At 62.4% G+C, this 230,686-nt stretch carries 213 protein-coding genes and 3 pseudogenes (2 of these 216 running past the window's edge); 107 read left to right on the forward strand and 109 right to left on the reverse strand.

Annotation, left to right across the window (positions count from 1 at the left end; all coding sequences use genetic code 11):
* The 3 genes from A0W34_RS27840 to A0W34_RS27850 form a co-directional block, all read left to right on the forward strand.
* Positions 1 to 62 carry the final stretch of a TetR/AcrR family transcriptional regulator gene (locus A0W34_RS27840; protein WP_007735703.1) on the forward strand. The gene continues 664 nt to the left of window position 1, outside the view, so the window shows 62 of its 726 coding nt (coding positions 665–726); the start codon falls outside the window, past its left edge; the stop codon is at positions 60 to 62.
* On the forward strand, positions 59 to 496 hold the full coding sequence (locus A0W34_RS27845) for a hypothetical protein (RefSeq protein WP_007735701.1): 438 nt from the start codon (positions 59 to 61) through the stop codon (positions 494 to 496). The genes A0W34_RS27840 and A0W34_RS27845 overlap by 4 nt, the downstream gene beginning before the upstream one ends.
* A gap of 88 nt (positions 497 to 584) precedes the next feature.
* Entirely contained in the window at positions 585 to 947 is a 363-nt protein-coding gene (locus A0W34_RS27850) for a hypothetical protein (protein WP_225320185.1), read from the forward strand.
* Between the two features lie 7 nt (positions 948 to 954).
* Here A0W34_RS27850 and A0W34_RS27855 read toward each other — a convergent pair whose 3' ends face one another.
* Genes A0W34_RS27855 through A0W34_RS27865 form a run of 3 tightly spaced genes read right to left on the reverse strand, consistent with a single transcriptional unit; the run spans position 955 to position 4,456 of the window.
* Positions 955 to 2,592, reverse strand: coding sequence for an AMP-binding protein (locus A0W34_RS27855; protein ID WP_050654957.1), 1,638 nt, complete (start codon positions 2,590 to 2,592; stop codon positions 955 to 957).
* A 14-nt stretch (positions 2,593 to 2,606) separates the two neighbouring features.
* Positions 2,607 to 3,071: a MaoC family dehydratase gene (locus A0W34_RS27860; RefSeq protein ID WP_003943225.1), complete on the reverse strand. Its 465-nt coding sequence runs from the start codon at positions 3,069 to 3,071 to the stop codon at positions 2,607 to 2,609.
* A 14-nt stretch (positions 3,072 to 3,085) separates the two neighbouring features.
* A complete protein-coding gene (locus A0W34_RS27865; protein ID WP_081558627.1) occupies positions 3,086 to 4,456 on the reverse strand; it encodes an MFS transporter in 1,371 nt (456 codons plus the stop codon).
* Between the two features lie 219 nt (positions 4,457 to 4,675).
* On the opposite strand from A0W34_RS27865, the gene A0W34_RS27870 reads away from it, so the two are divergent.
* Both A0W34_RS27870 and A0W34_RS27875 read left to right on the forward strand, forming a co-directional pair.
* Complete coding sequence (locus tag A0W34_RS27870) at positions 4,676 to 5,374, forward strand: TetR/AcrR family transcriptional regulator (protein WP_225320187.1); 699 nt, start codon at positions 4,676 to 4,678, stop codon at positions 5,372 to 5,374.
* A 38-nt stretch (positions 5,375 to 5,412) separates the two neighbouring features.
* On the forward strand, positions 5,413 to 6,264 hold the full coding sequence (locus tag A0W34_RS27875; RefSeq protein WP_081558628.1) for a PHP domain-containing protein: 852 nt from the start codon (positions 5,413 to 5,415) through the stop codon (positions 6,262 to 6,264).
* Positions 6,265 to 6,562: 298 nt separating this feature from the next.
* Here the strand turns inward: A0W34_RS27875 and A0W34_RS27885 are convergent, their stop codons facing one another.
* Both A0W34_RS27885 and A0W34_RS27890 read right to left on the reverse strand, forming a co-directional pair.
* A complete protein-coding gene (locus A0W34_RS27885) occupies positions 6,563 to 7,090 on the reverse strand; it encodes a CinA family protein (protein WP_081558629.1) in 528 nt (175 codons plus the stop codon).
* 77 nt (positions 7,091 to 7,167) lie between these two features.
* A complete protein-coding gene (locus tag A0W34_RS27890; RefSeq protein WP_064073391.1) occupies positions 7,168 to 8,316 on the reverse strand; it encodes a glutamate--cysteine ligase 2 in 1,149 nt (382 codons plus the stop codon).
* Positions 8,317 to 8,476: 160 nt separating this feature from the next.
* On the opposite strand from A0W34_RS27890, the gene A0W34_RS27895 reads away from it, so the two are divergent.
* On the forward strand, positions 8,477 to 8,782 hold the full coding sequence (locus A0W34_RS27895; RefSeq protein ID WP_007735689.1) for a hypothetical protein: 306 nt from the start codon (positions 8,477 to 8,479) through the stop codon (positions 8,780 to 8,782).
* Positions 8,783 to 8,839: 57 nt separating this feature from the next.
* Here A0W34_RS27895 and A0W34_RS27900 read toward each other — a convergent pair whose 3' ends face one another.
* The 4 genes from A0W34_RS27900 to A0W34_RS27915 all read right to left on the reverse strand — a co-directional run bounded on the left by A0W34_RS27900 (position 8,840) and on the right by A0W34_RS27915 (position 12,512).
* Positions 8,840 to 9,109, reverse strand: coding sequence for a DUF7218 family protein (locus A0W34_RS27900; protein WP_003943161.1), 270 nt, complete (start codon positions 9,107 to 9,109; stop codon positions 8,840 to 8,842).
* Between the two features lie 87 nt (positions 9,110 to 9,196).
* The gene (locus A0W34_RS27905; protein ID WP_081558630.1) at positions 9,197 to 11,365 is read right to left on the reverse strand and encodes a catalase; all 2,169 of its coding nucleotides are present in this window, start codon (positions 11,363 to 11,365) and stop codon (positions 9,197 to 9,199) included.
* Positions 11,366 to 11,508: 143 nt separating this feature from the next.
* Positions 11,509 to 11,745, reverse strand: a complete 237-nt coding sequence (gene mbp1, locus A0W34_RS27910) for a microaggregate-binding protein 1 (protein ID WP_003943084.1) — start codon at positions 11,743 to 11,745, stop codon at positions 11,509 to 11,511.
* Positions 11,746 to 12,047: 302 nt separating this feature from the next.
* Complete coding sequence (locus tag A0W34_RS27915; protein WP_225320190.1) at positions 12,048 to 12,512, reverse strand: hypothetical protein; 465 nt, start codon at positions 12,510 to 12,512, stop codon at positions 12,048 to 12,050.
* Between the two features lie 285 nt (positions 12,513 to 12,797).
* On the opposite strand from A0W34_RS27915, the gene helR reads away from it, so the two are divergent.
* Complete coding sequence (gene helR / locus A0W34_RS27920) at positions 12,798 to 15,014, forward strand: RNA polymerase recycling motor ATPase HelR (RefSeq protein ID WP_442971952.1); 2,217 nt, start codon at positions 12,798 to 12,800, stop codon at positions 15,012 to 15,014.
* Here the strand turns inward: helR and A0W34_RS27925 are convergent.
* Positions 14,976 to 15,737, reverse strand: a complete 762-nt coding sequence (locus tag A0W34_RS27925) for an IclR family transcriptional regulator (protein WP_003942865.1) — start codon at positions 15,735 to 15,737, stop codon at positions 14,976 to 14,978. The genes helR and A0W34_RS27925 overlap by 39 nt on opposite strands.
* 69 nt (positions 15,738 to 15,806) lie before the next feature.
* Here A0W34_RS27925 and A0W34_RS27930 point away from each other — a divergent pair, with 69 nt between their 5' ends.
* From A0W34_RS27930 to dmpG, 3 genes are read left to right on the forward strand one after another with little or no spacing between them, the layout of a single operon-like run.
* Positions 15,807 to 16,634: a 2-keto-4-pentenoate hydratase gene (locus A0W34_RS27930; protein ID WP_007735684.1), complete on the forward strand. Its 828-nt coding sequence runs from the start codon at positions 15,807 to 15,809 to the stop codon at positions 16,632 to 16,634.
* Positions 16,631 to 17,575 carry an acetaldehyde dehydrogenase (acetylating) gene (locus tag A0W34_RS27935; RefSeq protein WP_003943168.1) on the forward strand — a complete coding sequence of 315 codons (945 nt, stop codon included), beginning with the start codon at positions 16,631 to 16,633 and terminating at the stop codon, positions 17,573 to 17,575. The genes A0W34_RS27930 and A0W34_RS27935 overlap by 4 nt, the downstream gene beginning before the upstream one ends.
* Positions 17,572 to 18,600, forward strand: a complete 1,029-nt coding sequence (gene dmpG, locus A0W34_RS27940; protein WP_081558632.1) for a 4-hydroxy-2-oxovalerate aldolase — start codon at positions 17,572 to 17,574, stop codon at positions 18,598 to 18,600. Before A0W34_RS27935 ends, dmpG begins: the two co-directional genes overlap by 4 nt.
* A 722-nt stretch (positions 18,601 to 19,322) precedes the next feature.
* Here dmpG and A0W34_RS27945 read toward each other — a convergent pair.
* Complete coding sequence (locus A0W34_RS27945) at positions 19,323 to 19,988, reverse strand: TetR/AcrR family transcriptional regulator (protein ID WP_081558887.1); 666 nt, start codon at positions 19,986 to 19,988, stop codon at positions 19,323 to 19,325.
* A gap of 940 nt (positions 19,989 to 20,928) precedes the next feature.
* Between A0W34_RS27945 and A0W34_RS27950 the strand changes: the two genes are divergently transcribed.
* A complete protein-coding gene (locus A0W34_RS27950; protein WP_064689083.1) occupies positions 20,929 to 22,497 on the forward strand; it encodes a M28 family peptidase in 1,569 nt (522 codons plus the stop codon).
* Positions 22,498 to 22,620: 123 nt separating this feature from the next.
* The gene (locus A0W34_RS27955; protein ID WP_232329946.1) at positions 22,621 to 22,878 is read left to right on the forward strand and encodes an oxidoreductase; all 258 of its coding nucleotides are present in this window, start codon (positions 22,621 to 22,623) and stop codon (positions 22,876 to 22,878) included.
* A gap of 182 nt (positions 22,879 to 23,060) precedes the next feature.
* Here the strand turns inward: A0W34_RS27955 and A0W34_RS27960 are convergent, their stop codons facing one another.
* Positions 23,061 to 23,555: a DinB family protein gene (locus A0W34_RS27960; protein ID WP_081558634.1), complete on the reverse strand. Its 495-nt coding sequence runs from the start codon at positions 23,553 to 23,555 to the stop codon at positions 23,061 to 23,063.
* A gap of 307 nt (positions 23,556 to 23,862) precedes the next feature.
* The gene (locus tag A0W34_RS33495; RefSeq protein ID WP_232329947.1) at positions 23,863 to 24,183 is read right to left on the reverse strand and encodes a hypothetical protein; all 321 of its coding nucleotides are present in this window, start codon (positions 24,181 to 24,183) and stop codon (positions 23,863 to 23,865) included.
* 123 nt (positions 24,184 to 24,306) lie between these two features.
* On the opposite strand from A0W34_RS33495, the gene A0W34_RS27970 reads away from it, so the two are divergent.
* Entirely contained in the window at positions 24,307 to 24,648 is a 342-nt protein-coding gene (locus A0W34_RS27970) for a VOC family protein (RefSeq protein WP_198035673.1), read from the forward strand.
* 173 nt (positions 24,649 to 24,821) lie between these two features.
* Positions 24,822 to 25,193 (forward strand): SdpI family protein, encoded by a 372-nt coding sequence (locus A0W34_RS27975; RefSeq protein WP_081558636.1) that lies wholly within the window; start codon positions 24,822 to 24,824, stop codon positions 25,191 to 25,193.
* 44 nt (positions 25,194 to 25,237) lie between these two features.
* On the opposite strand, the gene A0W34_RS27980 is transcribed toward A0W34_RS27975, so the two are convergent.
* The 4 genes from A0W34_RS27980 to A0W34_RS27995 all read right to left on the reverse strand — a co-directional run bounded on the left by A0W34_RS27980 (position 25,238) and on the right by A0W34_RS27995 (position 28,213).
* Positions 25,238 to 26,272, reverse strand: coding sequence for a HEAT repeat domain-containing protein (locus A0W34_RS27980; protein ID WP_081558637.1), 1,035 nt, complete (start codon positions 26,270 to 26,272; stop codon positions 25,238 to 25,240).
* A gap of 13 nt (positions 26,273 to 26,285) precedes the next feature.
* Positions 26,286 to 26,951, reverse strand: a complete 666-nt coding sequence (locus A0W34_RS27985; protein ID WP_185744475.1) for a HEAT repeat domain-containing protein — start codon at positions 26,949 to 26,951, stop codon at positions 26,286 to 26,288.
* An 82-nt stretch (positions 26,952 to 27,033) separates the two neighbouring features.
* Entirely contained in the window at positions 27,034 to 27,504 is a 471-nt protein-coding gene (locus A0W34_RS27990; RefSeq protein ID WP_081558638.1) for a DUF2269 family protein, read from the reverse strand.
* Positions 27,505 to 27,538: 34 nt separating this feature from the next.
* Entirely contained in the window at positions 27,539 to 28,213 is a 675-nt protein-coding gene (locus tag A0W34_RS27995; RefSeq protein WP_081558639.1) for a DJ-1/PfpI family protein, read from the reverse strand.
* Between the two features lie 205 nt (positions 28,214 to 28,418).
* On the opposite strand from A0W34_RS27995, the gene A0W34_RS28000 reads away from it, so the two are divergent.
* Positions 28,419 to 29,363 (forward strand): GlxA family transcriptional regulator, encoded by a 945-nt coding sequence (locus A0W34_RS28000; RefSeq protein WP_081558640.1) that lies wholly within the window; start codon positions 28,419 to 28,421, stop codon positions 29,361 to 29,363.
* An 8-nt stretch (positions 29,364 to 29,371) separates the two neighbouring features.
* On the opposite strand, the gene A0W34_RS28005 is transcribed toward A0W34_RS28000, so the two are convergent.
* Positions 29,372 to 30,487: an ABC transporter substrate-binding protein gene (locus A0W34_RS28005; RefSeq protein ID WP_232329948.1), complete on the reverse strand. Its 1,116-nt coding sequence runs from the start codon at positions 30,485 to 30,487 to the stop codon at positions 29,372 to 29,374.
* A gap of 92 nt (positions 30,488 to 30,579) precedes the next feature.
* Positions 30,580 to 31,257 carry a DNA alkylation repair protein gene (locus A0W34_RS28010; protein ID WP_232329949.1) on the reverse strand — a complete coding sequence of 226 codons (678 nt, stop codon included), beginning with the start codon at positions 31,255 to 31,257 and terminating at the stop codon, positions 30,580 to 30,582.
* Positions 31,258 to 31,403: 146 nt separating this feature from the next.
* Here A0W34_RS28010 and A0W34_RS28015 point away from each other — a divergent pair, with 146 nt between their 5' ends.
* On the forward strand, positions 31,404 to 32,750 hold the full coding sequence (locus tag A0W34_RS28015) for an APC family permease (protein ID WP_198035674.1): 1,347 nt from the start codon (positions 31,404 to 31,406) through the stop codon (positions 32,748 to 32,750).
* 25 nt (positions 32,751 to 32,775) lie between these two features.
* Entirely contained in the window at positions 32,776 to 33,144 is a 369-nt protein-coding gene (locus A0W34_RS28020; RefSeq protein ID WP_042448254.1) for a hypothetical protein, read from the forward strand.
* A 50-nt stretch (positions 33,145 to 33,194) separates the two neighbouring features.
* Here the strand turns inward: A0W34_RS28020 and A0W34_RS28025 are convergent, their stop codons facing one another.
* Positions 33,195 to 33,899 carry an SDR family NAD(P)-dependent oxidoreductase gene (locus tag A0W34_RS28025; protein WP_064074404.1) on the reverse strand — a complete coding sequence of 235 codons (705 nt, stop codon included), beginning with the start codon at positions 33,897 to 33,899 and terminating at the stop codon, positions 33,195 to 33,197.
* 108 nt (positions 33,900 to 34,007) lie between these two features.
* Positions 34,008 to 35,342, reverse strand: a complete 1,335-nt coding sequence (locus tag A0W34_RS28030) for an aminotransferase class I/II-fold pyridoxal phosphate-dependent enzyme (RefSeq protein ID WP_232329950.1) — start codon at positions 35,340 to 35,342, stop codon at positions 34,008 to 34,010.
* A gap of 79 nt (positions 35,343 to 35,421) precedes the next feature.
* Between A0W34_RS28030 and A0W34_RS28035 the strand changes: the two genes are divergently transcribed.
* The gene (locus tag A0W34_RS28035; RefSeq protein ID WP_081558642.1) at positions 35,422 to 36,048 is read left to right on the forward strand and encodes an FMN-binding negative transcriptional regulator; all 627 of its coding nucleotides are present in this window, start codon (positions 35,422 to 35,424) and stop codon (positions 36,046 to 36,048) included.
* A 39-nt stretch (positions 36,049 to 36,087) separates the two neighbouring features.
* Here the strand turns inward: A0W34_RS28035 and A0W34_RS28040 are convergent, their stop codons facing one another.
* Positions 36,088 to 36,984 (reverse strand): SDR family oxidoreductase, encoded by an 897-nt coding sequence (locus tag A0W34_RS28040; protein ID WP_007735622.1) that lies wholly within the window; start codon positions 36,982 to 36,984, stop codon positions 36,088 to 36,090.
* Positions 36,985 to 37,267: 283 nt separating this feature from the next.
* Here A0W34_RS28040 and A0W34_RS28045 point away from each other — a divergent pair, with 283 nt between their 5' ends.
* The gene (locus A0W34_RS28045) at positions 37,268 to 38,233 is read left to right on the forward strand and encodes a hypothetical protein (protein ID WP_064074403.1); all 966 of its coding nucleotides are present in this window, start codon (positions 37,268 to 37,270) and stop codon (positions 38,231 to 38,233) included.
* Between the two features lie 94 nt (positions 38,234 to 38,327).
* On the opposite strand, the gene A0W34_RS28050 is transcribed toward A0W34_RS28045, so the two are convergent.
* Positions 38,328 to 38,936, reverse strand: coding sequence for a TetR/AcrR family transcriptional regulator (locus A0W34_RS28050; RefSeq protein ID WP_007735618.1), 609 nt, complete (start codon positions 38,934 to 38,936; stop codon positions 38,328 to 38,330).
* 77 nt (positions 38,937 to 39,013) lie between these two features.
* Here A0W34_RS28050 and A0W34_RS28055 point away from each other — a divergent pair, with 77 nt between their 5' ends.
* Positions 39,014 to 39,697: an SDR family oxidoreductase gene (locus tag A0W34_RS28055; protein WP_007735616.1), complete on the forward strand. Its 684-nt coding sequence runs from the start codon at positions 39,014 to 39,016 to the stop codon at positions 39,695 to 39,697.
* A gap of 25 nt (positions 39,698 to 39,722) precedes the next feature.
* Here the strand turns inward: A0W34_RS28055 and A0W34_RS28060 are convergent, their stop codons facing one another.
* Both A0W34_RS28060 and A0W34_RS28065 read right to left on the reverse strand, forming a co-directional pair.
* Positions 39,723 to 40,127, reverse strand: coding sequence for a DUF4259 domain-containing protein (locus A0W34_RS28060; RefSeq protein WP_003942974.1), 405 nt, complete (start codon positions 40,125 to 40,127; stop codon positions 39,723 to 39,725).
* A gap of 109 nt (positions 40,128 to 40,236) precedes the next feature.
* Positions 40,237 to 41,322 (reverse strand): PQQ-dependent sugar dehydrogenase, encoded by a 1,086-nt coding sequence (locus A0W34_RS28065; protein WP_081558643.1) that lies wholly within the window; start codon positions 41,320 to 41,322, stop codon positions 40,237 to 40,239.
* Positions 41,323 to 41,500: 178 nt separating this feature from the next.
* Here A0W34_RS28065 and A0W34_RS28070 point away from each other — a divergent pair, with 178 nt between their 5' ends.
* Positions 41,501 to 42,709, forward strand: a complete 1,209-nt coding sequence (locus A0W34_RS28070) for an MFS transporter (protein WP_081558644.1) — start codon at positions 41,501 to 41,503, stop codon at positions 42,707 to 42,709.
* A gap of 27 nt (positions 42,710 to 42,736) precedes the next feature.
* Here A0W34_RS28070 and A0W34_RS28075 read toward each other — a convergent pair whose 3' ends face one another.
* Positions 42,737 to 43,633 (reverse strand): helix-turn-helix transcriptional regulator, encoded by an 897-nt coding sequence (locus A0W34_RS28075; RefSeq protein ID WP_064689072.1) that lies wholly within the window; start codon positions 43,631 to 43,633, stop codon positions 42,737 to 42,739.
* Positions 43,634 to 43,767: 134 nt separating this feature from the next.
* On the opposite strand from A0W34_RS28075, the gene A0W34_RS28080 reads away from it, so the two are divergent.
* Both A0W34_RS28080 and A0W34_RS28085 read left to right on the forward strand, forming a co-directional pair.
* A complete protein-coding gene (locus A0W34_RS28080; RefSeq protein ID WP_030537173.1) occupies positions 43,768 to 44,790 on the forward strand; it encodes a zinc-dependent alcohol dehydrogenase family protein in 1,023 nt (340 codons plus the stop codon).
* A gap of 397 nt (positions 44,791 to 45,187) precedes the next feature.
* Positions 45,188 to 47,023 carry an acyl-CoA dehydrogenase gene (locus A0W34_RS28085; RefSeq protein ID WP_081558645.1) on the forward strand — a complete coding sequence of 612 codons (1,836 nt, stop codon included), beginning with the start codon at positions 45,188 to 45,190 and terminating at the stop codon, positions 47,021 to 47,023.
* 55 nt (positions 47,024 to 47,078) lie between these two features.
* Here the strand turns inward: A0W34_RS28085 and A0W34_RS28090 are convergent, their stop codons facing one another.
* From A0W34_RS28090 to A0W34_RS28100, 3 genes are read right to left on the reverse strand one after another with little or no spacing between them, the layout of a single operon-like run.
* Complete coding sequence (locus A0W34_RS28090) at positions 47,079 to 47,774, reverse strand: hypothetical protein (RefSeq protein WP_081558646.1); 696 nt, start codon at positions 47,772 to 47,774, stop codon at positions 47,079 to 47,081.
* Positions 47,771 to 48,799, reverse strand: a complete 1,029-nt coding sequence (locus tag A0W34_RS28095; protein ID WP_081558647.1) for an NAD(P)H-dependent flavin oxidoreductase — start codon at positions 48,797 to 48,799, stop codon at positions 47,771 to 47,773. Before A0W34_RS28095 ends, A0W34_RS28090 begins: the two co-directional genes overlap by 4 nt.
* 45 nt (positions 48,800 to 48,844) lie before the next feature.
* Entirely contained in the window at positions 48,845 to 50,047 is a 1,203-nt protein-coding gene (locus A0W34_RS28100; protein WP_081558648.1) for a YbfB/YjiJ family MFS transporter, read from the reverse strand.
* 95 nt (positions 50,048 to 50,142) lie between these two features.
* Between A0W34_RS28100 and A0W34_RS28105 the strand changes: the two genes are divergently transcribed.
* The 3 genes from A0W34_RS28105 (at position 50,143) to A0W34_RS28115 (ending at position 52,280) form a co-directional block, all read left to right on the forward strand.
* Complete coding sequence (locus A0W34_RS28105; RefSeq protein ID WP_081558649.1) at positions 50,143 to 51,063, forward strand: LysR family transcriptional regulator; 921 nt, start codon at positions 50,143 to 50,145, stop codon at positions 51,061 to 51,063.
* A complete protein-coding gene (locus A0W34_RS28110; protein WP_081558650.1) occupies positions 51,060 to 51,746 on the forward strand; it encodes a hypothetical protein in 687 nt (228 codons plus the stop codon). The genes A0W34_RS28105 and A0W34_RS28110 overlap by 4 nt, the downstream gene beginning before the upstream one ends.
* A 96-nt stretch (positions 51,747 to 51,842) precedes the next feature.
* Positions 51,843 to 52,280: an SRPBCC family protein gene (locus A0W34_RS28115; protein WP_007735601.1), complete on the forward strand. Its 438-nt coding sequence runs from the start codon at positions 51,843 to 51,845 to the stop codon at positions 52,278 to 52,280.
* A 21-nt stretch (positions 52,281 to 52,301) separates the two neighbouring features.
* Here the strand turns inward: A0W34_RS28115 and A0W34_RS28120 are convergent, their stop codons facing one another.
* Positions 52,302 to 52,766 (reverse strand): hypothetical protein, encoded by a 465-nt coding sequence (locus A0W34_RS28120; protein ID WP_081558651.1) that lies wholly within the window; start codon positions 52,764 to 52,766, stop codon positions 52,302 to 52,304.
* A gap of 115 nt (positions 52,767 to 52,881) precedes the next feature.
* Positions 52,882 to 53,508: a class I SAM-dependent methyltransferase gene (locus tag A0W34_RS28125; protein ID WP_174519514.1), complete on the reverse strand. Its 627-nt coding sequence runs from the start codon at positions 53,506 to 53,508 to the stop codon at positions 52,882 to 52,884.
* A 105-nt stretch (positions 53,509 to 53,613) separates the two neighbouring features.
* Here A0W34_RS28125 and A0W34_RS28130 point away from each other — a divergent pair, with 105 nt between their 5' ends.
* Positions 53,614 to 53,862 carry a DUF3253 domain-containing protein gene (locus A0W34_RS28130; RefSeq protein WP_058227800.1) on the forward strand — a complete coding sequence of 83 codons (249 nt, stop codon included), beginning with the start codon at positions 53,614 to 53,616 and terminating at the stop codon, positions 53,860 to 53,862.
* Positions 53,863 to 53,904: 42 nt separating this feature from the next.
* On the opposite strand, the gene A0W34_RS28135 is transcribed toward A0W34_RS28130, so the two are convergent.
* The 8 genes from A0W34_RS28135 to A0W34_RS28170 form a co-directional block, all read right to left on the reverse strand.
* Positions 53,905 to 54,816: an NmrA family NAD(P)-binding protein gene (locus A0W34_RS28135; RefSeq protein ID WP_232329951.1), complete on the reverse strand. Its 912-nt coding sequence runs from the start codon at positions 54,814 to 54,816 to the stop codon at positions 53,905 to 53,907.
* 10 nt (positions 54,817 to 54,826) lie between these two features.
* Positions 54,827 to 55,327 (reverse strand): hypothetical protein, encoded by a 501-nt coding sequence (locus A0W34_RS28140; protein ID WP_064689064.1) that lies wholly within the window; start codon positions 55,325 to 55,327, stop codon positions 54,827 to 54,829.
* Between the two features lie 121 nt (positions 55,328 to 55,448).
* The gene (locus A0W34_RS28145) at positions 55,449 to 55,967 is read right to left on the reverse strand and encodes a MarR family winged helix-turn-helix transcriptional regulator (protein ID WP_003943230.1); all 519 of its coding nucleotides are present in this window, start codon (positions 55,965 to 55,967) and stop codon (positions 55,449 to 55,451) included.
* Between the two features lie 198 nt (positions 55,968 to 56,165).
* Complete coding sequence (locus A0W34_RS28150; protein WP_037130464.1) at positions 56,166 to 58,091, reverse strand: hypothetical protein; 1,926 nt, start codon at positions 58,089 to 58,091, stop codon at positions 56,166 to 56,168.
* Entirely contained in the window at positions 58,088 to 59,305 is a 1,218-nt protein-coding gene (locus A0W34_RS28155) for a VWA domain-containing protein (RefSeq protein WP_003943008.1), read from the reverse strand. The genes A0W34_RS28150 and A0W34_RS28155 overlap by 4 nt, the downstream gene beginning before the upstream one ends.
* Complete coding sequence (locus tag A0W34_RS28160) at positions 59,302 to 61,554, reverse strand: DUF5682 family protein (protein ID WP_156888951.1); 2,253 nt, start codon at positions 61,552 to 61,554, stop codon at positions 59,302 to 59,304. The genes A0W34_RS28155 and A0W34_RS28160 overlap by 4 nt, the downstream gene beginning before the upstream one ends.
* On the reverse strand, positions 61,509 to 62,597 hold the full coding sequence (locus A0W34_RS28165; protein WP_003943024.1) for an ATP-binding protein: 1,089 nt from the start codon (positions 62,595 to 62,597) through the stop codon (positions 61,509 to 61,511). Before A0W34_RS28165 ends, A0W34_RS28160 begins: the two co-directional genes overlap by 46 nt.
* Entirely contained in the window at positions 62,594 to 65,932 is a 3,339-nt protein-coding gene (locus tag A0W34_RS28170) for a DUF4132 domain-containing protein (protein ID WP_198035675.1), read from the reverse strand. The genes A0W34_RS28165 and A0W34_RS28170 overlap by 4 nt, the downstream gene beginning before the upstream one ends.
* A 323-nt stretch (positions 65,933 to 66,255) precedes the next feature.
* On the opposite strand from A0W34_RS28170, the gene A0W34_RS28175 reads away from it, so the two are divergent.
* Positions 66,256 to 66,672, forward strand: coding sequence for a VOC family protein (locus A0W34_RS28175; RefSeq protein WP_081558654.1), 417 nt, complete (start codon positions 66,256 to 66,258; stop codon positions 66,670 to 66,672).
* A 1-nt stretch (position 66,673) separates the two neighbouring features.
* Here A0W34_RS28175 and A0W34_RS28180 read toward each other — a convergent pair whose 3' ends face one another.
* Together A0W34_RS28180 and A0W34_RS28185 are read right to left on the reverse strand one after the other, a co-directional pair.
* Complete coding sequence (locus A0W34_RS28180) at positions 66,674 to 68,137, reverse strand: amidase (protein WP_081558655.1); 1,464 nt, start codon at positions 68,135 to 68,137, stop codon at positions 66,674 to 66,676.
* Between the two features lie 39 nt (positions 68,138 to 68,176).
* Entirely contained in the window at positions 68,177 to 69,403 is a 1,227-nt protein-coding gene (locus A0W34_RS28185; RefSeq protein ID WP_081558656.1) for an MFS transporter, read from the reverse strand.
* Between the two features lie 119 nt (positions 69,404 to 69,522).
* Here A0W34_RS28185 and A0W34_RS28190 point away from each other — a divergent pair, with 119 nt between their 5' ends.
* Both A0W34_RS28190 and A0W34_RS28195 read left to right on the forward strand, forming a co-directional pair.
* Entirely contained in the window at positions 69,523 to 70,422 is a 900-nt protein-coding gene (locus tag A0W34_RS28190) for a LysR family transcriptional regulator (RefSeq protein ID WP_042448101.1), read from the forward strand.
* 67 nt (positions 70,423 to 70,489) lie between these two features.
* Entirely contained in the window at positions 70,490 to 70,978 is a 489-nt protein-coding gene (locus tag A0W34_RS28195) for a hypothetical protein (RefSeq protein ID WP_081558657.1), read from the forward strand.
* Between the two features lie 63 nt (positions 70,979 to 71,041).
* Here A0W34_RS28195 and A0W34_RS28200 read toward each other — a convergent pair whose 3' ends face one another.
* From A0W34_RS28200 to A0W34_RS28210, 3 genes are all read right to left on the reverse strand, one after another.
* Entirely contained in the window at positions 71,042 to 71,902 is an 861-nt protein-coding gene (locus A0W34_RS28200) for an alpha/beta hydrolase family protein (RefSeq protein WP_081558658.1), read from the reverse strand.
* A gap of 186 nt (positions 71,903 to 72,088) precedes the next feature.
* Positions 72,089 to 73,015 carry a LysR family transcriptional regulator gene (locus A0W34_RS28205; RefSeq protein WP_081558659.1) on the reverse strand — a complete coding sequence of 309 codons (927 nt, stop codon included), beginning with the start codon at positions 73,013 to 73,015 and terminating at the stop codon, positions 72,089 to 72,091.
* A complete protein-coding gene (locus A0W34_RS28210; RefSeq protein WP_003942975.1) occupies positions 73,012 to 73,902 on the reverse strand; it encodes a LysR family transcriptional regulator in 891 nt (296 codons plus the stop codon). Before A0W34_RS28210 ends, A0W34_RS28205 begins: the two co-directional genes overlap by 4 nt.
* A gap of 234 nt (positions 73,903 to 74,136) precedes the next feature.
* Here A0W34_RS28210 and A0W34_RS28215 point away from each other — a divergent pair, with 234 nt between their 5' ends.
* The 6 genes from A0W34_RS28215 (at position 74,137) to A0W34_RS28240 (ending at position 80,187) form a co-directional block, all read left to right on the forward strand.
* Positions 74,137 to 75,009, forward strand: coding sequence for an ABC transporter permease (locus A0W34_RS28215; RefSeq protein WP_029256682.1), 873 nt, complete (start codon positions 74,137 to 74,139; stop codon positions 75,007 to 75,009).
* A gap of 11 nt (positions 75,010 to 75,020) precedes the next feature.
* Positions 75,021 to 75,794: an ABC transporter ATP-binding protein gene (locus A0W34_RS28220; RefSeq protein ID WP_232329952.1), complete on the forward strand. Its 774-nt coding sequence runs from the start codon at positions 75,021 to 75,023 to the stop codon at positions 75,792 to 75,794.
* A 90-nt stretch (positions 75,795 to 75,884) separates the two neighbouring features.
* Positions 75,885 to 76,841, forward strand: coding sequence for an ABC transporter substrate-binding protein (locus tag A0W34_RS28225; protein WP_030537154.1), 957 nt, complete (start codon positions 75,885 to 75,887; stop codon positions 76,839 to 76,841).
* Positions 76,842 to 76,892: 51 nt separating this feature from the next.
* On the forward strand, positions 76,893 to 77,990 hold the full coding sequence (locus A0W34_RS28230) for a hypothetical protein (RefSeq protein ID WP_081558661.1): 1,098 nt from the start codon (positions 76,893 to 76,895) through the stop codon (positions 77,988 to 77,990).
* Positions 77,987 to 79,123, forward strand: coding sequence for a CaiB/BaiF CoA transferase family protein (locus A0W34_RS28235; protein ID WP_081558662.1), 1,137 nt, complete (start codon positions 77,987 to 77,989; stop codon positions 79,121 to 79,123). Before A0W34_RS28230 ends, A0W34_RS28235 begins: the two co-directional genes overlap by 4 nt.
* Before the next feature lie 80 nt (positions 79,124 to 79,203).
* Entirely contained in the window at positions 79,204 to 80,187 is a 984-nt protein-coding gene (locus tag A0W34_RS28240; RefSeq protein WP_081558663.1) for an NAD(P)H-dependent flavin oxidoreductase, read from the forward strand.
* Here A0W34_RS28240 and A0W34_RS28245 read toward each other — a convergent pair whose 3' ends face one another.
* From A0W34_RS28245 to A0W34_RS28255, 3 genes are all read right to left on the reverse strand, one after another.
* The gene (locus A0W34_RS28245; protein ID WP_156667373.1) at positions 80,188 to 80,487 is read right to left on the reverse strand and encodes a hypothetical protein; all 300 of its coding nucleotides are present in this window, start codon (positions 80,485 to 80,487) and stop codon (positions 80,188 to 80,190) included. It abuts the gene before it with no gap.
* A 703-nt stretch (positions 80,488 to 81,190) separates the two neighbouring features.
* On the reverse strand, positions 81,191 to 81,883 hold the full coding sequence (locus A0W34_RS28250) for a type 1 glutamine amidotransferase domain-containing protein (RefSeq protein WP_081558664.1): 693 nt from the start codon (positions 81,881 to 81,883) through the stop codon (positions 81,191 to 81,193).
* A 35-nt stretch (positions 81,884 to 81,918) separates the two neighbouring features.
* Positions 81,919 to 82,494 carry a TetR/AcrR family transcriptional regulator gene (locus tag A0W34_RS28255; RefSeq protein ID WP_058039359.1) on the reverse strand — a complete coding sequence of 192 codons (576 nt, stop codon included), beginning with the start codon at positions 82,492 to 82,494 and terminating at the stop codon, positions 81,919 to 81,921.
* Positions 82,495 to 82,555: 61 nt separating this feature from the next.
* Here A0W34_RS28255 and A0W34_RS28260 point away from each other — a divergent pair, with 61 nt between their 5' ends.
* The 7 genes from A0W34_RS28260 (at position 82,556) to A0W34_RS28290 (ending at position 90,192) form a co-directional block, all read left to right on the forward strand.
* Positions 82,556 to 83,848 carry an NADH:flavin oxidoreductase/NADH oxidase family protein gene (locus tag A0W34_RS28260; RefSeq protein ID WP_081558665.1) on the forward strand — a complete coding sequence of 431 codons (1,293 nt, stop codon included), beginning with the start codon at positions 82,556 to 82,558 and terminating at the stop codon, positions 83,846 to 83,848.
* A 125-nt stretch (positions 83,849 to 83,973) separates the two neighbouring features.
* Positions 83,974 to 84,885, forward strand: a complete 912-nt coding sequence (locus tag A0W34_RS28265) for an acetoacetate decarboxylase family protein (RefSeq protein WP_081558666.1) — start codon at positions 83,974 to 83,976, stop codon at positions 84,883 to 84,885.
* A 38-nt stretch (positions 84,886 to 84,923) separates the two neighbouring features.
* A complete protein-coding gene (locus tag A0W34_RS28270) occupies positions 84,924 to 86,516 on the forward strand; it encodes a succinic semialdehyde dehydrogenase (RefSeq protein WP_081558667.1) in 1,593 nt (530 codons plus the stop codon).
* A gap of 70 nt (positions 86,517 to 86,586) precedes the next feature.
* Positions 86,587 to 87,558, forward strand: a complete 972-nt coding sequence (locus A0W34_RS28275) for an NAD(P)H-quinone oxidoreductase (protein WP_081558892.1) — start codon at positions 86,587 to 86,589, stop codon at positions 87,556 to 87,558.
* 97 nt (positions 87,559 to 87,655) lie between these two features.
* Positions 87,656 to 88,093: a nitroreductase/quinone reductase family protein gene (locus A0W34_RS28280; protein WP_081558668.1), complete on the forward strand. Its 438-nt coding sequence runs from the start codon at positions 87,656 to 87,658 to the stop codon at positions 88,091 to 88,093.
* 68 nt (positions 88,094 to 88,161) lie between these two features.
* Positions 88,162 to 88,917, forward strand: coding sequence for an alpha/beta fold hydrolase (locus A0W34_RS28285; RefSeq protein WP_269750113.1), 756 nt, complete (start codon positions 88,162 to 88,164; stop codon positions 88,915 to 88,917).
* Between the two features lie 300 nt (positions 88,918 to 89,217).
* Entirely contained in the window at positions 89,218 to 90,192 is a 975-nt protein-coding gene (locus A0W34_RS28290) for an alpha/beta hydrolase (protein WP_063316911.1), read from the forward strand.
* A gap of 499 nt (positions 90,193 to 90,691) precedes the next feature.
* Here A0W34_RS28290 and A0W34_RS28295 read toward each other — a convergent pair whose 3' ends face one another.
* Both A0W34_RS28295 and A0W34_RS28300 read right to left on the reverse strand, forming a co-directional pair.
* Positions 90,692 to 91,399, reverse strand: a complete 708-nt coding sequence (locus A0W34_RS28295; RefSeq protein WP_064074382.1) for a DedA family protein — start codon at positions 91,397 to 91,399, stop codon at positions 90,692 to 90,694.
* Positions 91,383 to 91,997: a class I SAM-dependent methyltransferase gene (locus A0W34_RS28300; RefSeq protein ID WP_064074416.1), complete on the reverse strand. Its 615-nt coding sequence runs from the start codon at positions 91,995 to 91,997 to the stop codon at positions 91,383 to 91,385. Before A0W34_RS28300 ends, A0W34_RS28295 begins: the two co-directional genes overlap by 17 nt.
* Before the next feature lie 950 nt (positions 91,998 to 92,947).
* On the opposite strand from A0W34_RS28300, the gene A0W34_RS28305 reads away from it, so the two are divergent.
* A complete protein-coding gene (locus A0W34_RS28305) occupies positions 92,948 to 93,586 on the forward strand; it encodes a cysteine hydrolase family protein (protein WP_064074415.1) in 639 nt (212 codons plus the stop codon).
* Here the strand turns inward: A0W34_RS28305 and A0W34_RS33760 are convergent.
* The 3 genes and pseudogenes from A0W34_RS33760 to A0W34_RS28315 form a co-directional block, all read right to left on the reverse strand.
* Positions 93,563 to 94,066: pseudogene (locus tag A0W34_RS33760) on the reverse strand (transposase); the annotation flags it as partial. The gene A0W34_RS28305 and the pseudogene A0W34_RS33760 overlap by 24 nt on opposite strands.
* Positions 94,067 to 94,231: 165 nt before the next feature.
* Positions 94,232 to 94,690 (reverse strand): annotated as a pseudogene (locus A0W34_RS33765) (IS110 family transposase); the annotation flags it as partial.
* 270 nt (positions 94,691 to 94,960) lie between these two features.
* The gene (locus A0W34_RS28315) at positions 94,961 to 95,887 is read right to left on the reverse strand and encodes a LacI family DNA-binding transcriptional regulator (RefSeq protein WP_064074381.1); all 927 of its coding nucleotides are present in this window, start codon (positions 95,885 to 95,887) and stop codon (positions 94,961 to 94,963) included.
* Between the two features lie 119 nt (positions 95,888 to 96,006).
* On the opposite strand from A0W34_RS28315, the gene A0W34_RS28320 reads away from it, so the two are divergent.
* From A0W34_RS28320 to A0W34_RS28375, 12 genes and pseudogenes are all read left to right on the forward strand, one after another.
* Positions 96,007 to 97,452, forward strand: a complete 1,446-nt coding sequence (locus tag A0W34_RS28320) for an MFS transporter (RefSeq protein ID WP_197486166.1) — start codon at positions 96,007 to 96,009, stop codon at positions 97,450 to 97,452.
* A gap of 622 nt (positions 97,453 to 98,074) precedes the next feature.
* Positions 98,075 to 98,596: pseudogene (locus tag A0W34_RS28325) on the forward strand (Hsp70 family protein); the annotation flags it as partial.
* Positions 98,597 to 98,604: 8 nt separating this feature from the next.
* On the forward strand, positions 98,605 to 99,129 hold the full coding sequence (locus A0W34_RS28330; protein ID WP_064113709.1) for a nucleotide exchange factor GrpE: 525 nt from the start codon (positions 98,605 to 98,607) through the stop codon (positions 99,127 to 99,129).
* A gap of 6 nt (positions 99,130 to 99,135) precedes the next feature.
* Positions 99,136 to 100,041 (forward strand): DnaJ C-terminal domain-containing protein, encoded by a 906-nt coding sequence (locus tag A0W34_RS28335; RefSeq protein ID WP_058227787.1) that lies wholly within the window; start codon positions 99,136 to 99,138, stop codon positions 100,039 to 100,041.
* Positions 100,038 to 100,367, forward strand: coding sequence for a chaperone modulator CbpM (locus tag A0W34_RS28340; RefSeq protein WP_020971358.1), 330 nt, complete (start codon positions 100,038 to 100,040; stop codon positions 100,365 to 100,367). The genes A0W34_RS28335 and A0W34_RS28340 overlap by 4 nt, the downstream gene beginning before the upstream one ends.
* Positions 100,349 to 102,982 (forward strand): ATP-dependent chaperone ClpB, encoded by a 2,634-nt coding sequence (gene clpB, locus A0W34_RS28345; RefSeq protein WP_081558671.1) that lies wholly within the window; start codon positions 100,349 to 100,351, stop codon positions 102,980 to 102,982. Before A0W34_RS28340 ends, clpB begins: the two co-directional genes overlap by 19 nt.
* 16 nt (positions 102,983 to 102,998) lie before the next feature.
* Positions 102,999 to 103,451 carry a thioredoxin gene (gene trxA, locus A0W34_RS28350; RefSeq protein WP_007735549.1) on the forward strand — a complete coding sequence of 151 codons (453 nt, stop codon included), beginning with the start codon at positions 102,999 to 103,001 and terminating at the stop codon, positions 103,449 to 103,451.
* A complete protein-coding gene (locus A0W34_RS28355) occupies positions 103,448 to 103,714 on the forward strand; it encodes a UBP-type zinc finger domain-containing protein (RefSeq protein WP_007735548.1) in 267 nt (88 codons plus the stop codon). The genes trxA and A0W34_RS28355 overlap by 4 nt, the downstream gene beginning before the upstream one ends.
* Positions 103,692 to 105,419 carry an FAD-dependent oxidoreductase gene (locus A0W34_RS28360; protein WP_081558672.1) on the forward strand — a complete coding sequence of 576 codons (1,728 nt, stop codon included), beginning with the start codon at positions 103,692 to 103,694 and terminating at the stop codon, positions 105,417 to 105,419. The genes A0W34_RS28355 and A0W34_RS28360 overlap by 23 nt, the downstream gene beginning before the upstream one ends.
* 13 nt (positions 105,420 to 105,432) lie before the next feature.
* Positions 105,433 to 105,873 (forward strand): DUF1931 family protein, encoded by a 441-nt coding sequence (locus A0W34_RS28365; RefSeq protein WP_024487875.1) that lies wholly within the window; start codon positions 105,433 to 105,435, stop codon positions 105,871 to 105,873.
* Positions 105,874 to 107,127: 1,254 nt separating this feature from the next.
* On the forward strand, positions 107,128 to 107,589 hold the full coding sequence (locus A0W34_RS28370) for an Hsp20/alpha crystallin family protein (RefSeq protein WP_047272442.1): 462 nt from the start codon (positions 107,128 to 107,130) through the stop codon (positions 107,587 to 107,589).
* 164 nt (positions 107,590 to 107,753) lie between these two features.
* Positions 107,754 to 108,104, forward strand: a complete 351-nt coding sequence (locus tag A0W34_RS28375) for a hypothetical protein (protein ID WP_039973505.1) — start codon at positions 107,754 to 107,756, stop codon at positions 108,102 to 108,104.
* Between the two features lie 98 nt (positions 108,105 to 108,202).
* Here the strand turns inward: A0W34_RS28375 and dnaB are convergent, their stop codons facing one another.
* The 5 genes from dnaB to rpsF form a co-directional block, all read right to left on the reverse strand.
* Positions 108,203 to 110,860, reverse strand: coding sequence for a replicative DNA helicase (gene dnaB / locus A0W34_RS28380; RefSeq protein ID WP_064073505.1), 2,658 nt, complete (start codon positions 110,858 to 110,860; stop codon positions 108,203 to 108,205).
* A gap of 508 nt (positions 110,861 to 111,368) precedes the next feature.
* On the reverse strand, positions 111,369 to 111,824 hold the full coding sequence (rplI, locus tag A0W34_RS28385) for a 50S ribosomal protein L9 (protein WP_007735531.1): 456 nt from the start codon (positions 111,822 to 111,824) through the stop codon (positions 111,369 to 111,371).
* An 18-nt stretch (positions 111,825 to 111,842) separates the two neighbouring features.
* Positions 111,843 to 112,085: a 30S ribosomal protein S18 gene (gene rpsR, locus A0W34_RS28390; protein WP_003941245.1), complete on the reverse strand. Its 243-nt coding sequence runs from the start codon at positions 112,083 to 112,085 to the stop codon at positions 111,843 to 111,845.
* A 39-nt stretch (positions 112,086 to 112,124) separates the two neighbouring features.
* On the reverse strand, positions 112,125 to 112,649 hold the full coding sequence (locus A0W34_RS28395) for a single-stranded DNA-binding protein (RefSeq protein WP_003941248.1): 525 nt from the start codon (positions 112,647 to 112,649) through the stop codon (positions 112,125 to 112,127).
* Between the two features lie 64 nt (positions 112,650 to 112,713).
* On the reverse strand, positions 112,714 to 113,001 hold the full coding sequence (gene rpsF / locus A0W34_RS28400; protein WP_003941237.1) for a 30S ribosomal protein S6: 288 nt from the start codon (positions 112,999 to 113,001) through the stop codon (positions 112,714 to 112,716).
* A 210-nt stretch (positions 113,002 to 113,211) separates the two neighbouring features.
* On the opposite strand from rpsF, the gene A0W34_RS28405 reads away from it, so the two are divergent.
* Genes A0W34_RS28405 through A0W34_RS28415 form a run of 3 tightly spaced genes read left to right on the forward strand, consistent with a single transcriptional unit; the run spans position 113,212 to position 115,976 of the window.
* Positions 113,212 to 114,567, forward strand: a complete 1,356-nt coding sequence (locus tag A0W34_RS28405) for a glycosyltransferase family 87 protein (RefSeq protein ID WP_081558673.1) — start codon at positions 113,212 to 113,214, stop codon at positions 114,565 to 114,567.
* Positions 114,567 to 115,151 (forward strand): GNAT family N-acetyltransferase, encoded by a 585-nt coding sequence (locus A0W34_RS28410; protein WP_075834975.1) that lies wholly within the window; start codon positions 114,567 to 114,569, stop codon positions 115,149 to 115,151. The genes A0W34_RS28405 and A0W34_RS28410 overlap by 1 nt, the downstream gene beginning before the upstream one ends.
* A 45-nt stretch (positions 115,152 to 115,196) precedes the next feature.
* On the forward strand, positions 115,197 to 115,976 hold the full coding sequence (locus A0W34_RS28415) for a DUF4190 domain-containing protein (RefSeq protein ID WP_003941240.1): 780 nt from the start codon (positions 115,197 to 115,199) through the stop codon (positions 115,974 to 115,976).
* 6 nt (positions 115,977 to 115,982) lie between these two features.
* On the opposite strand, the gene A0W34_RS28420 is transcribed toward A0W34_RS28415, so the two are convergent.
* The 4 genes from A0W34_RS28420 to A0W34_RS28445 form a co-directional block, all read right to left on the reverse strand.
* Positions 115,983 to 119,825, reverse strand: a complete 3,843-nt coding sequence (locus A0W34_RS28420) for an nSTAND1 domain-containing NTPase (RefSeq protein WP_081558674.1) — start codon at positions 119,823 to 119,825, stop codon at positions 115,983 to 115,985.
* Between the two features lie 488 nt (positions 119,826 to 120,313).
* A complete protein-coding gene (locus A0W34_RS28430; RefSeq protein WP_054826678.1) occupies positions 120,314 to 121,891 on the reverse strand; it encodes a glycosyltransferase family 87 protein in 1,578 nt (525 codons plus the stop codon).
* 39 nt (positions 121,892 to 121,930) lie between these two features.
* Positions 121,931 to 124,081: a transglycosylase domain-containing protein gene (locus tag A0W34_RS28435; protein WP_081558675.1), complete on the reverse strand. Its 2,151-nt coding sequence runs from the start codon at positions 124,079 to 124,081 to the stop codon at positions 121,931 to 121,933.
* A 586-nt stretch (positions 124,082 to 124,667) separates the two neighbouring features.
* Positions 124,668 to 125,087 carry a DUF5318 family protein gene (locus tag A0W34_RS28445; RefSeq protein ID WP_042448217.1) on the reverse strand — a complete coding sequence of 140 codons (420 nt, stop codon included), beginning with the start codon at positions 125,085 to 125,087 and terminating at the stop codon, positions 124,668 to 124,670.
* 128 nt (positions 125,088 to 125,215) lie between these two features.
* Here A0W34_RS28445 and A0W34_RS28450 point away from each other — a divergent pair, with 128 nt between their 5' ends.
* The 6 genes from A0W34_RS28450 (at position 125,216) to A0W34_RS28475 (ending at position 130,644) form a co-directional block, all read left to right on the forward strand.
* Entirely contained in the window at positions 125,216 to 126,055 is an 840-nt protein-coding gene (locus tag A0W34_RS28450) for a DUF1707 SHOCT-like domain-containing protein (protein WP_007735521.1), read from the forward strand.
* 9 nt (positions 126,056 to 126,064) lie between these two features.
* Positions 126,065 to 126,886, forward strand: a complete 822-nt coding sequence (locus A0W34_RS28455; protein ID WP_081558676.1) for a DUF1707 SHOCT-like domain-containing protein — start codon at positions 126,065 to 126,067, stop codon at positions 126,884 to 126,886.
* A gap of 9 nt (positions 126,887 to 126,895) precedes the next feature.
* Positions 126,896 to 127,666, forward strand: coding sequence for a DUF1707 SHOCT-like domain-containing protein (locus tag A0W34_RS28460; protein ID WP_081558677.1), 771 nt, complete (start codon positions 126,896 to 126,898; stop codon positions 127,664 to 127,666).
* A 116-nt stretch (positions 127,667 to 127,782) separates the two neighbouring features.
* Positions 127,783 to 128,346, forward strand: a complete 564-nt coding sequence (locus A0W34_RS28465; protein ID WP_003946014.1) for a PadR family transcriptional regulator — start codon at positions 127,783 to 127,785, stop codon at positions 128,344 to 128,346.
* On the forward strand, positions 128,339 to 129,442 hold the full coding sequence (locus A0W34_RS28470; protein WP_003945979.1) for an inositol-3-phosphate synthase: 1,104 nt from the start codon (positions 128,339 to 128,341) through the stop codon (positions 129,440 to 129,442). Before A0W34_RS28465 ends, A0W34_RS28470 begins: the two co-directional genes overlap by 8 nt.
* 143 nt (positions 129,443 to 129,585) lie before the next feature.
* Complete coding sequence (locus A0W34_RS28475; protein WP_232329954.1) at positions 129,586 to 130,644, forward strand: isopenicillin N synthase family dioxygenase; 1,059 nt, start codon at positions 129,586 to 129,588, stop codon at positions 130,642 to 130,644.
* 7 nt (positions 130,645 to 130,651) lie between these two features.
* Here the strand turns inward: A0W34_RS28475 and A0W34_RS28480 are convergent, their stop codons facing one another.
* Positions 130,652 to 132,769 (reverse strand): oxidoreductase, encoded by a 2,118-nt coding sequence (locus A0W34_RS28480; RefSeq protein ID WP_081558678.1) that lies wholly within the window; start codon positions 132,767 to 132,769, stop codon positions 130,652 to 130,654.
* A 59-nt stretch (positions 132,770 to 132,828) separates the two neighbouring features.
* A complete protein-coding gene (gene pdxR / locus A0W34_RS28485; RefSeq protein WP_081558679.1) occupies positions 132,829 to 134,214 on the reverse strand; it encodes a MocR-like pyridoxine biosynthesis transcription factor PdxR in 1,386 nt (461 codons plus the stop codon).
* Positions 134,215 to 134,311: 97 nt separating this feature from the next.
* Here pdxR and A0W34_RS28490 point away from each other — a divergent pair, with 97 nt between their 5' ends.
* Complete coding sequence (locus A0W34_RS28490; RefSeq protein ID WP_081558680.1) at positions 134,312 to 135,019, forward strand: pyridoxamine 5'-phosphate oxidase family protein; 708 nt, start codon at positions 134,312 to 134,314, stop codon at positions 135,017 to 135,019.
* A 65-nt stretch (positions 135,020 to 135,084) separates the two neighbouring features.
* On the opposite strand, the gene A0W34_RS28495 is transcribed toward A0W34_RS28490, so the two are convergent.
* From A0W34_RS28495 to A0W34_RS28510, 4 genes are all read right to left on the reverse strand, one after another.
* Positions 135,085 to 136,323, reverse strand: coding sequence for an HNH endonuclease signature motif containing protein (locus A0W34_RS28495; RefSeq protein WP_081558681.1), 1,239 nt, complete (start codon positions 136,321 to 136,323; stop codon positions 135,085 to 135,087).
* 59 nt (positions 136,324 to 136,382) lie between these two features.
* Complete coding sequence (locus tag A0W34_RS28500; protein ID WP_081558682.1) at positions 136,383 to 137,198, reverse strand: slipin family protein; 816 nt, start codon at positions 137,196 to 137,198, stop codon at positions 136,383 to 136,385.
* A complete protein-coding gene (locus tag A0W34_RS28505; RefSeq protein ID WP_081558894.1) occupies positions 137,195 to 137,665 on the reverse strand; it encodes an NfeD family protein in 471 nt (156 codons plus the stop codon). The genes A0W34_RS28500 and A0W34_RS28505 overlap by 4 nt, the downstream gene beginning before the upstream one ends.
* Before the next feature lie 118 nt (positions 137,666 to 137,783).
* Positions 137,784 to 138,533, reverse strand: coding sequence for an IclR family transcriptional regulator (locus A0W34_RS28510; protein WP_042448211.1), 750 nt, complete (start codon positions 138,531 to 138,533; stop codon positions 137,784 to 137,786).
* 247 nt (positions 138,534 to 138,780) lie between these two features.
* Between A0W34_RS28510 and A0W34_RS28515 the strand changes: the two genes are divergently transcribed.
* The 9 genes from A0W34_RS28515 to A0W34_RS28555 all read left to right on the forward strand — a co-directional run bounded on the left by A0W34_RS28515 (position 138,781) and on the right by A0W34_RS28555 (position 147,999).
* Positions 138,781 to 139,833 carry an NrtA/SsuA/CpmA family ABC transporter substrate-binding protein gene (locus tag A0W34_RS28515; RefSeq protein ID WP_050656908.1) on the forward strand — a complete coding sequence of 351 codons (1,053 nt, stop codon included), beginning with the start codon at positions 138,781 to 138,783 and terminating at the stop codon, positions 139,831 to 139,833.
* Positions 139,834 to 139,837: 4 nt separating this feature from the next.
* Entirely contained in the window at positions 139,838 to 140,695 is an 858-nt protein-coding gene (locus A0W34_RS28520) for an ABC transporter permease (protein WP_003946011.1), read from the forward strand.
* Complete coding sequence (locus tag A0W34_RS28525) at positions 140,692 to 141,534, forward strand: ABC transporter ATP-binding protein (RefSeq protein WP_081558895.1); 843 nt, start codon at positions 140,692 to 140,694, stop codon at positions 141,532 to 141,534. Before A0W34_RS28520 ends, A0W34_RS28525 begins: the two co-directional genes overlap by 4 nt.
* Entirely contained in the window at positions 141,518 to 142,558 is a 1,041-nt protein-coding gene (locus A0W34_RS28530) for an ABC transporter substrate-binding protein (RefSeq protein ID WP_007735503.1), read from the forward strand. The genes A0W34_RS28525 and A0W34_RS28530 overlap by 17 nt, the downstream gene beginning before the upstream one ends.
* Positions 142,555 to 143,664: an LLM class flavin-dependent oxidoreductase gene (locus A0W34_RS28535; protein ID WP_030537944.1), complete on the forward strand. Its 1,110-nt coding sequence runs from the start codon at positions 142,555 to 142,557 to the stop codon at positions 143,662 to 143,664. Before A0W34_RS28530 ends, A0W34_RS28535 begins: the two co-directional genes overlap by 4 nt.
* Entirely contained in the window at positions 143,661 to 144,815 is a 1,155-nt protein-coding gene (locus tag A0W34_RS28540) for an LLM class flavin-dependent oxidoreductase (RefSeq protein ID WP_007735501.1), read from the forward strand. Before A0W34_RS28535 ends, A0W34_RS28540 begins: the two co-directional genes overlap by 4 nt.
* Positions 144,812 to 145,525: a class II aldolase/adducin family protein gene (locus A0W34_RS28545; RefSeq protein ID WP_081558683.1), complete on the forward strand. Its 714-nt coding sequence runs from the start codon at positions 144,812 to 144,814 to the stop codon at positions 145,523 to 145,525. The genes A0W34_RS28540 and A0W34_RS28545 overlap by 4 nt, the downstream gene beginning before the upstream one ends.
* 41 nt (positions 145,526 to 145,566) lie before the next feature.
* Positions 145,567 to 146,508, forward strand: a complete 942-nt coding sequence (locus tag A0W34_RS28550; RefSeq protein ID WP_003946000.1) for an ABC transporter substrate-binding protein — start codon at positions 145,567 to 145,569, stop codon at positions 146,506 to 146,508.
* A 240-nt stretch (positions 146,509 to 146,748) separates the two neighbouring features.
* Positions 146,749 to 147,999 carry a reverse transcriptase family protein gene (locus A0W34_RS28555; RefSeq protein WP_080726578.1) on the forward strand — a complete coding sequence of 417 codons (1,251 nt, stop codon included), beginning with the start codon at positions 146,749 to 146,751 and terminating at the stop codon, positions 147,997 to 147,999.
* A 13-nt stretch (positions 148,000 to 148,012) separates the two neighbouring features.
* On the opposite strand, the gene A0W34_RS28560 is transcribed toward A0W34_RS28555, so the two are convergent.
* From A0W34_RS28560 to A0W34_RS28570, 3 genes are read right to left on the reverse strand one after another with little or no spacing between them, the layout of a single operon-like run.
* Complete coding sequence (locus A0W34_RS28560; protein ID WP_003946047.1) at positions 148,013 to 148,399, reverse strand: RidA family protein; 387 nt, start codon at positions 148,397 to 148,399, stop codon at positions 148,013 to 148,015.
* A 41-nt stretch (positions 148,400 to 148,440) separates the two neighbouring features.
* Entirely contained in the window at positions 148,441 to 149,253 is an 813-nt protein-coding gene (locus tag A0W34_RS28565; RefSeq protein WP_081558684.1) for an alpha/beta fold hydrolase, read from the reverse strand.
* The gene (locus A0W34_RS28570) at positions 149,250 to 150,032 is read right to left on the reverse strand and encodes an IclR family transcriptional regulator (protein ID WP_030537948.1); all 783 of its coding nucleotides are present in this window, start codon (positions 150,030 to 150,032) and stop codon (positions 149,250 to 149,252) included. Before A0W34_RS28570 ends, A0W34_RS28565 begins: the two co-directional genes overlap by 4 nt.
* A 195-nt stretch (positions 150,033 to 150,227) precedes the next feature.
* Here A0W34_RS28570 and A0W34_RS28575 point away from each other — a divergent pair, with 195 nt between their 5' ends.
* Genes A0W34_RS28575 through A0W34_RS28595 form a run of 5 tightly spaced genes read left to right on the forward strand, consistent with a single transcriptional unit; the run spans position 150,228 to position 154,652 of the window.
* The gene (locus A0W34_RS28575; RefSeq protein WP_003946036.1) at positions 150,228 to 151,232 is read left to right on the forward strand and encodes an ABC transporter substrate-binding protein; all 1,005 of its coding nucleotides are present in this window, start codon (positions 150,228 to 150,230) and stop codon (positions 151,230 to 151,232) included.
* 10 nt (positions 151,233 to 151,242) lie between these two features.
* Positions 151,243 to 152,025 carry an ABC transporter permease gene (locus tag A0W34_RS28580; RefSeq protein WP_197487707.1) on the forward strand — a complete coding sequence of 261 codons (783 nt, stop codon included), beginning with the start codon at positions 151,243 to 151,245 and terminating at the stop codon, positions 152,023 to 152,025.
* Between the two features lie 2 nt (positions 152,026 to 152,027).
* The gene (locus A0W34_RS28585) at positions 152,028 to 152,810 is read left to right on the forward strand and encodes an ABC transporter permease (RefSeq protein ID WP_231914972.1); all 783 of its coding nucleotides are present in this window, start codon (positions 152,028 to 152,030) and stop codon (positions 152,808 to 152,810) included.
* Entirely contained in the window at positions 152,810 to 153,619 is an 810-nt protein-coding gene (locus A0W34_RS28590) for an ABC transporter ATP-binding protein (protein WP_081558685.1), read from the forward strand. Before A0W34_RS28585 ends, A0W34_RS28590 begins: the two co-directional genes overlap by 1 nt.
* Positions 153,620 to 153,641: 22 nt before the next feature.
* Positions 153,642 to 154,652: a YdcF family protein gene (locus A0W34_RS28595; protein ID WP_081558686.1), complete on the forward strand. Its 1,011-nt coding sequence runs from the start codon at positions 153,642 to 153,644 to the stop codon at positions 154,650 to 154,652.
* 6 nt (positions 154,653 to 154,658) lie between these two features.
* On the opposite strand, the gene A0W34_RS28600 is transcribed toward A0W34_RS28595, so the two are convergent.
* The 10 genes from A0W34_RS28600 to A0W34_RS28645 all read right to left on the reverse strand — a co-directional run bounded on the left by A0W34_RS28600 (position 154,659) and on the right by A0W34_RS28645 (position 169,131).
* The gene (locus A0W34_RS28600; RefSeq protein ID WP_030537953.1) at positions 154,659 to 155,492 is read right to left on the reverse strand and encodes an NmrA family NAD(P)-binding protein; all 834 of its coding nucleotides are present in this window, start codon (positions 155,490 to 155,492) and stop codon (positions 154,659 to 154,661) included.
* Positions 155,493 to 155,506: 14 nt separating this feature from the next.
* Positions 155,507 to 157,450, reverse strand: coding sequence for a hydantoinase B/oxoprolinase family protein (locus A0W34_RS28605; RefSeq protein ID WP_007735492.1), 1,944 nt, complete (start codon positions 157,448 to 157,450; stop codon positions 155,507 to 155,509).
* Positions 157,450 to 159,549, reverse strand: a complete 2,100-nt coding sequence (locus A0W34_RS28610; RefSeq protein ID WP_081558687.1) for a hydantoinase/oxoprolinase family protein — start codon at positions 159,547 to 159,549, stop codon at positions 157,450 to 157,452. The genes A0W34_RS28605 and A0W34_RS28610 overlap by 1 nt, the downstream gene beginning before the upstream one ends.
* 281 nt (positions 159,550 to 159,830) lie before the next feature.
* Positions 159,831 to 160,502, reverse strand: coding sequence for an SRPBCC family protein (locus A0W34_RS28615; RefSeq protein WP_050656897.1), 672 nt, complete (start codon positions 160,500 to 160,502; stop codon positions 159,831 to 159,833).
* A complete protein-coding gene (gene cutA, locus A0W34_RS28620) occupies positions 160,499 to 163,021 on the reverse strand; it encodes an aerobic carbon-monoxide dehydrogenase large subunit (RefSeq protein ID WP_081558688.1) in 2,523 nt (840 codons plus the stop codon). Before cutA ends, A0W34_RS28615 begins: the two co-directional genes overlap by 4 nt.
* On the reverse strand, positions 163,018 to 163,662 hold the full coding sequence (locus A0W34_RS28625; RefSeq protein ID WP_003946048.1) for a (2Fe-2S)-binding protein: 645 nt from the start codon (positions 163,660 to 163,662) through the stop codon (positions 163,018 to 163,020). The genes cutA and A0W34_RS28625 overlap by 4 nt, the downstream gene beginning before the upstream one ends.
* 2 nt (positions 163,663 to 163,664) lie before the next feature.
* Positions 163,665 to 164,567: an FAD binding domain-containing protein gene (locus tag A0W34_RS28630; RefSeq protein WP_047271858.1), complete on the reverse strand. Its 903-nt coding sequence runs from the start codon at positions 164,565 to 164,567 to the stop codon at positions 163,665 to 163,667.
* 89 nt (positions 164,568 to 164,656) lie between these two features.
* On the reverse strand, positions 164,657 to 166,096 hold the full coding sequence (locus A0W34_RS28635) for a uracil-xanthine permease family protein (protein WP_047271857.1): 1,440 nt from the start codon (positions 166,094 to 166,096) through the stop codon (positions 164,657 to 164,659).
* 292 nt (positions 166,097 to 166,388) lie between these two features.
* Complete coding sequence (locus A0W34_RS28640) at positions 166,389 to 167,612, reverse strand: aminotransferase family protein (RefSeq protein WP_058039339.1); 1,224 nt, start codon at positions 167,610 to 167,612, stop codon at positions 166,389 to 166,391.
* 40 nt (positions 167,613 to 167,652) lie between these two features.
* Positions 167,653 to 169,131 (reverse strand): amidase, encoded by a 1,479-nt coding sequence (locus A0W34_RS28645; protein ID WP_042926166.1) that lies wholly within the window; start codon positions 169,129 to 169,131, stop codon positions 167,653 to 167,655.
* Here A0W34_RS28645 and A0W34_RS32865 point away from each other — a divergent pair.
* Positions 169,123 to 169,263 (forward strand): hypothetical protein, encoded by a 141-nt coding sequence (locus A0W34_RS32865; RefSeq protein WP_155277953.1) that lies wholly within the window; start codon positions 169,123 to 169,125, stop codon positions 169,261 to 169,263. The genes A0W34_RS28645 and A0W34_RS32865 overlap by 9 nt on opposite strands.
* Here A0W34_RS32865 and A0W34_RS28650 read toward each other — a convergent pair.
* A complete protein-coding gene (locus tag A0W34_RS28650) occupies positions 169,257 to 170,366 on the reverse strand; it encodes a ring-opening amidohydrolase (RefSeq protein WP_007735206.1) in 1,110 nt (369 codons plus the stop codon). The two genes, A0W34_RS32865 and A0W34_RS28650, sit on opposite strands and share 7 nt — an antisense overlap.
* 223 nt (positions 170,367 to 170,589) lie before the next feature.
* Between A0W34_RS28650 and upp the strand changes: the two genes are divergently transcribed.
* From upp to A0W34_RS28670, 4 genes are all read left to right on the forward strand, one after another.
* Entirely contained in the window at positions 170,590 to 171,213 is a 624-nt protein-coding gene (upp, locus tag A0W34_RS28655) for a uracil phosphoribosyltransferase (RefSeq protein ID WP_007735207.1), read from the forward strand.
* Between the two features lie 92 nt (positions 171,214 to 171,305).
* Positions 171,306 to 173,003, forward strand: a complete 1,698-nt coding sequence (locus A0W34_RS28660; protein WP_003946020.1) for a PucR family transcriptional regulator — start codon at positions 171,306 to 171,308, stop codon at positions 173,001 to 173,003.
* Positions 173,004 to 173,292: 289 nt separating this feature from the next.
* Positions 173,293 to 174,519: a CaiB/BaiF CoA transferase family protein gene (locus A0W34_RS28665; protein ID WP_007735210.1), complete on the forward strand. Its 1,227-nt coding sequence runs from the start codon at positions 173,293 to 173,295 to the stop codon at positions 174,517 to 174,519.
* Positions 174,516 to 176,027, forward strand: coding sequence for a carboxyl transferase domain-containing protein (locus tag A0W34_RS28670; RefSeq protein ID WP_081558689.1), 1,512 nt, complete (start codon positions 174,516 to 174,518; stop codon positions 176,025 to 176,027). The genes A0W34_RS28665 and A0W34_RS28670 overlap by 4 nt, the downstream gene beginning before the upstream one ends.
* An 87-nt stretch (positions 176,028 to 176,114) precedes the next feature.
* On the opposite strand, the gene A0W34_RS28675 is transcribed toward A0W34_RS28670, so the two are convergent.
* The 3 genes from A0W34_RS28675 to A0W34_RS28685 all read right to left on the reverse strand — a co-directional run bounded on the left by A0W34_RS28675 (position 176,115) and on the right by A0W34_RS28685 (position 180,558).
* Positions 176,115 to 177,548, reverse strand: coding sequence for a uracil-xanthine permease family protein (locus A0W34_RS28675; protein ID WP_003946008.1), 1,434 nt, complete (start codon positions 177,546 to 177,548; stop codon positions 176,115 to 176,117).
* Between the two features lie 148 nt (positions 177,549 to 177,696).
* Positions 177,697 to 179,340, reverse strand: a complete 1,644-nt coding sequence (locus A0W34_RS28680) for a PucR family transcriptional regulator (RefSeq protein ID WP_007735212.1) — start codon at positions 179,338 to 179,340, stop codon at positions 177,697 to 177,699.
* 102 nt (positions 179,341 to 179,442) lie between these two features.
* Entirely contained in the window at positions 179,443 to 180,558 is a 1,116-nt protein-coding gene (locus A0W34_RS28685; RefSeq protein ID WP_007735213.1) for an XdhC family protein, read from the reverse strand.
* Positions 180,559 to 180,840: 282 nt separating this feature from the next.
* On the opposite strand from A0W34_RS28685, the gene A0W34_RS28690 reads away from it, so the two are divergent.
* Genes A0W34_RS28690 through A0W34_RS28700 form a run of 3 tightly spaced genes read left to right on the forward strand, consistent with a single transcriptional unit; the run spans position 180,841 to position 183,387 of the window.
* The gene (locus A0W34_RS28690) at positions 180,841 to 182,028 is read left to right on the forward strand and encodes a CaiB/BaiF CoA transferase family protein (protein ID WP_003946016.1); all 1,188 of its coding nucleotides are present in this window, start codon (positions 180,841 to 180,843) and stop codon (positions 182,026 to 182,028) included.
* Positions 182,029 to 182,071: 43 nt separating this feature from the next.
* The gene (locus A0W34_RS28695; RefSeq protein ID WP_003946066.1) at positions 182,072 to 182,731 is read left to right on the forward strand and encodes a TetR/AcrR family transcriptional regulator; all 660 of its coding nucleotides are present in this window, start codon (positions 182,072 to 182,074) and stop codon (positions 182,729 to 182,731) included.
* Positions 182,728 to 183,387, forward strand: coding sequence for an enoyl-CoA hydratase-related protein (locus tag A0W34_RS28700; RefSeq protein ID WP_007735215.1), 660 nt, complete (start codon positions 182,728 to 182,730; stop codon positions 183,385 to 183,387). Before A0W34_RS28695 ends, A0W34_RS28700 begins: the two co-directional genes overlap by 4 nt.
* On the opposite strand, the gene A0W34_RS28705 is transcribed toward A0W34_RS28700, so the two are convergent.
* The gene (locus tag A0W34_RS28705) at positions 183,355 to 183,900 is read right to left on the reverse strand and encodes a hypothetical protein (RefSeq protein ID WP_232329955.1); all 546 of its coding nucleotides are present in this window, start codon (positions 183,898 to 183,900) and stop codon (positions 183,355 to 183,357) included. The two genes, A0W34_RS28700 and A0W34_RS28705, sit on opposite strands and share 33 nt — an antisense overlap.
* A gap of 115 nt (positions 183,901 to 184,015) precedes the next feature.
* Here A0W34_RS28705 and A0W34_RS28710 point away from each other — a divergent pair, with 115 nt between their 5' ends.
* Complete coding sequence (locus tag A0W34_RS28710) at positions 184,016 to 184,747, forward strand: MBL fold metallo-hydrolase (RefSeq protein ID WP_081558691.1); 732 nt, start codon at positions 184,016 to 184,018, stop codon at positions 184,745 to 184,747.
* Here the strand turns inward: A0W34_RS28710 and A0W34_RS28715 are convergent.
* Both A0W34_RS28715 and A0W34_RS28720 read right to left on the reverse strand, forming a co-directional pair.
* Positions 184,739 to 186,130 (reverse strand): amidase, encoded by a 1,392-nt coding sequence (locus tag A0W34_RS28715; protein ID WP_081558692.1) that lies wholly within the window; start codon positions 186,128 to 186,130, stop codon positions 184,739 to 184,741. The two genes, A0W34_RS28710 and A0W34_RS28715, sit on opposite strands and share 9 nt — an antisense overlap.
* A gap of 150 nt (positions 186,131 to 186,280) precedes the next feature.
* The gene (locus tag A0W34_RS28720) at positions 186,281 to 186,592 is read right to left on the reverse strand and encodes an ArsR/SmtB family transcription factor (RefSeq protein WP_081558896.1); all 312 of its coding nucleotides are present in this window, start codon (positions 186,590 to 186,592) and stop codon (positions 186,281 to 186,283) included.
* Between the two features lie 91 nt (positions 186,593 to 186,683).
* On the opposite strand from A0W34_RS28720, the gene A0W34_RS28725 reads away from it, so the two are divergent.
* The gene (locus A0W34_RS28725; RefSeq protein ID WP_007735220.1) at positions 186,684 to 187,742 is read left to right on the forward strand and encodes an SDR family oxidoreductase; all 1,059 of its coding nucleotides are present in this window, start codon (positions 186,684 to 186,686) and stop codon (positions 187,740 to 187,742) included.
* A gap of 139 nt (positions 187,743 to 187,881) precedes the next feature.
* Positions 187,882 to 189,180 (forward strand): T3SS (YopN, CesT) and YbjN peptide-binding chaperone 1, encoded by a 1,299-nt coding sequence (locus A0W34_RS28730; protein WP_003946055.1) that lies wholly within the window; start codon positions 187,882 to 187,884, stop codon positions 189,178 to 189,180.
* Positions 189,181 to 189,204: 24 nt separating this feature from the next.
* Here A0W34_RS28730 and A0W34_RS28735 read toward each other — a convergent pair whose 3' ends face one another.
* The 6 genes from A0W34_RS28735 to A0W34_RS28760 all read right to left on the reverse strand — a co-directional run bounded on the left by A0W34_RS28735 (position 189,205) and on the right by A0W34_RS28760 (position 196,301).
* Positions 189,205 to 191,394, reverse strand: coding sequence for a transglycosylase domain-containing protein (locus A0W34_RS28735; protein ID WP_081558693.1), 2,190 nt, complete (start codon positions 191,392 to 191,394; stop codon positions 189,205 to 189,207).
* Between the two features lie 112 nt (positions 191,395 to 191,506).
* On the reverse strand, positions 191,507 to 191,716 hold the full coding sequence (locus tag A0W34_RS28740; RefSeq protein ID WP_019746112.1) for a hypothetical protein: 210 nt from the start codon (positions 191,714 to 191,716) through the stop codon (positions 191,507 to 191,509).
* Positions 191,717 to 191,738: 22 nt separating this feature from the next.
* Positions 191,739 to 192,575, reverse strand: coding sequence for a carbohydrate ABC transporter permease (locus A0W34_RS28745; protein ID WP_003946046.1), 837 nt, complete (start codon positions 192,573 to 192,575; stop codon positions 191,739 to 191,741).
* On the reverse strand, positions 192,572 to 193,747 hold the full coding sequence (locus A0W34_RS28750; protein WP_007735224.1) for a carbohydrate ABC transporter permease: 1,176 nt from the start codon (positions 193,745 to 193,747) through the stop codon (positions 192,572 to 192,574). Before A0W34_RS28750 ends, A0W34_RS28745 begins: the two co-directional genes overlap by 4 nt.
* Positions 193,748 to 193,767: 20 nt before the next feature.
* A complete protein-coding gene (locus A0W34_RS28755) occupies positions 193,768 to 195,057 on the reverse strand; it encodes an ABC transporter substrate-binding protein (RefSeq protein ID WP_081558694.1) in 1,290 nt (429 codons plus the stop codon).
* A gap of 170 nt (positions 195,058 to 195,227) precedes the next feature.
* Positions 195,228 to 196,301 (reverse strand): ABC transporter ATP-binding protein, encoded by a 1,074-nt coding sequence (locus A0W34_RS28760; protein ID WP_003946073.1) that lies wholly within the window; start codon positions 196,299 to 196,301, stop codon positions 195,228 to 195,230.
* Positions 196,302 to 196,415: 114 nt separating this feature from the next.
* Between A0W34_RS28760 and A0W34_RS28765 the strand changes: the two genes are divergently transcribed.
* Genes A0W34_RS28765 through A0W34_RS28775 form a run of 3 tightly spaced genes read left to right on the forward strand, consistent with a single transcriptional unit; the run spans position 196,416 to position 198,161 of the window.
* Complete coding sequence (locus A0W34_RS28765) at positions 196,416 to 197,240, forward strand: DUF2786 domain-containing protein (RefSeq protein ID WP_030537724.1); 825 nt, start codon at positions 196,416 to 196,418, stop codon at positions 197,238 to 197,240.
* Complete coding sequence (locus A0W34_RS28770) at positions 197,237 to 197,734, forward strand: TIGR04338 family metallohydrolase (protein ID WP_042450620.1); 498 nt, start codon at positions 197,237 to 197,239, stop codon at positions 197,732 to 197,734. Before A0W34_RS28765 ends, A0W34_RS28770 begins: the two co-directional genes overlap by 4 nt.
* Positions 197,735 to 197,792: 58 nt before the next feature.
* On the forward strand, positions 197,793 to 198,161 hold the full coding sequence (locus A0W34_RS28775; protein WP_003946041.1) for a helix-turn-helix domain-containing protein: 369 nt from the start codon (positions 197,793 to 197,795) through the stop codon (positions 198,159 to 198,161).
* Here A0W34_RS28775 and A0W34_RS28780 read toward each other — a convergent pair whose 3' ends face one another.
* Both A0W34_RS28780 and A0W34_RS28785 read right to left on the reverse strand, forming a co-directional pair.
* A complete protein-coding gene (locus A0W34_RS28780; protein WP_003945993.1) occupies positions 198,162 to 198,749 on the reverse strand; it encodes an ATP-dependent Clp protease proteolytic subunit in 588 nt (195 codons plus the stop codon). It abuts the gene before it with no gap.
* Positions 198,750 to 198,753: 4 nt separating this feature from the next.
* Positions 198,754 to 199,362, reverse strand: a complete 609-nt coding sequence (locus tag A0W34_RS28785) for a ClpP family protease (RefSeq protein ID WP_007735229.1) — start codon at positions 199,360 to 199,362, stop codon at positions 198,754 to 198,756.
* 299 nt (positions 199,363 to 199,661) lie between these two features.
* On the opposite strand from A0W34_RS28785, the gene A0W34_RS28790 reads away from it, so the two are divergent.
* Positions 199,662 to 200,456, forward strand: a complete 795-nt coding sequence (locus A0W34_RS28790; RefSeq protein WP_030537640.1) for an LLM class F420-dependent oxidoreductase — start codon at positions 199,662 to 199,664, stop codon at positions 200,454 to 200,456.
* On the opposite strand, the gene A0W34_RS28795 is transcribed toward A0W34_RS28790, so the two are convergent.
* The 3 genes from A0W34_RS28795 to A0W34_RS28805 are packed head-to-tail and all read right to left on the reverse strand — an operon-like array spanning position 200,378 to position 204,695.
* Positions 200,378 to 201,607, reverse strand: coding sequence for a CaiB/BaiF CoA transferase family protein (locus A0W34_RS28795; protein WP_081558695.1), 1,230 nt, complete (start codon positions 201,605 to 201,607; stop codon positions 200,378 to 200,380). The genes A0W34_RS28790 and A0W34_RS28795 overlap by 79 nt on opposite strands.
* Complete coding sequence (locus A0W34_RS28800) at positions 201,604 to 203,319, reverse strand: acyl-CoA dehydrogenase family protein (protein ID WP_081558696.1); 1,716 nt, start codon at positions 203,317 to 203,319, stop codon at positions 201,604 to 201,606. The genes A0W34_RS28795 and A0W34_RS28800 overlap by 4 nt, the downstream gene beginning before the upstream one ends.
* Positions 203,319 to 204,695 (reverse strand): MFS transporter, encoded by a 1,377-nt coding sequence (locus A0W34_RS28805; protein WP_081558697.1) that lies wholly within the window; start codon positions 204,693 to 204,695, stop codon positions 203,319 to 203,321. The genes A0W34_RS28800 and A0W34_RS28805 overlap by 1 nt, the downstream gene beginning before the upstream one ends.
* A gap of 147 nt (positions 204,696 to 204,842) precedes the next feature.
* Between A0W34_RS28805 and A0W34_RS28810 the strand changes: the two genes are divergently transcribed.
* Complete coding sequence (locus tag A0W34_RS28810; protein WP_030537644.1) at positions 204,843 to 205,721, forward strand: LysR family transcriptional regulator; 879 nt, start codon at positions 204,843 to 204,845, stop codon at positions 205,719 to 205,721.
* Here A0W34_RS28810 and A0W34_RS28815 read toward each other — a convergent pair.
* Genes A0W34_RS28815 through A0W34_RS28825 form a run of 3 tightly spaced genes read right to left on the reverse strand, consistent with a single transcriptional unit; the run spans position 205,718 to position 209,597 of the window.
* On the reverse strand, positions 205,718 to 207,409 hold the full coding sequence (locus tag A0W34_RS28815; RefSeq protein ID WP_081558698.1) for an acyl-CoA dehydrogenase family protein: 1,692 nt from the start codon (positions 207,407 to 207,409) through the stop codon (positions 205,718 to 205,720). The genes A0W34_RS28810 and A0W34_RS28815 overlap by 4 nt on opposite strands.
* Positions 207,410 to 207,419: 10 nt before the next feature.
* The gene (locus A0W34_RS28820) at positions 207,420 to 208,925 is read right to left on the reverse strand and encodes a class I adenylate-forming enzyme family protein (RefSeq protein WP_020971425.1); all 1,506 of its coding nucleotides are present in this window, start codon (positions 208,923 to 208,925) and stop codon (positions 207,420 to 207,422) included.
* Positions 208,926 to 208,961: 36 nt separating this feature from the next.
* A complete protein-coding gene (locus A0W34_RS28825; RefSeq protein WP_081558699.1) occupies positions 208,962 to 209,597 on the reverse strand; it encodes a TetR/AcrR family transcriptional regulator C-terminal domain-containing protein in 636 nt (211 codons plus the stop codon).
* Positions 209,598 to 209,773: 176 nt separating this feature from the next.
* Between A0W34_RS28825 and A0W34_RS28830 the strand changes: the two genes are divergently transcribed.
* The 10 genes from A0W34_RS28830 to A0W34_RS28875 all read left to right on the forward strand — a co-directional run bounded on the left by A0W34_RS28830 (position 209,774) and on the right by A0W34_RS28875 (position 221,015).
* Entirely contained in the window at positions 209,774 to 210,754 is a 981-nt protein-coding gene (locus A0W34_RS28830) for a helix-turn-helix domain-containing protein (protein WP_047270147.1), read from the forward strand.
* 204 nt (positions 210,755 to 210,958) lie between these two features.
* Entirely contained in the window at positions 210,959 to 212,020 is a 1,062-nt protein-coding gene (gene oxdA, locus A0W34_RS28835; RefSeq protein WP_007735242.1) for an aliphatic aldoxime dehydratase, read from the forward strand.
* A gap of 115 nt (positions 212,021 to 212,135) precedes the next feature.
* The gene (locus A0W34_RS28840; RefSeq protein WP_007735244.1) at positions 212,136 to 212,504 is read left to right on the forward strand and encodes an ArsR/SmtB family transcription factor; all 369 of its coding nucleotides are present in this window, start codon (positions 212,136 to 212,138) and stop codon (positions 212,502 to 212,504) included.
* 44 nt (positions 212,505 to 212,548) lie between these two features.
* Positions 212,549 to 213,955 carry a substrate-binding protein gene (locus tag A0W34_RS28845; RefSeq protein WP_042450634.1) on the forward strand — a complete coding sequence of 469 codons (1,407 nt, stop codon included), beginning with the start codon at positions 212,549 to 212,551 and terminating at the stop codon, positions 213,953 to 213,955.
* Positions 213,956 to 214,069: 114 nt separating this feature from the next.
* Positions 214,070 to 215,635, forward strand: coding sequence for an amidase (locus A0W34_RS28850; protein WP_081558897.1), 1,566 nt, complete (start codon positions 214,070 to 214,072; stop codon positions 215,633 to 215,635).
* 73 nt (positions 215,636 to 215,708) lie between these two features.
* Positions 215,709 to 216,332, forward strand: a complete 624-nt coding sequence (gene nthA, locus A0W34_RS28855) for a nitrile hydratase subunit alpha (RefSeq protein ID WP_042450854.1) — start codon at positions 215,709 to 215,711, stop codon at positions 216,330 to 216,332.
* A 26-nt stretch (positions 216,333 to 216,358) separates the two neighbouring features.
* Positions 216,359 to 216,997, forward strand: coding sequence for a nitrile hydratase subunit beta (gene nthB / locus A0W34_RS28860; protein ID WP_030537652.1), 639 nt, complete (start codon positions 216,359 to 216,361; stop codon positions 216,995 to 216,997).
* A 98-nt stretch (positions 216,998 to 217,095) separates the two neighbouring features.
* Positions 217,096 to 218,301, forward strand: coding sequence for a zinc metallochaperone GTPase ZigA (gene zigA, locus A0W34_RS28865; RefSeq protein ID WP_081558700.1), 1,206 nt, complete (start codon positions 217,096 to 217,098; stop codon positions 218,299 to 218,301).
* A 145-nt stretch (positions 218,302 to 218,446) separates the two neighbouring features.
* Positions 218,447 to 220,264 (forward strand): ABC transporter substrate-binding protein/permease, encoded by a 1,818-nt coding sequence (locus A0W34_RS28870; RefSeq protein WP_003946057.1) that lies wholly within the window; start codon positions 218,447 to 218,449, stop codon positions 220,262 to 220,264.
* 4 nt (positions 220,265 to 220,268) lie between these two features.
* Entirely contained in the window at positions 220,269 to 221,015 is a 747-nt protein-coding gene (locus tag A0W34_RS28875; protein WP_003946070.1) for an amino acid ABC transporter ATP-binding protein, read from the forward strand.
* Here A0W34_RS28875 and A0W34_RS28880 read toward each other — a convergent pair.
* From A0W34_RS28880 to A0W34_RS28910, 7 genes are all read right to left on the reverse strand, one after another.
* Positions 221,001 to 222,185: an RNA polymerase sigma factor gene (locus tag A0W34_RS28880; RefSeq protein WP_081558701.1), complete on the reverse strand. Its 1,185-nt coding sequence runs from the start codon at positions 222,183 to 222,185 to the stop codon at positions 221,001 to 221,003. The two genes, A0W34_RS28875 and A0W34_RS28880, sit on opposite strands and share 15 nt — an antisense overlap.
* A gap of 8 nt (positions 222,186 to 222,193) precedes the next feature.
* Positions 222,194 to 222,601: a YciI family protein gene (locus tag A0W34_RS28885; RefSeq protein WP_003945999.1), complete on the reverse strand. Its 408-nt coding sequence runs from the start codon at positions 222,599 to 222,601 to the stop codon at positions 222,194 to 222,196.
* A gap of 152 nt (positions 222,602 to 222,753) precedes the next feature.
* Complete coding sequence (locus tag A0W34_RS28890; RefSeq protein ID WP_003946002.1) at positions 222,754 to 223,368, reverse strand: response regulator transcription factor; 615 nt, start codon at positions 223,366 to 223,368, stop codon at positions 222,754 to 222,756.
* Positions 223,365 to 224,507 carry a sensor histidine kinase gene (locus A0W34_RS28895; RefSeq protein ID WP_081558702.1) on the reverse strand — a complete coding sequence of 381 codons (1,143 nt, stop codon included), beginning with the start codon at positions 224,505 to 224,507 and terminating at the stop codon, positions 223,365 to 223,367. The genes A0W34_RS28890 and A0W34_RS28895 overlap by 4 nt, the downstream gene beginning before the upstream one ends.
* Before the next feature lie 21 nt (positions 224,508 to 224,528).
* A complete protein-coding gene (locus tag A0W34_RS28900) occupies positions 224,529 to 225,320 on the reverse strand; it encodes an ABC transporter permease (protein WP_003946064.1) in 792 nt (263 codons plus the stop codon).
* Positions 225,317 to 226,255, reverse strand: coding sequence for an ABC transporter ATP-binding protein (locus A0W34_RS28905; RefSeq protein WP_003945975.1), 939 nt, complete (start codon positions 226,253 to 226,255; stop codon positions 225,317 to 225,319). Before A0W34_RS28905 ends, A0W34_RS28900 begins: the two co-directional genes overlap by 4 nt.
* On the reverse strand, positions 226,252 to 226,488 hold the full coding sequence (locus A0W34_RS28910; RefSeq protein ID WP_223304396.1) for a hypothetical protein: 237 nt from the start codon (positions 226,486 to 226,488) through the stop codon (positions 226,252 to 226,254). The genes A0W34_RS28905 and A0W34_RS28910 overlap by 4 nt, the downstream gene beginning before the upstream one ends.
* Positions 226,489 to 226,722: 234 nt before the next feature.
* Here A0W34_RS28910 and A0W34_RS28915 point away from each other — a divergent pair, with 234 nt between their 5' ends.
* Positions 226,723 to 228,804 (forward strand): PhoX family protein, encoded by a 2,082-nt coding sequence (locus A0W34_RS28915; protein ID WP_081558703.1) that lies wholly within the window; start codon positions 226,723 to 226,725, stop codon positions 228,802 to 228,804.
* A 78-nt stretch (positions 228,805 to 228,882) separates the two neighbouring features.
* Here A0W34_RS28915 and A0W34_RS28920 read toward each other — a convergent pair whose 3' ends face one another.
* A protein-coding gene (locus A0W34_RS28920; RefSeq protein ID WP_156888952.1) for an isopeptide-forming domain-containing fimbrial protein crosses the window boundary here: on the reverse strand, positions 228,883 to 230,686 show its final stretch. 4,628 nt of this gene lie beyond the right edge of the window; the window shows 1,804 of its 6,432 coding nt (coding positions 4,629–6,432); its start codon lies off the right edge, out of view; the stop codon is at positions 228,883 to 228,885.

Genomic DNA, 230,686 nt, shown 5'->3' on the forward strand with positions numbered 1-230,686 from the left:
CCTGGGAGTTCGGGCTGGACCGGGTACTGGACGCCCTGGACGGCCTCATTCACATCGAATGACATTCCTGCAATTCGTGGGAGACAATGTGTCCGTGCAGCGTTTCGGTTGGTCTCGACGGTCCGACGGCGACCCTTCGGTGTTCGAACCGCGAGAGCTGTTGCACGCCTACGAGAATCGATCGACTCGAGAGGTACGAGATTCCGGCGAGCTTCTCATCGAGATTCCGCTGAGCGACGCGAGCATCGTCGAGATCACCGTTCTTGATGCCTCTGCGGGCTGGATCGACTCCCGCGTGCGAGGACTCTGCAGTTCCCTGGACAAGATCGACCGCCGGGCTCAACGCGTACTTCGAGGGGGATTCAGCATCGGCTGGATCGAACTCGAATCGGAGCGCCACGGCGTCATCGACTACTGGGAAAACGGGGTCAACAACGAATACCCCATCTCCATCGTGTGGAATGGAAACTCCTGGGAAGAAGCGGCAACCACCTAGCCTCGAAATCAGCGGAATACATCCGCGAAGACGGGGTAGACGAGTACATACCAGCGGCACATCGACTCAACTCCAGGCGTGGTGGACAATGTTTCTCAGCGACCAGTCAATTCGTCACCACACCCGCCGTTTCGGAGCAGCTCTGTCGCCTTCACACAAGTGGCCTCCGCCCACCGAAACACAGCGCATCGCACGCTGGAGTGAGCGGTCTGAGATGCTCGGCGCGCTGTCGGTACTCCTGTTCTGGGCTTTCGGCTTCGGCATCCTGCTGGGCGTCGGCGCGATCACAACAGGAATCTTCGCGCTCCGACGTCACCCGAAGAAGTCTGGCGGGCATCTGCTCTCGAATGCCCGCCAGCTGCCATGGGATGCAATAGTCGGCCTCTTCACCGGATTCATCGGTCTGGCACTGAGCGGCTGGTTCTTCGTCGTGGTCCTACCCAACATGTAGCCCTCGGCTAGCCGAGTCCGTTCGCGGAGGTGGCCAGCGCTCGGAGTTCACGTCGGAGGATCTTGCCGGTAGTGGTGAGCGGCAAGCTGTCGATGAACGTGATCTCCCTCGGGTACTGGTAGAAAGCAAGGCGACTTTTCACGTGGGTCTGCAACTCCTGACGGAGCTCCTCCGAGGAGTTCGACCCCTCGGACAGTACGACAAAAGCGTGAACCGCTTCGCCGCGCAACGGGTCCGGAACACCGATGACACCTGCCATGGCTACCTCGTCGTGCGAGAGCAGGCACTCTTCGATCTCTCCGGGGCCGATTCGGTACCCCGCGGACGAAATGACGTCATCGGCACGTCCCTGGTACCAGAAGTTCCCGGCGTCATCAGTCCGACCCAGATCACCGGTGTGAATCCAACCGTCGTACACCTTTTCATCGGTCTTCGACGGCTGGTTCCAATATCCGAGGAACTGTCCGGGGTTGCCTGCCTTCACACAGATCTCGCCTACCTCACCAATCTCGACCGGCTCGCCGAGTGGATCGAGGAGGGTGACTTCGAAGCCGGGGAAGGCGCGGCCCATCGAACCGCTGGCGGGACTCCACTTCGACCGCGACGTGCCGATGGTCAGATTCATTTCCGTCTGCCCGTAGAACTCGTTGACAGCTACGCCGAGAGTGCTCGCAACCCAGGCTTGCAGCGCGTCACCGAGTGCCTCACCACCGGTTCCCAATGCCCGCAGCTGAATACCACGCGCAGCAGTCTTGTCGACGCCGATGCTTCGCATCTGCTTGAGGGCAGTGGGAGGAATGAAGGCGCCCGTCACCTTGTGACGGCTCAGAATCTCGACCGCACGCGAAGGCGTGAATTTGTCGGGCGTCGCAACTACGGGGCACCCCAACGCAAGTGCGGGGAACAGTACGTCGAACAAACCACCGATCCAGGCCCAGTCTGCCGGCGTCCAGAAGACGTCTCCCAGCTGCGGAGCATTGTCGAACGCCGTCCGCATACCGGGCATGTGCGCCAGGAGAATTCGGTGCCCGTGGAGCGCGCCTTTCGGATTCCCGGTCGTCCCTGAGGTGTAGATGATGATGGCATGTGAATCGGGGCCCGTGGCTACCAGTTCACTACTTTCTGCGGCATCGTCGACGAGGCTGTGGAAATCGAGGATTTGCACGGGCGTCGAATCGGAGAGCCGATCGAGCCTTCCGACCACGATTACGGCTTCGAGACCCGGTATCTCACCGATTCCGTCGGCAACTCTCTCATAGCAGTCCTTCTCGACCACAAGAACTTTCGCGCCGGAGTCACGCATCCGATGTACTAACGCATCCGATCCGAACTTGACCGAAAGTGGAACGGTGACCATTCCGGATCGGAAGGCGCCCAGATGTGTCGCCAGAACCTCGATTCCCTGTGGGACCATCACACCGACGCGATCGCCTGAGACCAGGCCGAGATCCGCGAGCACGGTCGCGAACTTTCGGCTCATCGTGGCGACTTCACCGAATGTGTACCGCGCCCAGTGCCCACCGGTGTCTACGACGAGGGCCAGATCATCGGGATTCTGTACATCGACACATGCGTGCGCAATGTTGAAGTGCTCGGGCACAGCCCATTCGAAGTGTTCTGCTTCGAGGTCCTGCCACCATGACATATGCCGCCGAGAACTCACCGAGCACCCACTTCGAGGTCGAGGGAATGGGTCTCGCCTACCAGGAATGAGAATTCGCCGGAGAAGACAAGGTCTCCGTCTTGGTTGACGAGTGAGCCTTTCGACGTCACGATCGCGGTCTCACCGTCCGAGCGAGGGCGCACCGACAGCACTTCCGACACCGCATGCACCGAGTCGCCGAGGTAAGTCGGCCGGTGGAATCTGACCTGATCGAGCCCGTAGAAGCACTGCAGGTAACGGGGGTCCAACTCCACCAGACCGAGCAAGGTGGACAACATGAGAGCACCGTGGGCGATCTGGCGACCGAAGCGCGTCTGCTGCGCGTAGTCGGGGTCGAGGTGAAGAGGATGGCGGTCCCAGGTGAGGTCGGCGAAACTTCGCACATAGTCTTCGGTGACGACCCGCGGGTCCGTCACCGCAATGTCTCCGACAGAGATCTCTTCGAAACTCTTTGTGATCATTGAAGTTTCCTCTATTAGTTGACAACCGTGGAGCGTTGATCGACCGGCGGCAGATACGCCCCGTTGTCATCGATGTACATGTCGCGACTTCCTTCGTCGAGGTCGGTGTCACGGACGAAGTAGACGCTGATCAGCGAAATAACCGACAGTGCAGCGATATACACAGCGACCGCAAACGATCCGCCGGTTGCGCGAACCAACATGGCGGCAACCATCGGCGCGATTGCACCACCCAAGAGCACCCCGATCTGAAAAGCGATGGACGCTGCGCTGTACCGCACCCGTGCGTCGAACAGTTCCGCGATGAACGTCGCCTGCGGCCCGTACGAGATGCTGAGCATGAATGCGCCGACTGCCAATGCGCCGGTGGTGATCCAGAAGTTGCCGGTATCTATCGCGGCGAATGCAACGAAGACCCACACTCCCATGCCGGTGATGCCGACCATCAGGATCCGGCGTCGGCCGAATTTTTCGGACAGTTGACCGAAGATCGGAATGAAGATGACTGCAACGAGCGCGGACACCATGACCGCTCCGAGCATGAGGTTTCCGGACAGCAGATCGAACTGATCGGCGTAGGTCAGGCTGTAGGTGTTGAGGATGTAGAAGTAAGCGCCCGTGCTGATCATCGAACCTGCGGCAAGAATGATTTGACGAGGGTAGTTCTTGAACGCGTCGACCATCGGAATCTTGACCGCAGTGTTCTGCTGCTTCACGCGAGCGAATGCGGGAGTCTCTTCCAACGCGGTGCGAATGTAAAGCCCGACGGCGACCAACGCGATACTCAGCAGGAAGGGAATTCTCCACCCCCACACCAGGAATTGGTCCCCGGTGAGCGCCTTGGTGCCGAACATGACGGCCGTCGCCAGCAGAAGGCCAGCAGGCACACCGACCTGCGGCATACTGCCGTAGAAACCGCGGCGGTTCTTGGGTGCGTATTCCACAGCAGTCAGAACTGCACCGCCCCACTCACCCCCGACGCCGAAGCCCTGAATCAGTCTCAGCAATACGAGAAGAATCGGGGCCCACACACCGATCTGGGCGGAGGTCGGAAGGACGCCGACCAGGAACGTCGCTGCTCCCATCAAGAGAAGTGCGAGCACCAAGACCTTCTTGCGTCCGATGCGGTCGCCGAAGTGGCCCATCACAACACCGCCGAGTGGCCGCGCCAGGAAGCCGACCGCGAAGGTGGCGAAGGAAAGAATTGTCGCCAGCGCGGGGTCTGCGTCCGAAAAGAACAGCGGCGCAAAGACCAACGCGGCGGAGGCGCCGTAGATCTGAAAGTCGTACCACTCGATCGTGGTGCCGACCAGAACCGATCCGGCCACACGCCGCAGGGCAGGCCTGTCGACAGTTGCGGGAGATGGGGGATTCGCGTCGTTCATGTCATTGCTCCTTGTATGGAGTGCCCTGTTAGCTCTCGCACCGAGAGGGAGGCTCGACAAGGAGACTATGCAGTGACCCAGGGCACAGTCAAGCGTATTTCAATCGATCGATTGATTAGTTGAGATGCAATTTGCCAGTACACAAACAGCTATCAATCGACTGATTGACAGCCGGTCGATTTCGGCGGCGATGCTAGCATGATTGGGCAACCAACCGAAATGAGGATCATGGACCTGGGGCGCGTTCAACGGGCGGCAGTCACGCTGTTCGCGACGAAAGGATTCGCCGCCACCGGCATTCGTGAGCTCGGAGCCGAAGCCGGCATCAACTCGGCAACGCTCTACCACTACGTCGGCAGCAAAGAGTCACTGTTGGCCTCGATCATTCGGTCTTGCCTCGACGAGCTGACGCAGTCGGGAGAGCGGGCAATGCGCCGAAGCGCCGATCCCGTAGTCCAGCTCGCCGGCCTGGTGTCGTCACACGTCGGCATTACCGCCGTCAACCAACTGACTGCCCGCGTCGCCGAGTACGAGATGCGCGGGTTGACCGGAGACAACCGCATCGAGTTGCAGACCCTGCGCGACGAGTACGAGCAACTTTTCGGACAGATCCTCGAACGCGGACAACGCGTGGGCGCCTTCGACATCGAAGATCTGGCATTGAGCCGACTCGCGATACTCGAGATGTGTACCGGGGTCGCGCATTGGTACCGGCCCGGTGGGCGTCTCGAGTTGGAAGATGTCCAGCGATTCTTCGTCAGCACCACGTGCAAGCTTCTGTCGGTTCCGTCCGACGAACTGCACGGTGTGGAGTTCATTCACGACGTCCGAAAGCTGGACAGCGAGCCCGAGACTCAGTCCTCCGAGATCTGGGGAACCACTGCACAGAGCGAATTCGCGCGACAGTCCGAGCTTTAACCGCCCCTCGAAACTCCCGGCTCTGGTACGAACTGAACATGCAACTACCCGCGGACAGTCATGTTCACAGCGAGTGGTCGTGGGACACCGGCGGACCGCTGTCGCACGCATCCGGACGAATGCAACAAACTTGCGCGCGTGCCGAAGCAATCGGATTGCCGGCGTTGGTGTTCACCGAGCATCTCGACTTCGATGCTCGGTGGCGCACAACCGCCGCAGATCTGATGCCCCATCAACATCACCTGCTGAGCACCGACGGCTATGTCCGCGCACCGATCCTCGACGTCGACGGCTATCTCGACAGCATCGAACGATGCCGACACCGTTTTCCTGAATTGCGGATACTCACCGGCGTCGAGTTCGGACAACCGCACCTGCACGAAGCGCAGGCGTCGCACCTCCTTGATCTCGGTGTCATCGACCGGGTAGTGGGTTCCTTGCACACGCTTGAGGTCGGCGACGATCGGAGTGAACCGAACACTCTGTTTCGAAAGTGGAGCGCCGACGAAGTCATGTGGGCATACCTCGATGAGATCCGGCGTATGGTGGCTGGCTCTCGGACCTTCGAGGTGTTCGCCCATATCGACTACGCGGTGCGTGCATGGCCGATCGAAAGTGCCGGACCTTTCGATCCCCGTCGATTCGAAGAGGGATTCCGAAATGCGATGCGCGCCATCGCCGACAGCGACCGGATCCTCGAGATGAACACCCGTCGGCTGTGGCCCTGGATACCCCAATGGTGGGGCGAAGAGGGAGGTAAAGTGGTGACATTCGGCAGCGATGCACATGTGCCCGAAGCTCTGGCAGCCAATTTTCCGGAAGCGACCGCGATGCTCGCGCACTACGGATTCCGTCCGGGTCAACGTCCCGAAGAGTATTGGACCCGCTGATCCGCCTGACTCCCAGACCGATATTTCCGTGAACTCGGGTTGTCGGAGACGGATCAACCCGCAATAGTCGATGTATGGATCGGTACAAAATCACGATGCCCGACGGCTCTTCGACCGAGGAACCTTTCAATTCCGACAAGGAAGCAATCACTTGCGCAGTGGATGCGAACCGAGGAGTCAGCAAGAACCTCGTAGTCGAAAAATACACGGCCGACGGTCATCTGGTTCCAACCGCGCAGGCGCCTGCGAAACACACAGGTCGTCACAAGAAGAACCGTTCGAAGAGTTGAAAACTCGACTAGTTCACAACTCTCGAACTCGGTGTGTGGCGACCGGATGCGTGACGCAGAAGTAGTTGGATCGCGTGCTCGACAGTTGCACCGAGGACAGCTTCGGGGTCGCCCGAGAAAACCTGCTTCTCCGTTTCGGCGGTCCCATGGTCGACGACTCCGAACCACACAGTTCCGGGTCGAACGTTCTCCTGGGTATTAGGACCGGCTTCACCGGTGACGGCCAGCGTTAGCGACGCACCCATCAGTGTGGCGGTGCTGTGCGCCATGACCCTGGCTGCCTCTTCGCAGACCACTGGCCCGTCCGGAACATGAAGTACGGAATGTTTCACCTCGCGGGTGTACGCGACGATCCCACCACAAAACCACGATCCGGCGTCCGGCGCCTTTCCCAGATGTGCGGCGATGTTCCCGGCAGTCAACGATTCCGCCGTCGCCACCGACAGACCGTGTTCCTCTACTGCCGCAGCCAATTGCCTGCACATATCGTCGAGATCCTTGCCCGACGGAAGCTCGGGTCGTGGATCGCCATTCATATGTTCCTCCTCCTGCAGTCCGATCGGTGACTTCGACAAGACATTGAAAGTTCTTGAATGCCCATTCCAACCGTGCCTTACAGTTCACTGCCCCCTTGCGAACTGCACCCTTCGAAAGTGCGTCGAGCGCACTCGTCGATCACATCAGCTACACGTGACCGACGCGTGAGTTGACGACGCTGCACGATCGCCCCGTTTCCGTTGCTGAACACCTTGTCCAAGGAGGCCGTGACCTGCTCGAATTCTCCGAATGCAGTCAACGCAGGTTCGACGTGATCCACCAATTGCCGAACCGCCTGGTGTGCAGTCAGCAAGCGCACGGATTCCACGTCCAGCGACCTCCCGTCGAGTCCGTCACGCGCCGCCCGCCAGCAAGCCGCGCGGAGTAGCTCGTGATCGACAGCAGGCGCTGCTTCACCTTTCGTGATCGCGGCGGATGCCGTACCGACGAGTGCCTGCACCAGTGTGGCCAGAGTCATCGTCTCCTCCACGGTGGCGGGCACGTCGCTGATCCGAATCTCCACGGTGGGAAGGTGATCCGACATGCGCACATCCCAATAGACCATGTGTGGATCGAGAATGACCCCTGTCTCCAGCATTGCTGCAACAGCATCTTCGTAGTGCGCCACGGACTCGAAGTAGGGCGGCGGACCCGAACTGGGCCATCGGCCGAACAGAACGTAACGCCAACTCGCATAACCGGTATCGCGACCGGCGCTGATCGGAGAGTTCGCCGTCAGTGCCAACAAGGTCGGTAACCATGGGCGCAGATGGTTGATGATCTGGACCGATCGTTCTCGATCTTCCACACCGACATGAATGTGGCAACCACACATCACACCTTCGGTGATCGCTCCGAATTGACCGGCCATTCGCTGGTATCGCGACGTTTGAGTGATCTCGTCTACCGGCGGATCGTAGAACGGCGTCCCGACTGCGATGAGTTGACAACCCACACGGGCAGCGGCGTCGGCGGTGACGGCACGCGACTCACAGAGTTGATCACGAAGATCACGAATATGGTTTCCGATCGACGTGGACGTCTCCACCTGACAGCGCGTGAGTTCGAGTTGCAGCGAGATACCGAGTTCCCGCCCGGCGGCAGCAACCTCGGAGTTGCGCAGAGTGGGATGTCCAGTCTGCGGATCGCAGAGCAAGAACTCCTCTTCGACACCGAGAGTCGGTGTACCTACCGAGAATATGTCGGGAGTCGGCTTCGCGTTCATAGGCCTTCCTCGCACCGGTTTTCATCCACTTCCGATACTTCGAGCGTACGACCTTCTACCCCTTTCGGCACTACTCCGACCGTTTCATCCAGTCACCGATCGGGTAGTTGCCCTGTGGACCGACGACGAGCGAAGAATCGCAAGTCTTCATGAGCTCAGGATGGAGTGTGCCGTGACAAACGCGAGCGAAAGTTCACCGGTAGATGACGAACACACAAATCGATCGCACGTAGGGGAGGCAATCAGCGACGGTCGCAACTATCCCGGATACCTGCTGATCGGGCTGGGTCTGGCAACACTCGGATTGACCTTGGTGGCAGCAGGTTACGGATTTCGTGGTTGGGCAGTCATTGCCGGCGTCGTGTGCGTGGTGTCCTTCATCGTCGGAACACTGGCCATCTTGATGGAACACCGACGGGTCAAACGACTGGAAGGTCAGGAACTCTTCGATCAAGAAGGGCACTGAACCGACCGCTCGAGTCGTATTCTGCACAAGCAGAATACGACTCGAGCAGAACACAGCTCAGTGAGTGCGGAGTTGCTCGATCAGCTCACCCTTGTTCAGCTTCGAATAGCCGTGCAGATCGAGTTCCTTGGCACGTTTCTTCAGCTCGTCGACTGTCCACTCCTCGTACGGCGAGGATTGTCCGCCGGACTTGGCGACATTCGACCGCCCTCGATTGGCGGCCGCATTGGAGATTCGGGCCGCCTTCTCCTTGGAATCGCCCTTCTCGCGTAGCTCTTCGTAGAGTTCTTGATCCTTGAGTTGAGGTTGTGAGTCCTTGCGAGCCACTGTTTCGTCCCTTCACTCGTCTTCACTCCGACGGTGTGGCCGAACTGGCAATTCGGCCACACCGCAGGTTCGAACGTACGTCGGCACTCAGGATGTAGGCGGCACCTCGAAACGCCCCCACACGCGGTGCGTCTTCAGAAGCTGAGCCAGCGAGGCGAGCGCTCCTTCCGCATCTGCATCGACGACGACTCCCAATGCAGACTCGTCGATACCGGCCGCAGCCAGCGCACTCATGCTCTCGCCCCAACCACCAATTGCCTTGCTGTGACGATACATTTCGTTCAGCAGAGTCTCCACCCGTGGATCCAACTTGCCCTCGCCGATCCGAGAAACGTCGCCGCTCAGCAGGATTGCATCGAATTCGATCGAACGAGCTGTGAGGTACGTTCGCTGCACCGTCACCGCGTCGTCACCGTCCCCGATGGTTCCGCCGTGCGGGCCGAGGATCAGCGGCACCATGCCGGCGTCGAAGATCTTGTCTCGAACGGCGACAACCGTTTCGAGATCGGAGTTCTCATCGACCAGTAGTGCGATGATCCTTCCGTCTACCGGCCATTCCGCACCGACCTGGGACAGTGCAGGGCTGAGCTCCGGATCACTCAACGGCTCGGTCGGTTCGGGTACCGGAAGGCCAAGCCCCCCTGCGACGATCGACACGAGACCCGCATCGATGTTCGCCAAGATGCCCAGATTCCGGGTCTTGATGTTCTCCTCGTAGCACTTGCCCAATTCGAAGGTATACGCCTGCGCGACGTGCTCCTGTTCGACAGGGGAGAGACTTCGATAGAAGAGTCGAGCTTGCGAGAAGTGATCGTCGAACGACGCCGGCGCCTGCCTCACCTTTCGCCCTGAAACTTGCTCGGGCACCTCGATATAGGCCGCGCTGTCCGCCGAGGCCAAGAACGGGCACCCACCGTCCAACGAATTGGGATGGTACGGCGCAACTCCGGTATGTACACCGTCCTGATGAAAGCCGTCGCGAAGCATGTCGTTGACAGGCGCGTGAGGCCGGTTGATCGGGATCTGATCGAAATTGGGGCCACCGAGTCGCGTGATCTGGGTGTCGAGGTACGAGAACAAACGTGCCTGCAGGAGACGATCGTTGGTGATGTCGACACCCGGAACCAAGTGGCCCGGATGGAATGCAACCTGCTCGGTCTCGGCGAAGAAGTTCGTCGGATTGGCGTCGAGTGTCATCGTTCCGATGACCTGAACCGGCGCGAGTTCTTCGGGCACGATCTTGGTGGGATCCAATAGATCTATGCCTTCGAACATTTCGTCTTCGGTATCAGGGAACACCTGCACGCCCAGATCCCAGGACGGATACGCACCCGCCTCGATGGCGTCGGCAAGATCGCGTCGATGGAAATCCGGATCCACACCGCCGGCGATCTGCGCTTCCTCCCACACGAGTGAATGCACTCCGGCGGCCGGCTTCCAGTGGAATTTCACCAGATTCGTCTCGCCCTCGGCATTCACGAGCCTGAACGTGTGAATACCGAAGCCCTCCATCATGCGATAGGAGCGCGGGATGCCGCGATCGGACATGTTCCACAATGTGTGCGCCGTGGCCTCGGTGTGCAGCGACACGAAATCCCAGAAAGTATCGTGCGCGCTCTGCGCCTGCGGAATCTCGCGGTCCGGGTGGGGCTTCGCGGCATGGATGATGTCCGGGAATTTGATGCCGTCCTGAATGAAGAACACCGGGATGTTGTTGCCCACCAGGTCGAAGACACCTTCGTCGGTGTAGAACTTGGTGGCGAAACCGCGTGTGTCGCGTACGGTGTCCGCCGAACCTCGTGAACCCAGCACCGTCGAGAACCGCACGAACACCGGGGTTCGAGCACCGGAAGCGAACACCGATGCTTTACAGATGTTTTCGGCCGCGCCATTCGCCAGGAACGTTCCGTGTGCAGCCGCCCCGCGGGCGTGGACGACGCGCTCCGGAATTCGCTCGTGATCGAAGTGTGTGATCTTCTCACGCAGGTGGTGGTCTTGAAGAAGAGTCGGGCCGCGCTCGCCGGCAGTGAGTGAGTGGTCGGTCTCGTAGAGACGTGTACCGGTTGCGGTGGTGAGGTACTCCCCCCGCTGGCCGCGACCGTTTCCCTTCACCTTCTCCTCGGCACCCGCGACGGTACGCACCTCCGGCTGCCGCTGGTCATCTTTGGGCGGCAACGGCTGTCGAGGCTTGACCGGCTCTTTCAGGTCGGGCGCTTTCGGGGCCGGTGCACCTGGAACGGACTGAGATGAAGGCATCGAACAGCTCCTCTTGATCGTCATGCTGGGCGCAAGAATCTTGTTACGCCTTATGTAAGTAGAGATTTCAAACTGAACGCGGAGCCACGACTCACCCCCGGGCTGGGATCAATCCCAGGCCGAGGGTGACGAGTGCGTCAGGGCTATTGCTCGGACTTCTGTCGCGCTTCGTCCGCGGCCGCTTCTGCGCGAGCCTTCTCGGCTTCTGCCTCTTTCTTCGCGACTTCTCGCTGGCTTTCGGCCTTGTCCTGCTGGGCGCGGCCCTCTCGGGTCAAACTGTCGTTTCCGGAAACCGCACCCACGGCTTCCTTGGCCTTACCCTTGACGTCCTCTACGACGCCTTTGATTCCCTCGCTGGGACCGCTCTTGTCATCTGGCACGTTGACCCTCCAATACGTTTCGGATTGTTGCTCAGGGATCCCACACAGTTAGGAATCCCACACAGAAGGCCCTACCCCGTCGAAATTCGCATAAACATCCGTGCACCGACACGCCGCAACGCGTACAAGAAGCGGCCACCGAGGGGAGTGCCGTTCACTCTCGTGTGTTATTCAGTGCTCATGAGCCAGTTACAGACCGATCCCCCCGTGGGCGGAACGCTGTCCACGATTCGCGCGCTTGCGCCCAACCTGGCTCCGAGCGAGCGACGCGTCTCGAACATCTCAAATAGCAGACAGCATTCTCAGAAACTGTTTACCGGGCACAGGAATTGGCGGGACTCGTTCCAGAAGGGGAAGAGGTCGGTGGTGGTGGCCGTGGGGTGGTCGATCTCGGCGAGAGTGTAGAAATCGAGAATCGTCCGCCCGGCGGTTGCGCTGACCTCGCATGCCTGCAAGCTCAGTTTCGCCTCCGCCACGAAGCCGATACTGCGGGCGAAAGGTCCGAGGGTCCCGGCATTGACAAAACCCTCGAGGTTTTGTCCCCACTGGTTGTAGTCCGACTGCAAAGCAAAGCTGCATGTTTCACCGAACAACTCGGTGCAGGTTGTCGGCTTCCCACCGATCGTGTGAACCGTATCGGCGAGCTCGTGCGAAGTACCTTCGCGCGGTGATCCGGAAAGGAGAAGCAAGACGGCGACGGCCAAGGCAACCACCAGAAGGATGCTCGCGGCCGTTGCCAGTATCGCCTTCACAATCCCTCGATCCACGTAAGTTCATGAGGGGAACCGATTTTGGAACACCGGTCACTGCATTTGTACCCGTGGCACTCGGGGTCCAAACATCGACCAGGCGCGGAGCCGTGCACCAGTCTGGGGGTTGCGAGAGGATCTGTGGGAAAAAGCGGGGGAGGATCGACACTCCCTTCCACTATCAATGTATATCTCACCGGGGGCCTTGCGGCAAGGCCCGGGTAGTGCCGCAGAATGGCTCTTCCGATCCCGCACGACCTACTACGGGATCGGAACAGTCAGCGGAAGTGAGGGCACGTGCCAATCCAGGGATACGAAGAAGAACTGCGTTCCGAGCGGAACTATGTGGAGGGGCTCTACGCACGCCTCGATGCGGAGCGCGCCCGAGTCAAGGGCAGGTACAGCACCGCTCTGCGCGGAAACGGCGAAGCACTCATGGAACGCGATGCAGAGGTGCGCGCGCTTGCCAAAGAGGTGAAGAGGCTGGACGTAGCCGACAACGGCCTGTGCTTCGGCCGGTTGGACTCGCTGACTGGTGAGACTTCGTACATCGGCCGAATCGGCCTTCTCGATGCGGACAACGACTACGAACCGGTGCTGCTCGATTGGCGGGCGCCGGCATCTCGCCCGTTCTACGTTGCCACCGCTGCCAACCCGGAGAACATGCGTCGACGCCGTCAGTTCCACACACGCAGTCGACACGTGGTCGATTTCACCGACGAGGTACTCGGGCGCCCTGACGGCGCAGAACACGACACCCACAGCGATTCCGCCTTGCTCGCAGCAGTCAATGCACCCCGCGGTGAGGGAATGCGGGACATCGTGGCGACCATCCAGGCCGAACAGGACGACATCGTCCGACTCGAACACCCCGGGGTGCTGGTGATCGAAGGTGGCCCCGGTACCGGGAAAACCGTCGTCGCCTTGCACCGCGTCGCCTACCTGCTCTACACCCAGCGAGAGCGAATGGAACGTCACGGCGTCCTCGTGGTCGGGCCGAACCCGGCATTCCTGAACCACATCGGCCGCGTACTGCCCTCACTGGGCGAGTCCGACGTGGTGTTCATGACCACCGGTGATCTCGTTCCCGGCTTACGCGTCACCGCCGAGGACGCTCCTGAGGCCGCTGGGCTCAAAGGCTCGCTGAAGATCCTGGACGTTCTCGGCGCAGCGATTGCCGATCATCAGCGATTGCCCGAGAACCCGTTGTTGATCGAATTGGCGGACGTCACAGTGCGAATCGACGCCGAAACTGCGGAGTGGGCCCGAGAAGAAGCTCGTTCGAGCGGACTCCCCCACAACGACGCTCGGACTGTGTTCACCGAAATCGTCACCTGGGCACTGACCGAGCGGGCGATAGCGCGGATCGGCAAGGGGTGGTTGACACGCAGTGACCGTGAAGCCTGGGAGCAAGTGCGGACGGACCTGACCGCAGAGTTGGCGGAGAATGACGCATTTGCCGCCGCGCTCGACGCACTCTGGCCGATCCTCACACCGAAAGAGGTACTGACACAGCTGTTTACTTCGTTGGAACGTCTGCACAAGGCAGGCGCAGACGAGACACTGTTGCGCCGAGAGGGTGATGCCTGGACGGTGTCCGACGTTCCTCTCCTCGACGAGTTGGTGGACATGCTCGGCCGGGACAAGCCCGTCGACCAGAGTGCCGAACGTGAACGCCGCGACGAGGCCGCGTATGCAGCGGGCGTGCTGGACATGATGATCAGCCGCGAGGATCTGATGGACGACGAGGACCACCTTCTCGCCCAGGACATGCTGTACGCCGAGGACCTGGCGGATCGTTTCGTCGAACGCGATACCCGGGAGCTCGCCGAACGCGCTGCTGCTGACCGAGACTGGACGTACAGGCATATCGTGGTCGACGAGGCACAAGAGCTGTCCGAGATGGACTGGCGAGTCCTGATGCGCCGCTGCCCGGACCGGTCTTTCACGGTGGTAGGTGATCTCGCGCAACGACGTTCACCCGCAGGTGCTCGCTCGTGGGCGACGATGATGGAGCCGTACGTCCCCGGCCGCTGGATCTACCGATCCCTGACGGTGAACTATCGCACCCCCGCCGAGATCATGAGCGTCGCCGCCGCCTTGCTCGCCGAGTTCGCGCCAGACGTCCAGCCACCCGAGTCCGTCCGCGCCTGCGGGGTCCAACCGTGGTCCAGACAAATATCCGCCGACGAACTAGCCTCCGCCATCGACGAATTCAATCAGGACGAGGCCGGACGCGAGGGTACGAGCGTCGTCATCGGACCTGCGAGTGTGCCCGGCGCTGTGCCGGTTTCGGAAACGAAGGGCCTGGAGTTCGATGCCGTGCTCGTCGTGGAACCGGAGCGAATCATCGCCGACGGCCCACGCGGTACGTCTGAACTCTATGTCGCCCTCACCCGCGCAACCCAACGTCTCGGCGTCTTACACGAGGGGCCATTGCCGCACGCATTGACCGGGCTCGTCCGGGTCGGGACGGCCAGATCACCGCAATCGTTCGCGGCGAGCGATCGTGCTGTGTAGGCCTTCGGCAGCAGCGCGCACGTAGGACACCTGACTCTCGGGGACGAAGCGACTGGTGGGACCGGTGACACTGATGGCCGCGACGGGTTTGTCATTGGTTCCGAATACCGGCGCCGCAACGCACGCGAGACCCGGCGCTGATTCCTCGCGCTCGAACGCAATACCGGTCTCGACCACTCGGTTCAGTTGGGTGTTGAGAATGCCGGGCGCAACAATTGTGTGCGGGGTTCGGCGCGTCATCGGCTCCGACAGCACCTCGCGGCGAAACTCGTTGTCGGAGAATGCCAGGAGCGCCTTGCCGATTGCGGTGCAATACAGCGGTATCCGGCCACCGGTCCGGGACGGCGAGTTGGCTTGCCGGTGTCCGCCGATCTTCGCGACGTATACGACGTCGTGGCCGTCACGGACCCCCAGGTGGACTGTCTCGTGGGTCCGCTCGTACAGGTCCTGGAGGAACGGCATCGCCATCTCCAGGAGGCTCCGTTCGAGAGAGGCGAGCATGCCGAGTTCGAAGAGGCCGCCGCTGAGCCGGTAGCCACCGTCGATACGGTCGAGTAGCCGGTTCGCGACCAGTTCGTTGGCCAGGCGGTGCACCGTCGCCTTGTGCAGGCCCGTCCGCTGGACCAGGGTGGCGAGAGGCAACACGTGGTCGTCGGCCCGGAAGGCGCGCAGGATCGTCACCGCCTTGCCGAGCACGGTGTCGAGGTTTGCGCTGCCAGTCACCTCCCCAGCGTATCGCTGAGTGAGACAGTTCCCTGGCGCAATCTCGGTGCCGCGGCGAAAGTAGTGGCCATGAGCCAGCCCACGAATACCAGTACAGCTAGCGAGACCGACATCGCAGCTGCTGCGGACCGCCTCGCAGCCGCCATCGCGAGCGGCACTCCCTGCGCGCCCGTGCGCGATCTGATCGGCGCCGACGACCTCGTCGCCGCCTATGCCGTCCAGCGCCGCGTCGACGAAATCCGTCGGCAGGCGGGGGCCGTGGTCGTAGGCCGCAAGATCGGCCTGACCTCGGTGGCAGTCCAGCAGCAGCTCGGTGTCGACCAGCCCGACCTCGGCGTGCTGTACGCCGACATGGAGTTCCCCGCCGGCGGCGCCATCCCCATGAGCCGTTTGATCCAGCCCAAGGTCGAAGCGGAAGTTGCCTTCGTGCTCGGTGCCGACCTCGTGGACGGACCGCTGGACAGTGCGCAGGTGCGCGGTGCGATCGACTACGCCGTCGCCGCGATCGAGATCTGCGACAGCCGCATCGAGTCGTGGGACATCAAGTTCGGTGACACCGTCGCCGACAATGCGTCCTCGGGCGTGTACGTCCTGGGAACCGAACGACGCACCCTCGACGAGGTGGAACCCGCCGGCGTCGTCATGTCGATGTCCGTCGACGGCACCGAGGTGTCCACCGGCGTCGGAACCGCCTGCCTGGGCGATCCGATCGAAGCCGTCGTCTGGCTCGCCCGCACTGCACGTGAGTTGGGGCAGCCGCTGACCGCAGGGCAGGTGATCCTGTCCGGCGCTCTCGGCCCCATGGCACCGGTCACCGCAGGCAACGTAGTCACCGTGACCGTCTCCGGGCTCGGTTCCGTCACCACCAGTTTCTCCAGCGAAGAGGACAACGCATGAGCAAGGTCAAGGTCGCGATCATCGGATCGGGCAACATCGGCACGGATCTGATGATCAAGGTGCTGCGCAACTCCGACTACCTGGAGATGGGCGCGATGGTCGGTATCGACCCCGCGTCGGACGGCCTCGCTCGCGCCGCGCGTCTGAACGTGCCAATCACGGCAGAAGGCGTCGAAGGCCTTGTCGGTCTGCCGAACTTCGACGAGATCGAGATCGTCTTCGACGCCACCTCGGCAAAGGCTCACGTGGCCAACAACGCGCGGCTGGCTCCCCTCGGCAAGCGCATGATCGACCTGACGCCTGCCGCGATCGGACCGTACGTCGTACCGGCTGTCAACGCGGACGAGCACTTGGACGCACCCAACGTCAACATGGTGACGTGTGGCGGCCAGGCCACCATCCCGATGGTTGCCGCTGTTTCTCGGGTCGTCCCGGTGGCGTATGCGGAGATCGTCGCGTCCATCGCCTCCAAGTCGGCCGGCCCCGGAACGCGCGCCAACATCGACGAGTTCACCGAGACCACGTCCGAGGCGATCGTGGCAGTCGGCGGCGCTCGTCGCGGCAAGGCCATCATCATCCTCAACCCCGCTGAGCCGCCGCTCATCATGCGCGACACGGTCTTCTGCCTCGTCGACGCACCGGACCCGGCTGTTCACGACGAGATCCGTCAGTCGATCGAGAAGATGGTCGGCGACGTCTCCGCGTATGTCCCCGGCTACCGACTCAAGCAGGAAGTCCAGATCACCGAGATCCCGGCCGACCAGCCCGTCGAGACGTTGCTCGTCGACGGCAATCGCCCCACCCACCAGGTGTCGGTGTTCCTCGAGGTCGAGGGCGCGGCACACTACCTGCCTGCGTACGCCGGCAATCTCGACATCATGACGTCCGCCGGAATGCAGATCGCGGAGCGCATCGCCCAGCAGAAGGAAGCAACCAAGTGAGCAACCGCAAGATCTTCGTCCAGGACGTCACCCTTCGTGACGGCATGCACGCTGTCCGCCACCGCATTTCGCCCACCGACGTCAAGCGGATCGTCACAGCTCTAGACGCTGCCGGCGTCGACGCGATCGAAGTAGCACACGGTGACGGCCTCGCCGGCGGCTCGCTCAACTACGGCCCCGGCTCGAACACCGACTGGGAATGGATCGAAGCAGCGGCCGAGGTACTCGAGCACGCTCGTCTCACCACGCTGCTACTTCCGGGTGTCGGCACGATCAGTGAACTCAAGAATGCCTACGACCTCGGTGTGCGCTCGGTTCGCGTTGCCACGCACTGCACCGAGGCCGACGTCTCCGCGCAGCACATCGAAACCGCCCGCGAGATCGGCATGGACGTCTCGGGCTTCCTGATGATGAGCCACATGGCGCCTGCCGAGGAACTGGCCAAGCAGGCCAAGTTGATGGAATCGTATGGCGCGCACTGCGTCTACGTCACCGACTCGGGTGGACGTCTGGTGATGAACGACGTCGCGGATCGTGTTCGTGCATACCGCGACATCCTCGACGAGGGCACCGAAATCGGTATCCACGCCCATGAGAATCTCTCGCTCTCGGTTGCCAATTCCGTTGTTGCAGTGCAGAACGGCGTCACCCGCGTCGATGCTTCGCTTGCCGGTCACGGCGCCGGTGCCGGCAACTGCCCCCTCGAGGCCTTCATCGCCGTCGCCAACATCGAGGAGTGGGAGCACGGCTGCGACCTGTTCGCCCTGCAGGATGCCGCCGACGACATCGTCCGACCGCTGCAGGACCGGCCGGTCCGCGTCGATCGCGAAACCCTCACTCTCGGCTACGCCGGCGTGTACTCGAGCTTCCTGCGCCACGCCGAAGCTGCGTCGGAGCGCTACGGAATCGACGTTCGCACACTGCTGCTCGAAGCTGGACGCCGCCGTCTGGTGGGCGGTCAGGAGGACATGATCGTCGACATCGCGCTCACCCTCGCAGCGCAGGCGACAAAGGAAGCAGTCTGACGCGCTGCCGAGTTCGCTGACACCCGAGTCCCGCTCCCGCCTCCGGACGGGGGCGGGACTTCTCAGTTCCGCTGAGAACATTTCGCCTCGCTGTCATACGCGCGATCAGCCTGAACCCGCCGGCAGAGTACTCGAACAGTTGATCGGGCCCTTCCCACCGCGCCTCCGACTGCCGGAACTGAACCTTCTCCGCTGCAGTCGAATTCAGAGAGACTCGTCATCCGAGTAAGATCCGTCTACCGCGAGGAATTCGGTACGGATTCAGTTTCCGAGCACGGGGAGGTCCGCTCAACGTTCATCGCGCCCCACTGCTCGTTGGGACGCGGACGGTAGGCTTCGTCGGCATTCCGGTCCACATACCCAAGTGCGCGGTGTGTGGTGGACAAGTACTTCCAGGGTTGAGGATGGACGCTACCGGCAAGTGCTCCGCCTTCTGTGAGTTAGTTCAGACAGGGGCGTACCCGGCGATTCGGATGATCGCGTCGACTGTCGCGGTTCTCGTGCCACCGGGCCAGAAGGCTTTGAATTCCTCCGATTTGGTCAACATGCAGCGACGTTGGGTACATGCGGTGAATGCGGCGCGGCTCGCAGTGGGCCGTTATGTCACCAGATACGACGCCCGATTGCGGCACTCGACTTGCAGCTGCCGCAATCTGTCGACCAGACAGAGCTTGCTCAGGCGATCAACCGCCTAATCGATTACTCCGCGCCCAACGCCCAGGTCACGTTCCATCCTGCGCAGAGGAGAGCATTGCAGCGATCCACACGCCGGCCTCCGCTGACAGATCGGTAACCGATCCTTCTTCAGGTTCGTCCAGTGCATCGGACGCGAGCTGTCGGATTGCGTATACCGCGCCCACATATGCACTGAGGGGTGCGCGCGGGTTACCGGGAGAGCGCTCGCGCTCTGACTTCAATGCCTGCGCCATGCCCACCAGCGCCGCTCGGCGTTGTACACGTGCGCGTCGCCCAACAGTGTCCATCTCCACCTGGAATGCCCTCGCCACCACAGGATCTGCATTCAAAGCACTCAAGTAACCGTCGACCACCACTGCGATGGTTCGATGATCCCAGGTGAAGGATGCGGTCGGCAGGACATCACGAATGCGGTTGAGCAATACTTCGATGAACCGACCGTAGGCAGCGAACACGCACGCATCTTTGTCGGGGAAACATTCGTAGAAGGCCGCGGGTGAGACCTTCGCGCGCTTGGCTATCCGACGGACTGCCACGCCCTGATATCCGGACTCCGCCATCAACTCAGTTGTCGCGATCATGAGCCGCTCACGCTGAGCGGAAAGGACCTTGTCCCTACTCAACTCGTGCCTGCCTCGAGGCAGGTCCGCCGGAGCACTGAAGAAGACACCCTCCGTGATTCTCGAAGTCAAGACCACACCTTCCCCTGCCGCAGACACGAACCGATCCAGTGAGAGTAGCCAATGAAGGATGAGGGAAAACGATGAGGGATGACCGGATGCCAGGCACACCGTGCGTACTGACGTGCTCGTTCACGTCAGCGCAACGATTGGTGAAACAGCCAGTTCAGATCTTTGAGGGGAAGGTTCCTAGGTTGACGACATCACCCTGATCGAGTTGATGATGTCAGGCTTAGTGCCGGAATTTTGTCACGCGCATCTGTGAACTCATGCTGAGTGTGGCGATGGAGTCCGGCCACACAGTTACGTCGATCACGCTGGGTTACCTAGCCGCCAGGAGTTCGGAACACATTATGGCGCAACAAATTCAGGATAGAATTGACGCATCCTGAGTGCTGCCTACGTTTGTGTTGCACCGCCACGTGCGTGACGTATGCGCCATTAGCTGGTGGCCTCGGATATTCTCGACGATCCCGAAGGGGGCATTCTGCGTTGGGTCCGATGCAGCACCCTTGATCGAGGTTTACTCCTCGTGAAGTCGAACGAACTTTGATATCGGATTTCCACCTCGCCGCCTGTTCGGCGTCGACTCCACTGCCATCCGATAGTGACACAGGCCACCCCGACACTGTATAAAAGAATCGCACGTAACTTTTATAGCTCGAAAGCCGGAGACCCCATGATCCTTGACCGTGCGATACCGACTCTCGCGACCGCCGCCACACTCGCCGACACGTGCCTCGCCACGTCAGGCGCAGTGCTGTCGTCCAGTTCGTCGGGTTCGTTCGCCCGTGTCGTGGCCTACCCCGAGTCCGCGTCTACGTACAGGACACGGGGTCATCGTGACAGCTCGAGCTCGCAGGACTCCCAGCGCTGGAGATGCAGGGGACCAGCCTTGACCGTCACGCGGACTCAGTAGCGATCGTCAACCCGAGATAGTAAGGACCCCAAGATGAACGACGAAACACATAGCAAAGCACTCAGTCGCCGCCGCATGATGCAGATGGCTGGGGCGGCAGCCGCCGGTATCGGACTGCCATTGGCCACGCATAATTCGGCTGCGGCCGATCTGATTCCCAAAGCATCAACTCCAGGCACCTCGCCCGGCGACGTGTTCTCTGAGAACGCCCTGATGAGTGACGTAGAGACGATGACGTCCTTTGGCTGGCGTCGTCCGGGATCTCCCGCAGTTCGCGACGCGGCGCGATGGGTGCGCGAGTCATTCGAGCAATCCGGGCTCCAGACCCACACCGAGGAATGGGATTTCGATGTGTACTACCCGAGCGTGTGGCACGCGAAGGTAACCAATGCGGCGTCCCCTGCCCCGGCGTTGCCGTGGGAAACGAACTCGTACCCGATCTGGTACACCAGTGCAGGACAGGTCGAGGCCGAGGTTGTCCACGTCGGTGCCGGAACTGCGCGCGACTTCGACCGTGTCGACGTCAGAGGCAAGATCGCAATGGTCGAATCCGTATATCTGATCAATGTGATGAACACCGATGGAATGCTCGATGCATACGAGTCAGCCGTCGCCCACGGCGCCGTCGGCTACATCAGAACTGCCGATGCTCCGAACAATCTGACGCGGCTGACGCACGGAAAAGGTATCGACAAGAACACCTTTCGACAGAGAAAGGAAGCGTCGATCCCAGGGCTTGTCCTGGGATCGGATGACTTCAACGCAATCCGCACCGCTCTCGGTGGCGGACCGGTGACCATGTCGCTCGAGATTCGGACCGAGAATCCCCCCTTCGGTGGAACCCGCTCCGTTACCGGGGGATCGTTGGGCCCTGGAACTCACGAGCTGCGCGCAGTCATGGAAGACGTCGTGGGTGTACTTCCCGGGGTCAGTGACGAAATTGTTCTCATTGGCGCGCATTACGACAGCACCTACGGCGGCGCAATGGATAACGGCACCGGTGTTGCGGGCATGTTGGCGCTGATGCGTCATTACGCAGCGAAAGCCAGGAGCGAGCGTCCGAGAACATTGGTGTTTCTCGCGGCAGGAGGTCACGACTGCGGGGACTTCGACCTCACGCACTTTATGCAAACCCATCTAGAGGACATGCTGCCGCGCGTGATCACGTTCGCATGGCTTGACCACCTCGCCGCCGCGGGCACCATTCGTGTGACCCAGTCCTCGGTCGATATCCCCACCGGGCTGGACGAGATCAGGGGCGTACTCGGCTCTTTCAATCCTGTGTTGCTGAACCTCGTACTTCAGGAGTGCGTTCAGAATGGAGTCGTCCCGCCCATTCCGCTCCCGATCAAGTCATCTCTGGCGCGAGTCCCCGATTTCGTCCCGAGCTTTGACATAACGACAGCGCATTCGCGGTATCACACGATCGAAGACACGATCGACCGGATCCCTCCGGCCTCACTTCGGCAAATGACCCTCGTCCTGAGAGACGTTGTAGACGCGCTGCACACTGTCGATAGTGATCTGATCCGAAACGCTCAACCCGTCGGCGGTGACGGCAACTCGACACCTGTTCGAGGCGCAGTGCGTGGATGTTGCTGAGACGAATCAAGAACCTCGACGGGCTATGACACTGAGCCGACACCGCGCCGTGGATGCAGATCAATCACCCTGTTCGGCAATCTCATCGGCTCAGCTGGACGAAGCCCGTCGCGGCCAGCGCGATTGCGGGCGAGGGTCTCCGGCAATGTCGCGCCCCGTGCCCTGACCGAACTGGAGATCCTCGAAATCATCGGTCGGTTCGTTACCGCGTCGGCGGTGGCCGAAACCGCCGAGTTCGACGGAGTAAAGATCCATGCCGCGCCCGGCTACCTCGTCGTCACCCAGTTCCTGTCGCAGCCGGCCTCGCTGATCGAAGCAACCGTCCCATCTGCCGAGGAATGCCACGTGGTCGTCGTCAAACTCTACCGCTGCGGCAAGTAGTCGGTCGGTGCTTCGTTTCCAGGATTGGCGTCCATAGCCTTGAGTCCCAGCGGCAACGTCGACGCGTGCGACCAGAGAGGCTGGTCACTCTCGATGTGAAACCAATTACCCTCCGCTTCAGACAGATTCAACTTCGGCGAGACCTATCGTCTTCACCGGGAACTCTATTCCTTGTTACAGCGTCACCGGCCGGTCGAACCGTCGATCAGTTCGCGGAGGATGTCAGCGTGCCCGGCATGGCGTCCGGTCTCTTCGATCATGTGCACGAGCGCCCAGCGGACACTGGGAGCGGGTCGTTTCGCCCCCGGTCGCGGGATGGGCGCGGCAAGATCTCTGCATCCGTCGAGAACTGCGTTGGCACGCTCGACCGTCTCGCGATAGCGACTGACGACACCGTCCACGCTGTCTTCCGATGACGGCTGAAACGTCGCTTTCCAATCCGTCACGTTTTCTGCGAGAAACATCGATCGTTCGACAAAGGTCAAGTGAGTGACCAGCCCGAGCAAGGTTGTCCCAGACGGAACAATTGTGGTGCGCACCTGAGGTTCCGGAGCACCCTCGACCTTGGTAGCGATCGAATCACGCAAGTAGTCGAGAAACGCGCGTAGCGTATCGACCTCGCTATTTCCGGACCGGGGCGGTGGGGCATCACGGCGGCGGCGACGCAACGTTGCCATAGTGGTTCTCCTTACTCGGTGAAGAACGACATAGAGGCTTCATTCCTGGGTGGGCAGAACCGATCCTTCCGAATTCACTCCGATCCCGCATCAAATTTTGCCGTTGCGGCAAAAGCAGGCTTCATCGCCGGTATCACCGCGCCGAATGCAGGTCGTGCACAAGTTGGGGCCTCCGCAACTTGCCGACCTCGAAAGGCCACCGCCGCAGCGGATAGGCGAGACGAGCCACGAAATAATTGGCGTACTCGGCGACGCCGAAAGCCCACACCGCCACGACTCCCACAGCCGCGCCGGAGTGATCTGGTAGCTAGATGACAACGCCGAGAAGAGCTATCGCCAACAAGAGAACATCGAGGACCCGAAACACGCGGTAGAGCGCTGCGAGGCGGGCCGGCATCGGTGCCTGCTCGACCCAGCCTCGGGCAAGCAGCCAGTAGACACCTGCTTGTACGAGTATCACAAGCAGTGGGGCCAGCGCCGACCACAACGCAGCGGAGTCTTTCGGACCTTCGAGCCGAGGCATCACGACGCCGACAGCCACAGCGGCAAATACGGCCGCGGCCGCCAGTTCGCCGAGGCCGAGGCTCAGGTACCTGCGTCGCAAACTCTTTCGCCGTTGATCTACCACGCAAGAAACCCTATCCGCCGATCACTCCGCAGCGGGTGCGCAGCAGCTGCAGGGCTTTGCCTAAGATCGATCGAAAGGCAGTCACGTGTAAAGAGGTTGTGGTGTGTGATGGTGCGATTGGCCATGGTTACGTTCGATGCAACGGATGCCCGATCACTTGCCACCTGGTGGTCGGAGCGATTCGGCGAGGCGAGTACCGATGGTGACGAAGATTTCCTGACGGTGACGGCCCCGGATCTCCCACTCACTCTCGGTTTCCAACGGATCGATCAGGCTCGCAGCCAAAGGAATACGGTTCACCTCGACTTCGACCTCGAACCGCAGGATCCTCCGCGGGACGAGGTCGTCGCGACGTTTGTCGCGGCAGGAGCAGCCCACGTCGAGCGCCATGAGTCGGGCGGATCAATTTGGGACGTGTTGGCGGATCCGGCGGGAAACCTTTTCTGCGTAGGTGATCCGCATTAGGGTCTGTCCGACAACCAGTCCGAGATCGAGTCCACTGCTCATTCGGCAAAGCTTGAGAGTGCGTCACCCGCACAGCCGTACATGCATTCGTTCGCATACAGTCGGGTGTGTCCCAGCGGCAACCCAGACTCGAATGTCCGCTGTGTCAAATCTGCCGATAGGGGGCTGGACGGGTGGGATCGTCTGATTTGCTGGGTCTGACGGCCTCGCTGTCGTCGTCGACGCTTGTCCTCGCGTTCGTTGCCGGGATTCTTCCGCGAGTCGTCGGTGATGAACCGAATCCCGTTGTCGGCATACGCACGAAGGCGACGATCTCGAGCCCCGAGGCGTGGCAATTGGCCCATCGGATTGCGTGGCCCCTTCTACGCCGGACGGTGTGGACAGCCGTAGTGGGACTGTGCATGCAGGTCGTCATCGGTGTCGTGACAGGTTTCGGATCTGTGGTGTCGGCTGTCGCCTCAACAGTCGTGTTTCTAGCGGTGCTCCTTGTCCTGCTCTGTGCAGCGTTGAAGGGCAACGCTGCGGCAAAATCGTTGCGGCGCTGACCACCCGGGCCCGCATTTGTCAGAGGTGCCCTAGTTCTCCGATTTCAGTTCCCGATACGCGGTCGTTCGCGCCGGCGTGGTCCACGGTCCCGCATCTCGAGGATCGCCGCTGCCGTGGACGCGACCGTCTTGTCGTCGTCGCGTGTCAGCCGGGCGAGCGCTTCCCGGGCCGCCGCGCCGGGAATCTCAGCGAGTGCCTGCGTGATTCGCAACCTCGTCGGGGCGTCGTCAGTGCCGTCGAGTCTTGCCTGCACGGCATCGACGACCTCACCGCTTGTCGGTGAGTGCTCCGCGAGAAGACCGAGCACCTCTCCGGCCTCGACGTCGCGTCGCCCGTCGGCGACCATCTCGAGGAGAGCGGGCATCGAAACGGTCTCTCCGCGAGATCCGAGGGTGAGAGCAGCGTCGGCGCGGACTATCGCGTCCGAATCATCGAGAGCTCGCTTCAGCGCCCGAGTTGCTTCCTCGGTGTGGATCCCGGAGATGGCCGACGTCGCGCGGCGTCGAACCTCGACGTCCTCCGATTCGAGCCCCTTCGTGAGACCTGCAAGGCCCGCACCTTCGGTCCTCGCCAACGCCCACTGCAACGCTCCGGCCACGTTGGCATCCTTCTCCGACAGGATGGCCTCGACGAGTGCGTCGACGGGCAACGCCGCATTCAGCTCCTGCGACAGGATCGCTTGCTGACGATGAGCAGCGAACTCGGATTCGAGTGCACGCAACAGCGAGACCATGCGCAGGACGTCGTCCCACTCCGAAGGGGCGCTGGCATCGACCCTTTCGAGTTTGGTCAGCAATTCCTCCTCCGCCGCGATCCGTTGCCGAGTGTGTTGCATGAGTTCACCCACCAAATCGGCCGGCGCGAAGTCGGGTTCGTCCAGTGCACGCTTGGCCTCGTTCAACGAGAGCCCCAACGTCCTCAAGCTCTCGACGTGGAAGAGTCGACGGATGTCGTCGGCGGAGTACTCCCGGTAACCGCCGGACGTGCGGCCCGTCGGCTTCACCAGTCCCAAGGTGTCGTAGTGACGCAGCATCCGTGTGCTGACACCACAACGCCGCGAGACCTCGCCGATCAACATCCGTCTCCCCTTCCTACGCGTCCGGGCCGATTGCCGCGACGCGCTTCGCCAACTCGTGTGAGAGTGCGAACCCACCGTCGGGGTCGTGCCAGAGTTGCTTTGTAGCATCAGCATGCGCCCGGGCACGCGGATTCGGGCTCATTCCGGCCGCGTCGAGCACCGGGAGTACAGCCTCGCCGAGCCCGGTCAGAGCACGGCTCAGACTGAGCTGCATCTGCAGTTCGCCCCGCCCGAGTTCGGTCGCCAGATCCGCTGCGAGTGCACCCTCGACTCCTGCCGGCACGAGTGCCACTGCGGCGCGCCACGCACTGCGCGCGACCTCGTCGTCCTGGTCGTGCACCAGCGCAGAGACCTCGGGCCACGCGATCGGATCGCCGATCTTGGACAAGGTGTGGAGCGCCTGACTGCGGGCTTGCGAACCATCGGACCCGAGCTCACGGATCAGCCTCGGCACCGTAATTTCGGCCGGCAAGCGGCACAATGCCCAGGTCAGCATGTCGCGGACGAAGAAGTCCGGCTCGACGGCGCACCGATCGATCAGGGCATCCGTCAGCTCAGGGTCCGGGCGCGTGCCGACAGCGAGCGCGGCGCGCAGCCGAACCGAGGGATCAGCCGCGGCCAATGCGTCGACGAGGTGAGCATTCTGTCCACCATGGTTGGTTGTGTTCACGACAACCACCTCCTTCGTCGACCATTGGAGTCCTTGTCACTGTGTCAAGGTCAAGCGTCGCTGTCTCCGACACGGGAAATATCGCCTCGGATCACACGCCGGTTGTCGATCCTGGCCGAAAGATCATCAGCACGACGACAACGACCCAGAGCAGATTGAAGATCCCCGTCGCTGTGCCCAGTCGACGGGTGAGCCGCGTTGCGACATCCACAACGGACCCGGTTCCTTCGATCGCCGCCATTGTCAGCCGTTGGGCGGGAAGCACGCCCGCGGTGAGTATCACGGCGGCAACGACGGTGAGTGCGATCGAGGTGAGGATCCACAGGTCACCGAGCACTCCGAGATTGACGGCGGTGGCGACACCGAGCATCGGAACGACAACGCCGATCGTGGCATACACCCGAACGATGCGATGCAGCATGCCCGTCGTCGCAACACTGGCGCTGTCCGGATCGGCGAGCGCGGCGCGGCTCGCCACCGGGAACATACTCGCCGCCACAGCGACGGGGCCGATGGCAAGAATGGCCGCAATCACGTGGAGGGACAGCAGGATTCCGGTCATGGGATTTCTCGCGTTTCGGTACGCACAAGCGTATTCACGCAGCGTCCGGGGCGAAGGTGATTACAGGCTCGGCGCCATTGGCCGACCACACCGTTCCACGACGCTCGTAGTCGAAGAGCGCTTCGACCTCGAGACTTATCCGGGGCCCGAGGCATCGTTCCAACAGGTACAGGCCAAGGTCGAGACCGGATGTCACACCGCCGGCGGTGATCAGGTCACCGTCGTCGACGATTCGCGCCTGGATCGGAATAACGCCGCCGGCCGCCAGTGCGTCCACGGCAAGATGGTGTGTCACGGCGCGGCGCCCTTCGAGAAGGCCCGCCATCGCCAGCGCCAAAGATCCTCCACAGACGGTCGCAACAAGAACACCAGGATCGTCGAGTGCACGCCGCATCATGACAGGCAGTTCGGTTTCCGTTGTGGCCGCGAGTCTTTCCGGCAAACTGGTGCCCGGCTGGTCCGCATCGGGTTCGAAGAGACCCGATGCTCCGGGAACGATAATCAGATCCGCGTGTTCGACATCGAGGGTTGCAGTGGCGGTCATAGCGAGTTCACCACTTCCACTCAGGACGGTCCGAGGCCCCTCCGCACTGACGAGTTCGACACTCAACGCCCCACCGCTGGCGAGACCCCCGGCGTAGAGCACCTCGTACGGACCCACGACATCCATGGGATCGAATCCGTCGAACAACACGATCTGCGCGTGCACTGCAACCTCCGATTTTGTGCGACGCGCTCCTGTGCGCGTCGCTGTTCCTACGACAGTAGGAGGAAGTTGACCCCTGCGGCGACGGCTGAAAGCCAACCTTCGACGGCTTTCAGCCAACCTCACATATTCTGTGAAATACCAGTTGAGAGGATATTTCACGACACGAGATCACAGAATCTCGCGCCACATACGCTACGTTTCAGACATGCATGACGTTGCAGTTCTCGCGTTGCCCGGAGTGGTGCCGATGGACCTGGCAGCACCCCTCGAAGTCTTCGGACGATGCAGGCTTCCCTCAGGCGCACCGGCCTACCGGACCGCCGTGTGCGCGCTCACCGAGGAGGTGGAGACCGGATCGTTCACGATGCGCGTACCGCACGGACTGTCACGTCTCGCCCAGGCCAGCACGATCATCATCCCGGGCACCGCCGATCTCGATGTGCCGATCGACCCCGAGATCATCGAAGCCCTCAGAACTGCCGCGGATCGCGGCACGCGCATCGCCTCACTGTGCGTCGGCGCATTCACCCTCGCCGACACAGGCCTGCTCGACGGACTTCGCGCGACGACGCACTGGGCGGCTGCGTCGGAGTTGGCCCGCCGGCACCCGGCTGTCGACGTCGACGCCGCCGTTCTCTACGTAGACAACGGGCACGTCCTGACTTCCGCCGGCGCCGCGGCCGCACTCGACCTGTGTCTGTACATGGTCCGTCAGGACTACGGGTCCGCGGTCGCCGCCGACACGGCGCGGCTGAGTGTGATGCCGCTCGAACGTGCCGGAGGGCAAGCACAATTCATCGTTCACGAGCCTCCCGTACCCAGCGGGACAACCCTCAGGCCGCTACTGAACTGGATGGAAGAGAACCTCGGGGAGCAACTCGACATCACGACAATCGCGGCCAAGGCAACGATGAGCACTCGCACGCTCAACCGCCGATTCCAGGAACAAATCGGTACGACGCCGTTGCAGTGGCTCCATCACGCGCGGCTCCGCCAAGCGCAATTTCTGCTCGAGACTACCGACCACTCGATCGAACGTGTTGCGGGACAAGTCGGATTCAATGCCGTCACCACGTTCCGCGAACGCTTCCGAGACCTGGTCGGCACCAGCCCACAGCGGTACCGGACACAGTTTCGAACTTCCCGCTAGCGGGCCGGTCAGCCCTTGACGTTGCCGGCAGCGGTGTTCAGAACTGTGGCGACGTCGTCGAGGATGTACGGGATGGTCAGGACCGTCAGTCCGCCGAACGCGAAGTTCTTGTCGACGCTGAAGTCCTTGGTGGATGCCGTACGCCCATCGACGATCACCGGCTGAGCTGCCACCAGTGGCTCGGCGAGGAACGCGTTCAGAGAGTCCTTGTCGTAGGCCACCACGAACAGCACGTCAGACGCAATCAGCGGCGCCTGCTCGGTGCTCAGCTCGAAGTACACGGCCTCGGGATTCTTGGCGGGATCGGCCTGCTGGATCGTCTGCTCGTTCTTCAGACCCAGCTGCTCGAGGAACTCGACACGCACGTCGGCGTTCTTACTCACCGCGAAGGTGCTCGGACTGTTCGGGAGTCCGATGGTGACGGTCTTACCTTGCAACGCAGGGTTCTTCGCAGCCGTCGCGCTGATCGCGGCGTTGGTCTTGTCGATGAGCGTGCCGGCCTCGGCCTGTTTACCCAGCGCCTGACCAGCGATGGTCACCTGGTCCTGCCACGACGCGGTCCACGGCTCGTCCGGGAAGGAAACCACCGGCGCGATCTTCGACAGTGCGTCGAATTCCTGCTGAGTGAGCCCGGAGTACGGGGCGAAGATGAGATCTGGTTCAGCCTTGGCGAACTGCTCGACAGGTGCTTCGCCCGTTCCGTCACCCGACAACAAGGTGGGCTGCTCGCCGCCGAGCTTGTCGAGTGCCTTGGCGTCCCACTTCAGAATGCCCTGCGCGTCGGCCCCGTACTGAGGTCCAGAGAAAGTGGGCATCGCGACCGGGACGACGCCGAGCGCCAGGAGGGCGTCCTGATTGGACCATCCCCAGGTTGCGACCCGCTTGGGCTCGTCCTTGATCTCGGCCGTGCCGAGGGCCGACGTGATCGTCACCGGGAACGCGGCGTCGACTGCGGATGAAGTCCGGGTGCTGTCTTTGTCGTCGGTGCTGTCTTTGTCGCCGTTGCTGCTGCAGGCCGCCATTCCGGCCGCCAGGCCGCACGCCGCCAGGACGGCCACCATCCGGCGGACACGGCTGCCACCACGTCGTCGCTCTGACAGCCCTCGTCCCAAAATTCTTGCCACGCCAGGACCTCCCGGTCGATCGACCTGCTCAGACACCCCGAGCGGGTGACGGCGCCTAACGTAGCACGAAGGTAACCCTACCCTCAGTTGCCTTAGGCCCTACTTGCACTCTGTCGTCGCACCATCTCCGAGATCCAGATCGGCGCAAACGGCGAGGTACAGTTCGGCGGAGTCGGGTAATCCTCGAGCACTCGCAGACGCTCACCGATGTCGATTGCGCGGGCCCGGAACTCGGCATGTTCGATCCCGATCTGAGCCAGGCAGTGGTTCATCGCCCATTGCAGGCGATCAGGAGCATCCTTCATCTCCGCCTCGATGACGTCGAGTAATCCTGAAAGATCAAGTCCCTCAGGCTTCTTCGCTACGCGCTCGGTAGTCAGGGCCCAGCCGGCGCTCGCAACCACAGGATCGGAGTCTGCGGTCCAGGCCACCCGCAATTCCTCCGCGTGCGGGTTCTTCTTCACCACGTAGTTGACGAGCCAGTCCTGCACCTTGGGAGTACGGGCCTCACGCAACATGACGTCCAACTGGTCACGCTCGAACACCTTCGGGCGGCAGATCAGAAGGGCAAGCAGTCTCGCTGCGGTGTCGCCCGTTGCCCAAAGCTGTTGTGCGAGTTCTTGCTGAGTCTTCAATCGCTTCGCAACAGCGCGCAGCTTTGAAAGGTTCACACCGTGATCGTCACCGTGTTTCTCGTTCACCGCGCGCGCCTTCGGATCCTCGAGCGCAGCCAGCTCGTCCATCACCGCGGCAACCGTCGTTTCAGCCACGTCGTCCTCCAGTCACTATTTCTGCGATTCACCTACAAGCAAAGCACGAGAAGGCGAGCGACCCACGTTTGAAACTTCGACCACTGGGTACATGTCTGCTCCTGAGGTGGCGGCACGTCACCACGAAGACAGGACGAACCTTGCATATGCGACGCGCCGCGGGTGCTGAGAACGTGGACGAAACCGCACGCGGAGATGAAGACGGCGGTAAGAGCGTTCTCACTCGGGCTATAACCGGCCCACTCCTTTTCGTGTTCATCCTCGGAGACGTTCTGGGTGCCGGCATCTACGCATTGGTGGGCGTCATCGCCGGTGAAGTTGGTGGAGCCGTCTGGGTACCACTGCTCGTAGCGCTCGTCATGGCATTGTTGACAGCAACTTCTTATGCCGAACTGGTCACCAAATATCCGCGAGCGGGCGGCGCAGCCGTCTTCGCCCAACGGGCGTATCGGAAACCACTGATCTCGTTCCTTGTCGGCTTCTCGATGCTGGCGGCCGGCGTAACCAGTGCGGCGGGACTCGCCCTCGCATTCTCGGGCGACTATCTCAAAGCCTTCATCGACGTCCCAACCGTTCCAGCGGCGCTCGTCTTCCTGCTCCTGGTGGGACTTCTCAATGCCAGAGGCATCAAGGAGTCGATGCGCGCCAACGTCGTCATGACAGTCGTGGAGGTCACCGGGCTCGTCCTCGTTGTCGTCCTCGCTTGCATAGTTCTCGGGCGCGGCGACGGAACCCTGAGCCGCGTCGTGGAGTTCGACGACAGCCGATCGCCTGCACTCGCGGTGCTGGCTGCGGCACTCCTCGCGTACTACTCTTTTGTCGGCTTCGAAACGTCCGCGAACGTCGCCGAAGAAGTGAAGAACGTGAGCAAGGTCTACCCACGCGCACTGTTCGGAGCATTACTGACAGCCGGCGCCGCCTATGTCCTTGTCGGCCTGGCTGTCTCGGTGGTCCTGCCCGCCGACGAACTTGCCGCATCCTCCGGGCCACTGCTGGAAGTTGTGTCAGCTGCCGACGTCGGCGTTCCGCCTCGCCTGTTCAGCCTGATCGCGTTGGTCGCCGTCGCCAACGGCGCACTGCTGACAATGATCATGGCGAGCAGGCTGACATACGGGATGGCATCGGAAGGCTTGCTCCCGAGCGTCTTCGCTCGGGTACTGCCGCAGCGACGGACCCCCTGGGTGGCGATTATCGCGACCACAGCAGTTGCCATGGCTCTCTGCGTCACCGGATCGCTGTCAGCCCTGGCGGAGACGGTGGTACTCCTGCTGCTTTTCGTATTCATCAGCACCAACATCGCCGTCCTGGTTCTGCGCCGTGACGCAGTGCAACACAAACACTTCCGAACGCCGATCATCTTCCCGATCCTCGCTCTCGGTACGTGCGTTGCGTTGCTCACCCAGCAGAGCGCTGCGACGTGGTTACGCGCATCATTACTCTTGGCCGTCGGAGTAGTGCTGTACGCCCTCTCCCACCGCCGATCCACGAAGTGAGGTGCGATGTACAGGAGCCGGTGTGATGACCGACAGTTCTGACGCGTCAGATGTAATTCAGCGTCGAGAGCGAAAGATCAACAGGCGAACCCTGACGTACGGCGTGTCAGTCGTTCTGGCTACCGCGGTTTTGGTTATCGCGATCGTGTGGTTGGGCTCCCGGCGGGGCGAATGCTTCGGTACCGACACCTTGCTGTGCTCACAGAAGGATCGCCGACTGGCGGTCTTCGTCCCGAGCCTGATGTTGCTGCTCGGGACCGTGGGCGCGTTCTTGCGAGCCTCCCTGCGATTGCACCGCCTGCGGCGCCTCTACATCCGGCCGTACATGGCGTGGACCTTGGCGGGCCTCACCCTGACGTATCTGACCGGAGCTTACTTCTTGATCGGGGTCTAGATTCTCTGAATACGTCTGTTCAGCAACCAGATTGAGTCGACAGCCGCAAATCAGAATCGCGGATCGTCGATCGCAGTGAGGACTACTTCCCGCACTGACGTCGAAGACGACAAACTCGAGATCGAGCGCACCGTATCCACAACGTCATGTACCGGGACCAGAGATCCCTCTCCCCTGGCGGCAGCGACGTCTCGGGGCACGTCGAGTCCGTCTTCTGTATTGAGATATCCGAGATGAAGGACAGTCACTGCGAGTCTGTCCTTCCGATAGCCCTCTCTCAACGCGTCGGCAATGCCGTTGATCGCGAACTTCGATGCACCGAACGCAACCTCCGGCCTACCGCTACGCGGGAGTCCCGAGGTGGACCCGGTCAAGATGATCCGAGGTCGAGGACGGCCGATCATTCTCGGGATCAGGCGCTTGAGCAGGAGAATTGTGGCCGTGATGTTGGCGTTGATCATTTCGAGCATTTCCATGTCCGATTGTTCTGCGAATGCATAGTCAGTGGTGAAGGCGTCCCCTTCCCAAATCCCGACGTTGCAGATCAGGGTGTCTACACCACCGACAAGCTCCTGATCGATCGAATTCGCTGCCGTAACAGGATCGGTCAGGTCGGCTTCGATCCACTCGGAGACGTCGAACCCGTCAGGACGCCGACGCGATATGCCGAGAACTTCGTCGCCATCGCTCCTCAGACCCTCGATCAACGCACGACCGAGACCTCGGCTCGCACCGACAACAACCGCCCTCGCCACAATTACACCCTTCGTCGTCGCTCGAACCGATCCTATCGATCCAGCCGTCGCCGGTAGTTTCGTCGAGAAGCGAGAGACTCAGATTCGCACTGTAGTGCAGCTGGACAACTACGGGCTCGCCAATATTTCAGCCAGGGCACTGGCGAACTCGCGTGCTTGGTCAGAGGTGATGGTGGAGGCGGTCACACGAAGTGCCCGGTGGCACTGACCCGCCGTCGCCGAGAACTGACTTCCGTCCCGCACGAGCCAGCCAGACTCGGCGAGTCGCTCGACAATCGGTTCGGAATCCCGATCCAGCGGAACCCAGACATTGAGTCCGTCGAAAGTGTCAGGAACCTCGATATCATGTTCTGACAGTGCAGATTTCAGAAGGGTTCGGCGGCGCTCGTAGACAGCGCGAGCATTGGCGAGGCCGTCGATCACCGTCGGATCACTCAGCAGTTCAGCACTCAAGCGCTGCTGCAGGTGACTGACCCAGTTGGCGCCCGACCGGAGATGAGTGCTCAGCCGAATGCCGGTGTCGAGGTCCGAGGCGACCACTGCCACGCGCAGGTCGGGCCCGAGAAATTTCGACACGGAACGAACAAGCGCCCACCGCGTCGTGCTCATCGGAGCGAGCCGACAGTACCGATTGCTGGACACGGCAGAGAAGTGATCGTCCTCGATTACCAGAACGTGAGGGAACTCGGCCAGGATGCTTCCGAGAATCGCCGCTCGGTCGGCGCTCATGCTGACCCCGGTGGGGTTGTGCGCACGAGGGGTGCAAATAATCGCGCGCACACCACTTTCGAGAGCACGCAGCAGCCCTTGCGGGGTAATACCCGAAGTGTCGATGTCCATCGGTACCGCTCGGAAGCTGTTGGCTTTGAGCGTTCCGATGCTCGCCAGGAAGCACGGATCCTCGATCGCGACGGCGTCACCTCGGGTCAAATGAGCGGTCAACAGTCGCTCGACCGCGTCAACGGCACCGTTGGTGATGGTGATCGAGCACGGCCTTGGAACCTCGTCCTCGATCGAGGAACGTGCCCAGGAATCGAGTAGAGGCTCGGTGGCTGCGGCGCCGTACAACCGGGGCGTGTAAGTGGTCCGGTCCAACGAGGCTCTGAGATCAGGCAGCAATGCCGGATCAGGATTTCCGCTGGCGAGATCCACGCTGCCAGGAAGAGCGATACCGCCTTCTCCTTCCAGGGACGGTATGGCTCGCACGAAGCTGCCGCGCCGGCCCTGTGTCTCCACAACTCCCGCCGCCACGAGCAAGCGATAGGCTCCGGCAACTGTGTTCCGGTGAACCTCGAGATCGTCGGCCAAGGCCCGTATGGGCGGCAACGCATCCCCTGGAGCCAGTACCCCAGCACTGATGAGATTGCGGATGCCCTCGGAAATCTCGCCCGCTGTCCCGCGGACGACATAGAGCCTCACCTGGTCCGCCACAGTGCTGGTCACAGGCTCACTCTATTAGCACATGACAAAACCTCCACGCTGTGACACATTGTCACATGACAAAAAATCTGCGAGGAGACACATGATACTGCCCGAACAATTCCGCCTCTCGGACGACGCGGTCGCCGACTCTCTCCGCGCCGGTGGATTCGGACACCTGGTCACACCGGGCCCCGAGACCCTCGAAGTCACGTCGATGCCACTGCTGTACAACGCCGAAGGAAACGTGTTGGAGGGGCATCTCGCCCGGACGAATCCGCATTGGCGATACACCGGGACATCGGAGTCTCTGGTGATCCTCCCCGGCGCCGACGCCTACGTGAGCCCCGAGTTCTACCCGAGCAAGAGCGTCCACGGGAAGGTTGTCCCGACGTGGAACTACGAAGTTCTCTACGTCTACGGCCAACTGGTTGCGCACGACGACGAGCAGTGGCTGCGTGCTCATGTCACCGCACTGACAGCTCGACATGAATCCGGCCGTGAGAACGAATGGAAGGTCACCGACGCGCCGCCGCAGTTCGTCGATGCGCAGCTGCGAGGGATTGTGGGGATCGAACTGCACGTGGCCCGTGTCTACGGAAAAGCGAAGTTGAACCAAAACCGTTCCCCCGCTGATCGCTCCGGCGTCATCCGGGGTCTGGAGAAGGGCTCATTCTCCGAACGAGAGACCGCTGCAGCGATGGTCGCCGCGGGCCTCGACAACGGTTGACCGTTACGCCGTCGTCGTACGCCTTGTCTAGTCGCACATTCAGGTGAGAGGTTTTCCACCCGTCACGCCGATGACTTCCCCAGTGGTGTAACTGGATTCGCCAGAGGCGAGAAATACATAGGCGGGAGCAAGCTCGGCCGGCTGACCTGCCCGCCCGAGCGGAACGTCGTCCCCGAACGTCTCGAACTTCTCCTTGGGCATCGTCGCCGGAATCAGTGGCGTCCAAATCGGTCCAGGTGCAACGGCATTGACCCTGATTCCCTTTCGTGCGACATCGGCGGCCAGTCCCTTGGTGAAGTCGATGATGCCCGCCTTTGTCGTGGCGTAATCGAGCAGCTCGGGCGACGGGGACGCACCTTGGATGGACGAGGTATTCACGATCGTCGATCCGGGCTCCATCTGCGCGATCGCTGCTTTGGAGAGCCAAAATAGTGCGTAGAGGTTGGTTTTCATCACACGGTCGAATTGTTCGGTGGTGATATCGGCGATGCCGCCCATCTGCACCATCTGAAACGCGGCGTTGTTCACCAAGATGTCGAGTCCGCCGAGTTCACGCACCGCGGTTTCGACCAAAGCAGAACAGTGTTCCTCGCTTCGGAGATCTCCCGGCACCGAGACGGCTTTGCGACCTGCCTCCTCGACCCAGCGAGCGGTTTCCCGAGCGTCCTGTTCTTCCTCGTCGAGATAACTCAGGACAACGTCCGCGCCTTCTCTGGCAAATGCAATCGCGACCGCACGTCCGATGCCCGAATCCGCTCCGGTGACAATCGCACGCCTTCCTTCGAGTCGACCGCTTCCTCGATAGGTGTTTTCACCGTGGTCGGGAGGAGAAATCATGTCTGCGGTGAGACCGGGGTGTGCGATCTCCGCCTGCCGCTCACGCACAGGAGCGGGGAACCGCGTGGTCGGGTCCTGCATTGCGTACTGGTCCGGCATATCGATACTCCTCAGGTGACGCAGTTTCTCGCGGGCTTCTGGATGGATGCACTGCACATGCCTCCTTCCCACCGAATAGAAATCGAAACCTCGGGGTGGCCGGGATCTCACTCGTCCTGGCGCCGACGATCTCGGTGCGTCGACCCCACTTGTTCGTTGTGGTTACTACGCGGTAGGTCGGGGTAGCCCGCGTAGCGGCGGTGGCTCCGCGACCCGCGGAGCACTCGTCGAGCAGAAGCTGAACATCACGTAAAGCACGCACCGACGAAGGGACGACCCCGATATGAGCAACTCCGAAACCACGTCCGCCTTGATCACCCAGTTACGCATCCTCCTCGGTCTGACGCACACCGAGATCCAGGTCGCCGAAACGCGCGTCGCACAGGCCAGAACCGAGGCTGTTCGACGCGAATTGACGGAAAACGCAGAGAACGGCCGTGAAAGGGCGAGTTCCATAGAGTCCACTGTTCGCGATCTGGGGGGCGTGCCGGAATTGGTCGGTCCGTTCCTCGGACGCGCGACAGCCGGAGTGAAAGCGATGGTCGAACAGGCTCAGCCCTTCGACGAAGCGGTATTGGGAGACCTTGCGCTCGAACATCAACTCCTCGACCGCTCCCGCTACCTCAAGGCCCTGGCCACTGCCGGCGGCGATCAGACCGTCGCGGCGTTGGCCGACCGCCTCATCACTGCACACTCCGCGACCGTGGACTGGCTCACGACTGTCTTGGCCGAAGAGGCACTCGGTGGACCGGCAGCTTTGCGCCGCACACCGATGCAAGCTGCCACCGGCGCGGCGATACGGCTGGTCAACGTTCCGGTCTCCTGGTCGACCCGCAGTCTCGACCGTGCCATCGACGCTGTTCGCACCTCACCGCCGGTACTGGGTGAGCTGATCAGCTGGGGCGCATATGCCGGTGACGTGACTGTGAAAACACTCTCGGCCAGTAGGGATGCGGCCATCGCCACGGCTGAGAAGGTCACTCGCCGAGAAGGTGCTGACGGTGCCGCCGACGTCTTCCGTTCGGTACGGAAGTCGAGTGGGCTACTCGACCCCACTGAACTTCCCATCGAAGACTTCGACGAACTCAACGTCACCCAAGCCGTCTCCGCCGTGAAGGAACTGACCGACGCCGCACAGGTGCGGGACATCGTTGCGTACGAGGAAGCGCACAAGAACCGACACGGCGTCGTATCCGCTGCCCAGGCAAGACTCGCAGCGATCGCCCAGGAAGTCGTCGGAATCAACTAGAGCGTTCAATCGACATATCGAGAGTCCGACTCTCGGAACCGCGAGCACTGGACCTCGTGAAAACGGGATTCGCGGCCAGGGGCACCCGAGACCGTCAAGAAGATGACAGCGGCTCTCGAAGCCCTCTGATCAGTTCGACGCGCGCGGAATCGAGAATTTCCTCGGAGAGCGGGGAACCCTTGGTAGCTCGCGAAAGAACCAGTGCACCGAGCATGGTGGAGAGCCGGAGGAGACCGACAGCTTCGTCGTCGGCAAGAGCTGCGGCAAAATCCCCCACTCCCTCCGTGTAAACCCGACGGGCCTCGCTGTCTGCAGGCTCGCGCGCCATGTCGGCGGCGAGCGCAGCAGCGGGGCATCCGTCTGCCGGGTTGTCGCGATGCGCCACCGAGAGATAGGTATCGATCAAAGCTTTTCGGGCGGAGTCACGTTGCCCTGCATGCTCTTCGAGTCCCGCAGAGTGCAGCTGAGCCAGTTCCTTGAAGGCGTGGGTGGTCGCTTCGTCGATGAGAGCGTCCTTGGACGCGAACTGCTTGTAGAAGCCACCGTGGGTCAGCCCCGACGCCTTCATCAGGTCGGCGACGCTGAGGTGAGTGCCCTTCTCTCGGAACAGTCGGGCTGCGGTTTCCACGACGCGCCGACGGTTCTCTTCCGCTTGTTGCTGCGATACGCGGCCCATCACAACGCCTTCCAGTTTGGATTTCACTTGACATCTATCCTAGCCGACACTTAGATTTGATTCATAATCTAAATGTCACAAGCAATCACAACACTGGGAGAATCATGGACCTGAACAAGACGGTTGCGGTCGTCACAGGAGCCAATCGCGGGCTCGGACGCCATCTGGCTGCGGGACTCGTCGAGCGCGGCGCAAAGGTGTACGCGGCTGCGCGCAATCCGGAAACTGTCGATCTACCCGGCGTCATCCCCCTGAGGTTGGACGTGACGGACGCCGAATCGATAACCGCCGCCGCGCAAATCGCATCGGATGTGACCTTGCTGGTCAACAACGCAGGTATCTCTACCTCGGCGCCCTTGATCGGGGGCGACATCGATGACATTCGACGAGAGATGGACGTCAACTTCTACGGCCCGCTCGCCGTGACCCGGGCGTTTGCTCCCGTCATCGAAAACAACGACGGCGGAACAATACTCAACGTTCTGTCGGTGCTGTCCTGGTTCCATCCAGCCGCGCTCGGGTCTTACGCGTCGTCGAAGGCAGCGGCCTGGGCGATGACCGACGCCGTTCGAGAAGAACTTGCGCCGCGCAAAATCTCCGTATCGGCACTGCATGTCGCATACATGGATACCGACATGGCCGCTGGCGTACCCGCCGAACAGAAGATCGATCCTGCCGACGTCGCCGCGCAAGCACTGGACGGTATCGAAAGCGGGCTCGCCGAGATCCTCGCTGACGACACCACCCGGTACGTCAAGGGGAGTCTGTCCTCGTCGAACTCCGAGTAAGCAAGGGACTGCAGACGAGTGACGCTTACCCCACCGTTTTGAGGCTGGCCAATCTGCTCAGGATCGGTGCCCGCCAAGCTGCGAGGTCTTCCGGACCGTTCTCTTCCCACAACTCGTACAACTCCGAAGTGTCGCTGTCGGAAACTGCACGCTCGAGTGCGGAGAGGACCCAACTCTTCTGCTCCGGGCTCAAGGTGCTGACGTACCCGGCGGCGTCAATTCCATCCAGCTGCACAGGCTTCGGCGCAACGCCGTGCGCAACCGCAAGAATCTCGGCGACGGCGATTGCTGTTTGAGCATCATCGGCATCGAGATAACCGCCATCGGGGTGGCTAGCGTAATCGTCGATGTCGTAGTCACCCGCCTGTACTGCGCTGAGCAGGTCGCCCGCTACGTCGTTGTCGAAAGGTCCTGAACCCCAAGTCCCCATGCTGTCTCTCCGATCCGTACCCGGCGCACCTGTCGTAAAGATATTAGTGAATCACCGGCTTCGGCGAGGATCCTCGGGCTGGAAGTACTGCGTTCGCCGGAAATCGACATCAGCGCAACGGCACGCGAATGATGCGGTCATCACCGGGGTTGGGGTCGCCGCGTCCGTCGGTGTTGTTCGTCAGTATCCACAGCGACCCGTCCGGTGCGACTACAACATCACGGAGGCGCCCGTATTCGTCGACGAATTGCTCGTCGGCGGTCGCGGGATCGGTCAAGGGCACCGTGCGGAGTCGCTCACCACGAAGATTGGCGATGTAGATCGTGCCGTCGTGGATGGCGATTCCGCTGGGGCTGGCATCATCCGGTGACCATTGTTGGAGCGGGTCGATGAATCCGTCTTCACCCGCAATCCCTTCGACCTCGGGCCACCTGTAGTTTCCGCCTGCTTCGATCTTGTTGAGCTCGTCCCAGGTGTCCTGCCCGAACTCGCTGGCGTACATCGTGCCGTCCTCGGTCCAGGCAATGCCCTGGGAGTTGCGGTGGCCGTAGCTGTAGACGAACGAGTTCGGAAACGGATTATCTTGCGGCACATCACCATCCGGAGTCATGCGCAGAATTTTCCCGGACATCGAGTCGAGGTCCTGAGCTCTGTCTCGACTACCGGCATCACCGACGGTCACGTACAGCATCCCGTCCGGGCCGAACGCGATGCGACCACCGTTGTGGTAGTTGGCCGAAGCGAGCCCGTCGAGAATCGTCTCGGCCGGCCCGAGCGCGAATTCCCCCGGAGCACCGATGATGTCGAAGCGTTCGATCCGGTTCTCCCCGTTCGCGGTGAAGTACGCGTACAGGCGGTTTTCACGTGCTGCGATCCCTAGTAAACCACCCTCACCTCTGGGGCTGACGCCGTCGACGACTCCCACCTCGCGGCTGTTTCCGCCGGCGTCGAGTTCGAGGATTCGCGCGCTGTCGCGCTCACTGACAAGTGGTGTATCGCCGTGGAATGCCATCGACCAGGGCGCGTCCAAGCCGTCGGCGACGGTCTCGGGTTCACCGAAGGCCGCGGCGGGCGCCGATCGTGTTGTCGTGCTTGCCTGCGGACCGGGCCCTTCAGGATCCTCGCTACCGCAGGCAGTCAGGAAGGCCGAAAGGAGCACTGCGGCGCCAAGCCCTCGGATCTGTCGTCGTGTCATGGGCGCGCCTCCCGGGTTCAGGCAGTCTTTGCGCCGACGGTAGCGCGCAATCGGTCACACCGGGAGTCCCTTCGAGTACCCCCAACGACCGGGACTCCCTCGCAGGCGACGGGCGTGATGCCCTGGACGGGTGCGCCACGACATACGCGTCGTCAACAGAAAGAGAACTGACCACCTCATGATTTCCGCCCCGACCGTCGAAGAAACCGGCCGCCTGCCGCTCGTGATCTACGTGCTGGCCGTCGGAGTTTTCTTGATGGGCACAACCGAATTCGTCGTCGCCGGCATTCTTCCCGAGATTGCGGGTGACCTCGGGACGTCGATCGCGAACGTCGGCTTGATGATCACCGTCTTCGCGATCGGGATGATCGTCGGCACGCCGGCGATGGCGATCTTGACACTCAGGGTTCCCCGACGCGTGACCTTGAGCTCGGCCCTGATTGTTTTCGCGATCGGACACGTCATCGTCGCGCTCTCGTCCAACTTCGGACTCATTCTCGGCGCCCGCTTCCTCACAGCCGTGGCGACGGGCGCCTTCTGGGCAGTCGCTGCAGTGGTCGGAGCAAAAGCGGCAGGCCCGGCGTCTTCCTCGCGCGCGCTCGGCATCGTCTTGGGCGGAGGCATGCTCGCGAACGTCATCGGTGTTCCGCTCGGCGCTCTGGCCGGTCAGAGCATCGGGTGGCGTGGTCCTTTCTGGGCCCTCGCCGCCCTCGCACTCGTCGCCGCGGCCGTCGTCCACCGATTGGTACCCGCCGACACCGAATCCGGTGCGGTGCCGTCCTGGCGAGCGGAGATCGCGAGCCTACGGGACGGACGCATCTGGCTCGTTCTGTCCGGTTGCGCCGTCGTGTGCGGGTCGTCGCTGGCGGCGTACAGCTTCATCTCTCCGCTGTTGACCGAGAACACGGGACTTGCTGCGTCGGCAGTGCCGCTAGTGCTTGTCGGCTACGGACTCGGTGCGTTCGTCGGCTCCAATCTCGGCGGTCGACTCGGTGCGAAGCATCAGTACGGGGTCTTGTTCGTCTCGGCAGCGATGACGTTTCTCGTGCTCGGGGCGCTCTGCCTCTTCTCGCACAACGTGATCGTGACGGTGTTTCTCGTAGTCATGCTGGGACTATTCGGCATGTCGACCAATCCCATCCTGATCGGGATGGCTGTGCGTTATGCCGATCAGGCGCCGACGATGGCTTCTGCTCTCAGCACCTCGTCGTTCAATCTGGGCACCGCGGTCGGCTCCTGGATCGCCGGGTTTGCGTTCGCCTCGAGTCTCGGTGCCACTGGGCCGGTGTTGGTAGGCACCGGCGTTGCCGCTCTCTACTTTCTGCCGCTGATGATCCTGTTGCGCAAGGAACGCACGAAGCGCACCACCGTCGAAGTCGTCAACTGACGACCCGATCAACCGTCGCGCAGTTCGTCAGCCGTCCGTCAGCGACCGCTCCGACACGTGAGGCGAAGAGTCCGCATTCTCACTGGCTGCCAACGAGGCGAGTAACTGCATCCGTTCCGCGGACGGCGATCCCGGCTCTGCGGTGTAGATCGTGAGCGTCAACCCCGGCTCGGCGGCCATCTCCAAACCTTCGAAGGCAAGCGTCAGCTCCCCCACGGCGGAGTGGTGAAAAGTCTTGAATCCGGTGCCGTGATGGCGGACGTCGTGCGCGCCCCACCGACGCCGGAATTCCTCACTCCGAGTGCTGAGTTCACCGATCAGATCGTGCAATTCCTTGTTGTGAGGATCTCGCCCAGCCTCGGTTCGCAGAATCGAGACGGTCACCTCGGCAAACTCGTTCCAGTCCGGATAAAACTCGAAAGCCCTATCGTCGAGGAACGTGAAGCGCGCGATGTTCGGGGGCTGCCCCGGCATGTCGTACAGGTCCTTGTAAAACGCACGCGCGAGTGGGTTGACAGCAAGAAGATCCATGCGACCGTTCCGCACGAAAGCGGGTCCCGCGGTGACTGCATCGAGCGCCCACTGCAGGCTCTGATGGGGCTTCCAGCCCTTCGCATTTCGCCGACGCGGGGGCCTGGCTACCGGGCTTGCCGCGTGCGCGAGATCAAAAAGGTGGGCGCGCTCGGCGTCGTCGAGTCGTAAGGCCTTCGCGATACTGTCGAGTACACCCGGCGATGCGCCGCTGATCGCTCCGCGCTCGAGCCTCGTGTAGTACTCGACGCTCACGCCGGCGAGGGTTGCCACTTCACTTCGACGTAGACCGTCCACGCGGCGGTTCGATCCGGCCGGAAGTCCAACTTGTTCGGGCGTGACTCGGGCGCGCCGCGAGGTCAGGAATTCGCGTACTTGCGCTCGATCGTCCATGCCATCGAGCGTAAGTCAGTGACCGGTAGCGAGGGAGTCCCTCGCAGTACCACTATCGCGCGGGACTCCCGCACGCCGCCGAATCGTGATCAGGTTGAAGTGACACGAAGAAACCGATTGTGAGGAGCCACGTCATGCGCGCTGTCGTCATGCATGCCCCCGGCGACGTCCGGGTCGAAGAGATCGAAGCGCCGGTGATCGTCGAACCGACCGACGCGATCATTCGCGTTACAGCCACCTGCGTCTGCGGTTCCGACCTCTGGCCGTACCGCGGCATCGAAGAGCTGAATGGCCCGACGCCGATGGGACACGAATACGTGGGCGTCGTCGAACAGGTCGGCCCCGACGTCAACGACATCGAAGTTGGGGACTTCGTCGTGGGCTCGTTCGTCGCGTCGGACAACACCTGCGAAATCTGCGAGGCCGGCTTTCAGTCTCGCTGTATCCACCAGGTCATGATGGGCTCGGTCGGCACCCAATCCGAATACGCTCGCATCCCGCTCGCGGACGGCACCCTCGTCCCTGTCCACGGAGAGCCGACCGAGCGGCAGGCCCGCAGCCTCCTTGCAGCCTCCGACGTACTCGGCACCGGTTGGTTCGCCGCAGTAGCTGCGGAAGCCGGACCTGGCAAAACGGTCGCCGTCGTCGGCGACGGCGCAGTCGGACTTTTGGCGATCCTCGCTGCCAGACAACTCGGCGCCGAGCGGATCATTGCCATGTCACGTCACGCCGACCGGCAGGCACTCGCCACACAATTCGGCGCCACCGACATCGTCGAAGAGCGGGGCGACGCGGGCATCGCGAAGATCAAGGAACTCACCGGCGGCTACGGCGCCCACTCGACCGTCGAAGCCGTAGGTACCCAAGAATCGATGATGCAGGCTATCGGAGCTACCCGCCCCGGCGGACATGTCGGCTACGTCGGGGTATCCCACGGCGTCGAACTCGACGGCATGAACCTGTTCTTCGCGACGGTGAGCCTGCTCGGCGGTCCCGCGCCGGTCAGGCGATTCCTACCCGAACTGATCGAGCTCATCATGACCGACCAGATCGACCCAGGCATCGTCTTCGACCTCACTCTCCCGTTGGAGGACGCCGCCGCAGGCTACCGGGCGATGGACGAGCGGCGCGCCACCAAAGTGCTACTCACCCTCTGACCGATACCAAAGGCTCACGAGACAGAACTGGGCTCTACACGCCGGCCGAGAAACATCTCGGCTACCAACGAGAGGCGCTCTTGGTCTACCGATCAGCATGTTCACTGATCACACCGAATGCGTATGACGCCGAAGGTGAGGACGGGCACTTCGATTGGTGCGCGGCTGCTTTGATCGTAGAGGATGCTACGCGACTGATATGCGCCCCCACCAGCGGAAACCAATTGTACGAGTGAATGTTTCATTGAGAGCGACTCGGCGCTACTTTGTAGCAACGGCACTCGTCTCTACCTACGGTTGCGTACTGAATTCCTTGTGGGGCAGGCTTTCTTGTGTACTGCTGACGAGCCGTATCTGCTGACGAATCGTATTGCTGACGAACCAAGGTCGGAGAACAATGGGTCACTACAAAAGCAACGTGCGTGATATCGAGTTCAATCTGTTCGAGGTACTCGGGATCGGCGAACTGCTGGATGCCGGCGCTTACGGGGACCTCGACACCGACACTGTGCGCAACATTCTTGCGGAAGTATCGAGGCTGGCAGAAGGCCCGGTCGCCGCGTCCTTCGCCGACGCGGATCGAAACCCTGTCGAATTCGACGCACCCAATCACGCAGTTGTGGTCCCGGAACCTCTGCGCAAGACGGTCGAGGCGGTGAACGAGGCCGGTTGGTCGCGACTCGGTCTACCGGCAGGCATGGGTGGCGTTCCTGCTCCCGCGCCATTGGTCTGGGCGATCGGCGAAATGTTGGTCGCGGCAAACGGATCCGCAAGCTTCTTCAACATGGGTCCACTGATGGCGAGCGTGCTCTACACCATCGGAAACGAACAGCAAAAACACTGGGCCAAAGAAGGATTCGAGCGCGGATGGGCCGGAACGATGGTGCTCACCGAACCAGACGCCGGATCCGATGTAGGCGCAGGCCGAACAAAGGCAATCGCGCAGGACGACGGCACCTGGCACATCGAGGGCGTCAAGCGGTTCATCTCCGGTGGCGACGTCGGAGACACGGCCGAGAACCTCTTCCACTTGGTGCTTGCCCGGCCCGAGGGCGCCGGTCCAGGAACCAAAGGTTTGAGCCTGTTCTACGTTCCGAAGTCCCATTTCGACTCGGAGACACTTGAACTGGGAGAGCGCAACGGCGTGTACGTCACCGGCGTCGAGCACAAGATGGGTCTCAAGTCTTCCCCGACTTGCGAGCTCACCTTCGGAGCGACGGACGTTCCTGCCGTCGGCTGGCTCGTGGGTGATGTCCACAACGGTATCGCCCAGATGTTCCAGGTCATCGAGAACGCTCGAATGATGGTGGGCACCAAGGCTACCGGAACACTGTCCACCGGCTATCTCAACGCCCTCGAGTACGCCAAAGAACGAATTCAAGGCGCAGACCTCACCGAGCTGACAAACAAAACCGCGCCCCGCGTGGCCATTACGCACCACCCCGACGTCCGACGCAGCCTGGCGATGCAGAAGGCCTACGCCGAAGGCCTCCGAGCGGTCTACCTCTACACCGCTGCACACCAGAATGCCGATGTCGCCGAGTTGGTTTCGGGGGCGGATGCCGAATTGGCGGCGCGGGTCAACGATCTGCTGCTGCCGATCGTCAAGGGCGTCGGTTCCGAAAAGGCCTACGAACTGCTCACCGAGAGCCTGCAGACCCTGGGCGGCTCCGGTTATCTTCAGGACTACCCCATCGAGCAGTACATCCGCGATGCCAAGATCGACACCCTGTACGAGGGCACCACGGCAATCCAGGCGCAGGACTTCTTCTTTCGGAAGATCGCACGCGACCGCGGCGTTGCACTCGCTCACGTAGCCGGTCGCATACGAGAGTTCATCGACAGTGAGGCCGGGAACGGTCGACTCAAGGCCGAGCGAGTCCTACTCGAGACCGCCTTGACCGACGTGCAGGAGATGGCCGGGACGCTCACCGGGTATCTGATGGCTTCCCAGGACCAACCCTCCGAGTTGTACAAGATAGGCCTCGGCTCGGTGCGCTTTCTGTACGCGGTAGGCGACCTGCTCATCGGATGGCGCCTGTTGGTGCAAGCGGAAGTCGCGTTGGCAGCCTTGGACCGTGACGCGTCGGCAAAGGACCGGTCGTTCTATCGGGGCAAGGTGGTGATCGCGTCGTACTTCGCCAAGAACATCCTGCCCGTCCTGGCGTCGACCAAAGAAATCCTGGGTTCCCTCGACAACGAGATCATGGAACTCGAGGAAGACGCATTCTGACAACGTGCCACGCGCGGTATGGGTAGTGCGCAACTCGGAATGCTTGCTGCGTGATTCAAACGTGGTCGTGAACCGGCGACGGAATCTTGTTGGAACGATAAGAGTCTGCGCTCCGGTTCGGCCGCCAGAGACGCCAGTGCTTCGCGGACAGCCGGAACGGGAGATGGTCTTGTAGGTGACGAGCACCGGACGACAACCGTTCGTCTGCAGGAAGGTTGAGCCACAGGGACAGTGACGATGCCGCGTTCCCAAGGGTTGCGCGTATGCCTGACTCGCCGAGAGTCCGGCCGTATCCGTCGACGGCAAAGCGGCCGAACGCGTCGGGCGTGATGTCGGGATACGGCGCATGGGTGTCCGGGTCGATCAGGCGTACGGGCGCACTGTAGGTCAGTGCCGCCAAAGAACGTCCGTGGGTTGTGACCGCATCGGAACCAACGAGGGTATCGAGCGCTTCGTTGACAGAACCCGGTGGGACGTTCCATTCGGTATGGGTTTGCGCTTTGTAGCTGGGCCCACCGAGGATCCCGGTGGCAAGCTCTGTCAATTGCGCGGTCGGCGCGGGTTGCCCGCCCTGGCGGATCTCTAATGTCCACGACGGCAACGACACTGGTTCGATGCAGGCTTCCAGAAATGTCTGCAGGCGTTGAAATGCCACGTCGGGGCGCTTGACTCGAAGCGAGTGTGCACCACTGGGCAGCCCGTCGTATGTCACTACCTCGGGCAATGTGATGTCCGGTGTCCGCGCCGTCACAGGTTAGCCAATCGCGAAAGCACTACCCCGGCTGGTTCCTCCGTCGCGTGGCGATAGCCAGTACCGGCCCACAGGTGCATTCGCTCGGGATCTGCCTGCGCAACAGCGGCTTTGCGCATCGGGTTGGTCAGGTGATGGATGGCCGGGTACCCGATGGGCGCTTGTGCGTCGTAGCGATCGATGAACTCGTTCCGAAGCGCCCGTGCAGGACGTCCCGTGAAAGCTCTTGTGACGAACGTGTTCCCGCGGGACGTGTCGGCCAGAGCTGCCTTGTGCGGAGCCGAGGCACCACTCTCCTCGGTGCGCAGCAGCACAGTACCGACCACTGCCGCGTCCGCTCCGGCACGTAAGGCAGCAGCGACGTCGGCGGAGGTCGCCAGTCCACCGGCCGCCAATAGCGGAACCGACGTGCGGTGACGGATCTGAGCGATCAGTTCGGTGATCGGTGTTTCTGCCGGAACCTGCAGGGGAGTGAGCGTTCCGGAGTGTCCGCCGGCAGCCGACGATTGCACGACAAGCAGATCGGCACCGGCGTCGACGGCAAGGAGCGCCTCTGCCTCCGAAGTCACTGTGAGGACGACAAGTGAACCGGCAGCGCGCAGCGCCTTGATGACGCCGGGTGCGGGAAAGCCGAAGGTGAAGCTGACCACCGGAACCGGGCTGGCCAGGAGCAGATCGATCTTGTCCTCGAAGTAGTCGTCGTCTTCGACCGGCTCACCGTCAGCCAGTGTGATGCCGTAGCGATCCGCCTCGACCTGGATCGCCCTGGCATAGGCACGGTAGGCATCGACATCGACAGGCACCGGGTTGGGCGCAAAGACGTTGACACCGAAGGACACTCCCTCGGCGCGCACGGCGTCGATCTGGTCGGACAGAGCCTGAGGCGTCTTGTACCCGGCGGCGAGGAAGCCGAGACCGCCTGCGCGAGAGGCAGCAGCAACAAGTGCCGGTGTGGAAGCGCCGCCGGCCATGGGGGCTGCGATGACAGGGACCTTCAGGTCGAGATCGGTTGTGAGTGCGCTCATTCGAACATCTCCAGTCCTACGTCGGGTAGTGCTCCGGCGGTTTCGTCATCTGCCATCAAAAACTACCTCCTCAGTCGAGGTGGCCGTCCGAGGGTCCGCATCGAGATCGGAAGGGAATCGGAACCGCAAAACCGCGGCGGCCACTGCCGCGCCCAGGACGACGGCCGCACCCAACAGCAGAGCGTCGCGATACCCGTCTCGCAGCAACGGAGTAACAACGAGTGGGCCGAGAATCTGACCGACGCTGTATCCAGCGGTCAGCAACGCCACGGCGCGTGTGAACTGCAGGTGCGCGCCGATTGCCAACACAATTGACCCGATACCAAGGAAGGTGACACCGAACAGGAAAGCTGAAATCAGTGCGGGGCCGACGCCTCCGATCACAGCAGGAAGCGCTATGCCCACCGCCTGAATCAACAGGGCAACGAGAAGCAGAGTCGGCCTCGACCAACGCAGGCTGAGCCAAGCCCACAGGGCGCACGAGGGAAATGCGGCCAGACCGACCACTATCCAAGCGCCGCTGCCGACCCATTCTGGAGCGGCGAGATCGATTGCGGCAACAAGGAACGTGCCCGCGATGATGTAGCCGATGCCTTCCAGGAAATAACTGATGAACAAGGCAGTGAACCCGCGTTGGGAACTGGGAGTTCCCGGCGCGTCCGGTGTGATGACCGGACGCGGTTCCGGCGTCAATCCCCAGGCTGCGACCGCACACACCACTGCAAGGGCCGCAGATGCCAGCCAGGCAGTACCCCAGGAACCGATGAAGCGGACGACGAACACGAGGACCCCGGACAGGGCGATACCCAGCCCAACTCCGCCGAATCCCCATCCGGCCAGGAATTGGGACTGCCCCCGAAGGTGCGCGTGCAAAGCGCTGACGGCGATCATGAAGACGAGGGCACTGGCAATGCCTGCGATGAGCCGCAGGGCGAACCAGATGGATCCGTCGTGGGTAGTGGGCATGAGCGCCAAAGTCGCGATGAGGACCACCAACGACGTACGCATCACCGCTGCCGAGCGCACCACGCCGGGAATGAGGATTCCCGCGAGCGCGCCGATCAGGTACCCGACGTAGTTGGCCGTCGCCAGGGTGGCGCCGAGCGAGGCGGACAGACCGGACTGCGTGTGCATCAACGGCAGAATCGGTGTGTAGACGAATCGACCGATTCCCATGCTCGCCGCCAGCGCAGCGGCAGCTTGGACAGCGTGCGCTCGCGGGGAGACGCCGTTGTGGATTGTGGTCATGGTCTTATCGTGTGCCCCGGCCGCGCCGAACCGCCACGACCGCTTTGCTCCTGACTGATAGGCACAACCTCCCACCGCACGTAGCATGAAGGATCGTGGAGCTGCGTCAGCTGAGATATTTCGAGGTCGTCGCCGAGGAATTGCACTTCGGCCGAGCCGCGGCGCGGCTACTGATAGCCGGGCCGTCATTGTCGCAGCAGATCATGGCACTCGAGCGCGACCTCGGCGTCAAGCTGTTCGTCCGCGACCGCCGTTCCGTCGCTCTGACGCCAGCCGGCGCGGCCTTGCTCCCTGATGTCCGTGCGCTACTCGAGAGTGCCGAGAATCTGCGACGCCGCGCGGAGCGTCTGTCCGGAGCGGAGCCCGTCCGGATCGGCTACGTCAATTGGCTCCCCGCGGATCTGATCGCGCGCACTTCAGGGGTCGCGCAACTGCACGTCGACGCCTGGGTGGTGCCTTCGCACGCACAGGCCGCGCGGGTGGCGGACGGCAGCCTCGACCTGGCGATCGCCTGGGTGCGGAAAACCGATGTCGCCCAACATGCTCTGAGCGCGAAACTGCTCGGCGCGGATCGGCTCTACGCCGTCTCCACCGGAGAGGACACCACACCGGTGCGAGCACGCGACGTCGTCGCACTCGTCGACGACGACACCACCTCCTGGTATTCGTGGAACGTCTACGCCGAAGAATTCATTCGCGATACCGGCGCACAGATCCTGCGCATCAACGACGGTGGTATCACCGGTCCGGCATTCTTCGATCACGTCCGTGCCGTCGGCCGTCCGGTCGTCAACTCGCCCAAAGGGCAGACCATCACGCTGCCGAGCGATCTCACGGCACGCCCGATGATCGACCCGGCGGCAATCTGGACGTGGTCACTCCTGTGTCGTGAGAACGAAACGCGCCCTGCCGTTCTCGCGGCCGTCGACGCTCTCACCGGCGGTGCCACTGATCTCGGAATCCACGAAGACGGGATATGGCTACCCATGGACGATCCTTACCGGAGGACTCGATGACACGACGCGCTATTCGAGTTTTCTGGGGACGACGGCCGGAATCGGTGCCGGCCGTGGCCTCCCGGTGGCGTCGGACGTTGGAGCAAGTCGAATTCCTGTTGCCCGAGGTGGTCGGCGGGTCGTGGCAACAGATCCATTCCGCTGGACCTGCTACTGCCGTGACCGTCGACCAGTTGGCGCAGGTCCTCGAGAAAGCGCAGGCCGCCGAAGACTGGTCGGATCGTCTGGGAATCGGATTGAGGCTCGCATCCAGTGGAGGGCCCGAATGGGGGCTCGAGCTCTCCGGGTTGGCGGGCGGCGAACCTGAAATCGTCCTTCAGTCGATGATTATTGCCGTCAGCGCGCCGGACACCGCCGAAGTTCCTGAGACAGAACTACTTCGGATGCTCGCCGCGGTGTGGGAACCGGACTTCGGGGACGTCACCGACGACAACATCCTCGACGCTCTCGAAGACGAGTCCGACTATCGCGTCGGAGATCCCGTGATCGGCCGCGTCGGCTACCTCTCGTCCGCTCGCGCTGACGCGATCCCGGATGACCTGGCCGTAGGCGTTGCCGCGTTACCGGGCGGTGTGTTGCTACAGATCGGGGCCGTCGATGGGGTCGTTCGGGCGTACGAGCGCCTGCGCGAGACCGGCGCACTCGATCCGCTTCCACGTCCACTGGACCGCGCAGTCTTCTGAAGGCGGTTACCGTTCGTCGAGTTTGGGTAGCCCGGGCGTCGGAACGAAGTCTAGCCTCGGCACTACCGCCGAAAAATGAACCGAAAGGCCCACCGCATGGTTGACGTCACCCGCAAATTCACCGCCGAGGTACCGATCGAGAAGGCTGCGGCGTTTCTCCGCGACTTCGCCAATGCGCCGACGTGGGATCCGGGCACCGAGAGTTGCACGCAGATCTCCGACGGTCCTGTCGGCGTCGGAACCCAATGGCACAACGTGTCGAAGCTGTTCGGCGTCACCACGGAACTGACGTACACGCTGGTGACCGACGAGCTGAATCACGTTGTTCTCGAAGGAAAGAACAAGACTGCCACCAGTACCGACGACATCACCTTGACTTCGGTGGGTCCGAACTCGACCGAGATCGAATATCACGCGAACGTCGAGTTCAACGGTGCCGCCAAGATTGCGTCGCCTCTCCTGAAGGCGGGATTCGAAGCCAAAGTGGCACCGGAGACGGTGAAGAAGATGACGGAAGCCCTCGAAGCGCTCTGACCGTCCGTCAGGTTCTTGTCACTATGGGTTGCCGCCGCTCGCGCCACCGTTGCGAGCTTCGATGGCATCGATGGACTTCGTGAACGACTTTCCCAGCACTTGGGTGCCGACGAGTCCGAGTACCGACGCCAGGAGCTTTCCCTTGAGGTTCTTGCCGTCCCGGACCACGACGGCATCGACATCGGTCAGGCCCGTCGGCTGCCGGGTCAGCGTGTAGGTATGGCTCGACGCCCCGCCCCACAGGTTGGAGTCGGTGGTTGTCATCACGACGCGGTACGGGTCGGTCCAGTCGTAGTGCAGACGCTCCCAGATACCACTGGAGCCCTCGGTGACATCAGCATCGTGGGGTCCTTGTTGGTGCACTTTCAGGTAGCTGTCCGCACTGCGGCCGAAGATTTCCTCACGGCCCGGGCCGAAGTCGGTCAGGCCGGCAAGGACCTGTTCGGGCGTCGCAGTGGTCGTCTTGTGAAGATGGATCGTGGTCATGGCGCCTTCTTTCAACTGTGGATGATCCGGTGCTGAAAAAGCCGGGGAGTGACTCATCCAGCACACCACTCACACGAAATGAATGAAAGAGAATTGCTCGCCCTGTCTCGATCCGCTATTCGACGCCGCGCCGGCTGGCAGTGATTGCGCCGTGCGGCCTGTAGCCGCTCCCCGTCCGGGTATGGGTCTCGATCACGTCGAAACCCGCTGTGACCAGCATTTGGGCCAGTTCGGTCACCGGCCATCGATAACCAGTCGTCGCGGCGTGATCAAAAGGCTCTACCGTTGTGCCTTCGAAGAAGCCCACGAGCAACCCACCACCTGGGCGGATCACGCGCGCGAATTCAGCGAGCGGTGCCTCGATATCTTGCGGGTGATGGTGAATGAGCGAGTACCAGGACAGCACGCCGCCCAGTGAATTCGTTTTCGCGTCCAACGCCTCGAAGCCCCCGACCTCGAAGGAAAGATCCGGGTATTGGTTGCGTGCTCGTTCGACGAACTCGGGCACGAGATCGATCCCGCTCACAGCCAGCCCGGCCTGGGCCAGAAAGTCTGTCCACTGCCCCGGCCCGCACCCGGCGTCGAGCACGGGGCCGGTCAAAGTGGCAGCCCAGCTGGTCACCAGGGCCCGATCAGATACGTGCGTCGAATCCATCGAGCCGAAGAGGTCCGTGTACTCCTGGGATCTGGCCGAATACGACTCTCGGACTACGTCGCGGCGCGTTGCACTCGAATTCTCCACGCCGTCAATGATTATCGATGTGCACCATTCCTTCGCCACAACTCGCCGAACCGAAGGTTCATACTCTGTTGAAGGCCTACGGTCACGTCCGGAAACTGAGGTCATATGGTGGAAGAGAAAGAACTGGCGGCGAAGATCCGCGAACTACTCAATGCCCGATCGGCCGAGTCGAGCATCTGCCCCTCCGACGTGGCCCGCGCAGCGGCACCCGACAATTGGCGTCCGCTGATGGAATCCGTCCGAGAGGCTGCCCGCCACATGGTGGCCGACGGCGAAGTGCAGATCACCCAGGGCGGCGAAGTCGTCGACCCGGAATCCGTACGAGGTCCGATCAGGATTCGGTGGGCTCGTTGATCAACCGCGTAACTTCTGGCGGCGCTGCTCTCGCAGCGTGAATCAGCGGAAACGGTCCAGATGCTCACGCAGGAACGCATCCAGGCTTCGTGGCTCACGCCCCAGGACACGTGCCACCGTGTCGGTGGGTGACTCCGGGCGCGAGACGGCAAGTTGCTGGATCTCCAGAATGTGCTCGGCCAGCCACGGAGGCATGTGGGCATGATCGACGAGGTTTTGCCGCAGTTCGTGCGGTGGCAGGTCGATATATTGGACGGGGCGATCGAGCATGCGGGTCAGAGAATCGGCGATGCCGCCGTAGCCGACTGCCTCGCTACCCGTCAGGACGTAGGTACCGCCGGCGAGGTCGGCGCGTGTGAGCACGGCCGCGGCGACGTCACCGATGTCTCGGCAGTCGATCCAGTTGCACGGCGCGTCCCGCATTGCGCCCAGAATCACCCCTTGCGCAGCCACCGCCGGAGCCAGGAGCAACAGATTCTGCATGAACGCATAAGGGCGGAGCAGAGTGTGGCGGATCCCGGATGCACGCAGGTGTTCGCCGACGGCATGGTGGCCGCGGGAGAGAGCGATGGGGGAGTCGGCCGCGGCGGCGGGGTCGGAGATCTTGACGATGTGTTCGACGCCGCTCTCGGCGGCGATGTCGATCACACGCGTTTCGAGCTCGACCTGTTCGAGGCCGTTGGCCATGGCGAGGAAAAGTTGTTCAGCCCCTTCGAAAGCCGTGCGTAGCGAAGTTGAGTCTGCGGCATCGGCCGACACTACTTCGACCAAACCGTCGGCCAAATCGCCGAGGTGGGCGCGCAGCCTGTCCGGGTCGCGGGACAACGCTCGGCTCGGCACACCCGAGGATGCGAGACTGCGTAGCAACGCGCCGCCTGTGGTTCCGGACGCTCCCATGATGACGATCATCGTGTTCCTTTCGGTCTTCCCCGCGAAGCCGGGGATCATTGACATGTGTTGTCTGTCAGGGATTCTGACGGCGCCATCGCCAGCTGACGATGACGGCGGCCACAGCGGCAGATATCGGTAGATCGAGTTGCAGGCGAGCAAGCCGAGCGGTGTCGACCACGCTCGTGTGAGCTGGTAGCCAACGGGAGGCGAACCACCCGACGAGGCCTGCAATTGCAGCGGCTCCGACGGCGAGAATTGCCGCCACCATGATGCGAGGCAGGGCCGTGGTCCACGGCCGTGACCTCCCGCGACGCTGCAGCCAGGAGCCGATCAGCAACGCCACCACTGCCGACGTGCCAGCGATGGACGTAAATGCCGCCATCGTGAGGCCCGATTGGCCGGATGCGACTCCGCCAGCACCCGCCATCAGCGCAGGGGCAAGGTAGGCGACCAGCACCTCTCTCCACAGGGTGAAAGGTCGTGCGGCGCGACGATCGGCAACCGGGACGCGTCGATTGGAATCGGTTATCTCCCTTTTGTTTTCGCGACGGATCGGCGGGGTGAGTCCGGACATGAAGGAGACCAACTTTCCGATTATAATTAGGTGGCTAACTATTTGGGCATGAAGAGAGAAGCCTTTGTCGAGAATTGACGACGATTCGAATCGCTACACGAATGCCTGGAATCCCAGCCGACTACTCCGCAGTCAGCGCACCGATACCGCGAACGACCCGCGAGAGCAGATCCAGAAAGACCGCTCGCTCGTCGACAGTGAGCTCGTCGACCATTTCCTCGAGACGAGCAAAGTGCTCGGGCGCCATGTCCCGTAAACGCTGAGCGCCGCGAGCAGTCAGGACGACCACCGCACCACGCCCGTCCTCCGCGGACGGACGTCGAGCGACCAAACCCTCCTGCTCGAGCCCATCGACCAGGCCGGTGACCGTGGCCCGCGAGACGCCGAGATCAGCCGCCAGACGTGAGGGAGATTTCTCCCCGTCGTGGTCTTCCAGATCCGCAAGCAGTCGGTAACGGCCGGTCGACAGTCCATACCTCGCGAAGTGAACCTCAGTCGCTCGACCGAGCCGCGCGCCCGCCGAGATCAGCCGCACCGCAACCAGCACCGCCTGCGGATCGGACCCGAGGCCGTAATGCTCCAACTGCCGCCGCGCCTGATCCAAAGTGGGTGAGTCGTGATCGGTTCCGTCCACTGCCATGCAACTAATATGGCACCTAACTACATTCTGGTCAACCCTCCACCAGAGCTAGTGTCAACGCTGCCGAAGCCGTGCGCGAGTTGCAACAGGTCCAGATCGGCATGACTGCGAGCCAGAACCTGTATACCCATTGGCAGCCCGTCAGAATTGAAGCCTGCAGGCAGGCTGATCACTGGAAGGGTTGCAAAGCCGGGTGTCTCAACGTGATTCGATGGCCGTGACGATCCGGATCACAGCATGAACCCACGCATCTGCCGACGTCTCCAGCTCACCGAACGAAATCGCATCGGCTACGCACTCCAAGGCTCGCGCCGTTGAATCCATACCGACCATGACTACCCCTGCTGCACAACGACGAAGCGCAGAAATAGTAGGCTCAGCCGCATTTCTCAGCCCGCGGTGAGCGATGTCCGCGAGTACGGATAGAGCTCCCTCCAGCGCACTGTCGATGGCGTCCACACCGCCCGTCGTGACTGCGCGAGTCATCGTCGCACTGCCGAGGCCTTCTTCGAGATCGGGAACGATGACGCCGAGGTCGCATGCAACAGCGAATGGTGTCATCCACAACGCACCGGCACGGACAGTCAGCCGACCGCTCACGGCCCTCGGCCGGGCCGACATTGCCCGGACCATCGCGTCGATTGCACCGGGCGCTTGCGCTCGATGTACGACGCTCACCTGCGCCAGGTTGCCACGCCCATCTCCGACCCGCATTGTCCATATCTGTTCTGCAGGAGCGTAATCGGTGCTGATTACAGAATCTATTCGCATCACACCGACGCCATCGGTAGTCAGCCGGGCTCGGGCAAACGACGGCGGGCGCTCGATGAACCGGCGATGCATCTCGGCGTAATCGTCCACCACGTCAATCGATTTTTCCCACGCGTCGACACCAAGAGGGAGAATGGAAGTACGCCCGATCCCTTTACGCCCGAGGCGGATTCTGTGGTTGGCACGGCGAACCGCTGATTCTGTGAGCACTGTCGATGAAGCCAAAGCGGCGACCGTCGAACCGGCAATTCGGCGAGTCGAGATCGCATACCCGGAGAGTGCCTCGTCGGATTCACTCGACCAATCGTGACTCATGAGAAAAACTGCATCCGAATCTGGTTCGGCGAAGTAGATATCGGCGGTAGTCGAATCGCCAGTCGCCGTCACCCTCGCGCCGAGACTGATCAAACGTGAACGACGCAGCGGAGTTTCACCGGGAGTCTCGGTCCCCAGTACTGTCCCGGCAAGCGATGAATCGACCGATTCACCGAGTTCGACCCTCGCATGAATCTCGGCGATGATCATCGCCACTCGTGTGCGACTGTGCCCGGCATGCCGCATCGAATAGGCCTCGATCTGGTCAGTCAGTTCTATGCACGCATCGGCCAACCAGATTGCGGAACCTGCCTCAATTGTGCGCGTGTCTCTGACGGCAGTGGCGTGTTGCACCGCCGTTGTGGTGGACAGACCGTCCACGAGGATCGTCCGCGCCAAGGCCCTTGCCAGGGCACTTCGATCAGCATCTCGCACGACTGAACTCCGACCCACGTGCACATGGTCGGTTCCGGATTCGTCCGCCGCCCGAACCGCCCACACGGCAAGTGCTATCGCTTCTGCCGTCGTGTGCGCAGATGCCGAAGAATGGGCGTGACTCAGTTCGTGTGGGACCAAGAACCGGACCGTGCAATGCGGGAGTTCGACTCGCACAACAGGATCTGTACCTCGAGCTCGATGCACTGTTGCCTGGTAGCCCTGCAGCCTGGTCCGATTCGCCCGTGCCAGTACCGCCCCTCCGAGGAATGCCTCCAGCGCCTCGTCATCGAATTCCCCTGGCGTCCAGTCTATGTGATCGAAGCTCGACCCGTGATTCGCCCGATAAACGAGAACGAGACCGACACGGTGCCGGCACACCGAGCTTGCGCCACACGTGCACGACGCTTCCGAGAATGGAATGCCGGCAGGAAGACTGGTTTCGACACCGTCGCCGTACCTGACGAGGATCCGTTCGCTCGTCACCAAGAGTTCAGGCGTTTCCTCGGCGAACATACGCGCGGCTCGCTTGACGAGCCCGCGATTGGCGACCAGCGCAAGCGCATCGTCGGTGAGCGCAGCCAGATCAGGCCGGGACGTCATCGAATACAACCGGCCACGAATTCGGCCAGCCCTCCGGGAGTCATCGCACCGACGTGCACACCCAGTCGCGTCAAGCGACGGGCAATTTCACGGTCGTAATCAGGGTCACCAGCATCGTCGAGCGCAGCAAGCGCCAGGACACGCACACCATTGTCCGTGAGACCGGCAACGCTCCGGACGAACCGATCCGGTGCACTTTCGTACAGATCGGAGATGATGACAACAATCGTTCGTTGCGGCGTATCCACAAGTTGCGCGGCATAATCGACGGCCTTTGCACCGTCATTCCCGCCTCCCAATTGGACGCTCATCAAGAGCTCGACCGGGTCGAGAACCTCGGACGTGAGATCGACGACATTGGTGTCGTATGCAATGAGGTGAGTCCTCAATCCGGGGACATTCCAGAAACATGCAGCGGTGATCGCCGAGTGGATGACAGAGTCGATCATCGATCCGGACTGGTCGACCAACAGAATCAACGTCCACGTATCCGTGTGCCGACGAGTTCGCGAAGTGAACAAAGGCTTTTCGATAGCAATCTTGCGTGTTTGCGGTGACCAATGCTGCAGATTGGCGCGAACCGTTGCCTCGAAGTCGAAATTGCGCGAATTACGAAACGCTGTTCTGTGCCGGCTACGTTTGCCGTGGAAGGTCCTGCGGACGTCCACCGAGAGCCTCTCGATCAACTCGCGTACGACATTGTCGACAGCCTTTTTTGCCATCGCCAGAACTCGGGGATCCATCAGGTGTTTGGTACGCAGCACTGCTCGAAGCAGAGTCACGCTGGGCTCGATACGCTGCAACGCTTCCAAATCTGTCACCACTTCGGTGATTTCGTATTTCTCCACGGCGTCGCGTTCGAGTCGATGAACTGTCTCGCGAGGAAAAAGACGGTGGATGTCGTCGAGCCAGTCCACGGCCGTCACCGTCGTTTCGCCGAGCCCATTGGGGCGATACCGCCCATCCTTGCGACTCGGCGGAACCGCACCCGGGGAACCGGGCGTATCTCCGCCACCCGGGTTGTCTCCAGTCGTTACGGAGTCGGTCCCCTGCAGTCGGGAAGTTCCAGCGCGAACGCCCTGCGCGCTGCGAGCCGGGTCACGGCCGTACAGCCACTCCAACGCGTCGTCGCGTTCAGCCGCATCGCCCGTTGGATCACCGAGTACTCCGGCCGACGCATCACCCAGAATCAGCCGCCATCGTTCGATGTTCATCGCATACCGATCTGGGCAAGCGCGTCGTCCACCCGGGCGTCGAGCTGCCTTCCGACATCCAGGGAGTTCACGACTGCAACCTCTGGTGTCGACGTTGTCAGGCGGCGCGCGATGATGTCGCGTTCATGGGGAGGGAAGAATTCGAAGGACTGCCGTAGCGCGGGAAGTGCTGTCAGGAACTCGTGTTCGGACAGTCTGCTCACGATTTCATCGACGGCGGTCAACACTGTGTCGCTGGATTCCGCGTCCAGAAAACGCTCACGTGCTACTCCGAACAGTCCGCACAACCAATCACCGAGGTGTTCTGCAGGAATCGATCGAACGGCGTCGACTGCTGCATCGGGGGGAATTCGATCCCAGGACGTTCCCAGGGCCGATCCCCTGATGTCGACCGCGGCACCATTGTCACGTGCCAGAGCGGTCAGTTCGTCGGCCGGATCAGTCGAGAGGATCTCCGTCGCATACTCCATCGCATCGGATAACGCTGCGAGAGCTGATATCCGGAGGAGATCAGCGCCACCGGTCGTGGCCCGAACTCGGTGCGCCAACGCAACGACCTGCGAGGACGCCGAATCAATTATCGCCCCGAGCAGTGTGGACCCTCGGCTCCCGAAGAGTGAGTCGTGCCGCCACAGGTCCAGAGCGGCTCGAAGCAGCAGGCCTGTGCCCCCGAGATCTCCTACGCCCTTCAATGATTCGGATGCGATCGACTCGGTTCGGTCAGCCACCGAGTCGAGTCCACAAAGAACTGCATCGAACAGAATGTGTGCAAGACGCTCGACATCAGCCGCAGCCGAAGTCAGCGAAGATTCCAGGGTGGCCCCAGCTGCCTCTACCAGAGTATGGCCTTTGGCTGCAGCCTCGACCAGCGCCGGGAGGCGGTCTGCGGAGTCGACAATCATCCACCGTTCTGTCGACACCACTGCAGAACCACTGCCTGGACCTGCAGTTCGCTCGAATCCTGGCACTCCCAGCACACGCAACTGATGTAGTGCACGACTACGCTGACGACTACGCTCGTCGGCCAAGTCGAGTGCAACAGGGCCGGGCAAGAGGTCGAACTCCTCGAGGAGCATATCGACGTGACAAACCAATCCCGGTACCGGTGAATCAGGGTGTAGCGTGCCCCGCCGATCACCTCGCATCGTGCGCATACAGGCCGAGATGACGGGGTCGGGTTCGGGCCCCAGAGGTTCCCCTGCGAGTGTCCAAGGCAGCGGCGACGCCAACGCCTCACCCACCAATGTACTTGCTGCAGCATCTAATACATCTCGTCGCGTCGGCAGCGCGTGACCACGGATAGCGGCGAGTCCGAGGATCTGCGTACGGAATCCGATGAAATCCGTTGTCGAGACGCGTTGATTCCGGGATCGCAAATCACGGACGATCGCCGCGGCTGCAACCTCCCCTGCCGATGTCGTTTTCTGCCAGAGCTTCTCGTACCACCATGGGGATTCCAGGTCGAGACGACTGTAGGAATAGGGGACCAGGTAACTGCCGATGTCGACATCAGGGCCCGCGGTCGGAACGGCGGGCCAGAATCCGTCGGTCGGTCTACCGCGAGCCAGTTCGGACATGATCGCCGGCCGATGACGCCCGCCGCAGACGACAACGACCGCACCGCTTCCGGGGCGCTCTCGAGCGGCCCGTATCCACGATGCCATGTACTGTTCGCGCTCGGATACTGTGGCGTCACCTACCCGGATCGCATCGAAGTAGTCGTCGAGGACGGCAGTCAATTCCTCGACAGTGAGCGTATCGGCGCGCGACTCGACGACGTGATCCCACATCGCGTCGACCGTGTCCAGTCCCAGTCCGGCCGCCAATACTGTTGCAGCCACACTGTACTCGTCCGGCGGCCCGTCGAAAGCGGGGTGCCAGGCGGGAAGATCGATCAACCGAACCTCCGCCGACACCTTGGAGGCCGACCGAAGGGCGATCCATTCTGGAGACCAATCGGTGAAGGCAGCCCATGTCACGCGCGTGTGCGCTCCTCGTCGCACGTGGGAGTACAGCGCGATCGGCAACTTGTGATCGAGTCTCAGTTCATCGATTCGATCGGTGAAGTCTGCGGGTCCCTCGATCAAGACATGCGTCGGCTGCAGGCGTTCAATGGTCTCCGCCACGATCCGAGCACACGCAGGGCTGTGGTGCCGAATCCCGATCACCACGACGTCGCGACCAGCGTCCACCACAGCGACGCTCACGGTCCGGTCAGACGTGCGTGCGCCCGGCGTAGCTCTTGCCATGCCGCACTCGTCCGCTGCGACCCTACTTTCTCGACGTAGCGGCGCAACCGGGCAGCATCCTCACTGTTGTCTTTCGTCGCCGTACCGGCCAGGGACTCGGCGAGGTCGGTGACGGTACCGGCGTCTCCTCGCAAGAACCACCCACGAATACCGGTGGCATGCGCAAGGGACACCGCTTCAGCCGTGCTCATCACCGATGACAGTCGCTCGACCGGCGATCCGTTCGCGGTGAATCCTGTACGTAGGTCACGAAACAGCGTGACCAACAACTCGGACACTGCCGGATCTTGTTCTGCAGCTACACCGGAAGCACGCAGCAAGGCCGCCGATTCTGTTCGCACGAGTTCGACTTCGGTGTCGAAATCGGCGATCGGGTGCACGGTCTCGAAGTTGAAGCGCCGTTTGAGTGCGGCGCTCATCTCGTTGACGCCACGGTCGCGGGTGTTTGCGGTGGCGATCACATTGAAACCCTCACGGGCATAGACCATTGCGTCGTCTCCGGAAAGTTCCGGGACTGCCAGCACCCGTTCGGACAGCAACGACAACAGAGTGTCCTGCACTTCGAGCGGACACCGCGTGACCTCCTCGAACCGCACGACGCGTCCCTCGGCCATTCCACGCATCATCGGCGCTGGAACCATCGATCGAGTCGAGGGGCCTTCCGCGACGAGCAGTGCATAGTTCCACGAATACCGGATCTGATCCTCGGTCGTGGCGGCACCGCCCTGGATCGTGAGGGTCGAATCCCCGCTCACGGCAGCGGCGATGAGCTCTGACAGTAGCGATTTGGCAGTACCAGGTTCTCCGACCAGCATCAATCCACGTGTCGTCGCCAAGGTGACGAGTGAGCGTTCGACGAGCGATGCGTTGCCTACGTATTTCGGCGCTATTCCCAGCTCGACGTCGCCCATGACGAACGTCCGCGCCGACGTGAGGGTTAGACGCCACCCCGGTGGTCGCGGCCCAGTGTCTTCTTCGGCCAAACGCGCAAGTTCCTCGGCAAACCGCTCCTCAGCCGGTGGGCGCTGGACTCGTGAAGTCACGAGGCGAACCCTGCCAAGTCTGCGATGAGTTCGGAGACCGTCGCACGATCGACATCGTTCAAAGTCCCCCCACGGAGTTCCACCGAAACGAGCTTCTGATCGGGGTACCCGTTGTAAGGGTCTCCCGTCCCCATCCCGGGCTCCAACCCCAACAGAACAGACACGTCATCGCTGAGCTGGTACAGCAGGCCTTGTCCCCAGGAAGCTGGGTTCTCCCACACCGGTTCCCATCCTCTGTACGTCAACCGCAGTGCCTGACTGGGGCTGGCGGTTACTCCGGTGAATCGACTCAGTCCACTCCCGTCGACGTCATCGGGTAGCGGATCGTGGACAGCACGACCCAACTGTGGGAAAGGCTGCAAGATTTCGTAGTCGGCGAACACGTCGGACCACGCGCCCACCGTATCGGGTATGTGCGCGGGGTGTACTAGCCCGATACGGCCCTCCGGTAGCTCGACGGTCTGGTCGTCGATGTCGGCCAAGGTACTGTCCTCCGCGACCCGGAACACGACTGTAGGCAGACCGCTGTCATCGAACGATGCCCACAGCAGTCGCCGTGCAACGTGAATCAGCAGCGGATGGCCGAGCACGAAGTCGTCGAATTCTGTCCTAGTCCAGCGGCGCCCGGTAACCATCGAACGGTTCAGGCGTTTGATCTGCTCGGCAGCAACAGCTTTCGTTTCTCGCTTAAGCTCGGTGAATCGCTTCTTCGCACTCTCGGCGAGAACAACGTCGTCATTTCTGGTGGGTTTGGGCAGTCCTGACGTCTTCTTACCTCCTCCGTCGAGCACATAAGGCACGAGAGCCTCCGTGAAACCAACGGTGAACATCCGCGTCCCGTAGTCGAAGTTCATAGTGCCGTCCGGCGTCAGATCGAGATCAGGAACGATCCGGTCGGCCAGCTGTTCTCGATCGAGCCCGAGACTGTCGGCCAACTCTGCGACGCGTTGTGCCGCTCCGTTCTTCAACGACTTGAACTTCATTTTTCGGGAGATGTGATCGAGTTCTGTCAACGCGCGGGCTGACCCATGTGCAGCCAGTGCATCGAGACCGAGTTGTGCTCGTGCTGCACCATTCTCACCTGGCCACCGTCTGACGAGGGGTGCCAATCTTGCCACTGTCGAATCGTCGCCGAGCCAACCCAGCGCAAGAATCACCCAGTTGTCCTTCGACGGAGCGCCGGCACCCCACCATCGTTCGAATAGTTCCCACGCGGCCTCGGCGAGCGACGATCGGTCACAATACGCAGTTACTACATCGAGTCCGGCGTAAGGAGCGTCCGCGGTTCCGATTGCGCACATCGTCAGGATCGTCGACACCGCCGACGTCGGCAGTGCGGCTGATCGATTCTCGTTCAGAATCAGCGGAAGTGAAGAGACATCCACCCAAACCGGAGTTTTCGGTATCCGCTTGGGCAACATCTCGAGCGGGTCGAGATCGACGATGCCGGCGACTACCTGCCCGGCTTCGGGGCCGTACCGGTTCGCTCCGTCGACCACTGTCTCGCGTGAGGTTGTTCTGGCGAGCGCACGCAGGGCGGCGGCAGCATGATCACGTTGAGCACCTGCCGGACCCACTGCGTCTGGAACGAGTAGTGCCACTGCATCTTCAGCGTGTCGAACCAGCCACGCCATCGCAGGTTTGCGGAGATTCTTCCTGGTGGCGAACATCGTCGCATGCACGCGCGCGACATCGATATCGACATATGGCATCAAGTATGGCGCCGCGGCACCTGGATGAGCGCGCGTGAAGCGAAGCATCAGCGGCAGCGCATCGAGTTCGTAGCGAGCGACAACCCGAAGTGGATCCTTGAGCGAGGTTCCGGGCCAGTCCGTCAGGAACGGGCGCGCGATTTCGTCTGGGGCCAGTAGAAAAATCACCCAGGTGTTCCAGTCATGGGTGGAACGCGGTGATACATCCTGCACATACTGTTTGTAATTTTCCCACGTGGTGTAGGAGTAGTCGCTCGGAGTGTTCTTGATTTGTTCGAGTTCACCTGGAAGCCAGACTATTCGGCTGATTTCAGGAGCAACGAGATCACCGATCACCGCGACGTCGAGCGCTTTCTTTCTGTTCGACCACGGCGGCGCGACGAGAATGGGCGGAAGATCCGTGGCCTCGGGCGTCGGCGTCGACAATTCGGCGATCCTTCGCCGTGCAGGCTCGGGAAGTGTAGGCGACAGCTCGGCGGCGATGTCGGGATTCGCCCGCACGTGACGGTCCAACAGGTCGATATCCCTCTCTGCCAATATCTTCAATGCTCGACGTGGGTAATGTTGCATTGCGTGTAGGACCGCGGGCAACGCACTCTTCACGTGGCGACGTTCAACCAGAGCAGTGAACGCTTCGTCGGTGGGTATCGCCGAGAGCGCCCAGAGGATTCGGAGCAGTGTCGCCTCGTCCCTCATGTGTCCGTACTGGTTTGGTTTGTCGAACGCATCGACCAACAGTCCGGTAAGACCTGCACCTATGCCGTCAACTACTGCGGCAATCATCGCCTCGTCCTCGAGCCAACTGCGCATTGCGTGTGAGTCGGTCACCCGTTCGAGCTGCTGTACCGTGTTCGACGAAACCGTCAGCTGAGTGTTCCAGTGATACCACCGAGCGCGCATTCCCATGATGAGTTCTTCCGACCACCCTTCCTCGGTCGGAAAGATGTACGACGCCGTCAAACGGCGGGTGCTGTTGGTGCGCATCGACGACGCCACCTCTCGGGCTGCGGCGTAGTCCTCGTCAGAGGCTGTCGCCAACAGGCCGCGCATACGGTCGAGCATGTGCTCTCGGACCACTTGCGCATCAGGTTCGTCCGTCCGCCCGAGCTGCTCGCGCAGTACATACTCAGGCATCTTGTATCCCGCAGCTGGCGACTCACCGCCGATGTTCGCCACTACAATTACCGCGTCGGGTCCCAGCTCTGACACAGGCACCGAAACATGAACGAACCGCAGGTCGGCCCATTCCAAGAGTGCTTCGACCGCGAAGGCCAACCCGTGCCGTGCCACCAACCCGTCCACGAGAACTGTCGATTGTTGCCGGTCATTATCTGCGTAGCGGCCGAGTATGCAGTACAAAGCAGCTGCACCGACAGCGGAGATCTCACCGGCTTGATACTTCCGGGCGGCGAGGGTGAGCTCGTCAGGATCAGGATCATTGACCAAATACGCCGAACTGAATTCGCGAAACTGGTCGTCGCTGTCGAATTGTCGGTCGAGTTCGGCACCGGCTGCGGGATCGACAGGTGCCACGTCGGCGGCAAAACCGCCGCGCCGGGGGTACTTCATCGGCAACCATGACGCGGGCGGCACGGCAGTAGATTCGGTCGTGGTGTGGTTCACGCGTCTCCTCGAGATCCCGGCCCGGTCGGCGGGCGTAGCCAGAATGATAGCGATCCGAACGATCGGCTTGTTCGACATTCCCGAACGCGGCCCCCGACAGCGGTTGCGGTGACGTCCTCCTGCACATTGGCACAGGGCCCAATACGGGATCGACGCTACAAGCGACTGGTCGAGTATCTGCTGCTGCTGACAATCGAGCAGCCGACGGACCGGTGGACTGCCCACGTCGCACGCGGAAATAGCGGCGAGCAGCTTGGTTCCGAAGAATGCCGCAAGCTTCCTCCCTCCCGGCACTCGATTGCCTTGGGCGTTAACATCGACAGATGCTCACTCGCGTCGATCTGACGATGGATTGCACAGACCCCGACCGCTTGGCTACGTTTTGGAAGATAGCCACTGGATACGTCGATGAGCCACCACCGCAGCCTTTTTCGACTCGCGAGGAGTGGCTTGCCACTTTCGACGACGAAGACGACGGGATGGGCGGAGCTTGGTTGCACCACCCACTCGGAGTGGCTCCTCGCCTCTGCCTTCTACAGGTTCCTGAATCCAAGGTGGCCAAGAACCGATTACATCTCGATCTCCGGGTATCCGGAGACGGAACCCCGACTCAGAAGTGGGCGACAATCCTTCGCGAGGTCGAACGGCTACTACGCGCGGGCGCATCAGAATTGGAAAGATTCGAGGGTCACCATGTGATCATGGCCGATCCCGAGGGCAACGAATTCTGCGTGGCGTGATTCACCCGCCTGCCCGAAATTCTCGCGAGAAGGCATGACAATCCGGGTGATTGCCGGGATACGGCAGGACCTTCTCGAGGGCGAGCCCAATCGCAAAGGCCGTCTGATCGTCGTACGGTCGCGTAACTATCTGTGTGCCCGTGGGGATTCCGTTCCGAGCGAAACCTGTGGGGATTGTCAGCACCGGGCAGCTACTCAGGATGTTGAAGGTGATGGCCGGTACAGCCTCGAGGTAGAACTCCAATTCTGTTCCAGCCACATTGATTCCGTGCCCCACGTAGTCGTCGCCGGCAAGAAAGCCCTCCGTCGCCACTGCCGGAGTGATCAACGCGTCATAGGTGTCGAACAGGGATCCGATCGACGAATACAGTTCGGCTTCGATCGCGAGTCCGTCGAGGAAAGTCGCGTCACCACGGATGCGGCGGGCCCATCGGGCGAATTCCTTCGCGTACTCCGTGACTTTGCCGGGGTGCGCGGACGCTTCGGCGGAGATCGAAGCACCGAACACGTGGTCGTAGTGAATGGCGGCCGCGCGCATGACGGCAGTGCGGGACAGGTCGACTTCGATGATCTCCGCGCGTGCGCCCAGAGCGGTGAGGGTGTCCACCAACTTGGCGGTGTTGGCGGCAACGTCCGGATCAACCGGCCAGTCACCCAACGCGGGGATCACGGCGATACGCATTCCTGTCAACGAATGCGTTGCGAGGCCGGGCAGCGGCGATGCCGGCACATGCGAGGCAATGTCAGTGGAGGTCGGTCCCGCGATGACCGACTGCAGTGTGAGGCAATCACTTACGGTGCGAGCCATCGGACCGCAGTGGCAGTAGCGATCGAGATTGAAGGGCGGGTCGACGGGGACACGGCCGTGCGGTGGCTTGAACCCGACAATTCCGTTGAACGACGACGGAGTTCGGATCGATCCTGCAACATCGGAACCGGTAGCCAAGTGCGTCATACCGGTGGCAAGTGCGACTGCCGATCCACCGGAAGACCCGCCGGAGGAGTATTTCGTGTTCCACGGATTGCGAGTGACGCCCCACAACTCGGACTGTGTGAACGCGGCCGAGGAGAATTCCGGGGCAGTCGATCTCGCGTGGACGATGGCATCGGCGTCGACGATCCGCTGCACGAAAGTCGAAGTGTGAGTGGCGATCACATCCTCATAGACCTTGGACCCTTGAGTCCATGGTTGGCCTTGTACCGCTTCATCCTCTTTCACCACAACGGGAACACCGGCGAGCGGCAGGCTGACATCCGAGCCGCGGGCGTAGTGGCGTTCCGCTGACTTCGCTTGTGCTCGTGCAGTATCGAAGAAAGTGTGTCCCACTGCGTTCAAGGTGGGGTTGAGCGCCTCGATACGTTCGATGGTGGACTCGAGCACGTCCACCGGAGAAAGCGATTTGTCCCGGTAGCGTTCGAGCATCTCGGTCACATCCATGAATGTCGAAACGGGTGTCTGGCGCATATCTGTTGTCCTGCCTCTATGAAGGTTTTGTGTCGGCGGCTAGGTTGTTAGTTCGTGCTTTGCCACGACGGGATTGCGGAATGTGGCGAGCAGCATTGCGAGAGTGGCGATTCCCGCGGCTATCCAGAAGACCGTTTCGGAACCGGAGTGGTCATGAATGCGTCCACCCGCGAACGCGCCGAGGGCGATGCTTGCATTGAAGACTGCAACCCACAGAGCCGCAGCGGCCTCTCGGTGAACGGGAGCTGCTTGTGCGATCCATGTTTGAGTACTCACCGATACACCACCGTAGAAGAGGCCCCAAGCCGCCATGAGCAGAGCAGCTGCGATCAAGGTGGTAGCCGAGATCGGAAACAGGGCGAGTGTGACCGCTACTCCCGCGCCGAGGATGACGACCACAGTCTTCGGAGACTTGGCTGCAGATGGCCCGGCGATGAAGTTGCCAACGACGCCCAGAACCCCGTAGATCAAGAGCATCGTGCCGATCTGTGCAGGCCTCAACCCTGCGAAGAACTCCAGCCCCGGACGCACATAGGTGTACGCCGCGAAATGAGCGGTGACGATGAGCGCGGTAATCGCGAATCCGACCCGGACTCCTGGGTTCCGAAAGGCCGCCACGAGACTCCCGAGCGACAAGGCCCGATCAGCTGGCATCGTGGGTAGGACAGCGATCATGGCGATCGCGATCAGCGTCGCCGCGCAACTGAGAGTCCAGAACGCCACGCTCCATCCGGCGACTGCCCCGATATACGTCCCAGCAGGGACACCAAGAACTGAGGCAACAGCGATTCCGCTGAAGATGATCGTGGTCGCCAACCCGACGGATCTGGTCTCCACCAACCTGGGAGCCAGGCTTGCGGCGAGCGCCCAGACTCCACCCATGCTCACGCCTAGAAGGACGCGAGCCACAGCGAGGACAACGAAGCTCGGAGCAAGGGCCGTGAGGGCGTTCGCCGCTGCGACTAACAGCATCAAGACGATGAGCGTCGACCGACGATCGAAGCGCCGGGTCACGATGGGCATGAACGGGGCAGTGGCCGCTGCCACCAATCCGGTAATGGCCAGTGAGAGCCCGATGGTCCCTTCGCTTTCCACCAGGTCAGCACCGATCGGGGTGAGTAGCCCGACCGGCATCATCTCTGCCGCGACAACGATGAAGGTGGACGCTGCGATCAGGGCGACCGCAGCCCAGTGGTTCTCGATGGCGTGTGCGTGGGTTGAGGACGTGGGCGCGGGGCTGTTCTGCCCGGGCGCGGAATGTGGCATGTAACCAGAGAAGCTCCCGCACGCCCAAGGATCAACGGCGAATCGCTCATCCAACCATTAGCTCAATTCATCGATGAGCCATTATGGAGTAGTCGAATGAGTCCAGGGTCGGAGTGAAAATGTCGGAGCCCCCGATGCGTGAGATCGAGTGCTTCCTCGTTCTCGCTGAAGAACTGCACTTCGGTCGCACCGGCGAGCGGCTGTTCATCTCCCAGAGCCGAGTGAGTCAGCTGATCAGCGCGTTGGAGCGTCGTATCGGCACAAGCCTGGTAGCGCGCACCAGTCGCCGCGTTCACCTGACTGAATTCGGCGCCGATTTTCTTGCGTCGTTGGCTCCCGCCCATCGTGCGCTCGTCGGAGTAATCGAGGACGCTCAATCGAGAGCACGCAACACGCCGACGCCGTTTCGGGTGGGTTTCCAAGGAGCAATTTACGATTCGATCGCGGCTGCTGTCTCTCGTTTCGAGATACAACATCCGCAAACATGCGTGACCATCAAAGAATTACCCCTGGGTGATCCGTTCAGTGATGTACTCGCCGGGCGAATCGATGCGGCAGTGGCCCTTCTCCCCGTAGATGAGCCGGAACTGACAACCGGGCTCGTCTTTTCTCGACAGCCCCAGACCCTCGCCGTCTCAGTCCATCACCCGTTCAGCGAACTGGGCGTGATCGACGCCGAGCAGTTGGCGCAGATCTGCCTGGTACCCATCACCGGCCCCGCCCCCGACTATTGGCAGCGTGTGAATTCCCCGAGCACGACGCCGGGCGGAGCCACGATTCCCACGCAGGGTGGGGCGAGCACCGTTCAGGAAGGCCTGTCGCAGGTCGCATTCAGTCAGGTCGGCCTCATCCTCTGCGCTGCAACCGCTGCATACAGCCAGCGCTCGGACATCACATTCGTACCGATCAACGGATTACCCGAATCTGCTTTGGGTCTCGTGTGGCGTACCGATCTCGAAAGCCCACGACTTCGCGCTTTCGCGAAAGCGATCGAGGAAGCACACACCTGTCCCTCCTGACGTCGATCAGTAAGTCGCGGAAGGAGTCCGGGGCATTGAGATGCATCGTGTGTGAGATGATCGCGCCATGTCTGCGATCACCGACTACTTCACCGCGCGCACGGATGAGCATGCCACCTCTGCCCTCGAGGGACTCGTCGACTTGGAACCAGAGGTGATGGAGGCGAACGCAGCTTCTCGCCCGCGGGTCCAGTTGGCTGCGAGTGGGACTCCAGTTCTGCAGGCGAAAGGCGTCGATCCAGTTGTCGCGCTCGGCCGACTGGAAGCAGCCCTCACCGCTCGCCCCTACGACGAAGTTGCAAAAGGTCCACGCTGCGGGAAACTCGTCGCAATGAGCGACGACGGCGACACCCTCGTGCTCACGGTTACCGACGAATTGCGAGATGCACTAGCGGAATTGAACGCAGAAGGCGTCGCGGCCGCTGCGGCCGCCTGGGCGATCGACGAGACCAGTGAACCGTCGGAGGACTCAGTGCCGTTCCTGACGGCCTTCGCCGAACTAGCGACCAGAGCTGTGGCACAGGGCGAACGAATGTACGGCTACGTCGTCATTTGAGCTTCGCAACTCCGCCGATCTAAACGGACAGGCCGTTCGTCTTCGACAACTCCCGACTTACCGTCAGCCCGGGATCTGCCGGGCCAGATCGTTGCGGTCGAAGTCGGAGAACTGCTGGGTGTCAGTGCAGTATCCACAGCTCGCTCCGAAGAACTCCGTGCGGGCGTTCGGATCGTCGAGTAGCCAGTACCGCAGCCACGCCGTGCTCGGTCCGCGCATATCGCCGCCGTTGATCGCCGTACCGAAGTGCGTGGCGCCGCGCAGTTCCAGATACTCGGCAGGCACGTGGTCGGCGTCCTCGTACATCGCCCGCACGATCGCCGGCCAAACGATTGCGTCTGCCTGGCCGGCCAGATAGAGAACCGGCTCGTCGATGAGATCGACATCATTGAGCGGGCCTGGCTGGATCGCGACGGCGGTGTCGACGCGGTCGTCGATCGCCGCGTTGATCGCCGCAGACCCGCCCTGCGAGTGCCCCACCGCACCAATGTGTTCCAGGTCGACTTTGCCGTAGAAGACACTCGACGGGCTGGCCGCTTTGTCCGCGATGAGGTCGATTCCCGACCGCATGGTGATGGCGAAATTGCTTGCCGGTGTATTGGCGGCGACCACGATGAATCCGTGGCTGGCGTAGTGGCGCAACAAGGAGGTGTACGCACCGGGGAGCACACCGGTCCCGTTCCCCCAGATCACAACAGGGTGCTTCTCGCCGCGCGCGCCGAGCTGGCGCGGGTAGTACAGAGTGTGCACCAGCCCGATCGAGACGTTCGGCGTGTACGGCCCTGCACTCGCCCAATCGTGCCCGACGCTCGGGATGCCGGGCGCATCGGCAGCCGCTGTTGCGGTTGCGCCCGTGAGTCCTAGCGTCGCGCACAACGCAACCGCCGCTGCAGCATTCACGAAGTGTTTCAGAGACTTTCGCATGAAAGTCAACCTTTCGAAGTTGATCCGGAGTGACGTGTATTACATATTCACGGGAAGGCAACCCGTCGGCTTTGTTTCAGGAAACGGACTATCCCAGAAGTGTTGTGTCTGTGGACAAAATCATCGTTCTCGGTGGATGCCCGGGCGACGCGAATACCCAGAGCGCAAGGTCGAGATCGCCTCGGCCTACGGCTTCCGCGCGGATTGCTCGGCACACAGCCGTAGGAAATGTTCGACGATCTGCGTGTTCTGGCCGTCCCTTGCCACGGCTGCGATCTTCCGTGGTGGCAGTTCGAATATCTCGCCCACAGTGCACCCGCGTTCGGATGCTCGCTCGGCACTGGAGAGTTCGAGGATGACAGCACCGATCCCTTCGTACGCGAAATCCGCGAAGGCATCGCGGTGCTGTGACCTCATCACGAATGCGTGGTCGATTCGCGGTTCGATCGACCGCAGATGGCGATAGACATCGGAAGTTTCGAACCGTGGTGCGACAACCAAGCCGATGCGCATGAGATCTTCGCCGATGAATACCCCGTCCACCGGTGACGGGGTACCGGGCGGGCAGACGAGCCGCAACTTGTGGTCCGGAAGGCGCACCGTGCGCGTCCCGGGAACACCGGTGGGCGGCGACTCCATTATTGCCACGTCAGCGGTGCCTGCCATGACCGGATGAATCGCATCGGCCACGGACGACCCAGGCGGATCCGAGATGTTGATCCTCAGGTTCGGCACCTCCGTGCGCAGCGCTCCGAGCAGTACCGCTGCGGGATCGTCCGCAAGGCTCGCTGTCGTGGCAACACTGAGGCGGGGGACTGCTGGCAGTAAGGACTCGCTGTCGACCACTAATCGGTCGAGCGCGGCCAGCGCTTCGCGTGCTGGATCGATGAGATTCCGTCCGCGCGCCGTCAGCGTCGCGCCGGTCCGGCCTCGATTGAAAAGCCGTCCTCCGACGCGTCTTTCGAGCCGCGCAATTGATTGAGAGACGCTCGATGTTCCCGTGAACTGATTTGCCGCTGCCGCCGTGATACTGCCGTGTTCGACGACGGCAAGGAAGTCTTGTAGCTGCCGCGGATCGATTCGCGGGGTGGCGGACTCTCCAAACTTGCTCATCCGGCGTTCCCCATTCCACCTTCGTCACGTAATCGGCTGGTCGTCTCGATAAACGCTTGTGCCGCAGGCGATGGCGTCGAACCGTGGAACATCCAGATATCACGAGTGAGCGGGGGCCGAGTACGACACAGCACCACACCTTCTCCGACTGTATCGGCGACAGATTCGGGAAGGAAAGCGACGCCGACTCCCGCGCGTACAAGTGGGATCATCGAAGCCACAGAGATAGTCTCCGCAACCACCGCCTCGTCCACAGTGCCTTCGCCCAGGCGTTCCGCCAACAGTCGCCGAGTGACATCGTCACGCGGGCTGGTGATCAATCCGATTCGCAACAGATCCGTCAACGCCGCTACCCCCTCGCCTTCACTTCGTGCGGCCGGCACCAGCGCAACGATTTGTTGCCGGCCGAGAAGGATACGTTCAACGCCCTCGTCGAATACCTCGTCCACCCCGAGGCCGATATCAGCCTGACCCGAGGCGACCACCGTTCCGATTCCGTCGGTGTCATTGCTGAGCATCGTCACCGCAACGTTCGGAAATTTGCTTTTGAACGCACCCAGGGCCGTGGCCGCTGGATCACGCGCCAGTGTTCGCGGACACACGACCGTCAGCCGACCCCGCTGCACGACGTTCAATGGATGCAAAGCGTGATCCAAATCCCGGTATGCCCGAAGTACTTGGGCCGCCGGACCTGTGAGATCGCGTCCAGCGTCGGTCAGGGTGACTCCCCGCGAGCCACGGCGGACGAGCGTCAGGCCGCACTCTTTCTCCATTCTGGCGAGAGCCTCCGAGATTGTCGGCTGGCTGACCCCCAGTCCGCGAGCCGCAGCGGAAATGCTGCCCCGATCAGCAAGGGCGAGAAAGTATTCCAGATGACGCCGGTCCATTCGGGGTTCCCTTCTCGTGGCAGTCCTCGCGCGCGCCCGATTTTGCGCCCGTCAGGCATAGGGAAACCCTATGGCATACCTCTCGAATGTGGCGTAGACGGGAAGAAGAATCCCGTGATCTGCTTCACATATGAACGCAGTGAGCAACAACCCGGGGAGCTTCGACCAGAGGCACCCGTCTGCTTTTGTCGAGCACCTATCGCCGCCTGCGAGCACCACGGAGGAGGCGCCGAAATGACCGAAACCATCACCGCAAGTTCGCCATCCGGTGCTACGTCACCCCGTTCTGCGAGGCGGGCACGCTCTGAGCCGAAGCCCGCTCGACAGCGTCGATCCGGTACGCGACTCACCATCGGGGTACGACTGGCCCAGGTCGCGCTGCTTCTGGTCCTACTCGGAGCGTGGCAGCTCGTCGCATCGCAAGGTTGGATCGAGCCAGTTCTGGCCAAAACGCCAGGCGAGGCCTGGGCCTACTTCACCGCAGCGGTGCAGTCGGGCGAGATTTCGTCGAACTTGCGTGCCACGATGACTGCCGTCGTGATCGCGTGGATCCTCGCCAGCGCAGTCGGGGTGGCGGTAGGACTCTCTCTCGGACTGCTTCCGACCCTCGAACGCATCATGAGTCCGTTCCTGGATGCGGCGAATGCCATGCCACGTCTTGCGCTGGCGCCTCTGCTTATCGTCATCTTCGGGATCACGATGACGGCGAAGGTCGCTCTCGCGTTCACACTCGTCTTCTTCATCGTCTGCTCGAGTGCACGAGCCGGTGTGAAGTCGGTGGACGACGAATGGCTCCGACTATCCACTGTCCTGAATGCCAGTAAGACACAGGTGTTCTGGCACATCCTCCTCCCCGTCGCAACACCTGGCATTTTTGCCGGTCTTCGGTTGGGGCTGATCTATTCGCTACTTGGCGTTGTCGGTTCGGAACTGATCTCGTCACGGGACGGGCTGGGCCAGCTTGTGTCGATCTACTCGGCCCAGTTCCGGATGGAAGCGGTCTACGCGATCCTCATACTTCTCGCAATCGTCGCAGTCGTCCTCAACCAGGTCATGAACTTCGCCGAGCGCTACCTCCTTCGGTGGCAGCCCCCGGCTCGACGATGACAGGAATCATCATGGATACCAACGTGATTACACCCGCAGTGCAACTCGACGGACTGACGATATCCTTCCCCTCGCCCGACGGGTCGGCGAAAACTGTGGTCGACAATCTCGACCTCACCATCCCTCGCGGACAGTTCGTGAGCTTGGTCGGCAGGAGTGGTTGCGGAAAGACCACTCTGCTCAACGCGCTCGCTGGATTGGTGGACGCAACAGAAGGGAAGACTGAGGTCCTCGGCACAACACCATTCGACGCTCGTTCTCGGATGGGCTTCATGATGGCCCGAGATGCGCTGTTCCCGTGGCGAACAGCGCGGAAGAACGTGGAGTACGGTCTCGAATTGAGGGGAGTACCCAAGGCGGAGAGACGAACTCAATCCGCGCGCTGGCTTGCGGCCGTTCAAATGTCCGAGGCGTCACGGCTGTGGACTTGGCAACTCTCCCAAGGGATGCGCCAGCGTGTCGCGTTGGCCCGAACGTGGGCACTGGATCCGGACATCTTGTTGATGGACGAACCCTTTGCCGCCCTCGATGCGCAAACCCGAGTCGAAGTACAGCGAGAATTCCTCGAGCTTTGGCAATCTCAGGTAGGCCGGACGGTCATCTTCGTAACCCACGACCTCGGCGAAGCCATCTGTCTCTCCGACCGCGTTCTGCTGCTCGGGGCCGGCCGGGTGATCGACGACGTCAGCATTGACATCGAACGCCCCCGCGAACTCGAAACCCTCACCGCCGAACCTCGATACATCGAAATCTTCAACCGGCTGCGTGGTCAGCTCGACCACTGATGTGCCCAGCCAACTCAGCTTGATTTCTGATGCGCCCACCCAACTCAGCTTGATTTCTGATGCGCCCAGCCATCAAGGAACAGGAATCACATGAAACTTCGACCTTTTGTCGGCACAGTCATTGCAGCGGCCCTACTGCTTTCCGCGTGTGGAGGGGGAGGGCGTCCGAACGACGGTAGCGTCGCCATCGGGGTCTACCCTGCGAGTGCTTTGTCCCTGCCTGTCTACGTCGCTGTCCAACAAGGAATGTTCGACAAGGAAGGCCTCCACGTCGAGCTCATCGACGGAAAGAACGGGCCCGAACTCATCAGCGGTCTCATCGGCGGCACAACCGATCTCGCGGTCGGTGCACCCGGAACCGTCGTGCCGGCCATAGAGCAAGGGCAGAGTCTGCGGCCACTGTCCCCCTACGGGTCGATCGATCTTGCCATCGCCGTGACGAAAGACAGCGGCATCACCACCATCGAGGATTTGCCCGGCAAGCGGATCGCCATACCGTCACGTGGCGGCGCGGCCGAGCAATTCGTCAATCAGCTTCTCGCAGAGAGAAACATCGACGCCTCCACGGTGCAATTCATCGCAGCGGCACCCACCGCGAGTCAGATACCACTCGCACGAAAGGGCGACATAGATGCCGCCGTTCTCACCGCTGCCAGCCAGGCCGTATTCGATGCTCAAGGAATACCGATGACGGCGATTACAGAAGTAGACCCGGTGGGCTCTGACGGCGTGAGTTCATACGGCCTGGGCACGGTGCTCGTCACGACAGCCACATTCGCTGAATCCGATGCTGCTGCCCCCGTGTGTGCGGCGCTCGAGGCCGCAGCAGGGTGGATAGCCGATCCTGCGAACGAGCAAGCAGGAGCTCAACTTCTCACCGAGCGAATGAATGTTCCTGCTGACAAAGCCAACCAGGTGTGGGCTTCGCAGAAGACCCTCTGGCCGGTCGAGATTTCAGCCGACCGATGGACCCAGAACGTCGCATGGGTGAACAACCAGACCTCGGGCAAGTCCGACGCAGACGTCCCCTTCGACCCCCTCTGCTGACCAACGCCCCCACACACAATCCAGTTCGTCTACTACGAAAGAGAAGAAACGATGACACAGCTCGCTGACCAGTCAACACAATCCGAGTCCCAGCACGATCGCCGGCAGCTCACCGAGGCTTGGTCTGCAGTCACCGACAGCCTTGCGACATTCGGTTCGACAGCTGCCGCTACCGGATCGCTGCTGGACAGCGCCGAAGGTGTACGGCACGCACTTCGCCTGTTCGGATATCTCGCCGAGATGAACATCGAGCGCCAAGACGTGCTCCGGCCTGAACTCTTCACCCTGATGTCACCGATGCGAAAGTTCTGGGGAGACGGCATCGACGTCGACTACTGGACTGCGATGATCGACCCCAACGAGACATATCGCATTCACGGTAACCGTGGCACAGTGCCCTACGTCGCCGTCCTCGCCAATCGTGTGGGCGCGTCTGGGACCGACAGGGTCGCCGACAACATCGTCATCGACGACAAGGTGTGTGACGCGGACGGCAACTTCGAGATCTTCGTCGCACAAGAGCTGGAGGGGCGCAGCGGCATTCGGCTGGATGAGCGCTGCTTCGACGTAGTAGTGCGTGTGTATCACAAGACGCGTAACGCGGAGATCGATCCCGTTCTCCACATCGAGCGCATCGGTCCGCCGCCTGGTACACGCCCCGATCTCGACACGGCGTGGCTGGCCCAGCGCCTGACGAAACTTGCTCGTGGCATGGACGTGAGCCTTCGACGCAGTCTTCAGCTCATCGAAACACTCAGTCAGTCTCCCAACGAGATTCGCGTGACCTCGGAGCAACGAGGGTGGGGAGACTTCTACGGCACCAGCTCCAACCAATACATTGCCGGCTGGTGGTCACTGAAAGACGCTACTGCCGTGGATATTACATTCACTCTCCCGGACTGCACCTACTTCGGAGTGATGCTGTACAACCACTGGTTCGAGTCCTTCGAGTACCGCGACCACACCGTCAATCTCAACGACGCGCACTTCGAGCGCAATGACGATGGAACCGTGACGATCCGAATCGGGGGAGTAGAAGGTGACAGAAATCGATTGAACCCCTGCAACCACACCGAAGGCATCTTGTTGGCGCGCTTCCTGGAGCCCGCTGAGGATGTCACTTCGCCTCATGTGGAGATCATTCGATGACCGACGAAGTAGACCTGCCGTTGGCAGGTGTCCGAGTAGTGGAGATCGGTCAACTGATCGCAATACCCAGCGCCGGGCAGCAGTTGTCCGATCTCGGCGCCGAGGTCATCAAGCTCGAGCCTCCAGGTGGTGAACCGGCCCGACAAATCGACGCCGACTACGCGCGCGGCATCTTCTACGGGTACAACCGTGGAAAGCGTTCAATCTGCCTCGACCTCAAAGACTCCGCCGATCTGCAGCGAGCTCGGGATCTGATCGCGTCGAGCGACATCTTGCTGCACAATCTTCGCCCGGGAACCCTCGATCGATTGGGATTCTCCTCTGCCGAACTCCAACGCCTGCGACCGGAAATCATCGCCGTCTCGGTGAGCGGGTACGGGGCGGAAGGCCCGTCCGCCACCCGCGCGGGGCTCGACATCGCTGCGCAAGCAGAGAGCGGACTGATGTCGGTGACGGGTGAGGCGGATAGCCCGCCACAACGTGTGGGCGCACCGGTCATAGATCATGCATCGAGCTACGTTGTCGCTCAAGCGGTACTGGCAGCGCTACTGCGGCGCGAACGCACCGGCAAAGGATCGTCCGTCCGAGTTTCCCTGCTGGACGTCGCAATCCACTTGCAGACCGCCAACTGGATCGAGTGGCAGGTATCCGGAAAGCCCATGAGTCGCAAAGGGAACGGACAACCAAGCGTCGCACCGGCAGCAGACGTCTTTCGCGCCGCCGACGGCGAGCTGGTGATCAGCGGATACCAACCGCGCGCATGGATCGAACTGTGCAAGGCGATCGACCTACCCGAGTTGGCCGACGACCCGAGGTTCACCACCAACGCGCTGCGCGTGGAAAACCGTGTTGACCTCGTCGCCACGATCGAGAAGCAGCTGTGCTACCGCAGCGCCGCTGAGGCAGTAGAGCATCTCACTGCGGCCGGAGTGGTTGCCGCAGTTGTGCGTGACTACGACCAGGTAATTTGCGCCGACGATGTGATTGCGAACCGTACCTTCATCCCCGGCACCAACGAACATGGCGAACAGTATTTGACGCCTGCCATGCCCTATCGCGCCGAACCTCCGATGGCACGAACTGAACTTTCACAGGTTCCGGCCTTGAACGAGTGGACAACATCGACGCGCTGAATGCGCCGTTCGGGTCGAAATTGACTTTGCACCAACGTAACTGACAAACAGATAGCCATGCACCATCGAGGAGATGTCCAGTGCTGACCACCGCATTTACCGAGACATTCGGAGTTCGCCACCCAATCGTGCAGGGCGGCATGCAATGGGTGGGGAGAGCAGAACTCGTAGCGGCAGTTGCAAACGCCGGCGCGCTCGGCATGCTCACTGCCCTGACACAGCCGACACCTGACGATCTTGCCCGAGAAATATCCCGAACGCGCGAGCTCACCGATCAACCTTTCGGGGTCAACCTCACAATCCTCCCGACGATCACACCTCCGCCCTACGATGAGTATCGCAACGTGATCATCGACTGCGGAGTGAAAGTCGTCGAGACAGCTGGATCGTCTCCCGCGCCCCATCTGCCGCACTTTCACGGCGCAGGCATCAAGGTTCTCCACAAGTGCACCAGCGTCCGCCACGCGGTCAAAGCCCAAGTCCTCGGCGTCGACGGCATCAGCATCGACGGGTTCGAATGTGCCGGGCATCCAGGGGAAGACGACGTACCGGGTCTCGTCCTCATCGCTGCAGCAGCAGAGCGGATCAGCATTCCCATGATCGCGTCCGGTGGATTTGCCGATGGGCGAGGATTAGTGGCGGCCCTCGCGCTCGGCGCCGACGGCATCAACATGGGTACCCGGTTCATGTGCACCGAGGAGTCTCCGATTCACCGCAACATCAAAGAGGCGATAGTCGCTGCCTCGGAGGTCGACACGGAACTGATTTTCAGGTCACTACGCAATACCGCACGGGTAGCACGCAACAGCATCAGCCAAGAAGTTGTCGAAATTCTCTCCAGTGGTGGCAAATTCGAAGACGTTCGACATCTTGTGGCCGGTGCGCGGGGCCGAGCGGTGTTCGACAGCGGCGACCAGGAGGCTGGCATCTGGACGGCTGGCACTGTGCAAGGATTGATTCACGACATCCCCACAGTGGGTGAATTGGTGGAACGTATTGTCGCAGAGTCCGAAGCACTGATTGCCGGACGGCTTACCGGCCTCCTGGATCCTCTCAGCGCCTGACTACGTCCGAACCCACTGGGCGCTACCGTCGGCCAGTTCTTCGCGAATGCCCCTGCCGTTGCGCTCGTCGACCCGCGTGCCGCCGATACCTCGTCCTCGATGCGTCGTGCGGTGACGGGGAGCTCTTCCAGATCGCCTCGCGGCTCGCCATCGCCGCTCGATCGTTTCGGGTGCATCCCGACGATCATTGACGCCAGGACGAGGAAAGGAGGTGTACTCCGAATTGCTTGCGGTCATCAGAGTGACAACCGCAAGGATTTCGATCGGCACCGAGCACGACCTACTCAATGTTGTGTCCATGGTGCTACCAACCCTGTTGTCACCCGCGCCATTGCGATCAACGCACTGTTGCCAGAGTTCCAATAGTTCTTGTGCACATCCAGATTCGGTATGAGTCGGCCAGCACGCGCATAACATCACCGTCGGTCCGAAGTAGCTTCCCCACGCCACGCCGACACTTCTTGGCTTCGACTGAGTACCACCCAGCGTGGTCCGAGAACATGTTGGCCAATCGGGAGGCGACGGTGACCATCGGAAGTGAAAAGATTTCTGTGAACACAACCCTGTTGACAGGGAAAGAGGCGGAGAGCGCCTTCGAACGGTTCGTCGAGTACAACCCTACGTGATCGGTGTACAAGACATGCGCGGCATGAAATCTTTCTGTGTTCGCTCTCGAACGGCGCCAAACCTGATTCCCCGCAACAAGAACAACCCTTTACTCCCGTTCGACCGGTATCGACTGTCCGGACTCAGGGACCGCGGGCGCGTACCTGGGCCCGTTCCCTAGCGGTGGGTCGGGGTTACCACCGAACCACCGACGAAACCGTTGTTATAACTGTCCCAAAGATCCCACAAGGTCTGCAACCCTGTCAGTCAGGGCGATTTGGCAGCGGCGCAACCGAGACCGTGCACGTCGGGCCGGGCAGCTAGTCGTCATCTGCGTTGAGCACACAATCTCGACGTCCCTCTGTTCGGTCCAGGACGGTCGCTATCGACAGCTCCGCTAGGCCTTCAGCAGGAGGTCTGCAATTTTCTCTGCGGTTTCCTTTGCGGATCCTGGGTTCTGGCCGGTGACGAGGTTTCCGTCGACGACTGCGTAGGACACGAAGGGCAGTTTCGCCTTTTCGTACAGTGCGCCACGCGCTTTGGCTTTTTCCTCGGCGTTGTAGGGTACGAGTTTGTCGACGCGGGCGAGTTTTTCCTCGCGCCAGGCGAATCCGGTGAGTTTGCGGCCGGCGATGAGGTAGCTGCCGTCGGACAGTGTGGTGTCGAGAAGTCCGCAGTACCCGTGGCACACCGACGACACGATCCCGCCGCGTTCGAAGATTTCCCGGGTGATGCGTTGCAAACCTTCGCTACCGGGAAAGTCGTACATGACTGCATGCCCGCCGGTGAAGAAGATCGCATCGTAGTCAGCGGAGTCAACCTGTTCGGGGCTGGCGGTGGAGTCGAGTAGCGCCATCCGAGCAGGGTTGGACCGCCATGCCTTTGCGCTCTTGTCGTAGTTCGGGAACTTGAGCGATCGCGGTTCCAAGGGCACCGCTCCGCCCTCGGGGCTGACTAAAGTCTGCTCGAAACCGTGGTCGTCGAAAACCTGCCAGGCATGACTGAGCTCGGACAGCCACAACCCGGTCTTATGAGACGGATCGTCGTAGTGGCCGACGTTGGTGACTACGTTCAAGATTCGCTTGGTCATCGAACTCTTCTCTCGATCGCTTTGGTCAGTGGATCTCACCCTTGTACCGCCAGAATCGCAGCAAAAGCTGCTCGCACCCGATCTGCAGCCTCACCGGCCGTGGCCGTCGACATTTTGCCGTCGAGATGCAGACAAGCCAAACCGTGCGCCAATGCCCATGCCGCCGATGCCAACGCCTCGGAATCTGCATCAGGAAAGACAAGCGTCATCCCCATCTGCATCAGCAGATGAATCTCTCCAGCCGCTTGCACGCGCTCGTCGTTACCCGTGTCGCACTCGTTGCCGAACATCAACCGGAAGAGCGCCGGTCGCCGCAGCGCGAACTCGACGTAGGCGACTGCGAATTCGGCAAGATCTGCCGACGTCGACGGTAGCTCGCGGCCGTCTGTCAGGTCCGCCTTCAGATCGCGCAATCCTTGCGCGGCGAGAGCAGATTCGAGTGCTTCACGATCAGCGAAATGTCGGTACGGCGCAGTCGCCGACACACCGACCTCGCGCGCGATCGCGCGCATCGAAAACGGCTCACCTGCCTCGAGCATGCGCATCGCCGACGCCAGCAGCGAGGCCTTCAGATCACCGTGATGGTAGCCACCCTTGACAGATGTTGACACCGTTAACTTTCCTTTCTACGCTCATGTGAGCAATGTAAACATACCTCATTCAGGAGCGCCGATGCCATTCACCGACCCTGCACCCGACAAGTTGGAGACTGACAGCACAGTCTCTCCGGCCTTCGCCCCATTCACTCTTCCCAGTGGGGCGACACTCCCCAACCGGATGGTCAAGGCAGCCATGGAGGAGAACATGGCCGTCGCTGGACAGCTCCCCGGCAAAGAGCTGTTCGAGCTGTACCACCGCTGGAGCCGAGGAGGGGTGGGAACGATCATCACCGGCAACGTCATGGTTCACGCGGAGGCGCTGACCGGGCCGGCCGGCGTCGTTCTCGACGCACAATCCCCAATCGGGCCGTTCCGCGAATGGGCGGATGCCGCAAAGGGCGGAGGTGCGAAAGTGTGGATGCAGATCAATCACCCCGGTCGGCAGATTCAAGCCGACATGCCCGGTGTCGCATGGTCTCCGTCCGCCACTCGCGTCGAACTCGGCAAGAACAGCAAGCGATTTGCGCATCCCCAGGCCATGACCGCCCTCCAGATCAACGACACCGTCAACCGTTTCGCAACAACAGCACGTCGCGCAGAGGAAGCTGGTTTCGACGGCGTGGAAATCCATGCCGCACACGGCTATCTGCTCTCGCAGTTTCTCTCTCCGTTGGTCAATCAGCGCACCGACGAATGGGGCGGCACCCTAGAGAACCGAGCGCGATTGCTCCTCGACATCGTCCGCACAGTGCGCAGGGTTGTCGACCCGACGTTCACGGTTGCCGTCAAACTCAATTCCGCGGATTTCCAGCGCGGAGGATTCGACTCCGACGACGCAGCGCAAGTGATCGCCATGCTCGCACCACTCGGTGTCGACGTCGTCGAACTGTCCGGAGGGAGCTACGAAGCACCGGCCATGACCGGCCAAGGCCCGGACGATCGCACCCTCGCTCGGGAGGCCTACTTTCTGACTCTTGCAGAGGAACTGGCCGAGGCCAGCCCGGTGCCGTTGATGTTGACCGGCGGTGTGGTTCGGCGACCTGTTGCCGAGCAGGTCCTGGCGAGCGGTGTGGATTTGGTCGGCATGGGCAGTGCGTTGGCGATCGATCCCGATCTGCCGAATCGGTGGCGCCTCGATGCCGCAGCCTCCGTCGAATTAGCCCCGGTGACCATCAAGGACAAGGCCATGGCGTCGGCGGCGAGCATGGCTCGCGTGCGACAGCAGCTTCGACGATTAGGCCGAGGCAAGTCCACGCGGCCGACGGCCAGCCCTGTGGTCGCACTATTGAAAGAGCAGCTGCTGCAGCGCCGCGCGCTCCGGCGGTATCGCCGCTGGTTACAGCACCGCACCCCCTCGATCGGGTAATGCGGACAGTTTCCCGTCATTTCGGCGGCGAAGCCAGACAGTGTTGACAGTGCTTACATTCACCTTTAGCCTGATGTAAGCAATGTAAACATTGAATGGTCGATAGAACGAACGGAAGCATGAAAATGACGAACACAGCGACAACCGTCAAGGTCGATCTGGGCGGCCGGACCGTCGAAATCCCGAAGGACGGCCTGTTCGACCGCTACCGGATGGATGTGCCGCTCGACAAGGTCGCCGCCGACCCGCGGGTCCCGAGTGTCGACTTCTTCCGCACGCTTCCGAAAACGCAGGTCCAATCGCCGATCGGCACGACAAGGACGCCGCACTTCTACTACGCGATGTCCTCCGCGCGTTTGACCATGGTGGCCCCGAGCAGGGCGATCCGTAAGCGGATCCCAGAGGAGCTGGCGCCGCTGGAAATCGCACCCGGGTTCGGGCTGGTGTCAGTGATGGCGTTCCGCTACGACGTGTGCGACATCGATTTCTACACCGAGGCGGCTGTGGGTGTGGCGGTTCGCCCGGCGCGCCACGGCGGACTTACCACGGCCGCTGCCGATCTGGTTGCCGCCCTCGGTGACGATCACCTGCACTCCTATGTGCTCTCACTTCCGGTCAACACCGACATCGCCCAGGTGCGCGGCCATGACGGGTACGGGTTCCCCAAGTGGGTCACCGATCTCGATGTCGGCATCGACCACGCACGCACCACGGCCCGCATCGCCAACGCGGACGGCGGCGCCGACATCGCCTTCTCCGCCCCCACCCCGGAGCAGAAGACGTTCGAAACGGGCACGAACGTCTCCACCCTCACCTCGTACACGAAGCGAGACGGATCCTGGCACTCGACCCTCAACCAAACCAACGTCCTCGCCAGCGGAACGTCGTTGTTTCCTCGCGGATTCGATCTGACTCTCGGCGAGGGCAGGATGTCCGACGACCTACGCGCACTCCGGCCCATCCGCACGATCAGATTCGATGCCACCACCTCGGCTCAGGCCGCTCTGCACATGCCGGTCCCGGTCTCGGTTCGCTGACACCTCGTATCGACCGAACATTTCAGGAGTACACCGACATGACCACAACGACCGACACCTCCACAGATCCCCGCGCGGCGCTGCCTGCCACACTGACCACAGGATTACTCGATCGGCTGACAGAACGAGTTACGGCCTCGCCCGACGCTCCCCGCTCGATCACCACTGCCCCGTACACCGGTTCACCACTCGCAGACTTCCCGGTCTCGGCCCCGGCTGACGTCGACGAAGCATTCGTTCGTGCCCGCCGCGCCCAGGCGAGATGGGCAGCGACTTCCGTAGCGGAGCGTGCCAGCGTGTTACTGCGTTTCCATGATCTGGTCCTGAAGAATCAGAACACCGGGCTCGACCTGATGCAGGCTGAGAACGGCAAGACCCGTCGCGATGCGTACCTCGAGATCGCCGACGCTGCCATCGCCGCCCGCTACTACGGCCGCACCGGACCGAAAGTTCTTGAACCCGAACGTCGCCGGGGGGCTCTGCCCTTTCTCACCCGCACGTCCGAGCTGCACCACCCGAAAGGGGTGGTGGCGATCATCTCGCCATGGAACTATCCACTGTCGATGGCGGCGACGGACGCCATCGCCGCACTGATGGCCGGAAATGCTGTGGTGCAGAAGCCCGACACCCAGACCGCGCTGACCGCCTTGTGGGCCATGGACCTGATGTACCAAGCGGGCCTACCGGCCGATGTGTGGCAGATGGTGATCGGCCGAGGCAGTTCGATCGGGGACCCACTCTTGGCGAACGCGGACTACATCATGTTCACAGGGTCCACGGCGACCGGTCGAGACATCGCCCGCGGCGCGGGCCAGCGGCTGATCGGGGCGTCACTCGAACTGGGCGGCAAGAACGCAATGCTCGTCCTCGACGACGCAGATCTCGATCGGGCAGCCGAAGGGGCCGTGCGCGCTGCGTTCCCGTCGGCAGGACAATTGTGCGTCTCGGTGGAGCGCCTGTATGTCGCCGAGTCCGTACACGACGAGTTCGTTGCCAAGTTCGTTCAGCGAACCTCTGCCTTGACCATCGGAGCCTCCTACGACTACGGGGTCGACGTCGGGAGCCTCACCACCGACAAACAACTGAAGACAGTGTCGGCTCATGTAAACGACGCCGTCGCGAAGGGCGCACGCCTTCTGGCCGGAGGGAAGCCACGTCCGGACCTGGGGCCGCTGTTCTACGAGCCGACCATCCTCGCCGACGTCACACCAGAGATGACGTTGCACACGGACGAGACGTTCGGTCCGGTCGTCTCGATCTACGCCGTCGCCGATGACGACGAGGCAGTTGCACGGGCAAACGACACCGTCTACGGACTCAACAGCAGCGTGTGGGGTCGCGACGCCACCCGCGCCCGCTCAGTCGCTGCCCGATTGCGTTCGGGGACCGTGAACATCAACGACGCCTTCGCCGCGGCATGGGGCAGCATCGACTCGCCGATGGGCGGAATGGGCGATTCCGGCCTCGGGCGTCGGCACGGTATCGACGGCATCCTCAAATACACCGAAGCCCAAACCATCGCCCACCAGTCGCGATTCGGTTTCTACCCACCAGCGGCAATCCCCTGGAACGCATGGGCACCCGTGGTGAACGCCGCGCTACGCATCTGGAAAACCATCGGCGCACGCTGACAAACACCGCCTGCCAACCGATTTCGACCACCACCACAGGAGAGGCAAGATGAGCACCGTCACCCCCACCATGCGAGCGATCGTCGTCGACGATAAGAAGAACCTCGCCGTAGAGGAAGTACCAACCCCAACGCCCGCACCTGGCGAGGTCCTGATTCGCGTTGCCGCCGCCGGTATCAACCGCGGTGATGTGATGCAGCGGCAGGGACTCTATCCGCCACCGCCGGGTATCAGCGACATCATGGGTCTCGAAATCTCCGGCACCGTCGTCGCCCTTGGTCCCGGCGTCGACGGTCCGGCACTGGGCCACGAAGTGTGTGCCCTGATCGCCGGAGGCGGGTACGCAGAATACGCAGTAGTCCCCGCATCTCAGTTACTACCTGTACCCGCAGGCGTGACTCTGATCGATTCCGCTGCTCTGCCCGAGGTGGCGAGCACCGTCTGGTCCACGATCGTCACCGACGCAGGCCTGCAAGCCGGCGATCTGCTTCTCGTCCACGGCGGCGGCAGCGGAATCGGAACCCATGCCATTCAGGTGGCCAAGGCGCTGGGGGCGCGCGTCGCGGTCACCGTCGGATCAGAGGCCAAGGCGCAGCGCTGCCGAGACCTCGGTGCCGACATCGTGCTCAACTACCGAGATCAGGACTTCGCAGCCGAACTGGCGGGCCAGGTAGACGTCATCCTCGACATCATGGGTGGGAGCTACCTCAGCCGCAACATCGATGCCCTCGCTGTCGGAGGTCGGCTGGTGATCATCGGCATGCAGGGAGGCTTCACCGGTGAGGCGAACGTCGGTGCACTCATCGGTAAACGTGCGCGAATCATCGGCCTCAACGTGCGCAACCGCCCGCTGACTGGCCCCGGCTCGAAGGCGGAGATCGTTGCGGCCGTCGCCACTGACGAGTGGCCGTTGATCGAACAAGGGCTTATTCGACCGATCATTTCGGCAAAGCTACCCCTGGCCGATGCAGACGAGGGGCAGGCGTTGCTCGAATCGAAAGACTCGGTGGGAAAAGTCCTTCTCCTGCCGCAGAGTTCGTGACAGATCTCAACCGACTGGAGCGAATGGCCCCTCACAGGGCACCCACCGCGCACGCACACACAGAATCACCCTCACCACCTTCATGAAGGGATGAGAAATGTCGAACACCGACACCGTCAAAGACCTCGGCGCCAAGCTGATGAACGGTGCGCACAAAATCGTGCTCACCGTCAGTGGAGGGCGACTGCTGTCCAAACCCTTCGGAATGCCGGTCGTCGAGCTGCACACGATCGGACGCTCGTCAGGACTCCCGCGGTCGTGTTACCTGACAACCCCTGTCCGAGAAAAGGACTGGATCGTGCTCGTCGCGTCGAAAGGCGGCGACGACCGCGATCCGGCCTGGTACAAAAACCTCCAGGCCCACCCCGACGCCGAACTCGTCATGGACGGAGAACGCTTCGCGGTACACACACGCACCGCGTCCACAGAAGAACGAGCCGCACTGTGGCCCAAAGTCGTTGCTGCCTATAAAGGCTACGCAGCCTACCAACGACGAACACAGCGCGAAATACCACTGGTGATCTGCCAACGGTGAGAAACGACCACCACGCAGCACAAGACGAAGGCCCACCTCGTCCGTTGTGCACTCCGATTCGTCACCGCTTGCACAGCTCGAGCGCTCCCCTTGTCCTGATCGCGCCCGCGATGGCAATAGGGTCGCACTTCTACGAACCGCTGGTCGCAGAGTTCGCACGGCACGGGTGGGAGGCCCATGCTATTCGACGACGAGGATTCGAACGCGGCGAGCCCCGCGCCGACCGCAGACACGATTGGTCCTACCAGGACGAAATCGACGACATCGAGGACGCAATTACCTGCGCGCGGAGGGATCATCCCGAGCAGCCAATCCTGTTGCTCGGGCACAGTCTCGGCGGTCAACTCGTCGCCGGACACCAACTGAACCACCCGGCGGTCGAGGCAATGGTCACCGTAGCTGCTGCGCTCCCCCACCATCGAACCTACCGATTCTGCGGGCTACACGTCTTGCTCATGGGCGCAGTAGCCGTCCCGCTGCTCACCACACTGTTCGGCTACGTACCGACACCGGCTTTCGGCGGCCCCGGCGCTCGCACGTTGATGCGGCAATGGGCCCGCACGGTCATCACAGGCAACCCACCGTACAAAGCCGATCGGCCGATCGCGACGCCCGCTCTCGTCATCAGTTTCGCATCGGACGCCATGGCCCCACCACGATCGGTGGACATCTTCGCGGAGAAACTGTTCGACACACGCGCGGTGACACGATGGCAGTACGAGCACGACGACGTCTTGCCCGGTGCGAGCAACGATCACATCAGATGGGTCCGGGGAAGTTCACAGGTGGTCGCACGCATCGTTGCCTGGTGGGAGAAGCCATGACGGTCGCCTCCGACACGCGCGAACATCAATCCATTGACGACCCGACAGGCAATATGTTTAGGTCATGTGAGAGGTGCACACATTCAACCGAACGTCGATCGCTCGTCGGCAGTGCGGGGTCGAAGTAGCGACTACTACCCGATGCAACTGGAGCACGAAACTACTTGCTATGCAGCGGGTTTGCGTACTTCTGCCAGGTACCCTCCCTTCGAATGTACCGGCACTTCTGGACCGAGTTTTCGAAAGACCAACCATCGCCTGCTTCGTCCCATCGTTCCCCCACCCGAGAGGCCAGCTGACATGTCCGAACTACCACCACCGCTCACTCCCTACCTCGAACCGGCAGCGAAGGAGCTGTGCGAGGCCACCGACCCCCACCCCCGAATCTACGAAGTGCCACCCGAAGAAGGACGAAAGATACTGCGGGACCTACAAAGTGGCGACGGCGTCGCACGACCCGACGTCGACGAAGAGTGGGTGGACGTCGATGCAGGCCAATGGGGAACGGTCCGCACTCGCATCATTCGACCGAAAGGCGCTACCGGACCACTGCCGGTGGTGTTCTACATCCACGGCGCCGGATGGGTTTTCGGAGACGACAAGACACACGATCGACTGTTTCGCGAACTCGCGGTAGGCGCCGACGCTGCCGGAGTATTTCCCGTCTACGACCGCGCGCCCGAAGCCCAGTACCCGACCCAAGTCGAACAGAACTACGCGGTTGGGCAGTGGATACTCGAGCACGGAGCCGAGCACGGCCTGGACACTACCCGCATCGCGGTGACCGGGGAGTCCGTCGGCGGATGCATGTCTGCGGTCTTTGCACTCATGAACAAAGAACGTGGAGGCATCGACCTCAAGGCACAGGTGTTGCTCTACCCAGTCACCAACGCGGACTTCGATACTCCGTCCTACCTGCAGTTCGCCGAAGGCTACTACCTCACCCGCGACGGCATGAAATGGTTCTGGGACGCCTACACCTCCGACCCCGCGAAGCGCGCAGAAGTGCACGCCTCGCCGCTACAGGCTTCCCTAGAGGACCTCGCCGGACTCCCGACCACGTTGGTCATCACCGACGAAGCCGATGTCCTTCGGGACGAAGGAGAGCAGTACGCGAATAAGCTCCGAGAGGCAGGTGTCGACGTGACATCGGTGCGCGTGGCCGGAATGGTTCACGATTTCCTATTGCTCGACAGCCTCCGAAACACCCGCGCTGCCAATGTTGCACGGACCCTCGCCGTGGACGCACTCCGTGCCGCACTGCACGGCAGCTGACACAAGTCCGAGCCACGACAGGTAGGCGACAGCGGCGGCACGGAATTAGATCAGTTTCCAAGAGAAACCAACCCCCACCTGTACGGATGAGGTGCCAACTGCACTGCACACCGCGCTAATAGATGTTGCTGCCAAGCCGGCATCAGGGGCGGACGACAGGCACTTATCGTCTCGAACAGACCGTGGCCGGATCCTTTACGCGGGTTGTCTCGCGGGTGGTGCGGCGGAGCACGCGCTCTCCCCATCGAATGAGCGAGGGGATGGACAACGGCGAGCGGGAGACGAGGCATCCTGGGGGATGCCGAACGCGGCCAACGCTTTCGCTACGATTGCCCCAAGCGCAGCGTCATCTCGGCGTGAGGTCGAATGCGGTGGGCCACCGATACTGCTCGCCCGTCTCCCCAGACGTGGGCGCGCACGGCCCATCAGGTCGGACACCTAACCCCAACCTGATGGGCCACCTAGCTCCAAGTCGCGAGATCGGCCGCCGGTGACCGGGTCATCCGTTGTCAGTCGGGCCTGTCCGCGCTGTCAACTTCGGCGGCGTCCCCGCTCCATCCCTTGGGGGCCGGCGCCGGAGTACGGTCGCCCACACCGACACGACGAGCAGAACCACCGCCAACACCACCAGACCGACCACACTGACCCTGGTCGCTATGCGCTCGTAGGTCGCTCCGGCCACCGCCCCGACCGACATCCACGTGCACACCCACAGCACCGCTGACGGAACCTGCGCGAGGGCAAACCTTCGATAGCTCATCCCAGCCGATCCCACCAACCGTGGTGTCACGGTGCGGACGCCGGCGAACCACTGACACAACACGATCGCCAAGGCACCCCTCCGCTTCACCAGGGCCAGCGCCCGTAGTTCGATCGACCGTGACCAGGAGCTGGATCGGCTGAAATGTTTGTCCACAACAGATTTGAGACTGCGACGAATGTTTCCGGATGTTCGAGTGCTGCGGGCGTATCGACCTTTGGCGTAGGCAAGGTGGCCTCCGCCGATCTCGCAGACAATCGCCACGACACAAGCTGCGACCGGGTGAACGGTGCCCGAACTGCCGAGATAGCCGAGCGCTAGGACCGCGGTCACGCCGGGAAGGACGACGCCGATCAGAGTGCCCACTTCCGCCGTGATCAGGACTGAACTGATCACCAACAGCCAGACCGGAGGTAGGCCGGTCAGAAAGTCAGAGGGAAATCGCACGAGACATCGACTGCCCGCATCGGTACACCACCGCGGGCGGCGCATTACGCCACACCACTGGGCTTCGCACGACCTCAGTGAACTTCCCGCGCAACGCAATTCGAAAATCCCGGGCTCTCGGCAGCCAATGGGCGTGGGGATAGGCCAGAACACTCACGTGTCCGTCACGGATCAGGACCTCCGCGATCTGACCGAGAATCGCGCACTGTCTTTCTCCATCGATGAGCGACCACGGGAGGGCGCAGACGATCGCGTCGACGCGATCCACTCCGACGGCGTCCAACAGTCCGGTCAGATCGCAAGCGTCGCCCCAGATCGTCTCGACGCGCGGCCTCGTGCGCCGCAGATGCGCCGCCAAATCGCCGTCAACCTCCACCGCAATATGACGACCACCTGTGGGCAACCGCGCGGAGATGGCATCGGAGACCGATCCGGTACCGGGGCCCAACTCCACGACCACCGGCGCACCCTCGTTCGGTACCACCGCTGCCAGTTCCGCCGCGACCGGCACCGAACTGGGTGCGATCGCGCCGATGGTAAACGGCTTCCGGAGAACGGCTTTCGCGAATTGCCAATTGTTGTTCTGGTTCGATGTCATCGCGTCAACGATCCTCAGAACAATGCGCTCCCACATCGTCCCTCGGGGCTGAATTTCACTAGATTCTCTCGGGGCTTACACCTAAGGGCCGATACCTAAGGGATCGGATCGCCAACTCGGGGCATCGCATAAGGGTCGCAACGGAATTCATCAACGCCTTCAGGCTGACGACGAACATCATCTGCCTCTCGTTGTAATCCACTCGCTCGCAGCCAGGGCCCTACAAGTCGTGACATATGTTCTGCACGTGACGCATTCGGACGCTCCGGAAATGCGGCCGCGATCACGAACCACCCCCACGGCGGAACCCGGGTGATCACCCACTCTCGCCGAGCAAGACAGACCCCGACTGATCCGCCAAACATCGCCCCCAACTCTCCCGCTATCGGCACTGGGCAGTTCCAATCGGCCATCACATCGTGCTGCGACATTACTTCAACGATGGAAAATGCCTCCCATTTCCAGTCGCGCACGAATCGCGGCTACATCGTCCTCAGCGGAAACGAGCGACAGATCGAAGTCGGCCAACGCATTAATCGCGCCTCCACCCATCGTGGCCTTGTTCCTGGTCGTCGTAGTGTGACCGTATGCATTTCCTCCGTGTAGTGCCGCCGTCCGGTCGATCTTTCCCGCGCCGCTTGATATCGGTCTCGGCACGGTTCTACGGTGCACGTGCCGAGTAGCCCTGGCAGCTCGACAACGACAGCGACCGTCGGGTCACGTGCTCGACGCGAACGCGATCGACAACCCATAGGCCACCCCTGCCCCTTTCTCTGCCCCGACCGGGGGTGCCCTATGTCTGGTCAATCCTGATGTGGATCAGGTGATCGGAGGACGCTGCGCCGCTGGGTGAGGGTCGCTGCGGTAGTGCGTGCGATCAGTCGTTTACGCTGGCTGCCTGATCAATCGACGGAATGAGCCTGGCTGAGATCCTCGCAGGAGGGGCATACATGACGGACTACATCACGCCGAGATGGGACCGTTCTGCACTGGTCGTCATCGACCTGCAACGCGACTTTCTCGACGACGGGCAAGCAGCGATCCAGGGCACGACGGGCGTCGTGCCGAACGTCGCGTCGCTGGTGAAGGCCTTCCGGCGTGCCGGACGTCCTGTAGTCCACGTAGTTCGCTTGTACGCACCAGGGAGTTCGGATGTCGACCTATTGCGGCGCCACGTGATCGAAGCGGGTGCCGAGGTGGCCGCGCCGGAAACGGTCGGATCGCAAGTCGCGGAAGGTGTTCTCCCGCAGGGGTTCCGATTGGACACGGAATTGCTTCTCGCAGGAAAGACACAGACCGTCGGCCCGTGCGAGATCGTGCTGTTCAAGCCACGATGGAGTGCATTTCATCGCACCGACCTGGAGTCGCTCCTGCGCCGACAGGATTGTGACACTGTTGTCGTGGCCGGATGCAATTTGCCGAACTGTCCGCGAGCGACTCTGTTCGACGCGAGCGAACGAGACTTTCGGACGGTGCTGGTCACCGATGCCGTGTCGCAGACGAGTTCCGAGCGGCTGACCGATCTCGAAAGTATCGGCGTCAACCTTAATACGACGACCGACGTCCTAGCGTCGTTGCTCGCGAGATAAGGGCGCGCGTTCCAGCGATTTCGTATCGGACTGGTGCGGGTAGAGGGTCTTGTTCTTGAGCATGGCGCAGACGACGTCACAGCGGCGTCTGATCAGGCAAATCAAGGCTGCATTGTGTTCTTGCCGTCGGCGCGTTTTCGGTCGTAATAGATGCAGTGGCCGGGTCGTGGCGTACAGCGAAAGCCGAGAGGAACGGCGCGCGCTTGAGTTTGCGGTTACCTGACCGGGCGGGCGTTCTCCGCGGATCGAGATCCCAGACCGGTGGGTCGCAGGTGCGATTCCGGCGTAGGCGGCCAGGTGGCCAGCGGAGGCGAATGCTGATCCATTGCCTACTTCGAGCAGGATCCTTACGCCGGTCCTGACTCCCACCCCCTGCACGGAGGTCAGGACCCGGGAAAGAGAGTGGTCATCGAGCATCCTCTCCACGTCGTCGCCGATGGAATTGCGTTGCTGAAGAACCTCTTTCAATGAACACGCAAGTTTCGAGCGCCCATACGCGACGCATGTTTGGTGGCGATCGCGGCCAGTTTGCAGGTGCCCGCTGCGCATATGCCCGGCCGGGCCGCCGCAGCGAGACAGGATCTCCAACACCGCCCGATGGGTGATCCGTGGGCCCAGCACTCGTTCGAGAGCTGGGCGAATGCCTGTCAACAGCCTTCGGATTCGGTTGCTGATTCGAGTGGCTTCGCCGGCCAGGTCGTCATCGAAACCGGCGAGCACGCCGAGTTCGGTGCGGGTGTCATCTCCGGTGTCGACTCTGCACAGGGTGTGCGGCATCGTTCGGGCACTGTCGGCGCTGATGAACGCGTCACAGGCATCGGTTTTGGCCTGGCCGGGATACAGATCGGCTATCCGGCGCGTCGACAGCCCCGGTGGGTAGGCCACCTGATGAACGCACCCGCAGGCCACTGCGACCGGCCAATGCGCCGATGGTGTTGGGCTGATCGACCACGATCAAGATCGGTCCGTGCGTGGCACGTTGGTCGAACACACCCGTAATCGGGTTTCGTCGTTGGGCAGGGCTTCGTCGTACAGACGCGCCCCTTGGTTGTCGAGGCCTACAGCGTGGTGGTCAGATTTGCCCACGTCAAGGCCGAAACGCACGGCCTAACTCGTGTCCATCGAGCAGTCCTTCGTCCGGACCTACCGCTCGCCGATCTGCGCTGTGACTGATTGCCCAGCCCGATCGGACGCTCACAAACGAACTTTGGCGACGTACCCAAACTTCTGCTCGGCGTCAGTTGCTGTGATAGGACCTTGCGCATGCCAGCCTGAGCGACCACCACGATCAGCGCCACCGGTACCACGGCCGGTATCCGCCAGAGCACGGCAGTGGATCATGCTCGCCGCAGAGCGATACCCGACTCCGGAACCTCACGCTGTCGCTCTCACAATGACCCGCCCGGGAATGAGATCTACGTCCGAGATATCGATCCCGAGGGCACCGCGTGCTGCGAGACGCCCGTGGGCTTCGGCGTCGGTGTGGACGGTTGTCAGTGGTGGGGTCGCGAGTGCCCCGTATTCGGTGGCGTCGAACCCGATGACAGCCAGGTCGCGAGGCGCTGTGAGTTTCAGATCTCTCATGGCTGCCAGAGTTCGCAGCGCGACGTCGTCGTCGAAAGCCGCGACCGCTGTCACCGTGGGGTTGGACGCGCGAAACTCCTGCAGTGCATCGGTTCCGGCGTCCCTCGGTGACGGCATCGTGAAGGATGTGAGCGGTGCCAAGTCGAGCGCTGCAGCGGACTCGCGTGCGAACCGTAGACGGACGTCACGCAGGTCGGTGCCATGACTGGGCAGTGCCATAGCGATGTTGGTGTGGCCGCGGCTGGCCAGGTGGTTGATCTGTAGCGCAGAAGTCGCGGCCAGACCTCCTGTCCAACTGCCGTCGTCGCGTTCGTTGCCGTTCAGATATGCCTCCCCGAATGTCAGGACGGCCCGCGGTGTTATCGCGTCGACAACCTGCCGGGTCGATTCCGCGGAGGAGGGCCCGAATTTGACAAGCAGAACGTGCTGGTGGGCGGCGAGTTCGTCGTCGAGGCCGCGAATGTAGCTACGTGAATAGTTGCTCTCTCGTCCGATTGCGATGTTGAGGACGACGATGCGCGACGACCCCTCGCGGAGAGCGCGAGCGGTCCCGTGTGGCACGTAGCCGAGGTCGCGCGCGGCTTGCTGGACGCGCTCCCGCGTGGCGATCGGGATGGTCTGCTTCGGATTGTTGTTGAGCACGAAACTCACAGTGGTCACAGATACTCCACTGGCCGCAGCGACGTCACGCAAGGTCGTCCGCGTCGTACTTCGCATTTCCAGCTCCTATCGGCAGCCCTCACTGTATCGGTCTGCGGCCGACCCATCTGTTACCTTTTCACTATATCGATTTACTATATCGATTTAGTGCACATTCGAGAAGGAGTCACACCCCAATGTCGTCATCCATCACCGAGCATGCGGAAGACATGCCTGGGACTATCGACGAGCACCGCAGCCGGGAAATGACCATCGGTCTCGCCGTGCTTGGCGTGTTCGTCACGTACGTCCCGATCACTGCTGTCGCCGTTGCGCTCACCACTATCGGCAACGCCACGGGTGCCAGTACCTCAGACCTCCAATGGGTCTCCGACTCCTACGTCATTCCCATGGCCGCCGCAGTCCTGTCAGCCGGAGTCTTCGGCGACCTCTACGGACGGCGACGCATCTACCTCATCGGTATGCTGCTGACGATCCTCGGAGCTGCCATCGCGGGAGTCGCGGGAACCTTGGCCGACGTCTCGACTATTCACCTCCTGTGGGCCGGGCAAGCCGTATCCGGGCTGGGCGCAGGTATGTTGCTGCCCACCACGCTCGCGCTCATCGGGCACGCTGTACCCAACCCTCGCGAGCGTGGCAAGTTCATCGGACTCTGGGCTACCGGAATGATGCTTGGCCTCGCACTCGGGCCACTGGTGGCCGGCGGCATCCTGGAGTTCGCAGAGTGGGGATGGATCTTCGCTCCGACTGCGGTTCTGGCGGCCGGAGCGGGCATGTTCGCGATCGCCAAACTGCCTGAATCCCAGTCACCCAAAGGTCGTCACCTGGACTGGCCCGGACAGATCTCGGCGACGATCGCGATCGCTTCCTCGATCTACGGCATCATCGAGGGTGGCGCCAGCGGGTGGACCTCACCTCACGCGATAATCGGCCTCGGGGTTGCAGCGGTTGCCTTCGCTACATTCGTGATCATCGAACTCCGTGCCACCACGCCGCTGATGAATTTAGCGCTGTTCCGTGCGCCCACGTTCTCGGCAGCGGGCTTCTCAGCGTTCATCGCACTGTTCTCGATTGTCGGCAGCATGTTCCTTCTCAGCCTCTTCCTTGGGTCCGTTCAGCAGCTCTCGCCGCTCGAAATAGGCTGGCGGCTACTGTTTGTCACCGGCATCGGCGCCCTGATCAACCCTCTTGTGGGCTTGACGATGCATCGGTTCAATGCAATGACACTCCTTGCGGGCGGACTGGCTTTGGCTGCGGTAGGAATGCTGCTCCTGACCGTAGTCGACGAGTCGACCGGGTTTGCCGACCTCGCGTGGCGCCTTGCGATTTACGGCTTTTCCGTTGCTGTCATGATGACCTCGGTATCAACGGCAGCAATCAACGCTGTGCCTTGGCACCTCGCAGGCATGGCTGCAGCCGCGAATACCGCCATGAGGCAGTACGGCGGGGCACTCGGACCGGCCGTTCTCGGTGCCGTCTTCGCGATCCGGGTCAATGGCGGCGCCAATCCGGCGGCCGCGTTTCATACCGCATTGATCCTGACAGCAGTCTTACTGGCCATCGCTGCCACCGGCTGTTTAGTCGCTTCCCGCAGTTCCGCCAATCCCACGAACCATCTCTGAGGGTTCTGCCCGGACCGGCGCTCCACATTTACCCGACGTGGAGCGCCGGCCCACCATGCAGGAGAGATAACGCGGCTCGGGACTCAGGGCCCAGCAGACGCGTCGAACACGAAAAAACGGCCTGAAACCAACCCCTTCACACAGAGTGTCGAGTGTCCGCCAAGAACACGAAAGTGCCACGGCAGGTCGAACTCATCGGAATCGGCCTTTCACGTAGTACCCACGGGTGGTGCAAGGAGGAAAGCGATTTCAAACCGCCGGGATCGGACGACCGCGCACATCCTCGCCGTCAACCGGATCCGGGGCAGAGACGAGGGCCTGGACATCGGCACAGACTTTAATCCTCCACCGCGAGCGGACGAAAACCATGGGTACCACAGCTGCCAGCTACGCCGCACCTTCCGACAACCCTGGCAGCGAACCCACAGGTAACCATCGCCATGGTTCGACTACAACGAATGTGACCGCGACTTCCCCTAGCCTTCCGAGCACCCCTGAGGGCACCACTCACCCGAACACATTTGCCCGCAAAGATCGTCCATGTCGTATCCAAGCTCAGCTGTCGCTGATGTAACGAAACAAACACTGACGCTTTGCCACAACGACATCATGATGTGTTCGGCGGCTGGAAGACATCCGCCCCGCGCCACGTGGCGAGGCCCAGGTGGAAGTCATTTTCGACATCGACGCCAACGGCATCCTGAACGTCACCGCTCGCGACAAGGATACCGGCAAGGAACAGAGCATCACGATCAGTGAACAGGGCAACCTGGATCAGGGTGAGGTCGAGCGCATGTTGGCGGAGGCCGAACGGAACCGGGGTGAGGACGAGGCGCTGCGCAAGGCGGTCGACGCGCGCAACGGGCTCGATTCGGTTGCGTATCAAGTGGAGCGGCGACTCGCCGAACTCGGTGACAGTGCCCCGCCGCATGAGAAGGCGCGGGCCGAGATGCTGGTTGCCGACGCCCGAAAGGCCGTGCAGGACGGCGCTTCACCCGAAGAGGTTCAGCCCCTCACCTCGGAGCTGCAACAGCTGCTCTACGGACTTGTGCCGGACCAGTCGGACGACGGGCAAGCAGGCGGCGCTGATGCTGCGTCGTCGGATGACGGCGACGTGATCGACGCCGAATTCGATCGAAGCTGAGGCGCACGATGGAAATGTCTGCAGATCATTCGACGACTGAGCCGACTGACAACAGCGCCGACACGGATCAAAGCAAGACCGAGTCCGATCGCGCCGAGACGGCAGACGAGCTGTCTCAACTCGAGGACCGTTGGCGCAGGGCCGTCGCAGATCTGGACAACCTGCGCAAGCGATACGCCAAAGATCTGGACCGTGAACGCGCCGCGGAAGTAGCGAAGGTTTCGGCGGCGTGGCTGCCGATACTGGACAACTTGGAGCTTGCGCTTGCACACGCAGGCAGCGATCCGCAGGCCGTCGTCGAAGGTGTGAAGGCGATCCGGGACCAGGCGGTACAGGTGCTCTCACGACTCGGCTTCGAGCGCCACGACGAGGCCGGTGTGCCGTTCTCCCCGGAACTCCACGAGGTGGTCAGTGTGGTAACCCGACCCGACCTTCCATCCGGGACCGTGGTCGAGGTCTTGCGCCCGGGTTATGGAGAGGACGGGCGACAGTTGCGGCCCGCCGCGGTGGTCGTCAGCCGCCCAGAGGGGTGAGCACCGATGGCCCGTGACTACTACGAAGTACTCGGCGTACCGAAGGGCGCCGGCACCGACGAAATTCAGCAGGCGTACCGCAAGCTGGCCCGCAAGTACCACCCCGATGTGAACAAGGATCCCACTGCGGAGGACAGGTTCAAGGAGGTCAACGAGGCCTATCAGGTGTTGTCCGACCCGGACACCCGGAAACGCTATGACCGATTCGGTGACGACTTCCGGCATGTACCCGAGGATTACGACGAACGGGTGCGGGCAAACGCCGCCGGGTACGGCGGTGGCGGGAGACGGGTGCACTTCGGCCACGGTGTCGGTGGTGAGGGTGCCGTCGACTTCGAAGACCTCTTCGGGCAGATGTTCGGCGGAGGCGGTGGGTTCGGACCGATTCCCGGCGCCGATCAGGAGGCCGAACTGGAACTGGCTCTGGAAGAGGCCTATCAGGGCGGAAAACGCACTCTCAGACTGGACGGACGGCAGTATGACGTCGACATTCCAGCCGGCGTCCTGGACGGCCAGCGAATCCGGTTGGCCGGGCAAGGAGGCCGAGGCAACGGTGACGCGCCGCCTGGGGATCTGTACCTCGTGGTGCGGATCAAACCGCATTCACGGTTCCGCGTGCAGGGTCGGGACATCTACGTCGATCTGCCCGTATCGCCATGGGAGGCGGTTCTCGGGTCGACAGTCGTCGTTCCCACACCGGGCGGAGAGGCGAAAGTCAAAGTGGTGCCTGGCTCTTCGACTGGTAGGAAGCTGCGCCTGCGCGGAGAGGGAATGCCGAATCCGCGCGGTGCCAACGGCAACCTCTACGCCGAAATCAAGGTGATGGTTCCGCCGAAACCGACAGCACGTGAACGCGAACTGTTCGAGCAGTTGGGCGCCGAATCGAACTTCAATCCGAGGAAAGAGACATGAGCACCTCAACGCCGATTACTCAGTACGTATTGGTTCGCCGTACCGGATTGTCGCCGGACGCCTTCGCCGAACGTACTGGCCTGCACCCGGATCTGGCACGAAAACTCGTGGCTCTCGGACTGCTCGACGCCCACCGCTACGCCGGCGGAGAGATGTCGTTCGACCCATCCGAAGTGACCCACGCCGCACGCATCCAACGACTGCGGACGGGTCTGGGTCTCAACTACTCGGCAATCGGGCTCGTGCTCGATCTGCTGGATCGAATCGAAAGACTCGAAACAGCGGCCCGCAGAAGGAGGACATCCTCATGGACACCGGCAGCTTGACCGAAAAGTCACGAGAAGCCTTGCAGGAAGCCCAGAATGTTGCGACCAGAATGGGCCACACCGAAGTCGACGGAGAGCACCTGCTGCTCGCATTGGTCGATCAGCAGGATGGGTTGGTGCCCCGACTGCTCGAACAGGCCGGCGCGAATGTCGAAGCACTTCGATCCGATCTGGATCGTGAACTGTCGCGTAGGCCGAAGGTCAGCGGCCCCGGCGCGACCCCCGGTCAGGTGATGATCACCCAGCGTCTGGCCAAGCTGCTCGATGCCGCAGAGCGGGAGGCGAAGAGACTCAAGGATTCCTACGTGTCGGTGGAGCATCTTGTGATGGCCCTCTCCGAGGAAGGATCGGCCAGCGCGGCCGGGCGGGTCCTCGCCAGTCACGGGGTCACACGGGACGCCTTCCTCACAGCGCTGACGAAGGTGCGCGGCAATCAGCGTGTCACGTCGGCAACCCCGGAGGGGGCGTACGAGGCATTGGAGAAGTACGGGCGCGACCTCGTCTCCGAGGGACGGGCAGGCAAACTCGATCCGGTCATCGGCCGGGATGCCGAGATACGCAGGGTAACTCAGATCTTGAGCCGGAAAACGAAGAACAACCCGGTGCTGATCGGCGACCCCGGTGTAGGTAAGACTGCGATTGTCGAGGGTCTCGCCCAGCGGATCGTCCGCGGCGACGTGCCCGAGGGCCTACGCGACAAGACGATCTTCTCGCTCGACATGGGTTCTCTGGTGGCCGGTGCGAAGTACCGCGGCGAGTTCGAGGAGCGACTGCAGGCCGTGCTGTCCGAGGTGAAGGCTGCCGAGGGGCGCATCCTGTTGTTCGTCGACGAGTTGCATACCGTGGTCGGAGCGGGCTCGGTCGGCGGCGAGGGGTCTCTCGATGCCGGCAACATGCTCAAACCGATGCTCGCACGCGGCGAACTGCACATGATCGGTGCCACCACTCTCGACGAGTATCGCAAGCACATCGAATCCGATGCGGCACTGGAGCGTCGATTCCAGACCGTTCTCGTCGACGAGCCCAGTGCCGAGGATGCGATCTCGATTCTGCGCGGACTTCGAGAACGCCTCGAGGTGTTCCATGGCGTGAAAATTCAAGACGGTGCATTGGTGGCCGCCGTGACCCTCTCGCACCGGTACATCACCGACCGCTTCCTTCCGGACAAGGCGATCGATCTCGTAGACGAGGCATGCGCTCGGCTCCGCACCGAAATCGATTCGATGCCTGCCGAACTCGACGAGCTCACCCGGAAGGTGACCCGTCTGGAGATCGAAGAGGCCGCACTGTCCAAGGAAACGGACGCGGCCAGCAAAGCGCGCCTCGAAGAATTGCGCAAGGAGCTGGCCGACCTGCGGGCCGAGGCAGACGCCCGGCACGCTCAATGGGAGGCGGAGCGGCAGGCGATCCGGCGGGTGCAAGAACTGCGAGGAGATTTGGAACGGTTGCGCGTCGAGGCCGAGGCCGCCGAACGCAACTACGACCTCAATCGGGCAGCCGAGTTGCGATACGGCGAGATCACCGAGCTCGAACGCCGGCTCGAGGCGGCGGAGGAGCAACTGGCCACCAGACAAGGCCGAAATCCGTTGCTGCGTGAAGTGGTCACCGAAGACGAGATCGCAGAGATCGTGGCCGCATGGACGGGTATCCCGGTCGCCCGGCTGCAAGAAGGTGAGCGGGAGAAGTTGTTGAAGCTCGACGAGATCCTGCACGAGCGGGTCGTCGGTCAGGACGAGGCGGTGCAACTGGTCGCGGACGCTGTGATCCGGGCGAGGTCCGGTATCCGTGATCCTCGTCGACCGATCGGTTCGTTCATTTTCCTGGGCCCGACGGGCGTCGGAAAGACCGAGCTTGCAAAGACATTGGCCAGCGCCCTATTCGACAGTGAAGACAACATGGTGCGCCTCGATATGAGCGACTACCAGGAACGGCACACGGTGAGTCGGCTCATCGGTGCACCTCCCGGATACGTCGGGTACGACGAAGGTGGCCAGCTCACCGAGGCGGTGCGGCGTAAGCCGTACTCCGTGGTGCTCTTCGACGAGATCGAGAAGGCCCACGCCGACGTCTTCAATACCCTACTGCAGGTGCTCGACGACGGCCGGATCACCGATTCTCAAGGGAGGCAAGTCGATTTCCGGAACACGGTGATCATCATGACCTCCAACATCGGATCCCAGCATCTCCTCGACGGGGTCACAGCCGACGGCGAAATCAAGCCGGACGCCAGGGAACGGGTGATGGCAGAACTGCGCGGGCATTTCCGCCCCGAATTCCTCAACCGGGTCGACGACATCGTGCTGTTCTCCCCACTCACCCTGCCCCAGATCGAGTACATAGTGGAACTGCAACTCACCGACCTTCGAAACAGGTTGTCGGAGAGACAGATACACCTGGAAATCACGCCGGAGGCACGCCGACTGATCGCCGAACACGGGTTCGACCCTGTCTACGGTGCGCGGCCGCTGCGCCGATACATCGCACACGAGGTCGAAACCAAGATCGGCCGTGCACTGTTGCGCGGCGAGATCAAACCGGACGGCACCATCAGCGTCACGGTGGACGGCGGCGAGCTTGCCGTCGCGTATGCCGAACCCGCCTTCGCGGCGGCCTGAGAAGAGGTAACTGGTCATGGGATCCGAAAAGGTGAAGTGCCCGAACTGCGGCAAGACCAACAACATCCCGGCAGCAGGGGAAGGAAAACCTCGCTGCGGCAACTGCCACGAGCCGCTGCCCTGGATCGCCGCGGCGGGAGACGGTGACTTCGCGGAGATCGTCGAAAAATCGTCGGTGCCTGTGCTCGTGGATCTGTGGGCGACGTGGTGCGGCCCGTGTCGCATGGTCAGCCCCGCGCTCGAGCAGCTCGCCAGAGAACACGCCGGCCAGATCAAGCTGGTCAAGGTCGACGTCGATGCTGCACCCCGGACGGCTGAACGATTCACCGTCCGCGCCGTGCCGACTCTGCTGGTGATGGACCGGGGTGAGGTTCTCGCTCGCCAGTCGGGCGCAGCTCCGGTCCCCCAGCTGCGCACGTGGCTCGATCAGGCGCTCTCGGAAAATGCCGGCGAGGAGGCGAAGTCATGAGTCCTGTCCATGCGGACCCACATGTAACCGCGATCCGGGCCGTGGTGCCCCGTACCCCGCAAGGCTGCGAGGAATGTCTTCGCCTCGGCACCCCGTGGGTGCATCTGAGGCTGTGCCTGACGTGCGGACACGTCGGTTGCTGCGACTCTTCGCCGGGCAGGCACGCGAGTGCTCACGCTCACGCCATCGGGCATCCGATCGTCCAGTCGATGGAGCCCGGCGAGGATTGGCGGTGGTGTTATGTCGACCAGAACTTCGTCTGAGGGCGCCTCACCCATCGGGTACAGCCCGCCGGTCGACGACGAGACCCCGGACGAGGAGGGCGCCTTCCCGCGGCTGACGGACGACCAGGTCGCAAAGCTCGAGGTCGGTGGCTCGCGTCGACCGGTTCACGCCGGCGAGGTGCTGATCCGAGAAGGCGCGCCTGACAACGATTTCGTCGTCGTCCTTTCCGGAAAGATCGCAGTCGTCGACGAAGGCGACGCGAACGGCGAGCGCCGGATACTGCGCGTGCACGGTCCTGGGCGTTTCCTGGGCGAGCTCGGACTCCTGGAAGGTCAGGTGGCGTTCTTCACCGCCGAAGCGATCGAGGACGGCGAGATACTCGTCGTCCCGGCCGAGCAGGTACGCGAGCTGATTGCCCACGATCCCGTGCTCAGCGATTTGATCCTGCGCGCCTACCTTGTGCGTCGGCACTTGCTGATCGGGCTCGGCTCCGGATTCCGGATAATCGGCTCCTGCTTCTCCCCGGATACGTTGCGACTTCGTGAGTTCGCGATGCGAAATCGTCTGCCCCACAAGTGGTTCGACTTGGAACAGGACGAACGAGTGGAGCAGCTGCTACGCAGCCTGAACGTCGCACCCGAGGACACACCCGTCGTGATCTGGCACGGCGAGAAGGTGCTGCGCAATCCGACGAATGCGGAACTCGCACGCGTCGTCGGGCTTCCTGTCCCGGCACCCGTCGCGGACGCAGCCAAGGACGTCTACAACCTCGTCGTCGTGGGTGCCGGACCGGCCGGCCTGGCCGCATCGGTGTACGGCGCCTCGGACGGGTTGAACACGGTGACGTTGGAGCGGATCGCTGCGGGCGGCCAAGCCAGTACCTCATCCCGGATCGAGAATTATCTGGGATTCCCCGCCGGGGTCTCCGGCTCCGAATTGGCCGAGCGAGCCGTGCTCCAGGCCGGGAAGTTCGGCGCCCGAATCCTGGTGTCGGCAGAAGTGACCGGTTTGGGATCCGAGGCCGGGAACCACGTGCTCCGACTGGCGGACGGCGGGTCGGTGCACGCCCGGGCCGTTGTGCTCGCCGCCGGGGCGCGGTACCGCAAGTTGGCCGTTCAGGGGATCGAGGCGCTGGAAGGAACAAGCGTGTACTACGCCGCAACGCATCAGGAAGCACGGATATGCGGCACCGACCCGATAGCCATCGTCGGTGGCGGCAACTCCGCCGGCCAGGCCGCCGTCTTCCTCGCCGAGCACGTCTCACAGGTGCACCTGCTCATCCGCGGCGATGACCTCGGGAAGAGCATGTCCCGATACCTGGTCGACCAGATCGAACACCATCCGCGGGTCACCGTGCACCGGCACACCGAGATTCGTGCGGTCCACGGCGAGAAATACCTCGAAGCAATTGCGGTCGAGGACAATCGCACCGGCGACCAGGACACGATTCGGGTGCGCGCCCTGTTCGTCTTCATCGGGGCAGTACCGCACACAGGGTGGCTTGCCGACGCGATCGCACTCGACGACCACGGCTTCGTCCTCACCGGTGTGGACGCGATCCACGCACGAGCGGACGGCAGCCTGCCAATCAACGGCGGCCTGTCCAGGACGCTCGAAACCAGCCTGCCCGGCCTGTTTGCGGCGGGCGACATCCGCCGCGGTTCGGTGAAACGAGTCGCATCCGCCGTCGGTGAAGGAGCGATGGCCGTACGCCAAATCCATGAATACTTCGAAAGGAGCTGACGACATGCCAGTAATGGGCACCGTGAAATTCCAGCGGTTCTTCAGGGCAGCGGCCGGACTGCAGGTCGACCGGAACGATCTCAAGCGCTATACCGATTTCATCGACGACAAGATCTACGACGTGATCCTGATCGGGAAAGCCTCCGCGAAAGCAAACTTGCGCGACGTGATCGAACCGTGGGACCTGCCGATCACCAAGGGATTACAGGAGAGCATTCACCGGTTCGAAAAACTCGACGAGGAGATCGAACTTCAACCGCTGCTCGATCAGCTCACGGCCCGCCCGCCCTTGGACGTGGCCCTCTCAGAGGAGACAGAGCAACGACTGCCGCTGATCGCAGGAGGGTTGAGCGTAGCGCTGGCGCAAACTTTCGCCACGGTCGAACCGGACCGCAAGAACCCCGGCACAGCCCAATGGACAGTCGCCTTCGACATCTTCCACCTACTTCTGTGATTACCACCCGTCCCGGCTGACAGCGCGTCTGAGTTCGAATATGCTGTCCGGCTGCGAAAATACCGGTGCGATTCAGAACTGCCTGTCAGTTGGCGTCGACGACGGAGGATTTCCGGCGAGAGGTGCGGTTTCCGCGCTCGATTCTCGAGCAGCGAGAACTCCAGTGAGGGACTCGATTACAGCCCTCAGATCTTCTGCCGTGAGCGAGTTCGGCTTACACGCCGAACCTCTGACACCGGTAATCCGCGTGGCCAGGCGGCGAGCAGAACTTGTCGATCGGCGATCACTCCTTCGGCTCATCTGAGAACCTTTCGTCTTCACTTTCTCGATCCCCGCATCGGGCGGGCCCTGAGCACTTCTGGGCGCGCACAGCTCAAGGCCCGGCAAGGAGACCAGCGAGGGTGATATGGCCTTGCCTTGACGAACACCCGCCCGATTGTTTGCCCCCTCGAACGGAACGGGTGCCCCCGACCCGACGAAGGTTATTGCGCACTGCTTGTAGACGACAGGGTCGAAAGTCCCAGTTCCATTGTGATGAGCAAGCTTTGACGGTGGCCGAAGTGTTCTCCCTTACAGCCGGTTCGGTGTGTGCACGAACACGGACATCGTTCGCAGCGACTCCGACGAACGAGCACCCGCGATGTTCGATGCCCGATCCACCCGCAAACATCGGGAAAAGACCTATTTTGCAAAAGCATTCGGAACAGACGTCTGCAAACCAAATACCAGGAACGGGCCACCTTTCCAGGCACCGCGGCTACTGCGCCGCTAGCGTGACGACCAAGATGTTCACCTTGCCATGCAAACGGCCATGTCACTTCTTGGCATCGAAGGCGACTGAACATGATTTATACCGATCGCACTGTTTATGGTTGAAGATGTGCGGACGACATGAACGTCGACTTCGCACGGATAGTGGGTCATCGGTGTTGTGTGCTCAATGCCGACGTCGGTCATACGCCCCGACTCGCACACGCAGAGTCGGGGCTCCGGCGGATCCGTTGCCGCACCGCCGCTACTGACGAAGTGCCGTACCGCGCCGCCCGCTTCGAATCGAGGCCGAAGGCGGCCACCGCTTTTGTCGGGACCAGGCAAAGCAGCGATCTTCAGGGACCGGAACACTTCCCCAAAGCTTCTGGCACTCTCGGTTGCAGAGTGCTAATTCGTGTGGTTATCATGTTCTCGCACAGTAAGTTCGGTCAACCGCCACAGTGGCGGTGACCTTTCTTTTCACGACATGGGAGGTGTGTTGCTGTGCTTCGTTTCGATCCTTTCACCGACATCGACGCGATCACCAAGTCCGTACTCGCCGCGGGAACCGGCAACGGACGCAGTCCACGGTTCATGCCGATGGACCTCTACAAGGTCGAGGACCAGTACGTCCTGCACGCCGATCTTCCGGGCGTCGACCCAGGATCAGTGGGCGTCCACATCGACGGCTCGACCCTGACGTTGACCGCGCACCGCACCGCCCTCTCCGAAGAGGGTGTGAGCTGGCTGGCGAGTGAGCGTTTCGCTGGAACATACAAACGGCAGCTGTCCATCAGCGACGACATCGACGCCCAACAGATCGAGGCCTCGTACGACAACGGCGTGTTGACGGTGACGTTGCCGATCGCAGAGAAGGCGAAACCGCGGCGGATCGAGGTCTCCTCCGGACCACCCTCCCGAACCGATAACGCCGGATCGACAACACAGGTGCAGATCGAAGCCTGATCCGCCTGGCCCGAACACCGCTTTGATGGTGGGGTGACTCCCGAGGACACGCGATGGGTTCTCGGGCCTCACCCACCATCGTTTCGATCTCCCACTGCACACCCGTGGCGCACACCGGTACATCCACCACACGAAAGAATCAGCGCGAGAACCCTTTAGCTGCCATGACTGCATCCACTATCCCCCCGCACGAACAATCCGACAACACCGACAACACCGAATCCCGCGCGCACACTCCACCCGATTGGTGGGATCACCACCGTCCGATCACCAGCGATGAATACAGCGACATGGCGTTGATGCTCGGTGCACTCTCGATACTGACGTTCTGGATGTTCGGCCTCGGCATCCTCCTCGGTGCCGCCGCCATCGGAACCGCCCTGGCAGCGCGCCGACCCGACACCCCCGGACGCGATCTGGGCGACAACACCGCCGGCGTGGTCGGGATCCTCACCGGCATTGCCGGAATCGCCTTCGGCGCCGTCTTCCTCACTGCAGCACTACCCCACCTGTAGAAAAACCGAATTTTGCACTAGTGGAATCGAATTGGTGCTTGTAGCAGGATCTCACAAGATCTGAAATCCGTCCCACCTTCAGGCGATGGCGGCAGCCACTATCCCCGGGCCATGTCCACAAACTTGGACAGGTGAAGCTGGTGCGCCACAGTGATTGTCGCGGTCGGGCCGTTACGGTGCTTACCCAGAATCAGGTCGGCTTCACCGCCACGGGGATCGTCTCGCTCGGTCGCGTCGGGGCGGTACAGCAGAATCACCATGTCGGCGTCCTGCTCGAGCGATCCGGACTCACGAAGGTCGGCGACCTGCGGACGCTTGTCGGTTCGCTGCTCGGGACCACGGTTGAGCTGACAGATCGCGACAACCGGAACTTCGAGCTCCTTCGCCAAAAGCTTTAGGCTACGTGAGAATTCGGAGACTTCCTGCTGACGGGACTCGACCTTTTTACCGGAGCTCATCAGCTGGAGGTAGTCGATGACGATCAGGCGAATGTCGTGTTTCTGCTTGAGCCGCCGCGCTTTTGCGCGAATTTCCATCATGGTGAGGTTGGGGGAGTCATCGATGAAGAGCGGCGCCTCACTGATCTCACTCATGCGACGCGCGAGCTTGGTCCAGTCGTCGTCGGTCATCTTTCCGGAGCGCATGTCGCCGAGCTTGATCTTTGCCTCTGCGGACAGCAGACGCATGACGATCTCGGTTTTGCTCATTTCCAACGAGAACATGACGCTGGCCATGCCGTGCGTGATGGAGCAGGAACGCAGGAAATCCATTCCGAGCGTGGAATTGTGCGTCGGGACCATCGAATGACCGGCCAGGTACATGTGGTCGGCGTTGTCGACCTCGACGCAGCGAACCGGAACACTCGCAATTGGTCGAACATCGACAATGTAGCGCGACCCGCTGCGCGCAGTGCTTTTACTCGCTCGACGCTCCTTGTGCAGCATCGCTTTCCGCGTAAGACCGAACACTTCGTCATCAGTCGAGAAGGTCAAGGTGAATGCAGTCGACGAAGCCTCGGTGCGACCGTTGACTCGCTTTGTGCTCATTTGGCAGCGATAGCCAAGACTAACCACTAATTCCTGGGCATCGCGGACGAGGCGCTCGTTGGTTACCGAAAACTGAACGGAGCCACCGGCAGTCACAGTTCCATCAGTGTCGAGAAGCCCCGCAAGAACCGCACGACGCTGCGCCTCGGACCCACGGAGATACTGGACAGGGATGTGCTTGTTGCCCAGAACACCGATCGTACGTAGGCGTCCTTGAACCGTGCCGTACTCATTGCGGCACTTCTGGCACAGTCGCAGCCCGATCGAAGGTCCACCACAGTGTGAACAGGTTGGCGCAGGTACAGGGTCAGACATGAAACGTGCTTTGCCGCCGCATGATTGACCGCATGTTCGCACCTGACTGGTGAACGGCACGAAGCTCTTTCCGCACACAACGCAATCGCGCGGAGCGACGGGATCTTCCGGGGCTAATTTAAGGCTGTAGCGCAAATGCGCCGACTTGGACGGAACTGCAACCAGGCCTTCGGCCTCGATCAACATGATGATCTCAGGATCAGCAGTGGTGAATTGTGCGCAGGCAGTAGAACCGTCACCTAGCCAAGCGCCAAGTGTGTAGGGCGGGACAAGGAGATCCTGCGTTGGTAGGTCGAGCGGCTTGGCATTCACGACAGAGTGATTAACGCGGTCATCCGCCGTTGCGCATCGCACCGTCGATGCGATCTCCGCCGTGGTTCGGACCTCGGCGAATGTCTTTTGATTCTTATAGCGGTTGTAACCTGTCTTGGTGTTCTGCGCTGAACGGCGCGAAGCACGCGTCTCCGTCAACCACTGATGCTGCTCGTCGGCCACCAACACTGTTCCATCGGAAAACTCGACCTCGTAGCAAGGACGGTCAACCATCACGTCGGTAGCGGCAACAACCCGCGTCGGCTTGCCGTGGTTGTCGATCAACAGATCGCCGACAGCAACGTCACCCATCGTGGTCCAGCCACTGGGCGTCGCGAGGGGAGTATCGAGGGCAAGCGCCTTGCCCACACCAGGACGGGCCGCGACGATAATCATCTGACCAGCGTGAAGGCCGTTGGTGATCTCGTCGAGATCCTTGAATCCGGTGGGCACACCGAGGGAAATTCCACCGCGGCTGGCGATGGAGTCGATCTCGTCCATCGTGGGCTGGAGGAGCTCGGTGAGGGGTACGAAGTCCTCGGTGGTTCGACGCTCGGTGACCTCGAAGATCTCGGCCTGCGCGCGGTCGACAACCTCGGCCACGTCCTGACCCTCGGTGCCGGCGTAGCCGTACTGGACGATGCGAGTACCGGCGTCGACCAGACGACGCAGCACGGACTTCTCGGCCACGATCTCGGCATAGAAGGCGGCGTTGGCGGCTGTGGGCACTGTCTGGGTCAGCGTCACCAGGTAGGCAGCACCACCGATACGGCGGAGCTCACCTCGACGGTCGAGCTCGGCGGAGACCGTCACCGGGTCGGCGGGCTCGCCACGGCTGTAGAGGTCCAGGATCACGTCGTAGACGGACTGGTGGGCGGGCCGGTAGAAGTCACCCGGACGCAGTACCTCGAGGACGTCAGCGATGGCGTCCTTGCTCAGCAGCATGCCGCCGAGCACCGACTGCTCGGCAGTCATGTCCTGAGGTGGCTGGCGTCCGAACTCCTGGTCGGGCTCGGCCTCGGGAGGGCCCGGGTAGTCCGGCCCTGAGAAGTCGGAAGGTCCTCGATCATCTACAACAGCCACAAGCGAGACCTTCCCGTAAAACACTCGACGACACTGCCAGAAACCGCAGCGCCCTCATCATTTGTACCTGCCCCCACCGACATCCCCTAGCCGCATTCGGCCGGGCTGTAGATAGACGCCGAGATGACGTTAGGGACTAGTAGGTCCGCATACAAACCGGACTGTGGATAAACCTGTGGATGCTTTGTGGAAACTCCCGCCCCACGGTGTGCACCGCCTGTGGAGCATTTGGGGACTACTTTGCCTAGTAGCTACAAAAGACCAGGTAGATGGCTATCCACAATTTCACAGGCCTGTTGATGAAAATAGTTTTTCCACAGTCGGCGCGTCGGTGTGTCGGGCGTGTTGCCTCGCCCGATTCGTCACTGATCACCAAGTCGAACATCACAGTGTGAGAGTTATCCCCAGGTCCGATTCGGGACGCTGTCAGGCGGCACACCGCACCCCGAAACAAAACGTCGGGCCCCGCACACCGAAGTGTGCGGGGCCCGGCGAGACGAACAGTCGACTATGCGCCGACGACGTTCAGGTTGAACTTGGCAACCACATCGGGGTGCAGGTTCACGACCACGGCGTGCTTGCCCGTGTTCTTGATGTGAGCCTTCGGCAACACGATGGAGCGCTTGTCGACAACCGGTCCACCGGCAGCCTTGATCGCAGCAGCGACGTCAGCGACGGTAACCGAACCGAAGAGCTTGCCCGAGCCACCGGCGGTCTTGACCGTCAGCGTTACGGACTCGAGGCCCTCGATAGCTGCCTTGAGCTCCTTGGCGTGATCCAGGCCGCGCACAGCGCGCGCTTCCTGTGCACGACGGATGCCCTCGACCTGCTTCTCGGCGCCACGGGTGGCGACGATTGCCAGTCCGCGGGGGAGCAGGTAGTTACGGCCGTAGCCGTCCTTGACCTCCACGGTGTCGCCAGGCGCACCGAGGTTGTCCACGTCAGCGGTGAGGATGAGCTTCATGTTCTTTCCTCCCTTTCCTTAGCGAGCCACGGTGGCGTAAGGCAGCAGTGCTACCTCACGTGAGTTCTTGACGGCAATGGCAACGTCGCGCTGGTGCTGGACGCAATTGCCGGTGACACGGCGAGCACGGATCTTTCCGCGATCGCTGACGTACTTACGAAGCAACGTCGTGTCCTTGTAGTTGATCTGCGTGTTCTTCTCTTTGCAGAAGGTGCAGACCTTCTTCTTCATAACCTTGTCGCGCAAGGGCGGCTTCGGCATGTCTTTGCTCTTTTCTGGATGTTCCTGATCAGGTACGGATCAGAAGGGCGGTTCGTCGCTGCCCGCACCACCGAAGGAGCCCGAAGCCTGAGGCGCACTGCCCCAAGGATCGTCTCCACCCGAAGGTGCAGCGCTCGGACGTCCGCCACCCGATCCGCCGGAGGAACCGCCGAAGTTGCCGCCTCCACCGCCGCCACCACGGTTGGCCTTGTTGACCTTTGCCGTGGCGTACTTCAGTGAAGGACCGATTTCATCGACTTCGAGCTCGACGACAGTTCGCTTTTCGCCCTCGCGAGTTTCGTACGAACGCTGCTTGAGCCGGCCGCTCACGATTACTCGTGAACCACGGGTCAAGCTCTCCGCGACGTTCTCGGCTGCTTCGCGCCAGATGTTGCAACGCATGAACAGCGCATCGCCGTCTTTCCATTCATTGGAATTACGGTCGAAGGTGCGGGGCGTGGAAGCAACCGTGAAGTTTGCAACCGCGGCACCCGCCGGGGTGAAACGAAGTTCAGGATCAGCCGTCAGGTTTCCGATGACGGTGATGATGGTGTCGCCAGCCATGTGGTTCCTCCTGCATTGATGTAAGACCGTTGGGCGCGAGAGTAGAGCTCGCTACCGACAGTAATTACTTGTTGTGGCGCAGAACCTTCGTGCGCAGAACCGACTCGTTCAGACCGAGCTGACGATCGAGCTCAGCGACGGTGGCGGGAGTGGCGTTGATGTCGATCACCGCGTAGATACCTTCAGCATGCTTCAGGATCTCGTAGGCGAGACGACGCTTACCCCAGACATCGACCTTGTCGATCGTGCCGCCGTGCTGGCGCACAACATTGAGGAACGTATCCAGTGAAGGAGCGACAGTGCGCTCGTCCAGGCTGGGGTCAAGGATGACCATCAATTCGTAATGACGCATAAGACCTCATCACCTCCTGTGGACTAAGTGAAAACGGCCACGGACTATCCGTGGCAGGAGGGTCGTTGCGTCAGCAACCCTCGTAGGTTACACGAGGGGCCTTGACCAGGGAAATCGTCCCGGCCCTCCGGGAAGACCGCCAGGTCGATGCGCGACGCGTGGTGCAGACGCATCACCCCGCGAGCCACTGCGCCCCCTAGGGTGAGAATCATGCGAACAGACCGCAAGACCCCGGCGTCGATCCTGGCGTTGGTCGTCGGATTGTGCGGGCTGACGATGGCGCTGGGCTATTTCAACAAGGCCAGATGCGGCGGTGCACCGTTCGCGTCCGACGGACGAAGCCTGAACTTCGACGTCAACAAGAACATCGACGTCTGCTACTCCGACATTCAGTTGCTCTGGCTCGGACGAGGTATCGATCAGCATCTGTTCCCCTTCGTCACCGGAGGGATAACGCCCGAAGGATTCCTGACCGGCGGAACCGTCGAATACCCGGTGCTCAGCGGAATTCTGATGTGGCTGGGCGGTATCGGCTCACACACCGACACCGATTTCCTTCTGCACTCGGCCCTCATCCTGGCTCCTTTCGGACTGCTCACGGCGTGGATGCTCGGCAAGATGAGCGGCGCGTACGCGCTCGTGTGGTCGGCGACTCCGCCCCTGGTTCTGTACGCATTCCACAACTGGGAGCTCCCGGTGGTGGCCACCAGCGTCGGCGCGATCTTCCTGATGACGTTCGAGCGGATCCCGCTGCGAACTCGCGCGGTTCTGGCGGCCGTCATCCTGGCGATCGGTTTCTGTTTGAAGCTGTACCCGGGAATGTTCGTGCTGCCGCTCATGGCCTACGTGCTTCTACGCGGCACCGAAGGCAAGCGCTACGACGTTCGTGGAGCGCTGATGACGGCGGGCGCGGCGATCGTCACCGTCGTCCTCGTCAACCTGCCGTTCGCCCTCATTTCCTACGAAGGCTGGCGCGCGTCGTTCAGCTTCCAGGAGAAGCGAAGCGCGGACATCACCACCAACTCGGTGTGGTTCTGGGGTTTGCGCCCCTTCTACGGTTTCGGAGTTCGCGAACTCAACGCCGACTACGACGCACTGGTGAGCATCCTGTCTCCGGTGATGATCCTGTTGTCGTTCGCGCTCGCGATGTATCTGGGTTGGCGCCGCTACGTCCGCGACGGCTACTTTCCGTGGATTGCAGTCAGTGCCGCGATGCTGTGCGGATTCGTGTTGCTGCACAAGGTCAATTCACCGCAGTACACACTGTGGATCCTGCCTTTCCTCGTACTGTTCAAGATCCGGTGGTTCTGGATCGTCGCCTATCTGATCGCCGACGCAGCGTTGGGTATCGGCATCTTCCGGTACTTCTACCAACTGGACATGAATCTCGATCCGAGCAAGTACGAAGCCGTCGTCCAGGCGAGCGTGTGGGGCCACGTCGTCCTGCTCGCCGTGTTCTTCTTCCTGTTCCTGCGAGTCCCGTTGCGGTATCCGCTTGCCGGTGGGACCGATCAGATTGCGAACTCCGACAACAACCTTCCGACTCACTCACGGGAGCACGCCTGATGACTGCATCATGGTTCGAATCACCGACGCTGACCGGTGATCGTGTCCGACTCGAACCCCTGGGCGTCGCGCACACCGACGCTCTGCTCGCTGCTGCCGACGACCCGGCGATCTTTCGTTGGACCGCATCGCCCATCACCGATCGGGAACAGGCACAGAAGTACATCGCTGCAGCAACCGACGACCCTAATCGGATCGCCTTCGCGCAGGTGAACATCGCGACGAACGCCGTGGTCGGCACCACGTCCATGTACCAGATCGACCCGGTAAACCGCAGTCTTGCAATCGGATACACGTGGTTGTCGCGATCGGTTCAGGGAACCGGGATCAATCCCGAATCGAAGCTGCTCCTGCTTCGTCACGCCTTCGACCAGCTCGAAGCCGCACGCGTCGAGTGGCACACGGACGAGTTCAACGAACAGTCCAGGGCCGCGATCGCAAAGCTCGGCGCTCAGTTCGAGGGCCTGCTGCGCAAGCACCGACGCCGCGCCGATGGCAGTTGGCGTACAACAGCGCTGTTCGCGATGACCGACGACGATTGGCCGACCATCGCACCTCAGCTCGAGACACGTACCCGAAACTAGCGATCACCTGCACTCTTCGGCCAAGTCCATGCCAAGATTCACCTCATGAGCGATCAGGGTGGGTACGGGTACCAGGGCAATCAGAATTGGCAACCGTCTCCGTACGGGCAGCCCGATCCGTACGGCAGGCGGCCGACGAACACACTCGCGGTGCTCGCCCTCGTCTTCGCGTTCCTCATCGCGCCGTTGGGGATCGTCTTCGGGCACATCGCTCGCGGCCAGATCAAACGGACCGGCGAAGAAGGCGACGGACTCGCCCTTGCCGGACTGATCATCGGCTACATCTTCACCGCACTCGGCATCCTGGCCGTGATCGTGTGGATCGCGTTCTTCGGGCTGCTCGCCGCCGCTTTCGGCAACGCCGCGAACGAGGCGAGTTCGCGGAGTCTCACCTATACGACGCCGTACTCGTACTCCACGACCACGACTCGGGCACCGAGTGCACCCACCACAGCGCCGAAAACGACGACGCCCCCACGCGTCACAACCTCGATCGGACCAGCGCCGACCGTCTCGGGCACCAACCGTCAGGGCTTCATCTCCGGCGGCCCCAGCTGCAACTCCACCAATCCTGCCGTCGCCATCGCCGTCACGACCGGATCACGAATCGTCATCTGCGAAACCGGAGTCGGGCGTTACTACTACAAGGGTCAACGGCTGAGCGACGGCGCCACCATCGAACTCGACGATCCGACGCCCACCGGCAACGGATTCACCGTCACCAACAAGGACGTGACGTACAAGCTCACCTCCGCCGGACTGGTGATCACCGGCAGCGGAGGCGAGCTGGGTCGGGAACCGGCGCTCGAGTTCTGGATGAACTGAAGCGCGTCAGCCGGCACACGGATCCTGATAGGGAACACCGGGCAGGTACCGCTCCCATTCGGCTTCCGTGATGGGAGATCCTGCTGTGCGGCACAATCGATCAACGACGCCGTCGGGGTCGATTCCCCACAAGCGAACGGTCTTGTCCGACCCGCTACCCGCGATCATGTCACTCTCGCCGGCGAACTGAGCGTCGTTGACGCGACCCGGGTAGGCGGACAGCGTCGCAAATCGTGTTGACCGCGAGGGAGTCTCGATGTCCCAGAGCCAGACGGTTCCGTCGCCGACACCGGCAGCGAGCCGATCACCGGCGCGGTTGAACGAGATCGAATAGATTGCGCCCTCGGGGCCGACGAGACGAGCGAGTTCCTCGGGTGCCGACGGTGTGCGTACGTCCCACACGGCGACACCGTGATCCGCACTTCCAGCGGCCAACAGCGTTCCGTCGGCGCTGAAAGACACTGCTAATGCGTAGCTTTCGAATCCACCCACCGTCGCCGCCACCCGGGGCGACGCTGCGTTCGACACGTCCCACAGATCCACTTCGTTCTTGGCGTTCGCGATCGCCAAGATGTCGGCACCTGGCTGAAAGGCCATCATCTGCGGGTAGGAGCCGACATCGGTCAACGACAACAGTTTCGGAGCCGACGGGTCGGAAACGTCGACCAACGCAATACTGTTGTCGTCCTGCGAGGACACCGCCAGCAGATCTCCGGCGGGATTCAGCGCGACAACCGCCACGATGCCCTTCACATATACCGCAGGCTCGCCGTAGATACGTGGCGACGCCGGATCACTCAGGTCCCAAAGATATGCACCGCCGCCGCCGGTGCCGCTCACAGCCAGGTTCCCGTCTGCCGACACCGCCGACGCACCGCTGAAAGAGTCGTCCCCTTGCGGTTTCAACTCCGGCATCACCGCGGGGCGATCGAGATCCTCGGTGTTCCACGCCAACATCGCGCCACCCCTGGCACCGACGCCGGCCACCAGACGCGAGCCGTCCGCGGCAAAGGGACTGGTGAAGATCGTGTCCCGAGCTCCCGCCCAGACCGGACCCGGAAGAGCCCACACGCGAGTCACACCGTTGAGTCCCCCGGTGACCAGATTGCGGCCGTCATCGCTGTAGTCGACTGTGGTCACCGCCCCACTGTCCGGAAGTGTCTCGATCAATGCCCCGGTTCGGGGGTCCCACACGCGCACGGAGTTGTCGGAACTCCCTGCAGCAAGGCGTGTTCCATCTTTACCGTAGTTGAGTTCGTTGACGTAACTGGAAAATCCCGTCAGCGCCGGGAGGGGAGCAGGGCGCGCCGGATCGCTCATGTCCCACCGAACCACCTCCCTGCCAGTCGTTCCCGCCGCAAGCTCACGTCCGTCCGGGCTGAAGGCAACGCCGAGGTAGTGGACGGTGGTGCCGTTGGGCTCGGTCGCGAAGATCGGCGCCGATTCCTCACCCCACTTCGCGACGTCCCACACGCGCAGAGTCGCTTGACGCCCGCCCGCCACGAGGAAACGTCCGTCGGGGCTGAACGTCGCGGTGACAATGCCGTCAGCTGGATGCGGAAGAGCAGGCAAAGCAACGGCATTCGTGGAGGTGTCGATGTTCCATCGCAGGACGTCGGGCGTCGAGGTACCGGCGACCAGCTTGGTTCCGTCTGGGCTGAACTCCATGTCCTGCACTACGCGTTCACCGTCGACGGGAAGTGTTCCACGGACCGGATTCTTCGGGTCCGACACATCCCAGAGTGCAGCGCCGCCGGCACCACCGGTCGCAAGGAGCCGTCCGTCCGGGCTGTAGGCGACGGCAAAGAGGGCCGTGCCCTCCGAGACTCCGAGGAACTCCGCCTGCGGAACGGCTGAGGCAACACCGTCCACCATCGGATAAAGCCTGACCTTCCCGTCCGAACCACCCACCGCCACAACAGTTCCAGCTGGGTTGATCCGGGCTTTCATCGCGCCGGGCGGCCCGATGATGCGAGTAGCCGAATGAACGCCCGACGCATCCAGCAATGCCGAGCGGGCTTCGGTCGTTTCGTTGACCGCAAATGCCGCCAGAGCAAGCTGCGACGCCAGCGACGGATCCCGCTCGCGCATCCTGATCGACTCGGTGGCCACCTGACGCGACATCGCCTCGTCTCGCGCGGTATCTGCTTGGACACGTTGACGATTCGCTCCGATACCGGCGACGGTCGCAACCACCGCCAACACCAGAGCGATCACCGACGCGGCTGCCAGCGCAGTCACGAGCCGTCGTAGCACGCGTGTACGTCGGCGATCGGCAAATTCCTGCTGATCACGATGCTCGATGCTCGCGGCGAGGTACTCCCGCTCGGTGGCATTGAGGTCGGCGGCGCGGGTCCGACTCGGTTCCAGTGGGAGCCCGAGTTCGCCCGAACGCAGCCATTCTTCCGTCAGGTGAAGACGTGCGGGTCCGAGCAGCGCGCCGGGGTCGCGTCCACTGTCTTCCCATACCTGCGCCGCGTAGGTGAACCGGCGATGCACCGCCAGGCCGGCGCGGTCCGAGTCGATCCAATCGCGAAGCCGACTCCACGCGGACAGCAGCACCTCGTGCGAAACCTCGACCGTCTCCTCGTCGACGGTGAGAAGGCGCCGTAAGGCGAACCGGTCGATGACGGTATTCACGTCGTCGACGTCGTCACCGAGGAAGAGTTCGGTGCGCGGTGCACGCCGACGCGTCTGCGTCACTTCGTCGACGTTGACCAATCGCAGGAAGATCCTGCGCGCCAACTGCTGCTGCCGCTCTGTGAGCTCGCCGTACACTTCCTCCGCGCTTTGCTGGACGGCTCCGGCAATCCCGTCGGTGGCGTAGTAATCCGAGACGGTCAGAGTTTTACGCGTCGACCGTTGCCAGGTCCCCAACAGTGCGTGTGACAGCAAGGGCAAAGCTCCGGGGTCGCTCGCCGTACGCGAGCCGCGTGGTGTCAGCTCGGAGACCAGAACCTGAACCAATTCGCTCTGCACGGTCATCCCGGCCTTGACCGCCGGCTCGACGATCACCTCGCGCAATTGTTCGTCGGTCAGCGGCCCGACCACCATCGGCGAATCGTCGAGCAGCGGCACCAAAAGCGGTTCCTCCGCCGCGAGACCGTAGAAGTCGGCGCGCATTCCGATGACGGCGATGGTGTTCTCACCGAGTTCCGCGAGTGTCTGCAGTATTTCCTCGCGCCGATCACCATCGCACTGCGTCCACAGTTCCTCGAACTGGTCGAGGATCAAGACGGTTGGTTCGTCGGAAATCGACGACGGAATTCCTCCCGTACCCGGCTGCAGGGTTTCCACCCGCCAACCGTCGAACCGTGGATCGTCCCCGGCGATCTTGGGGGCGAGCCCGGCCCGCAGCAAAGACGACTTACCCGATCCGGAGGCACCGATCACCATGAACTGACGGCGACCGACACCTCGTATCGCCGACGCCACCCGCTCAACCAAGTTGGCAGTGAGTTCGTCTCGACCGAAGAACCACTCGGCGTCCTCTTGCCGGAACGACTCGAGACCTCGATACGGAACGGTGGCGTCGCCGCGTCGTCTGGCCGTCAACTGTCTCACTCGTTGCACCGCACTGATCCAGCGCTGCCGCTCATCCTCGGAATCGACGCCGCAGGCCTCGAGGAGCGCGAAAAACATCGGGGTACTCGCCGGCGTCGGCAGGTGTTGGCCGGCAAACCATCCGCTGACGGTTCCGTGCAAACCACCCGAACGCTCGACGGCTTCGCGGACCGTCAGTCCGGCTGCGTTCCGCAGTGCAGTGAGCGTCTCAGCAAACTGCCCACGCGACTCGATCCGGGCGGGATCGACCTGATTGTGCGTACCGGCTTCCGCCTTCGAGTTCATAGCGACGCACACTATCGGAGCAGGTAGGGGATTTGTCCGTTGTATGGACTCTGTATCGAGAGAGTTGCACCCGTTCCACTGAGACACCTCGATCGAAATACTCATCTCAGTCGCACCCTGAGCCAGCAGCCCTTCTGCAAATACGGCAGTCGACGCCCATCCCCTCCGTCGAAAGGCGCTACTCGCATGTCTTCAATCGGCATTTCTCCGAAGATCGAGGCAAACGTGTCCCGAGTCGGCAACCCCAAGCACGGCAAGCACAAGCCGAAGCTGAGCGTCCGCGAGATCGAAGTACTTCTTGCCTAGCTACGTTCGGATTCCAAGTCCGAGGTCGCCGAGACACTCGGCCTACGCGTCTGCACCGTCAACACACACATCACTCGGATCCGCACGAAGTACAGCGACGTCGGGCGGCCGGCTCCCACGAAGGCAGCGTTGTTCGCCCGCGCGGTCCAGGACGGGTACACCACCCTCGACGAGTGGTGACCTCAGACCGCGACGGTTTCCGGTTCCTTCGCCTTGGACGGCTTCAACCAACCGGGTAGCCAGGCAGGTTGTTTGTCCGGTGCTTGATCGAGAACACCGCCCGCCGGATCGTCGATGAACCCGTACCGCACGAGATCCTCCGACGGCCGGTAGATCTGCCGGAGCACCAGCGCGCACAGAACGAGTACCGCGATGTCCCGGATCACGACCGTTCCGGTGAACCACTGCTCGGGCAGCCCCTTGTTGGACACCCCGAGGTAATACATCATTCGTGGAACCCAGACCAGGGCGTCGATGGTCATCCACGCGAGCAGGAGTCTGCGGTGCGGCAAGGCCAACACGGCCAGCGGCACCAGCCACAGAGAATACTGCGGGCTCCACACCTTGTTGGTGAGCAGGAAGCCCGCCACCAACAGGAAGCACAGCTGCGCAACTCGCGGACGACGCTGCGCCGTCAGGGCGACGTATCCGACACCGATGCAGACGGCCACGAACAAAAGCAGAGAGACGGCGTTGAGATTCGACGGTGACTCACCCTGTGCGAGAGGACCGTCGAGGCCCTTCCACGACGTGAACGACGCGATCACGTTGTAGAGCGAATCCGGATCGGCCCCGCGTTCGGAGTTGAGCCGGAAGAACTCGTACCAACCATGGGGGTACAGCGCGGCAATGGGCAGGTTCACCGCAAGCCATGCCGCGACCGCGCTGAGAGCGGTCACCAGCCAGTCCCTCGTCTTGCCCGCGCGCAGACACAGGACCAAGAGCGGTCCCAGTAGGAGCAGCGGGTAGAGCTTTGCGGCGCCGCCCAGGCCGAGCAGGATTCCCGCGAGCACGGGCCGCTTGCGTGCCCACGCCAACAACCCACCCGCCGCGAACGCCGTCGCCAGAGGATCGAAGTTCGTGAACACGTGCACGATCACCAAAGGGGAGCACGCGATCAGAGCGCCGTCCCACACTCGTCGTCCGGCCAGCAGGGTGCTCGCCCACACGGTGACCAGCCACGCCAACGCCAACCCGAACGCCACGACGTTGAAATAGAGCGCCACCTGAATCGCGCCCGGCAGCCAGGTGATCGAATCCCACGCCTTGGCGACTTTCATTGCGCCGTACTGATAGAGCCCCGAGATGACCGGATACTCCATGTACCGCATCTGGATCGAACCGTCGCCGCGTACTTCTTCCCACGACGTCTTGTACGGGAATGCTCCCTGATCGAGGCGCTCGGCTCCGTACAGCGGAACGGTGTCGGAGTAACACATCGCCACGTACTGACGGCTGCCACTCCAGTCGAGGCCGACCTGCCCGCTCTCGCCGACCGGCGCCTGCTGAATACAGCCAGCCTTCGCGAACCAGCCGAAAGCCAAGAACACCACGGCGAGCAGAAGGATCACTCTCATCGGTGTGAAGAAGCGAGTGCGCCCGATCAGTGCGTGACGACCTACCGGACCGCCGACGGTTCCCGACAGCGCAGACACCATCGCGTCGTTGCGACTGGGAACGTCCCGCCAATCCGCCGAACGAAGATCTTCGGCCAGCGGAGCGGGGGAGGTCGGTTCGGCATCATCAGCATTCGCGGCCACTCCGCGAGGTTACCGTCTTTCGAACCGACCACCCTCCAACTACTGGCCGGGGCTCACACCTGCCGGTTCTTCCTCGGTGGTCTCGCCTGCCCCTGGTACCTGTGGCGTGGTTGTCGTCGGCCGGGAGATGCCCGGAATCGGGATCGTGATGCCCGGCAGAATCTCGACCTGCGTCGTTGTCACCACGGGCGGCGGAGTGGTTTCCGTCGTCGTCGGTGCAGTGGTCGGCGGCGCCGACGTCTTGGGCGGTGCGGGAGCCGTGTACTCCGGAACACCACCGGCTTGACCGTTGATCTTGCCCGGCGTCGGGAACTTCTCGTTGTCGGTGCCCTCGAGGGCGCCGTCCATCGTGTCCTTCCAGATGTCCGAAGGCAGACCCGAGCCGTAGATCATCGCGCCACCGGAATTGGTGATCGCTTCACCGTCGGGAGTTCCGACCCAGACCGCGGTCGAAAGCGACGGCGTGTAGCCGACCATCCACGCGTCCTTGTTGGCTCCGGTGTCACCGAGCTGCGCGGTACCTGTCTTCGACGCCGACAGACGTCCGCCGGCCAGGTTGTGACCGCGCGAGTACGCCGCGATCGGCTGCATCGCAGCCGTCACGTTGTCCGCCACGGCAGCGTCGATGCGGTCTTCACCGGCGGGCGCGCCGCGGTCCAGCAGCACGGTGCCGTCGGCCGCGACGACCTTCTGCACGAAGTGCGGTGCGTGATACGTACCGGACGCGGCGAGTGTCGCGTACGACGACGCCATGTCGAGCACGCGGGCCTGGTACTGGCCGAGCACGATGCCGTTGTTGGGGCCGGAACCGTCGGCCTCGGTGAGCGACGGGCCGACGCCCGGGATGTCCTTCGGGATGCCTGCCTTGTGAGCGATGTCCGCGATTTCCTGCGGGCCGTTGCCGTCGAGGCTGAGCATCTGACGGTAGAAGCTGGTGTTCAGCGAACGCTTGAGCGCCTCTGCGATGGTGCAGGTGCCGCAGCTTTCACCTTCGACGTTGCCGATGGAGATGCCGTTGACGGTCAGCGGTGAGCTGTCGTACATCTGCGAGAGCGGGATTCCCTGATCCAGGGCGGCTGCGAGGCCGAACACCTTGAACGAGGAACCAGTCTGAAGTCCGGCATTCGCGAAGTCGTATCCCGCGCCGTCCTCACCGCCGTAGTACGCCTTGACGGCTCCGGTCTTCGGATCGACCGAGACAACTGCGGTACGCAGATTCTCCGGCTCACCCTCCATGTTGGAACGGGCTGCCTCGACCGCTGCGGCCTGAGCCTGCGGGTCGATGGTCGTGGTGATCTGCAAGCCCTCGGTGTTGAGCAACTGCTCGCTGATTCCAGCGTCGCCGATCTCCTTGAGCACCTGACGCTTGATCAGGCCTTCGGGTCCGGTCGAGCCCTGGCTGCTGTTGTCGACCTGGGCGAGCGGGATGTAGGCGGGGTACTGCATCGGCGTGCGCGCGGCCTGATCCAGCGTGCCGGCGGACACCATGCCGTCGAGCACGTAATCCCAACGGGACTTCGCGCCGGTCGGGTTGGTCTCGGGATCGAGGAGCGACGGAAGCTGGATCGACGACGCCAGGACGGCGCCTTCTTCGATGGACAGCTGGTCGACGGGCTTACCGAAGTAAGCCTTGGACGCGGCTTCGATACCGTACGCACCACGACCGAAGTAGATGGTGTTCAGGTATGCGGCAAGAATGTCGTCCTTGGACCACTCGTTGGCCATCTTCGAGGAGAGAACGAGTTCCTTCATCTTTCGCGTCAGCGAACGCTCCGAGCCGACGAGCGCGGTCTTCACGTACTGCTGAGTGATGGTCGATCCACCACCGGCACTGTCGCGACCGAGGACGTTGTCACGGGCTGCGCGCGCGAAACCGGAGATCGAGAAGCCCGGGTTCGAGTAGAAATCGCGGTCCTCTGCGGCCAGAACGGCGTTACGAACGTGCATCGGTACCTGATCGAGCGAGACCTCGACGCGGTTACCTTCGTCCGGCGGGACGACGGTAGCGATCACGGTGCTTCCGTCGGCGGCGAAGACCGTCGCCACCTGATTGGTCTTTTGGTCACCGGGCTTGGGGACGTCCTGCACGATGTACGCGGCCATGAAGGCAAGGACGGGCAGAACAAGACCGAGCGCCACCAAGACGTAGGCCGAGCGGCGAACTGTGCGCCACTTGGACTTCTTCTTCACGGCGCTCTTCTTTCCCTTCGGGGGTTGTCCGTCGTTGCCACCGCCACCGGAGCCACCTGTCGGTGGCTTCGTCGGTGGAGGTCCGACCGGCGGGCGGGCGCCCGCGTTGCTACGGGTGGTCGCTGCTGCTGCCGCGACGCGCTGGGTCGGTTCGTTCGCCTGAGTGCCGGAGGCGCGATCTCCTTGAGCGCCTACGGCGCGATCTCGAGGCGGCGGGCCGGCAGGTCGGCCTTGCGGCGGACGACCCTGAGGAGGGGGACCGGCGGGGCGGCCCTGAGGAGGCGGGCCCGAAGGTCGGGCTTGCGGCGGACGACCCTGGGGCGGGGGTCCCATCGGACGACCTTGCGGCGGACGACCCTGAGGGGGCGGACCCATCGGAGGGCGTCCCTGCGGTGGTGGGCCCATGGGACGTCCCTGCGGCGGACGACCCTGAGGAGGTCCGGCGGGACGGTTGGGACCGACGGGACGGCCACCCGGGTTGTTGCCGCCCGGGTTGTTGTTGCTGGGGGAACTCACGAATCAAATCTCCAGTGGTCACGGACCGATCACGTGCAGACTTCGATCGGGCCCTTCTTCGGGTGTGGCGTTACTCGCTGGCGGTGCGCCGGCTTGGTGGGCGTGCTCGCCGCGGTCGCGGCGGCGCAGGTACTGCGCCGAGCACATAGGACTGCACCAAGTGGTTCCAACTGCAGGTACGGCACACCTCTACAACGTGCACCGTGAACTCCTCTGCTGTTTCCGCAAGCCGAGCGAGCTCGTCCGAGGTTCGGGCCGATCCCGAAACCTGACCGAGCTTGTCGCCGAACACCCAGGACACGAGCGTCAACTGTTCCTTGCGACAAATGGGGCAGACGACGTCGCTGCCCCGGCCGTGGAACTTCGCGGCTCTGAGTAGGTACGGATCGGCGTCACACACTTGCTTGACGTCGGTCCGACCCGCAGACACTTCGGCCAGCACAGACCGACGCGCGAGCGCGTAGTCCACAACTTGCCGCTGTATCCGCACCTGACCAGCGTACGTGCGTCCGTGCCGCGACGGACGGTTCGGGAGGGTCACGATGAACACATTTCGGGGGCTGGGGGCATGGCGACCAGCCATTACGATCACTTCCTGTGAAGTCTTCTCGTTCTCCGATGACGCGCGCTCGTGATCTTGATCGCGTCGAAACGTGCAATGTGTTGGACGCCGCGTACGCCGAAGGGCAGTTGAGCGCGGAGGACTACTTCGACCGGACCGAGAAGGCGAAGTCCGCGAAGACCCTGCTCGCACTCGCACGCCTGGTCAACGATCTGCAGGTGCCGAAGATCGAGACCAAAACGGTGCCTCGGACGTCGACGGCACGAAAGGCCGTGTTCGTCGGTGCTGCTGCTCTGATCGTCGTCGGCGCGATCGCAGCAGTGGCGTGGAGTCGGTCACCGTTGACGCCCTCGGAAGACATCACAGCCAGTTATGCCAGCACTACTTCCCTCGCTCCGCCGTTGCCGACCACCACCCCGGTGCCGGAGCCGACCGTCGAACCGATCCTGATCGCACACATCGACACGTTGACGCCGGAAGGAATCGGCGCATTCATCGAGAGGTATCGAGAAGAGTTCGGTGACATGTTCGTAGACGACGCCAGCTTCCACGGCGACTACTCCTCAGTGAGCCGGGCGGTCCCCGATGCTCCCGCTCTCACCGAGTCCATCAGTTTTCGCGACGGCTTCGAGAGGGAAGTGACGTCCATTCCGCGGCGAACGGGCCAGCCGACCTTCGACCTCGGTTCCATCCAGATCGACAAGCTCGCGCCGTACATGGTGAACATCGGCGACTATGTCAATGTTTCGGACGCCGCGATCACCCACTTGATCGTGGACGCGAACTACGGCGTCCCGGAGATCGCGATCTATGCAGAGAACGGACTCGGCCACCAAGGACGCATCGAGGTCACGCCGTGGGGCGAGATCTCTCGTTCCTACCCGTACGGGAGCTAGGGTGAGCCGGTGAGTGGGTCCCCGACTACTACCTCTACGCGCACCCGTGCGCGCGACGTCGACCGTTCCGATACCTGCGCCGTTCTCGATACGGCTCTGTCCGACGGCCAGATCACGGTCGACGAGCACGCGAACCGGATGGCTGCGGCCATGACCGCGACCACGCTCGGACAGCTCGATCTGCTGGTCCGCGATCTGCAGAAAGCAACGCTGCGCAACGCCGTCGCCAAAGTTCGCCGTATCGACAAGATCTGGTACCTCGCAGCCGCATCGACTATCTTCGCCGGCCTGATCGGGTACCTCACCTTGTCCGCCGACCCTTCACCCCCACCGCCTCCACCGGCGGCAGCCGAAAACGTCGAACCGCTTGCCCCCATTGTGAGTTCGACGTTGAACACGGTCACCGCAAGCGGGATCGGGGAATTCATCACCAGATACAGCGCCAAGTACGGCACGACGATAATCGATTCCGCCAACTTCTACGACGGCTATGCAAGCGTCACTCGCGCCGCCGCTGTCTCGCCGAACCTGGAGGAAGACATCGACTTTCGAGGCGGTTTCACACCACGCGACAGCACGTCGACTCGAGCAGCCAGCACCGTCACCTTCGACCTCGCTGCCGTCGACATCGACAAACTCGCCGGATATCTGGCAGGAGTGTCCGCAAATCTCAACGTCCCCGACGCCGAGATCACACACATCAGCATGAGTTCGTCGAGCGACGATCCACGCGTCTCCATCTACGCCAGCAACAACCTCGGCGCGAGCGGCTCAATGGATTTGACCCCGGATGGCCGCCCGATCCGCTTGTCTCCCTTCACTCCTCGATAGGCCCCGGACATGCCGAACGATCTGACCAGGACCACCCGCGCTCGCAATGCCGATCGCGAGGCTACCTGCGCAGTGCTGGACTCCGCCTTCGCCGACGGACAACTCACGGCGACCGAGCACGACGAATTGACCGAACTCGCCGCGGTGGCAGTCACTCTCGGCGATCTCGAAGATTTGACGTCCGATCTGCAGACCGAGGCGTCCCTGCCTGTTCTTCGGAAAGAACCTTCGCTCGACACGCGTTGGATCGCCGTTGTGATCATCGCGCTGTCACTGGTCTCGGCTGTCGGTTTCGGAATCAAATACGCCGCGTCCGACGTCACGATCTTCTCGAGCCCCGAGCCACAGTTACACACCGTCGACGGCCTGGGGGCGATGTTCCATGCCATCGAAACGGAGTACGGCAGCGGACTGGTCGACGAGATGACCATCTATCCCACTTATGCACGCGTAACGCGCGCCGATCCTGCCGCGCCGCGCAAGAGCCTGGACAGCTACTACCGAGGCGACCTCGAGGACACGACTTCAGGAGGATCACGCGAACCCGACGTGACACAGATCGACGTCAGACAGCTCGATCCTCGCATCGTGATCGCCCTGCTCGACGGCGCCGGAACAACGACGTCGGTGCAAAATCCGACCAATCGGTACGTCTCTGTCGATAGCACCGAAAATGTTCCGACCATCCAGATTCACGTCGGCAACGACCTCGACGAGAGCGGGTACCTGACCGCTGCCCTCGATGGCGAAATCATGTCGATCTACCCGTTCACCCCCTGATCTAGCCGTGACACCCTGGTACACGTATCGGTCCGCAGTGTGGTTTTATATATCGGCGCGATATAGTTGGTTATCGCATCAAGCGGTTAGGTTCAACGACTCGGGAGGTTTGTCAGTTGCTCGAACTCGCAATCCTCGGGCTGCTCCTCGAGTCACCGATGCACGGATACGAGCTGCGTAAGCGGCTCACTGGTCTGCTCGGCGCATTCCGCGCGTTCTCGTACGGATCGCTGTACCCGGCACTGCGGCGCATGCAAGCCGACGGATTGATCTCGGAAGACGTCGACACTGCCACCGGCACGCTCAAGCGTCGGGCGCGTCGCGTCTACCAGCTCACTCCGGAAGGTCGGCAACGGTTCACCGAACTGGTCGCCGACACCGGGCCGCAGAACTACACCGACGACGGTTTCGGCGTTCACCTCGCCTTCTTCAGCCGCACCCCCGCAGAAGCGCGGATGCGGATCCTCGAAGGCAGGCGACGTCAGGTCGAGGAGCGCCGTGAGGGGCTCCGCGAGGCCGTCGGTCGGGCCAGCGGATCGCTGGACCGCTATACCCGTCAGCTCCATCAGCTCGGACTCGAATCGAGTGAACGCGAAGTGCGTTGGCTCAACGAATTGATCGCAGCCGAGCAATCGACAACAGGAACATCCCGGAAAGAAGGAGAACCCGACCATGGGTGAGAACAGCACCGCGGTGCGCGTAGCCATTGTGGGCGTGGGTAACTGCGCCTCGTCCCTGGTTCAGGGCGTCCACTACTACAAGGATGCCGACGAGACCCAGACGGTCCCCGGCCTCATGCACGTCAAGTTCGGTAAGTACCACGTCCGCGACGTGCAGTTCGTCGCTGCGTTCGACGTCGACGCCAAGAAGGTCGGCTTCGACCTCTCCGAGGCGATCCTCGCGAGCGAGAACAACACCATCAAGATCGCCGACGTCCCGCCCCTGGACGTTCCCGTTCAGCGTGGCCCGACCCTCGACGGCATCGGCAAGTACTACGCCGAGACCATCGAGCTGTCCGACGCCGAGCCCGTCGACGTCGTCAAGGCACTCAAGGACGCTCAGGTCGACGTCCTCGTCTCCTACCTGCCCGTCGGTTCCGACGACGCTGACAAGTTCTACGCACAGTGCGCGATCGACGCAGGCGTGGCATTCGTCAACGCTCTGCCCGTCTTCATCGCTTCCGACCCGGAGTGGGCTGCCAAGTTCAAGGACGCCGGCGTCCCGATCGTCGGTGACGACATCAAGAGCCAGGTCGGCGCCACCATCACCCACCGCGTGATGGCGAAGCTGTTCGAAGACCGCGGCGTCGTGCTGGACCGCACCTACCAGCTCAACGTCGGTGGAAACATGGACTTCAAGAACATGCTCGAGCGTGATCGCCTGGAGTCCAAGAAGGTTTCCAAGACCCAGGCCGTGACGTCCAACCTGACCGGCGCACTCGCCGGCAAGGTTCACGACCGCAACGTCCACATCGGTCCCTCGGACTACGTGGAGTGGCTCGACGACCGCAAGTGGGCATACGTCCGCCTCGAAGGCCGCGCCTTCGGTGACGCTCCCCTGAACCTGGAGTACAAGCTCGAGGTCTGGGATTCGCCCAACTCCGCCGGCATCATCATCGACGCCGTCCGCGCAGCCAAGATCGCCAAGGACCGCGGCATCGGTGGACCGGTTTACCCGGCTTCCGCTTACCTGATGAAGTCCCCGCCGGTCCAGATGGCCGACGACAAGGCTCGCATCGAGCTCGAAGCGTTCATCATCGGCGCTGACGAAGCTTAATTCGACTCACACTGATTCGGGGTCTTGCGCCAATGGCGCAAGGCCCCGATTCTGTTATCCGCAGGGTGTTTCCGCATCCGCGCGGGTAATCACGCCTGCGGCTGCCGAATTGCCGTGCGGGTCCGGGTGCCGCTCAGCGTGGAATGATGGACATCAGAACCATCACACGGATCGAGGACCCCATGTCGATTACGTCGCTGCCAGTGCTCGATCTGTCGCTTGCGCAGAACCCCGACACCGCCGAGCAGTTCCGCACTCAGCTCCGCGAGGCCACCCACGAGGTCGGATTCTTCTACCTGGTCGGCCACGGAATTCCCGACGAACTGCAGCGCCGCCTCCTCGCCGTCGCCCGCGAGTTCTTCGCGCTGCCGACTGCCGAGAAGCTCGCGATCGAGAACGTCCGCAGCCCGCACTTCCGTGGGTACACCCGGCTCGGCGGCGAACTGACCGAAGGCAAGCAGGACTGGCGCGAGCAGATCGACATCGGGGCCGAACAGCCCGCGGCCGAGCGCACCGACACCTCACCGGCCTGGGAGATCCTGCAGGGCCCCAACCAGTGGCCCGACGCCCTTCCCGAACTTCGCGACGTCATCACCGAGTGGAACGACACGCTCACCTCGATCGCACTGAGCCTCTTACGCGAATGGGCGGTAGCCCTGGGCCAGGATGCGACCATCTTCGACGACGCGTTCGCTCACGATCCGTCGATCCTCATCAAGGTGGTGCGTTACCCGGGCCGCCCGAAAGGTGCCGGCTCCCAGGGCGTCGGCGGGCACAAGGACGCGGGTGTGCTGACTCTGCTCTATGTCGAACCGGGCAAGGGTGGTCTGCAGGTCGAGCACGACGGCGACTGGATCGACGCGCCGCCGATCGACGGGGCGCTGGTGGTCAACATCGGCGAACTGCTCGAGGTCGCTACCGGCGGCTACTTGAAAGCGACTGTGCACCGGGTAGTTTCACCCGAGGGCGACGGTGAGCGTATCTCGGTGCCGTTCTTCTTCAACCCGAACTACGCAGCGCAGATCCCGGAGTTCGACCTACCTCCCGAGCTGGCGGCGCGCGCCACCGGCGTCACCGTGGACGCGAACAACCCGATCCACGATTCCTACGGGGCGAATGCCCTCAAGAGTCGACTACGTGCGCACCCCGATGTCGCGGCCCGCTGGTGGCCGGACATCGTTGCGGCACAAAGCGCTACCTGATGCTGAACTACAGATCCATCGCGACTTTCCACGCCGTGTGCATCGCGCCCTCGATGTAGTCGACGTTCACCGCGTCACCGACCACGTGCACGTCGGAGACGACGCCGATCAGAGAATCGGCCAGTGGCGCCTGCGCCGACACTCCCGAGGCGACGACAACCATGTCGGCCGGAGCGGTCAGTGTCTTGTCACCGGAACTGAATTCGACGTGCTCCTTGGTGATGCGCTGCACCGTTGAATTGCGGTGAATGTTCACACCGACATGCTTGGCGTGGCGCACCGCCGTCCAGCGGCGCGGCATCGCCATCGGAATGCCCAACTGCTGGCCTTCTTCGATCAGCGTCACAGTGCGACCTCGCTCGGCCAGGAACTCCGCAAGCTCGAGTCCGACAAGCGAACCACCGATCACGACAACGTCTTTACCCATGGGCAGGAACTTGCGGGTCACAGCTCGGATCGCCGCGGGGCTCTTGGTAATACCGGACAGCTTGCCCAACTTGGCCATCGTCCGCAGGAACGGCGGTACCTGTGAGACGTCTCCCGCTCCGGTCATCAACGCGCGCAACGAATCACCGGTGTGCACGTGCGGGAGATCACCGCCCGGAACGCTAGGCCGCTCACGAACCGCACCGGTGGCCACGACTACGGCGTCGGGGTTCAGTGCCCGGATCGAGGCAACCGAGGCTTCGGTCTTCAGTCGAACATCGACACCGAGACGCTCGATTTCCACTTTCAACCAGCTGAGCAGACGCCCGTTGTCCGGGGTAGTGAGGCTCGAGAACCACAGGGTGCCACCGAGGCGATCGGACTTGTCCAACACCGTGACTCGGTGCCCACGTTCAGCGGCCACGCGGGCCGTCTCGAGACCACCGGGGCCCGCTCCGACCACAACAACGTGTTTCGGAGTGCTGGTCCGAACGAAGGGGAGAAGCGCTTCGTTGCCGAGCGCGGGATTGACAGCGCACAGCGGGGTCTCGTCCCAGAAGTTCTCCTGCACGCAGACGTAGCAATTGATGCAAGGCCGAACCCGCTCGGGTACACCGTCTTTGAGTTTGTTCACCAACTGTGGATCGGCCAGGAGCTGGCGGCCCATTGCGGCGAAGTCCGTGCGACCTTCCGCGATCATCTTCTCGCCGACCTCGGGGAGCATACGTCCGACGGTGATCACGGGGATCGATATCGCCTGCTTGATTCGCGTTGCATTGTCGGTGTAGTAGCCGACCTTGTCGGGCAGTGGTCCGTCGGTGAAGTTGGCAAAAGCATTCAGCGCGGTACCGGTGACATGAATGGCGTCAGCTCCGGCCTCTTCGAACATCTTCGCGGACGCAGCAGCCTCGTCGACCGTCAGCCCGTCGGTTTCGCCGTACTCTTGACCGGCCAGACGCACGATGACGGCAAGCGCACCACCGACCTCCTCCTTGACCGCCCGAATGACCTCACAAGCGAGGCGAGCACGGTTCTCCATGGAACCTCCGTACTCGTCGCTGCGCTGATTCGTGTACCGACTCAGGAACGCTCCGAGGACGTAGTTGTGGGCACAGTGAATCTCGACGGCGTCGCCGCCCGCCGCCTTCACCCGTCCGGCAGCCTCAGCGAACATGCGAACCAGCCAATCAAGATCTTCCTTGGTTGCCTCGTGGTACGTAGCCCTCTTGCCCTCGTTGATGGCAGCCATCTTGCCCAGTTCTTCTGGCGTGCAATCGGCCATCGCGCTCATGTCACCCGGCGGCTTCGGCGTGGACGGGACCAACTGCGGTCGGCCGTCGAGGGTATCGATGCGCGCCACCTTGCCGTGGTGTGTCATCTGCACACAGAGCTTGCTGCCTGCGTCGTGGACTGCGTCGGCCAACGCCTTGAGACCGGGGATGAACCGGTCTTCCGAAAGCCCCGGTTCCTTGCGGCTGGTGCAGCCCAGCGGATACGCAACAGCGCAGCAACCGGTGATGATCAGACCCGTTCCACCAGCTGCACGCGCCACGAAGTGGTCGATGTCGCCCTTTTCGATTTCCCCGTCTTCACACAGGTTCATGTCCATCGCAGGGAGAACCACGCGATTGGGCACGGTCATCGGGCCGATGGTGCCTGGTGCGAGCAGGTGCGGAAAGGTCTGGCTTCGGATCGTCACGAGCAGACGCTAGAACTGGACCACGCCCATCCGTTGCCGCACTCCCGATCAACGAGACTTCACGCGCTGTGACGTGCGAGGCACTCGGCTATCACCTCGAGCGCATATTCGAGGTCCGCGGATTCCACTCGCCCGTAGCCGATGACCAATCCGCCGGGGTCTCCGTGCGTTCGGGTGGACTCGACCAGGGTGGGCACTTCGACGCCGTGTTCGAGTGCCTCGCGAGCGACGGTGGCTGCCAGATCCGCGTCGAGCATGAGCGTCGTGTGCATGCCGGCGCCGAGACCCCGCAGTTCACCGAACGATGACAGCGCTTCCTCGACCGCCCGATCACGCTCCCGGTACCTGCGCCGGGCGGTACGCACCGCTCGATCCCATTCGCCGTCACGGAGCAGGGACAGGAGTGCTTGCTGCAGCGGAACCGACGGGAAGTCGCCGATTCGCTTGCGGTGTAATGCTATGCGGTCGACCAGGTCGAGGGGAGCTACCAACCAGCCCAATCGAATTCCGGCGCCGAGCGTCTTGGCAACCGTTCCGAGATACACCACCCGATCAGGAGCCAGCTGGGCAAGCGCAGGCAAAGGCGCTACGTCGTAACGGAATTCGGAGTCGTAATCGTCCTCGAACAGGACGACGTCGCGGGCGCGTGCGAACTCGATCAACTGGTTGCGCCGACCTACCGGAAGCAGCCCTCCTGTCGGATACTGATGGGACGGTGTCACATACACACCGCGGACGCTCTCCGACGCCGTTTCGAGTTGGTCGACACAGAGACCATGAGCGTCGACGGGCACGTCGAGCAGCGACCATCCACAGGCTGTTGCGGCCGAGGACGCATACCGGTATCCGGGATCTTCCATCGCCAGAACAGCACCACGGGTACGCAGAGCCGACAGGGCGAGGCCGAGACCATGCGTGGCACCTGAGGTGATCAGGATTCTCTCGGGTTCAACCGACATTCCGCGGGCTCTTGCCAGCAATTCCGATAGTGCCGAACGCAATTCGTAGTCACCCGCAGGATCGGGATCCTCGAAAGGTGGCGGTTTGGACCCGACGTCACGCCACGCCCGCCGCCACGCTGCCGATGCACGCGGCGGCGTCCACGGCACGCCCGGCCGGAGCTGCACCCTGGGTGACATCTTGTCGGCGGCCTTCTTCGGTGTAGTCGTGGGAGTGACCATGGGGGAGGGCGCCTCGGCAACGAAGGTGCCTGAGCCGTGCACAGCGACAAGCCAACCCTCGGCGATCAACTGCTCATACGCCCGTTCCACGACGCCCCGCGCCACCTCGAGCTCCGCCGCCAGCTTCCGGGAACTGGGTAACCTCAGACCCACTGCCGCCTTACCACTGCGGATATCAGCTCTCAGGTGGTCGGCAATCTGGACCGGGAGCGCCCGCCGATCTGTCCGATCGAGGACCACGGCTACCGCCGAAGGCAGAAACATTCAGAACCCTCCCGGAAGTGGCAAATCGAAGTGGCCTATCGAAGTCTCCACTGATTGGACCATGACTTGAAGCCACTTTGCCACCAGCATTGTCTGCATGACAGATTCCGTTGTCTTTGCTGCCCCTGCTCCTGCCCCCACTGCACCTGTTCCGCTGTCCCCGACAGCACGTACGACGCACAAGCGCGCCCGCCACCACGGCGTCGCAGAACGCGCGGCACTCGTCGACGTCTTGCAGTCCGCGAAGCTGTGCCACATGGGTGTGACCGTCGGCGGAGTTCCCATGGTGTTTCCCACCGCCTACGGGTTCGACCTCGACGGCCCCGACCGCGGCGGATCTATTTATGTTCACGGTTCAGTCGCTTCACGGAGCTTGGCTCCCGACAGCGAAATCTGCATCATCATCACGATCCTCGACGGGCTCGTGTTGGCTCGGTCGGGCTTCCACCACTCGATGAACTACCGCAGCGGCGTCATCATCGGATCACCTCGAGTCGTGACCGACGACGACGAACGCGTGAAGGCTTTGAATCTGATCGTCGACCAGGTGGTTCCCGGACGTTCCCAATACTTGCGGGATCACACGCGCAAGGAAATGGCGGCAACCATCGTTCTTGCGCTGCCGTTGTACGAGGCTTCCGTCAAGGCTCGCACCGGCGGCCCCGGTGACGATGCCGCCGACATCGGTATCGAAACCGTTTGGGCTGGAGTAGTTCCCGCAGCTACGCACTTCGGTGAACCGATCCCGTCCGAGGATCTCGACTCCGGTGTCGCGCTGCCGGACCATATCTCGACGATGCTCTGACCGCACACGCCGTACACACCGGGGCATGGCTATGCCCCGGTGTGTACGTATTCAGTTGCGCCCGTTCAGGCTGCTGTGGGTGGGCTGTTCCCGCCGATCGGCTGTTGATACGGATCCATCGACATCGGCGGATAGAACACCGATTTCCGATCCGGACCGATCTCCACCCGCCACTCCGTGTGATGCAGCGTCCGGTGATGATGACCGCACAACAGAATCAGATTGTCGAGATCCGTTGGGCCACCATCGTTCCAGTGAACAATATGGTGAGCATCGCACCACCCCGACGGTGTCCCGCACCCCGGAAACGCACACCCACCATCACGAACCGCCAACGCCCGCCGCTGGGGTACCGTCGCGGTCCTTGCTTCTTTGCCGCAGTCGAGCGGAACACCGTTCTCGTCCAGGAGGATCCGGGTGACGGTGCAGTCGCACGCCAACATCCGGGCCGTGTCGATACTGATCGGGCCCACCCAATCCGTCCACGCGAACCCCAACTCCTCCGTGGACGGCAAGAGGTCCTTCAACGCCTTGAGGTCCGTCATGTCTTTCGCAGACGCAGTCACCGTGATGTGCGGTTTCACCCCGCCCTCGATCGGACCCAACCCCGCCCGCTCATACCGTCGCAACAACTCGCAGAACCCGTCCGCCCGCCGCAGTGCCGGCGTGCGGGTGTCCTTGACCCCGTCCTTCTCCGGCGTCGGCGCAGACAGGCTCGACAGCAACGTGATCAGACGGGCCCCGTTCACAGCATCCAAGTCACCCTTCACAGTGACCCGCCCGTACAAGCCTTTCGACGCGTAGAACTCGTTACGTTCGGAATCCTCACCGACCGGAACGCCGTCCTCACGCTTGCCGTACTGCTTCTCGATCCGCCGAATCGCCGCCCGCACCGCATCACAATCGGCAATGTTCTTCGACGCCAACCCCAACAGGATCCCGCGAGCCTTGTCCACATCCGCCAGGGTCATGTTCTTCGGCGGATGCTGACAAAACGACGCCACCTGCCGCGCCTTCAACGCATGAACATCACCCCGGTGAAACGCATCCGCCACCACGGGTTCGAGCATCAACAACCGCGCCAACCCGACCAGCAGACTGCACTCGCCAATCTCCAGATTCGTCGAACCATGCAACCACTGCGCGATCGCCCGAAACCCCTTCCCTCCGAGAACCTCCCGGGAAAACATCTCCACGATCAACAACACCATCCGCGACTGCAACTCGTGCCGGACACGCACCAGATCCAGAACCTCACCCTTGAGGCCCTCACCATCCAGCTGCCACGCTTCCCGACTGTCCATGCCGAAAGTCTAATCGAACATAGTTTCGAATACAAGGAATGAAGAACCGAAACTAGATGCTAATCAACAACTTTCGCATTCCAGGCGAAACGGGCAGGTTCTTGGGTCGCGGGAGTTGCCGCAACTCCGCCACCGATAAAGGGCCGGACAAGATCCAGCGGCAAGGGGAAGACAACGGTGGAGTTGTTCTCACTACCGATCTCGTGAAGCGTCTGTAGATAACGCAACTGCAGGGTGGTCGGGTTGCGGCTGATCACCTCGGCCGCCTCGGCGAGCTTGGCCGAAGCCTGACACTCGGCGTCGGCGTTGATGATCTTGGCTCGCCGCTCTCGTTCGGCCTCTGCTTGCCTGGCGATGGCGCGCTGCATGTTGGCCGGAATCTCGACGTCCTTGATCTCGACGGTCGTGACCTTGACTCCCCACGGCTCGGTCTGCTGATCGATTACCTTCTGCAAGTCCTCGTTGAGGCGTTCACGTTCGGAGAGCAGCGAGTCCAACTCAGCTTTACCGAGAATGGAGCGCAGTGTGGTCTGGGCGATCTGTGAGGTGGCGGCCAGAAAATCCTCGACCTCGACTATCGAACGGTCAGCGTCGACGACCCGAAAGTACGTGACGGCGGTGACCTTCACGGGGACGTTGTCGCGAGTGATCACTTCTTGGACCGGTATCTTCAGCGTGACGGTTCGCAGACTGACCCGCTCCATGCGATCGATCGCCGGCACCAGAATCACCAGACCAGGACCCTTCAAGGTGATCAGTCGACCGAGGCGGAACACCACCGCGCGCTCGTACTCGCGCAGAACTCTCACCGACATGCCCACAAGGACTGCAATCAGCACGACAAACACGGACAACACGACAAGCACGGTGGTCATAGCGGCAGCTCCCACGGTTCACGACGGCGCACTTTCAGAGTCAGGCCTCGAACCTGCTCTACGACGACGGATTCGCCCACGGCAGGCACAGAATCGTCGTACCCGAATTCCATTCGAGCACGCCATAATCCGCCGTCGAGCTCGACCTGACCCTGCGCACCGATCCAACTGCGAACGGTCGCGTCCGAGCCGACAAGAGATTCCGTCCCCGTACGCACGGGAGCGCGGCGCGCGGTAAGCGCTTTTCGACTCGCTACCGCCACCACGCCCAGGCCGACTACCGCGACCCCCGCCGTCACCGGAATCGCGATCAATTGCCCGATACCGTCGGACGTGAAGAGCATCCACACGCCGGCACCGATCATGAGTGCTCCAAGCGCACCGAGCACCCCCGCGGTTGGGGCATGCGCCTCGACCACGATCAACAGGACGCCCAGCAACAGGGCAACGACACCGATCGTCGTCATCACTCGTCTCCACGCTCGCGAGGACGCGGTCACGTCGCGTAGCCATTGTGCGATCGCGCCCTCGACTTCAACGGTAATCACGTTCGGCCGGATCTGCCACAAGCGCTTTCACATCACGTCAGAGAAGGACCTCACCGATCTGTCGTGCAGTCACCTTGGCAAGGTCGGCGAGAAACGGAATCCGTTCGTCGATCATCAGCTCGACCGGACCACGAAGCCCGAGAGCGTAACGCACAGTGCCGGATCCATCGATGATCGGAATTCCGATCGTTCGGAAATCCGGGGTCAACTCTTCGTCGTTGAATCCGTATCCTCGCTCACGAGTCAGTTCCAGTTCCCGGCGGATACCGGCGACATCGGTGATCGCACGCTGAGTGGTCGCTTCACGTGGCAGCGCAGCCAGCTCGGAATCGTCGACATCGGACCAAGCCAGAAAGGCTTTCCCCAGTGCGCTCGCATGCAAGGGAAGGCGGACACCCTGCAGCACGTGCCCGTCGGCCTCGCGCCACCGACTGAATCCGAGCAACACCACCTCACTTCCGCTTCGCACTGCCAGGGAAGCGGATGCTCCTGTCGTCGCGGCCAATTGCTCCAAAAAGGGCTCGGACAGATAGATCCGATGCTGCCGGTAGGAGACCTGTCCGTAAGCCGCCAGCGCCGCGCCGATGCGATACCGACTGGTTGCGTCGTCCTTCTCGAGAAATCCCGCGTCGACGAGCGACTGCAGCAATCGATGCGTGGTGCTGACCGCAAGCTCTTGTCGCCGCGCAACTTCCGAGACTCCCAGTTCTTCGCCACTGCGAAAACATGTGAGCATGGTCAGGGCACGGGTTACCGTCTGAACTCCCGCGCCGCGTGCGTCCGTCACGAACGATCCTTTCGCTGTGGCCTGATCGACCTGAGAATCGGACGCTAACACGGACCCAGCAGTCCGGCCATCCTTTCCATCAGATGGAAAGGAACCGAACGTGGACCTGCAAAAGCCCAGATGAACAGACTTCCGATGTTGTCAAGATTTCCAATCTCCAGAAAACAAACGGGGGTAAAACGGACAGGCACCCAATAGCGTCATCGTCGTCAGTTCTGACGATTCAACGCCTGAAGGAGCCACATACATGTCCCGCTTCCGCCGACTGCCACGAGCTGCCGCTGCGCTCGCCATGATCCCGCTGGCCGGGTTGGCGGTGGCGTGTGGGTCTTCCGATTCCGACAGCGCCGCAGGCAATTCCAGCGCAGACTTCACGCTCAAGGTCTTCGATCCCGGAAACTCCGGTGCCATCGCCGTCGGCAAGCGTGACGGAACCTACGACGAGGCTCTGGCACCGCTGGGCGCAAAGATCGAATGGGTCAAGACCACACCGGGATTCAGCTCCAACCTCAAACTCTTCAACAGCGGTGAACTCGACATCCAAACCGGCGCATACAGTCCCGTCGTCGGCGCACTGTCCAAGGACGTGGGTGTCCGCATCTTCGCCACGTCCGACCCGTACAACAAGGACCAGGCCGGCATCATCGCCACTCCGGAGTCCGGCATCAAGACCGTCGCAGATCTGGCCGGCAAGCGCATTGCCGTCAACCCTGCAGGCAAGGGCGAGTACATCACGCTCAAGGCCCTGACGCAGGCCGGAGTGCCGATCGATTCCGTCGAACGTGTTCCGCTGCAACAGGCTGACGCGGCGTCGGCGTTCTCCACCGGGCAGGTCGACGCGTGGGCATCGTTCCTGATTCCGTATCAGGAGGCCAAGGCCAAGGGCGCGGTCGAGATCGCAACCGAGGCGAGCATCGACTCCGTGGACAGCACCATCATCGCCGGCCGCACCGTAGTACTCGAAGAGCATCCCGAAGTGGTCCAGAAGTTCCTCGAGGTCACCCAGGAACTCACCGCGAAGCAGCAGGCCGACCCGGCAGCATTCGAGAACGTCTTCGAACAGACCGGTCCGCGCGCACTCTCCGGACAGCGACTCGACGACGCGATCACCCTGGGCGGCCAGATCACCAACTTCCGCTACCCGACTGCAGCCGACGCTACCGACCTCGAATCGATCTCCACGTTGTTCGCCGACAACAAGGTGATCCAGCAGCCGATCAAGGGCAGTGACGTGATCTTCGACCTCCAGGGTGCTGTGGCAGGTTCGGCAGCGGCAGCGCCCACCACCGAGGGGAAGTGACCCGATGGTGACGCTGACCCGGCCCGCACGAACTGCGTCGCCGTCAGTGGAGCATCCGCAACTCGAAACGCCCCGCTACCGCCGCAATCGCAGCAGGCCCAAGTGGGTCTCGATCCCACTCCGCTTCCTCGTGCCCGCGCTGCTGGTTGCCGGATGGTGGATCGGATCCGCTACCGGACTGATCCGCGAAGAGATCCTGGCCGGACCTCCGGCGGTGTGGACGGCATTCGCCGAGCTCTACCAGTCGGGTCAGTTGGTCGACTTCGGTCTCGCGTCGCTTCAACGTGCTGCACTCGGTGTTTCGGTCGGTGTGATCGTCGGATTGGTGCTCGGGGTTCTGTCCGGTCTCTCCTCGCTCGGCGAAGAACTGATCGACTCGACCATGCAGATCAACCGCGCGGTTCCGTTCCTCGCGCTCGTTCCGTTGTTCATCGCCTGGTTCGGTATCGACGAAACCTTCAAGGTAGTCCTGATCGCCGTCGCGACCGTCGCCCCCATGTACGCGTACACCTACCTGGGAGTGCGCGGAGTCGATCGCAAGATGGTGGAAGCGGCACAAGGTTTCGGCCTGACGGGTTGGCGACTGGTGTTCGGAGCGATTCTTCCGACCGCCCTCCCCGGTGTTCTGATGGGGCTTCGAATCTGCCTGTCGCTCAGCATCACCGGATTGATCGCCGCCGAGCAGGTCGGCACACGTGAGGGCATCGGATATCTGGTCACCCTGGCGCAGGAATACAACCGCACCGACTACATGGTTCTGTGCATCGTCATGTACGCGGCACTGGGACTCATCTTCGACGCAATCGTCAGACTGATCGAGCGGTACTCCATGCCGTGGCGGAGATTGTCGGTGGCGCGATGACGAATACAACCATCGGCTCGCTGCCATCCACCGAAGCACCTCTGCCGCCGTTGGCAGCCCGTGAGCGGACCGGCACCACCGCGGCCGAGCGACGTGCCGGATCACCGGTAGCGGTCTCGCTCACCGGAGTGCGTAAGTCGTTCGGTGACAAGACTGTTCTAGGTGGTATCGACCTCGAGATCACGCGCGGCGAGTTCGTCGTTCTCCTCGGCCCCAGCGGTACCGGCAAGACAACCCTGCTGCGAGTGCTTTCCGGTTTGGAAGCACCGGACAGCGGTGATGTGCTGGTCCCACGCGACCGCACGGTCGTCTACCAGGAACCGCGATTGATTCCGTCGAAGCGAGTTCTGGCCAATGTCACAGTCGGACAGAAACGGTCACGTCAGGTGACCGACAATGCACGCAACGCACTCGCCGAGGTCAACCTCGCGGACAAGCACCGCGCCTGGCCGGCCACCCTCTCCGGCGGCGAGGCCCAACGCGTCGCATTGGCTCGTGCTCTGGTTCGCGAACCTGAACTATTACTGCTCGACGAACCGTTCGCAGCCCTCGACGCTTTGACCAGGCTCCAAATGCAAGACTTGGTAGGCGATCTGGTCGCCCGCCACCGTCCGGCAGTACTGCTCGTCACGCACGATGTCGACGAAGCCGTACGACTTGCCGACCGTGTGCTCATCCTCGACAAGGGCGGGTTTGCCGTGGATGTCGACATCGACCTGCCACGCCCCCGCGATCGGAACGATCCCGAATCTCTGCGCTACCGAGCGAGTTTCCTGAAGGAACTCGGCGTCGGTCGCACCTTCCCCGACGGACAGGACAGTTATGACATTGATCGCTGATTCCGCAATCGACACACTCTGGTACACCCGCTGCCCCGTTCCCACCGCCAGCGGCCTCGCCAACAGTCTCGGTTGGCTCGACCGGACGGCAAACGAATCCGGAGTGCGTTTCGGCGTACTGCAAGATGCCGGACCGGAATTGGCAGTGCGCCATTTCGATCACCACCTCTCCGGACTCATTCGCGAAGGCGGCAACGTCCCCGCACTGGCCGCGCGTGCCAGTGGTTCTCCGACGAGGCTCATCGGGCTCACCTGGATCGACGAGGCCCAGGCAATCCTGGTGCGCGGAGACTCCGACATCCGAGAAGCCGGTCTTCTGGCAGGCGCTCGGATCGGCATCCCGGCCTGGGCGGCAGATCAGGCCAGGAGCTTTCCCCGTGCCATGGCCCTGCACGGCTTCGCCTCCGCACTTCGACTCGGCGAGTTGAGTTTTGCCGACGTCACTCTCGTCGAGGTTGCGACGACGGCAGCCCCCGAGGTCCGCACCGCCTCGTCCACCCGCAACACGACGTGGGGCGTCGAATCCCTGCTACGCGGCGACGTCGACGCCATCTACGTCAAGGGTGCCCGCGCCCAGGAAGTTGCCCGCGAACATGGCCTCGCCGTTGCCGTCGATCTCGATTCCACTGCATCGCTACGTGATCGCGTCAACAACGGCACCCCACGACCGATCACAGTTCACGCCGACCTACTCGAACAACGCCCGGACATCGTCGTGGGTTTCCTCGCCGAGAGCCTGAGAGCGGCGGACTGGGCCGCAGCCAACATCGACGAGGTCCGAGCCGTTCTGCAGACCGAAACACAGTCGGGGCCCGAAGGTGTGGTGGCAGCGTACGGCGAGAACTTCCACACCGGACTGCATTTGAGCCTGTCTGACGAGCGTGTGGACCTGCTCGGGGTGCAGAAACAATTCCTGTATGCGCACGGCTTCCTTGCCGCCGACTTCGACCTGCAGTCCTGGGTGGCGCACGAACCACTGGAACAGGCACGCAACCTTGTTGCGCAGAAGGGCACAGCAGAATGACGGACGTCTACTGGGAGCTGCCCTCTCGCGGTGACGGACGCCGGGCGGTGGCCGCACTGAACAGTCGCGGCGGCTTCGGGCCGCAGCGACCGACTACCGTTGCGACCGATGTTCGTCCCGGAAACTTCGGGCCCTTCGACGAATTGGCACAGATCGTTCTCGCAGCCGAACTATCGGGCGTCGACGGCGTTGTCGCACCGTACGATCCGAATGGCGAAGAATCCTGGATCGTTGCTGCCGCCGCCCTACGTCAGACGCGTCATTCGCGAGTGGTCGTGGAGTTTCACCCCACTTTCGGCACCCCCGTCTACGCCGCCAAAATGTCGGCGACACTTCAGCGCCTGTCGGCAGGTCGTCTCGAATGGCGAGTGAAGGTAGAGACGGACCCCGAAGACGCCGCTGCTCGCGGCGACGTGGTTCGAGGAGCCGACCGCTACGCGCGCGCCGCGGAGTTCCTGACCGTCGCCCGTGGCGTATGGAACGAGGAGCAGATTCTCCCTGGCGGATTCGGCGGCACGGGTTACGACTTCGACGGCGAGTACTACGACGTACTCGGCGGCGGATTCCGAGGCATCTTGTCGGGACTCCGCTTTCCCCGAGTGCATCTGACCGGGGACTCACCGGAAGCTCTGGAACTCTCGGCCCACCATGCCGATGTCCATCAGTTCACCCTTGCCGGCGGCGAGTTGTCGACACGGATCACCACCCTCGACGACCGAGCATCCGAACTCGGCAGGACCGTCGAGAAGGTCCTGCGCATCCCGATCATCGCGAGGGAAACAGCGGACGAAGCCTGGGCTCGCGTCGAACGGCAACTGAGAGAAGCCGATTCCGCTGCACTCGAGATCGATCGGGGCGGCATCCTGTGGTCCGGATTCGACCGCATCGGCTACGAGCACAGTATCGGCCTCGTCGGAAGCTACGAGGAGGTGGCGCAGCGATTGTCGTCGTATCGCGATATCGGCGTGGACGGTTTCGTCTTGTCCGGTCGGCCACACATCGAAGAGCTGCACCGGGCGGGCGAGCATCTCCTGCACCTGGTCGATCCCGAGGGTCGGATTCGCAAGGAAGAGAAGGCCACCACAGAAGAGAAGGCCACCGCATGAGCATCGATTTCTATTGGCGGATCGGGATGGAAGGCGACCACGCGTCGCTGCGTACTCCGCGTCGCTACAACCGCGGCGATGCCGGTGGATACGGGCCGGGCAACATTGCTCCCGCGATCCGCGGCGGCGAATTGGACGGATACAGCTACATCGACCACATGGCAGCGGTGGCAAAGGCTTCCGAGTCCGCAGGGTTCCTCGGTGGACTTCTGCCGTCTTTCCCGATGACCGAGGATCCGTGGGCGACCGCAGCAGCGTTGGCCGCCGAGACCACCACCTACCGTTTCATGGTTGCGTTCCAACCGGGGTTCCTTCACCCGGTACAGGCAGCGCGGATGTCGGCCAGTCTGCAGCGAGCAACCGGCGGACGTCTGGTTTACAACATCATCAGTGGTGGAGGCGGAGCGCCTCAGCTGTGGTGGGGCGACAAAGTCGACCACGACGATCGCTACACCAGAACGTCCGAGTTCCTCGATGTCCTCAAGGGTGTGTGGGACGGCGAACCTTTCGACTTCGACGGTCGCTTCTTCCAAACCCACGGCGCCGCACTGCCAACCGGACTGGCCGGCCAACCGTTTCCCGAGGTGTACTTCTCCGGATCTTCGGCCGCAGCCGTCGCCGCCGCCGGACTGCACTCCGATTACTACCTTTCCTGGCTGGAGCCGTACGCCGATCTCAGAGCCAAGATCGACGGAGTGCGGGAGAACTCGGCCAAACTGGGACGCACGCCGAAATTCGCCGTACGCATCGACGTCGTAGCCCGGCACACCGAAGAAGCCGCGTGGGCCGAGATCGAGAAAGGCTGGGCCTTCGTCGACAAGGGGGCCGCCGACCGTGCAGCCCAGGGTGACTCGGTGGGCGCCGCCCGCATCAAAGGCTGGGTACCCGAACACATCACCGGCTACCGAGATCTGGAAGTGCAACCCAACGTGTGGTGCGGCTTCAGCCTCATCCGCGGCGGACCGGCGTTCGGACTGGTCGGCAGTTACGAGCAGGTCGCCGAAAGACTCGACGAGCTGCGCGAACTGGGCGTCGACGCCTTCATCCTCGCCGGTAACCCGCATCTCGAAGAGGCATACCGCGTCGGCGAAGAAGTTCTTCCCCTCCTGCAGCGCACCCCGATCACACCTTCTGGACTGGAGACTCGATGACCACCACCGAAACTCGACTCGACACCGATACCGATACCGCAGCATTCGTCGAAGAAGCTCGCAAAGCAGCAGACAAAGCATTCGACGTCTTCCGCAAGACCGGAACCGTTGCAGCCAACGGGACCGTCAACTTCGTCGAACGAGTACCCGGCACCGAAATCGCGGTCGCCCTGAACGATCCGGGACCGTGGGCGAACGATCCGTCGGTGTCACCGGTTGTCGCCACCTTCGATGGAGAGGTGCTGTCCGGCAACGGATCTGCCGGATTTGTCACCGGCTACGCATCGGTCTTCCGTCAGCATCCGGAAATCACCAGCGTTGTCCACATCCACACACCGTGGCTCGGCGGTTGGGCACAGACACATCGGACGCTACCCATCCGCTATGCGGCTTCGCAGAGGCTGACGCTCTCCCGAGAGATTCCGCCGCACATCGATCGGTCCCGTTCTGCAGGCGATTTCATTCTCGAGCGTCTCGAACACGATCCCGATCTGGTGGCGATCTTCGAAGCCAACGGCGGGGTCAACGTCATCGGCCGCAGCGGGTTGCTCGACCTCGCGAAGTTCGTCGTCCTCCTCGAGGAAGGCGCCCAGTTCCAGGCGATCGCCGAATCCCTCGGCGGTTCGGTTGAATTCGATCCATCCAACCTCGTCGTGCAGTGGGGCCGTAGCGGACTCGCCGACGAGGCGCGTCGACGCGGCCTCATCTAGCCACCCCCATCACTGATTCAGAACAGGAAACCGTAGATCTCATGACCGTTCGCGTCGGATACTTCCCACACAACAATTCGCTGTTCGTACTGCGCCACACCGGAATCCTCGAACGCCGTCTCCCCGATGTCGAGTGGGTGGACCTGCGTGAGCTTCCCGCCAAGCCTGCAGTGAACCCGGAAAACGCCTTGCCGACCCTGCACTCGGACTGGCTGTTCGAGGAGGGCGGATACGACGTGATCGGAACCGGATTCACGCCGCCCGTCACCGGATTGGCCCAGGGCCGCGATCTCGTCTACATCGGAATCTCCGGCCCCCGCGTGGAGAACGGGCGCCTGGTAGTCAAGGCAGAGTCCGAGATCAACACGGTTGAGGACCTGCGTGGCAAGCGCGTCGGCATCGCGCACGGATCGTGGCAGACCACACTTTTGTTGTTCGCCTTGGATCAGGCGGGGCTGACCTGGTCCGACATCGTCCCCGTCGACACCGACGTACGCGGTGGTGGAGCGGACCTCGTCGACGGCACCATCGATGCCTGGGTTGGCGCGTACCCGGGGCTGACGGACATCGAAGCGAACCACGAACTGCGCACGCTGATCGCCACCGACGGACTCTTCAGCCACCCCTCACTGTGGTTCACCCGGCGCGATTTCGCGGATACCAACCCGGAGGCCCTCCAGGCGATCATCGAGGCCCTGCAGGAATCCGACGCCTGGATCGAAGCCAACCCCCGCGAAGCCGCCCAGGTCTTCGTCGACGACGTCGAGAAGCGTGGCGGGTCCGCGAGCCTCGATGCCTGGGAAGCTGCACTGCGCGGACGTCCTTTCGGTGTCAACCCTGTCACCGACGAGTTCCTGGACGAGCAGCAGCGCGCGGCCGATCTCCTGCTGAGCAACGGACTACTGCCGAAAGCGGTCACCGTCCGCGAAGCAGTCGTGCCGTGGATCAGCGAGTTCGTCGGTTCGGATCGTTCGTCGATCTGAGGACCCACTCCTGACAGATCCGCTTCACACGTGACAGATACCGAACGGTCTGCCATTGTGAAGGAATGCGGCGGCGCGTGGGTGAGAGTTGGTCCACGCGACCAGTCTCAGGGGTAACCCCTGGGTCGGCCAGAAGAATTGGATACTGCGTCCACCGGCGTTCGGCACGCTCCGCGTGCTTGCCGCCGCACCGGACAAAGGATTTGGTCACCCCGCCCCGTCGCATCCCGGAGTCGGATCATGCGTGACTTCGAGCTCGATCCCGAGTTGGCGCGTCGTCTGGCCGTTGCGGCCGCTGACGCTCCGTGGACCCTCAGCGGCCTCGAGGAGGCATTCGGAACCGTCTTCGGCGTTTCCCCGACGCTCCTGGCCGTGCGCGTTCTCGACCTCATGCCCGCCCCACCGTTCGAACCGCAGACTCTGTACCGATTGCTTCGCGAACTACCTCGCCTGCGGCCTGTTCCCCTCTCACTGGACACCAATGAAACCTCGGTGTGGCGGTTCGACGTTCCCCGCTACAACACCAGTGTGGACCTGGCTCGTTCACTGGATCTGACGATCTCCGAACTCGAGTGGTTCGCCGACCGAGGGGAATGGCTCCGCACGAAACCCCGACCGCTACGCCACTACCGGCCGATGCAGATCAGCAAGAAGGCCGGCGCTCGCCTCCTCGAGGTACCGAAACCCCGATTGCGCGAAATTCAGCGGAAGATCCTGCGCCGCATCCTCGACCTGGTGCCCCCGCACGACGCGGCACACGGATTTGTCCGTGGTCGAAGCCCTCTGACTTTTGCAGCGCCGCACGCACAGTCGGAAATCGTGATCGGCGCGGACCTCGCGCAGTTCTTCCCTTCGATCAGCGGCAGCCGCGTTCATGCCGTCTTCGCCGCCCTCGGCTATCCACCCGCAGTGGCAGGCGTTCTCACCGGATTGTGCACTGTTGCAACGCCTGCCGATACCCTGCGCGGCCTACCGTATGCACAGGCATCACAGCTACGCACCGCGCATCTTCCGCAAGGCGCACCCACTTCTCCTGCACTGGCGAATCTCGTCGCACGCAAACTCGACATCCGCTTGAGTGGACTCGCACAAGCGAACTGGCTCACCTACACCCGATACGCCGACGACCTCGCGTTCTCCGGAATCGAAGTAGCCGACGTCGGCACCCTCCTCTGGACGGTCGAGCAGATCGCCAGAGACGAAGGGTTTGCCATCCATCCACGAAAGACCAAGGTGATGCGCCCTCATCGACGCCAACACCTCACCGGGCTGGTGATCAACGACCAACCCTCGTATCCGCGCGACGACTACGATCGCTTGCGCGCCCTGCTGCACAATGCCGCCAGTACTTCTGCGCAGGAACAGAATCGGGATGGCGTGGAGAACTTCCGCGCCCACATCTACGGCCGGATCGCGCACATCGGCGAAACCAGCACTACACGCCGACGCACATTGCTGCGCCTGGCTGAACGTGTGGATTGGGACGGTTAGTGCCCGCGAGCAGTCAGACCCGCGGGGTGTAGGCCATGCATTCGACCTCCATGTGCGCACCCAGTGCCAGTCCGTCTGTTCCGAACGCACTGCGGGCCGGCAGTCTCGACGCCGGGAAATACTCGAGGTAGACCTTGTTGAACTCCTGCCAACGAGACATGTCGTCGAGCATGACAGTGCATTTGAAGATTGCTTCGACGCCGGAACCGTAAGCGATCAGCGAAGCCACGATGTTCTCCATGGTCTGACGAGCCTGCGCTTCGAAGCCGTCGGCCAAAGTCCCGTCCGGGAGCATGCCGATCTGACCCGACAGATACAGAACGTCTCCGACGCGCACTCCGGTGGAGAACGGCGTATCGAAAGCGGGTGGTATGAACTCGACGGTCTGAGATGAATCCATTAGATCTCCTCGGAGTTGAATATGCGTGACGAGTTGGCGTTTCAGCGCACTGGGCGCGCACGAACATCGGCCAGGAAGTGCGCCACCAACTCGTTCCACGCGTGTGGGTCCTCGAAATAGGGGGAGTGGCCGCGGTCGGCAAGCTCGACCACTTCGGCGTGGGGCAGGAACTCGGCGGCGCTGCGAATCCGCTCGGGTGTCATCAAATCGTCCAGCTCACCCGCGATCAGCAGAACCGGTGCAGCCACCGCCGCGAGTTCGGCCACCGAATAGTTGTGGGCCTTGAGAATTCGGAAGAACTCGGTGTCAGGTGGGCGATGACCGAAGGTGCCGAGAGCTTGGTACAGGTATGCCCTCGCCATGTCCAGGCTCGGCAACCGTCCGCCCACAGCGGGATGTTCCCCCAGGGGCCGCGCCGTGACGGGCGCCGCGGTGAGGGGCGGTGCGCTGTCCGGACCGAAGCCGACGGGAATGCCGCCGGTCGTGCAGGCCAGGACTACCGACTCCACCCGGTCCGGAACAGCGATCGCGGTCCCCAATGCGGCCCAACCGCCCATCGACTGGCCGACCACGTGCGCTCGATCAACCGCCAACAGGTCCATGATTTCGATCAGATCAGAGACTGCCGCTACCGGGCCGTGGTTGCCGTTCTCGTTGGTAGAGCGGCCGAATCCTCGCTGATCCCAGCTGATCACCCGATAGTGCTGAGCGAAGTAGGGCACCTGCTGGTACCAGACGGCCGCATTTCCGCCGAGACCGTGCGTGAGAATCAGATCCGGGCCCTCGCCGGCAGTCTCGTACCAGACCCGTTCGCCGTCTGCGACGGTGATGAAGCCCTCGGTCCGTGAAATCATCCTTGTTCTCCTGTGTCGGACGGGCGCTTGCCCGAAGTGTGGTCAGTGAGGAGTTGCTGCACTTCATCGGTGGCCCGCAGCAGGTGTTCTTCGACCATTCGCGTCGTCTTCGCATCGAAGTCGGTATCGAAACCGATCACCGTCAACGCACAGAGCGGAGCCCCCTTGCGGGAAGACACTGCACGCGAGACCGAACCGATGATGTCCTGAGATCGTTTGTGGACAACGGCGAATCCGGTTTTCTGCGTCTCGGCGATGTCGGCGAGAAAGCCGGTGGGTCCTTCCAGTGGATAGCCACTCTTCTCCACCATCGCCAGGTAGGGCGCCCGGGTGTTGTCCTCGAGTGCCGCCACCAACGCGAGCGGACCCGCGAACCGGTGCGGCGGAAGCAGATCCCCGAGCATCCGAGTGATCATCTTGAGTCGCTCGGGACGCAGCGCCGCGATGATCCGCGTCCCGCCGCTCTCGAGAACCTGCAGATTCACCATCATGTCCGTGCTCTCGGACAGCACCCGCATGGTCGGATCGCACAAGGCCGCCAACGAATGCGCTGCCGCTTCGTGGGAAACCTGCAGTGCAGCCGGGCCGGGGAGATAGCGACCGTCGTAGCGGAAGACCCAACCACGGTTCGCGAGTTCTCCGAGCACTCGGTGCGCAGTCGGGCGGAGCATCCCGACTTCTTCTGCCAGTTCGCTGAGCTTCATCGGCGTGGTCGAGCGCGCGATGGCCTCGAGTAGATCCAACGCTTTGTCGACGGCGGACGCAGAACCCTTCGTCATCCGATCCCCTCCCGGTGCCGTGGATGTACCCGGCGATCCGAAATCTCGTGTTCTTGGAAAACCCTTGGCATTCGTCTTGGAAATTACTATAGTCACAACAATCGTTCCGGCGTACGGAATTCTTTGAGCGTCTTCACCTTCCCACCGGATTACCGGCAAGGAAGTCATATCTTTCCCAGCGAGAGGTTTTCGGACATGACGGTTGGACTTACCCTTCGGTCGACACCACGGTTCAGAGTTGTTGCCCTAGCCGCGGTCGCGACCGCGGCATTGGCACTGACAGGCTGTTCGAGCGACGCCACGGCCTCCGACGACGGGGGCACCCAGACCACCACGATTCGAATCGCACCTCAGCCGATCGCGGACTTCGCACCGATTTGGCTCGGCATGGAGCAGGGGTACTTCACCGATGAGGGACTCGACATCCAACTCGTGGAGGGCGGCGCTAGTTCCTCGGCTCAAATTCCGTTGTTGCTCAGCGGAAATGCAGATATGGCAGCCACGACTGCCGCTGCCGCAATTCAGGCACGGAGCCAGAACATGCCCGTCACCATTGTCGGCGGGCTCACGAATTTTGCCGCAAATGACAGCGTCGACCAGTCCGGTCTCGTGGTCGCCAAGGACAGTTCCATCAGCGGCTTCCGTGACCTCGAAGGCAAGACCGTCGCGATCAGCGGTTTGAAGTCCGTCAGCGAAGCAGTCATCTCTGCCGCGGTGGAGAAATCCGGCGGAGCAGCGAACAAGGTCTCGTTCATTCAGGCGCCCATGCCCAACCTCGGCGACCTGGTTTCCACCGGCGGGGCCGACGCGGCGTTCCTCATCGATCCGTTCCTGAGTAAAGCAACCGACTCGGGGCTGAAGATCCTCGGCCACCCCTTCCCCTTGGCCGCGCCCGGTGTGCCAGGGACCTCGCTGGTCGCTTCGGAATCGTTTGTCAATGCGAACCCTGACTCACTCGCGAAATTCCTTACCGCGCTTGCCAAATCAGTTGACTACGCCAATCAGAATCCGGGCGCGGTCAAGGCTGCACTCTCGACACAAGCCAAGATTCCGCTAGAAATGCTGGCCAACAGCAAGAATCCTCAGTTCGTCGCAGTAGTGGAACCGGGTGCTCTCGGCACGGAGATCGAACTGCTGGTCAAGTACGGGGTACTGACGGATTCGGTCGAGGCCGAATCCCTGCTGACCCCGGCCAACTGAGTTGTCCGCCTTGACAACCCTGCAGACTCGCCGCAGGCAGGTTCTGCTCGGTCGGCTGCTGACGCTCTTCGCGTTGGCAGCCGCCTGGCAGATCTTCGGAATGCTCGGCGACGAGGACGTCCAAGGTATTCCGAAGTTCAGCGACGTGGCAGTGGCCTTTGTGAACGAACTCGGCACGTCCTCGTTGTGGACATCACTGGGACAAACGGTGACCACCACGGCGATCGGATTGGCGCTGTGCCTGGTGATCGGAATCCCGGCAGGGCTGCTGCTCGCCGCGCACCCGTTCCTGACGGTCTCCTCCCGTTTCGTCATCGACTTCTGCCGAACCGTTCCGCCGCTCGCAATCATTCCGCTCTTTCTGCTGATCATGGGCCCGACGCAACGGATGGCGGTGGCACTGATCGTGGCAGTAAGTGTGTGGCCGATTCTGCTCCAGACGATTCACGGTGTGCGCAACGTCGAACCGGAACTGCTGGCGACCGCACGCTCCTTCCGACTTCCACTGTGGCGCAGGCTCGCTCTCGTCGTCGCACCGGCGTCGATGCCCTACATCTTCACCGGGATTCGCATTTCGGCAACACTGAGCTTGCTGCTGACCATCGGTGCAGAATTGATCGCCGGCGTGCCGGGACTCGGTAAGGAGATCCTGCTGAGCCAATCCGTCCCCGATCGAATGTTCGCACTGATCATCGTCGCCGGACTACTCGGAATGCTGCTCGCCTTCGCCGTGATGGCGATCGAGAATCGTTTACTTGCTTGGCATTACATCCCGAGGAGGATGACGACGTGAAGATGATGTCAGGACTTCGACTCCTCGTGTGGGAGTTGTGGCTGCCGATCTTGATCGTCGTCGTATGGTACTTCGGTTCGGAGTCGAGCAAGTCGCCTTACTTCCCGCCGCTGTCGCGTATCTGGAAAGCGTTTGTGGACAACTGGTTCGGTCCGGGATTCGTCCACGACGTCGTACCGAGCTTGACCAACCTTGCCTTCGGTCTCGCCGTGGCACTGGTGGTCGGCGTCGGTGCCGGTCTCCTGCTGGCACTGTTCCCGCTGGCTGCCGACATTGCCGATCCGTTTCTCCAGTTCTTCCGCGCTATTCCGGCGCTGGCCGTATTACCCGCTCTTTTCATCGTTTTCGGAACCGGTTCGACGGGTAACGTTGCCGCCATCGCCTTCGGCGCGGTCTGGCCGATACTCCTCAACACCCTCGACGGCATTCGCTCCATCGACCCGAGTATCCGATTGGTGGCGCGCAGCTACCGGATCCGTACACCCCTCCTGGTCACGCAGGTACTCCTCCCCGGAGCGATGCCGCAGATAACAGTCGGTATCCGCACCAGTCTCGCGATCGGTGTCGTCATCATGGTCGGAAGCGAAATGTACGTCTCCACTGCAGGAATCGGTCACTTCGTGATCGTCGCGCAACAGACCTTCGCGATCGCCGACATGTGGTCCGGAATTCTCCTGCTGGGAATCATCGGATACGTGCTCAACCTCGGATACGGCGTGATCGAACGATGGTTGCTCAGATGGCAGCCGCGGACCCACGACGCTCTCGCAGTGAAAGGAAACTGATGTCATCCACAGAATCTGCGGCATCGATACCCGCAGTCGAACTGAGCGGCCTCGGGGTGACCTACGGCGGTCCCACCGGCCGCGAAGTGCTCCGCGGCATCGATCTGTCCATTGCACCCGGAGAAATCGTCTGCATCGTCGGCCATTCCGGCATCGGCAAGAGCACGCTGATTCGTTGCATCGCCGGTCTGCAGAAGCCGACCACCGGTGAGGTCCGCATCGCCGGGATCGCGATCGATGCACCGCCGGCCACGCTGGCTCTCGTGTCACAGGACTACGGACGCACACTGATGCCGTGGCTTCGAGTGGGCGAGAACGTTCGCCTGCCGCTACGGGGCAACGGTCTGGCGCGGAAGGTTCAGAACGAGAGGGTTAGCGATGCACTTGCCGTTGTCGGTCTAGGCGGTGCTGCGCGTTCCTACCCCTGGCAGTTGTCCGGCGGAATGCAGCAGAGAGTGGCGATAGCTCGCGCTCTCGCCTATCGGCCGCAGGTACTCCTCATGGACGAACCCTTCGCGTCGGTCGATGCGCAGACCCGCGCGGAACTCGAAGACCTGCTGCTGACGCTTCAGCGTGATCTTGGCATCACCGTCCTCCTCGTCACCCACGACGTCGACGAATCGGTGTACCTGTCCGATCGAGTGGTCGTCCTCGGCGGAACTCCGGCATTGATGCAGGACATCGTCGACGTCCCGTTGACCGGAACTCGAGATCAACTGACCACCAAGGCAGACCCACTGTTCATCGAGTGCCGTACCAGGGTCCTGTCCGCGATCCAGCAGTCGAAGGTGGTGGCGCCCGTGTCGTAAGCGCCTCGCCTAGGCTGGCTCCGTGATCCTTCTCCTCATCGGCCTCGCGCTGCTCGGATTCTGCGGCTACCGGTTCAGGCAGGATCGACGGAGGCTGAGCAACGGCGTCTACCTACTTCTCGGACTGATCTTCACCGGTCTGTGGATGTTGCAGTCGGGTGCGCCAGGCACCGAGGTCCCGTCGTTCGTCATCGCGACGATCGCTCTGCTCTCGCCGTTGCTGGTGCTCATGCTTGCAGGATTCCTGATCGTCAACGGGGTCACGATGCTGCGGCGCGAGGGATTCAGCGTCGCGAATCTGCTCTCACTCGTCGCCGGACTCGGCCTGCTCGTTCCCTACGTGTTGCTCGCATCAGCGCTGCTGACGCAGAGATATTGGCTCGCAGTCGTTCTCGGTTCGTTCAGCCTGGTCGCGTCGTACCTGGGGTTTCTGTTCACGAGCTTTCTGCTCTACTCCTACGTCTACGGACGCCAGAAGTACCAGCCCGGGATGGACGCAATAGTGGTTCACGGCGCCGGGCTTTCGGGCGCCGACGTGACACCCCTGCTTGCCAGCCGTCTGGACAAGGCGGCCGACGTCTTTCGCGCCGAGGTCCGCGAAGGACGTTCACCACTGTTGGTCGTGAGCGGCGGGAAGGGTTCGGACGAGGTGGTCAGCGAGGCGGAGGCAATGTGCGTCTACCTCGTCGATCACGGGATACCGCGCGAGAGCGTGATTCTCGAGGACCGCTCGGCCACCACGCTCGAGAACCTCGAGTACACCAGAGACCTTCTCCGTGCCAACACCACGAAGCCTCGAATGATTCTGGTCACCAGCAACTTCCACATCCTCCGAACCGCGACGTTTGCCCGAAGCCTCGATCTGGATGCGGAAGTCATCGGTTCCCACACCGCCCGTTACTACCTGCCGAGCGCCATTCTGCGCGAGTTCGCCGCCGTCACGGTGGAGCACAAGTGGCTCAACGGAACTGTCTGCCTGATCCTGGCCGCCCTGCCCCCACTGGTGGTCTGGGCGGCAGGAGGCATTTCGTAGCCGGATTCAGCGAATCAGGCTCTCGACGCCCATCGGTCGGCGACCCAGAAGCAGTTCGACGGCCGCGCTGCCGGCAAGAAAATCATGGTGGTTGTAGAACTCGAACATCGCCGCCAGACGCGAGCTGGCGTTGACGTCAAGGCTGCTGCCGATCTGTTCGCGCCATTGATCCACGCTGATCTGATCTATCGCGACGGTCCGTGACGTCTGCTTTTCCACCATCTGTGCCACCTCCATGACGCTCAGAGCTTGCGGGCCGCCCACCTCGTACGTCGCTCCGTGATGTTCACCCGAGCCCTCGCTCAGTACGACCGCGGCAACAGCCGCCACGTCCGCCAAACTCACGAACGAGAACTTCGTTTCCGCGCTGTACGGCAGGACGATGGTGTCAGACCGACCAGTGAGTACCGCCTCGAAATTCTGCGCGTACGCACACGGTTGCAGCACAGTCCATTTCAAGGGTGAACGATGCAGTTCGTCCTCACACCTGGCTTTGTCCAGGTGATGCGGCATGGACGGGCTGAACGGCCACGCGACGGAGTGATAGACAAAGTGCTCCACTCCCGCCGAAGCCGCTGCCGTCAGCGCATTGCGAAGCAGTGCGGGCTCGTCGGGATGGACGTTCGGGGCAATGAAGTACACGCCTCGGCACCCGGCGAGCGCCTTGCGCAGTCCGCTTCCGGTTTCCAGTTCTACCTCGAAGTCCCCGTCGACACGCGCCTTTCGCACCAGTCGCCGAACTGTCACGCTCGGCGGCAGTGCTGCGACGACGGCCTCACCGGTCTTACCCGCGGCGCCGATCACCGCGATGTCGGCGCCGCGAGCAATTCCGTTCTCCATGAGAGTTTTCCGTCCTAGACGTAGTCGTAGACCGCTGAGGTGGCGCCACCCGAAAGCTGCGCGTAGCCCGGACCCCGATCGAAGAAGGGCTCGTTCTCACCGCGTTCCGAGCGCAACTGATCCCGTAGCTCCGTGGTAGCAGCCTCGTCGACGGTCGGCTCGTCACCCTCGATCACAACGACAACGCCGTAGTCGTCGCGTGCACCCTCTACGGAAACCTTGCGCCACTGAATGTCTCGCAAGACCTCTTCGGTCGGGCGCTCCAGTGGATCTCCCCAACCGCCACCACCGGTGGTGCGAATCCGTACGACCTCGCCGGCCTTGATCGGCTCGGCATCGGTCAGCGCGTCGAACTCACGCTCGTTCGGTCCACCCGGATCCAGGACGACGGAGAACGGCCGACCGGCCTTGCCGCCCTTGACTCCCCAGCAGGCGAGAATCGAACGGTCCGCGATGGACATGAAGTGAGCATCCTTGAGCATGCGGATGTGCTTCTCGTATCCCAAGCCGCCGCGGTAACGTCCGGCTCCGCCCGAATCCATGGCCAGACCGAGCTTTTCGACGATGAAGGGAAAACGGCTCTCGGTGAATTCGGTCGGCAGGTTCCGTGAATCGGGAACGACGTGAATCGTGTCCTCGCCGTCGGCGTAGTAGCGTCCGCCGGAACCTCCGCCGAGCACCTCACGCATGAGATACGAGTGACCCTCGAAGTCCTCACCGTACACACCGGTGTACCTGATGGTCTCCTGATCGGCGGGCATGTTGCCGTCCACAGCCTTGGCCACGACGCCGGCCAGCACTCCGAGCAGACGGAGGATGACAAACGTGCGAGCGTTGGTGGGGGCAGGGAAGATCGGGGTGATCAGTGTTCCCTTTTCGGGGAACTTCATCTCGATCAGCGGTACGACGCCCTCGTTGACATCCAGTTCGGCCATGCGCTCCGGGGTGTCCGCGAGGTTACGCAGAATCGGGGCCAACCACTTGATGAGGAAGTTTCCGTCCGCGTAGTCACCACAGTGGTTGATCGGGCCCTTTGCCTGCGGTCCGGTTCCGTTGAAGTCCAGGATGAGTCGCTCGCCGCCCTCGTCCTCCGGCCGCGTCTTCGTGAGCGTGATCCGCTGGATGTGGAGCATCGGTTCGTCGACGCCGTCGTGCTCGGCGTAGTCCTCCCACGTGTACTCACCGACCGGGATCTTGCTGAGGATCTCGCGGCGGTACGTCTCGGTGGTCGCGTCCATCATCGCGTCGAAGCACGACTCGACGGTGTCGACGCCGTAGCGCTCGAACAGTTCGGTGAGTCGGCGCGCACCCATCAGGCACGCCGAGCACTCGGCGTCGAGATCGGCTGCGAGAGCGTCGGGCATGCGGGAGTTACGCGTCATGATGCGCAGCGCCGCCTCGTTGGGAACTCCCTGGTCCCACAGTTTGATCGGCGGAACCATCAGTCCCTCTTCGTACACCGTGGTGGCGCCGGACGGCATGGAGCCGGGGCAGCAACCGCCGATGTCGTCGTGGTGACCGAATGCCTGAACGAACGCAACAACCTTCGGCTCGGCATCGGGAGTGACGCGGGCGAAGACAGGCACCGTGACGCAGAGGTCGGGGAGATGGCCGATGCCACCTTCGGACAGGTAGACGTCGTTGTGGAAGTACACGTCTCCCGGCTTCATCGTCTCGAGTGGGAAGTCCCGGGCGATCGGATGAACCAGTGCGGAATACGAACGGCCCGTGAGCTTGCGGAGGTTCCGGTCGTGAATACCCGCGCGGAAGTCGTGAGCGTCACGGATCATCGGCGAACGCGAGGTGCGCGAAATGGAGGTCTCGACTTCCATTTCCACGCTGGCGAGGTAACCGGCGACGATCTCGACCAGAATCGGATCAGGTGACGCGCCGTCGGTAGCGGTGAGTCGGTACGGCTTGGCCGCGGTGGCAGCAGCAGCATCGAGAATGGCGGTCATCACTTCACTCCGTTCGAGTCGGAAGACTTCGAGATACGAATGTTCCCGAAGGTGTCGATACGTGCCGAGAATCCGGGATGGATCGGGACAGTCGAGCTGAACTCCTCGATCACGGCCGGTCCTTCGATGACGTCACCCGCACCGAGCAGTGTGCGATCGTAGGTGGCCGTTTCGACCCAGCTGTCGAAATACGATTGACGCGAACCGGTTCGAGCGGTGTCGGCGCCGGTGCCGGCCGGGATCTCCTTGAGCGTCGGACGCTTGATCGGGCCGATGCCACTCACGCGCAGGTTGACCCATTCCACGTGCTGCGACGGGTCTCCCCGGAAGTCGTAGCCGTACAGTTCGCGGTGCGCCTGGTGGAACGCCTCGGCCGCGTCGTCCATGGTCTGCGCCGTGACGGTACCTTCCGCCACCGGGACGCGCACCTCGAATGCCTGACCGAGGTAGCGCAGATCCGCAGTACGAGAGTACTTGCGCTGCGTCTCGTCGAAACCCTCTTCGGCAAGCGCAATCTCGGCTTCGCCGGCCAGCGCGTCGAACTGGCTCTGCAGGTCTTCAGCCTTCAACCGGTCGTGACGACTGACATGCGTCTGGACGTAGTCGTTGCGGACATCGACCGTCAGCAGACCGAACGCGGAGACGTTACCCGGATTGAGCGGGACGAGAACGTCTTTCAGACCCAGGATGTCGACGAGACGGCAGGCGAGCAGCGAGCCGGAGCCGCCGAACGTCACGAGGGTGAAGTCGCGAACGTCGAGGCCACGCTTGACGGTGATCTGACGCAGGGCGTTGGCCTGGTTCCACGCCGAGACCTCGAGGACGCCGACCGCGCACTCCTCGAAGCCCAGACTGAGCTGTGTTGCAAGCTCTTCGAGGCCCTTGCGTGCCAATTCCGTGTCGAGAGGAATCTCGCCACCGAGCAGATGGGGTGGGATGCGACCGAGCAGGACGTGCGCGTCGGTGATGGTCGGTTCGCTGCCGCCCTTGCCGTAGCACAACGGTCCGGGATCGGCGCCGGCCGACTGAGGGCCGACTCGGAGGGTGTGCTCCGGCGTCATCCACGCGATCGACCCACCACCGGCGCCGACGGTCACGACGTCGATCATCGGGATCTTCGACGGGTAGTTGCCCACTCGCCCTTCGGTGGTCAGCGCGGGCTCGCCGCGAACCACGACGGTGACATCCGTCGACGTTCCGCCGCCGTCACAGGTCAACACCTGCTCGACGCCGGCGGCGTCGGCGATCAGCGCAGCACCGAGGGCTCCGGCGGCCGGTCCCGACAGGACTGTCGTAATAGGCTGGTGAACAACCTCTTTGGCCGACAGGACACCGCCGTTGGACTTCATGACGTAGAACGGGATGTCGCGGGGTTCACCGTCGGTGGTCGAGAACTCACGCAGACGATTCGCGATGTTGTTCACGTAGTTGCGGATATTCGGCTTGACCGCGGCGTCCACGAGTGTGGTGATGGACCGCTCGTATTCGCGGTACTCACGCAGCACCTGGCTCGAGATGCTCACCGTCGCATCGGGGAAAACTTCGAAGAGGATGTCGCGTACGCGCTCCTCGTGCGTCGGATCGGCGTACGAGTGCATGAGGCAGACGCCGATGGTCCGGATCCCGCGGTCCTTGAAGAACTGCGCTGCGCTGCGAACGCTCTCTTCGTCGAGCGGACGAATCTCGCTGCCGTCGAAGGAAAGGCGTCCACCGACGGTGCGTACACGATCGGCGGGGACGATGCGTTCGGGCTTGACCCAGAAGTACGAGTTGCCGTAACCGTCCGGCACCGACTGACGAGCGATCTCGAGAACGTGCTCGTAGCCCTCGGTGGTGATGAAGCCGAGGTTCTCGACCTTGCCTTCGAGCAGCTTGTTCGTCGCTACGGTCGTGCCGTGGCTGACCGCACCGATGGAGTCGCCACTCTCACCGAGCTTGGCGAGTACCTTCTCGATACCGGCGAGAAAGCCCTCGGCGGGGTCCGCCGGGGTGGACGGGGTCTTGGTGGTGACGATGGCGCCGGTTTCGTCGTCCACTGCCACGATGTCGGTGAACGTTCCGCCGGTATCGATACCGACCCGAATCTTCCTGGGTTCCACGCTTCCTCCTGAGATCTTTGGCTTGTCTCGTCTGGTACCGATCGACGGTTGCGGCCTAGCCGGTGAGTGGCTCGTACCTGACGTGTAGAGCTATTCCACAGGTTCGGAAGAGCGGATTCTTTGTCACAATTCGCCGAATCGGGGGACCAAGGTTCGGCGCACGATCACGAGCGGATCTTCGCCGGCGCCCCCGTGGGTTACGCGGACGTGAAAAACGCCCCGAACCTGGTCGGTTCGGGGCGTTTCCCTCATCGTGAATCAGCTGTTGACACCTGAGTGAACTACTCGCGACAACCAGAACGCGCCAGGAATCCGCCTATAGCAACACCTGACAAAGCAATGGCTGCGCCGACGACGGCGCTGACCATCACCGTGCGAGCATCTGTGCTGCCCGCTGTCGGTGCGGCGGCCGGAAGAACCGCCGGTGCCGCGACAGCTCCGGAAACTACCGGCGCGCCTTCGACCGCCACTGCCGGTACCGCCGCCGCCACGGCGGCAGTGACCTTCTCGGGGATGCCGTTGGCAATGACGCCGTCGATGCTCTTGAAGAACACCCCGGCCATCTTCTTGGCTACACCGGTGATCATGCGCTGCCCGACGCCGCCGACCATCCCGCCGACCACGGCGTCGGCGTCATACGAAAGCAGCGTGCCACCCTCGTTCTCCGTCAAGGTGACCGTGACGTCCGCCTTCACCGTGCCGGGAGCACCCGCCCCCGAAGCCGTCATGACAAACGAATTGGGCCGATTCTGTTGCGACAGAACAACCTCGCCGTCGTAGACGCCCTTGATCGACGCAACTCCCGCCATGATGGAGAGCTTGTAGTGATTGTCCGTGAGCTGCTCGAGCGACTGCACACCGGGAATGGTCGCGGCCAGTACACGACCGTCCTGGAGCTTGTCGTAGACCTCTTCGCGAGGTGCCGTCAGCTGCGCGGTGCCGGCGATTCTCATGCATTCTCCTCTGATGACGAACCCGCGTGTGCGAGTCGAAGTTCGAACAGTTCGGACGGTGAAATGGGCATGGACGTGATCGAGATTCCTTCGGCGTCCTCGATGGCAGCCGCGATGACGGCGCTGGTGGGGATCACACCCGCCTCACCGGCACCCTTCATTCCGAGTGGGTTGAGTCCCGACGGCGTGACGGTGTGATCCATCTCGAGCGAATCCGGCATCTCGGTGACGAACGGCATCAAGAAGTCCATGTACGACGCGTTGAGCATCTGCCCGTGCTCGTCGTAGACGATCCGCTCGTAGAGTGCGCCGCCGATACCTTGCGCGACGGCGCCCATGACCTGACCTTCGACGATGCGGGGGTTGATCACGTTTCCGCAGTCGTGGATGACAACGTAACGACGGACCGTGATCTCGGCTGTCACGGGATCGGTTTCGACGATCGCCGCGTGCACTCCCGAAGCGAAGGTGGAACTGGGCGGCGAGTAGTAGCCGGTTGCTTCCAGACCGGGCTGCTCACCCTCGGGAATCGGCGGCTTCGACATGTCCGTGTCGGTCTTGGCGAAACCGGTGGCCAGCTTCGACTCACGGTCGAACGCATATCGTAGCGGGTTCGACAGCACGGCAACAACACTCAGCGGTACGGACGTACCCTCCACTCCGGCTTCGGTGCCGATCTTGCACACGTGCCCTTCCCGGAGTTCCAGTTCGGTTTCCGGCAGATCCAGGATTCCGGACGCGATCTTCTTCGCCTTCTCCGCGACCATCTGCGCTGCGACGTGGAAGGCCGAACCCGACATGACCGCCCCACGCGAGGCGAAAGTGCCGACGGCATAACCGAACCGGCGGGTGTCACCCGTGACGATCTCGACGTCGGAGACCTTCACTCCGAGGTCGTCCGCGACGATCTGGGCGAACGCGGTCTGATGGCCTTGGCCTTGCGTCGTCAAGCCTGTTGCGGCCTTGACCTTTCCGGACGTCTCGACCACGACGTGCGCACCCTCGTAGGGTCCGGGTCCGGTTCCCTCGACGTACGCGCCGATACCGATGCCGACCGACCGACCTTCGGCACGAGCCTTCCTCTGGTACTCGGGAAATCCGTCCCAGTCGATGAGCTTCTTGAGCTTGTCGATGCCCGCCTGGTAGTCGCCCGTGTCGTAGATCAACGGGCGTCCGTCCTGGAACATCAGGCCGAAGTCGTACGGCATGTCCTCGGGGCGAATGAAGTTCGCCTCCCGCACCGCGATCTTGTCCTTGTTCAGGTACTTGGCGATGGCGTCCATGGATCGCTCCATCGCGAACACGGCCTGCGGACGTCCGGCGCCGCGGTACGGGGTCACGATCACGGTGTTGGTGTACAGCGAATAGGCGTTGACCCGGAACGACTTCGGCTTGTACGGCCCGAGAACCTGCGTCGCAGTGTTGATCATGACGATGATCCCGTACGGCAGGTAGGCACCGTTGTCGTGCCAGAACGTGAAGTCGAACGCCAACAGACGACCCTCGTCGTCGAATCCGATGTCGACCTTCTGGATCTGCCCGCGCTCGTGTGCGCTCGAGATGAAGTGCTCACGGCGATCCTCGACCCACTTCACCTCGCAGGAGATACCGGCCTGGCCGAGGCGTCGAGCGGCCCACGTGATCATGACTTCTTCGGGCCACGGGTGAACGATCTTGACGCCGAATCCGCCGCCGACGTCAGGAGCGATGCAGTGAACCTTGTTCAGCGCCATCCCCAATCGCGCGGCGATTGCGGCGCGGGCGGACGTGGACGTCTGGGTGGAGGTCCAGAACGTGAGGGTGTTCTCGTCACCGTCCCAACGTGCGTAGACGCCCTTGCCCTCCATCGGCATGGAAGCCGAACGCTCGATTTCGAGATCCAGCGTCAGTCGGTGCGGCGCGGCGGCCAGTTCGTCATCCAGATCTCCGAACCCGTGCTGCAGGTGAGCGGCGACGTTGTCCGGAACGTCTGCGTGGACGGCGTTCGCGGCGGTGCGAGCGACGTCGATCCCCACTACAGGCTTCAGCGCCTCGTAGGTGACGTCGATCTTCGCGCAAGCGTCCTCGGCGATGTACCGGTTGTCGGCGACCACCATGGCGATGGCTTCGCCGACATGCTTCACCTCGTCCTTCGCGAGGGGATACCCGTTGCGCGGAGCGATGATTCCCGGATGCGGAATGAGCAGTGGCAGGTTCTCCGCCATTTCCGGCGTGTCGGCCAGGAGATCTTCGTAGGTGTAGATGGCATGCACACCAGGCACTTCCAGCGCCTGGTCGATGTCGATGTCGATGATTCGCGCATGAGCGTGCGGCGACCTGACGAATGCCGCGATCAGCGCGTTGTGGCCCAGATCGTCGAGGTATCGCCCCTGACCGCTGAGCAGACGCGTATCTTCCTCGCGCGGAATCGGTTTACCGAAGAGCTTGCCGTCGTCGGCAACCGAATGATCGGCCGTCGAATGATCGGAAGCGGGGTGCTTCGCCCCGTTGCGCTTTGCTGGTTTGACCGGAGTACTCATGCCTTACCCGCCCGTCCTCCGACAGGATTCGTTGTTCCCCGCACCTTGCGATCCAACGCCTCCCGAGTGGACGCGTCGTCGATTCCGAGCGGGAACTGCCCGGCCCGTTCACGCTTGATCTCGGCTGCGCGCAAAACCGACGCCCTGATGTTCTGGTACCCCGTACAACGGCAGAGGTTTCCCGCTATCGCGTCGGTAGCTTCCTCCCGCGTGGGGTTGGGGTTCTCCTCGAGAAATGCCGCGATGGTCGTCACGAATCCCGGAGTGCAGAATCCGCACTGCAGACCGTGACAATCCTTGAACGCCTGCTGAACCGGATGCAAAGTGCCGTCCGGCTCGACGAGGCCTTCGACGGTGGTGATCGATCGACCTTCGAGGCTGGCCGCGAGGACGAGACAGGATCGAACAGGCTTTCCGTCGAGCAGCACGGTGCACGCACCACACACGCCGTGTTCACAACCCACGTGCGTGCCCGTCTTACGGAGGTGGTGACGAATGGCATCCGAAGCCAGAGTGCGGGAGGGAAGAACGACGGTGTTCGTCACCTCGTTGAGCGTGAACGTGACAGCTACATGGTGCTCACCGGTATCTGCTGCCAGCTCGGCAAGTTGATCATCGATGGAGCGATCGTTTTTGGACATTGTCACCACTTTCCTGCCAGTACTGCGTTCTCACTGAGAGCATCCGTTGCCGCCGCGAAGCCGACCCGCGCCGTGAGCGCGGACACCAACTGCGAGCGGTACGCCGCCGTCCCGTGAATGTCTGCCTCGGTATCTATCTGCGCGCGGGCGCATTCCCCGAGGGTGCGCCAACGCGGGTCTCGCTGATCCGTCGCGGACGCCCCCGCCAGCACGTTCGTGTAGTCCACGACCTGCCCCAGCTCTCCGGCGGACACGTACGTCATGTGCGCTTCGGCCACCAGACCGTCGACCACGCGAATCCGTGCGACGACACCGACCAGTGCGTAGTCACCGTGACGGCGCGCGATCTCGTCGATGGCGGTTCCCACGCCGGGTTCGGCGGCGGGCACCGACACCGACACCGCGATCTCGTCTGATTCCAGGCTCGACTCGAGAGGGCCGGCGAAGAGATCCGTCGACGCGATCTCGCGGGTGCCACGCACCGACTGGACGGTCACGCTGCCCCCGAGCAGCGTCAGGACTGCCGGCATCTCCGCCGACGGATCGGCATGGACGATGGAGCCGACGCTCGTCCCGCGGTTACGGATCGTGGGGTGCGCTACCAACTGCAGAGCACGGTTCAGCAGAGGCTGGACTCGACGAGCACCTTCGTCGGCCGCCAGCACCGAGTGCGTGGCCAGGGCCTGGAACCGCACTCCTTCGTCTTCGGACGAGGTCACCGAAGCGAGGTTCGGGATCGATCCGATGTCGACGATGTGGGCGGGCGCGGCGAGGCGCATGGACAGCAGCGGCACAAGCGATTGCCCACCGGCGAGCACCTTCCCCTCGTGAGAGACCTCGGAGAGGATTCGGCACGCGTCCTCGACCGAGGACGGTCGGTGATAAGTCAGCGGCGACGGTTTCATTACTCAATCCTGCCTCTATGAGTCACTTCACGTTTTGTGCAGATGTGACAACGGTCACGGGTCATACCTGGCATACATTCAACTTGGCATCACGTGAGCTGCGCCACGGGCTCTTCGAGTTCGTCATCTGACGCATTCGCCCCCGGCGTTGCGCCCGGCCGCCTCCCGGACTTCGGCCTGTTCAGTTCAGGGTTCCAGGACCCCACGAGCCGGCAGAGGTGGTACATCGCGATCAAGACGATGGTGCCGAGCGCGATACCTCCGAGCGAGAACGTGTCACTGAACTTCAGCGCCGTGTCGCCGATACCGATGATCAGACCGGCGGCAATCGGCATCAGATTCAGCGGGTTCCCGAAGTCGACGCCGTTCTCTTTCCAGATCTTGGCGCCGAGCAGACCGATCATGCCGAACAGAACCACAAGAATTCCGCCCAGGACGCCGCCGGGCGTCGCCGCCATGACTGCTCCGAACTTGGGCGAGAAGCCGAGCAGGATCGCGATGAAACCCGCAATCACGTACGCGGCGGTCGAGTACACCCGCGTGGCAGCCATGACACCGATGTTCTCGGCATGAGTCGTCGTAGGGGAGCCGCCTACTGCGCTGGCGATGGCGGTGGCAAAACCGTCACCGGCAATGGCGCGTCCGATGTACGGGTCGAGGTCGTCGCCCGTGATTTCGGCGACCGCCTTGACGTGTCCGGCGTTTTCCGCGACCAGTGCGATGACACCGGGAAGCACCAGAACGATGAACGTGAGGCTGAACGAGGGAGCATGAATACCGACGATCCCGTTGGCTTCGTCCGAGAACGGCGGCAACCCGAACCAGGACGCCGAGTGCACCGAATCCCAGTTGACACGAAAGTGCTCGGTGGGTGCGCCACTACCACTGGCGGACGTGATCGGACCGGAGAGCCGGTCGAGGACCCACGAGAAGATGTAGCCGAAAACCAGCGCGACGAGAATGGCGATACGTCCCAGGAAGCCGCGTAGCGCAACGCTCATCACGATCAGTGCAACCATCACGATCAGTGCCACCCACTGATCCTGCGGCCAGTACAACCCCGCGACCACAGGCGCCAGGTTGAAGCCGATCAACATCACCACAGCGCCGGTGACCACCGGCGGTAGCGCTTTACTGATGACGCCACCGCCGAGAAAGTGGATGGCGATGCCGACGAATCCCAGAACCAACCCCGACACCAGAATCGCACCGGTCACTTCGGCCGTCGTTCCACCTTGGGCACGAATGGCGGCAACGCCACCGACAAAAGCTGCGGATGTTCCGAGGTAGCTGGGGACGTGCCCCTTGACCACCAGCAGGAAGAAGAGCGTACAAAAGCCCGACATCATCACGGCAAGTTGAGGATTGAGTCCCATGATGATCGGGAAGACGAACGTCGCGCCGAACATCGACACGACATGCTGGCCGCCCAACCCGATGGTTCTCGCCCAACTGAGTCGCTCGCCGGGAGCGACCACTTCACCGGCTCCGATGTTCTTTCCGTCTCCGTGCAACGTCCAGATCGGCATGACGAGACCTTTCGCAAAGGAGGAAGGTGTTCGAAATGCTTTGTGCCCCAGCTCACAAACACCGTGTCTGGAGTGAAACGCTAATGCAGGACCGAGATTTGGACGTGATGACAATCTGCCAGAACCCACTCACCGAGATTGGCAACAATGGTGGCAGATGATGCGGGCAGGGGTCATCGTCAGTGCTGGAGGCAGTTTCGACCGAAATGAGGACCACGCCACGAAGGGCCCAAACATTTTCTTCGGCTTAATGATTCCGTAACACGATGTCTGTCAACGGAAAACGACAGTCCTACCCGAGGGCTGCGAGGATTCCCGCTGCCATCTCCGCGACCTGATCATCGGTCATGACGAACGTCGGCGAAATCTGCATCGCACCCTGACCCGCCGCGCGACCCGAAATACCGTGCTCACGAAGCGTCTTCACGAACGGCAACGCCTCCGCCGGATCAGCCAACTGCACTGCAGCAACCGCACCGAGCCCACTACGAACCTCCGCCACCCGCGGATGCTCCGCCAGCGGTTGCAGATGCGTATGCAACGACGCCTCCAAACGCTTCGACTCCGCGAGCAGATTCTCACGCTCGAGAATGTCGAGGTTCGCCATCGCCGCCGCAGCAGCACCGGCATGCCCGCCGTAGGTGTACCCATGACGCCACCACGAACCGGCATAGAACGGCTCCGCCACCCGCGGCGCGATGAACACCGCACCCATCGGAACATAACCCGACGTCAAACCCTTTGCCGTGGTCATCATGTCCGGCTGCAAATCGAAACGAGTGGACGCGAACCACTCACCACCGATCCGGCCGAAACCGGTCACCACCTCGTCGACGACAAACAGAATGTCGTGCTCGCGGCAGATGTCACGCACCTCCGCCAGATACCCCTCCGGCGGAAGATACACCCCACCCGCACCGATGATCGGCTCCGCGAAGAACGCCGCGATCTTGTTCGCACCGATCTTCTCGATCAACTCGAGCAGGCTCTTCGCATCGTCCCAGCCGACGGTCGCCGCATCCGCCATCAGCTCGCCGTACCCCTCACGGTTCACCGGAATACCCGCCAGAGCTGTTCCCGCAACGTGCATTCCGTGATACGCCTTCTGGCGTCCGACGATGATCGTCTTCTCCGGCTGCCCCACCTCGTGCCAGTACCGGCGAGCCAGCTTCGCCGCAGTGTCCACCGAATCCGAACCACCCGAGGTGAAGAAGATCTTGCTCCCGGCAACCGGCGCGATGGCCGCCAGACGCTCGGCCAACACCTGCGTGGTCTCGGGAACGAAATCACCGAAGTTGGAGAAATGAGCGATCTTCGACAACTGAGCCGCCACCGCATCCGCGATCTCGGTGCGCCCGTGCCCGACATTGGTGAACCACAGGCCCGCCGTCGCATCCAGATACCGAGTGCCCTCGCGGTCCCAGATGTACGCGCCCTCACCGCGAGAGACGACAAACGCGCCGTTCTTCTCCACAGCGCCCATGTCCGCGAACCCGTGCCACAATGCCGAAGCCATCGTCTTTCTCTCCCAACTGGATACGTTCGAAATAGATCGGTCAGTTCACGCGGAGTGCGGGCGGAAGAACCCGCTCGACCCACTGGGTTGCCTGCTCGAATGCGTAGGCGAGTTGGAGTACGTCCAAGTCGGCTCCGTGCCGACCGATGATCTGGATACCCATGGGAAGCGAACGATCGTCGAAGCCGACCGGCATCCCCGCAACCGGAACCCCGGCCATCGTCCAGGGAACAACCGTCTCCATCCACCGGTGATACGTGTCCATCGATCGGCCGTCGACGGTCTCGGGCCAGTGAGTGTTCTTGTCGAAAGGAAACACCTGGGCACTGGGCGCAAGAATGTAGTCGTAGGTTTCGAACATCTTGGTAATGGCCGACAGCCAGCCGTTGCGGGCCTCCGCGGCCTTGGTCACGTCGAGAGCCGACAGTGTGACCGCGTGCTCGAGTTCCCACAACAGTTCGGGCTTCATCAACTCGCGCAAGCTCGGATCGTTGTACTGATCGATCAAGCCGAGCTGTGCCCACCAACGCCACCGCAAGAACAGTTGCCAGATGTCCTCGGGTTTGAAGTCGGGAAGCGCCGCCTCGACGCGGCACCCCAACTGTTCGAAGACCTCGAACGAGGATTCGCACAACTCGAGAACTCCAGGTTCGGTTGCCAGGTAACCGTTCCAGTCACCGACCCATGCGATCCGAGAGCCCTTCAGATCACGTGCGAGGCTTTCGGTGAATACCGCGGGATCCTCACGAATCCCCAACGGTGCATGAGCATCCGGCCCCGCCATCGTGGAAAGCAGGTGAGCCACGTCGGTGACGGTTCGGCCCATCGGGCCCACAACGGCGCCCTGAGCGATGAATCCCGTCTCCGGTATCCGACCCCAGGATGGTCGAAACCCAACAACGTTGTTGAATGCCGACGGGTTTCGGAGCGAACCCATGTAATCGCTTCCATCAGCCACCGGCAACATGCGGAGCGCCAACGACGCTGCGGCGCCACCGCTGCTACCGCCGGCAGTGCGCGAATTGTCGTACGGCGACACCGTCGTACCCCACACCGGGTTGTACGTCTGGGATCCGAGCCCGAACTCCGGTGTGTTCGTCTTGCCGATCACGATGGCACCGGCAGACCTGATCCGCTTGACGAACAGTTCGTCATCTTCGGCGATTCGGTCCGCGAACATCGGCGACCCGGACGTGAACGGCAGACCCTTGGCTGCCGAAAGATCCTTCACCGCATGCGGAAACCCGTGCATCCAACCGAGATACTCCCCACTCGCCAACTGCGAATCACGCTCGCGCGCCTCCGCCGTCAACGCTTCCCGATCCCGCAATGCGACGATCGCGTTCACCGCCGGGTTATGTAATTCGATCTGATCGAGGAAGCTGTCCATCACCTCGACACACGACACTTCACGCCTGCGTATCAGACCACTGAGCGTGACCGCATCGGCCATGACGAGTTCGCGATTCTCGGGCGCACCGGAAACGCTCTCGTCGACAGGGTCAGCAGCATGAACCATCGTGAATCCTTTCAAGCAGTGAAGTGGGGTACGCCGCGGCGGACTCGCCGACACCGGCAACTGATTCGAGGACGAATTGCCGGTGGCGGCGCGACTGTCGAGGTTTCCAGCGAGGTTCTTGCCTACTACTGACCGAGATCGACGATGGCAGCGACTGGGCCGCCGCCCTCGGGACCCTGGTGCGCTGCCGATACCGAGACGAACACTGCCGGATCGCCGGTGACAGCTGCCGTGACTCCGCCGACACACGACTTGATCTGGCGGTGCCAGTGCACGTCGGAGTCGTCGAGCATCGCATTACGACGGCCACGGACCGTTCCGTCCTGACTGGCCTCGCACTTCAAGAACACGTTGACGAGTTGACCGTCCAGGTCGCTCGAGTGCGGCCGCTCCGGAAGTTCGAGTCCGGCGTCACGGATCGCCGCCCAGATGCCGTCCTGGTCGAGCGGATCCTTCATCACGCTGTGGCCGATCCGGTAGCGTCCGCCGACGCCGCGTGCGTTACCGACGACGACGATCTGCGCGCGGTCCAACTCGACGCCGGACGAGCAGGATGCGACAGAGGAGAAGAGTTCGCGGCTGTGCATGACATCCTCGTCGGTCGGCATGTCGATTTCGCCGAGCGCAACCGCGATCCCCAGAGCCGTTCCGCCGTTGGACAGGTCCATCGACTCATGAGTCTGTTCGGTCCACACAGTCTTGCCGCGGCTCTTGGCGTCACGGATGGTGTGAATTGTCAGCAACGGAGTCTTGGTCTGTACGTAGTGCACGTCGGCGGGATCGGTGATGCCGGCATTGGCCATCGCGTCTTTCACTGCCGCAGCAACTTTGGTGATCATGGCCGTACGGCCGATGTCCTCGGGCAGCAGTTGCTCACTCATGGCGACACCCACGGTCAGTCGCGGCTCGTCGGTCTTGGTGACCTTGTCTGCCGGCACGGTCGCGAAGATCGTCGCGTGCGGGCTGATCACGCCGTCCGTGCCGCCGGACCAGACGATCGGCACCTCCGCCACTTCTTCGGGGCTGCGATTACCCTTGGCGGAGAGAACCTCTCGGAACGCTCGGTCCGCGATGATGCGCGTGTAGTCGTTGACGCCGCCGTTACCCTCGGTTTTGCCGATGACTGCAATGACGCGGTCGGCCTCGAGGACACCGTCGTCGATCAGCTTGGCGAGCTCACTGGCGTCGGAGACGCTGTGTAGCGGAACCTTACGGACCTCGATTGCTTCGGGCATTGGCATCTCCTTGTATAGGGAATCGTGGAGGCAAAATTGGGCCTTGACAGCTCCGGGCGCTCAGTCCAGCCGAGCGGTTCGGAACTGCCGTGTCGACCACGCTATGACGACTCGAACCCATCGGCATCGTCAATACTTGCCCAAACGAAAACCGCGATTGGTTATTTCGACTCCGAATCACCGGTTGTGCGCCGCCCCATCGGTTCTCACTTACGATTCGACCATGGACACCACTGTTGTCGACCATCCGCTGGCGGCATCGCTGCTCACGACCATGCGCGACGCTCGCAGCGACAACGCAACGTTCCGGTCCGCCTTGCGCAGACTGACCCATATGTTGGTCTACGAGGCCATGCGCGGCGCAGAACTGGAACAGTTCGACATCGAGACGCCAGTTGCTCCGACGCTGGGTGTGCGGCTGGCGAATCCACCGCTCCTGGTCCCGGTCTTGCGAGCGGGCCTCGGCATGGTCGAACAGGCGAGTGCCCTCATTCCGCAGGCAGGCGTCGGTTTCGTGGGAATGGCACGAGACGAGAAGACACACCAGCCGGTTCCGTATCTGGAGTCCCTGCCTGCTGATCTGTCGAGCACCCCCGTCTACGTCCTCGATCCGATGTTGGCGACCGGTGGATCCATCGTCCGCACAATCGATCTGCTCATTGCACGCGGAGCCACCGATGTGACTGCAATATGTGTCGTCGTGGCTCCGGAGGGGATCGAAGCACTGAAGAACTCCGGACATCCGGTCCGGCTCCTCACAGCGAGCATCGACGACGGCCTGAACGAAAATGCTTTCCTGATACCTGGACTCGGAGACGCGGGCGATCGCCAATTCGGGCCGCGGTAGTTGGCAGACATACGGAGAACCGCTCATTCCGAGAGGCTATTTTCGTCAACTGTTGACAATGTTCGTCGCGTGATCGAGCGTAGTCTCGCGACATGGATAGATCTGCCAAATATTCGAGCGAAGAGCTTCAACATTTGCCAGAAGGTGGCGACTACAGACTCACAGTTCGGGATGTCCTCGAGCTGCCCAGTCTGCGTGGAGCCGAAGTCCTTGCCGGGCACGGGGGCTTACGCCACCTCGTTCAATCGGTGAACGTGATGGAAGTACCGGACATCCTCGCTTGGGTGAAGCCGAACGAGTTGTTGGTGACAACCGGGTTCCCGCTGCGCTACGGGCGAACCGGCGAGCTTCTCGACGACACAGATCTCAGTGACCTCGTCGACGGTCTTGCACGTCGAGGAGTCGCGGCACTTGCCGTGAAAACGGGCCGTTATCTCGACGAGCTGCCCGAGGCGATGCTGCACATGGCAGAGCAGCGAGGGCTTCCGCTGTTGGTTCTTCCCGTCACCGCGGGATTCGACGAGGTGATCTCGGAGGTCTTCACCAAGTTGGTGGCGAAGCAGTCCGCGGCACTCGATATTGCCGATCGACTTCACCGCTCGTTGACGTCGATCGTCTTGGAAGGTGGCGATCTACCTCAGATTGCCGCAGAATTCGCCGCGCTTTTCGACGTCAGCGTTCTGATCTGCTCGCCGGACGGAAGGGTATTGACCGAGGCCGGGGATTCAGCCGCGCTGAATGCGCTTCCGTTGTTCGAAAGCACCGGTCGGTTCCTGACCGAGCGGGTCGCCGTCGGTTTACAGAACGCGCCCAAGGGATTTCCCGGCCAGTTGGCGCTCACCCGAGTGGTGGCCGGCGGCACCGACCACGGCCGGATGGTGGCGTACGCCGGCACCCACGAACTCGGCGCAGTTGTCGTTCAAGCGCTGGAGCGAGCGGCCACCGTTGCCGCGCTGGCCGTCACCAAACAGCTGGCAGTTGCGGCAGTGGAATCCAAGTTCCGCGGCGACTTCCTCCGCGACGCACTGATAGGCGAAGCCGGCTCGCCTGCGGAAGTGAGCGCGCACTTCACCCAGTTGGGGTGGGATGTCACTCGTCCACTTGCCGTTGTGGTTGCAGAACTCGACGTCGATCACCCGGAATCCCAGCACGCGAATTCCACTCGCACGGACCAAGATCGACTCAGCGACGGCTGGCAACAAGTGGTACGAACACACGAGCGGACGGCGCCGTCCGTCGGGTTTCGACACGAGGTGGTCACGCTTTTCCCGACCAGCACCGACCGTGCGGTTCGGGACATCGAAGGGTTGGTGCGCAAGGTTGCCGGCGATCGCACCAGCGGCCGCCGATCCTTCAGCACGGGAGTGAGCCGGGTGATCTACTCCCTGGCCGATCTACCCGCGGCCTACGACCAAGCCTGTACAGCCGTGGTCGTCGGCCGACGTATCAACGGGCCGGGGCAGATCGCACACTTCGACGAACTCGGTGTACACCGACTCCTCTCGCTCCAGACGGACAAGAGCGAACTGCGTTCGTTCACCGATGACGTTCTGAAGTCCTTGTCGGCGGACAACGCCGAAGCCGCTGACCTGCGTCTGACACTCCAGACCCTGCTCGACTGCAATTGCAATGTCGCCGAGGCCTCCCGGGCGCTGCACATGCACTACAACACTTTGCGATACAGAATCGGAAAGCTGGAGAGCGTCGTCGGATCGTTCACCGACGACCCCGTCCTTCGATTGAACGTCTCACTCGCCCTGCAGGTCATGAAGATGCACGAAATGTCATGACTTCGCACGATATGAGCTGACAGAACGTCCCGATAACGGTTCGATACAACCGCAATCGCGCCGCCCGGTGAGCGTTCGTCACTTCTTACCCACCACTGACACCCGTCGTCGGCAAGGTTACCCATGTGCCGTTCACCGGTGCCCGCTTACGGTTCGAAAGACGGGCCGCACATACCTCCTTCAGTGGCCCTGGCCGGTTTCTCGGTCCAGCGGACCGGAGTCGACCGAACTACGGAGGCCTCAACCACCAACTGGCTCAGCCAATTACACCAGAACACGGCGGTGCGACATGAACTCGACTTCGAAGCCTCACAACACAAGTGCTCGTAGTGGTCCGTTACACGACGTGATAGTCGTCGACCTCACGCGCGCACTCGCGGGTCCTCACGCGGCAATGATGCTCGGCGATCTGGGTGCCGACGTGATCAAGGTCGAATCACCTCACGGCGGCGACGACACCCGTGGGTGGGGGCCGCCTTTTGTGGAGCCCACGTTGGAACCACCGAACACGCAACGGGAATCGACGTATTTTCTGTCCACGAACCGGAACAAGAAGTCGATCACGCTCGATCTGAAATCCGACAGTGGGCGCGCGACCCTCGAAGATCTCGTCTGCCGCGCCGATGTTCTCATGGAGAACTTCCGCACCGGAGTTCTCGATCGACTCGGATTCTCGACCGAGCGGCTGGCCGAACTCAATCCTCGACTGATCGTTCTGTCCATCAGCGGTTTCGGCCACGACGGCCCGGAAGGCGGTCGCGCCGGCTACGACCAGATCGCCCAGGGGGAAGCCGGACTCATGTCGCTGACCGGCTCGAGTCCGGACGACGTTCAACGAGTCGGAGTTCCGATCGCCGATCTTCTCGCCGGAATGTACGGGGCGTTCGGTGTCGTCGCGGCTTTGAAGGAACGCGAACAGACGGGGAAAGGCCGCGTTGTCCGAACGTCGCTCTTGGCCAGCGTGGTCGGTGTTCACGCGTTTCAAGGAACGAAGTGGACCGTCGCCGGTGAGGTAGGCACAGCGCAGGGCAACCACCATCCCTCCATCGCACCGTACGGACTCTTTCGTACCGGCGATGGCGCAGTACAGATCTCGGTCGGCAGCGAAAGCCTGTGGAGAAGATTCTGCGAAGGATTCGACCTCGACCCTGACGCCCCGGGTATGGCAACAAACGCCGAACGCGTCGAAAATCATTTCCAGGTCGTCGAATTGATCGAACGTACCTTCAAGCCGTACTCGCGTGACGAGCTTCTGACCGAACTCGACCGCATCGGAGTACCGGCAGGACGGGTTCGGACGATCTCCGAAGTGTACGAATGGGAGCAGACCCGATCACAGGGATTGCTCGTCGACGTCGACCACAGCACGCTCGGAAACATCACACTGCCCGGTCCACCGCTACGATTTTTCGATCCGGACGGAACCGAGGTGACGGAGACCCGCCACACTGCACCTCCGGTTCTCGGTGAAGACACTGACGAAATCATGTCGTGGCTACAAGGATTCACCCGATGAACCGCCTGACGGCTCGCGACTTGCTCGACCTGGTGATCGATGCCGGCACCTGGGAATCGTGGGATACCCCTCCGATTCCCGTCGCGACCGACTCCGACTACGCCGAAGCACTTCTGCGGGCCCAGGAGAAGACCGGGCTCGACGAGTCCGTCCTGACCGGAAGCGCCTCCGTCCGAGGCCGCCGTGTGGCAATCATCGTCTGCGAGTTCGGTTTTCTCGGTGGTTCGATCGGCGTGGCGGCGGGAGAACGCCTCGTCGTCGCCATCCGTCGAGCCACCCAAGAGCAGCTGCCCCTTCTTGCGCTTCCCACGTCCGGGGGAACGCGTATGCAGGAGGGGACGACGGCGTTTTTGCAGATGGTCAAGATCACCGCGGCGCTCATCAAGCACAAAGAAGCGCACCTGCCCTACATCGTCTATCTCCGAAACCCCACCACCGGAGGCGTATTCGCGTCCTGGGGATCACTCGGTCACGTGACGATCGCGGAACCGGGGGCCCTCGTCGGATTCCTCGGCCCTCGAGTGTTCGAGGCCTTGTACAACTCACCTTTCCCCGCCGGTGTCCAGACAGCGGAGAACCTTCACGAGCACGGACTCATCGATGCAGTGAGGCCGCCAGACCAGCTCGCCGAAATCGTCGAACGCGCATTGCGCATCATCACCGGGGCGCATCGTGGGTACTTATTGCCCAGTGACCCGTGCTCGTACGATTGCGCACCCGATACGTCGGCGTGGGAATCCGTCGTCGCATCCCGGCGCGAAGACCGACCGGGGATACGGGAAGTGTTGCTCAATTCCGCCTCGGACATGCTCCCGCTCAACGGAACCGGCCAGGGCGAGAACGATCCCGGCATCATGCTCGCGCTCGTTCGCTTCGGCGACATGCCCTGCGTCCTTCTCGGACAGGACCGGCGCGGACAGACTGCTCACTCCCCACTCGGCCCCGGCGCTCTGCGGGAGGCTCGGCGAGGTATGCGGTTGGCCGCAGAACTCGACCTGCCGCTGGTGACGATCATCGACACAGCGGGCGCGGCACTGTCGAAGGAGGCCGAAGAAGGCGGACTGGCGGGCGAGATCGCTCGGTGCATAGCCGACATGATTTCACTCGAGGTCCCCACCATTTCCCTCCTGCTCGGGCAGGGCACGGGCGGCGGCGCCCTGGCACTGATTCCGGCCGATCGAGTGCTGGCGGCCCGCCACGGTTGGCTCTCGCCCTTACCTCCCGAAGGTGCGAGCGCGATCATGTTCCACGACGTCACGCACGCGCCGGACATGGCAGCCAGTCAAGGGATCAGGTCCTTCGATCTGCTCGCGGGCGGCATCGTCGATCGGGTCATCCCCGAATTTCCCGATGCCGCGGACGAATCCGCCGCCTTCTGCACTCGCGTCGGAGCGGTACTGCACTACGAGCTGAGCGTGCTCAGTGCTACCGATGCGACTGAACGGCTCAACACCCGCACCGAACGCATCGACCGTATCGGCCTGGTCGAAGCCAGTACCTCCGTCTGATCGATCGGTACCCAGAACACCGGAAAGGCCGGACATCCTCCGCGGAGGATGTCCGGCCTTCGTCGATCGAGCACACTCAGCCAAGCGTCACGTGAGTTGCTTGGCGGGTTCCTCCCGATCGCCGCCGGGAGTCTTCGAATCCGGCTTGTTCGGTTCCGGATTCTTCGCATTCAGTTCCGGGTTCTTCGAACCGATGAACTGGCACAGGTGGTACATCCCGATCACGACGATGGTGCCGAGCGCGATGCCGCTGAGCGAGAACGTGTCACTGAACTTCAGAGCCGTGTCGCCGATACCGATGATGAGGCCGGCCGCGATCGGCATGAGGTTGAGCGGATTGCCGAAGTCGACGCCGTTCTCCTTCCAGATCTTGGCGCCGAGCAGACCGATCATGCCGTAGAGCACCACGGTGATTCCGCCGAGAACACCGCCGGGCGTCGCCGAGATGACGGCACCGAACTTGGGGGAGAAGCCGAGCATCATGGCGACGATGCCGGCAACCGCGTAGGCGGCGGTGGAGTACACACGGGTCGCTGCCATGACACCGATGTTCTCGGCGTACGTCGTGGTGGGCGAACCGCCGACGCTGCTGGCGATAGCGGTGGCGAAACCGTCACCGGCGAGCGCACGTCCCATGTACGGGTCGAGGTCGTCCCCGGTCATCTCGGCCACGGCCTTGACGTGGCCCGCGTTCTCCGCGATCAACGCGATGACACCCGGAAGGACCAGGATGATGAACGTGAGGCTGAACGACGGAGCGTGGATGCCGACGATTCCGTTGGCCTCGTCCGAGAACGGAGGAAGCCCGAACCACGACGCCGACTGCACCGAATCCCAGTTGACGCGGAAGTGCTCGGTGATCTGACCGGTGCCTGCGTCGTAGGAGGTGATCGTCCCCGAGACCCGGTCGAGGATCCAGGAGAGGACGTAGCCGAAGATCAGCGCCAGGAAGATGGCGATGCGCGCCATGAAGCCGCGTAACGCGATACTCATGACGATCAGGGCCACCATGACGATCAGGGCCACCCACTGGTCCTGCGGCCAGTACAGCCCCGCGACGACGGGTGCCAGGTTGAATCCGATCAGCATCACCACCGCGCCGGTCACCACCGGGGGAAGAACCTTGAATACGACCCGGCCACCGAGGAAGTGGATCGCGATACCGATGGCCGCCAGGACGAGTCCGGACACCAGGATCGCGCCGGTCACCTCGGCGGACGTTCCGCCCTGGGCGCGAATGGCGGCGATACCACCGACAAAGGCCGCCGACGTTCCGAGGTAGCTGGGAATGCGTCCCTTGACCACCAGCAGGAAGAAGAGCGTACAGAAACCCGACATCATCACGGCAAGTTGAGGATTGAGCCCCATGATGATCGGGAAGACGAACGTCGCGCCGAACATCGACACCACGTGCTGGCTGCCCAGCCCGATGGTTCTTCCCCAGCTGAGCCGCTCGCCGGGAGCGACCACTTCACCCGGTTTGATGTTCTTTCCATCTCCGTGCAACGTCCAAATCGGCATGATGGGACCTTTCGTGCAGAGGAAGGTGTCCGAACGCTGAGTGTGCTCCAGCTCACAAAACACCGTGACTGGAGTGAAACGCTATTACAGCGCAGGGGTATCGACGTGATGACAATCTGCCAGAACCCACGGACTCGGATTGGCAATATTAGTGATTGATGCCGCGCATCGCGGTTATCTTCAGTGCTAGAGACAGATCCAGCCGTAGCTCGGGTTGCGCCGTGAAGGGTCCCAGCATTTTCTCCAGCTTAACGACCCTGTAACGCAGTGTGTTGTAATGGAAGTGGAGCTTGCGCGCTGTCTCGGCGATGTTGATGTTGGTCGCGAGCAAGACTTCCAATGTCTTGCGCATGTCCTGCGCTTCGGCAGTTTCCTCCGTCAGTTCCCGCAGTGTCTCCCGCGCGAACGTCTCCAGCTCGTTTTCGTCCTCGACCAGACTGAGCAGTCTGTACACACCGAGATCGTCGAACTGAGTCACCGTCCACGGACCGGAGATCCGTCGCCCGACGGTCAGTGCGGTGCGCGCCTGACTGTAGAGCGCGGGGACTGCGTCGATCGCCGCTGTCGGCCGGGACACCCCGACACTGAACGGCCTTCTCCCGCCGCCACCTTCACCGCGAACGACCGTGACGAGGTCCCGCACCAATGCCATCGTGTCGGTGCCGACGCCCATGACGATCACCGTCTCGCCCGTCAGCGCGGTCACCGCCGCACCGGGATCGCGGTGGGCGATCGCCCCGGAGAACGCCATCGCCTGGCGATCGACAACAGGCAGCCGAGCGGGCGCCGCAGAGGCCGGTTCGTCGATCGGGTCAGGCTCGATCGAGACGATCACCAGCGGGCGGTCGAAGTCCCAACCGAATGTCTTGGCATGGGAGACAACGTGATCGTGGTCCCCGGCCCGACCGAGGAGCAGGTCGTGAACGAAGTTGGCGCGATGGCGTTCCTCCACCGACGCCACGGCTTGTTCGCGGGTGATGACCAACGCACACACCGACGCGGCCCGCTCGACCAGGTACTGGTCGTAACTCGTCATCACGCGCTCACCGGTGAACAACGCGAGACGCCCGTGGTCGATGTGATTGGCGGAAATCGCGGACACCGCGATGAATTGACCGTCGAACTCGTGCAGACCCAATCCGCCCTCGACGGTGTCGGTCCGCAGACGACCGGTGGAATCGACGGCGGGACAGGCAGACAGATGCTTGCGCTCCGCGGCGTCCCCGGCGCGGCAGATCTCGCGTCCGTCCGAGGTGGTGATCAGGGCGGCGCCCTTCATCTCCCGTGCGATGACTTCGGTCAATTGCGGGAGGCCGCCGCCGCCCATCACGACGTCGACCAGCAGCCGTCGCAAGCGCTCGGCCCCGAACATGGCGTCGATCTGGGCCGACTCCGTCTGCTCACGGTCTCTCGCCGCAGGGTGATCACACGCACCGTGAAAAACCAGGAGCGGGAAGCCGGCGCTTTCGGCCGCGTCGACCAGCTCCGGCGCGAGAGTGTCCCCGTCTGCGCCGAATTGGACGGCAAGTGCCGCAACACCTCGCGTCGACAACCGTCCGACAAATGCTTTGAAGGTTTCGGTGACCCTGGCGAGGGTTTCCGGCGTGGTGATCAGCAACTGTCCGTGCCGCAGCCACGGTCCGATGTCCGGAACCGCCATGAATCCCACCCGGGCTACCGTCGGGTCTTCGCAGCCGCCGGCGACCTTTCGAACACCAGGAAGGAGCTGGGTTCGAAGAAGTTCGGAGAGAACAGCATTCACCTCGGATGCCGGTACGGCCGGGTTTGCCACTTGGCAGGCACCTCGATTTCATTCGGATCACGGAAGATGGTTCACGAAAGAAACGATCCTATCCCCACCGAACACAAGATGTCCGAATTCAGCGCAGTCGACTCAGGCCGTTCGATGCAGGGCGGTCGGATTCTCCTGAGGTGGCGGGTGGATCGGCCCCTGCAGATCCCGCAGTTCCAAACCGGAGGCATTGCGCAGGGTCTTGGTCATCTCGGCGAGGATCGACACTGCAGTCTCCTCCGGTGTCCTCGCGCCGAGATCCAACCCGATCGGTGAGTGCAGACGCCCCAACTCGGCGTCGGTGACGCCTCGCTCCTTCAACAGCGCCACCCGACGCTCATGCGTCGCACGACTTCCCATCGCGCCGACGTACGCAGCCGGCGAACGCAGCGCGATCTCGAGCAGGGGGATGTCGAACTTCTCGTCGTGCGTGAGCACGGCCAGGACGGTTTTGTTGTCGATCGGTGCGGTTTCGAGGAACTTGTGTGGCCACATGACGACCAGATCGTGGGCGTCGGGGAAGCGCGCCCGTGTCGCGAAGACCGGCCGTGCGTCCACGACGGTCACGCGATAACCCGCAAAGGCGCCCAACGTACACATCGAGGCCGCGAAGTCGATGGCCCCGAACACGTACATCCGCGGTAGTGGCGCGAAGATCTCGACCAGCAGGTCGTGCTGCGAATCGATGAGAGTTCCCGCCGGCGCGACAAAAGCGACGGACTCACCGGTGTCCATCGTGCGCAGCAGGATGGACACCTCGTCCTCCGTGGCATCCAGATCCCCGCTGCGTCGGCCGTGCTCGACGACGAGGTGCCGTGCCGGTGCTCCCGGACGCACTTCGGTGACCACGACGACGGGCGTATCGGCCTCGATCCGTTCACAAACCTGACCGAACTCGACGAAATCGGCTCCGACGGCCTGGACGAACACTTCGATGGTTCCGCCGCAGGTCAGCCCTACCCCGATGGCGTCGTCGTCGGAGACGCTGAAGACCTCGACGCGACTGGTGCCGTCGGCGAGAACCTCCTGGGCGATCTCGTACAGTGCACTCTCGATGCACCCGCCCGAGACGCTGCCGACCACCTCGCCGGAGCGTGAGACGGCCATCGAAGCACCGGGCATGCGCGGTGAGGATCGCCAGGTACGGACAACCGTCGCCAGTGCAAAATCCTCGCCGCGGGCGTGCCACTGCGCCAGCTGAGTGGAAATGTCGCGCATCGCCTCGCCTCCCGCTTGCATCGCCGTCCGTAGAGAGTTCACGGTATCGGCCCACCGCAATCCTGCCTGTCACACAATGCGCCTAAATCCGGGCCCTGCAGTTGTGCAATGTCGCCGTCGCATCACCTTGCGCTCTCGACCAGTGTTGTCACCGAGCCCAGCCGAAAGCAGGCCTGACCTTCATTCTTCCCCTCTCCGACGATCACTGCAGCGGCAATTCACGCAGATGGTGCGACGGATCGAGTGGGCGACGTTGCACACCACAGAACCGAGGTTTCTCCCATGGACCAATTGCTCAGCGGTATCAAAGTTCTCGACCTCACCCGTGCTCTCGCGGGGCCTCTGTGCACGTCGCTGCTCTCGGACTTCGGCGCCGACGTGGTCAAGGTCGAAACCCGTGGCTCCGGCGACAGTTCGCGTCAGTGGCCTCCGTTCGACGGCGATCGAAGCCTCTACTTCGCTTCCGTGAACCGCGGCAAACGGTCGATCGCCATCGACATGCGCAGTGACCGCGGGCGGAAACTGCTTCGCAGCCTGGCCCTCGACGCAGATGTGCTGGTCGAGAACTTCCGTCCGGGAGTACTGGCCGACATGGGGCTCGATCCCGACTCGCTCGAGCAGGAGAATCCAGGGCTCGTCGTCATGAGCATCAGTGGTTTCGGCCCGGTGGGCCCTGACCAGTTCGCGCCCGGACTCGATCAGGTGGCCCAGGGCATGTCCGGGCTGATGTCGGTCACCGGTGCCGGGGAACAGACCCCGATGCGGGTCGGTATCCCCATCATCGACACGGTCTCGGGCATCTACGCGGCACTGGGAATCACGGCGGCACTGGCTTCGCGCGGACGCGACGGTCGTGGGCACCGCGTGCAGACCTCGTTGCTGGAATCCGCGATCTCGATCATGACCTTCCAGGCGCAGGACTACCTGAGCACCGGGCGGGTTTCGACGCCGAACGGCAATACGCACCCGACGATCACGCCGTACGGCGCTTTCGACACTGCCGACTTCCCGATCAACATTGCCACCGGCTCGGACAAGCACTGGATCGCACTGTGCTCGGTACTCGGTGACCCCGAGCTCGCCTTCCGTACCGAATATGCCACGGGTAAAGAACGTTTGGCGCACCGAGACCAACTGACCAAAGAACTCGAGGACCTACTGACCACGAAGGGCGCGGCGCAATGGATCTCCGAGATCCGCGGTGCCGGAATCCCCTGCGGCCCGATCCATTCGATCGATCAGGTGTTCTCCGACCCGCAGGTCGAGGCATTGCAGATGGTCGAGCAGACCCAGAGCGCCGACGGAACGTCGATTCCCGTTGTCCGCGGACCGTTCTGGGTGGACGGCAAGACCCTTCCCGTCAGGAATGCGCCACCCATGACTCTCGGCGGTGACGCCGACGACGTACTCACCGACTTCGGCCTGCGCCCGGAGGAGATCGAGGATCTTCGCGCAAATTCGGTGATCTGACCGCACACTAGTAACAGAGCAGACGCTCTGTTACTGTGCGTTCATGCCTCGGCCACGCGTCCACGACCTCGACACCCTGCTCGACGCTGCCGAAAAACTTGCCGCCACTGCCGGGCCGAGCGCTGTCACGGTCCGGGCAGTCTCCGACGCCACCGGTGTATCCAACGGGGCGATCTATCACGCATTCGGCTCTCGCAGTGGACTGGTCGGTAGCGCGTGGCTGCGTGCTGCGCGACGATTTCTCGCGCTTCAACAATCGAGAGTGGACGACGCTCTCGCGGACCCATCGCCGACTTCGGCGGTTTCCGCCGTCGTCGCGGCCGCCGAAGTTCCGGCTGTCTTCGCGCTCGACTACCCACAATCCGCGTTGCTGCTGTTGACGATCCAGCGCGACGAACTGCTCGGCACCGACGTCCCTGCCGACATCGCCGAGCAACTCACACAACTCGACCGGTCTCTGGTCGAGTTGTTCATCCGGTTGTCGACCGCGCTCTGGGGCCGCAAGGACGGCCGAGCCGTCGAGGCAATCGAGGCCTGTGTTGTCGGCCTGCCTACCGGATTACTCATTCATCCCGCCAAACGCGCCGACGGTTGGCGAGTCCCCGACGCCGCAGCACGCGCGCGGTTGGATGCCGCCGTTCGAGCGGTTCTGCATCTCGACCCACCACTGCCCAAGCCACGCAACAGGAAAGGCCAATCATGACCGCAACTCTGCGCTTCGAAGACAAGATCGCCGTTCTCGATCTCGGCGAGGACGAGAATCGATTCTCGCCGGAGTGGCTCGATTCCGTCGACAAGCTACTCGACCAGGCTTTGAGCGAAAGCGCACATGCCCTGGTCACCACGGCGACGGGCAAGTTCTACTCCAACGGACTCGACCTCGACTGGCTGGGCGCGAACGGCGACAAGGCGAAGTGGTATGTGCAGCAGGTGCAGTCGCTGTTCGCTCGGATGCTGACGTTCCCGATGCCCACCGTCGCGGCGATCAACGGCCACGCCTTCGGAGCCGGCGCCATGCTCGGCATCGCGCACGATTACCGCGTCATGCGCGATGATCGCGGCTACTACTGCTTCCCGGAGGTGGACATCAACATCCCCTTCACCGAAGGAATGGCAGCTCTCATCCAGGCCAAGCTCAGCCCGGCGTCGGCAATCGTCGCCATGACCACGGGGCGGCGATACGGCGGAAGTGACGCATTCGCAGCCGGTTTGGTGGACTTCACCGCATCCGTCGACGCTTTGACCGCCAAGGCCATCGAAATGGTTGCACCGATCGGCCCGAAGAATGCGGGCACACTGGGGGCAATCAAGTCGACGATGTTCGCTTCAGTGGTCACCGCTCTGAACACCGACGGCTAGAAGCGACGGACTGTGTTCTCGCAGAGCCGCTTCCAGATCGTCGGCAACACTTTCGGGATCGCGGCCTTCGGTGCTCAGAACCACGTCGACTCCACTGAGCGTCGGCATCGAATCGGCCAGCAGTTGTGACGCCTCCACCAACTCGTCCAACCCGGCCCAGCCGGCCGGTTCACGTTCGATGATTCTGGTACGCAACGTATCCGGATCGGCCTCGAGGCGTGCCAGCAGGTGCCCCTCGGCGCCGGTCGCGGCCAGCAGGGCGCGCCCGTAGTCGTCGTCTTCGACGGTCGCCGTGAGGAACAGGAGTTCGTACCCCGCTTCCCGGTACGACGCGCACAACATCCCGACGTGTGCGATTGCCCGCTCGGTTCCCAGCGGCGGATAGCACCGCTCGAGTTCGTCCACCTCGATCATCGCGTTGCTCACCCCGGCCTCGCCGAGTCGATCGTGAAGCGCGGTCAGCACGGAACTCTTCCCCGCGCCCGGCGGGCCTGTCAGCAGCAGTACGAACACGTCCTCCACTATTGCAGAGCCGTAAGCACGTCCAGAACCTTGTGCAGGCGCGGGGCGGCGAGAAGGCTGGAGAAGACAGCTCGACATGTACAACAGCCCTGATCGGAGCACAGCGATGACCACCACGATCACCGAAATCGCGCCGGACATCTACCGACTGTCGACCTTCGTGGACGAAGCGAACCTCACGATGAACCAGTTTCTCGTCGACGGCGAGGAACCCTTGCTCTTCCACACCGGGCAGCGAGCGTTGTTCACCTCGGCTTCCGACGCACTCTCCACGCTGATCGACATCGACCGTCTGAAATGGATCACGTTCGGTCACGTCGAGGCCGACGAATGCGGGTCCATGAACTCCTGGCTTGCGGCGGCCCCCGAAGCGCAAGTTGCACACGGTACGATGGGGTGCTTCGTCCAGGTCAACGATCTGGCCGATCGGGCGCCACTTCCCTTGCAGGACGGCGACGTACTCGAAACCGGCAGCCGCCGAGTCCGGCACATCGACACCCCACACGTCCCACACGGTTGGGACGCGGGTCTGATGTTCGAGGAGACGACGTCGACGCTGTTCTGCGGAGATCTCTTCACTGCGTTCGGGCACCACCCCGCGACCACCGAGCACGAAATCGTCGGTCCCGCTTTGGAAGCCGAGGACTTGGGCCACGCCACCTGCCTCACCCCGGATCTCGAACCCACGATCCGCGCCCTGGCCGACCTCGAGCCGCGGATTCTGGCTACCATGCATGCACCGACGTACTACGGCGACTGCGTCACCACGCTTCACGACCTGGCCGACTCGTACGCAACACGTTTCGCAGCCGAAACCGAAAGATGGAAGTCAGACTAGAGCTTGCGCATTCGACGTGATTCGCGCCGCCACGGACAGCGCAACATGCTCGTGGAACGGCCGGGCCACCACTTGCACTCCGACCGGTAAACCGTTGCGGGAGAGTCCTACCGGAACCACGACCGACGGAAGGCCGAGCACACTGATCGCCCGGCAACTCGCGAGCGCATCCATCCATGTGAGTTTGCGACCGTCCACCTCGAAGCTCTCCACACCGAGCGGCGGAGCGAGCACCGACGCAACCGGCAGGATCAGTGCGTCTCCCATCTCGCCGAGGAATTCGCTGATCAACACCGCGCGATCCGCCCACAGCGCTTCCACCTCGGCGGAACTGCGATCACGGCCTGCCGCAAGCATGGCGGTGATGTCCGCGTCGAAAGCGTGCGCTGAACCTGCTGCGAGAGAGTAGATGTCCCCGTGGGTCTCGACCGATCGCAACGCACCGAAAAGCGCGTTGGCCCGCGACAGGGCCAGACCGTCGTACTCGCTCGCGTCCAGGCTGATCGCCACGGTCCGAACCGCTGACCGGATTTCTTCGTCGACGGGAATCGTTCCCTCGCCGGTGGCCCAGCGGATGTCGAGGTCGTCGACGTCGACCGAATCAGGCTCGGTCCACGAGAAATGCGGCTTCGACAGGACGCGCAACGCAAGCGCCGCATCACCGAGGCTGCGGGCCAGTGGGCCGATGGTCTGGATCGTGCCGTGCATCGTCGCTGGGTTGGCGAGTACCCGTCCATCCGAAAGCACGCCTGGATACTGACCTTCCGGATCGACACGTCCGAGCGTCGGGCGAACCGAAGTGAGGCCGGTGCAGTGGGCGGGCCAACGCACCGAGCCACCAAAATCCGTACCGAGTCCGAGCACGCTCATCCCGGCAGCAACCGACGCGGACTCGCCGCCACTCGACCCGCCGGGGGACCGGACGACGCCGTCCGGTCGCACCGGACTGGCCGTGGTTCCGAACAGTTCGTTTCGAGTCAGGCCGCACGCGCCGAATTCCGGGGTGTTGGTCTTGCCGATCAGAATCGCACCGGCAGCCTTGAATGCCGCGACGGCCGGGGCGTCGACGGCCGGGACGTTGTCCGCCAGAGTGCGAGAACCGGCAGTGGTGCGCACGCCGGCAGTGGCGATCAGGTCCTTGACCGTGAACGGAACCCCGGCAAGGGGGCCGAGTGTCTCACCGAGAGGGCGTCGCTCGTCCAGGGCATCCGCGGCCGTGCGAGCCTCCTCGGCGCACACGGTGACCAGTGCGTTGAGTTCGTCATTGCATTCGTCGACCCGTGCGAGGTGGTCTTCGACGATGGTCCGCGCCGACGCCTGACCCGACCGCACGGCTTCGGCGATGGATCGGGCATCACGGCCCACCCAACTCTCACGACTCATCGCACGCCTCTCCTTGCCAGTACCCTCTGCCGAGCCTAAGGACAGCGAGTGAACCGAGAAACGACCACTATGCACATACCGACGGCTCCGGCGATGTGAGGTTTTGCCACAACGTTGGCAACTCCCGAGGGATCGGTCAGGTGCTGGTACCTACAAACCTTGCCTGATGAATGCAGCAAACTTCTCGATCTGTTGCTCGTTTCGTTTGTAGTGCCGCCACTGGCCGATTCGTGTGGTGGTCACCAGATCCGCGGCCTGGAGTGCGGCCATGTACTGAGACGCAGTCGATTGCGACACCTTCGCCCTCGCTTGAATGTGCTTGAGGCACACTCCGACCTCCTCGGCAGGCTCGAGTTGAGGGGGAAAGCTCCCGGGGTCTTTCAACCACTGCAGGATTTGCACACGCATCGGGTTGGCCAGCGCCTTGAACGCCGTTTCCCACTCGGTTGTTGCGTCTTCCATGTTCGTGAGCATACCGCTAGATCGCGAAATGCCGATATGTGTGGTTCACTCCCTATATCGCAACATCGCGATATGCCAATGGGAGGCTGAAATGGTGCAGCACGACAAAGTGGCACTCGTGGTCGGAGCCCGAGGCGTGATCGGTGGGAACTTGATCGATCACCTCGAGTCGACCGGAGAATGGAAGATCATCGGACTCTCGCGGCGAGGCGGTACGGACACCGACCGGGTCGAACACATCGCAGTCGACCTGCTCGATCCTTACCGGACTGCAGCAGCACTGAGCGGACTGGGCGACGTCACTCACGTCTTCTACGCCGCCTATCAAGACCGCCCGACATGGGCCGAGCTGGTTCCGCCCAACTTGGCGATGCTGGTCAACACTCTCGACGCCATCGAGCCCGTTGCGGGCGGACTCGAGCACGTCAGCCTGATGCAGGGCTACAAGGTTTACGGGGCACACCTCGGACCGTTCAAAACTCCGGCCCGCGAGAGCGATCCACCGCACATGCCACCCGAGTTCAACGTCGACCAACAGCAGTTCCTCGAACGCAGGCAGCTCGGCAAGTCGTGGACATGGTCGGCGATCAGACCCTCGGTCGTCTCCGGATTCGCACTGGGTAACCCGATGAACCTCGCGATGGTCATCGCCGTCTACGCGACCATCTCGAAGAAACTGGGTGTCCCACTCCGATTCCCCGGCAAGCCCGGCGCGTACACCAGCTTGATCGAGATGACCGACGCCGGACTCCTGGCCGAAGCGACGGTCTGGGCCGCGACCAACCCCGAGTGCGCAAATCAGGCGTTCAACATCAACAACGGCGACCTGTTCCGCTGGCAGGAGATGTGGCCGAAGATCGCAGCCTTCTTCGACATGGACGTCGCACCTCCGCTCCCGATGTCCCTCGATGTCGCAATGGCGGACAAGGAGTCGGTGTGGGATGAACTCGTCGAGGAACACCACCTTGCTCGGACCCCGTATTCCGATGTCTCGTCCTGGGGGTTCGGTGACTTCGTATTCGGATGGGACTACGACTTTTTCGCTGACGGATCGAAAGCTCGTCGGTTCGGATTTCACCGCCACGTCGACACCGAAGCGATGTTCCTCGACATCTTCGCCAATCTGCAGGCTCGGAAGATAATCCCCTGACTGAAACACGGTCACCCGGATCCTACGAACACTGTCACTGTCGGACCCCACGACTAACGTCGTAGGCGGGGTTTGAAAAGCAGGGGTTTCGGCGAGTCGTCGGTAGGGCCCCATGCGCCCCCGGACCAGAGGAGCGACGATGTCGGACAATACTTTCGATCTGGAAATCCTGAGTGCCTGGACTACTTTCGAGACTCATCTCGCTCGCTACATCTCCGTGATGGAGGACGACGACACCCTCGTGGTGGAGTCGCATTACGACAGCATGGACGAACTGGCCGACGCGCCCGCGTGCATCCAGTTCTTCGCATGGAACCAGACCTCCGTGCGCTGTGAAGTTCCTTCCAACAGGTTTCTGCATCCACTGCGGATGCTCGAACCGGAAGACCATTCAGCGCTGCTCGACATGGGGTTCAACGCTCCCGATCTGTGCGAGCACGAACCCGAGGGCAATGGGTCCATGTCCTTCTACATCGACGTCGACCGCGCTCGTCCCGAGGAACTGGTGACAAAGGTGTTGCGCGTCTTCCGTGAAATGTGGAGCATTGCGCACCCGTCGTTCCTGCGTGCCAGCACCAGTGGGCGCGAGTCGACGCCGGCGTTCGCCACGACGCCGTCTCACGCACCCTCGGGTTCGGGCGACATGCTGCGGATCCTGGTCGACGGGGCCGTCGAGCGCCTTCTCGGTCATCCGCCCAAGCGTGACGACGACGGCGACATCCCGCTGGTCCGCGGTGAGCAGGTCACCTATGTTCGTGTCCTCGAGGACGACGAGTACGTAGAGGTGTTCTCGCGGGTCGTGCATTCGGTGGAGAACCTCGAGAACGCTGCTGTAATTCTTGCTCAGCTCAATCGGCAATGGCCGACCATCAAGCTCATTCTCGTCGAGCAGAGTGTGCTGGGCGTGGTCCGCGTGGACGGCGCACCCTTCGTCGCCGAGCACCTGCTGCGGGCTCTGCGCTCGTTCGCCGAACTGGCCGAAGCATCCGACGAACTCGCCGAAGAACTGGGCGGGCAACCCATCCGCGCAACCGGAGACACCGCCTTCAACGACGGCATGGCCTCCGAGCACGAAGATCCCGGTGCCGAATACGAGTCACACGAGTGCCACGAATTTCCGCCGGCTCTCATGGCGCTCCTCGAACTCGACGCAGACGGAACGGGCGAGCTCAGCGCCGAAGAGGTTGCCGTGATCTGTGAGCACGACCGCGACACCATTCTCGACTACCTGCGGATCAGCCAGGAGCAGGAGACTGCCTGGCACGAGGCGTTGACCGAGTCCATCCGCCGCAAGGACGACGACACCGACCTGTGTGCGGGCGAGAAGCGCGCGTGGACGCACGCGATCCGCAACCTCAGGCGCGGACTGCGCGTCGTCGTACTGCCCGCCAAGGATGCAGCGCCCACCCAACTCGGTCTCTTCGACGATCAGGCCTGAGAACCGGAAATCGGGCGCTGCTTGTCAGCCCGGTAGTGGGATGACGATGCCCGGCAGGATCTCGATCTGACGCGGCAACTGGGGGAGCGGCGGTACTTCGATCGGCGGTAGGCCGGGCACCTCGATGGGCGCCGGGGGAGCGACCGCGCCCGTCGTGGGCGTGCCCGTCCCGTCCCCCGAGGTCACGCCGGAGTTCGCGGGAACGCCGGCCTGCCCGCCGATGGGGTCCGGCCACGGAAAGCTCTCCCAGTCGGATCCCTTCAGCGCGCCGTCCATCGTGCTCTTCCAGATGTCCGCAGGCACTCCGGAGCCGTAGATCAAACCACCGTAGGAGTTGGTGATGGCCTGAGCGTCGGAAGTTCCGATCCACACCGCGGTGGACAGCGACGGCGTGTAACCGACCATCCACGCATCCTTGTTCTGGCCCGTGTCACCCAACTGCGCGGTACCGGTCTTGGCTGCAGACGGGCGTCCACCGGCAAGCGCGTGACCGTTCGAGTACGACGCGATCGGCAGCATCGCCTGCGTGACGTTGTCGGCAACGGCAGCATCGAGACGACGCTCACCGGGAGAAACCGGGCGATCGAGCAGGACTTCACCTTCGGCCGTCACGACCTTCTGGATGAAGTGCGGCTGCTGGTACACACCGGAATTGGCGAGCGTCGCGTAAGCGGACGCCATGTCGATAACGCGAGACTGATACTGGCCGAGCACGATTCCGTTCTCCGGCGAACCACCCTCCTGTGTGAGCGTCGGGTAGTCGAGTCCGGGAATGTGCTCGGGGATGCCGGCCAGGTGGGCGGCGTCGGCGATCTTCTGGGGACCGTTCTCCATCGAGAGCATCAACCGGTAGAAGCTGGTGTTCAGCGAACGCTTGAGTGCCTCGGCGATGGTGCATCGACCACAGGATTCGCCGCCGACGTTTCCGATGGTCACGCCGTTGATCGTGAGCGGTGAACTGTCGAACCGTGCGGACAGCGGAATGTCTTCCATCAATGCTGCGACCAGACCGAAGACCTTGAACGCGGAACCGGTCTGCAGCGGCGCCTGGGCGTAGTCGAAGCCGGCTCCGTCGTCACCGCCGTAATAGGCGTCGACGCCACCGGTCTTGGGGTCGATGGACACTACTGCGGTCCGCAGGTCTTCCGGCTCGCCCTCGAGATTCCGCCTGACGGCGTTCAGCGCAGCTTCCTGCGCAACCGGGTCGATGGTCGTCGTGATCTGCAGACCAGCGGTGTTCAGCGTCTGATCGCTGATACCGGCCTCGGCCAGTTCCTTGAGTACCTGGGTCTTGATGTGGCCTTCGGGTCCTGGCGCCTGGTTCAGATCGGTCGGCCGATTGGCGGGGGCGACGGCCGGGAACTGCATCGCGTCGCGATCCGTCTTGGTCAGGCTGCCCAGTTCCACCATGCCGTTGAGAACGTAGTCCCAGCGCGCTTGCAGCGCGGACAGATTGGTCTCGGGGTCCAGGAACGACGGGCTCTGGATGACGGACGCGAGAACTGCGCCTTCCTCGACGCTCAGCTCACTGACCGGCTTGTCGAAGTACGCGTTCGACGCGGCGGCGATGCCGTACGCACCGCGACCGAAGTAGATGGTGTTGAGATACGCGGCAAGAATGTCGTCCTTGGACCATTCGCGCGCCATCTTGGCGGAGATGACGAGCTCACGCAGCTTCCTGTCGATACTGCGCTTGTCACCGACCAAGACGTTCTTCACGTATTGCTGAGTGATCGTCGAGCCACCGCCGGCACTTTCCTTGCCCATCACGTTGTCGCGGGCAGCGCGAGCAAATCCGGAGATCGAGAACCCGGGGTTGGTGTAGAAGTTACGATCCTCCGCCGAGAGCACCGAATCGCGGACGTGAATCGGGATGGCCGACAACGCGACCTCGGTCCGGTTTCCCTCCGGCGGCACTACCTTGCCGAGCACGGTCGTGCCGTCGGCCATGTAGATGGTGGACACCTGATTGGTCTGCATGTCAGAGGGGCGCGGGACGTCGGTCCGGCTGTACGCGACAGCAAAAACCGACGCGGGCACGATGACCATCAGGAGCACGAGCACGTAGATGGTCCGCCGGACGTACCGCCACTTCGAGCGCTGCTTTTTCGCGGGCTTGGCCGACTTGTTCGACCGGGGCGAATTAGCCGACTTGCCCGATCGAGCCGACGACTGATCGCCACCCGTCGCACTCGATCTGTTCGATGGACTCACTCAACACTCCCGGTCGTGGATCCGGACTTACCGGCACCATTCCACCAGGGTGATATCTCGATCAGATAACTCCCGGCAACTGCGATACCGAAATGTCACCCTACCGGGCTGGCTACTCGCGACGTTCTGCTCGGACCGCGTTCCGATATCCGCGGAACGCGAGCCCGAGAGCGACGACGCAACCGAGCAGCACCAAAGACGGCATCACGCCGGGGTCTCCCTTGACGATCGCGACCACAGCGCCGATCAACGCCATGAGGGCGAAGACCGAGATGAAGCCGGCAATCAGCTCCATACGCTGGGCGCGCGAAGCCCGCCTCATCGAAACCGTGCGCAAGCGCGCATCACGACTTGACGCCGCCTGCGGTCAGACCGGCGATGATGCGTCGCTGGAAGATGAGAACCATGATGACCAGCGGGACCATCACGAGGGTTCCGCCGGCCATGATCGAGGTGTACGGCGTGACGAATGGGTCCGTTCCGGAGAACTTGGCCATCGCCACGGTGACGGGTGCGGTCTTGTCACTCGAGAGTTGGAGCGAGAGCAGGTACTCGTTGACCGTTGCGATGAAGGCGAGGATCGCGGTGGTGAACAGTGCCGGCGCGGCGAGCGGAAGCATGATCAGACGGAAGGCCTGGCCACGGGTGGCGCCGTCAATACGCGCCGCCTCTTCGAGCTCCCACGGAAGCTCGGAGAAGAACGACGTCAGCGTATAGACCGTCAGCGGCAGCACGAACGAGATGTTCGGGATGATCAGCGCTTTGTAGCTGCCGATCCAGCCGATGTCGGTGAACAACTGGAACAGCGGGGTCACGAGGGCGACGACCGGAAACATGGACGCGCCGAGGATGATTCCGGTGACGAAGTATTTGCCACGGAAATCGAAACGCGAGAGCGCGTACGCCGTGAACACGCCGATGACCAAGGCGATCAGCGTGGTCGCGCCCGCGATGATGAGGCTGTTCATCAGTGCACGGGTGAAGTTCACCTTGGCATCGGGATCGAGCGCCGCGGTGAAGTTGGACAGCGTGAGATTGGTGGGCCACAGCGACGTCGAGAACGTGTCCGCGGGGTCGCGCAGCGCCGTCACGATCATCCAGTAGCAGGGAGCGAGTCCCCACACGATGATCAGTACGACGCCGATGTAGGTGCCGATCTTGCCGCGTAGTGCCTTGTTCATACCGGCTCCCCCTTCCGCTGCTTTTCCTGCGTGCTGACCGCATTGGCTCCGAGGAATCGGACCAGGATGAAGGCCACAGCGAAGATGATGAGGAACGTGATGGTGGACAGTGCCGACGCCGAATTGGCGCCGACGCGCATCTGATCGACCACCAGAACCGAGATGGTGGAGGTGGCGGGATTGGATCCCATCATGATCGCGGGCAGGTCGTACATGCGCAGCGCGTCCATCGTGCGGAAGAGCACCGCCACCATGAGTGCGGGCTTGACCAGCGGAAGCGTGATCATGCGGAACCGCTGCCACGCCGTCGCACCGTCGACCTTGGCGGCCTCGTAGACGTCGGCGGGAATCATCTGAAGACCCGCGAGGATCAGCAACGCCATGAACGGCGCGGTCTTCCAGACGTCGGCGACGACGATCGCGAATCGCGCCGGCCAGGGGTCCGCCGTCCACAGGATGTTGGTGCCGAGGATCTTGTTGGCAATGCCGTCGTTGGCGAAGATGAAGAACCAGAGCTTCGCGGTGACGGCGGTGGGGATGGCCCAGGGAATCAGCACGGAAGCGCGGAGCAAACCGCGTCCGCGGAACGTCTTGGCCATGATCAACGCCATCGACAGACCGATCACCGTCTCGAGCAGGACGGTGACGACGGTGAAGCCGAACGTATTTCCGATCGACTGCCAGAACTGCGATCCGAGTGTGCCGGGCGGGCAGGGAATCGAGCCGTTGGCGGTGTTGCAGGACTGGGTGATCCAGTTCTTGTAGTTGTCGAACCACGTGAACTGACCGGTGACGAACATGCCGGTCTCGGGATCGAGCTTCTTGCCGTCGCTGTGCATCGACATCCAGATCGCTCGTCCGAGCGGATACAGAATGATGACGGCGAGAACGATCAGCGACGGTGCGACGAACGCCCACACCGGAACTCGTCGACGCTTCTTCGGCTTGTCGGCCGACGCAGGCGGGGGCGAGGTCGGTGGGGGTGGAGTAGCTGCAAGGTCAGGCAGAACCTTGGTCAGGGATGTCCCTGCTGCCTCGGATGCCGACGGCTCTTCTAGCGGTTCCGGTGCACGGTGTCTCCCACCAACGCCCGAACGGTCGGGACCGGTTGAACCGGCCCCGACCGTGGGGTTGGTAGGCACAGCCGCGGAAGGATCCTGCGGTTCTGCCATTGCTTATTGCTCCTGGTAGATCAGTTACCGGCGGTTTCGATGCCGGCCTTGGTGTCCGTCAAAGCCTGCTCGACGGTCTTCTCGCCGCGAATAGCAGCGTAGGTGTTGTCGGAGATCGACTTCGACACCTGCGTGTAGTACGGCGTGACGGGGCGCGGCTGAGCGGTGGCGAGTGCTTCCTTCAGGGTCGCGAAGTACGGGAACTGAGCGAGCACTGCCGGATCGTCGTAGACAGCCGAGAGAACGGGTGCGCCGCCGACCTCGGTGAAGTACGTCTGCGACTTCTTGGTCTGCATGAACTCGAGGAAGTCACGAGCCGTGGCGGGTGCGTCCGAGTACGCGCTGATGCCGACGTTGTAGCCGCCGACGGTCGAAGCGCCCGGTCCGTCGACACCCGGAAGAACGGTGTAGCCGTACTTACCGGCAACCGAGGTCTTCTCACCGTCGACCGAGAAGCCGGACCACGTGCGCATGAAGAGTGCCTTGCCGTCGCCGAACGCGGTCTGCGACTCGCCCTCGGAGTAGGTCAGCGCTTCCTGCGGGATCGTGTTGTCGGCGAAGTTGTCGACGATCGACTGAACGCCTGCCTTCGTCTTGTCGTCGATGGCCGGGGTGAGTCCGTCCGGGCCGACCCACGGGCCGTCGAAGGCGTTGGTGATCTCGGTGGTGTTGACCGTCAGGCCCTCGTAGTTCTTGAACTGACCGATGTAGCAGGAGATGCCGGCTTCGACAGCCTTCGGGCAGTTTTCCTTGAGCTCGGCCCACGTGGTGGGGGCCTTCTCGACGAGGTCCTTGCGGTAGTACAGGAACGCTGCGTTGGTGTTCTTCGGCGCTGCGTAGAGCTTGCCGTTGTAGGTGCCCGAAGCGACGGTCGACGGCAGGAGGCCGGACTCGTCGATCGCGAGGTCACCCTCGAGCGGCAGCAGCCAACCGTTTGCGGCGAACTGGGCGGTGTTGACGACGTCGACGCCGATGAGGTCGTACTCGTCGCTCTTGGCCTGCATGCGCTGGGTGATGTCGTCGACCTGCGCGTTGGCTTCCTTCGCCAGCGGCTTGAGCGTGACCTTCTCGTCCGGATGCTCGGCATTCCAGTCGGAGATGATGTTTTCGAGCGCCTCGTTCAGGGCATCCTGCCCCTCGACGATCGTGATGGGTCCGCGGCCTTCGCTCGAGGACGATCCCCCGGATGCGGCCGTGGTGCTGGTTCCGCTGTCCTTGTCCGAATCGGACGAACAGCCTGCCAGTACCAGCATGGACGCTGCCGTGGCTGCAATTGCAGCGCGGCGCATCGCCTTCGAGTTCAGAACCATGGATTCGCTCCCCGTATGTGTATGACAAATAGACGGTCACCGAGAGCCTGCTCACGGCATGCGCCATGAGTGCCGGCTCCCGGCATCGGCCCCTACTGTGGCACGAGACACCCCTACTTGTGGGTATTACGCCGAACCTGAATCGGTCATGTGTCGTTTGACAGGTCCACCTAACCCAGGCGACGCCCGTCGGTGGTGGCAAAAATGTGCACCTTCTCGGGGTCGACGCGCAGGTTGACGCGCTCGCCCTTCTGCGGCGGATTGCGCCAGTCACCACGCGAGACGATCTGCTGCAACCGTCCGCCGATCGTGGTCCGGCCGTAGACGTAGGCGTCCGAGCCCAGTTCCTCGACGACGTCGACCTCCATCGGCAGGCCTTCGGCTGCGATCTCGAGGTGCTCGGGGCGAATACCCAGAACAACCTCGGTTTCGACGACGCCGTTCATCGTCTCGCGCGGAACCGGAACGATCCCGTCACCGAATGCGACGCCGCCGTCGACGACGGGGAGGGTGAAGAGGTTCATCGCGGGCGAACCCATGAAGCCGGCGACGAAGACGTTCTTCGGCTTGTTGTACAGCTCGCGCGGCGAGGCGCACTGCTGCAAGATTCCCTTTTCGAGGACGGCGACGCGGTCACCCATCGTCATGGCCTCGACCTGGTCGTGGGTCACGTAAACCATCGTCGTCGCGAGGCGTCGTTGCAGCTGAGCGATCTGCGTACGTGTCTGCACACGGAGTTTCGCGTCGAGGTTCGAGAGCGGCTCGTCCATCAGGAAGACCTGCGGCTGGCGAACGATGGCGCGGCCCATCGCCACTCGCTGACGCTGGCCACCGGACAGCGCCTTGGGCTTGCGATCGAGGTACGGCTCGAGATCGAGCATCTTCGCGACCTCTTCGACGCGGGCGCGGATCTCCGTCTTGTTGGTTCCGGCGAGCTTGAGCGCAAAACCCATGTTCTCGGCCACCGACATGTGCGGGTACAGCGCGTAGTTCTGGAAGACCATCGCGATGTCGCGCTCTTTCGGCTCCTGACCGGTGACGTCGCGGTCGCCGATGAGGATGCGTCCGCTGTGGACGTCTTCGAGCCCGGCGAGCATGCGCAGGGTGGTCGACTTTCCGCAGCCGGAGGGTCCGACGAGGACGAGGAACTCGCCGTCCTCGATCTCGAGGTCGAGCTTGTCCACTGCCGGAGTGTTCGATCCGGGGAACAGGCAGGTGGTGCTCTCGAAAGTCACTGAAGCCATGACGGGGTTGATCCCTTCTACCGGCAGGAACGTGCCGGACGATCCAAGTCGAGGGTGAGCGTGTGCGCTAGCAGCATAAACGTCCGTGTCGGCGCCCGAGCGTAGTCTTTCACGGTGAGTTCGGAGAAGATGCTGACCCGCATCGGTGCGCTGCTTCGCCAAGCGGAGTCCACCGACAATCCACACGAAGGTGAAGCCTTCATGGCTGCCGCTCAGCGGTTGGCCACCAGTTCCGCGATCGACCTGGCGGTCGCGCGTGCGCACACCGCGTCTTCGGAAAAGCGTGCGACGCCCACTCAACGGCTCATCACCATCGGCGAACCGGGCAAGCGCGGACTGCGAACGTACGCCCAGTTGTTCATCGCCATCGCCGCTGCCAACGACGTGCAATGCGACATCGCGCAGACGTCGGCCGTCATCTACGCCTACGGGTTCGCCGGCGACATCGACGTGTGTGAGGCCCTGTATTCGAGCCTGCTCTTCCAGATGGTGCGTGACTCCGACGCGTACGTGCGTTCCGGGGCGTACCGCGGCGAAACGTCCGTGCGGACCGTCGTCGAAACTCGTGGACGACGACGCGTCAGCACGCAGGTCCGCAAGCCGGTCGCCGGAGTGACGGCGCGCCTGAACTTCCAGATGGCGTACGCGTCCCGCATCGGCGCTCGGTTGGCCGAGACGAAGCAGGAGACGGAGAAGACTGCGATCGCAGAATCTGCCACGTCGTCTTCCGAAACCGCACTCGTGCTGCGTAACAAGGAAATCGAGCTGAAGGACTACTACTCGTCCAACTCCAAAGCGCGTGGGACGTGGCGGGGCGGCGGCCGCGCAAGCGCCGGGCATTCCTCACATGCTCGACGAGCGGGTGATCGGGCGGCGCGCTCCGCACGTCTGGGGAACCTTCCGGAGATCGGCGGGGTGCGCGGGCAGCTGGACTCGTGAGGGATACGCAGCGGAGCGCCGTCTACGAGGCAGAGACGTTGGTGCGCACCATGTTCGATCGCGCCGACCAGCGTGGACTTCGGAGCGTCGAAGTCATGGGTTCCACCATCACCTTGCCGGTCGAGCGCAAATTCGGTTCCGTGGAGTCGGTCCAGGCGTACTGCGATCAGCTACTCGGGCTGAATTGGGTACGGGAGACCTGGACTCGCGCAACCATTCCGGTGTCCGTACGCTCCCGCGGCGGCAATGCCGCCGCTCACTACTCGAACGACGTCATCGCCGTCCCGGACGACCGTGACGGCCGGTGGGCGCTACGCGAATTCGTTGTCTTGCACGAACTTGCGCACCACCTCGGCGACCCCGCCTCCGACGAGGCTTCCCACGGGCCCGAGTTCGTCGACCGCTACACGAGCCTTGTCGGCGAGATCATCGGGCCCGAGGCGGCCTTCGTTCTTCGAGCGATGTTCCTTGCCGGTGGTGTTCGAACGGACTAGATGTCAGCCCTCGGTGAACCGGGTGGTGTGCGAACCGGTCGGCTGGAATACTCGGCCTATGGATGCGCCGCGCAGACTGGTCCTGGTCAAGGGTGAGTCGGAACTCCCCGATCCGGCTGTCGCCGTGCGCAAACCCCCGCTGATTCGTGAAGCCTACGGACGAGTGCTGCGGGAGGTTCGACGCGATCAGGACCGAACTCTCGACGACGTAGCCGCAAAGGTCGGGATGTCGAAGCAGTACCTCTCCGAGATCGAACGGGGCAAGAAGGAACCGTCGTCGGAAATTCTGCGCGCAATCTGCGAAGCGCTCGGGATGCCGCTCGAGCACCTGCTGTTCCGAGCGGGCAACCGGATCGTTGCGCTCAACTCCCTCACCTTCGGGCACTCTCCCGCACCGATCTCGGGTCCCGTCCTGATGGCGGCCTAGTCAGTTCCCTTCGATGAGGGTGTCAGCCAGTCCGTAGGAGATAGCGTCGTCGGCGGTGAAGATCCTGTCGCGATCGGTGTCCTTACGGAGCCGCTCGACGCTCTGACCGGTGTGCTTACTCAGAATCGCCTCGGTCTGCTCCCGGATTCTCAGGATCTCGGCTGCTTGAAGCGCGAGGTCCGAGATGGTGCCGCTACCTTGCGTCGACGGTTGGTGCAGCAGCACCCGCGAATGGGCAAGAACATGCCGATGGCCTGGAGTGCCGGCGGCCAGAAGCACTGCAGCAGCCGAAGCCGCTTGACCCATGCAGTACGTGGAAATCGTCGGTTTCAAGAACTGCATGGTGTCGTAGATCGCGAGCATCGCCGTGGTGGAACCGCCGGGAGAGTTGATGTACAAACCGATTTCGCGATCCGGGTTGTCGGCTTGCAGATGCAGCATCTGAGCCATCACGACGTTGGCGACGCCGTCGTCGATCTCTGTGCCGAGAAAGACGATGCGCTCGTTGAGCAGCCTGCTGAAGATGTCGAAAGATCGCTCACCCGTTGGTGTTCGCTCGATGACACTGGGAATCGTGTACTGGGACATGACGTCACAATCCGATCTTGGGGAAGGTGGCTTGCGGTGCTATCTCGGCGAAGGACGTCACGACGCGGTCGACGATTCCGTACTCGCGCGCCTGCTCGGCGGTGAACCAGCGATCCCGATCGCTGTCGGTCTCGATCTCTTCGACGGTCCGGCCCGTTTCGGCGGCGAGGATTTCCTGCGATTGACGCTTCATCAGCTCGAGACTTTCGGCCTGGATCGCAATGTCCACCGCAGTGCCACCGATACCTGCCGAAGGTTGGTGCATCATGATGCGGCTGTGCGCCAAGCTGATTCGCTTGCCGTGGGTGCCGGAGCAGAGAAGCACCTGGCCCATGCTGGCGGCGAAGCCCATCGCGACCGTCACGACGTCGTTGGGGATGAGCTTCATAGTGTCGTAGATGGCCAGACCGGCAAACACCGATCCGCCAGGTGAATTGATGTAGAGCACGACGTCGCGCTTGGGGTCGGTGGTGGCGAGGAGCACCAGTTCCGAACACACACGTTCGGCCATGGCGTCGTTGACCTCGCCGGTGAGCAGAATGGTTCGCTGTCGGAAGAGCCTGTCTGTCAACAGGTCACGGTAGCCGGTATCGGTGGGCGCTTCAGTAGTCATGAATCCATTCCTACCGGCGCGGCAGTGCCGCGGCCCCGCCTGTCTGCTGTGGGCAGACCACCCCTGTTTTTACCCGCCCCCTCTGTTGACTGCCGCCTTTTTTTGCCTGCCCCCCTTTGACTGCCCCCTTTCTGAGCGAACGGCACGTTCAGTCGATCTAAGGCGCCGAAAGTACCGTTCGCTCGAAAAGGGGTGGGCACAAGATCGGGCAAACCCGTCACCGACGGCGGCGGTAGCGGTACCGCGCACACCCGGCCATGATGGGAGAAGACAACCATTCCTCTCGTCAGGAGCGTGGCATGACTCGTCCGGTACGCATCGGTGTTCAACTCCAACCCCAGCACGCACCCGATTACGGGTTGATACGCGACGCCGTCTTGCGGTCCGAGGACGCCGGGGTGGACATCGTCTTCAACTGGGACCACTTCTACCCGTTGACCGGCGATCCCGACGGCGCACACTTCGAATGCTGGACCATGCTCGGCGCCTGGGCCGAGCAGACCGAACGCGTCGAGATCGGCGCCCTGGTCACCGGTGGTGGCTACCGCAATCCGGATCTGCTGGCCGACATGGCGCGAACCGTCGACCACATCAGCGGTGGGCGCCTGATCCTCGGTATCGGTGCCGGCTGGTTCGAGAAGGACTACGACCAGTTCGGATACGACTTCGGCACTCCCGGTTCACGGCTGAAACTGCTTGGCGAATACCTCCCCCGCATCACGGGCCGCCTGGCGAAGGGCAACCCGCCGCCGACGCGCAACATCCCGGTCCTCATCGGGGGTGGTGGCGAGAAGAAGACCCTGCGCCTGGTCGCCGAGTACGCCGACGTCTGGCACAGCTTCGGCGACCGTGAGACACACCTGCGCAAGTCAGACATCCTCTCCGACCACTGCGCCGACGTGGGCCGGAACCCGCTGGAAGTAGAGCACTCGGTTCCGTGGCCTGGGCTCGAAAATGCAGCCGACCTGGTCGCCGACGGTGTCTCGCTCTTCACCGTCGGCGTCAGCGGACCGGACTACGACCTCACGACGCTTGCCGAGGCCATCGGTTGGCGCGACGACAACACACCGCCTGCGTTGAGCGGGCTGGCCTGAGCGGTACCAAGGACTTCGTCGTTGTCGGCGCCGAGAACGGGCGGCGCCGACGTCAGACGTGGCCTCTGGCCGGAGAAGTTGACCGGAAAGGCCACTTGCTTCAACGGTCCGAGCGTCGGATGGTCGACGGTTCCGACCATGCCGAGCGCGGCGGTGTGGGGATCGGAGTAGATCTCGTCGAGATGCCGGATCGGTGAGACCGGTACGGCGCGTTCGGCGAGAAGAGCGCACCAGTGTTCGACGGTCTCCGATGCGAAGGCGCTGGTGAGTTCTCGTTCCAGACTCTCGCGGTTCTCCACCCTGTCGCGGTTGTGGGCAAAACGCGGATCGGTGACCAGTTCACTCCTTCCGATGGCCTCGCACAGCGACGCCCACATCGCGTCGTTGCCGACAGCGACGACGAAGTACCCGTCGCTGGCAGGAAATGCTTGATACGGAGCAAGATTCGGATGACCGGAGCCCAACGCAGTCGGGCGCTCACCGGTGGCGAAGTAACTGGTCGCCCAGTTCACGTGCATCGCGAGTTGGCACTCGTACAGCGACGTGGTCACGTACTGTCCGCGCCCGGTCCGGCCTCGCTCGACCAATGCAGCCAGGACACCGACCAGTCCGAACAGCGCTGCGCCCAAGTCTCCCAACGCAAACCCGGATTTCATCGGAGCACCACCCGGTTCACCGGTGAGCGACATGAGCCCACCCGCGGCCTGCGCGATCATGTCGTACCCCGGTTCGTCGCGCAGCGGTCCTTCTTCACCGAAGGCAGAGATGTGCAGGGTGATCAGATGCGGGTATCGCTCGGACAGTGCCTGGTAGTCGAAGATCTTCTGTAATCCGCTGCCCGGCTTGAAGTTCTCCACGACCACATCGGTCTCTTCGAGCATGCGGTGGATGATCTCCTGTCCTTCGGTGGACTTGAGGTCGATCGTGACCGACTTTTTGCCGCGGTTGATCGCGAGGTAGTAGGCGGCATCTACGCCGACGAAGGGAGGCCCCCACGAACGCGTGGGGTCGCCGCCTTCAGGGTGTTCGATCTTGGTGACGTCGGCTCCGAGATCGGCAAGCGACATGGTTGCGTACGGCCCGGCAAGGATCTTCGACAGATCGAGCACGCGGACACCAGCCAAGGGTGTGGGGCCTGTTGGAGAATTCACTGGTGAACCCCTGCTAAGGAGAGGAACTCGGCTACGACGTCACGTGCATCATCCAACTCGACGTCACCGCCGTCGGTGATCACGTCGAGATTGCCGAGTGCAGCCGACGGCACCTTCCCCACAAGACCGGCCAGGTAGGAATTCGCCACCAGCAGTGACCGGTACCCATTACCGTGTCGGATGCCGTGATCCGCAAGGTCGAAGAGCAGGGTCGCCATGACGGTACGAGCCAACTCGTCGGAGTACCTTGCACTCGCAGCCTGCGCGGCATCGTCAGATCCGGAGATCAGACGATCTCCTTCCTCTACCAGTTCCTCCCAGCGCCGCAACAGAACTCCGGCCCCGGCTTCGCAATCCGGTCCGACGGTGGACAAGATGTCCGTCATCGCTTCCGCGACCGTGCGGTGCGAGTTGAACTTGCGTAGGCACCGAAGTACGTCCAGCGCAATGACATTGCTCGAGCCCTCCCAGATCGAGCCCAAGTGGGCATCCCGCACTAGTCGCGCGTTGGCCCATTCCTCGATGTAGCCGTTTCCTCCGCGCACCTCCATGGCCTCGCCGGTGACCACCCGCGCGCGTTTGCAGACAAAGTGTTTGGCGATCGGTGTCAGCACCCTGATCAGTGCGCGCGCCTGTTCGTCGCCGCCGTCTGCTGCCTGAAGACACTGTGCGCTGTACGCGACCAGGGCCAGCGAAGCCTCGGCATCGAGTGCAAGGGGAAGAAGCGTCGCCCGCATCAGCGGCTGCTCGAAGAGCCTCTTACCGAACACGACTCGGCTCTTCGAATGTTCGACGGCTTCACGAACTGCTCGGCGCATGAGAGCGCTCGAACGCATCGCATTGGAGAGGCGAGACGTGTTGACCATTTCAGCCATCTGGCGGAACCCTCGATCGAGTTCACCGACCTGGAGTGCGTGCGCCCGGTTCAGCGTCACCTCGCCGCTCGGCATCGAACGCGTACCCAGCTTGTCCTTGAGACGATCGATCGTGAGGTTGTTGCGCTCGCCGGATCCCAAGGTCTTGGGCACCATGAACATTCCGACTCCACGCGTCGAACCATCCTGTCCGCCCGGGAATCTTGCGAGGGTGATGATCACATCGGCATCCGGGTTGGAGGCGAACCACTTCTTGCCCGTCAGAACCCATCCGTCACCGTCGCGCTCGGCTCGTGTTTCGGTGCAGGCGATGTCGGTGCCTGCCTGAATCTCGGTCATGAACATCGCACCCGTCTTCGCCTGCTCGGGGTCCGTCGACGTCAACGCGTCGATCCAGGGCGAGAACACGGCCGGATCACCGAACATACGCAGGGTCCGCGCAGCAGCATCTGTCATCGACACCGGGCAGGCCAGCCCGAACTCGGCCTGCACGAAGATGTACGACGCGAGGTACTTCGCGAGTGGCGGATGCACGGAGTCCCATCCGTGCAACCCTTTTCGGTGCGACATGGCGGACAGGCCGTACTCGTTGTACGCCGCCCGGCACAGTTCCAAGTAGGCCGGGTGATAGGAAATCCGGTCGACGCGGTCACCGGCCTTGTCGAATTGCTGCAGCACCGGCGGGTTCTTGTCCGCGATGTCGGCAAGCTCGGACAAACGGCCGGCGGCATCTCGGCCCAGTCGGTCGAGCAATCCGTTCAACGTCTCTCGGTCCGCCCCGGCGGTCCATCTGTCCACTACCGCTGTCACAGCGGGGTCGGTGTGTGCAAAGTTCATCAGTGGTCAACGCCTTTCAGGGTGGAAACATCGGTCATGTTCGAGGAGCTCGTCGACTCCGGCCCGGGCGCTTGCGCATGCAGCGCACTCCTGCGCAACAAAGCAGTCATACAGACAAGGGAGAGAACGACATACACGAGCCCCAGAGCTACGACCGGCCAGATCGAGTTGGTTCGCGTCAGCAGATACTGGCTGACCATCGGGGCCGTTCCGGCAAAAACGGCGGTCGACAATTGGTACGACAGAGAGATGCCGGTATACCGAACATTGGTGGGGAAAACCTGCGCCAGGATGCCGGCCAACGCGGCGTAATACATTGCGTGAGGCGCCGTCGCGAGGACCATACCCAGAATCGCCAAGGGCACGGAGCCCGTCTGAACCAGCACGAACATCAGTGGTAGGAGCACGATCTCCGGAAGCAGCATCCAACGGACCGCTTTCGACGGATCGATCCGCGTGGCCAGCACAGCACCGAAAGGCTGTACGAGCGCCTGGGCTACCAGTGCCACGGTGATCACGAGGAGGAAGTCACTACGCTCGAAGCCGAGATCCGTTGTCGCCCAAGAGAGCGCAAAGGTTGTCTTGACGTACGTGATGGCAACACCGGCAACCACAGCGCCGACGCCGAGAGCAAGTTCGACGGGATGCGACCGCAACACTTCGACCAGCGGCATCCGTGTACGCTCCTGTGCCGCAACAGCCTTCTTCATCTCGGGTGTCTCGGAGATGTGCAACCGGATGTAGAGAGCGACGATCACCAAAGCTGCGGATCCGAGGAACGGCAGACGCCAACCCCACGACTCGAACACGGAATCCGACATCAACGTCAGGCCGAGGAAGGCCAGCGTCGCGAGCAGGTTGCCGACCGGTGAACCCTGCTGCGCAAACGCGCCGTAGAGCACCTTCTTCTTCGGGGGAGCGAACTCGGTGGCGATCAACACGGCACCGCCCCATTCGCCGCCCATGGCAATGCCCTGGAGAACACGCAGTGCCACAAGCAGTATCGGTGCCCAGATCCCGATCTGGGAGTACGTAGGGAGGAGGCCGACACCGACAGTTCCCAACCCCATGAGCGCGAGGGTGATGATCACGGCGTTCTTGCGACCGAACTTGTCTCCGAAATGACCGAACACCACTCCGCCGACCGGACGAGCCACGAATCCCACGGCAAAAGTCGCGAAGGCTGCGAGTGTCCCCACCGCCGGCGACGCATCCGGGAAGAACAGCGGGCCGAGCACCAAGGCGGATGCGGTTCCGTAGATGTAGAAGTCGAACCATTCGATGGTCGTTCCGACAAACGCCGTGATTCCCGCCTTGCGTGCCTGTTTGGTGTTGTATTCAGGCGGATTGGTGTCTTGACCTGGGTTTTGATCCACGGTTCTCCCTGATTCTCGCGTCGGGCATCACCAAGGGATGCAATGTGAGGCGTGAATCACTATCGTCCGAAATCCATGTAGAGTCCAAGACTTAGTTCGACTCATTTATGTGGGAGAACCACATAAATGAAGACCGGGAGGAGCGACATGGAATTGCGTCAGCTGCGCGCGTTTCTCGCAGTAGCCGACGAACTTCATTTCGGCCGGGCCGCCGAGCGACTCCACATCGGGCAGTCCCCGCTCAGCCAGACCATTCGGGCGCTCGAGCGCGAACTCGGCACCGACCTGTTCGTCCGGACCACCAGATCAGTGCAACTGACCGCAGCCGGCGAAGCCTTGGTCACGCCCGCACGAATCATCGAAGCGCAGATCGCCGTGGTACGAGAAATCGCATCGGCCGCGTCGACTGGCGAGACGGGCCGTGTCACAGTGGGTTTCGGTGGAACAGGCGGCTACACCGTCCTGTCGGCCCTCACACGGTCCTTGGCCGACTCCCATCCGGGAATCGAACTGGAACTACGGCCGCAGATGTACTCGGGTGAGGTGCTCGACGCTCTCCGACGCGGAGCACTGGACATGGGCATAGTCGGCCTGCCCATTCCGCGCGGATTCGAGACTCACACTGTGCGGGAGGAAACCTTGATGGTCGCGGTTCCGGCCAGGCATCACCTCGGTACGCATGACTCGGTGTCACCGGAAGACCTGGCAACCGAGCGATTCGTGATGTATCCCGCCGAGCACGGCTCGGTGGTGCGCGATGCAACGTTGTCCGTTTGCGCCACAGCAGGTTTCACGCCCACCATCGCACACGAAGCCCCCGATCCGTACAGCCTGTTGGCCATGGTCGGAGCGGGGGTCGGGATCGCCGTCGTCGTGGAGTCGACGGCGCATCTGTCCATGGACGGGGTCGTGTACCTGCCGATCGCCGGGGCCACGCCCACGCTGAAAATCGCGATGGCATGGCGACCCAACAATCCGACGCCGGCAGTACACACCGTCACCAGGGTACTGAGGGAGCAGCCTTAGGCTCTCGCGAGAACTCCGGCGAAATCTGTTCCCACAGGCAGAGTTCCGTACTCGTGACCACGGTCGGCGCCGAGGCGAGCGGCAATGAACGCATCGGACGAGGCGGCCGGGGAGTGGCGCACCATGAGCGAAGCCTGCAGTGCCAACGCCATAGCCTCGACGACGGTCCGAGCGCGGAGTTGAGCGTCGGCAGGTGCCATCGTGGCGAGCTCACCGAGTTGGCGTCGTACCCGATCGAGGTGCTGATCGAGGACCGGGTTGTTGCCGCGGGCGAGGTTGATCTCGTGGTCGAAGGCGGCAACGGAGTCGGGTTCACGGGTCATCGCGCGCAGGACGTCGAGCGCGATGACGTTGCCCGACCCCTCCCACACGGCCATGACGGGCTGCTCACGGTAGCGACGGGCAAGCGGGAAGTCCTCGGTGTAACCGTTGCCGCCCAGGCACTCGAGGGCTTCGTAGGAGTGGTGCGGGCCGCGCTTGCAGATCCAGTACTTCGCAACAGCCGTCGCGAGTCGGCGGAACGCCTTTTCCTGCTCATTCGCGTCCTCGTCCTGCGCACGAGCCAATCGCAGTGCGGTGATGGTCGCGGCTTCGGATTCGAGAGCCAGATCGGCAAGCACCGAGGTCATCGCCGGCTGATCTGCCAGGACGGCACCGAAAGCGCTGCGGTGCCGTGCGTGCCACACCGCTTCGGCGACCGACTGACGCATACCTGCCGTGCTGCCGAGGATGCAGTCGAGTCGCGTCTGGGACACCATTTCGATGATGGTCCGCACGCCACGTCCCGGTTCGCCGATCATGGTGCCGACGGTGCCGTCGAGCTCGATCTCGGACGACGCGTTGGACTTGTTGCCCAGCTTGTTCTTCAGACGCTGGATGCGGAAGACGTTGCGTGTGCCGTCGGGCAGGATGCGGGGGAGAAGGAAGCAGGAAAGTCCCTCGCCGGCAGCACCTTCGGCCTGAGCGAGAACCAGGAAGGCGTCGGACATCGGCGCGGAGCAGAACCACTTGTGTCCGGTGAGGAGGTAGTCCGCACCCGGGCCGCCACGTCCGGCCGGCTTGGCGATGGTCGTGTTGGCTCGCACGTCGGAGCCACCCTGCTTTTCCGTCATCGACATTCCGAAGATCGCGGATGCCTTTCCGGGAGCATCCAACTCGGGGGTGTAACTCCGAGAAAGGGCACGCGCAGTCCAGATGGCGGCTACATCGGGTTGCAGCTCGAGCGAGGGGATCACAGCGTGCGTCATGGAGATCGGGCACGCGTGGCCCGGTTCGACCTGGGAGAAGAGCATGAATGCCGCGGCCCGAGCCACGTTGGCACCAGGCTTCGGGTCAGCCCAGGCAGAGGTGTGAGCACCGTGCGCAACGGCAGCAGAGATGATCCGGTGATACGACGGATGGTATTCGACCTCGTCGATGCGGTTTCCCCAGCGATCGAAGGTCTTCAATTCGGGGATCACCGTGTTGGCCAGCTCGGCGTCGTGCTGGAACCCGGCACTGCCGACCAGTTCACCGATATCGGTGAGTTCACTGGTGGCCCAATCGGCGTCGTGACGCGCGACGCCTTCAGCCAGGACCGTATCGAGCAGGAACTCGTTGACGTCCGTGCGCGGTACCGACTGGTTGAGCACTGCATGGGTGCGATGCGGAGCCGGGTGGGTGACGGTCTTCTCGGAAATATCAGTCATGACAGGCCTTTCAGCTCGCTGCGCGGATGAGGTGCTTCTGGATCTTGCCGGTCGGTGTACGCGGAAGAATCGTCGCGAACACCACTTCACGCGGAATCTTGTAGCGCGCCAACTTGTCCGAGAGGTAGTCCTTGATGTCGTCGGCGCTGATGACATCCGGTTCACGCCAGACGACGTGCGCGACGACGGTCTCGCCCCATTCTTCGTTGGGTTTTCCGACAACGGCGACGTCGACGACGTCCGGGTGGCCGGAGATCACGTCCTCGACCTCCTTGGAGTAGACGTTCTCGCCGCCCGTGATGATCATGTCCTTCGCGCGGTCGACGATGAAGAGGTAACCGTCCGCATCCTTGCGCGCCAGATCGCCGGTGCGATACCAACCGCCGTCGGCAAAAGCAGCCTTCGTGGCAGCGGGGTCGTCGAGGTACCCCTGCATGACGGTGTCGGCGCGCAGCCAGATCTCACCGATCTGATCGGGCTCCGCGTCGGTGCCGTCATCGGCAACCAGGCGCAGGTCGACGCCGGCCAGCGCGACGCGGCCGATCGAGCCCGCCTTGCTCAACTGCTCTTCGGGGTACAGCACGGTGCCCACTGGCCCGGTCTCGGTCATGCCGTAGACCTGCCGGAATTCGGTGGTGCCGTACGACTCCACCAGTCGCCGAGCGACATCCGCGCCGATCGGTCCCCCGCCGTACAACCACGCACGAACGCTTCCGAGGTTGTAGTCGGCAAAGTTCGGCACGAGGTTGAGTGCAGTGGTGTAGATGACCGGCGGGCCGAAGCAGAGGGTAATGCGTTGTTCCTGAACTGTTTCCAGGAATTTGACGGGATGGTACTCGCGCAGCAGCACGACGGTTCCGCCCATGTAGAGCGTGGACATGAACCAGTTGTTGAGCGGGGAAGCATGCCAGATCGGCACGGCCATGAGCAGTCGCTCGTCCCGAGTCGTCGACACGGCGAGGGCCGCGGTGACGGCAACACCGACGACGTTGCGGTGGCTGTGGACGCAGCCCTTGGGCGAGCCGGTAGTCCCCGAGGTGTAGAGGATTTCAGCCGGATCGTTCTCGTCGATGTCGATACCGTCGACGCCCTCCTGGCGGGTGATGGCGTCGTCGAAGAAGTCGAAACCGTCTGCGACAGAGTCCGTGCTGATCAGCTTGGCCGTTGTCTCCAGTCGACCGACAACCGGCGCCAACTCACCGTCGAAGACGCACACCGACACCTTCGCGTGTCCCAGCACGTAGGCAACTTCCGGAGTCTGCATCTTGTGGTTGATGGGGACCACGACGGCGCCCAAGCGCCAGGCACCGAGCATCGCGTACACGAATCCCGGAGTGTTGTAACACATCAGCGCGACGCGGTCGCCCGGCTGCACGCCCAGCGACTGCAAATAGCCTGCGGCGCGTCGACTTCCGTCCTGAACCTGGGAGTACGTGTGATCGTGACCGTCGAATATCAGGAAGGGTTTGTCCGGGGTCTTGGTGACGTTGCTGTCGAATACGCGAACGATATTCATCGAAGTCCTTGTCGGAGAATCACGCTCGAAGAGAGTTCATTCCATCGAGCTGTTGAGTACGGCGTCGGGTATCTGGAGGGTGGCGAAGATGACGGCAACCGCCTCCTCGAGGGAGTAGCCGAAGCTCTCGCCGGTGGCAGTCTTCTGGATGACGAGGCCGAAGATCGCAGACCAGAAGGCCTTGGACTCGACGTCGATGCCCGCGCGCAGCTGCCAGCCGGTGCGGATCAAGGTACGGAGGAGGGCGGTTTCGCCCGAGGAGTGCAGAGTGCGAAGCGTTTCGGAGATCAGGTCGCGGAGTTCACCACGACGACCCGTCATCATCATCGCTTCCACGAAGAGTTCGACGCTGGGAGCGCCCGAGCCCAGGAGGGATCCGACCAGCTTCTCGGTGTAATCGCCGACCGTGTCGGCGTCGGCGGCATCGACCTCGGCACGCTTGCCTGCGCGCAGAACGGCCGCGCACGCCACCTCGACGAAGAGCTTTTCTTTGGAGCCGTAGTAGTAGGTCACCTGGTTGGGATGGGCGCCGGCGGCCGCGCAGATCTGCGCGATGGAGACGCTGTCGCCGTGCTCGAGGAACAGCTCGGTTGCGGCGTTGAACAGCGCCATGCGCGTCTGCTTGCCCGACTCACGCGTCGCGCGCGCTGCGGGAACTGCCTCGGTGGCCATCACGAACTCCTACTTGTTTGTACGACAAACAATAACTCGGCGTTGTTTGTATGGCAAACAATTTCTTCCCGACGCGATGACATGTCGACTTCTATCGACATGTCTGATGTGCGGGATTACTCTCTGAACATCGAGCACCCGAGAACTTCGGCTTTTCTGCGAGGAGGCGCCCTGCAATGCTCGCGCGATCCGGCTTCTCCCTGCCCACACGCACGACTCTCACGGGCGACTGGGCAGATTTGTTGCGCGAGCATTTTGTCGCGCTCGACGTATCCGATATCGGAGACGGCGATCGATTCAGCGGGGCCGTCCACTCGGCCCAACTCGCACACGTTCGGGTATCCGCAGTTCAATCGATGGAACAACGAATAGTCCGTAGCAACAGCCTCATCAAAAGCGACGGCGCGGACTATCTGCAGATCGGGATGATCCGCCGCGGTAGCGCGGTAGTGCGCCAAGACGACCGCGAATGCGTCCTGCGACGTGGCGACTACGTCCTGTACGACACCACGCGCCCCTTCGATTGGCAGATCGAGGGACACGCACACGACGGCATCTGGGGACTCGAGGTGTTCACCTGGCCACGGTCGTACCTGTCGCTCAGCGACGCGGAGGTCACGAGCCTGACCGCCATCGCCTTCGACGGACACGCGGGCCTGAGTGGCCTGCTTGGTCGCTTTCTTCACGATCTTGCCTCCGTCCGCATGACGTCCGACGCAAGCGGAGACGAAGAGGAAGTCGTCAACGAGATCGGCAACCTGGTCAAGTCCGTTCTTCACACAACTGCGCGACCGATCACCTCGCGGCGAACCAGCCTCTACGAATCCGCCCTGTCGGTCATAGACGCCCGCATCGCAGACCCGGCCCTGTCTCCGGTGGACATCGCGGGATCGGTCAAAGTCTCCATTCGGCAGTTGCACCGAGCCTTCGCCGAACACGGCACGACGGTGTCACGGTCGATTCGCAGCCGTCGACTCGACGGTTGCCGTCGTGAGATCGTGCAACGACACGGAGTAGAGCGGTCGCTGACCCAGATTTCTCACCGCTGGGGATTCACCGACCTGGCCGCCTTCAGTCGAGCCTTCAAGGCGGAATTCGGGATCAGCCCGCGGCGGTACCGGTCGCAAGCAGCGGCCCCCACAAGTACTACCCGCTGATCTGTAACATCTTCGGACACTTACCCATTGAACATGGTGTTCAAAATTTTCTGTCGCCGAAACGTATCCACAATTCTTGGCACGGTAGGCCAAGCATCGGGCGCTGACGGCCAAGTTTGCTCGGCTGAGCGGGCGTAGATTTTCGGCACGGCGTTGCCAAGTGCCAGGCACCCGATTCGACCACCTACATCACAGGGAGCACTCATGGAATCTGCAATCGGCGAACACCTTCAATGCCCGCGCACTCTGACCAGGCGGGTCCCGGATACCTATACGCCACCGTTTCCCATGTGGGTCGGGCGCGCAGACGACACATTGCACCAGGTCGTGATGGGCTATCTCGGCGTGCAGTTCCGCGGCGAGGATCAGCGCCCGGCAGCACTGCGGGCGATGCGGGATATCGTCGCCGGCTTCGACTTGCCGGACGGACCGGCACACCACGATCTCACCCATCACATCGACAACCAGGGCTACGAGAACCTGATCGTGGTCGGTTACTGGAAAGATGTTTCTTCCCAACATCGTTGGAGCACATCACCTCCAGTGTCCTCCTGGTGGGAGTCCGAAGACCGCCTGTCGGACGGATTGGGGTTCTTCCGCGAGATCGTGGCACCGAGAGCCGAACAATTCGAAACGCTCTACGCGTTCCAAGACGACCTCCCCGGGGTGGGAGCTGTCATGGACGGTGTCAGCGGCGAAATCAACGAGCACGGCTACTGGGGTTCGATGCGCGAGCGGTTTCCGATCTCCCAAACCGACTGGATGCAGGCCTCGGGCGAACTGCGGGTCGTCGCCGGTGACCCCGCCGTAGGTGGACGCGTAGTAGTGCGGGGACACGACAACATCGCACTGATCAGGTCCGGGCAGGACTGGGCCGACGCGGAAGCAGACGAGCGCAGCCTCTACCTGGACGAAATCCTGCCCACTCTTCAATCGGGCATGGACTTCCTCCGCGACAACGGCCCGGCCGTCGGGTGCTACAGCAACCGATTCGTACGCAATATCGACATCGACGGAAACTTCCTCGACTTGAGCTACAACATCGGCCACTGGGCCTCCCTCGACCAACTCGAACGGTGGTCGGAATCCCACCCGACCCATCTACGGATCTTCACGACGTTCTTCCGGGTGGCCGAGGGCCTGTCGAAATTGCGTCTCTACCATGAGGTCTCGGTATTCGATGCCGCCGATCAGCTCTACGAGTACATCAATTGCCATCCCGGGACCGGAATGCTGCGCGACGCGGTGATCACCGCCGAGCACTGACCGAAGTCGCCGGCAATCTTCGGCCACATTCTTTCCCTCGGAGGCAACTCGAGATATGTTGACGGGTGTCGACATATCTCAGTAGAGACCATCGAGGAAGCGCGGACAGCAGACAGTGACTACTCAACGAAACGAAGAGTTGGCGTTTGCTGTGCTGGCCGACCAAGTGCGTCGACAGATTCTCGACACGCTGGCTACACACGGCGAGTGCAACGCGGGCTTCATCAGCGATCAAATTTCGACGGTCGGTCGCACCACGGTATCCACACATCTCAAGGCGCTGCGGTTGTCCGGCGTGATCGTCGAACGGCGTCAAGGACGTCATCGCCTGTTCTCGATAGATCCATCGGGGCCCGCCAACGATGCACTCCAGTTCCTGCGCGACGTCCTCGGGCGAGCGCTGGAAGCAGGTTCGAACGCCTCCGAGTTGCCGGCCACTGCGACTGAGGATTCAGACGTCGCATCGGTGCGTCGCCGAGCGTGAGGCCTTGTTGAGCCCCAGCACCTATTTCAGGCAGGAAGTAGAACGTGCCAGGTCTCTCCGTAACGGCACAGATCGTGACGACCGACCCACCAGGCTCAGCCTTCGAGCGCCTCGAAACGGGGCAACTGCTCGAACTCGAATGTGAGCAACTGACGGTCGGGGCCGCTGCCGCCATCTCCCTTCCCGTCGGCGACGGCGCACGCGCAGATCCAGTCGGAATGCCGATCACGCTGTTGGGATACGTCGCCGGCGTGAAGCGGGGCCGATCGGTCGTGATCGTGCACCACCAACCGTGGCGCGGCCGCCTGACGATCCGGTTCTTTCCCGACGGCGCCGGGACCCGGATCGTTCTCGAGTCCAGCCTCGATCAGGACGGCATTTCCTGGCTTGCCAACAAGCGCGGATTCGCTCCACCCGAACCTCCGCGTTCCGACCGACATCGGATCGGGCTGCTGGTCAGCAAATCCGGCCCGGCAGCTGTATTCGCCCAGGCGACAGAAACACTCGCAGCCCTGGCCGTGGAAGAAATCAATGCCGACGGCGGCGTCGGCGGCGTTCTCGTCGACTTGGTGATCGGCGATGACGCTTCCGACTCGGCGGCCGGAGCGGCGACCGCACTGCGATTGGTGAAAAGCGGATGTCGCGCCGTTTTCGCGTGCGTGACATCGTCGACCTTCAATGCCGCTGCATCTGCATTGCAGAACACCGGTGTGCTGTTGGTGCACACAGTTCTCAACGAGGGAGGTCGATCGCGTCCGGGAGTCCTTCGATTGGGTGAGCGACCACTCGACCAGACGCGAGCGGGTATACCCGCAATGATGTCCGAGACCGGTTCTCGCACTTGGTTCCTGGTCGGCCAGCAGTATTCGTGGTCGTTCGGAGCGCATTGGGCGGCCCGGCGTGTGATCGCCGAATCCACAGGTTCGGTGGCCGGCGAAGTCTACGTACCGTTGGGGACAACCGACTTCTCACGCATCATCGAGTCGATAGCCGACTCCGGGGCCGAACTGATTCTTTCCACCCTGGTGGGCCATGACGAGGTCTTCTTCGAACGACAATGCGCCCAGCACGGACTGCGGGCCACCACGCGGACGTTTGCATTGGTCCTCGACGAGGCCACTCAGCAGCTCATCGGCAATTCCGATGCCGACGGAGTCTGGGCGGCATTCGGCTACTTTCAATCCGCAGCCGGCGATCACGACCTCGAAAAGCGATACAGCGCGAGCTCGAACGAACTCCTGCCTCCGCTCAGTTCCCTGTCGGAGACAACATACGAAGCGATCGTCGCTTACGCACGCGCAGTCGAACGAACGTCGGCAGGCGATCCGGAAACAGTACTTCGGCAGCTTGTCACGACGTCGAAAAGCTCTACGAACAACGGCGTTCCACTGCATCGACCGATTCTGCTCGCTGAATCACGCCGTGGGCGCCTGTACCCCCGCTCTCTCTGAGCGCGCGTAACCCGAACTTAACGAGTCAATATGTCGATACCTATTGACGCAATTATGGATCCGGCCCTAGTCTGGAAGACAAGTGAAGCCGATCACATCAGGAGCACACTTCTCATGGCGACAATCCGACCTGACGACAATGCAATAGACACCGCCGCAAAGCATTACGGCATCACTCTCGACCAATCAGCCCGGCTCGAGTGGCCGGCACTGATCGACGGAGCACTGGGCTCCTACGACGTCGTCGACCAGTTGTACGCCGACGAGGCAACCCCGCCGACCACGTCACGTGAGCACACGGTGCCAACAGCGAGCGAAAATCCTTTGAGCGCTTGGTATGTGACCACAAGCATCCCGCCGACGTCGGACGGCGTCCTGACCGGCCGACGCGTGGCGATCAAGGACAACGTGACCGTGGCCGGAGTTCCGATGATGAACGGGTCTCGGACAGTAGAGGGGTTCACTCCGTCTCGCGACGCGACTGTGGTCACTCGACTACTGGCGGCCGGTGCAACCGTCGCGGGCAAAGCTGTGTGTGAGGACCTGTGTTTCTCCGGTTCGAGCTTCACACCGGCAAGCGGACCGGTCCGCAATCCATGGGACCCACAGCGTGAAGCAGGTGGATCATCCGGTGGCAGTGCGGCTCTCGTCGCAAACGGTGACGTCGATTTTGCCATCGGCGGGGATCAGGGCGGATCGATCCGGATCCCGGCGGCATTCTGCGGCGTCGTCGGACACAAGCCGACGTTCGGGCTCGTCCCGTATACCGGGGCATTTCCCATCGAGCGAACAATCGACCATCTCGGCCCGATCACACGCACGGTCCACGATGCCGCACTGATGCTCTCGGTCATCGCCGGTCGCGACGGTAACGACCCACGCCAAGCCGACAGCGTCGAAGCAGGTGACTATCTGTCCACCCTCGACTCCGATGTGGATGGTCTGCGAATCGGGATCGTTCGAGAAGGTTTCGGGCACGCGGTCTCACAGCCCGAGGTCGACGACGCAGTCCGCGCAGCGGCACACAGTCTGTCCGAAATCGGTTGCACGGTAGAGGAAGTAAACATCCCGTGGCACCTACATGCTTTCCACATCTGGAACGTGATCGCCACGGACGGTGGTGCCTACCAGATGTTGGACGGCAACGGATACGGCATGAACGCCGAAGGTTTGTACGACCCGGAACTGATGGCACACTTTGCTTCTCGACGCCTTCAGCACGCCGACGCTCTGTCCGAAACCGTCAAACTGGTGGCTCTGACCGGCCACCACGGCATCACCACCCTCGGCGGCGCGAGCTACGGCAAAGCCCGGAACCTCGTACCGCTCGCCCGCGCCGCCTACGACACTGCCTTGAGACAATTCGACGTCCTGGTGATGCCCACACTGCCCTACGTCGCATCCGAACTACCGGCGAAGGACGTGGATCGTGCAACCTTCATCACGAAGGCTCTCGGGATGATCGCCAACACAGCACCGTTCGACGTGACCGGACATCCGTCCCTGTCCGTTCCCGCCGGCCTGGTGAACGGGCTTCCGGTCGGAATGATGATCACCGGCAAGACCTTCGACGATGCGACGGTCCTCCGGGTCGGGCGCGCATTCGAAAAGCTTCGCGGCGCGTTTCCGACGCCTGCCGACCACATCTCCGACTCTGCACCACAACTCAGCCTCACCTAGTTCTGTATCCGCACTTGCACAACAAATTCCACCGATTCACACATGATCAGCCCGCATAGAAAAGGTGAACCAGATGTCAGTAACGATCGACCACACAACGGAGAACGCCGCACCGGCCCAGGCGCCGGTCTCCGACCGGGCGTGGGCCCTGTTCCGCGCACTCGACGGTAAGGGATTGGTACCCGACGGTTACGTCGAGGGATGGAAGAAGACCTTCGAGGAGGACTTCAGTCCAAGGCGCGGAGCGGAATTGGTCGCGCGGGCGTGGACCGACCCCGAGTTCCGGCAGTTGCTTCTCACCGACGGTACCGCCGCGGTTGCCCAGTACGGATATCTGGGCCCCCAGGGCGAGTACATCGTGGCAGTCGAAGACACCCCGACCCTCAAGAACGTGATCGTGTGCTCGTTGTGTTCATGCACCGCGTGGCCCATTCTCGGCCTGCCCCCTACCTGGTACAAGAGTTTCGAATACCGTGCGCGAGTGGTGCGTGAGCCACGGAAGGTTCTCTCCGAGATGGGAACCGAGATCGCGTCGGACGTCGAGATCCGCGTCTACGACACCACCGCCGAAACTCGCTACATGGTTCTCCCGCAACGTCCCGCAGGCACCGAAGGCTGGAGCCAGGAACAGCTTCAAGAGATCGTCACCAAGGACTGCCTGATCGGCGTCGCAGTCCCGCAGGTCCCCACCGTCTGATCACCCCGACAAGAAAGAAGCACACCATGGATGGAGTACACGATCTTGCCGGAGTTCAAGGCTTCGGCAAAGTCCCGCATACCGTCAACGCCGACATCGGCCCAACCTTCCACGCCGAGTGGGAACACCTGCCGTACAGCCTGATGTTCGCCGGTGTCGCCGAACTCGGGGCATTCAGCGTCGACGAAGTTCGATACGTCGTCGAGCGGATGGAACCACGCCACTACATGATGACCCCGTACTACGAGAGGTACGTCATCGGCGTCGCGACACTGATGGTCGAAAAGGGAATCCTGACGCAGGAAGAACTCGAAAGCCTTGCAGGGGGACCGTTCCCACTGTCGCGGCCCAGCGAATCCGAAGGGCGTCCGGCACCCGTCGAGACGACCACCTTCGAAGTCGGTCAGCGAGTACGCGTGCGCGACGAGTACGTTCCGGGGCATATTCGAATGCCTGCGTACTGCCGCGGACGAGTGGGAACCATCTCTCATCGGACTACCGAGAAGTGGCCATTTCCCGACGCAATCGGCCACGGGCGCAACGACGCCGGCGAAGAACCGACGTACCACGTGAAGTTCGACGCCGAGGAATTGTTCGGTAGCGACACCGACGGCGGCAGCGTCGTAGTCGACCTTTTCGAGGGTTACCTCGAGCCTGCGGCCTGATCGTCCAACATTCCGGGCGGCGGTCACGCGATCACAGCGTTTCGCGTGACCGCCGCCTGATCACAGCAATTCTCTCATTCGGAAGGACACTGGAAATCATGGTCGACACACGACTTCCGGTCACGGTGCTGTCAGGTTTCCTGGGCGCCGGGAAGACGACACTACTCAACGAGATCCTGCGAAATCGAGAGGGTCGGCGGGTCGCGGTGATCGTCAACGACATGAGCGAAATCAACATCGACAGTGCAGAAGTCGAGCGTGAGATCTCGCTCAGTCGCTCCGAGGAGAAACTGGTCGAGATGACCAACGGCTGCATCTGCTGCACTCTGCGAGAGGATCTTCTTTCCGAGATCAGTGCCTTGGCCGCCGATGGCCGATTCGACTACCTACTCATCGAATCTTCGGGCATCTCCGAACCGCTTCCCGTCGCAGAGACGTTCACATTCATCGATACCGACGGCCACGCCCTCGCCGACGTCGCCCGACTCGACACCATGGTCACCGTCGTCGACGGCCACAGTTTTCTGCGCGACTACACGGCTGGGGGCCGCGTCGAAGCCGATGCCCCGGAAGACGCACGAGACATCGCGGATCTGCTTGTCGATCAGATCGAATTTGCCGACGTCATCCTGGTGAGCAAGGCCGATCTCGTCTCGCACCAGCACCTGGTCGAATTGACCGCAGTCCTGCGCTCTTTGAACGCATCCGCTGCGATAGTTCCGATGACGCTCGGTCGCATCCCACTCGACACGATTCTCGACACCGGTTTGTTCTCGCTCGAAAAGGCTGCACAGGCCCCCGGATGGTTACAAGAACTCCAAGGTGAACACATCCCCGAAACCGAAGAGTACGGAATCAGTTCGGTGGTGTACCGCGAGCGCGCACCCTTCCACCCCCAACGGCTGCATGATTTCCTCAGCAGCGAGTGGACCAACGGAAAGTTACTTCGGGCCAAGGGCTACTACTGGAATGCCGGCCGGTTCACCGAGATCGGGAGTATTTCTCAGGCCGGTCATCTCATTCGCCACGGATACGTCGGCCGTTGGTGGAAGTTTCTACCCCGTGACGAGTGGCCGGCCGACGATTACCGTCGTGACGGAATCCTCGACAAGTGGGAAGAACCCGTCGGAGACTGCCGACAAGAACTCGTCTTCATCGGCCAATCCATCGACCCGTCTCGACTGCACCGAGAACTCGACGCGTGTCTACTCACCACAGCCGAGATCGAACTCGGGCCAGACGTGTGGACCACCTGGAGCGACCCCCTGGGCGTCGGCTATACCGACCAGACCGTTTTATATTGATCTCTACGGCACGAGATTCCCCGACCTGGCGATACTTAAAATCACGCTGATTTGAAGGCATGCCCGCAGCGCAACGGCCCCTTGTCCGAAAACTGTCAACAGTTCTACACGGAGAAATGGCTACCCTTAGGTTTACGCTGCACGCATGTTTTCTTCCGTCGCAGCGAAGATCCGCCTGGTGGTGGCACTGCTCCTCACTGCCCTTCTGGCGCTGACTCTGTCATCGTGCTCGAGTGGCTCGGATTCGTCGGCAGCCCCCACAGACCTGTGTGCACCTCCAGGAGTGGGAGCTGCAACCGCGGCGCCCACCAATCTGGACGCGGCAGCGGGTGCGGGCGCCGAAGACCGCTACACCACGGCCACCGTCACCCCGGTCGATCAGATCGACACCTCGAAGCTGAATCTGATCAAACCCGGGGTCATCACGGTCGGCACGCTCGGTGACGCGCCCCCGAGCATCTGCGTCAACTCCGAGAATCAGTACACCGGATACGACAACGAGCTGCTGAAGGCCGTCGCGGACAAGCTGGGCCTGAAGGTCGAGTTCGTCGGCACCGAGTTCGCCGGGCTTCTCGCCCAGGTTGCCGGTCGACGCTTCGACGTCGGCTCGTCGTCCATCACCACCACGGACGACCGTCGCAACACCGTCGGCTTCACCAACGGTTACGACTTCGGATACTTCTCCCTCGTCGTGCCTAACGGCAGCCCGATCACCGGCTTCGGAGACCTGGACGCCTCCAAGCGCATCGGCGTCGTACAGGGAACCGTGCAGGACGACTACGTCGTGAACACGCTCAAGCTCGATCCCGTGAAGTTTCCCGACTACGCCACGGCGTACGCGAACCTCAAGTCCGGACAGATCGACGCCTGGGTAGCTCCGTCTCAGCAGGCCGAAGGTGCAATCGCTCCCGGTGATCCGACCTCGATCATCCAGAACACCTTCTCGGTCAACAACTTCGTCGGCTGGGCGGTGAACAAGGAAAACCAGCCCCTGATCGACGCCCTCAACTCCGGCCTCGACGCAGTCATCGACGACGGAACCTGGTCTCAGCTGTACGCCGACTGGGTACCGCGCCAACTCCCTGAAGGCTGGAAGCCCGGATCCAAGGCCGCGGCCACTCCGGAACTGCCCGACTTCGCAGCCATTGCCGCGGAAAACGCAGCAAACGGTGACGGTGGCGATACCGCGTCGTACCAACCGAAGTCGACGCTCGAACAGCTCAAGGACACGTTCTTCGACTGGGATCTGTACAAGAAGGCATTCCCCGATCTCCTCAAGACCGGTCTTCCCAACACCCTGATCCTTGCGCTCGCGTCCGGCATCATCGGCACGATCCTCGGCATGCTGCTCGCTGTCGCCGGTATCTCGCGCACCCGTTGGCTGCGCTGGCCGGCCCGCGTCTACACCGATATCTTCCGTGGCCTGCCCGCAGTCGTCATCATCTTGATCATCGGGCTCGGCGTCGGACCGATCGTCAAGGGAATCACCGGTAGCAATCCGTACTGGCTCGGTGTCGCGGCGCTGTCACTGCTCGCGTCGGCATACATCGGTGAGATCTTCAGATCCGGAATCCAGAGCGTCGAGTCCGGGCAGCTCGAGGCTTCACGTGCCCTCGGTTTCAGCTACCGAAAGTCCATGTCGCTGGTCGTCATCCCGCAGGGTGTACGACGCGTTCTGCCGGCGTTGATGAACCAGTTCATCTCGCTGATCAAGGACTCGTCGCTGATCTACTTCCTCGGTCTGCTGGTCACCCAGCGGGAACTCTTTGCCGTCGGACGTGATCTCAACGCCCAGACCGGCAGCCTGTCCCCGCTCGTTGCGGCAGGCTTGTTCTACCTTGCTCTGACCATCCCGCTGACGCACCTCGTCAACTACATCGACAACCGACTCCGGACCGGACGCGCCGACACTTCAGGCACGTTGGATCCGCTCGAGCAGGCCATCGTCGTGGAAAGGGGCTGAGGACATGACCACCAGCTCTGAACTGAAGTCCGTATCGCTCACCGGCAAGGACCTGCATCTGTCCTTCGGCACCAACAAGGTGCTTCGCGGCGTCAACCTGCACGTCGACGCCGGAAACACCGTCACCGTCATCGGGCCCTCCGGTTCGGGCAAGTCGACGCTCCTGCGCGTGCTGAACCGTCTGCACGAGCCCGAGCAGGGTGACGTGCTGCTCGACGGGAAGTCCGTCCTGAAGGACAACCCCGACGAGCTTCGCCAGCGAATCGGCATGGTGTTCCAGCACTTCAACCTGTTCCCACACAAGACCGTCGCCGAGAACATCGCACTTGGGCCGAACAAGCTCAAGGGTTTGTCGAAGGAACAAGCTCGGGCGCTCGCGCTCGAGCAGCTGGATCTGGTGGGGCTCAGGGAGAAGGCCGACTCGCGGCCCGGCAACCTTTCGGGTGGTCAGCAGCAGCGCGTCGCCATTGCCCGCGCCCTGGCGATGAAGCCCGAGGTCATGTTCTTCGACGAGGCGACGTCAGCTCTCGACCCCGAACTGGTCAAGGGTGTTCTGGCATTGATGGCCGATCTCGCGAAGTCCGGCATGACCATGGTCGTCGTGACGCACGAAATGGGTTTCGCGCGTTCCGTTTCCGACAAGGTGCTGTTCATGGATCGCGGCGCCGTTGTCGAAACCGGTACTCCGGAACAGCTTTTCGACGATCCCGAAACAGATCGACTGCAGGCGTTCCTCTCACAGGTTCTCTGACTCAGGGGCGCTTGCAGGGGATCGACGGGCGTTGATCCTCGACGCCTGAAGCATCAGATGGTCGCGTTCGGCGAGGTTGGATGCCTTGTGCGCTGCATCGGCATACAACCTCGCCGCCGACTCCAGGTCTCCGTCGCGTTCACGGAGATAGGCCTCGACTGCGGCATGGCGTGGAAGTGAATCGTCCAGCGCTGCAAGAGCTGCCAATCCGGCGCGTGGCCCGTCCGCCTCGCCGACCGCCACCGCTCGGTTGAGCCGGACGATCGGGCTGTCGGTCAGGGCTGCGAGTTCGTCGTACCACTCCACGATCTGCACCCAATCGGTCTCGTCTGCTGTGAAAGCGTCGGCATGGAGTGCGGCAATGGCGGCCTGGGCCTGGAACTCACCGAGCCGGTCGCGGGCGAGAGCTGACTGGAGGATTGCGACTCCTTCGGCAATCGAATCGGTGTCCCACCGGCTGCGATCCTGCTCGGCTAGCGGAACCAGACTGCCGTCCGCGGCAGTTCGCGCGGCTCGACGAGCGTGATGGAGCAGCATCAGTGCGAGCAACCCTGCGACTTCGGGGTGATCGATCGCGGCCGCCAACTGCCGGGTGAGCCGGATGGCCTCGGCAGCCAGGTCGACGTCGCCGGAGTACCCCTCGTTGAAGACCAGATAGAGGACACGCAGGACGGTGGCGACATCGCCGGGTTGCTCGAACCGGACGCCGGAGACCGTGCGCTTGGCTCGGCTGATGCGCTGAGCCATAGTCGCCTCGGGCACCAGGTAGGCCTGCGCAATCTGGCGGGTGGTCAGCCCGCCGACAGCGCGCAGCGTGAGTGCGACGGCGGACGACGGCGTCAACGACGGGTGCGCGCACAAAAAGTAGAGCTGGAGTGAGTCGTCCACGCCCGGCACCGACCCGCTGACCGGCCGCTCGCCTTGCTGCTCGTCCGCCAGAAACTCCCGCTTGCGACGAGCCGCATCCGAACGGATCCCGTCGAGGAACCGCCGCCAGGCCACCGTGACCAGCCAGCCCTTCGGGTCCCGCGGCGGGTTGTCCGGCCAGACCCTGACCGCCTCGAGCAGAGCGTCCTGCACGGCGTCCTCGGCCGACGCGAAATCTGCTCCGCGGCGGACGAGGATGCCGAGCACGCTCGGAGTCAGACTCCGAAGCAGGGCGTCGTCCATGACAGGTTTCAGTCCGTGATGGTCGGCGGCTCGGTCAGGAACGGGCGCAGTTCGAGCCATTCGTGAATCGGCTTCCCGCCTGCGCCGGGCGCGGCCGAGAGCTCGCCGGCCAATTGGACGGCACGGTCGTAGTTGTCGACGTCGATCACCATCCAGCCGGCAATGAGGTCCTTGGTTTCCGCGAACGGACCGTCGGTGACCGGCGGGCGACCCTCACCGTCGTACCGGACAAAGGTGCCCTCAGGAGCGAGAGCCTGACCGTCGACGAACTCGCCCGCCTTCTCGAGCCGATCCGCGAAGTCCTGCATGTACTTCACGTGGGCAGTGATCTCGTCCGGCGTCCACTGGTCCATCGGCACGTCGTTGACTGCAGCCGGAGCGCCGCGGTAGTGCTTGAGCAGCAAGTACTTGGCCATCGTGAATCTCCTCTGTGTCGGTGCCACCCATTCTGGTCGCACTTCACTACAGGGACGAAGCAAGTCGGGGATTCTCGACATTGCGGGGCCTTCGGCCCTGTGCGCCTTTTTGGTAGTGCCCGCAACCAGAAAGGCGCACGGGGCCGAAGGCCCTAAATCCACCCCTGCCGGCGGGCGATCACCGCTGCTTCGTGCCGGTTGGCAGCACCGAGTTTGGTGACAGCTGACGACAGATAGTTCCGGGTGGTTCCTGCCGAGAGGTGTGCCCGGGAAGCGATCTGCTCGATGGATGCTCCGTCGGCCGCGTACTCGAGTACGTCCGCTTCGCGCGGAGTAAGCGGTGAGTCGCCGGCGCCGATTGCCTCGGCAGCCAACGACGGATCGACGTACCGCCCGCCCGCGTGGACGCTGCGGACCACCTCGGCGAGCGTCGCCGCAGGCGTCGTCTTCGGCAGAAATCCTCGGACGCCTGCTGACAGTGCCTTCTTCAGATACCCGGGACGCCCGTGGCTCGTCACGATGATCGAGACGCACCCCGAGACCGTCTGCGCAATCTGTTGCGCCGTCTCGATGCCGTCGATACCTGCCATTTGAAGGTCGAGCACGGCTACATCAGGTTGATGTTTTGCAGCAGCGACCACGGCATCCTCGCCGGATTCGGCTTCCGCGACGACAACGATGTCGTCCTCGAGCGACAACATCATGGCCAGAGCCGAGCGGATCAGGTTCTCGTCGTCGGCCAGCAGTACCTTGATCGGCTCGGTCACCGAGACTCCTTCGTTCGGGACGGAAAGTGGGCGGTGAGGGTGAAGCGATCTTCGTCCTGCACGGTTTCGACAATTCCTCCGACGGCGCCGACGCGCTCGCGCAATCCGTTCAGGCCGGTTCCGTTGTTCGGCTCTGCGATCCGTGCGCCGTCGTTGGCGATCACGACGCCGTCCGCGAACACCTCGATGCTGCAATTCTCGGCACTCGAGTGCCGGAGAATGTTGGTCACTCCTTCGCGGACGACCCAGGCGGCAGCTTCGGCCAGTTCCACCGGCAGCTGATCTGCCGATCCACGTATCGCGGTGGAGATTCCGGCGGCCTCGAGCAGAGACTGCGCACCGGCCAGCTCGGACGCCAAGGCGATGGACCGGTATCCCCGAACCAACTCGCGCGCTTCGTCGAGTGAATCTTGCGCAAGTTCGCGTACTTCGTCCATCTGCGCGGCGGCACGATCGTCGCCACGTCGTGAAAGAGTAGCTGCAAGTTCACTTTTCACCGCAATTGCAGACAGTGCCCGCCCGACGACGTCATGGAGGTCGCGTGAAAATCGCAACCGTTCCTCGGCGACGGACAGAGCGGCAGCGGCTCCGCGTGCCTCGTCCAATTCGGTGACCATCCGCAGCAGCCACACCGACATGTAGACGGTCAGCCCCATGAAGGCGGCGACGATTCCGACGGACACGCCGCTTTCCGGACCCGCAAGCAGTCCCAGTACAACCCCGGCGGCCACCGAGCCCACGATCAGCCAGCGCAACGACGTCAACCCCGCAAGTGGCACGACAAGGATTGCCGCCAGCCAGAAGTACGGGCCGTTCTCGCCATTGCTTCCCAAGGCAATTCCCGCCGAGCAGAACGCCGACAACGTCATCACGGCAAGAGGAATCTGGACGGGCTTGGCCACGACTCCGCCCAGATCAGGCATCCGAGGCACGGCGATGACGCACGCAACGGCACTGATTCCGAGGAAGACACCCGACAGGTACCGATCCGCAACTATCTCGGTGACCGCACCGAAGCCACCGAAAACCACTGCGACCATGATGAACGATTGCCGCGTGTAGAGGCGAACCTTGTCGACGTTCGACGCGGTTCGCCACGTCCGTCTCGGATTCCAGCGTCCGAAGTTCTGCGCGATCATGCCCACTACCTTCTCAGAGTTCTACGAACGCGGTTCCCAGCGGAAGTGGACGTTCGCGATCAGAACCGAACCGACGATCCACGCCAGCATGACCAACAGCGGTTGCGCAGCCGAACCGAAGGTGTCGACAAATCCGGCTGCCGCACCGGGCGCATCGCCCAGATCAGCCAGTTCGCCAGTGGTCCGCCCCAGCCATCCGAGATTGAGAAGGTCCACTACTGCGGCCAGCGGAGTGAAATCGAGAATGCGAGCAACGTTGTCCGGCACGACATTCCTGATCGAGGACATACCTGCCGTCGCCAGAATCAGAATCGGCATGCAGGTGATCTGCGCCGCCTCTGCATTTCGCGTGACAGCCGAAGTGATCAACGCCAGCGCCGTGAAGAGCGCGGCGCCGCCGATCACCGCGACCAGCACCAGGACCGGATTGACCGGAGCACTACCGCCCAGAACCATCACGGCGATTCCGATCACCACCGTCAACAGGCCGGTGAGAACCCACGACGGCACTGCCGGGCCCGCGAGGATCTCGGCGTCGCTGCATTCCCCTGTCCGTAGTCGCTTGAGAACCAACTCGTCACGACGCGTCGCGTACACCGACAGGAGGTTGTAGAAGACCACGAACACGAGCAGGAAGAGTGCAAACACCTCGAGGCCTGCCGACACCGACTTGTCGGACAACCCGCCATCGCGCGACAGGTACAGCATCCCCACGGGAAAGATCAACGGGAGGACGATTGCGTTGAAGAGCAACAGTCGATTTCGTCCCAGGAGCGTGAACTCCGAACGAGACAGGGTTGCTATGCGGTTCATGCCGACGCTCCTTCGAGAGTTGCGTGATGATCGAATTGGTCTGCAATGGAGAGGAATACGGTCTCCAGGGATGCCGCGCGGGCATCCAGGCCGGTCAGCAGGATGTTGTTGTGCTGTGCCCACAGCAGCAGTTCCGTCAGCGTCTCCTGCACTGTGCGAGTGGTGATCACCACCAGATCGTTTTCGACGCGTACCTCGGCGCCGGCCAGGGCCGGGAGCGGAAGACCGGGACGGTGCAGTTTGATCTGGGCAGGATGATCCGCGACGACGTCCGCCACGGTTCCGCTGCGCACCACCGATCCTCGGTGCATGATCGCCAACTGGTCGCACAGGGACTCGGCTTCGTCCAGGTAATGCGTCGTCAACATGATGGTGACGCCCGACGCTTTCAAGTCAGCGATCAATTGCCAAGTGTTACGTCGACTTTCGGGATCCAAACCAGTAGTCGGCTCGTCGAGAAACAGGACGAGTGGCCGGCCGATGATCGCGCACGCCAGATCCAGTCGCCGCGCCTCACCTCCCGAGAGGAACTTCACGCGGGTATCACCACGGTCACGCATGTCCACGCGCTCGAGCACCTCGTCCACGGGCAGCGGATTCGAGCAGGTTCCGGCCCACATCGCCAAACTCTCACGAGCAGTCAGGTCTTGGGGCAAGCCACCCTTCTGGAGCATGATGCCAAGCGACGGGCGAATCTGCTTGCGGTTGCGCACCGGATCCATGCCCAGAACGCGCACCGTTCCGGCACTGGCTCGTGAAAGACCCTGAATCACTTCGAGGGTGGATGTCTTGCCGGCACCATTGGTTCCGAGGAGGCCGAACAGCTCGCCTTCCTGAACACTCAGATCCAGATTGCGAACAGCATCGAACGCCTCCTTACCGGAGCCGTAACGCCGCGACATTCCGACTACGTCGATCACGGGATCGCCCTTCATCGCTGCGCCTCCGCTCGGTTCCAGCCGCGCAGTCCGATCGCGAATCGAATACCCGCATAGACAGCGAGAGCGGCAACAAGGATCCAGAACACCGGATTGGAGCCGATGATCGCGAACACCACTCCGACGATCGCGATGTTCACCACGATCACTACAAGTTCGCGGCCCATCGTGGGTGCGGGTCCGATGTCCATCAGGTCCGTCAGGAGGCTTCCCTCATGTGGTTCTCTCATGCATACAAGCTTCGCGGGAAGTCAGAGCCGAAAACAGTGCACAGCGTCATCACCTGCGGTGACACCGTCACGGATCAGCGATGACAAATGTCATGCGACGTCCCCGCGGGGACGCGTCGTAAACCGCGGGTAAGGGTCACCTCGTTGTTTTGCCGTTCATTTTTACGTTCCTTTACCCTTGCTTAGAGCTTCTACGGTTCCCGAAGTCCGTACATCGAATCTCGGGAGTTCACGGTGGCTATCAAGCCTTTGGCCTTGTTCGTCAAACACGACGGCGTGTCTGCGCGCGCGTCGATCACCTGCCAGTACAAGTGCGGAAACGCGTGCTCTCACGAGGTCCCCAACACCTCGGGCGGCGAGTACTTCCGCGACATCGCACGCACAGCGCTGAGTCGTCGCGGCTTGCTCCGGGGCAGCGGCATGGCAGTCCTCGCGGTGGGAGCGGGCAGCGCCCTCGTCGCGTGTTCGGACGAATCCGCAAGTGCGGAACCGGGAACCGGTTCGACGAGCGGCAGCAGCGGCGGATCGACACCAACGGGGACGAACTTCAGCGCTGTCGCGCCCAACAAGGAAGACAAGGTCACCGTCCCTGACGGATACGATCAAGCCGTCGTGATTCGCTGGGGTGACGCCGTTCTCGCCGGCGCCCCGGCTTTCGACTTCGACAAGCAGACTGCGGCAGCGCAGGAACTGCAGTTCGGATTCAACAACGACTTCGCCGGATTGCTCCCGGTCGACGGGCAGCCCAACACCTACCTACTCGTGGTCAATCACGAATACTCCACCGAGCCGGCGATGTTCCGCGGCTACGATGCGGAGAACCCGACCGAGGAGCAGTTCAAGATCGGCCTCGCCAGCCACGGACTGTCGGTCGTCCAGGTCAAGGGCGAATCCGACAACGGCAAGCTCGTACCGGAGATCGGATCGAACAACCGCCGCATCACCGGAACCACGGAATTTGTCGTGACCGGCCCCGCTGCAGGCAGCGACTTCCTCAAGACGAGTGCCGATCCCACGGGAACCAAAGTGCTCGGCACCCTCAACAATTGCGCCGGCGGCGTCACCCCCTGGGGCACAGTGCTTTCCGGCGAAGAGAACTTCAACCAGTACTTCGCGAACGCCGAGGGTGTCACCGATCCCACGGTCGCAGCGCGACTGAAGCGCTACGGTCTTGCCGGTGCCGCTTCCGAGCGCAAGTGGGAACGATTCGACAAGCGGTTCGATCTGGTCGCAGAACCCAACGAGGTCAACCGATTCGGATACGTCGTCGAGATCGATCCCTGGGATCCGTCGTCGACTCCGATCAAGCACACAGCGCTCGGACGTTTCAAGCACGAAGCCGCCACCATTTACATCACGTCGGACGGCACCGTCGTCGCCTACAGCGGCGACGACGAGCGCTTCGACTACATGTACAAGTTCGTCTCCAGCCGAAAGATGCAGGACGGCAAGAGTCAAGCAGCCATGCGCCACAACATGACTCTGCTCGACGCCGGAACACTGTACGTCGCAAAGCTCAGCGGAAACTCCGCCGGCGAGATCGACGGCAGCGGCAAACTTCCGTCGGACGGCAAGTTCGACGGAACCGGCGAGTGGGTAGCCATCCTGCGCACCGGCGAAGACGGCAAGGGCGAATCGCTGGTAGACGGTATGAGCGCCGAAGAGGTCGCCGTCTTCACCCGCCAGGCCGGTGACAAGGTCGGGGCAACGAAGATGGATCGCCCCGAGGACTTCGAGGCAAACCCGAAGAGCGGCAAGGTTTACGTCGCACTGACCAACAACACCAAGCGCGGAGTCGACGGTGGCGCCGCGGCCGACGAGGCGAACCCGAGGAACAACAACAAGAACGGCCAGGTCCTCGAAATCACCGACGACCACGCCGGCACCACCTTCGGCTGGAATCTTCTTCTCGTCTGCGGAGATCCGGCCACAGCCGATACTTACTTCGGCGGGTTCGACAAGAGCAAGGTCAGCCCCATCTCATGCCCGGACAACCTTGCCTTCGACCCGCACGGCAATCTGTGGATCTCCACCGACGGCAACGCACTCAAGTCCAACGACGGGCTGTTCAGCGTTGTCCTCGAAGGCGAAAACCGCGGTGAGACAAAGCAGTTCCTCACCGTTCCCGTCGGCGCCGAAACCTGCGGCCCCATCGTGGACGAGAAGCGCGTCATCGTCTGCGTCCAGCACCCCGGCGAGACCGACGACGCCAGCATCGAAAGCCCCGCATCCCATTGGCCCGACGGTGGTTCCGCCCAGCCTCGCCCGTCGGTAGTTGCAGCCTGGAAGAAGGACGGATCTCGGCTCGGCTCGTAACACACATGAAAACGACGTGGGGCAGATCGCATACTCTGCGATCTGCCCCACGTCGTTTACCTTAGATTCTCAAGAGAATCAGTTGTCACCGTCCTCGCGACGCTTACGCGTCAGGAGAACAACACCCGTTCCCAGCGCCAGCAGCAGAACCAATCCACCTGCTGCGAGCAACCCGGTGTTCACGCCACTCTCACCAGCGCCACCACCCGAGTTGATCGTCCCGCCCTGAGGAGCAGACGGCTTCGGCTGACCCGGCTGACCCGGGTTTGCTGTCGGCGGCTTCGGCTGTCCCGGAACCGTGCTCGGAACCGGCTGACCCGGAACCGTCGGCGGTACGACGATCGGAGGCACAACGACGATCGGGGGAATGATGATCGTCGGTGTAACCGGCACCGTCGTGTTCGGAACCGTCGTGGTCGGCGGAACTGTCGTGACCGGCGGCGTTGTCGTCGGCGGCGTCGTTGTCGTCACGCCACACGGATCCACAATCTCCTCCGCGACAACTTCTTCTGTCGTGGTCTCCTCTGTGGTGGATTCCTCCGTACCGGTCACATCAGCGTCACCGGCAGTGGTCGCGCTAGCCGTCGTCGTCGCAACCGTTGTCGTCGGAACCATCCGCGTGGTCGTCGTCGGAGGAACACAGGGCTCCGTCGTGACCGGCGGCGTCGTGGTGGTCGTCGGCGGCACCGTAGTGGTGGTCTCCGGCGGGTCTATCGGGTGTTCGGTGCAGAGAGCGTCGCCCGGGACACAGTCCACTGGCGGGTTCTCGCCACCAACCACCAGGTAGTTGTTCAGGACACCCGGAGTGAATCCGGGACCTGACAACGTTCCGATCTCAGGATTGACCTTGACGGTGTACGTCACTGTCGCGGTCTCGCCCTTGGCCAGCTTTCCGGTGACCGTGAAGACGTTGTCGACGACACCCGAAACAACCAGCGTGGAAGTGGTAGCCGGACCCTTCGTCATTACTGCATCGTCGAGAACGTCGGTGAGATCGTCGTAGAAACTGATCTCACCATCCGCGGTGCCCACATTCTTGAACGTGAGCGTGTACGTGATCTCCTGGCCGCCAACCACACGGTTCGTGGTGGACGGAACAGAGGACTTCAGTACCTCGATCGCGGGTGTGCCATCCACCGGATGCTCGGTCGTCACCGGCGGAGGAGTGATCTCCGGACCCGTCGGCGGCTTCGCAGTACCGGTGACCTTGTTGTTGATCAACGTGCCACCGGCGACACCATCGTTGATCTTCACCTGGTAGGTCAGGACAACCGACTTACCGGCTTCCAATCCACCGGTCCAGGTGAGCGTCGTACCCGACAGGGTCGGAGCAGCACCGTCGACACCGTCGACAGTCGCCTTCAGCGAACCGTCCACCAACGTCGCGTTGTCGAGAACCTTCGACAGATCATCGGTCAACACCACCGGATCAAGAGTCGTGTTACCCGTATTCGCACCCGTCACCGTATACGTGATCGTCTGACCCGCAGCAACATTGGTACCCGACACCGGATCAGCAGCCTTCGCGACCGTGAACCCCGGAACCTTCACCGGATGCGTCGTGCACAGCTGCGTCGCCGGATCACACACCTCCGGAGGATCAACCGGCGGAGTCGTACCCGGAACAACGAAGTTGAGCACCGTGTTGTCGGCATTCGCCGCAACGCGATCGGCATCAGCCTTGACCGTGACGGTGTACGTCACCGTCTTGCTCTCACCGGCCGCAAGGGATCCCGTCACCGAGAAACCATCCGTGCCGACCATCGCAGCAGTCAACGGAGCATCAGCACTCAAGCTGCCCGCAACCAGATCAGCATCATCGAGCAGACCACGCAGATCATCGAAGTGCGCGACCTCACCCGTACCGTTACCGGTGTTCGTG

It is taken from the genome of Rhodococcus sp. BH4 (genome assembly GCF_002079265.1).
GTDB classification, from domain to species: Bacteria; Actinomycetota; Actinomycetes; order Mycobacteriales; family Mycobacteriaceae; genus Rhodococcus_F; species Rhodococcus_F qingshengii.

Bases quoted from the DNA above. Each gene is read 5' to 3' on its own strand.
- A0W34_RS28740 (WP_019746112.1), bottom strand. From the start codon at position 191,716: ATGAGGCGGGCTTCGCGCGCCCAGCGTATGGAGCTGATTGCCGGCTTC.
- A0W34_RS28035 (WP_081558642.1), top strand. From the start codon at position 35,422: ATGATACTGCCCGAACAATTCCGCCTCTCGGACGACGCGGTCGCCGAC.
- A0W34_RS28365 (WP_024487875.1), top strand. From the start codon at position 105,433: ATGGGCACCGTGAAATTCCAGCGGTTCTTCAGGGCAGCGGCCGGACTG.
- A0W34_RS28040 (WP_007735622.1), bottom strand. From the start codon at position 36,984: ATGCCGGACCAGTACGCAATGCAGGACCCGACCACGCGGTTCCCCGCT.
- A0W34_RS28555 (WP_080726578.1), top strand. From the start codon at position 146,749: ATGCGTGACTTCGAGCTCGATCCCGAGTTGGCGCGTCGTCTGGCCGTT.
- A0W34_RS28725 (WP_007735220.1), top strand. From the start codon at position 186,684: ATGGTGCAGCACGACAAAGTGGCACTCGTGGTCGGAGCCCGAGGCGTG.
- A0W34_RS28315 (WP_064074381.1), bottom strand. From the start codon at position 95,887: ATGCGAAGTACGACGCGGACGACCTTGCGTGACGTCGCTGCGGCCAGT.
- A0W34_RS27865 (WP_081558627.1), bottom strand. From the start codon at position 4,456: ATGAACGACGCGAATCCCCCATCTCCCGCAACTGTCGACAGGCCTGCC.
- A0W34_RS27855 (WP_050654957.1), bottom strand. From the start codon at position 2,592: ATGTCATGGTGGCAGGACCTCGAAGCAGAACACTTCGAATGGGCTGTG.
- A0W34_RS28545 (WP_081558683.1), top strand. From the start codon at position 144,812: ATGACCACCACCGAAACTCGACTCGACACCGATACCGATACCGCAGCA.
- A0W34_RS27950 (WP_064689083.1), top strand. From the start codon at position 20,929: ATGAACGACGAAACACATAGCAAAGCACTCAGTCGCCGCCGCATGATG.
- A0W34_RS28505 (WP_081558894.1), bottom strand. From the start codon at position 137,665: ATGACGACGATCGGTGTCGTTGCCCTGTTGCTGGGCGTCCTGTTGATC.
- pdxR (WP_081558679.1), bottom strand. From the start codon at position 134,214: ATGTTTCTGCCTTCGGCGGTAGCCGTGGTCCTCGATCGGACAGATCGG.
- A0W34_RS28335 (WP_058227787.1), top strand. From the start codon at position 99,136: ATGGCCCGTGACTACTACGAAGTACTCGGCGTACCGAAGGGCGCCGGC.
- A0W34_RS28100 (WP_081558648.1), bottom strand. From the start codon at position 50,047: ATGACCACAATCCACAACGGCGTCTCCCCGCGAGCGCACGCTGTCCAA.
- A0W34_RS28910 (WP_223304396.1), bottom strand. From the start codon at position 226,488: ATGAGAGAACCACATGAGGGAAGCCTCCTGACGGACCTGATGGACATC.
- A0W34_RS28870 (WP_003946057.1), top strand. From the start codon at position 218,447: ATGTTTTCTTCCGTCGCAGCGAAGATCCGCCTGGTGGTGGCACTGCTC.
- A0W34_RS28750 (WP_007735224.1), bottom strand. From the start codon at position 193,747: ATGGCAGAACCGCAGGATCCTTCCGCGGCTGTGCCTACCAACCCCACG.
- A0W34_RS28645 (WP_042926166.1), bottom strand. From the start codon at position 169,131: ATGGTTCATGCTGCTGACCCTGTCGACGAGAGCGTTTCCGGTGCGCCC.
- A0W34_RS27890 (WP_064073391.1), bottom strand. From the start codon at position 8,316: ATGAACGCGAAGCCGACTCCCGACATATTCTCGGTAGGTACACCGACT.
- A0W34_RS28550 (WP_003946000.1), top strand. From the start codon at position 145,567: ATGACCGTTCGCGTCGGATACTTCCCACACAACAATTCGCTGTTCGTA.
- A0W34_RS28410 (WP_075834975.1), top strand. From the start codon at position 114,567: ATGACTGCATCATGGTTCGAATCACCGACGCTGACCGGTGATCGTGTC.
- rplI (WP_007735531.1), bottom strand. From the start codon at position 111,824: ATGAAGCTCATCCTCACCGCTGACGTGGACAACCTCGGTGCGCCTGGC.
- A0W34_RS28160 (WP_156888951.1), bottom strand. From the start codon at position 61,554: ATGGCAAGAGCTACGCCGGGCGCACGCACGTCTGACCGGACCGTGAGC.
- A0W34_RS27895 (WP_007735689.1), top strand. From the start codon at position 8,477: ATGGAGTGTGCCGTGACAAACGCGAGCGAAAGTTCACCGGTAGATGAC.
- A0W34_RS28095 (WP_081558647.1), bottom strand. From the start codon at position 48,799: ATGAGCGCACTCACAACCGATCTCGACCTGAAGGTCCCTGTCATCGCA.
- A0W34_RS28305 (WP_064074415.1), top strand. From the start codon at position 92,948: ATGACGGACTACATCACGCCGAGATGGGACCGTTCTGCACTGGTCGTC.
- A0W34_RS27860 (WP_003943225.1), bottom strand. From the start codon at position 3,071: ATGATCACAAAGAGTTTCGAAGAGATCTCTGTCGGAGACATTGCGGTG.
- A0W34_RS27935 (WP_003943168.1), top strand. From the start codon at position 16,631: ATGAGCAAGGTCAAGGTCGCGATCATCGGATCGGGCAACATCGGCACG.
- A0W34_RS28015 (WP_198035674.1), top strand. From the start codon at position 31,404: ATGCGACGCGCCGCGGGTGCTGAGAACGTGGACGAAACCGCACGCGGA.
- A0W34_RS28670 (WP_081558689.1), top strand. From the start codon at position 174,516: ATGAACCGCCTGACGGCTCGCGACTTGCTCGACCTGGTGATCGATGCC.
- A0W34_RS28420 (WP_081558674.1), bottom strand. From the start codon at position 119,825: ATGAACTCGAAGGCGGAAGCCGGTACGCACAATCAGGTCGATCCCGCC.
- A0W34_RS28395 (WP_003941248.1), bottom strand. From the start codon at position 112,649: ATGGCTGGCGACACCATCATCACCGTCATCGGAAACCTGACGGCTGAT.
- A0W34_RS27875 (WP_081558628.1), top strand. From the start codon at position 5,413: ATGCAACTACCCGCGGACAGTCATGTTCACAGCGAGTGGTCGTGGGAC.
- A0W34_RS27845 (WP_007735701.1), top strand. From the start codon at position 59: ATGACATTCCTGCAATTCGTGGGAGACAATGTGTCCGTGCAGCGTTTC.
- A0W34_RS28215 (WP_029256682.1), top strand. From the start codon at position 74,137: ATGACCGAAACCATCACCGCAAGTTCGCCATCCGGTGCTACGTCACCC.
- A0W34_RS27990 (WP_081558638.1), bottom strand. From the start codon at position 27,504: ATGACCGGAATCCTGCTGTCCCTCCACGTGATTGCGGCCATTCTTGCC.
- A0W34_RS28850 (WP_081558897.1), top strand. From the start codon at position 214,070: ATGGCGACAATCCGACCTGACGACAATGCAATAGACACCGCCGCAAAG.
- A0W34_RS28755 (WP_081558694.1), bottom strand. From the start codon at position 195,057: ATGGTTCTGAACTCGAAGGCGATGCGCCGCGCTGCAATTGCAGCCACG.
- A0W34_RS28110 (WP_081558650.1), top strand. From the start codon at position 51,060: ATGACACGACGCGCTATTCGAGTTTTCTGGGGACGACGGCCGGAATCG.
- A0W34_RS28135 (WP_232329951.1), bottom strand. From the start codon at position 54,816: ATGTCAATGATCCCCGGCTTCGCGGGGAAGACCGAAAGGAACACGATG.
- A0W34_RS28575 (WP_003946036.1), top strand. From the start codon at position 150,228: ATGACGGTTGGACTTACCCTTCGGTCGACACCACGGTTCAGAGTTGTT.
- A0W34_RS28115 (WP_007735601.1), top strand. From the start codon at position 51,843: ATGGTTGACGTCACCCGCAAATTCACCGCCGAGGTACCGATCGAGAAG.
- A0W34_RS28265 (WP_081558666.1), top strand. From the start codon at position 83,974: ATGACGAACACAGCGACAACCGTCAAGGTCGATCTGGGCGGCCGGACC.
- A0W34_RS28875 (WP_003946070.1), top strand. From the start codon at position 220,269: ATGACCACCAGCTCTGAACTGAAGTCCGTATCGCTCACCGGCAAGGAC.
- trxA (WP_007735549.1), top strand. From the start codon at position 102,999: ATGGGATCCGAAAAGGTGAAGTGCCCGAACTGCGGCAAGACCAACAAC.
- A0W34_RS27980 (WP_081558637.1), bottom strand. From the start codon at position 26,272: ATGTTGATCGGCGAGGTCTCGCGGCGTTGTGGTGTCAGCACACGGATG.
- A0W34_RS28000 (WP_081558640.1), top strand. From the start codon at position 28,419: ATGCATGACGTTGCAGTTCTCGCGTTGCCCGGAGTGGTGCCGATGGAC.
- A0W34_RS28745 (WP_003946046.1), bottom strand. From the start codon at position 192,575: ATGAACAAGGCACTACGCGGCAAGATCGGCACCTACATCGGCGTCGTA.
- rpsR (WP_003941245.1), bottom strand. From the start codon at position 112,085: ATGCCGAAGCCGCCCTTGCGCGACAAGGTTATGAAGAAGAAGGTCTGC.
- A0W34_RS28245 (WP_156667373.1), bottom strand. From the start codon at position 80,487: ATGGACACAACATTGAGTAGGTCGTGCTCGGTGCCGATCGAAATCCTT.
- A0W34_RS28905 (WP_003945975.1), bottom strand. From the start codon at position 226,255: ATGAAGGGCGATCCCGTGATCGACGTAGTCGGAATGTCGCGGCGTTAC.
- A0W34_RS27960 (WP_081558634.1), bottom strand. From the start codon at position 23,555: ATGGCAACGTTGCGTCGCCGCCGCCGTGATGCCCCACCGCCCCGGTCC.
- A0W34_RS28405 (WP_081558673.1), top strand. From the start codon at position 113,212: ATGCGAACAGACCGCAAGACCCCGGCGTCGATCCTGGCGTTGGTCGTC.
- A0W34_RS32865 (WP_155277953.1), top strand. From the start codon at position 169,123: ATGAACCATCGTGAATCCTTTCAAGCAGTGAAGTGGGGTACGCCGCGG.
- A0W34_RS28665 (WP_007735210.1), top strand. From the start codon at position 173,293: ATGAACTCGACTTCGAAGCCTCACAACACAAGTGCTCGTAGTGGTCCG.
- A0W34_RS28300 (WP_064074416.1), bottom strand. From the start codon at position 91,997: ATGACATCGAACCAGAACAACAATTGGCAATTCGCGAAAGCCGTTCTC.
- A0W34_RS28275 (WP_081558892.1), top strand. From the start codon at position 86,587: ATGCGAGCGATCGTCGTCGACGATAAGAAGAACCTCGCCGTAGAGGAA.
- A0W34_RS28150 (WP_037130464.1), bottom strand. From the start codon at position 58,091: ATGACGTCCCGGCCTGATCTGGCTGCGCTCACCGACGATGCGCTTGCG.
- A0W34_RS28145 (WP_003943230.1), bottom strand. From the start codon at position 55,967: ATGGCAGTGGACGGAACCGATCACGACTCACCCACTTTGGATCAGGCG.
- A0W34_RS28790 (WP_030537640.1), top strand. From the start codon at position 199,662: ATGACTCGTCCGGTACGCATCGGTGTTCAACTCCAACCCCAGCACGCA.
- A0W34_RS28530 (WP_007735503.1), top strand. From the start codon at position 141,518: ATGACATTGATCGCTGATTCCGCAATCGACACACTCTGGTACACCCGC.
- A0W34_RS28640 (WP_058039339.1), bottom strand. From the start codon at position 167,612: ATGGCTTCGGCATTGTGGCACGGGTTCGCGGACATGGGCGCTGTGGAG.
- A0W34_RS28080 (WP_030537173.1), top strand. From the start codon at position 43,768: ATGCGCGCTGTCGTCATGCATGCCCCCGGCGACGTCCGGGTCGAAGAG.
- A0W34_RS28140 (WP_064689064.1), bottom strand. From the start codon at position 55,327: ATGTCCGGACTCACCCCGCCGATCCGTCGCGAAAACAAAAGGGAGATA.
- A0W34_RS28260 (WP_081558665.1), top strand. From the start codon at position 82,556: ATGCCATTCACCGACCCTGCACCCGACAAGTTGGAGACTGACAGCACA.
- A0W34_RS28190 (WP_042448101.1), top strand. From the start codon at position 69,523: ATGTCGGAGCCCCCGATGCGTGAGATCGAGTGCTTCCTCGTTCTCGCT.
- A0W34_RS27905 (WP_081558630.1), bottom strand. From the start codon at position 11,365: ATGCCTTCATCTCAGTCCGTTCCAGGTGCACCGGCCCCGAAAGCGCCC.
- A0W34_RS28155 (WP_003943008.1), bottom strand. From the start codon at position 59,305: ATGAACATCGAACGATGGCGGCTGATTCTGGGTGATGCGTCGGCCGGA.
- A0W34_RS28130 (WP_058227800.1), top strand. From the start codon at position 53,614: ATGGTGGAAGAGAAAGAACTGGCGGCGAAGATCCGCGAACTACTCAAT.
- oxdA (WP_007735242.1), top strand. From the start codon at position 210,959: ATGGAATCTGCAATCGGCGAACACCTTCAATGCCCGCGCACTCTGACC.
- A0W34_RS28250 (WP_081558664.1), bottom strand. From the start codon at position 81,883: ATGACCAAGCGAATCTTGAACGTAGTCACCAACGTCGGCCACTACGAC.
- A0W34_RS28470 (WP_003945979.1), top strand. From the start codon at position 128,339: ATGGGTGAGAACAGCACCGCGGTGCGCGTAGCCATTGTGGGCGTGGGT.
- rpsF (WP_003941237.1), bottom strand. From the start codon at position 113,001: ATGCGTCATTACGAATTGATGGTCATCCTTGACCCCAGCCTGGACGAG.
- A0W34_RS28270 (WP_081558667.1), top strand. From the start codon at position 84,924: ATGACCACAACGACCGACACCTCCACAGATCCCCGCGCGGCGCTGCCT.
- A0W34_RS28700 (WP_007735215.1), top strand. From the start codon at position 182,728: ATGACCGCAACTCTGCGCTTCGAAGACAAGATCGCCGTTCTCGATCTC.
- A0W34_RS28690 (WP_003946016.1), top strand. From the start codon at position 180,841: ATGGACCAATTGCTCAGCGGTATCAAAGTTCTCGACCTCACCCGTGCT.
- A0W34_RS27970 (WP_198035673.1), top strand. From the start codon at position 24,307: ATGGTTACGTTCGATGCAACGGATGCCCGATCACTTGCCACCTGGTGG.
- nthB (WP_030537652.1), top strand. From the start codon at position 216,359: ATGGATGGAGTACACGATCTTGCCGGAGTTCAAGGCTTCGGCAAAGTC.
- A0W34_RS28500 (WP_081558682.1), bottom strand. From the start codon at position 137,198: ATGACCACCGTGCTTGTCGTGTTGTCCGTGTTTGTCGTGCTGATTGCA.
- A0W34_RS28220 (WP_232329952.1), top strand. From the start codon at position 75,021: ATGGATACCAACGTGATTACACCCGCAGTGCAACTCGACGGACTGACG.
- A0W34_RS28685 (WP_007735213.1), bottom strand. From the start codon at position 180,558: ATGCGCGACATTTCCACTCAGCTGGCGCAGTGGCACGCCCGCGGCGAG.
- A0W34_RS28225 (WP_030537154.1), top strand. From the start codon at position 75,885: ATGAAACTTCGACCTTTTGTCGGCACAGTCATTGCAGCGGCCCTACTG.
- A0W34_RS28785 (WP_007735229.1), bottom strand. From the start codon at position 199,362: ATGACTACTGAAGCGCCCACCGATACCGGCTACCGTGACCTGTTGACA.
- A0W34_RS28540 (WP_007735501.1), top strand. From the start codon at position 143,661: ATGAGCATCGATTTCTATTGGCGGATCGGGATGGAAGGCGACCACGCG.
- A0W34_RS28590 (WP_081558685.1), top strand. From the start codon at position 152,810: ATGTCATCCACAGAATCTGCGGCATCGATACCCGCAGTCGAACTGAGC.
- A0W34_RS28515 (WP_050656908.1), top strand. From the start codon at position 138,781: ATGTCCCGCTTCCGCCGACTGCCACGAGCTGCCGCTGCGCTCGCCATG.
- A0W34_RS28720 (WP_081558896.1), bottom strand. From the start codon at position 186,592: ATGGAAGACGCAACAACCGAGTGGGAAACGGCGTTCAAGGCGCTGGCC.
- upp (WP_007735207.1), top strand. From the start codon at position 170,590: ATGGACACCACTGTTGTCGACCATCCGCTGGCGGCATCGCTGCTCACG.
- A0W34_RS28055 (WP_007735616.1), top strand. From the start codon at position 39,014: ATGGACCTGAACAAGACGGTTGCGGTCGTCACAGGAGCCAATCGCGGG.
- A0W34_RS28450 (WP_007735521.1), top strand. From the start codon at position 125,216: ATGACGCGCGCTCGTGATCTTGATCGCGTCGAAACGTGCAATGTGTTG.
- A0W34_RS28280 (WP_081558668.1), top strand. From the start codon at position 87,656: ATGTCGAACACCGACACCGTCAAAGACCTCGGCGCCAAGCTGATGAAC.
- A0W34_RS28760 (WP_003946073.1), bottom strand. From the start codon at position 196,301: ATGGCTTCAGTGACTTTCGAGAGCACCACCTGCCTGTTCCCCGGATCG.
- A0W34_RS28710 (WP_081558691.1), top strand. From the start codon at position 184,016: ATGACCACCACGATCACCGAAATCGCGCCGGACATCTACCGACTGTCG.
- A0W34_RS28895 (WP_081558702.1), bottom strand. From the start codon at position 224,507: ATGATCGCGCAGAACTTCGGACGCTGGAATCCGAGACGGACGTGGCGA.
- A0W34_RS28600 (WP_030537953.1), bottom strand. From the start codon at position 155,492: ATGGAGAACGGAATTGCTCGCGGCGCCGACATCGCGGTGATCGGCGCC.
- A0W34_RS28730 (WP_003946055.1), top strand. From the start codon at position 187,882: ATGTCGGACAATACTTTCGATCTGGAAATCCTGAGTGCCTGGACTACT.
- A0W34_RS27850 (WP_225320185.1), top strand. From the start codon at position 585: ATGTTTCTCAGCGACCAGTCAATTCGTCACCACACCCGCCGTTTCGGA.
- A0W34_RS28615 (WP_050656897.1), bottom strand. From the start codon at position 160,502: ATGAGAATCGCCGGCACCGCGCAGCTGACGGCACCTCGCGAAGAGGTC.
- A0W34_RS27870 (WP_225320187.1), top strand. From the start codon at position 4,676: ATGAGGATCATGGACCTGGGGCGCGTTCAACGGGCGGCAGTCACGCTG.
- A0W34_RS28210 (WP_003942975.1), bottom strand. From the start codon at position 73,902: ATGGACCGGCGTCATCTGGAATACTTTCTCGCCCTTGCTGATCGGGGC.
- A0W34_RS28525 (WP_081558895.1), top strand. From the start codon at position 140,692: ATGACGAATACAACCATCGGCTCGCTGCCATCCACCGAAGCACCTCTG.
- zigA (WP_081558700.1), top strand. From the start codon at position 217,096: ATGGTCGACACACGACTTCCGGTCACGGTGCTGTCAGGTTTCCTGGGC.
- A0W34_RS28205 (WP_081558659.1), bottom strand. From the start codon at position 73,015: ATGAGCAAGTTTGGAGAGTCCGCCACCCCGCGAATCGATCCGCGGCAG.
- A0W34_RS28070 (WP_081558644.1), top strand. From the start codon at position 41,501: ATGATTTCCGCCCCGACCGTCGAAGAAACCGGCCGCCTGCCGCTCGTG.
- A0W34_RS28585 (WP_231914972.1), top strand. From the start codon at position 152,028: ATGATGTCAGGACTTCGACTCCTCGTGTGGGAGTTGTGGCTGCCGATC.
- A0W34_RS28900 (WP_003946064.1), bottom strand. From the start codon at position 225,320: ATGAACCGCATAGCAACCCTGTCTCGTTCGGAGTTCACGCTCCTGGGA.
- A0W34_RS28605 (WP_007735492.1), bottom strand. From the start codon at position 157,450: ATGACCGCCATTCTCGATGCTGCTGCTGCCACCGCGGCCAAGCCGTAC.
- A0W34_RS28570 (WP_030537948.1), bottom strand. From the start codon at position 150,032: ATGACGAAGGGTTCTGCGTCCGCCGTCGACAAAGCGTTGGATCTACTC.
- A0W34_RS28820 (WP_020971425.1), bottom strand. From the start codon at position 208,925: ATGAATATCGTTCGCGTATTCGACAGCAACGTCACCAAGACCCCGGAC.
- A0W34_RS28290 (WP_063316911.1), top strand. From the start codon at position 89,218: ATGTCCGAACTACCACCACCGCTCACTCCCTACCTCGAACCGGCAGCG.
- A0W34_RS28235 (WP_081558662.1), top strand. From the start codon at position 77,987: ATGACCGACGAAGTAGACCTGCCGTTGGCAGGTGTCCGAGTAGTGGAG.
- A0W34_RS28230 (WP_081558661.1), top strand. From the start codon at position 76,893: ATGACACAGCTCGCTGACCAGTCAACACAATCCGAGTCCCAGCACGAT.
- A0W34_RS28880 (WP_081558701.1), bottom strand. From the start codon at position 222,185: ATGGACGACGCCCTGCTTCGGAGTCTGACTCCGAGCGTGCTCGGCATC.
- A0W34_RS28565 (WP_081558684.1), bottom strand. From the start codon at position 149,253: ATGATTTCACGGACCGAGGGCTTCATCACCGTCGCAGACGGCGAACGG.
- A0W34_RS28075 (WP_064689072.1), bottom strand. From the start codon at position 43,633: ATGGACGATCGAGCGCAAGTACGCGAATTCCTGACCTCGCGGCGCGCC.
- A0W34_RS28780 (WP_003945993.1), bottom strand. From the start codon at position 198,749: ATGTCCCAGTACACGATTCCCAGTGTCATCGAGCGAACACCAACGGGT.
- A0W34_RS28045 (WP_064074403.1), top strand. From the start codon at position 37,268: ATGAGCAACTCCGAAACCACGTCCGCCTTGATCACCCAGTTACGCATC.
- A0W34_RS28635 (WP_047271857.1), bottom strand. From the start codon at position 166,096: ATGCCGATCTGGACGTTGCACGGAGACGGAAAGAACATCGGAGCCGGT.
- A0W34_RS28535 (WP_030537944.1), top strand. From the start codon at position 142,555: ATGACGGACGTCTACTGGGAGCTGCCCTCTCGCGGTGACGGACGCCGG.
- A0W34_RS28630 (WP_047271858.1), bottom strand. From the start codon at position 164,567: ATGAAACCGTCGCCGCTGACTTATCACCGACCGTCCTCGGTCGAGGAC.
- A0W34_RS28355 (WP_007735548.1), top strand. From the start codon at position 103,448: ATGAGTCCTGTCCATGCGGACCCACATGTAACCGCGATCCGGGCCGTG.
- A0W34_RS28520 (WP_003946011.1), top strand. From the start codon at position 139,838: ATGGTGACGCTGACCCGGCCCGCACGAACTGCGTCGCCGTCAGTGGAG.
- cutA (WP_081558688.1), bottom strand. From the start codon at position 163,021: ATGAGTACTCCGGTCAAACCAGCAAAGCGCAACGGGGCGAAGCACCCC.
- A0W34_RS28695 (WP_003946066.1), top strand. From the start codon at position 182,072: ATGCCTCGGCCACGCGTCCACGACCTCGACACCCTGCTCGACGCTGCC.
- clpB (WP_081558671.1), top strand. From the start codon at position 100,349: ATGGACACCGGCAGCTTGACCGAAAAGTCACGAGAAGCCTTGCAGGAA.
- A0W34_RS28375 (WP_039973505.1), top strand. From the start codon at position 107,754: ATGACTGCATCCACTATCCCCCCGCACGAACAATCCGACAACACCGAC.
- A0W34_RS28340 (WP_020971358.1), top strand. From the start codon at position 100,038: ATGAGCACCTCAACGCCGATTACTCAGTACGTATTGGTTCGCCGTACC.
- A0W34_RS28560 (WP_003946047.1), bottom strand. From the start codon at position 148,399: ATGGATTCATCTCAGACCGTCGAGTTCATACCACCCGCTTTCGATACG.
- A0W34_RS28085 (WP_081558645.1), top strand. From the start codon at position 45,188: ATGGGTCACTACAAAAGCAACGTGCGTGATATCGAGTTCAATCTGTTC.
- A0W34_RS28800 (WP_081558696.1), bottom strand. From the start codon at position 203,319: ATGAACTTTGCACACACCGACCCCGCTGTGACAGCGGTAGTGGACAGA.
- A0W34_RS28065 (WP_081558643.1), bottom strand. From the start codon at position 41,322: ATGACACGACGACAGATCCGAGGGCTTGGCGCCGCAGTGCTCCTTTCG.
- A0W34_RS28200 (WP_081558658.1), bottom strand. From the start codon at position 71,902: ATGCGAAAGTCTCTGAAACACTTCGTGAATGCTGCAGCGGCGGTTGCG.
- A0W34_RS28825 (WP_081558699.1), bottom strand. From the start codon at position 209,597: ATGGCCACCGAGGCAGTTCCCGCAGCGCGCGCGACGCGTGAGTCGGGC.
- nthA (WP_042450854.1), top strand. From the start codon at position 215,709: ATGTCAGTAACGATCGACCACACAACGGAGAACGCCGCACCGGCCCAG.
- A0W34_RS28625 (WP_003946048.1), bottom strand. From the start codon at position 163,662: ATGTCCAAAAACGATCGCTCCATCGATGATCAACTTGCCGAGCTGGCA.
- A0W34_RS28830 (WP_047270147.1), top strand. From the start codon at position 209,774: ATGCTCGCGCGATCCGGCTTCTCCCTGCCCACACGCACGACTCTCACG.
- A0W34_RS28180 (WP_081558655.1), bottom strand. From the start codon at position 68,137: ATGCGCCAGACACCCGTTTCGACATTCATGGATGTGACCGAGATGCTC.
- A0W34_RS27885 (WP_081558629.1), bottom strand. From the start codon at position 7,090: ATGAATGGCGATCCACGACCCGAGCTTCCGTCGGGCAAGGATCTCGAC.
- A0W34_RS28675 (WP_003946008.1), bottom strand. From the start codon at position 177,548: ATGCCGATTTGGACGTTGCACGGAGATGGAAAGAACATCAAACCGGGT.
- A0W34_RS28495 (WP_081558681.1), bottom strand. From the start codon at position 136,323: ATGGACAGTCGGGAAGCGTGGCAGCTGGATGGTGAGGGCCTCAAGGGT.
- A0W34_RS28330 (WP_064113709.1), top strand. From the start codon at position 98,605: ATGGAAATGTCTGCAGATCATTCGACGACTGAGCCGACTGACAACAGC.
- A0W34_RS28060 (WP_003942974.1), bottom strand. From the start codon at position 40,127: ATGGGGACTTGGGGTTCAGGACCTTTCGACAACGACGTAGCGGGCGAC.
- A0W34_RS27930 (WP_007735684.1), top strand. From the start codon at position 15,807: ATGAGCCAGCCCACGAATACCAGTACAGCTAGCGAGACCGACATCGCA.
- A0W34_RS28815 (WP_081558698.1), bottom strand. From the start codon at position 207,409: ATGACTGATATTTCCGAGAAGACCGTCACCCACCCGGCTCCGCATCGC.
- A0W34_RS28120 (WP_081558651.1), bottom strand. From the start codon at position 52,766: ATGACCACGATCCATCTTCACAAGACGACCACTGCGACGCCCGAACAG.
- A0W34_RS28885 (WP_003945999.1), bottom strand. From the start codon at position 222,601: ATGGCCAAGTACTTGCTGCTCAAGCACTACCGCGGCGCTCCGGCTGCA.
- A0W34_RS28490 (WP_081558680.1), top strand. From the start codon at position 134,312: ATGACAGATTCCGTTGTCTTTGCTGCCCCTGCTCCTGCCCCCACTGCA.
- A0W34_RS28475 (WP_232329954.1), top strand. From the start codon at position 129,586: ATGATGGACATCAGAACCATCACACGGATCGAGGACCCCATGTCGATT.
- A0W34_RS28775 (WP_003946041.1), top strand. From the start codon at position 197,793: ATGGATGCGCCGCGCAGACTGGTCCTGGTCAAGGGTGAGTCGGAACTC.
- A0W34_RS28715 (WP_081558692.1), bottom strand. From the start codon at position 186,130: ATGAGTCGTGAGAGTTGGGTGGGCCGTGATGCCCGATCCATCGCCGAA.
- A0W34_RS28320 (WP_197486166.1), top strand. From the start codon at position 96,007: ATGTCGTCATCCATCACCGAGCATGCGGAAGACATGCCTGGGACTATC.
- A0W34_RS28810 (WP_030537644.1), top strand. From the start codon at position 204,843: ATGGAATTGCGTCAGCTGCGCGCGTTTCTCGCAGTAGCCGACGAACTT.
- A0W34_RS28195 (WP_081558657.1), top strand. From the start codon at position 70,490: ATGTCTGCGATCACCGACTACTTCACCGCGCGCACGGATGAGCATGCC.
- A0W34_RS28660 (WP_003946020.1), top strand. From the start codon at position 171,306: ATGGATAGATCTGCCAAATATTCGAGCGAAGAGCTTCAACATTTGCCA.
- A0W34_RS28460 (WP_081558677.1), top strand. From the start codon at position 126,896: ATGCCGAACGATCTGACCAGGACCACCCGCGCTCGCAATGCCGATCGC.
- A0W34_RS28415 (WP_003941240.1), top strand. From the start codon at position 115,197: ATGAGCGATCAGGGTGGGTACGGGTACCAGGGCAATCAGAATTGGCAA.
- A0W34_RS28175 (WP_081558654.1), top strand. From the start codon at position 66,256: ATGCTCACTCGCGTCGATCTGACGATGGATTGCACAGACCCCGACCGC.
- A0W34_RS28360 (WP_081558672.1), top strand. From the start codon at position 103,692: ATGTCGACCAGAACTTCGTCTGAGGGCGCCTCACCCATCGGGTACAGC.
- A0W34_RS28650 (WP_007735206.1), bottom strand. From the start codon at position 170,366: ATGCCCGAAGCAATCGAGGTCCGTAAGGTTCCGCTACACAGCGTCTCC.
- A0W34_RS28020 (WP_042448254.1), top strand. From the start codon at position 32,776: ATGACCGACAGTTCTGACGCGTCAGATGTAATTCAGCGTCGAGAGCGA.
- A0W34_RS28185 (WP_081558656.1), bottom strand. From the start codon at position 69,403: ATGCCACATTCCGCGCCCGGGCAGAACAGCCCCGCGCCCACGTCCTCA.